Annotated in this window: 208 protein-coding genes and 2 pseudogenes (2 of these 210 cut by a window edge); 111 read left to right on the top strand and 99 right to left on the bottom strand. The window is 60.0% G+C overall.

What is annotated here, in order from left to right; all coding sequences use genetic code 11:
* The 3 genes from ACQUTG_RS01295 to ACQUTG_RS01285 all read right to left on the bottom strand — a co-directional run.
* A protein-coding gene (locus ACQUTG_RS01295) for a LysE family translocator (protein WP_428917673.1) crosses the window boundary here: on the bottom strand, window positions 1-17 show its 5' portion. 604 nt of this gene lie to the left of the window's left edge; only the first 17 of its 621 coding nucleotides appear in the window; its start codon is at window positions 15-17; the stop codon falls past the left edge of the window.
* A gap of 90 nt (window positions 18-107) precedes the next feature.
* Window positions 108-1781 carry a GMC family oxidoreductase gene (locus ACQUTG_RS01290; RefSeq protein ID WP_428917672.1) on the bottom strand — a complete coding sequence of 558 codons (1674 nt, stop codon included), beginning with the start codon at window positions 1779-1781 and terminating at the stop codon, window positions 108-110.
* Between the two features lie 38 nt (window positions 1782-1819).
* Window positions 1820-3331 carry a CoA-acylating methylmalonate-semialdehyde dehydrogenase gene (locus ACQUTG_RS01285; RefSeq protein WP_428917671.1) on the bottom strand — a complete coding sequence of 504 codons (1512 nt, stop codon included), beginning with the start codon at window positions 3329-3331 and terminating at the stop codon, window positions 1820-1822.
* A 188-nt stretch (window positions 3332-3519) separates the two neighbouring features.
* On the opposite strand from ACQUTG_RS01285, the gene ACQUTG_RS01280 reads away from it, so the two are divergent.
* Complete coding sequence (locus ACQUTG_RS01280; RefSeq protein ID WP_428917670.1) at window positions 3520-4431, top strand: LysR family transcriptional regulator; 912 nt, start codon at window positions 3520-3522, stop codon at window positions 4429-4431.
* On the opposite strand, the gene ACQUTG_RS01275 is transcribed toward ACQUTG_RS01280, so the two are convergent.
* Window positions 4428-5213, bottom strand: coding sequence for a ZIP family metal transporter (locus ACQUTG_RS01275; protein ID WP_428917669.1), 786 nt, complete (start codon window positions 5211-5213; stop codon window positions 4428-4430). The two genes, ACQUTG_RS01280 and ACQUTG_RS01275, sit on opposite strands and share 4 nt — an antisense overlap.
* Before the next feature lie 119 nt (window positions 5214-5332).
* Between ACQUTG_RS01275 and ACQUTG_RS01270 the strand changes: the two genes are divergently transcribed.
* Complete coding sequence (locus ACQUTG_RS01270) at window positions 5333-6220, top strand: alpha/beta fold hydrolase (protein WP_428917668.1); 888 nt, start codon at window positions 5333-5335, stop codon at window positions 6218-6220.
* A gap of 31 nt (window positions 6221-6251) precedes the next feature.
* Here ACQUTG_RS01270 and ACQUTG_RS01265 read toward each other — a convergent pair whose 3' ends face one another.
* The 5 genes from ACQUTG_RS01265 to ACQUTG_RS01245 all read right to left on the bottom strand — a co-directional run bounded on the left by ACQUTG_RS01265 (window position 6252) and on the right by ACQUTG_RS01245 (window position 11253).
* Complete coding sequence (locus ACQUTG_RS01265) at window positions 6252-6707, bottom strand: hypothetical protein (RefSeq protein ID WP_428917667.1); 456 nt, start codon at window positions 6705-6707, stop codon at window positions 6252-6254.
* 46 nt (window positions 6708-6753) lie between these two features.
* Window positions 6754-7734, bottom strand: a complete 981-nt coding sequence (locus ACQUTG_RS01260; protein ID WP_428917666.1) for a c-type cytochrome — start codon at window positions 7732-7734, stop codon at window positions 6754-6756.
* Window positions 7735-7745: 11 nt separating this feature from the next.
* Entirely contained in the window at window positions 7746-8402 is a 657-nt protein-coding gene (locus ACQUTG_RS01255) for a c-type cytochrome (RefSeq protein WP_428917665.1), read from the bottom strand.
* A gap of 70 nt (window positions 8403-8472) precedes the next feature.
* On the bottom strand, window positions 8473-10182 hold the full coding sequence (locus ACQUTG_RS01250) for a L,D-transpeptidase family protein (protein WP_428917664.1): 1710 nt from the start codon (window positions 10180-10182) through the stop codon (window positions 8473-8475).
* A gap of 9 nt (window positions 10183-10191) precedes the next feature.
* Window positions 10192-11253: a PA0069 family radical SAM protein gene (locus ACQUTG_RS01245; protein WP_428917663.1), complete on the bottom strand. Its 1062-nt coding sequence runs from the start codon at window positions 11251-11253 to the stop codon at window positions 10192-10194.
* A gap of 119 nt (window positions 11254-11372) precedes the next feature.
* Here ACQUTG_RS01245 and ACQUTG_RS01240 point away from each other — a divergent pair, with 119 nt between their 5' ends.
* Window positions 11373-12149, top strand: coding sequence for a TSUP family transporter (locus tag ACQUTG_RS01240; protein ID WP_428917662.1), 777 nt, complete (start codon window positions 11373-11375; stop codon window positions 12147-12149).
* 10 nt (window positions 12150-12159) lie between these two features.
* Here ACQUTG_RS01240 and ACQUTG_RS01235 read toward each other — a convergent pair whose 3' ends face one another.
* Window positions 12160-12825 carry a hypothetical protein gene (locus tag ACQUTG_RS01235; protein ID WP_428917661.1) on the bottom strand — a complete coding sequence of 222 codons (666 nt, stop codon included), beginning with the start codon at window positions 12823-12825 and terminating at the stop codon, window positions 12160-12162.
* A 190-nt stretch (window positions 12826-13015) separates the two neighbouring features.
* Between ACQUTG_RS01235 and ACQUTG_RS01230 the strand changes: the two genes are divergently transcribed.
* Entirely contained in the window at window positions 13016-13672 is a 657-nt protein-coding gene (locus ACQUTG_RS01230; protein WP_428917660.1) for a protein-L-isoaspartate(D-aspartate) O-methyltransferase, read from the top strand.
* Between the two features lie 11 nt (window positions 13673-13683).
* Here the strand turns inward: ACQUTG_RS01230 and ACQUTG_RS01225 are convergent, their stop codons facing one another.
* Together ACQUTG_RS01225 and ACQUTG_RS01220 are read right to left on the bottom strand one after the other, a co-directional pair.
* Window positions 13684-14490, bottom strand: coding sequence for a DUF1338 domain-containing protein (locus ACQUTG_RS01225; protein ID WP_428917659.1), 807 nt, complete (start codon window positions 14488-14490; stop codon window positions 13684-13686).
* Window positions 14480-15604, bottom strand: a complete 1125-nt coding sequence (locus tag ACQUTG_RS01220) for an arginine N-succinyltransferase (protein WP_428917658.1) — start codon at window positions 15602-15604, stop codon at window positions 14480-14482. Before ACQUTG_RS01220 ends, ACQUTG_RS01225 begins: the two co-directional genes overlap by 11 nt.
* 116 nt (window positions 15605-15720) lie before the next feature.
* On the opposite strand from ACQUTG_RS01220, the gene ACQUTG_RS01215 reads away from it, so the two are divergent.
* The gene (locus tag ACQUTG_RS01215; protein WP_428917657.1) at window positions 15721-16149 is read left to right on the top strand and encodes an Lrp/AsnC family transcriptional regulator; all 429 of its coding nucleotides are present in this window, start codon (window positions 15721-15723) and stop codon (window positions 16147-16149) included.
* Window positions 16150-16506: 357 nt separating this feature from the next.
* Complete coding sequence (locus tag ACQUTG_RS01210) at window positions 16507-18189, top strand: AMP-binding protein (RefSeq protein ID WP_428917656.1); 1683 nt, start codon at window positions 16507-16509, stop codon at window positions 18187-18189.
* Window positions 18190-18279: 90 nt separating this feature from the next.
* On the opposite strand, the gene ACQUTG_RS01205 is transcribed toward ACQUTG_RS01210, so the two are convergent.
* Window positions 18280-18474, bottom strand: coding sequence for a hypothetical protein (locus ACQUTG_RS01205; protein ID WP_239036491.1), 195 nt, complete (start codon window positions 18472-18474; stop codon window positions 18280-18282).
* 130 nt (window positions 18475-18604) lie between these two features.
* Here ACQUTG_RS01205 and ACQUTG_RS01200 point away from each other — a divergent pair, with 130 nt between their 5' ends.
* A complete protein-coding gene (locus ACQUTG_RS01200; protein ID WP_428917655.1) occupies window positions 18605-19504 on the top strand; it encodes a LysR substrate-binding domain-containing protein in 900 nt (299 codons plus the stop codon).
* Here ACQUTG_RS01200 and ACQUTG_RS01195 read toward each other — a convergent pair whose 3' ends face one another.
* The gene (locus ACQUTG_RS01195) at window positions 19505-20113 is read right to left on the bottom strand and encodes a lysozyme-like domain containing protein (RefSeq protein WP_428918437.1); all 609 of its coding nucleotides are present in this window, start codon (window positions 20111-20113) and stop codon (window positions 19505-19507) included. It lies immediately after the preceding gene.
* A gap of 267 nt (window positions 20114-20380) precedes the next feature.
* Here ACQUTG_RS01195 and ACQUTG_RS01190 point away from each other — a divergent pair, with 267 nt between their 5' ends.
* Window positions 20381-21154, top strand: coding sequence for a DUF2059 domain-containing protein (locus ACQUTG_RS01190; RefSeq protein WP_428917654.1), 774 nt, complete (start codon window positions 20381-20383; stop codon window positions 21152-21154).
* Here ACQUTG_RS01190 and ACQUTG_RS01185 read toward each other — a convergent pair.
* Window positions 21126-22205, bottom strand: coding sequence for an MBL fold metallo-hydrolase (locus ACQUTG_RS01185; protein WP_428917653.1), 1080 nt, complete (start codon window positions 22203-22205; stop codon window positions 21126-21128). The two genes, ACQUTG_RS01190 and ACQUTG_RS01185, sit on opposite strands and share 29 nt — an antisense overlap.
* A 97-nt stretch (window positions 22206-22302) precedes the next feature.
* Here ACQUTG_RS01185 and ACQUTG_RS01180 point away from each other — a divergent pair, with 97 nt between their 5' ends.
* The gene (locus ACQUTG_RS01180) at window positions 22303-23484 is read left to right on the top strand and encodes a M24 family metallopeptidase (RefSeq protein WP_428917652.1); all 1182 of its coding nucleotides are present in this window, start codon (window positions 22303-22305) and stop codon (window positions 23482-23484) included.
* A 12-nt stretch (window positions 23485-23496) separates the two neighbouring features.
* On the opposite strand, the gene ACQUTG_RS01175 is transcribed toward ACQUTG_RS01180, so the two are convergent.
* Window positions 23497-24402 (bottom strand): succinyl-CoA synthetase subunit beta, encoded by a 906-nt coding sequence (locus ACQUTG_RS01175; protein ID WP_428917651.1) that lies wholly within the window; start codon window positions 24400-24402, stop codon window positions 23497-23499.
* A 44-nt stretch (window positions 24403-24446) separates the two neighbouring features.
* Window positions 24447-24725 (bottom strand): peptidylprolyl isomerase, encoded by a 279-nt coding sequence (locus ACQUTG_RS01170; protein ID WP_428917650.1) that lies wholly within the window; start codon window positions 24723-24725, stop codon window positions 24447-24449.
* Between the two features lie 182 nt (window positions 24726-24907).
* On the opposite strand from ACQUTG_RS01170, the gene ACQUTG_RS01165 reads away from it, so the two are divergent.
* From ACQUTG_RS01165 to ACQUTG_RS01150, 4 genes are all read left to right on the top strand, one after another.
* Window positions 24908-26494, top strand: a complete 1587-nt coding sequence (locus tag ACQUTG_RS01165; RefSeq protein WP_428917649.1) for an ABC-F family ATPase — start codon at window positions 24908-24910, stop codon at window positions 26492-26494.
* A 180-nt stretch (window positions 26495-26674) separates the two neighbouring features.
* The gene (locus ACQUTG_RS01160) at window positions 26675-27238 is read left to right on the top strand and encodes a DUF1415 domain-containing protein (protein WP_428917648.1); all 564 of its coding nucleotides are present in this window, start codon (window positions 26675-26677) and stop codon (window positions 27236-27238) included.
* Window positions 27239-27521: 283 nt separating this feature from the next.
* Window positions 27522-28253: a spermidine synthase gene (locus tag ACQUTG_RS01155; RefSeq protein ID WP_428917647.1), complete on the top strand. Its 732-nt coding sequence runs from the start codon at window positions 27522-27524 to the stop codon at window positions 28251-28253.
* A 16-nt stretch (window positions 28254-28269) separates the two neighbouring features.
* Window positions 28270-29172 carry an NAD-dependent protein deacetylase gene (locus tag ACQUTG_RS01150; protein ID WP_428917646.1) on the top strand — a complete coding sequence of 301 codons (903 nt, stop codon included), beginning with the start codon at window positions 28270-28272 and terminating at the stop codon, window positions 29170-29172.
* Between the two features lie 6 nt (window positions 29173-29178).
* Here the strand turns inward: ACQUTG_RS01150 and ACQUTG_RS01145 are convergent, their stop codons facing one another.
* The 3 genes from ACQUTG_RS01145 to ACQUTG_RS01135 form a co-directional block, all read right to left on the bottom strand.
* Window positions 29179-30024, bottom strand: coding sequence for a metal-dependent hydrolase (locus tag ACQUTG_RS01145; RefSeq protein WP_428917645.1), 846 nt, complete (start codon window positions 30022-30024; stop codon window positions 29179-29181).
* 145 nt (window positions 30025-30169) lie between these two features.
* On the bottom strand, window positions 30170-31582 hold the full coding sequence (locus ACQUTG_RS01140; protein ID WP_428917644.1) for a sodium-dependent transporter: 1413 nt from the start codon (window positions 31580-31582) through the stop codon (window positions 30170-30172).
* A gap of 93 nt (window positions 31583-31675) precedes the next feature.
* On the bottom strand, window positions 31676-32776 hold the full coding sequence (locus ACQUTG_RS01135) for a Glu/Leu/Phe/Val family dehydrogenase (protein ID WP_428917643.1): 1101 nt from the start codon (window positions 32774-32776) through the stop codon (window positions 31676-31678).
* A gap of 316 nt (window positions 32777-33092) precedes the next feature.
* Between ACQUTG_RS01135 and ACQUTG_RS01130 the strand changes: the two genes are divergently transcribed.
* Window positions 33093-33833, top strand: coding sequence for an AzlC family ABC transporter permease (locus ACQUTG_RS01130; protein WP_428917642.1), 741 nt, complete (start codon window positions 33093-33095; stop codon window positions 33831-33833).
* Window positions 33830-34141, top strand: a complete 312-nt coding sequence (locus ACQUTG_RS01125) for an AzlD family protein (protein WP_428917641.1) — start codon at window positions 33830-33832, stop codon at window positions 34139-34141. Before ACQUTG_RS01130 ends, ACQUTG_RS01125 begins: the two co-directional genes overlap by 4 nt.
* On the opposite strand, the gene ACQUTG_RS01120 is transcribed toward ACQUTG_RS01125, so the two are convergent.
* Window positions 34070-34906: a DUF3750 domain-containing protein gene (locus ACQUTG_RS01120; protein ID WP_428917640.1), complete on the bottom strand. Its 837-nt coding sequence runs from the start codon at window positions 34904-34906 to the stop codon at window positions 34070-34072. The genes ACQUTG_RS01125 and ACQUTG_RS01120 overlap by 72 nt on opposite strands.
* An 86-nt stretch (window positions 34907-34992) precedes the next feature.
* Here ACQUTG_RS01120 and ACQUTG_RS01115 point away from each other — a divergent pair, with 86 nt between their 5' ends.
* From ACQUTG_RS01115 to ACQUTG_RS01105, 3 genes are read left to right on the top strand one after another with little or no spacing between them, the layout of a single operon-like run.
* Window positions 34993-35208 carry a dodecin gene (locus ACQUTG_RS01115; protein WP_428917639.1) on the top strand — a complete coding sequence of 72 codons (216 nt, stop codon included), beginning with the start codon at window positions 34993-34995 and terminating at the stop codon, window positions 35206-35208.
* Window positions 35209-35263: 55 nt separating this feature from the next.
* Complete coding sequence (locus ACQUTG_RS01110; protein WP_428917638.1) at window positions 35264-35812, top strand: isochorismatase family protein; 549 nt, start codon at window positions 35264-35266, stop codon at window positions 35810-35812.
* Window positions 35813-35829: 17 nt separating this feature from the next.
* Entirely contained in the window at window positions 35830-37167 is a 1338-nt protein-coding gene (locus tag ACQUTG_RS01105) for a nicotinate phosphoribosyltransferase (RefSeq protein WP_428917637.1), read from the top strand.
* Between the two features lie 14 nt (window positions 37168-37181).
* Here ACQUTG_RS01105 and ACQUTG_RS01100 read toward each other — a convergent pair whose 3' ends face one another.
* Together ACQUTG_RS01100 and ACQUTG_RS01095 are read right to left on the bottom strand one after the other, a co-directional pair.
* Window positions 37182-37844, bottom strand: a complete 663-nt coding sequence (locus tag ACQUTG_RS01100; RefSeq protein ID WP_428917636.1) for a hypothetical protein — start codon at window positions 37842-37844, stop codon at window positions 37182-37184.
* 55 nt (window positions 37845-37899) lie between these two features.
* Window positions 37900-39060: a GNAT family N-acetyltransferase gene (locus ACQUTG_RS01095; protein ID WP_428917635.1), complete on the bottom strand. Its 1161-nt coding sequence runs from the start codon at window positions 39058-39060 to the stop codon at window positions 37900-37902.
* 172 nt (window positions 39061-39232) lie between these two features.
* On the opposite strand from ACQUTG_RS01095, the gene ACQUTG_RS01090 reads away from it, so the two are divergent.
* Window positions 39233-39919, top strand: coding sequence for a response regulator transcription factor (locus ACQUTG_RS01090; RefSeq protein ID WP_428917634.1), 687 nt, complete (start codon window positions 39233-39235; stop codon window positions 39917-39919).
* Window positions 39916-41235, top strand: a complete 1320-nt coding sequence (locus ACQUTG_RS01085; RefSeq protein ID WP_428917633.1) for a sensor histidine kinase — start codon at window positions 39916-39918, stop codon at window positions 41233-41235. Before ACQUTG_RS01090 ends, ACQUTG_RS01085 begins: the two co-directional genes overlap by 4 nt.
* Here ACQUTG_RS01085 and ACQUTG_RS01080 read toward each other — a convergent pair.
* Window positions 41194-41406, bottom strand: coding sequence for a hypothetical protein (locus ACQUTG_RS01080; RefSeq protein ID WP_428917632.1), 213 nt, complete (start codon window positions 41404-41406; stop codon window positions 41194-41196). The genes ACQUTG_RS01085 and ACQUTG_RS01080 overlap by 42 nt on opposite strands.
* Window positions 41407-41418: 12 nt before the next feature.
* Between ACQUTG_RS01080 and ACQUTG_RS01075 the strand changes: the two genes are divergently transcribed.
* The 6 genes from ACQUTG_RS01075 (at window position 41419) to ACQUTG_RS01050 (ending at window position 47804) form a co-directional block, all read left to right on the top strand.
* A complete protein-coding gene (locus ACQUTG_RS01075; protein WP_428917631.1) occupies window positions 41419-42024 on the top strand; it encodes an IMPACT family protein in 606 nt (201 codons plus the stop codon).
* Window positions 42025-42107: 83 nt separating this feature from the next.
* Window positions 42108-42638, top strand: a complete 531-nt coding sequence (locus tag ACQUTG_RS01070) for a DUF4136 domain-containing protein (RefSeq protein ID WP_428917630.1) — start codon at window positions 42108-42110, stop codon at window positions 42636-42638.
* 24 nt (window positions 42639-42662) lie between these two features.
* A complete protein-coding gene (locus tag ACQUTG_RS01065; RefSeq protein WP_428917629.1) occupies window positions 42663-43016 on the top strand; it encodes a translation initiation factor Sui1 in 354 nt (117 codons plus the stop codon).
* Window positions 43017-43151: 135 nt separating this feature from the next.
* A complete protein-coding gene (locus tag ACQUTG_RS01060; protein ID WP_428917628.1) occupies window positions 43152-44405 on the top strand; it encodes a D-amino acid dehydrogenase in 1254 nt (417 codons plus the stop codon).
* A gap of 221 nt (window positions 44406-44626) precedes the next feature.
* Window positions 44627-46357, top strand: a complete 1731-nt coding sequence (locus tag ACQUTG_RS01055; protein WP_428917627.1) for an alkaline phosphatase D family protein — start codon at window positions 44627-44629, stop codon at window positions 46355-46357.
* A 10-nt stretch (window positions 46358-46367) separates the two neighbouring features.
* Window positions 46368-47804, top strand: a complete 1437-nt coding sequence (locus ACQUTG_RS01050; RefSeq protein WP_428917626.1) for an alkaline phosphatase PhoX — start codon at window positions 46368-46370, stop codon at window positions 47802-47804.
* Window positions 47805-47909: 105 nt separating this feature from the next.
* Here the strand turns inward: ACQUTG_RS01050 and ACQUTG_RS01045 are convergent, their stop codons facing one another.
* The 8 genes from ACQUTG_RS01045 to ACQUTG_RS01010 all read right to left on the bottom strand — a co-directional run bounded on the left by ACQUTG_RS01045 (window position 47910) and on the right by ACQUTG_RS01010 (window position 55901).
* Window positions 47910-49553, bottom strand: coding sequence for a fatty acid--CoA ligase (locus ACQUTG_RS01045; protein ID WP_428917625.1), 1644 nt, complete (start codon window positions 49551-49553; stop codon window positions 47910-47912).
* Between the two features lie 153 nt (window positions 49554-49706).
* Entirely contained in the window at window positions 49707-49988 is a 282-nt protein-coding gene (locus tag ACQUTG_RS01040) for a pyrimidine/purine nucleoside phosphorylase (protein WP_092001367.1), read from the bottom strand.
* 130 nt (window positions 49989-50118) lie between these two features.
* Window positions 50119-50451: a Na+/H+ antiporter subunit G gene (locus tag ACQUTG_RS01035; protein ID WP_428917624.1), complete on the bottom strand. Its 333-nt coding sequence runs from the start codon at window positions 50449-50451 to the stop codon at window positions 50119-50121.
* Window positions 50452-50460: 9 nt separating this feature from the next.
* A complete protein-coding gene (locus ACQUTG_RS01030) occupies window positions 50461-50730 on the bottom strand; it encodes a K+/H+ antiporter subunit F (protein WP_113862974.1) in 270 nt (89 codons plus the stop codon).
* A complete protein-coding gene (locus tag ACQUTG_RS01025) occupies window positions 50727-51215 on the bottom strand; it encodes a Na+/H+ antiporter subunit E (RefSeq protein WP_428917623.1) in 489 nt (162 codons plus the stop codon). The genes ACQUTG_RS01030 and ACQUTG_RS01025 overlap by 4 nt, the downstream gene beginning before the upstream one ends.
* Window positions 51215-52732: a monovalent cation/H+ antiporter subunit D gene (locus ACQUTG_RS01020; RefSeq protein WP_428917622.1), complete on the bottom strand. Its 1518-nt coding sequence runs from the start codon at window positions 52730-52732 to the stop codon at window positions 51215-51217. The genes ACQUTG_RS01025 and ACQUTG_RS01020 overlap by 1 nt, the downstream gene beginning before the upstream one ends.
* Window positions 52729-53100, bottom strand: a complete 372-nt coding sequence (locus ACQUTG_RS01015; RefSeq protein ID WP_428917621.1) for a Na+/H+ antiporter subunit C — start codon at window positions 53098-53100, stop codon at window positions 52729-52731. Before ACQUTG_RS01015 ends, ACQUTG_RS01020 begins: the two co-directional genes overlap by 4 nt.
* Complete coding sequence (locus ACQUTG_RS01010) at window positions 53100-55901, bottom strand: monovalent cation/H+ antiporter subunit A (RefSeq protein ID WP_428917620.1); 2802 nt, start codon at window positions 55899-55901, stop codon at window positions 53100-53102. Before ACQUTG_RS01010 ends, ACQUTG_RS01015 begins: the two co-directional genes overlap by 1 nt.
* Window positions 55902-56248: 347 nt before the next feature.
* On the opposite strand from ACQUTG_RS01010, the gene ACQUTG_RS01005 reads away from it, so the two are divergent.
* Entirely contained in the window at window positions 56249-58303 is a 2055-nt protein-coding gene (locus ACQUTG_RS01005) for an FAD-dependent oxidoreductase (protein ID WP_428917619.1), read from the top strand.
* Entirely contained in the window at window positions 58300-59319 is a 1020-nt protein-coding gene (locus ACQUTG_RS01000) for a CNNM domain-containing protein (RefSeq protein WP_428917618.1), read from the top strand. The genes ACQUTG_RS01005 and ACQUTG_RS01000 overlap by 4 nt, the downstream gene beginning before the upstream one ends.
* An 18-nt stretch (window positions 59320-59337) precedes the next feature.
* Here the strand turns inward: ACQUTG_RS01000 and ACQUTG_RS00995 are convergent, their stop codons facing one another.
* Window positions 59338-59502, bottom strand: a complete 165-nt coding sequence (locus tag ACQUTG_RS00995; RefSeq protein ID WP_175497221.1) for a hypothetical protein — start codon at window positions 59500-59502, stop codon at window positions 59338-59340.
* A gap of 115 nt (window positions 59503-59617) precedes the next feature.
* Window positions 59618-60610, bottom strand: coding sequence for a GlxA family transcriptional regulator (locus tag ACQUTG_RS00990; protein WP_428917617.1), 993 nt, complete (start codon window positions 60608-60610; stop codon window positions 59618-59620).
* Between the two features lie 237 nt (window positions 60611-60847).
* Between ACQUTG_RS00990 and ACQUTG_RS00985 the strand changes: the two genes are divergently transcribed.
* The gene (locus tag ACQUTG_RS00985) at window positions 60848-62653 is read left to right on the top strand and encodes an acyl-CoA dehydrogenase (RefSeq protein WP_428917616.1); all 1806 of its coding nucleotides are present in this window, start codon (window positions 60848-60850) and stop codon (window positions 62651-62653) included.
* Window positions 62653-63432 (top strand): crotonase/enoyl-CoA hydratase family protein, encoded by a 780-nt coding sequence (locus tag ACQUTG_RS00980; RefSeq protein ID WP_428917615.1) that lies wholly within the window; start codon window positions 62653-62655, stop codon window positions 63430-63432. Before ACQUTG_RS00985 ends, ACQUTG_RS00980 begins: the two co-directional genes overlap by 1 nt.
* A 139-nt stretch (window positions 63433-63571) precedes the next feature.
* Here the strand turns inward: ACQUTG_RS00980 and ACQUTG_RS00975 are convergent, their stop codons facing one another.
* Window positions 63572-64840 (bottom strand): alkane 1-monooxygenase, encoded by a 1269-nt coding sequence (locus ACQUTG_RS00975; RefSeq protein WP_428917614.1) that lies wholly within the window; start codon window positions 64838-64840, stop codon window positions 63572-63574.
* Window positions 64841-65037: 197 nt separating this feature from the next.
* Between ACQUTG_RS00975 and ACQUTG_RS00970 the strand changes: the two genes are divergently transcribed.
* The 4 genes from ACQUTG_RS00970 (at window position 65038) to ACQUTG_RS00955 (ending at window position 68390) form a co-directional block, all read left to right on the top strand.
* A complete protein-coding gene (locus ACQUTG_RS00970) occupies window positions 65038-65295 on the top strand; it encodes a hypothetical protein (protein WP_428917613.1) in 258 nt (85 codons plus the stop codon).
* A gap of 90 nt (window positions 65296-65385) precedes the next feature.
* On the top strand, window positions 65386-65691 hold the full coding sequence (locus ACQUTG_RS00965; protein ID WP_428917612.1) for a hypothetical protein: 306 nt from the start codon (window positions 65386-65388) through the stop codon (window positions 65689-65691).
* Window positions 65692-65848: 157 nt separating this feature from the next.
* Window positions 65849-67876 (top strand): PhoX family protein, encoded by a 2028-nt coding sequence (locus tag ACQUTG_RS00960; RefSeq protein ID WP_428917611.1) that lies wholly within the window; start codon window positions 65849-65851, stop codon window positions 67874-67876.
* Between the two features lie 190 nt (window positions 67877-68066).
* Window positions 68067-68390 carry a DUF4870 family protein gene (locus ACQUTG_RS00955; RefSeq protein WP_428918436.1) on the top strand — a complete coding sequence of 108 codons (324 nt, stop codon included), beginning with the start codon at window positions 68067-68069 and terminating at the stop codon, window positions 68388-68390.
* Between the two features lie 7 nt (window positions 68391-68397).
* On the opposite strand, the gene ACQUTG_RS00950 is transcribed toward ACQUTG_RS00955, so the two are convergent.
* Window positions 68398-68778 (bottom strand): DUF6316 family protein, encoded by a 381-nt coding sequence (locus ACQUTG_RS00950; protein ID WP_428917610.1) that lies wholly within the window; start codon window positions 68776-68778, stop codon window positions 68398-68400.
* Between the two features lie 426 nt (window positions 68779-69204).
* On the opposite strand from ACQUTG_RS00950, the gene ACQUTG_RS00945 reads away from it, so the two are divergent.
* From ACQUTG_RS00945 to ACQUTG_RS00930, 4 genes and pseudogenes are all read left to right on the top strand, one after another.
* On the top strand, window positions 69205-70263 hold the full coding sequence (locus ACQUTG_RS00945; protein ID WP_428917609.1) for an OmpA family protein: 1059 nt from the start codon (window positions 69205-69207) through the stop codon (window positions 70261-70263).
* Window positions 70264-70283: 20 nt separating this feature from the next.
* Window positions 70284-70847, top strand: a pseudogene (locus tag ACQUTG_RS00940) (thrombospondin type 3 repeat-containing protein); the annotation flags it as partial.
* Window positions 70848-70871: 24 nt separating this feature from the next.
* Window positions 70872-71705: pseudogene (locus tag ACQUTG_RS00935) on the top strand (thrombospondin type 3 repeat-containing protein); the annotation flags it as partial.
* A 1109-nt stretch (window positions 71706-72814) separates the two neighbouring features.
* Complete coding sequence (locus tag ACQUTG_RS00930) at window positions 72815-73201, top strand: roadblock/LC7 domain-containing protein (protein WP_428917608.1); 387 nt, start codon at window positions 72815-72817, stop codon at window positions 73199-73201.
* Window positions 73202-73205: 4 nt separating this feature from the next.
* Here ACQUTG_RS00930 and ACQUTG_RS00925 read toward each other — a convergent pair whose 3' ends face one another.
* Window positions 73206-74519 carry an MFS transporter gene (locus tag ACQUTG_RS00925; protein ID WP_428917607.1) on the bottom strand — a complete coding sequence of 438 codons (1314 nt, stop codon included), beginning with the start codon at window positions 74517-74519 and terminating at the stop codon, window positions 73206-73208.
* Between the two features lie 171 nt (window positions 74520-74690).
* Here ACQUTG_RS00925 and ACQUTG_RS00920 point away from each other — a divergent pair, with 171 nt between their 5' ends.
* Genes ACQUTG_RS00920 through ACQUTG_RS00910 form a run of 3 tightly spaced genes read left to right on the top strand, consistent with a single transcriptional unit; the run spans window position 74691 to window position 77634 of the window.
* Window positions 74691-75527, top strand: coding sequence for a 23S rRNA (adenine(2030)-N(6))-methyltransferase RlmJ (locus tag ACQUTG_RS00920; RefSeq protein ID WP_428917606.1), 837 nt, complete (start codon window positions 74691-74693; stop codon window positions 75525-75527).
* Between the two features lie 31 nt (window positions 75528-75558).
* On the top strand, window positions 75559-76815 hold the full coding sequence (locus ACQUTG_RS00915; RefSeq protein ID WP_428917605.1) for a hypothetical protein: 1257 nt from the start codon (window positions 75559-75561) through the stop codon (window positions 76813-76815).
* Between the two features lie 9 nt (window positions 76816-76824).
* Window positions 76825-77634 (top strand): mechanosensitive ion channel family protein, encoded by an 810-nt coding sequence (locus ACQUTG_RS00910; RefSeq protein WP_428917604.1) that lies wholly within the window; start codon window positions 76825-76827, stop codon window positions 77632-77634.
* Here the strand turns inward: ACQUTG_RS00910 and dctP are convergent.
* Together dctP and ACQUTG_RS00900 are read right to left on the bottom strand one after the other, a co-directional pair.
* Window positions 77608-78708: a TRAP transporter substrate-binding protein DctP gene (gene dctP / locus ACQUTG_RS00905; protein WP_428917603.1), complete on the bottom strand. Its 1101-nt coding sequence runs from the start codon at window positions 78706-78708 to the stop codon at window positions 77608-77610. The two genes, ACQUTG_RS00910 and dctP, sit on opposite strands and share 27 nt — an antisense overlap.
* A gap of 162 nt (window positions 78709-78870) precedes the next feature.
* Window positions 78871-79272 carry a DUF4168 domain-containing protein gene (locus ACQUTG_RS00900; RefSeq protein WP_428917602.1) on the bottom strand — a complete coding sequence of 134 codons (402 nt, stop codon included), beginning with the start codon at window positions 79270-79272 and terminating at the stop codon, window positions 78871-78873.
* Window positions 79273-79540: 268 nt separating this feature from the next.
* On the opposite strand from ACQUTG_RS00900, the gene ACQUTG_RS00895 reads away from it, so the two are divergent.
* The 4 genes from ACQUTG_RS00895 to ACQUTG_RS00880 are packed head-to-tail and all read left to right on the top strand — an operon-like array spanning window position 79541 to window position 83492.
* Window positions 79541-80941 carry a sensor histidine kinase gene (locus tag ACQUTG_RS00895; protein WP_428917601.1) on the top strand — a complete coding sequence of 467 codons (1401 nt, stop codon included), beginning with the start codon at window positions 79541-79543 and terminating at the stop codon, window positions 80939-80941.
* Window positions 80938-82323, top strand: a complete 1386-nt coding sequence (locus ACQUTG_RS00890) for a sigma-54-dependent transcriptional regulator (RefSeq protein ID WP_428917600.1) — start codon at window positions 80938-80940, stop codon at window positions 82321-82323. Before ACQUTG_RS00895 ends, ACQUTG_RS00890 begins: the two co-directional genes overlap by 4 nt.
* Window positions 82316-83224, top strand: a complete 909-nt coding sequence (locus ACQUTG_RS00885) for a DMT family transporter (RefSeq protein WP_428917599.1) — start codon at window positions 82316-82318, stop codon at window positions 83222-83224. The genes ACQUTG_RS00890 and ACQUTG_RS00885 overlap by 8 nt, the downstream gene beginning before the upstream one ends.
* A complete protein-coding gene (locus tag ACQUTG_RS00880) occupies window positions 83214-83492 on the top strand; it encodes a GIY-YIG nuclease family protein (protein WP_428917598.1) in 279 nt (92 codons plus the stop codon). The genes ACQUTG_RS00885 and ACQUTG_RS00880 overlap by 11 nt, the downstream gene beginning before the upstream one ends.
* Here the strand turns inward: ACQUTG_RS00880 and ACQUTG_RS00875 are convergent.
* A complete protein-coding gene (locus ACQUTG_RS00875) occupies window positions 83470-84363 on the bottom strand; it encodes an alpha/beta hydrolase (RefSeq protein ID WP_428917597.1) in 894 nt (297 codons plus the stop codon). The two genes, ACQUTG_RS00880 and ACQUTG_RS00875, sit on opposite strands and share 23 nt — an antisense overlap.
* Window positions 84364-84465: 102 nt before the next feature.
* Here ACQUTG_RS00875 and ACQUTG_RS00870 point away from each other — a divergent pair, with 102 nt between their 5' ends.
* Both ACQUTG_RS00870 and ACQUTG_RS00865 read left to right on the top strand, forming a co-directional pair.
* Window positions 84466-85464 (top strand): alpha/beta hydrolase, encoded by a 999-nt coding sequence (locus ACQUTG_RS00870; RefSeq protein ID WP_428917596.1) that lies wholly within the window; start codon window positions 84466-84468, stop codon window positions 85462-85464.
* A 54-nt stretch (window positions 85465-85518) separates the two neighbouring features.
* Window positions 85519-86175 (top strand): OmpA family protein, encoded by a 657-nt coding sequence (locus ACQUTG_RS00865; RefSeq protein WP_428917595.1) that lies wholly within the window; start codon window positions 85519-85521, stop codon window positions 86173-86175.
* Window positions 86176-86236: 61 nt separating this feature from the next.
* Here ACQUTG_RS00865 and ACQUTG_RS00860 read toward each other — a convergent pair whose 3' ends face one another.
* Window positions 86237-86521: a hypothetical protein gene (locus ACQUTG_RS00860; RefSeq protein WP_092001284.1), complete on the bottom strand. Its 285-nt coding sequence runs from the start codon at window positions 86519-86521 to the stop codon at window positions 86237-86239.
* A 220-nt stretch (window positions 86522-86741) separates the two neighbouring features.
* On the opposite strand from ACQUTG_RS00860, the gene ACQUTG_RS00855 reads away from it, so the two are divergent.
* Window positions 86742-88022: a S8 family peptidase gene (locus tag ACQUTG_RS00855; RefSeq protein ID WP_428917594.1), complete on the top strand. Its 1281-nt coding sequence runs from the start codon at window positions 86742-86744 to the stop codon at window positions 88020-88022.
* Window positions 88023-88090: 68 nt separating this feature from the next.
* Here the strand turns inward: ACQUTG_RS00855 and serA are convergent, their stop codons facing one another.
* Complete coding sequence (gene serA, locus ACQUTG_RS00850) at window positions 88091-89320, bottom strand: phosphoglycerate dehydrogenase (RefSeq protein WP_113862998.1); 1230 nt, start codon at window positions 89318-89320, stop codon at window positions 88091-88093.
* Between the two features lie 189 nt (window positions 89321-89509).
* Between serA and ACQUTG_RS00845 the strand changes: the two genes are divergently transcribed.
* Window positions 89510-90913, top strand: a complete 1404-nt coding sequence (locus tag ACQUTG_RS00845) for an FAD-binding oxidoreductase (RefSeq protein ID WP_428917593.1) — start codon at window positions 89510-89512, stop codon at window positions 90911-90913.
* Window positions 90913-91599 carry an SIR2 family NAD-dependent protein deacylase gene (locus ACQUTG_RS00840; protein WP_428917592.1) on the top strand — a complete coding sequence of 229 codons (687 nt, stop codon included), beginning with the start codon at window positions 90913-90915 and terminating at the stop codon, window positions 91597-91599. The genes ACQUTG_RS00845 and ACQUTG_RS00840 overlap by 1 nt, the downstream gene beginning before the upstream one ends.
* 264 nt (window positions 91600-91863) lie before the next feature.
* Here ACQUTG_RS00840 and ACQUTG_RS00835 read toward each other — a convergent pair whose 3' ends face one another.
* From ACQUTG_RS00835 to ACQUTG_RS00815, 5 genes are all read right to left on the bottom strand, one after another.
* Window positions 91864-93174 carry an ABC1 kinase family protein gene (locus ACQUTG_RS00835; protein ID WP_428917591.1) on the bottom strand — a complete coding sequence of 437 codons (1311 nt, stop codon included), beginning with the start codon at window positions 93172-93174 and terminating at the stop codon, window positions 91864-91866.
* Window positions 93175-93235: 61 nt separating this feature from the next.
* Window positions 93236-93898 carry a fumarylacetoacetate hydrolase family protein gene (locus ACQUTG_RS00830; protein WP_428917590.1) on the bottom strand — a complete coding sequence of 221 codons (663 nt, stop codon included), beginning with the start codon at window positions 93896-93898 and terminating at the stop codon, window positions 93236-93238.
* A gap of 19 nt (window positions 93899-93917) precedes the next feature.
* Window positions 93918-94460, bottom strand: coding sequence for an adenine phosphoribosyltransferase (locus tag ACQUTG_RS00825; protein WP_113863003.1), 543 nt, complete (start codon window positions 94458-94460; stop codon window positions 93918-93920).
* Between the two features lie 30 nt (window positions 94461-94490).
* The gene (locus ACQUTG_RS00820; RefSeq protein WP_428917589.1) at window positions 94491-95789 is read right to left on the bottom strand and encodes an NCS2 family permease; all 1299 of its coding nucleotides are present in this window, start codon (window positions 95787-95789) and stop codon (window positions 94491-94493) included.
* Between the two features lie 151 nt (window positions 95790-95940).
* Window positions 95941-96558: a trimeric intracellular cation channel family protein gene (locus ACQUTG_RS00815; protein ID WP_428917588.1), complete on the bottom strand. Its 618-nt coding sequence runs from the start codon at window positions 96556-96558 to the stop codon at window positions 95941-95943.
* A 202-nt stretch (window positions 96559-96760) separates the two neighbouring features.
* Between ACQUTG_RS00815 and ACQUTG_RS00810 the strand changes: the two genes are divergently transcribed.
* A complete protein-coding gene (locus tag ACQUTG_RS00810; protein WP_428917587.1) occupies window positions 96761-97330 on the top strand; it encodes a BLUF domain-containing protein in 570 nt (189 codons plus the stop codon).
* A 149-nt stretch (window positions 97331-97479) separates the two neighbouring features.
* The gene (locus ACQUTG_RS00805; protein ID WP_428917586.1) at window positions 97480-98460 is read left to right on the top strand and encodes an NADPH:quinone oxidoreductase family protein; all 981 of its coding nucleotides are present in this window, start codon (window positions 97480-97482) and stop codon (window positions 98458-98460) included.
* Between the two features lie 395 nt (window positions 98461-98855).
* Here the strand turns inward: ACQUTG_RS00805 and ACQUTG_RS00800 are convergent, their stop codons facing one another.
* From ACQUTG_RS00800 to ACQUTG_RS00770, 7 genes are all read right to left on the bottom strand, one after another.
* Entirely contained in the window at window positions 98856-100682 is a 1827-nt protein-coding gene (locus ACQUTG_RS00800; protein WP_428917585.1) for a long-chain-acyl-CoA synthetase, read from the bottom strand.
* Window positions 100679-102634: an acetyl/propionyl/methylcrotonyl-CoA carboxylase subunit alpha gene (locus ACQUTG_RS00795; protein WP_428917584.1), complete on the bottom strand. Its 1956-nt coding sequence runs from the start codon at window positions 102632-102634 to the stop codon at window positions 100679-100681. The genes ACQUTG_RS00800 and ACQUTG_RS00795 overlap by 4 nt, the downstream gene beginning before the upstream one ends.
* Window positions 102635-102788: 154 nt before the next feature.
* The gene (locus tag ACQUTG_RS00790; RefSeq protein ID WP_428917583.1) at window positions 102789-103610 is read right to left on the bottom strand and encodes an enoyl-CoA hydratase/isomerase family protein; all 822 of its coding nucleotides are present in this window, start codon (window positions 103608-103610) and stop codon (window positions 102789-102791) included.
* 160 nt (window positions 103611-103770) lie between these two features.
* A complete protein-coding gene (atuD, locus tag ACQUTG_RS00785; RefSeq protein WP_092001241.1) occupies window positions 103771-104931 on the bottom strand; it encodes a citronellyl-CoA dehydrogenase in 1161 nt (386 codons plus the stop codon).
* Between the two features lie 368 nt (window positions 104932-105299).
* Window positions 105300-106916: an acyl-CoA carboxylase subunit beta gene (locus ACQUTG_RS00780; RefSeq protein WP_428917582.1), complete on the bottom strand. Its 1617-nt coding sequence runs from the start codon at window positions 106914-106916 to the stop codon at window positions 105300-105302.
* Window positions 106917-106926: 10 nt separating this feature from the next.
* Window positions 106927-107793, bottom strand: coding sequence for an SDR family oxidoreductase (locus tag ACQUTG_RS00775; RefSeq protein WP_428917581.1), 867 nt, complete (start codon window positions 107791-107793; stop codon window positions 106927-106929).
* Window positions 107790-109601 carry an acyclic terpene utilization AtuA family protein gene (locus ACQUTG_RS00770; protein ID WP_428917580.1) on the bottom strand — a complete coding sequence of 604 codons (1812 nt, stop codon included), beginning with the start codon at window positions 109599-109601 and terminating at the stop codon, window positions 107790-107792. The genes ACQUTG_RS00775 and ACQUTG_RS00770 overlap by 4 nt, the downstream gene beginning before the upstream one ends.
* A gap of 131 nt (window positions 109602-109732) precedes the next feature.
* On the opposite strand from ACQUTG_RS00770, the gene ACQUTG_RS00765 reads away from it, so the two are divergent.
* Entirely contained in the window at window positions 109733-110365 is a 633-nt protein-coding gene (locus ACQUTG_RS00765; RefSeq protein WP_428918435.1) for a TetR/AcrR family transcriptional regulator, read from the top strand.
* Between the two features lie 60 nt (window positions 110366-110425).
* Here ACQUTG_RS00765 and ACQUTG_RS00760 read toward each other — a convergent pair whose 3' ends face one another.
* A complete protein-coding gene (locus tag ACQUTG_RS00760) occupies window positions 110426-112912 on the bottom strand; it encodes a penicillin acylase family protein (RefSeq protein WP_428917579.1) in 2487 nt (828 codons plus the stop codon).
* 375 nt (window positions 112913-113287) lie between these two features.
* Between ACQUTG_RS00760 and ACQUTG_RS00755 the strand changes: the two genes are divergently transcribed.
* The 7 genes from ACQUTG_RS00755 (at window position 113288) to ACQUTG_RS00725 (ending at window position 124645) form a co-directional block, all read left to right on the top strand.
* Window positions 113288-114352: a hypothetical protein gene (locus ACQUTG_RS00755; RefSeq protein ID WP_428917578.1), complete on the top strand. Its 1065-nt coding sequence runs from the start codon at window positions 113288-113290 to the stop codon at window positions 114350-114352.
* Window positions 114353-114411: 59 nt separating this feature from the next.
* Window positions 114412-115422, top strand: coding sequence for a putative solute-binding protein (locus tag ACQUTG_RS00750; protein ID WP_428917577.1), 1011 nt, complete (start codon window positions 114412-114414; stop codon window positions 115420-115422).
* 15 nt (window positions 115423-115437) lie between these two features.
* Window positions 115438-117489 (top strand): TRAP transporter large permease subunit, encoded by a 2052-nt coding sequence (locus ACQUTG_RS00745; RefSeq protein WP_428917576.1) that lies wholly within the window; start codon window positions 115438-115440, stop codon window positions 117487-117489.
* 176 nt (window positions 117490-117665) lie between these two features.
* Window positions 117666-120323 carry a S8 family serine peptidase gene (locus ACQUTG_RS00740; protein ID WP_428917575.1) on the top strand — a complete coding sequence of 886 codons (2658 nt, stop codon included), beginning with the start codon at window positions 117666-117668 and terminating at the stop codon, window positions 120321-120323.
* A gap of 2 nt (window positions 120324-120325) precedes the next feature.
* On the top strand, window positions 120326-120811 hold the full coding sequence (locus ACQUTG_RS00735; protein ID WP_428917574.1) for a protease complex subunit PrcB family protein: 486 nt from the start codon (window positions 120326-120328) through the stop codon (window positions 120809-120811).
* Window positions 120812-120878: 67 nt separating this feature from the next.
* A complete protein-coding gene (parE, locus tag ACQUTG_RS00730; RefSeq protein WP_428917573.1) occupies window positions 120879-122774 on the top strand; it encodes a DNA topoisomerase IV subunit B in 1896 nt (631 codons plus the stop codon).
* A 95-nt stretch (window positions 122775-122869) separates the two neighbouring features.
* The gene (locus ACQUTG_RS00725) at window positions 122870-124645 is read left to right on the top strand and encodes an SLC13 family permease (protein WP_428917572.1); all 1776 of its coding nucleotides are present in this window, start codon (window positions 122870-122872) and stop codon (window positions 124643-124645) included.
* Here ACQUTG_RS00725 and ACQUTG_RS00720 read toward each other — a convergent pair.
* A complete protein-coding gene (locus ACQUTG_RS00720) occupies window positions 124632-125927 on the bottom strand; it encodes an EAL domain-containing protein (RefSeq protein WP_428917571.1) in 1296 nt (431 codons plus the stop codon). The two genes, ACQUTG_RS00725 and ACQUTG_RS00720, sit on opposite strands and share 14 nt — an antisense overlap.
* Before the next feature lie 439 nt (window positions 125928-126366).
* On the opposite strand from ACQUTG_RS00720, the gene ACQUTG_RS00715 reads away from it, so the two are divergent.
* Window positions 126367-126912 carry a cytochrome b gene (locus ACQUTG_RS00715; protein WP_428917570.1) on the top strand — a complete coding sequence of 182 codons (546 nt, stop codon included), beginning with the start codon at window positions 126367-126369 and terminating at the stop codon, window positions 126910-126912.
* A gap of 66 nt (window positions 126913-126978) precedes the next feature.
* Window positions 126979-127563 carry a YceI family protein gene (locus ACQUTG_RS00710; protein ID WP_428917569.1) on the top strand — a complete coding sequence of 195 codons (585 nt, stop codon included), beginning with the start codon at window positions 126979-126981 and terminating at the stop codon, window positions 127561-127563.
* A gap of 91 nt (window positions 127564-127654) precedes the next feature.
* On the opposite strand, the gene ACQUTG_RS00705 is transcribed toward ACQUTG_RS00710, so the two are convergent.
* Window positions 127655-127903, bottom strand: a complete 249-nt coding sequence (locus ACQUTG_RS00705) for a hypothetical protein (RefSeq protein WP_428917568.1) — start codon at window positions 127901-127903, stop codon at window positions 127655-127657.
* A gap of 255 nt (window positions 127904-128158) precedes the next feature.
* Between ACQUTG_RS00705 and parC the strand changes: the two genes are divergently transcribed.
* Window positions 128159-130453, top strand: coding sequence for a DNA topoisomerase IV subunit A (gene parC / locus ACQUTG_RS00700; RefSeq protein ID WP_428917567.1), 2295 nt, complete (start codon window positions 128159-128161; stop codon window positions 130451-130453).
* Window positions 130446-131678, top strand: a complete 1233-nt coding sequence (gene serB, locus ACQUTG_RS00695) for a phosphoserine phosphatase SerB (protein WP_428917566.1) — start codon at window positions 130446-130448, stop codon at window positions 131676-131678. Before parC ends, serB begins: the two co-directional genes overlap by 8 nt.
* Before the next feature lie 51 nt (window positions 131679-131729).
* On the opposite strand, the gene ACQUTG_RS00690 is transcribed toward serB, so the two are convergent.
* The 3 genes from ACQUTG_RS00690 to epmB form a co-directional block, all read right to left on the bottom strand.
* Entirely contained in the window at window positions 131730-133814 is a 2085-nt protein-coding gene (locus tag ACQUTG_RS00690) for an EAL domain-containing protein (protein WP_428917565.1), read from the bottom strand.
* A 196-nt stretch (window positions 133815-134010) separates the two neighbouring features.
* Window positions 134011-135822 (bottom strand): GTPase, encoded by a 1812-nt coding sequence (locus ACQUTG_RS00685; protein WP_428917564.1) that lies wholly within the window; start codon window positions 135820-135822, stop codon window positions 134011-134013.
* Between the two features lie 156 nt (window positions 135823-135978).
* Window positions 135979-137019 (bottom strand): EF-P beta-lysylation protein EpmB, encoded by a 1041-nt coding sequence (epmB, locus tag ACQUTG_RS00680; protein WP_428917563.1) that lies wholly within the window; start codon window positions 137017-137019, stop codon window positions 135979-135981.
* 45 nt (window positions 137020-137064) lie between these two features.
* On the opposite strand from epmB, the gene efp reads away from it, so the two are divergent.
* Both efp and epmA read left to right on the top strand, forming a co-directional pair.
* A complete protein-coding gene (efp, locus tag ACQUTG_RS00675; protein ID WP_092001142.1) occupies window positions 137065-137640 on the top strand; it encodes an elongation factor P in 576 nt (191 codons plus the stop codon).
* A gap of 7 nt (window positions 137641-137647) precedes the next feature.
* Window positions 137648-138616 carry an EF-P lysine aminoacylase EpmA gene (epmA, locus tag ACQUTG_RS00670; RefSeq protein WP_428917562.1) on the top strand — a complete coding sequence of 323 codons (969 nt, stop codon included), beginning with the start codon at window positions 137648-137650 and terminating at the stop codon, window positions 138614-138616.
* Window positions 138617-138618: 2 nt separating this feature from the next.
* Here the strand turns inward: epmA and asd are convergent, their stop codons facing one another.
* Both asd and rsgA read right to left on the bottom strand, forming a co-directional pair.
* Window positions 138619-139473: an archaetidylserine decarboxylase gene (asd, locus tag ACQUTG_RS00665; RefSeq protein ID WP_428917561.1), complete on the bottom strand. Its 855-nt coding sequence runs from the start codon at window positions 139471-139473 to the stop codon at window positions 138619-138621.
* A gap of 82 nt (window positions 139474-139555) precedes the next feature.
* Complete coding sequence (rsgA, locus tag ACQUTG_RS00660; RefSeq protein WP_428917560.1) at window positions 139556-140611, bottom strand: small ribosomal subunit biogenesis GTPase RsgA; 1056 nt, start codon at window positions 140609-140611, stop codon at window positions 139556-139558.
* 254 nt (window positions 140612-140865) lie between these two features.
* Between rsgA and orn the strand changes: the two genes are divergently transcribed.
* The gene (gene orn / locus ACQUTG_RS00655) at window positions 140866-141408 is read left to right on the top strand and encodes an oligoribonuclease (RefSeq protein WP_428917559.1); all 543 of its coding nucleotides are present in this window, start codon (window positions 140866-140868) and stop codon (window positions 141406-141408) included.
* Here the strand turns inward: orn and queG are convergent.
* Window positions 141398-142483, bottom strand: coding sequence for a tRNA epoxyqueuosine(34) reductase QueG (gene queG, locus ACQUTG_RS00650; RefSeq protein WP_428917558.1), 1086 nt, complete (start codon window positions 142481-142483; stop codon window positions 141398-141400). The genes orn and queG overlap by 11 nt on opposite strands.
* Before the next feature lie 147 nt (window positions 142484-142630).
* Between queG and ACQUTG_RS00645 the strand changes: the two genes are divergently transcribed.
* From ACQUTG_RS00645 to ACQUTG_RS00595, 11 genes are all read left to right on the top strand, one after another.
* On the top strand, window positions 142631-144190 hold the full coding sequence (locus ACQUTG_RS00645; protein ID WP_428917557.1) for an NAD(P)H-hydrate dehydratase: 1560 nt from the start codon (window positions 142631-142633) through the stop codon (window positions 144188-144190).
* Complete coding sequence (gene tsaE, locus ACQUTG_RS00640; protein WP_428917556.1) at window positions 144187-144684, top strand: tRNA (adenosine(37)-N6)-threonylcarbamoyltransferase complex ATPase subunit type 1 TsaE; 498 nt, start codon at window positions 144187-144189, stop codon at window positions 144682-144684. The genes ACQUTG_RS00645 and tsaE overlap by 4 nt, the downstream gene beginning before the upstream one ends.
* 93 nt (window positions 144685-144777) lie before the next feature.
* Window positions 144778-146076 (top strand): N-acetylmuramoyl-L-alanine amidase, encoded by a 1299-nt coding sequence (locus ACQUTG_RS00635; protein ID WP_428918434.1) that lies wholly within the window; start codon window positions 144778-144780, stop codon window positions 146074-146076.
* Between the two features lie 20 nt (window positions 146077-146096).
* Window positions 146097-148007 carry a DNA mismatch repair endonuclease MutL gene (mutL, locus tag ACQUTG_RS00630; RefSeq protein WP_428917555.1) on the top strand — a complete coding sequence of 637 codons (1911 nt, stop codon included), beginning with the start codon at window positions 146097-146099 and terminating at the stop codon, window positions 148005-148007.
* Between the two features lie 10 nt (window positions 148008-148017).
* The gene (gene miaA, locus ACQUTG_RS00625; RefSeq protein ID WP_428917554.1) at window positions 148018-149055 is read left to right on the top strand and encodes a tRNA (adenosine(37)-N6)-dimethylallyltransferase MiaA; all 1038 of its coding nucleotides are present in this window, start codon (window positions 148018-148020) and stop codon (window positions 149053-149055) included.
* Window positions 149056-149092: 37 nt separating this feature from the next.
* Window positions 149093-149344: an RNA chaperone Hfq gene (gene hfq / locus ACQUTG_RS00620; RefSeq protein WP_218635049.1), complete on the top strand. Its 252-nt coding sequence runs from the start codon at window positions 149093-149095 to the stop codon at window positions 149342-149344.
* A gap of 118 nt (window positions 149345-149462) precedes the next feature.
* Entirely contained in the window at window positions 149463-150761 is a 1299-nt protein-coding gene (hflX, locus tag ACQUTG_RS00615) for a ribosome rescue GTPase HflX (RefSeq protein ID WP_428917553.1), read from the top strand.
* 78 nt (window positions 150762-150839) lie between these two features.
* On the top strand, window positions 150840-152039 hold the full coding sequence (hflK, locus tag ACQUTG_RS00610) for an FtsH protease activity modulator HflK (RefSeq protein ID WP_428917552.1): 1200 nt from the start codon (window positions 150840-150842) through the stop codon (window positions 152037-152039).
* 3 nt (window positions 152040-152042) lie between these two features.
* Window positions 152043-152921 (top strand): protease modulator HflC, encoded by an 879-nt coding sequence (gene hflC / locus ACQUTG_RS00605; protein WP_428917551.1) that lies wholly within the window; start codon window positions 152043-152045, stop codon window positions 152919-152921.
* Window positions 152922-153099: 178 nt separating this feature from the next.
* A complete protein-coding gene (locus ACQUTG_RS00600) occupies window positions 153100-154281 on the top strand; it encodes an ATP phosphoribosyltransferase regulatory subunit (protein ID WP_428917550.1) in 1182 nt (393 codons plus the stop codon).
* A 14-nt stretch (window positions 154282-154295) separates the two neighbouring features.
* Window positions 154296-155591: an adenylosuccinate synthase gene (locus tag ACQUTG_RS00595; RefSeq protein WP_428917549.1), complete on the top strand. Its 1296-nt coding sequence runs from the start codon at window positions 154296-154298 to the stop codon at window positions 155589-155591.
* Window positions 155592-155647: 56 nt separating this feature from the next.
* Here the strand turns inward: ACQUTG_RS00595 and cmoB are convergent, their stop codons facing one another.
* Genes cmoB through ACQUTG_RS00570 form a run of 5 tightly spaced genes read right to left on the bottom strand, consistent with a single transcriptional unit; the run spans window position 155648 to window position 159255 of the window.
* Window positions 155648-156640 carry a tRNA 5-methoxyuridine(34)/uridine 5-oxyacetic acid(34) synthase CmoB gene (cmoB, locus tag ACQUTG_RS00590; protein WP_428917548.1) on the bottom strand — a complete coding sequence of 331 codons (993 nt, stop codon included), beginning with the start codon at window positions 156638-156640 and terminating at the stop codon, window positions 155648-155650.
* Between the two features lie 16 nt (window positions 156641-156656).
* On the bottom strand, window positions 156657-157421 hold the full coding sequence (gene cmoA, locus ACQUTG_RS00585; RefSeq protein ID WP_428917547.1) for a carboxy-S-adenosyl-L-methionine synthase CmoA: 765 nt from the start codon (window positions 157419-157421) through the stop codon (window positions 156657-156659).
* Complete coding sequence (locus ACQUTG_RS00580) at window positions 157414-157773, bottom strand: kinase (protein ID WP_428917546.1); 360 nt, start codon at window positions 157771-157773, stop codon at window positions 157414-157416. The genes cmoA and ACQUTG_RS00580 overlap by 8 nt, the downstream gene beginning before the upstream one ends.
* A gap of 32 nt (window positions 157774-157805) precedes the next feature.
* A complete protein-coding gene (locus ACQUTG_RS00575) occupies window positions 157806-158822 on the bottom strand; it encodes a serine/threonine protein kinase (protein WP_428917545.1) in 1017 nt (338 codons plus the stop codon).
* 10 nt (window positions 158823-158832) lie between these two features.
* Complete coding sequence (locus tag ACQUTG_RS00570) at window positions 158833-159255, bottom strand: hypothetical protein (protein ID WP_428917544.1); 423 nt, start codon at window positions 159253-159255, stop codon at window positions 158833-158835.
* A 104-nt stretch (window positions 159256-159359) separates the two neighbouring features.
* Between ACQUTG_RS00570 and ACQUTG_RS00565 the strand changes: the two genes are divergently transcribed.
* On the top strand, window positions 159360-160475 hold the full coding sequence (locus tag ACQUTG_RS00565) for an NAD(P)/FAD-dependent oxidoreductase (protein ID WP_428917543.1): 1116 nt from the start codon (window positions 159360-159362) through the stop codon (window positions 160473-160475).
* Between the two features lie 17 nt (window positions 160476-160492).
* Here ACQUTG_RS00565 and ACQUTG_RS00560 read toward each other — a convergent pair whose 3' ends face one another.
* A complete protein-coding gene (locus ACQUTG_RS00560) occupies window positions 160493-161236 on the bottom strand; it encodes a ComF family protein (RefSeq protein WP_428917542.1) in 744 nt (247 codons plus the stop codon).
* A gap of 41 nt (window positions 161237-161277) precedes the next feature.
* On the opposite strand from ACQUTG_RS00560, the gene bioB reads away from it, so the two are divergent.
* The 6 genes from bioB to ACQUTG_RS00530 all read left to right on the top strand — a co-directional run bounded on the left by bioB (window position 161278) and on the right by ACQUTG_RS00530 (window position 169573).
* Entirely contained in the window at window positions 161278-162336 is a 1059-nt protein-coding gene (gene bioB, locus ACQUTG_RS00555; protein WP_428917541.1) for a biotin synthase BioB, read from the top strand.
* Window positions 162337-162520: 184 nt separating this feature from the next.
* Window positions 162521-163699 (top strand): 8-amino-7-oxononanoate synthase, encoded by a 1179-nt coding sequence (bioF, locus tag ACQUTG_RS00550; protein ID WP_428917540.1) that lies wholly within the window; start codon window positions 162521-162523, stop codon window positions 163697-163699.
* On the top strand, window positions 163690-164511 hold the full coding sequence (bioC, locus tag ACQUTG_RS00545) for a malonyl-ACP O-methyltransferase BioC (protein WP_428917539.1): 822 nt from the start codon (window positions 163690-163692) through the stop codon (window positions 164509-164511). The genes bioF and bioC overlap by 10 nt, the downstream gene beginning before the upstream one ends.
* Window positions 164512-164782: 271 nt before the next feature.
* Entirely contained in the window at window positions 164783-165475 is a 693-nt protein-coding gene (bioD, locus tag ACQUTG_RS00540; RefSeq protein ID WP_428917538.1) for a dethiobiotin synthase, read from the top strand.
* 302 nt (window positions 165476-165777) lie between these two features.
* Complete coding sequence (locus tag ACQUTG_RS00535) at window positions 165778-167577, top strand: acyl-CoA dehydrogenase C-terminal domain-containing protein (protein WP_428917537.1); 1800 nt, start codon at window positions 165778-165780, stop codon at window positions 167575-167577.
* A 205-nt stretch (window positions 167578-167782) separates the two neighbouring features.
* Window positions 167783-169573, top strand: coding sequence for an acyl-CoA dehydrogenase C-terminal domain-containing protein (locus ACQUTG_RS00530; protein ID WP_428917536.1), 1791 nt, complete (start codon window positions 167783-167785; stop codon window positions 169571-169573).
* A gap of 87 nt (window positions 169574-169660) precedes the next feature.
* Here the strand turns inward: ACQUTG_RS00530 and ACQUTG_RS00525 are convergent, their stop codons facing one another.
* The 5 genes from ACQUTG_RS00525 to leuS all read right to left on the bottom strand — a co-directional run bounded on the left by ACQUTG_RS00525 (window position 169661) and on the right by leuS (window position 175031).
* A complete protein-coding gene (locus tag ACQUTG_RS00525; protein ID WP_428917535.1) occupies window positions 169661-170296 on the bottom strand; it encodes an endonuclease in 636 nt (211 codons plus the stop codon).
* 182 nt (window positions 170297-170478) lie between these two features.
* A complete protein-coding gene (locus ACQUTG_RS00520; RefSeq protein ID WP_428917534.1) occupies window positions 170479-170742 on the bottom strand; it encodes a hypothetical protein in 264 nt (87 codons plus the stop codon).
* A gap of 110 nt (window positions 170743-170852) precedes the next feature.
* The gene (gene holA, locus ACQUTG_RS00515; protein WP_428917533.1) at window positions 170853-171860 is read right to left on the bottom strand and encodes a DNA polymerase III subunit delta; all 1008 of its coding nucleotides are present in this window, start codon (window positions 171858-171860) and stop codon (window positions 170853-170855) included.
* Window positions 171857-172444: an LPS assembly lipoprotein LptE gene (lptE, locus tag ACQUTG_RS00510; protein WP_428917532.1), complete on the bottom strand. Its 588-nt coding sequence runs from the start codon at window positions 172442-172444 to the stop codon at window positions 171857-171859. Before lptE ends, holA begins: the two co-directional genes overlap by 4 nt.
* A 1-nt stretch (window position 172445) precedes the next feature.
* Window positions 172446-175031, bottom strand: coding sequence for a leucine--tRNA ligase (leuS, locus tag ACQUTG_RS00505; protein ID WP_428918433.1), 2586 nt, complete (start codon window positions 175029-175031; stop codon window positions 172446-172448).
* A 152-nt stretch (window positions 175032-175183) separates the two neighbouring features.
* On the opposite strand from leuS, the gene ACQUTG_RS00500 reads away from it, so the two are divergent.
* The gene (locus tag ACQUTG_RS00500) at window positions 175184-175732 is read left to right on the top strand and encodes a zinc ribbon-containing protein (RefSeq protein WP_428917531.1); all 549 of its coding nucleotides are present in this window, start codon (window positions 175184-175186) and stop codon (window positions 175730-175732) included.
* A gap of 237 nt (window positions 175733-175969) precedes the next feature.
* Here the strand turns inward: ACQUTG_RS00500 and lnt are convergent, their stop codons facing one another.
* From lnt to miaB, 5 genes are all read right to left on the bottom strand, one after another.
* The gene (gene lnt, locus ACQUTG_RS00495; protein WP_428917530.1) at window positions 175970-177520 is read right to left on the bottom strand and encodes an apolipoprotein N-acyltransferase; all 1551 of its coding nucleotides are present in this window, start codon (window positions 177518-177520) and stop codon (window positions 175970-175972) included.
* A complete protein-coding gene (locus ACQUTG_RS00490) occupies window positions 177510-178355 on the bottom strand; it encodes an HlyC/CorC family transporter (protein ID WP_428917529.1) in 846 nt (281 codons plus the stop codon). Before ACQUTG_RS00490 ends, lnt begins: the two co-directional genes overlap by 11 nt.
* A complete protein-coding gene (ybeY, locus tag ACQUTG_RS00485) occupies window positions 178352-178825 on the bottom strand; it encodes an rRNA maturation RNase YbeY (RefSeq protein WP_428917528.1) in 474 nt (157 codons plus the stop codon). Before ybeY ends, ACQUTG_RS00490 begins: the two co-directional genes overlap by 4 nt.
* A complete protein-coding gene (locus ACQUTG_RS00480) occupies window positions 178822-179808 on the bottom strand; it encodes a PhoH family protein (RefSeq protein ID WP_428917527.1) in 987 nt (328 codons plus the stop codon). Before ACQUTG_RS00480 ends, ybeY begins: the two co-directional genes overlap by 4 nt.
* 492 nt (window positions 179809-180300) lie before the next feature.
* Window positions 180301-181647, bottom strand: a complete 1347-nt coding sequence (miaB, locus tag ACQUTG_RS00475; RefSeq protein WP_428917526.1) for a tRNA (N6-isopentenyl adenosine(37)-C2)-methylthiotransferase MiaB — start codon at window positions 181645-181647, stop codon at window positions 180301-180303.
* A 349-nt stretch (window positions 181648-181996) separates the two neighbouring features.
* On the opposite strand from miaB, the gene trmH reads away from it, so the two are divergent.
* The gene (trmH, locus tag ACQUTG_RS00470) at window positions 181997-182698 is read left to right on the top strand and encodes a tRNA (guanosine(18)-2'-O)-methyltransferase TrmH (RefSeq protein WP_428917525.1); all 702 of its coding nucleotides are present in this window, start codon (window positions 181997-181999) and stop codon (window positions 182696-182698) included.
* A 194-nt stretch (window positions 182699-182892) separates the two neighbouring features.
* On the opposite strand, the gene ACQUTG_RS00465 is transcribed toward trmH, so the two are convergent.
* From ACQUTG_RS00465 to ACQUTG_RS00450, 4 genes are all read right to left on the bottom strand, one after another.
* Window positions 182893-183909, bottom strand: coding sequence for a nucleoid-associated protein (locus tag ACQUTG_RS00465; protein WP_428917524.1), 1017 nt, complete (start codon window positions 183907-183909; stop codon window positions 182893-182895).
* A gap of 127 nt (window positions 183910-184036) precedes the next feature.
* Window positions 184037-185695 carry a sulfate adenylyltransferase subunit CysN gene (cysN, locus tag ACQUTG_RS00460; protein WP_428917523.1) on the bottom strand — a complete coding sequence of 553 codons (1659 nt, stop codon included), beginning with the start codon at window positions 185693-185695 and terminating at the stop codon, window positions 184037-184039.
* 59 nt (window positions 185696-185754) lie between these two features.
* Window positions 185755-186669 (bottom strand): sulfate adenylyltransferase subunit CysD, encoded by a 915-nt coding sequence (cysD, locus tag ACQUTG_RS00455; protein WP_404932745.1) that lies wholly within the window; start codon window positions 186667-186669, stop codon window positions 185755-185757.
* A gap of 139 nt (window positions 186670-186808) precedes the next feature.
* On the bottom strand, window positions 186809-187225 hold the full coding sequence (locus ACQUTG_RS00450; RefSeq protein WP_428917522.1) for a PilZ domain-containing protein: 417 nt from the start codon (window positions 187223-187225) through the stop codon (window positions 186809-186811).
* A 296-nt stretch (window positions 187226-187521) separates the two neighbouring features.
* Here ACQUTG_RS00450 and rimO point away from each other — a divergent pair, with 296 nt between their 5' ends.
* Window positions 187522-188862, top strand: a complete 1341-nt coding sequence (gene rimO / locus ACQUTG_RS00445; protein ID WP_428917521.1) for a 30S ribosomal protein S12 methylthiotransferase RimO — start codon at window positions 187522-187524, stop codon at window positions 188860-188862.
* A 384-nt stretch (window positions 188863-189246) separates the two neighbouring features.
* Here the strand turns inward: rimO and gatB are convergent, their stop codons facing one another.
* The 3 genes from gatB to gatC are packed head-to-tail and all read right to left on the bottom strand — an operon-like array spanning window position 189247 to window position 192523.
* The gene (gene gatB, locus ACQUTG_RS00440; protein ID WP_428917520.1) at window positions 189247-190698 is read right to left on the bottom strand and encodes an Asp-tRNA(Asn)/Glu-tRNA(Gln) amidotransferase subunit GatB; all 1452 of its coding nucleotides are present in this window, start codon (window positions 190696-190698) and stop codon (window positions 189247-189249) included.
* Between the two features lie 22 nt (window positions 190699-190720).
* Window positions 190721-192178 (bottom strand): Asp-tRNA(Asn)/Glu-tRNA(Gln) amidotransferase subunit GatA, encoded by a 1458-nt coding sequence (gene gatA / locus ACQUTG_RS00435; protein ID WP_428917519.1) that lies wholly within the window; start codon window positions 192176-192178, stop codon window positions 190721-190723.
* A gap of 57 nt (window positions 192179-192235) precedes the next feature.
* Window positions 192236-192523, bottom strand: coding sequence for an Asp-tRNA(Asn)/Glu-tRNA(Gln) amidotransferase subunit GatC (gene gatC, locus ACQUTG_RS00430; protein ID WP_410328330.1), 288 nt, complete (start codon window positions 192521-192523; stop codon window positions 192236-192238).
* Between the two features lie 413 nt (window positions 192524-192936).
* On the opposite strand from gatC, the gene ACQUTG_RS00425 reads away from it, so the two are divergent.
* Genes ACQUTG_RS00425 through ACQUTG_RS00395 form a run of 7 tightly spaced genes read left to right on the top strand, consistent with a single transcriptional unit; the run spans window position 192937 to window position 202072 of the window.
* The gene (locus tag ACQUTG_RS00425) at window positions 192937-193977 is read left to right on the top strand and encodes a rod shape-determining protein (RefSeq protein ID WP_372987600.1); all 1041 of its coding nucleotides are present in this window, start codon (window positions 192937-192939) and stop codon (window positions 193975-193977) included.
* Between the two features lie 29 nt (window positions 193978-194006).
* Window positions 194007-194873: a rod shape-determining protein MreC gene (gene mreC / locus ACQUTG_RS00420; RefSeq protein ID WP_428918432.1), complete on the top strand. Its 867-nt coding sequence runs from the start codon at window positions 194007-194009 to the stop codon at window positions 194871-194873.
* Window positions 194873-195352 carry a rod shape-determining protein MreD gene (gene mreD, locus ACQUTG_RS00415; RefSeq protein ID WP_428917518.1) on the top strand — a complete coding sequence of 160 codons (480 nt, stop codon included), beginning with the start codon at window positions 194873-194875 and terminating at the stop codon, window positions 195350-195352. Before mreC ends, mreD begins: the two co-directional genes overlap by 1 nt.
* 2 nt (window positions 195353-195354) lie before the next feature.
* Window positions 195355-195957: a Maf family protein gene (locus ACQUTG_RS00410; RefSeq protein ID WP_428917517.1), complete on the top strand. Its 603-nt coding sequence runs from the start codon at window positions 195355-195357 to the stop codon at window positions 195955-195957.
* A complete protein-coding gene (gene rng, locus ACQUTG_RS00405; protein ID WP_428917516.1) occupies window positions 195954-197435 on the top strand; it encodes a ribonuclease G in 1482 nt (493 codons plus the stop codon). Before ACQUTG_RS00410 ends, rng begins: the two co-directional genes overlap by 4 nt.
* Before the next feature lie 39 nt (window positions 197436-197474).
* Window positions 197475-201209: a YhdP family protein gene (locus tag ACQUTG_RS00400; RefSeq protein WP_428917515.1), complete on the top strand. Its 3735-nt coding sequence runs from the start codon at window positions 197475-197477 to the stop codon at window positions 201207-201209.
* Window positions 201210-201229: 20 nt separating this feature from the next.
* Window positions 201230-202072 carry a carbon-nitrogen hydrolase family protein gene (locus ACQUTG_RS00395; RefSeq protein WP_428917514.1) on the top strand — a complete coding sequence of 281 codons (843 nt, stop codon included), beginning with the start codon at window positions 201230-201232 and terminating at the stop codon, window positions 202070-202072.
* Between the two features lie 160 nt (window positions 202073-202232).
* Here ACQUTG_RS00395 and yjgA read toward each other — a convergent pair whose 3' ends face one another.
* The 12 genes from yjgA to ACQUTG_RS00335 form a co-directional block, all read right to left on the bottom strand.
* Complete coding sequence (yjgA, locus tag ACQUTG_RS00390) at window positions 202233-202754, bottom strand: ribosome biogenesis factor YjgA (protein ID WP_428917513.1); 522 nt, start codon at window positions 202752-202754, stop codon at window positions 202233-202235.
* A gap of 118 nt (window positions 202755-202872) precedes the next feature.
* Complete coding sequence (gene mgtE / locus ACQUTG_RS00385) at window positions 202873-204234, bottom strand: magnesium transporter (RefSeq protein WP_428917512.1); 1362 nt, start codon at window positions 204232-204234, stop codon at window positions 202873-202875.
* Between the two features lie 120 nt (window positions 204235-204354).
* Window positions 204355-204624, bottom strand: a complete 270-nt coding sequence (locus ACQUTG_RS00380; RefSeq protein WP_428917511.1) for an HPr family phosphocarrier protein — start codon at window positions 204622-204624, stop codon at window positions 204355-204357.
* 6 nt (window positions 204625-204630) lie between these two features.
* Window positions 204631-205515, bottom strand: coding sequence for an RNase adapter RapZ (rapZ, locus tag ACQUTG_RS00375; RefSeq protein ID WP_428917510.1), 885 nt, complete (start codon window positions 205513-205515; stop codon window positions 204631-204633).
* A gap of 28 nt (window positions 205516-205543) precedes the next feature.
* Window positions 205544-206014, bottom strand: a complete 471-nt coding sequence (gene ptsN / locus ACQUTG_RS00370) for a PTS IIA-like nitrogen regulatory protein PtsN (RefSeq protein ID WP_428917509.1) — start codon at window positions 206012-206014, stop codon at window positions 205544-205546.
* 83 nt (window positions 206015-206097) lie between these two features.
* Window positions 206098-206409, bottom strand: coding sequence for a ribosome hibernation promoting factor (hpf, locus tag ACQUTG_RS00365; protein WP_113863403.1), 312 nt, complete (start codon window positions 206407-206409; stop codon window positions 206098-206100).
* Window positions 206410-206424: 15 nt separating this feature from the next.
* Complete coding sequence (locus tag ACQUTG_RS00360; RefSeq protein WP_428917508.1) at window positions 206425-207936, bottom strand: RNA polymerase factor sigma-54; 1512 nt, start codon at window positions 207934-207936, stop codon at window positions 206425-206427.
* Between the two features lie 375 nt (window positions 207937-208311).
* Complete coding sequence (gene lptB, locus ACQUTG_RS00355) at window positions 208312-209037, bottom strand: LPS export ABC transporter ATP-binding protein (protein ID WP_428917507.1); 726 nt, start codon at window positions 209035-209037, stop codon at window positions 208312-208314.
* On the bottom strand, window positions 209015-209566 hold the full coding sequence (gene lptA / locus ACQUTG_RS00350; protein ID WP_428917506.1) for a lipopolysaccharide transport periplasmic protein LptA: 552 nt from the start codon (window positions 209564-209566) through the stop codon (window positions 209015-209017). The genes lptB and lptA overlap by 23 nt, the downstream gene beginning before the upstream one ends.
* Window positions 209550-210155: an LPS export ABC transporter periplasmic protein LptC gene (lptC, locus tag ACQUTG_RS00345; RefSeq protein WP_428917505.1), complete on the bottom strand. Its 606-nt coding sequence runs from the start codon at window positions 210153-210155 to the stop codon at window positions 209550-209552. The genes lptA and lptC overlap by 17 nt, the downstream gene beginning before the upstream one ends.
* Window positions 210152-210721: a 3-deoxy-manno-octulosonate-8-phosphatase KdsC gene (kdsC, locus tag ACQUTG_RS00340; protein WP_428917504.1), complete on the bottom strand. Its 570-nt coding sequence runs from the start codon at window positions 210719-210721 to the stop codon at window positions 210152-210154. Before kdsC ends, lptC begins: the two co-directional genes overlap by 4 nt.
* Window positions 210721-211701, bottom strand: coding sequence for a KpsF/GutQ family sugar-phosphate isomerase (locus ACQUTG_RS00335; RefSeq protein WP_428917503.1), 981 nt, complete (start codon window positions 211699-211701; stop codon window positions 210721-210723). Before ACQUTG_RS00335 ends, kdsC begins: the two co-directional genes overlap by 1 nt.
* A gap of 167 nt (window positions 211702-211868) precedes the next feature.
* Here ACQUTG_RS00335 and ACQUTG_RS00330 point away from each other — a divergent pair, with 167 nt between their 5' ends.
* The 11 genes from ACQUTG_RS00330 (at window position 211869) to ACQUTG_RS00280 (ending at window position 220951) form a co-directional block, all read left to right on the top strand.
* On the top strand, window positions 211869-212681 hold the full coding sequence (locus tag ACQUTG_RS00330) for an ATP-binding cassette domain-containing protein (protein WP_428918431.1): 813 nt from the start codon (window positions 211869-211871) through the stop codon (window positions 212679-212681).
* A complete protein-coding gene (mlaE, locus tag ACQUTG_RS00325; protein WP_428917502.1) occupies window positions 212681-213463 on the top strand; it encodes a lipid asymmetry maintenance ABC transporter permease subunit MlaE in 783 nt (260 codons plus the stop codon). Before ACQUTG_RS00330 ends, mlaE begins: the two co-directional genes overlap by 1 nt.
* A 22-nt stretch (window positions 213464-213485) precedes the next feature.
* Window positions 213486-213935, top strand: a complete 450-nt coding sequence (gene mlaD, locus ACQUTG_RS00320) for an outer membrane lipid asymmetry maintenance protein MlaD (RefSeq protein ID WP_428917501.1) — start codon at window positions 213486-213488, stop codon at window positions 213933-213935.
* 41 nt (window positions 213936-213976) lie between these two features.
* Window positions 213977-214630 (top strand): MlaC/ttg2D family ABC transporter substrate-binding protein, encoded by a 654-nt coding sequence (locus ACQUTG_RS00315; RefSeq protein ID WP_428917500.1) that lies wholly within the window; start codon window positions 213977-213979, stop codon window positions 214628-214630.
* Complete coding sequence (locus ACQUTG_RS00310; RefSeq protein ID WP_428917499.1) at window positions 214627-214935, top strand: STAS domain-containing protein; 309 nt, start codon at window positions 214627-214629, stop codon at window positions 214933-214935. The genes ACQUTG_RS00315 and ACQUTG_RS00310 overlap by 4 nt, the downstream gene beginning before the upstream one ends.
* Window positions 214936-214983: 48 nt before the next feature.
* On the top strand, window positions 214984-215226 hold the full coding sequence (locus ACQUTG_RS00305; RefSeq protein WP_092000915.1) for a BolA family protein: 243 nt from the start codon (window positions 214984-214986) through the stop codon (window positions 215224-215226).
* Window positions 215227-215254: 28 nt separating this feature from the next.
* A complete protein-coding gene (murA, locus tag ACQUTG_RS00300) occupies window positions 215255-216517 on the top strand; it encodes a UDP-N-acetylglucosamine 1-carboxyvinyltransferase (protein ID WP_428917498.1) in 1263 nt (420 codons plus the stop codon).
* Between the two features lie 29 nt (window positions 216518-216546).
* Entirely contained in the window at window positions 216547-217194 is a 648-nt protein-coding gene (hisG, locus tag ACQUTG_RS00295; protein ID WP_113863416.1) for an ATP phosphoribosyltransferase, read from the top strand.
* A gap of 149 nt (window positions 217195-217343) precedes the next feature.
* Entirely contained in the window at window positions 217344-218651 is a 1308-nt protein-coding gene (hisD, locus tag ACQUTG_RS00290) for a histidinol dehydrogenase (RefSeq protein WP_428917497.1), read from the top strand.
* A gap of 341 nt (window positions 218652-218992) precedes the next feature.
* Window positions 218993-220045, top strand: a complete 1053-nt coding sequence (gene hisC, locus ACQUTG_RS00285) for a histidinol-phosphate transaminase (RefSeq protein WP_428917496.1) — start codon at window positions 218993-218995, stop codon at window positions 220043-220045.
* Between the two features lie 162 nt (window positions 220046-220207).
* Window positions 220208-220951 carry a Nif3-like dinuclear metal center hexameric protein gene (locus tag ACQUTG_RS00280; protein WP_428917495.1) on the top strand — a complete coding sequence of 248 codons (744 nt, stop codon included), beginning with the start codon at window positions 220208-220210 and terminating at the stop codon, window positions 220949-220951.
* Window positions 220952-221188: 237 nt separating this feature from the next.
* Here the strand turns inward: ACQUTG_RS00280 and ACQUTG_RS00275 are convergent, their stop codons facing one another.
* Window positions 221189-221635 carry a YhcB family protein gene (locus ACQUTG_RS00275; RefSeq protein ID WP_428917494.1) on the bottom strand — a complete coding sequence of 149 codons (447 nt, stop codon included), beginning with the start codon at window positions 221633-221635 and terminating at the stop codon, window positions 221189-221191.
* 230 nt (window positions 221636-221865) lie between these two features.
* Here ACQUTG_RS00275 and zapE point away from each other — a divergent pair, with 230 nt between their 5' ends.
* From zapE to ACQUTG_RS00250, 5 genes are all read left to right on the top strand, one after another.
* Window positions 221866-222963 (top strand): cell division protein ZapE, encoded by a 1098-nt coding sequence (zapE, locus tag ACQUTG_RS00270; protein WP_428918430.1) that lies wholly within the window; start codon window positions 221866-221868, stop codon window positions 222961-222963.
* Window positions 222964-223313: 350 nt separating this feature from the next.
* Entirely contained in the window at window positions 223314-224498 is a 1185-nt protein-coding gene (locus ACQUTG_RS00265) for a thiolase family protein (protein ID WP_428917493.1), read from the top strand.
* A gap of 535 nt (window positions 224499-225033) precedes the next feature.
* Complete coding sequence (locus ACQUTG_RS00260) at window positions 225034-226875, top strand: DUF1302 domain-containing protein (protein ID WP_428917492.1); 1842 nt, start codon at window positions 225034-225036, stop codon at window positions 226873-226875.
* A 33-nt stretch (window positions 226876-226908) separates the two neighbouring features.
* Window positions 226909-228270 (top strand): DUF1329 domain-containing protein, encoded by a 1362-nt coding sequence (locus tag ACQUTG_RS00255; protein WP_428917491.1) that lies wholly within the window; start codon window positions 226909-226911, stop codon window positions 228268-228270.
* 254 nt (window positions 228271-228524) lie between these two features.
* Window positions 228525-228905: the start of a LuxR C-terminal-related transcriptional regulator gene (locus ACQUTG_RS00250; protein WP_428917490.1), read on the top strand. It continues 2310 nt past the right edge of the window; 381 of the gene's 2691 nt are visible here — the first part of the coding sequence; the start codon lies at window positions 228525-228527; the stop codon falls past the right edge of the window.

Raw genomic sequence — 228905 nt, 5'->3', positions numbered from 1 at the left:
CAGGTGGCGAGGGTCATGGCAGATCAATCCTTTGCTATCAGAACAGGCTGCCCAGTGTAGCAGCCTGCCTCTGCCAAAAAACCTTTCAATTGCAACTGGTTGGCGGATTACTCCCCGGCCAGAATCCAGCGGGCAGCCTTTTCCGCGATCATCAGGGTGGGGGAGTTGGTGTTGCCGCTGGTAATGGTCGGCATGACGCCGGCATCCACGACGCGCAGGCCGGTTACACCCCGAACCCGGAGATGCGGATCTACCACAGCGTTTTCATCGTCGGGCCGTCCCATGCGGGTAGTGCCCACCGGATGGAAAATGGTGGTGCCGATATCCCCGGCCAGTTTGGTCAGTTCCTCGTCGGTCTGATACTGCATGCCGGGTTTGTATTCTTCGGGCTGGTACCTGGCGAAGGCCGGCTGCTCGGCAATGCGCCGCGTTACTCTGAGCGAATCTGCAGCCACTTTCCGGTCCTCCGGTGTACTCAGATAATTGGGGGCAATGGCCGGGGCCTGTTTCGGATCCCTGCTTCGGATACGCACGGTGCCGCGGCTGGTCGGGTTCAGGTTGCACACGCTGGCAGTAATCGCCGGGAAATCGTGCAACGGCTGACCGAAGGCGTCCAGGCTCAGGGGCTGGACATGATACTCGATGTTGGCATGCCGGTATTCCTCTGAACTGCGCGTGAACAGGCACAATTGTGACGGCGCCATGCTCATGGGGCCGGAACGGGAAATCAGGTATTCCAGGCCGATGCGGGCCTTGCCGATCAGCGAGTTGGCCATGGTGTTAAGAGTATTGGCCCCTTTCACCTTGTAAACAGAACGGATCTGCAGGTGATCCTGAAGGTTTTCGCCCACGCCAGGCAGGTCGTGGACCACCGGAATGTCATGCTCTTTGAGAAGGTCCGCCGGACCGATGCCGGACAGCTGCAGAAGTTGGGGCGAACCAATGGCACCGGCCGAGAGGATGACCTCCCGTTCTGCCCGGGCGAGCACCTCTCCCTCGCCGGGGCGCTCGACCCGAACGCCAGTGCAACGGGGTTGAGATCCGTTGGTCTCTGTCTCCAGTCCAAGCACGTGGGTCGAGTGCCAAAGTGTCAGGTTGGGACGTTTCTCCGCTTCCTTGAGGAACGCCTTGGAGGTGTTCCAGCGCCACCCGGAACGCTGGTTCACCTCGAAATAGTCGACCCCTTCATTGTCCCCCCGGTTGAAATCCCGGGTTCTCGGAATGCCGGCTTCCACGCAGGCCGTGGCAAAGTCCTCCAGAACCTTCCACTTCAGGCGCTGGTGTTCCACCCGCCATTCACCACCGCTGCCGTGATATTTGCGGTGATCCTCGTCGGCATCCCCGCCATCATCCAGTCGGTAATGGTCTTCATGGCGCATGAAATCCGGCAGGCAATTGTCCCAGGTCCAGGCGTCTTCTCCGGTAACCTCCGCCCAGTGGTCATAGTCCCGTGCCTGACCGCGGATGTAGAGCATGCCATTGATGCTGGAGCAGCCCCCCAGGGTTTTGCCACGGGGATAGATCAGGGACCGGCCATTCAGGCCGGGATCCGGTTCTGTGCGGAAGCGCCAGTCCGTGCGCGGATTGTCGATGCAGTACAGGTACCCCACGGGGATATGGATCCAGTGGTAGTTGTCGCGGCCACCGGCCTCGATCAGCAGTACCCGGTTGTCCGGGTTGGCGCTGAGGCGGTTGGCCAGCAGGCAGCCGGCGGTGCCGGCCCCCACGATGATGTAATCGAAACTCTGCGCGTGTCCCTGTGCCTTGTTGTTGTCGGACATGGCATTCTCCCGCTCTGTATTTTTCTTGCTCACGCCACTTACTTGGCAGTCGGCATCACAAATTCGGCACCGTGTTCGATGGACTCGGACCAGCGCTGCATGATGGATTTCTGGCGGGTGTAGAACTTGACGCCTTCTTCGCCGTAAGCGTGGGTATCGCCGAACAGGGAGCGTTTCCAGCCGCCGAAACCGTGCCATGCCATGGGCACCGGGATGGGGACGTTGATGCCGACCATGCCCACCTGGATGCGGCGACCGAACTCCCGTGCCACATGACCACTCTCGGTGAAGCAGCTGACGCCATTGCCGAACTCATGGTCGTTGATCAGCTGGATGGCAGTGGCGATGTCCGGAACCCGGACACAGACCAGTACCGGGCCGAAGATTTCTTCGCGGTAAATGGTCATCTCGGGAGTGACGTTGTCGAACAGTGTGCCACCCATCCAGAAACCATTCTTGCAGCCTTCGCCGGTGGAAGAGGCATCAAATTCGCGGCCGTCAACGACCAGCTCAGCGCCTTCGGCTACGCCTTTCTCAATGTAGCCCGTGATGCGCTGATGAGCCGCGGCAGTCACGATCGGGCCCATTTCCGCATCCAGTTCCTCACCGTTCTTGACCTTAAGCGCCCGGGCACGGTCGGCCAGTTGCGGCACTATCCTGTCTGCCACATCGCCCACCAGCACGGCAACACTGATGGCCATGCAGCGCTCACCGGCGCTGCCATAGGCAGCACCGATCAGGGCATCGACCGCCTTGTCGAGATCGGCATCGGGCATGACCACCATGTGGTTCTTGGCGCCACCGAGGGCCTGGATGCGCTTGCCATGCTTCGCGCCCTTTTCGTAGAGGAGGTTGGCGATCGGCGTGGAGCCGACGAAACTCAGTGCCTGCACATCCGGGTGTTCGATCAGGGCTTCCACGGCGTCCTTGTCACCCTGCACGACGTTGAAGACGCCGTCCGGCAGGCCTGCCTGTTTGAGCAGGTCGGCGATCATCAGTGATGCGCTCGGATCCAGCGGGCTGGGCTTCAATACAAAGGTATTGCCGGCGGCGATGGCCACCGGGAACATCCACATGGGCACCATGGCCGGGAAGTTGAACGGGGTGACGCCGGCCACCACGCCCAGAGGCTGCCGGGTGGTCCAGTTGTCGATACCGGTGCTGACCTGCTCGGTGTAGTCGCCTTTCAGCAGCTGGGGAATCCCGCAGGCAAACTCGACAATATCAATGCCCCGGCTCACTTCACCCTGGGCGTCGGTAAAGACCTTGCCGTGTTCGGCGGTAATGGCGCGGGCCAGGTCGTCCTTGTGCCTGTTCAGCAGTTCCAGAAACTTGAACATTACCCGGGCCCGACGGATGGGTGGCGTATCTGCCCAGGCCGGGAACGCGGCATTGGCGGCGGCAACGGCGGCATCCACATCCGCGCGATTGGCGAGAGCAACCTGACCGGTCACCTGGCCGGTGGCCGGATTGAACACGCTCTGGGTCTGGTCCGAGGTGTGGCTTGATATTTCGCCATTGATATAATGCTGGATGGTTGCGTGAGTCATGGGAAAGCCCTTTGTTGTTGCATTGAACCGCCGGCAGTCGCCGGAACCGGGTGCATGAAGCCCGAACGGGTGGCGTTTGTTCGATAATTAACCATTCAGGCTAGAGCGGATCGAAGCCCGGATCAATTGAGATTTTTAAAACCTGAATATAAGCTTTGTTTATATCACGTGGAAGGAGCGGGTTTCCCATGCATCCATTACAGAGCCTCCGGGCGTTCGTGACCGTTGCCCGTGAGGGCAGCGTTTCCCGTGCCGCCGAGCGCCTGCACCTGACCCAGCCGGCAGTCAGCCTCAAGCTCAAACAGTTGCAGGACGAGCTCGATCTGAAACTGTTTCTGCGCAAGCCCCAGGGGCTGGTGCTGACCCCCGATGGTCAGGCGCTGTTGCCGTCGGCTGAAAAAGCACTGGCGGCGATGGCGGCATTCGGGCAGAGCGCCCGCGCCCTGCACAGCACGCTCCGGGGTCGGCTGAAGATTGGCACGATTGTCGATCCGGAGTTCATCCGCCTTGGTGCGTTCCTGCATCGGTTGGTTGAGCGGGCGCCGCAGCTGGAGACCGAATTGAGGCAGGGTATGAGCGGCAGTGTGCTGGACCAGGTCCGCGATGGCAGACTGGATGTCGGTTTTTTCCTGGCCCCACCGGGGGTCGGTCCCGGGGCATCGGTTCCGGAAGTTGCCCACCGTGAGCTGGCCCAGTTTCATTACTATGTGGTTGCCCCCGCCGGTTGGGGCAACAGGGTGGCTTCCACAGAGTGGGAGGCATTGGCTGCCCTGCCGTGGATCGTCACGCCCGAGGATTCGGTGCATCACCGGTTGCTCCGCAGCATACTTGATCCTTTGGGGCTCGCGCCGCACGGTGTCGCGCAGGTGGACCAGGAGGCCTGCATGCTGGACCTGGTGCGGGCGGGAGTGGGCCTGAGTCTGGCGCGGGATGCCCTGGCCATGGCCGAGCGACAGGAGCGGGGTCTGATTGTGGTGCAAGGCCTGCAATTGCCTTGTGCCCTGAGCTTTATCTGGCAACGGGACCGCGAGGGCGAGCCCCTGATTGCCGAGGCGCTTGAGGCACTGGCCGGGGTCTGGGGGTTGCCTGCGGCTGCCTAACCCAGAGTGGCGTCGAGGAACATCATCACGACGAAACCGGCCAGCAGGCAGAAGGTAGACATGATTTTCCACTGCCGGTGATGGGTCTCCGGAATGATCTCATTGCTGATGATGAACAACATCGCGCCCGCCGCGAAGCCCAGGGTCCAGGGCATGAGTGGCTCCGCCAGCCAGACCAGAGTGGCTCCGAACAGGCCCCCCAGTGGTTCGGCCAGCCCGGTCAGCACTGCAATTCCGAAGGCCTTGGGACGGGAGTAGTCGATGGCCAGGAGGGAAAAGGCGACGGCCAGCCCCTCGGGAACATTCTGCAGGCCGATACCGGTGGCCAGGACATAACCATTACGCACATCGCCACCGGCAAAGCCGACACCAACCGCCATGCCCTCGGGGAAATTATGCAGGGTAATGGCAACGATAAAGAGCCATATCCCACGGATATAGGAAGCTTTCGAGCCCTCCCGGCCAAGCTCGAAGTGTTGATGCGGGAGTTTCTGGTGGACATAGAGCAGGGCAGCGGCGCCGGACAGGATGCCGACGATCACGATGAGCGCGGCGCTCCAGGTGTGGCCGGTGATTTCCTCGCCGTAGTCCAGCCCCGGAAGCAGGAGCGAGAAGAAGGAGGCTGCCAGCATGACGCCGGCCGCTGCAGCCAGCATGCCGTCCTGAAGCCTGTGGGTGATGGTGCGAACCAGGAAGATTGCCAGAGCGCCAACTCCTGTGGCCAGGCCGGCGAAGAGACTGGCAAGGGTGCCCAGCCAGACAATACTGAAATCAGCGGACATGCGCGCTCCTGTTGGCTTGTGGTTTCAGCATAGCATCCGGGACGCTTGGCGATTGGTCGTATGGTGCAATACTGTGGATTCGGGCGATAAATCCGGGACAATGACAAAAGGGGAGTGACATGAAACTGCCAGAGCCGTTCCAGTACCAACAGATCGATGTTGGCGATGTAACCATTAACGTCGCCCATGGCGGCTCAGGCCGCCCCCTGTTGTTGTTGCACGGTTACCCCCAGACCCATCTGATGTGGCACAAGGTGGCGCCGGCACTCCTCCGGGACTTTCATGTGATCTGTCCTGACCTCAGGGGGTACGGCGACAGCAGCAAACCGGATTCGGACGCGGAGCACAGCGCCTACAGCAAGCGGCAGATGGCGACGGACATGGTGGCATTGATGCAGTCTCTGGGCTATCGGGAGTTCTCGGTGGCAGGCCACGACCGGGGTGCCCGGGTCACCCATCGCCTTTGTCTGGACTATCCGGACGCGGTGGAGCGCGCCTGCGTGATGGATATTGCCCCGACACTGCACATGTTCGAGCATACCGACCAGGCGTTTGCTACCGGCTATTACCACTGGTTCTTCCTGATCCAGCCTGATGGTTTGCCCGAGCACATGATCGGTCAGGATCCGGACTACTACCTGCGGGAGAAACTCCGGCGCTGGTCGGCACCGGGGGCACGGTTCGACCCAGAGGCGGTAGCCGAGTATGTGCGGTGCTTCTCCAGCTCCGAGGCTATCCATGCCAGCTGTGAGGATTACCGGGCGGCGGCCACGATCGATCTGCAGCACGATCGGGCGGATCGTGATCGGGGGCACAAAGTGCCGTGCCCTCTGCTGGTGTTGTGGGGGAGCAAGGGCTTTGTGAATCGTACCTACGACGTCAAGGCGGTCTGGCGAAACTATGCCAATGACGTTAAGGCCGAGGCGTTGGAATGTGGGCACTTTCTCCCCGAAGAGGTGCCAGAGGCCGTCATCACCCGAATGCGGCGTTTCTTTACAGAGAGTTGATAGATCAGCCAGTTGCCCTGAGAGCCGGGTTTCAGTTCGTCTTGACTGTGGGGTAGACGGAGCGTGCCAGCGTTGGCTCGCAACCAATGGCCCCCCGCGCCTGTTTATGGGCATGCAAATACCAGCGTCTGCCGCCAGAGGTAAAGGTATCCGCTGTCACTTCAAAGCTGGCAGTGGTGACCGTCGCTGGAATAGGGGTGCCATCAGCGTGTCGGTAGACGCAGCTGGTTTCCAGGCTGAAAGCCGTTGCCAAGGGTAAGGCAATGAAGCCGTCTTCGGTAACACGGGGAACCTTGCCATCGATGGAAACTACCTTGAGACAAGGGCCAAAGTGGACCTTGTCGAGGTCATCAATATACTCGCTGAGGCAGTGTTGAGCGCTCAGCAGGACCCGGTCGGTGGGAATGTTGCCCTGGGTGCCGGAGGGCAGCGACTGACAGCCGCTCAGAATCAAAAGCGCCGAGAGGAAAGGCAGTATGCGTGGCATGATGATCTCCTAGCCTGTGCCTTTCCTCCCGGACATCCCGAATACCTTACTCGAAGGTCCGGGGCCGTAGGACGTCGGGCTTCAGGAAAGGCTTGTCGCCGGTGTTGTCGTGATCGCCCAATAGTTTACCGTTGACTACTGTTCCATAGTTCGTGTGCTTGTGGAAGTTCAGGAACTTTTCACGGGTCTCTTTCACGTCTCCGGTATAACGCGGATCCTGCGGGCGTTCCTGGGAGTTGATGTAGTTGGCAACCTGCCAGGCTTCATCGTCGGTCAGTGACCCGGGCTGCCCCAGCGGCATGTTGTTCTTGATGAACGAGGCCGCGGTGAAAATCCGGGTCATGCCTGCACCCCAATTGTAAGAGCCATCACCCCACAGCGGCGGGAACACAACCTGGCCGTCCTTCTTCTGGCCCTGCCCGTTGTCGCCGTGGCACACAGCACAATTCTCGGCGTAGACCTGCTGGCCGCGTTCATAATCCAGTTCGGGCTTCTTGTTACCCAGGTGGCTGAAGCCGCGACCGCCAATGTTCTTTTCGTACACCGGGGCGTCCTTCGCAAGCCACTGGTGGTAGGCCATCATCGCCAGCATATCGTCACTGCCATAGGCGGGAGGCTTGCCATTCATGGAGAACGAGAAACAGCCGGCAATCCGCTCTTCCAGGGAGTTTACGTGCTGGTTCTTGCCGCGGAAATCCGGCAGCGTGGTGGCGGCCGGCCAGACCGGTCCGGACCAGTTCATGCGCCCCTCGCCCATGTGGCAGGATTTGCAGTTCAAGTCATTGAACACGTACTTGCCACGGTACTGCTGGGTATTCATGAACATGTCCCGGCCCTTGAGGATGACCTTTTTCAGTTCCGGATGGATGTTGTCGTCGTTCTTCAGGTCCTCCACGGTCGGGGCGCTGTGAACGTATTGGCCTTCCTTGAATTCCGGCAGGTTGACCGGCACTTCAGGCTGCGCAAGGACCGGGGAGCTCGCAACCAGCAGGCCGGCGAGCAGGGAAATCGTATGTTTCATTTTCATGGCTCTGCCTCCTAGTTCGCGGTTGCACTCTGGCTGCCCAGATAGGCGGCCACGGCGTCGATCTGTTCCTCGGTCAGGCGCTCCGCAACGGCTGTCATCAGCTGGTTGGGATCGTTATTGCGCTGGTTGTTCTTCCAGGCATTGAGCTGTGACCGGATGTAACTGGGGTGCTGTCCGGCGATGGCCGGGAAGGTTTCGCCAACACCGCGGTTGCCGGGTCCGTGGCAGGAGGAACACGGCGGAATGTAGTTGTCCCAGTCGCCCTGGTTGGCCAGTTTTTCGCCGAGGGCGAGTACTTCATCACTGACACTGGCCGGTGTGGTGGTCTCGGGAACTGGCATGGAAGCATAGTAGGCGGCCAGGTCCCGGATTTGCTGTTCATCGAAGTTGTCGACATTGGGCTGCATCACCGGACTGATACGTCCACCGTTGTTATAAGCCAGCATCTGGCTGGTCAGGTAGGTGGCGTCGAGTCCGGCCAGGCGGGGAAAACCACCGGCATTGTTGCCCGAACCGTCGGCACCATGACAGGCCAGGCACGGAGCGCCGCTGCCGTCACCCTGTGCGGCCAGCTGTGCGCCCCGCTCGGGATCACCTCCGGCGGCGTAGGCGCCAGAGGCCAGGGCAGTCATCGCCCCCGTCAGAATCAGTTGGGAGAGGATTTTCATTGTTTGCCTCCGTTCATAAATAAAGCGCATTAGCTTATTTCCCTTTGTGCTAAAGTCAATAAGACTTCGGTTACTGGTCTCCGGTGGCTGGGGTGAGGTCTGTTGCGACGACCGGCGTTGGCAGCTGGTGTTCCCCGGACACGGCCTGGCGCAACTGGGCCAGCAACCGGAAGTCGCGATTGTAGATATCGTCGCGGAACTGGATTCGCTGCGCCTCATCCACCCAGGCCGTCCAATATTGAATATAGATGGCAATCGGCTCGGGGAGAATCGCGGTGACCGGCGTTTTTTCCTCAAGGAGGCGATCGATTATACGCCGGTTCCATTCGGGGGCGCCGGCAAGAAGCTGTTCGGCCAGCTCCATCGGTTTTTCCACCCGGATACAACCGGAGCTGAAGCTTCGTTCCTGGCGGCCGAACAGGTACTGGCCCGGTGTATCGTGGAGGTACACCGCATAGGGGTTGGGAAACATGAACTTGACCTGTCCGAGGGCGTTCAGGGGGCCTGGTTGCTGAACCAGCTGATAGGGAAAGTTGTCCCTGGACAGTGAAGGCCAGTCAATGGCCGCCGGATCGATTTTTTGCCGGTCTGCCCCCCAGCCCTGATAGACGCTGATGTCCTGGCGGTCCAGGTACGCCGGATCGCGGATGATCTCGGGCAGCAGGTCCTCGATCATCAGCTTGCGAGGTACCGTCCAGGTGGGGTTGAACACCAGGTAGCGGATGCGATCGGAAAACACGGGGGTCTGGCGGTAGGGGCGGCCGACAATAACCCTTGAACGCAATGCCTCGCGGCCATCCAGCACCAGCTGTAGTCCGAAACCGGCAATATTGACAATCACATAGTCATCGCCGAGGGATTGGGGCAGCCAGCGCCAGCGTTCCAGGCTGGCGTCGATTTGCCGGATGCGTTCCACCGGCATGAGATTCACTGCCGCAAGGGTTTTCCTGCCGATGGTGCCGTCTGGCTCCAGGCCATGCCGCGCCTGGAAGTTGGGAATCACCGGGTCCAGGTCCTTGCTGTAGAGGGTAGGATCGGTGGCCGCCGTCTCCGGCTCTGCCGGGGCCGGGATGTCTCCGAGGGCAGTCAGTCTGCGCCGGATTTCCGGTAGCCGGGGATCCTGGTCGCCGGGATGAATGGATGGGCCATCCGCAATCGGCAACCAGGGGTGTCCAAGCAAGGGTGTGAGCCGGTTGCGGGCCTCCTTCAGTTTGGCATAGGCAGGATGGGTGGGCCTGAGACTATCCAGAGTGGCGGCAATGGTGTCGTTCCGGAGCGTCTCGGCGAGAGTAACGGCCAGGTCCTGGTGTTGGCGACTGGCGTTCCACTCGGCGTGAATGGTCTGTGGATTCACCTTGCCCTCCAACAGATGGGATGCAGCCAGCAGGAAGGCATCGGTAAACAGCAGGTCGATGTCAGCCCGCATCTCCCCGGACAGGTCGTCGCGTGCCCGCAGGACCAGGTCTGATAAAAGTTCTCCGTGATAGTCCGCCGGGTTGAGGCCGTCGTTGGCGATCTGCCTGATGGCTTCAGCCAGTTCCCGGCGATGGCCCGGGGAGGACCACGCCGGCTGGAAACCATGATTCTCGTAGAATCTGCGCAATGCTTCCCGTGCCAGCAGTGGCTCGCCAAGCACCTGCATTGGCTGCCCGCCTTCGAGCGCTTCAATTCGTTGGACCAGGGGTTCGCTGGGGCCTGCTGCCGTGACGGAATGCGCCGGTGGCATCAAGATGATCATGGTTGCCAGGATGGCTAACGCGGTGTGCCTGTATTTACTCATAACTACCCGTTACCACAGTGCCATCTGGTCTCCGGCGGGGCGGCGGAAAAGGTCGATCCTCAGAGAGCCCTGTTCACGGCCATTGAGCCCGAGCTTGCGCACCTTGTTCCGGAAGCGTTGGCGAATGAGGTCGGAGTAGGGGCCCTGACCGGTCATACGGCTGCCGAAGGTACTGTCGTAACTCTTGCCACCCCTCAGATCACGGATCCGGTTCATGACATGCCCGGCCCGGTCCGGGAAATGTCGCTGGAGCCAGTCCTGGAACAGTTCGTCCAGCTCATAGGGTAAACGTAGCATAATCCAGCCTGCCTGTTCGGCTCCTGCGTTGGCCGCGGCCTCCAGAATCGCCTCGATTTCGTGGTCGTTGATAAACGGGATGACCGGGCCGATGATGATACCGACCGGAATGCCGGCTTCACGGAGCCGTTCAATCACCTTCAGGCGTGTCGCCGGTGCCGCTGTCCGTGGTTCCATCCGTCGCTTCAGGTCATTGCTCAGGGTGGTCAGGCTGATGGTGACCGAACACAGTTGGTCCCTCGCCAGGTCCGAGAGCAGGTCCAGGTCCCGCAGGATCAATGCGCCCTTGGTAATCAGGGAAACCGGGTGACGGTATTCGCACATAACCTTGAGCAGATCGCGGGTTATTTCCCGTTCCCGCTCGATGGGCTGGTAGGCATCGGTGTTCATACCCAGGGCGATGGGGGACACCCGGTAGCCTGGCTTGTCCAGAGTCTCCCGGAGCCGTGCTGCGGCATTATGTTTGGCGATCAGCCGGGTTTCGAAATCCAGCCCGGGCGACATGTCCCAGTAAGCGTGCGAGGGTCGGGCGAAGCAGTAGATGCACGCGTGTTCACAGCCCCGGTAGGGGTTGATGGACTGTTCAAAAGGAATGTCCGGGGAGCTGTTACGGCTGATGATGGACCTCACCGTCTCATCCATGACGTCCGTTGCCATGGAATCCGGGCAGACCTCGTCCTCCGGATCCCGGTACCAGCCGTCGTCGTGGTCGCGGTCGGTGGCGATAGGCTGGAAGCGATTGTGCGGATTCAGGCTGGTGCCCCGGGTTTTCATAGTTTCACCAATACTGTTCATGTATACAGTACTGTTGATGCTACTACCCCTGTATCCTTCCCGGCAAGCAGAATCCGGCAGCCCGAACGCCGGCCTGATGTCTGAATACCGAGGAATCCATGTCTGATCTTACGCTGGTCCAGTACGCCCTGATTGGCCTGATATTCGTGTGGAGCGGGTTTGTCCGCTCGGGCCTGGGGTTTGGCGGCGCGGTCCTGTCCCTGCCGTTTCTCCTGCTGGTTTACGATGAGCCACTGGTGTTTCTGCCGATCATTGCGGTGCACCTGCTGGTGTTTTCATCCCTGACCATCTGGATGAACAACCGGAAGAACCACAGTCGGGAGAACCCGGTGGAAGGGGGCACGGTGGACTGGCCGTACCTGTGGCGGATTCTGGGAATCATGATCGTGCCCAAGCTGATCGGGGTGTTCGGTTTGATCACCATGCCGGGTAACGTGTTGAGTGCGATCATCTTTGTGATTGTGGCGTTGTATTCGGTGTCCTATATCATCAACAAGCCGTTCCGCAGTGGCAGCAAGACTGTGGATGCGATTTTTCTGATGGTGGGGGGCTACATCAGTGGCACGTCCCTGATCGGGGCGCCGCTGATCATCGCCGTTGCCGCGCAGCACGTGGTTAAGGAAAAGCTCAGGGATACCCTGTTCGCGCTCTGGTTCATCCTGGTGCTGATCAAGATGGCCGCGTTTGTCTGGGCGGGCGTGGACCTGCAACTCATCCACCACCTGTGGTTGCTGCCCTGTGCCGCGGTCGGCCATGTGATCGGACTGTACGTGCACGACCGCATGCTCAGAGCAGAAACGCCGGTTTTCTTCCGGGTGCTGGGGGTTGTTCTGCTGGTGGTCAGCAGTGTTGGTATGTTCAGTGTGCTGGGCTGAGGGAATCCCCTCAGCCCGTGCGACCGAAGACCTTTTCGAGAAAACCGACGGAACGGACATCCGGAATCGGCAGGTTATCCACCTCGTCGATAGCCTTGCGCCAGAAAGCTTCAGGATCATCCAGATGGGCTACCTTGGCGCGCTCTTCCTTGCTGTAGTGGTTGTGTTCGCCTTCGATGCCCTCGGCCATCAACGCCTGGGTGTACAGGTAGATGGCGGCGCGAATGGTGCGCAGCACGCGACAGTAGACATCCCGGCTGAGGTTGATCGCCAGTTCCGCTGACAGGTTGATCTGCTTTTGCAGCTCAACCATGGCCTCTTTCTCCAGGGGAACCCGGTTGCCGTCACCTTTCTTGCAGTTCAGGCAGACCTTCTCCAGCGCCTTGACACCGTCGGTCAGATCCATATGGCCATGTTCGGCCTTCTGGTCTTCCTCCAGTGGTGCAGGAATCCAGCCATACTGGGGCGAGCGGGCGACGATATGCCCGGGCAGATCCCGGCGGAAGGGCGGAGCGGATGCGAGGTCCTGGTAGCCATCGAATTCCGTGCGCAGCCAGGCTGCCACCTCGCGATGCCGGAGCATCATGGCAAGGGTGATGGCGGCTTGCACGATATCCTCGACCAGTTCACTGGAATCCCGGGTCCGTTCCTCCAGGTGATTGACGGATGCAGACATGTTTTCCTCCCCGGCAATGGCCATTCGGGGTGGTCTGTTCCATTGCCGTGTTTTTGTTGTTGTTGATGCGACTTTCGGTTGCTGTAACCGCAAGTTCTGAACTAAAACGTATACACGGGATCCGGCTTTCGCCGTTGTAAAAAGGTTATTGCTTGTAACCGACGGTAAGCGGGTCGGGGGAGGTCTGGAAATGACAGCTGAAGACAGATTCATATCACGCCGGGAATCCATGGTGGACTACCAGATCATCAGCCGGGGCATTGACGATCCGCTGGTGGTGGAAGCCATGCGCCGGGTGCACCGGGAAGCCTTCGTGCCGGACAGCCTCCGGGACGCCGCCTACGAGGATGGTCCGCTGCCGATCGGGGCTGGCCAGACCATCTCCCAGCCCTATATTGTCGCCCTGATGACCGATGCCCTGGAGCTTCGGGGCGGCGAACGGGTACTGGATATCGGCACCGGCTCGGGCTATGCGGCCGCTGTGCTGGCCTGCATTGCCGCCGAGGTGTTTGGTATCGAGCGGATTCCGGAACTCGCGGAGCGGGCCCGGAAGAATCTGGCGGCGGAAGGGTTCGACAATGTCCGGGTACGCTGCGGCGACGGCACCCTCGGGTGGCCGGAAGAGGCCCCGTTTGACGGCATCACTGTCGCCGCTGGAGCTCCCGCTGTACCGGATACACTGAAGCATCAACTGGCGGTGGGCGGACACCTGGTCATTCCGGTGGGCTCGGAGCACATCTCCCAGACACTGATGCGGGTAACCCGTGTGTCGGCGGATGAATTCAGGACAGAGAATCTTGGCGGCGTCCGTTTCGTACCCCTGCTCGGGGAGCAGGGGTGGTCCTGAGGGCGACTGGCTCAGCTGCCGGCGTGCGTGCTCTCGAAGATCTTGTCCGCCGAGGCCGCGACAAAGCCGCTGTATAGTTCACCGTCTGGTTTGGGGTAACGCAGGGCGAACTCGTAGAAACAGCTGGGAATGGTCGCCTCCCGGTCCGAGAACCGCACCGCAACCCGGTCCGCCATGGTGGATGACTGTTCCAGCAAATCCTCTGGTGAACCTTTCACCTCGCCGCCACTGCTGTTGACGGTAAAGCCGTTGTCCTTGAGCAGCTGGTTCATTTCGGCGACGCTGTGAATGCTGTCCAGGTCATTGATGCTGACCGTGAAATGATTGGCCCGGTAGCCCCAGGCCGCCATCCAGGCTGCGTATTCACTCTCATCCAGCAATTCCCGGTAGGTGCCATGGCTCACCTGCCAGTGCCGGCCGGAATACAGGAAGTCATCTGCCGTGGTGCTTCCCGGGTCGACCTGAGCGACCAGTTCCCGAACGATCTGCTGAAGCCCCGGCGAGCACTGGTCCACCAACAACTCCGAGATGAACACCTTGGGCGCGTGCTTGTCCGGATGTTCAAAATGGCGCGCATAGAGCTTCTTGGCGTCGAAGTGGTACTCCCCGCAGGCTTCGTAACCGAGATTCAGGAAGTGCTGTGCCAGTGTCTCCAGGCTGACGGGATCGATATTGAAGGTGCGCAGCGCAATGTGGTCGTTGACCACCGGCTTTGATTCCCGCTCGGCCAGAAGTTGATGAATCCTCTCTGCCGAGGGGGTGACGGCCCGGTAGTTCTCCCAGAGGTTACTGAACAGGGTCTGGTAATCAGTGTGCATAGTGTCTTTCTCCTTGTTCGTCTGCAGGGGTGGCCGCTGGGTGCGCCGGCTGTGTCCGGGAACCCGTCCAGGCGTGCTTCAGTGGCAGTAGCCAGACGGCTGCCTGTTCCGGGATGCCCAGCTGGTTGCCGATGTGGGCCGGCAGGGTAACCGCGGATCCGTCCGGATCGATCCATGCCTGATCGGTCACCGTGGCCCGGAAATCCATTGCGCCAGTTGTGGCGACTATAACCGGCCCGGCAGTCTGGTAACGGTGTCCCGGTTTGGCAGCGCCGGCGAACCGGGCGGAGCATTGCGCTGAACGCCTTACGCTGGTTATATCCCGCAGGCCACACTCCACGGTTGGCCCGGCATCGAACAGGTCGACAAACCCGCGATGACGAAAACCCTCGGCCTCCAGCATTCCCAGGGCCGGGCGGGTATGGGGATGAACCTTGCCGATCACCGCTCGGGCCTCGTCGCTCATCAGGTGCGTGTAGAGCGGTGCCGCCGGCATCAGCTCCTCGATGAAATCAGTGTAGCCGGAGCCCACCAGGTTGGTGGCTGAGGTGAATTCCATGTCAACGAAGTGCTGCCTGAGCCAGCTCCAGAAGGGAGACTGTCCGGCGTGGTCCGAGACGCCCCGCATTTCAGCGATGACCGTATTGGTAAAGCGTTCCGGGTGCTGTGCCATGAACAGGAACCGGACCCGTGACAACAGCTTGCCGGCATTGGCCCTGCGGTATTCCGGGCGAAGATAGAGCGAGCAGATTTCCGTGTGGGCGTTGTAATGGCTGCAGCGGGTCAGGGTTTCCACCTGTCGGCGCAGTCCCAGGTCCCGGGAATGATGGACCACCGTGTTGTGATGGAAGTGATACAGGGGGCGTGTATGGCCAGTGCGGGCCTCGATGCCGGTGGTGCCCATGATTGCACCGGTTTCCTCGTCCTCCAGGACAAACAGGTAGTGCTCATCGCCCGGCGCATCGATATCCCGGCAGAAACTGGCACTGGCATGGTCGATTTTCCGGGCCAGTGCGTCCCGGTCCGGCATCAGGGAGGTGAAACCGGGGCCGGACTCATCGGCGATGCGGTAGAGGGTATCCAGGTCTGTTGCTGCAACCGGTCTGATGATCATGGCGAATCTTCCCTGCTGTTTTGGTGCCAGTATGGGGAAGAGTGCTGCCGGTTTGCAGTTTCAATCTGATCGAAGTGATCTACAATACTGACAAAACGCCATATAAAGCTATCGGAATGATTAATTCTCAGGACCAGAAATTGCTCATGCTGCTGCGGCAGGATGCCAGAACCAGCATTACCGACCTTGCCAGATCGCTGGGTGTCTCCCGCTCAACGGTCCAGAACCGGCTGGCCCGGCTCGAGAAGGCGGGCATTATCCGGGGCTATTCGGTGGAACTGGGCGGGGAGTACCTGGCCAACCAGGTCGAGGCACACGTATCAATCAAAGTGATACAGAAGCTCACGGCGCGAACCAATACGGCCCTGGAAGACATCAGTCAGGTGGTGCAACTGTTTTCGGTCAGTGGCGAGTACGACCTCATTGCCATCGTCCAGGCCCAATCCCTTGAGGAGCTGAGCAAGGTCCTTGATGACATCGGTAATCTCGAGGGCGTGGAGCGCACCAATTCAGCGGTCGTGCTGGAGACCCGATTCAGGCGTTAGTGCGGATTGCTGGGGTCAGCCGCCCAACAGGCCCGCGTAGGCAGAGTAGAGAAAGGCCGCGGAGCCGACGAGGATGATACCCCAGGCAGGGAAGATCAGAGCCGAGCGAGTCGATGTTTTCATATGCACCTCCTTCAGTGATGCTGTTCGATACGCTGATACCCTCACTGTAGACCAGTCTTGATTAATGTCACGGTTTATTTTTTGAACAACGTCCCAGTGCGGACGAATTGGCCAACCGGGACGTTCTTTATTGCTATTGAGGCCAAGGCGAGGTCGGCTACTATGCATGTAGAGTCATAACAATAATAAAGCACCGCGCAACACCGGCTGAACAATAACAATCAGGAGTTACGAATGGCGGTAGATCCTCGCAAGCAGACCTCGCTGCACTGTCTCTATTACTGGGCGGAGCAAACCCCCGATAAGGTCTATCTCACCCAGCCTTATCCCGATGGCAAGGTGGAAGATGTTACCTGGAAGCAGGCAGCGGACCAGGTTTCCCGGATGGCCGGGTATCTGATGGGCCTCGAACTGCCTGACCGGAGCAACATCGGACTCCTGGGCAAGAACAGCGCCTACTGGATACTGGCGGACCTGGCAATCTGGGCGGCCGGTCATGTCAGCGTGCCGTTATACCCGACCCTCAACGGGGAGACGGCGGCCTATATCCTGGAGCACAGTGAGGCCAGGTTGCTGTTCCTGGGCAAGATGGATGGCACTGCTGACGGCTGGAACGACATCAAGGGAAGCCTGCCTGCCGATTTGCCGATTATCTCCCTGCCGCTGTCGCCCCGGGACGACACCCCGAAGTGGCTCGATATCATTGCCGAACAGGAGCCCGCCGAGCCCCGACTGCCAGATCCGGATGATCTGGCAACCATTGTCTATACCTCCGGCTCCACTGGTCGTCCGAAAGGCGTCATGCACAGTTTCCGGAACATGATTTCCGTGGCGGACGGTCTTCAGCAACTGTTCCCGGTAAGCTCCGAGGAGCGCATGCTGTCATATCTGCCCCTGGCCCACGTGGCGGAGCGGGCGGCGGTGGAGACCCAGTCCCTGTACTTCGGCTTCCATCTCTATTTCGCCAACTCCCTGGACACCTTCCAGGAAGACCTGCAACGGGCCAGACCAACGCTGTTTTTCTCGGTGCCCCGCCTGTGGATGAAGTTCTACCTGGGCGTGAATGCCAAATTGCCGCCGAAAAAGCAAAAGCTGCTGTTCAACATCCCGATCCTGAATTCGGTGGTGAAGAAAAAGGTGCTCCGGCAACTGGGTCTGGACTACTGTCGGGCTGCGCTCACCGGCGCCGCGCCCCTGTCGGCAGAGATCGTCTCCTGGTACCGCAACCTGGGCCTGGAGCTGCTGGAGGTTTACGGCATGTCGGAGAACTTCGGGTATTCCCATGCCAACCGCCCGGGCCAGGCCAGGGCCGGGTATGTGGGCATGGCCAATCCCGGGGTTGAGCACCGGATCGGGGAGGGCGGGGAAGTCCAGGTCCGAAGCCCGGGCCAGATGCTTGGCTATTACAAGAATGAGGAGAAAACCCGGGAGGACCTTACCGACGATGGTTTCCTCAAGACCGGCGACATGGGTGAAATCGACAACCAGGGCTATCTCCGGATCACCGGCCGAGTCAAGGATCTGTTCAAGACTTCAAAAGGCAAGTATGTGGTACCGGTGCCCATCGAGAACCGCTTTAACCATCCTCGGGCGGAGGTGGTGTGCGTGGCTGGAGCCAATCAGCCGCAGCCCTGCCTGATGGTGCTGTTATCCGAGGAAGCACGGGATGAGCTGGAACGGGGCGCCGATCGCTCAGAGCTTGAGCAGGAGCTGGCGGCCGAGCTGGATGCGGTGAATGCGGCCTGTGAGTCCCATGAAAAGGTCGCCTTCGTGGTGGTGGTGAAGGAGCCCTGGACCATGGAGAACGGCATGCTTACGCCCACCATGAAGATCAAGCGGAACGTGATCGAGGATTTTTATAACAACAGGATGGAGGACTGGTTTGCCCGCAACAGCAAGGTAGTCTGGGAGTTCTGATCACTTTTCCTGTAGCCAACAAAAAACGCCGGCGATGATCGCCGGCGTTTTTTGTTGGGCTGTTCTCTGACCTGAATCACCTGTGATGAATCAGTGTCCACCCTGAACTTGAGGCATATCCTGAGCCACAACCGCCGCCTTGCGGTTGAAAATGCGCACCTTGCGACTGATAAACTGCGCCGCCTGCTTTGCTGCAGTACGGGTATACTGGCGCCTGACCTCAGCACTATTGTGGAGGATACTGGACGGCAGCGGGTTAACGGTTGCGATATGGTTCTGAGTCATAGCGCCTTCCTCCTTTTCATTTGGTGGATTGATTAGCGATCTACCTTTAATTTACGAACTATTCTAAGGATTCTTTTTTGCAGCTTGAATACGTTAAACTCCGTATCCGCGTTGCAAATATGCAGTGATTATGGACTGGGATTATCTTCGATATATAAGGGCCCTTGCAATAGGCGGAACGCTTGCAAAGGCCGGTGAATTACTGGGTGTGCACCAAACCACTGTTCTGAGACGACTCGACCAGATGGAAGAGTCTCTGGGTGTGCAATTTTTTGAACGTAACCAGAACGGGTTACAGCTAACCCCCGTGGGAGAAATGGCGTTCCGGGAGGCCGAGAGGCTGGCCACGGACATGGAAAACCTGGAACGCAAACTGGTTGGCGGAGATTCCGCACCGGTTGGTAAGGTCCGGATCGCGGCCGAGGACATGATGCTGAACGAGCTGCTCAGCCCGATCCTGTCGGAGCTGGTCCGGGAGTTTCCGGATATCGAGCTGGAAGTGCTCACTGACAATGATGTTGCCAACCTCTCGCACCGGGAGGCGGACCTTACGCTCAGACCGGAAAACAAGCCCCAGGCGACTCTGGAAGGGGAACGTATTGCCGCTGTCGAATCCGCAGTCTACGGGTCCGCCCGTTATTGCCGGCGCAACCGGGATATGGACATCGAGAACCGGCCGGAGGACTGCCTCTGGATCATCCCGGACGAGACCTTCAGCCAGTTGGCGACCGGGCGCTGGTATCGCAAGCACCTGAAGAACGTCACCTCGGTGATCCGATGCAACAGCCTGCAGTCCATGGCCGCCCTGGCCAGGGCCGGCGCCGGGCTGGCGGTGTTGCCATGTTATGTCGGTGAGAGCGCCAAAGAGCTGAGACGGTTATCAGATCCGCTGGAGGGTGAAAGCGTGGATCTATGGTTGCACGTTAACCAGGATACCCAGCAGATGGCCCGGGTGCGTATCGTGATGGAATTCCTGGTGGATCGATTGCGGGCGTCGGAATCGGCGATCGAGATCAGTACCACCTTCTGATCACCGATCCGCCCGGCAGAATGGCCAGAACTGGTACCAGCGCCAACACTGGAACTCCTGTTCGCACTGCTGCAGCTGGTTATGATAGCGGAACGCCCGGCTGCGGACCCGGGCAGCCAGTGCCCGGATCTCAGGCTTCTGGTCATAGCTTCTGCGGGTGTAACCGCCGCGGCCCTCGTGATAGGCCAGGTAGAGTTCCCGGGGGGCGGTGAAAGGAATGCCCAGGTGTTCATGACTCAGGCGGTTGTACCAGCCCACGAAATCCAGTGCGTATTCCATGTCTGAGCGGACGGTCAGCCAGCCACCATCGTTTGCTGCCAGATACTCCCGCCAGGCTGGGTCCAGTGCCTGGGCGTAGCCGAAGGCCGTGGTAGGCCGGGTCCACGGGATCAGCCCCCAAAGCAGGGTCCTCGGCGGTCGGGCGTGACTGCGGAACGAGGATTCGTAGTACACGAAGGCCATCTGGGTGGCGATGGGTGTCCCCCATTTGTCCTGGGAGGCCCGGGCGTAGTCGTACCAGACCGAGTGTTCCCGGAAAATCTCGCACAGATTGTCCGGGTTGGCGGGCGGTTCCGGGGCCAGCAGGCTGAACCGGAGGGTGGCCCACATGCCCACCAGCAAGCCCAGAACCGGTAATCCATACCACTTTGCGCGCGCACGCCACACATTAAGGCGCTTGCTGCGACGCTGTCTGCGTCGGGAGCGTGGTTTGCGCGATTTCCCTACCAAACTGTCATCTCCCGGGGCTTTGAATGGCTTGCTGAGGGGGCTGCGGCCGTGTCATAAACGGCGGTATTCCCAACTCAGGATGATAGTGAAATGAGACTTGGCACCCTAGTTAAACCTCTTTTAGTCGTAACGCTGGTGGCTGGCGGAATGGCCCATGCCGCCCCGAGTGCCCAGCAGGTGCTGGCGGCGTCTCCTATTGATGACATCGTTGCCCAATACCCGGCGATGATGAGCCAGGGGATTCGCGAGGGCATGAAACAGAGTGGCCAGGTACCACCGATGGTGGCGGAAACCCTGGGGCATATTGTCAGTAGCAGTTTCCGGGCCGGAGACATCGAACGCCGGATCATCGCCGACCTGGACGAGAACCTCTCGGATGCGCAACTGGAAGCGGTGCGTGACTGGTACGAGACACCCGTGGCGCGGAAGATAGCCGAAGCAGAAATCGCCGCATCGGCCCCCGACAGCTGGCAGCAGGTTCGGGCTCAGGCTCCGGCCCTGAACGAAAGGTACCAGGGCACCGAAAGGGCCCGCATGTTTGACCGGTTCGATCGCGCCTCCCGCGCCACCGAAAGCGCCGTGGATACGTCCATCGCCGTGCAGCTGGGCATGGCAACGGCGATGGCGGCATTGAGCACGGACTCCGTGCATTACGAGCAGATCCGCCAGCGTATCGAGGGGCAGCGCAGCATGCTGCGCGGCATGATGGAGCAGCAGGTCTATGACAGTTATCTGTATACCTACCGCAATATCAGTAACCAGGAGCTGGGCCTGTACCTGGACTTCCTCGAGAGCGATGCCGGTTCGGCATTTTCCCGGGTGATGACCAACAGTATCCAGCAGGCGATAACCGAGCCGGTGGAAAGCGTTGGCAAGCAGATGTCCCGTTTCCTCAGTCCGGAATCACCAAACGGTCAGTAAACGCCCGCAGTTCCCGGTAAACCTCCTCCCGTTTACGTTCATAGCGGTGGGAAAAGTGGAACGAGATCAGCTGCCGGACCTGCGCCCCGTTGGCAATCCGGGCGCAGGCTCGGGTAGTGAGGTGGTGGGTCCGGTGGGCCTGGTCCTCATCCGCCACCATGAACGAGGCCTCGCAGAACAGGGTGTGAGCGCCCTGGGCGAGGGCGGTCATTTTCCGGATGTTTTCCGGGGTGTCCGCGAAATCCGTGCCATAGACTACCTTGTCCCCGGGTGCCTGGATCAGCAGCTTGCGGGCGAGGTCCTCTGCCCGCCAGGTGCGGGAGGCGTCCGGTGAAATCAGCTCGTCAGACCGCTTGCGCAACACCGCCATTTTCAGATCATGCAGCCAGGGCCCCGGTTGCAATCCCATGACCTTCAACCGGTCGTTGCGTACCTGCAGTTTGCCAAAGGGCTCCCAGGCATAGGCCAGAACCGGCGTGCCGTGGTCCAGCAAGGCTGCGCGCACCTGGAACTCCGGCTCCCGGTAGAGCACACCATCGGGCGTGGGCTGGTCCTCCAGAGGTGTCGGTGCCGGTTCGCCAGCGGTGATCTTCCAGCGTTTGAGATGATCTCCGTGCCACTCGTGAACCACAAACCGGGGGCCCCGGTCCTCGACCCGGTCCCAAAGGATGCCGCTGATCATGCCAGTGATGTGCCGCATCAGTCCGGGCGGTCCGAACAACCGACAGGGTGGGAAGTGGCCGATCCGACTGCGCAGGAACCACATGAATCCGCCGATGTGGTCGGCGTGGCAATGGGTGATAAAGACATCGCTGACCTGGTGGGCGGAGCGAAGGGGCATGCGGCCGGTATCTCCCAGGTCAAACAACAGGCTCCGGGATTCATGCAGCAGCCGTAACTGCAGCAGCGGGTCACCGCCCACGCCATTGACCAGAGAGGCTACTACCGGGCCAACCCGAATGGCCACTTGCGGGTCCTTGGCCACGCTGGTCAGGGCGCCCAGCTCAACGCTGACCTGTACCGCGCCACGGGGTTGTCGCTTGCAGTCCATATCCGCTCCCGGTTGGTGAATTTTCCGGTGTGTGAAATTTGTACAAAGCCGGATTTCGGTCCACTCTCCCTAGTATATGCGAGTGAGGAGAGTCGCTATGGATTTCAATGCCTATCAGAAAGCCTTGTCCTCGCAACTCAGGGGGCTGGAGTGCCCGTTTACCGAAAAGGAATTTGACCAACGGCTGGCCCGTGTCCGGGACCGTATGGCCCGGGAAGACTTTGGGGCACTGCTGTTGACCGATCCCTCCGATATCTTCTACCTGACCGGTTACAGCACCTTCGAGGTGTCCGTTCATGTGGCCCTGGTGGTCACCCAGGAAGATCTTCTGTTACAGGTGCCCTCCATCGAAATGGGGCCGGCCATGGTCACCACCCGGGTTGCCCGGGTCAGTGGTTACCGTTGGGAGGGTATTGGCGAAGTGCTGGAACCGCTCGTGCAGATCCTCAATGACGGAGTCGAAACCGTAGGCATCGATGCCTGGCACGGCTCCCTGCGCCAGGGCGTGCTGGAAGGGCTCAAAGCACGGATGCAGGGTGTCCGGTTCCTCAACAACGGCGGCCTGCTGAAAAAGATCCGGATCGTGAAGTCGCAGGCCGAGATAGGCTTGCTGCGCGAAAGTGCCCGGATAACCGCTGAAGGGCTGGAAGCGGCAGTAGCGGCAGTGCGCCCCGGTGTTACGGATAATGACATTGCCGCGGTTGGTGCCCGGGCTCTGCTGGAAGCCGGCAGTGAATTCATGAGCATGCAGCCGATCGTGACCACCGGTCGGCGAAGCAGCGTGATCCACTGCAACCACAAGCGCACGGTGATACAGGAAGGGGACCCGGTATTCCTGGAGTTCGGGTCCGCCTGGCAGCGTTACACTGCACCCATGATGCAGACCATTGTGGCCGGAGCGCGGCCCTCCTCGGAAATGGAGCGGGTCCACGACAGCTGCCGACGCATTGTGGACACGCTGCTGCATTCAATTCGCCCGGGCGTCACCTTTGATCAGGCCGCCCATGACGCCGAACGGGCGCTCCAGCCCCTGGCCGACAAGGTGTTTTTCTCCGGCGTATTCGGCTACACGGTGGGTGCCCAGTTCCCGCCTTCGTGGGTCGAAGGCTCGGGTTTCATCGCCCGGGGCGGCAACATGGAGTTCCGTCCAGGCATGGTCTTCCATCTGCCCATCTGTCTGCGCATTCCGAACCAGTGGGGAATAGGCTGCAGCGAGACCATCCTCGTCACGGACGACGGCGCGGAGCCGATCACCCACAACCCCTGGACCCTCGGCTAACGTACCGTTTGGCTAGTTCAATTCCAGATCCGAAAGATAAACGTTTCGGGGCGCCGGCAGACGCACGGCAAAAAGCCCCAGTCTCCGCACGTTGGCCATATCCATCGTCCTGCTGGCCGGTGCGTTACTGACATCATCGAGGTTGATGGTGAAGGTATTGGCGCCGGGAGCCAGGACCAGTCGCGTATTGAATCGATCGCCGTAGGCATTGTCGCCACGGTCATGGGCCACATCGTTGATCCTGAGGGTAAGCGTTAGCGGTTCCTGCGTGGGATTGAACAGCATAATGGTCAGCTGCCTGTAGTCTCGCCAGTCGGCGGGCAGGTTGTCGAGAGAAACACCGGAATAGGTTTCCGTGCCCAGTTCAATCTTCAGGCTTTGGGGGTGGTTTGAGGTGAATCGAGGGGATGGAGCAAGGTTGCCGCTCCAGAAGGGGGCGGTATTCTCATGCCGGAAGTCATACAGCAATGGAAGCTGATGGTTGACCTGCCATTGCCGGGCGGCGACGGCGCTGGTGGTGCCCAGTTCGAACAGCAGTAACATTGCAGTGACGACCGGGAGAAGCCAGGAACGCGCATCAGCGCCAGTATCTCGAGAAAATACCGGCCTCCAGGCAAAAACGAGCCAGACCCCCAGCAGGTTTCGCAGAATGTCATGCCAGTCGGCCTGCCGGTCCGTGCCGGATTGCAGCAACTCGATCAGGATGCCCAGCATCAGGACTGCAGCAGTAGTGGCCACCCATAGTCGCCAGCCTGCCAGCCATTGCCAGGGTTTTAGCCCGAAGGTCAGAAGGGCAAAGAGGCCAATATGGCCGAGGTTCCAGACGGACCGGTAAAAAGGGCCTGACGCCCAGTCCGGGCCCCCGATAAACAGCAGTGGTGCCACCCCGGCAACGCCCGCAAAAGCCAGCATTCGCATTCGCTGGCCTCTGAGGGCACGTCCCGGCGTGGAGCCAGAATTCATCAGCTGCGGCTGGTGACTTCCAGCAGGTGGTAGCCGAACTGGGTCTTGATCGGACCGATCACGGTGTTCAGTTCGCTGTTGAACACCGCCTTGTCGAACTCCGGTACCATCTGGCCCGGGCCGAAAGAACCCAGATCGCCGCCGTTGCGGCCAGAGGGGCAGGAGGAGTGCTGCCTTGCCACTTCGGCAAAGTCCTGGCCGCCTTCGATGGCCTTCTTCAGTTCTTCACATTTTGCTTCACTATCCACCAGAATGTGGCGTGCGGTTGCTTGTGCCATGATCAGTTTCCTGTGTCAGGATTAATGGGTATGTCAGAACCGGAATGCTGCCCGCACAGCCCGCCGGAGGCAAGCGCTTTTTATCCGTGTTTCTGCGGCCTCACAGTCCTGGTGGCAAACCTGTACAATGCCGGCTTTCTCTTTGCCGGCGCCCCGCCGGCCCCACATCGACAGGTTTTTTCTTGATCTCCACCGCCAATATCACCATGCAGTTCGGGGCAAAGCCCCTGTTTGAAAATGTTTCCGCCAAATTCGGCAACGGCAACCGCTACGGCCTGATCGGCGCCAACGGCTGCGGCAAGTCCACCCTGATGAAAATCCTCGGTGGCGACCTCGAGCCCTCGGCCGGCCAGGTCATGCTGGAGCCCAACATCCGGCTCGGCAAACTGCGCCAGGACCAGTTCGCCTACGAAGATTGCACGGTGATGGACACCGTGATCATGGGTCATGAAGAGCTGTGGAGCGTCAAGAAGGAACGTGACCGCATCTACTCCCTGGCGGAAATGAGTGAGGAAGACGGCATGGCCGTGGCAGATCTGGAAGTCCAGTTCGCGGAAATGGACGGCTACACCGCCGAATCCCGCGCCGGCGAATTGCTGCTGGGCCTGGACATCCCGCTGGAGCAGCACAACGGTCCCATGAGCGCCCTGGCGCCGGGCTGGAAGCTACGAGTGTTGCTGGCCCAGGCGCTGTTTTCCGACCCGGATGTTTTGTTGCTGGACGAGCCTACCAACCACCTGGACATCAACACCATCCGCTGGCTGGAAAACATCCTGGTAGCCCGCAACAGCACCATGATCATCATCTCCCACGACCGCCACTTCCTGAACAGCGTGTGCACCCACATGGCGGACCTGGACTACGGCGAACTGCGCCTGTTCCCGGGCAACTACGACGAATACATGACGGCCGCCACCCAGGCCCGCGAGCGCATGATGGCGGACAACGCGAAGAAAAAAGCGCAGATTGCCGAGCTGCAGCAGTTCGTCAGCCGCTTCTCCGCCAACGCCTCCAAGGCCAAACAGGCCACCTCCCGCGCCCGCCAGATCGACAAGATCCAGCTGGAAGAGGTGAAACCCTCAAGCCGTGTCAGCCCGTTTATCCGTTTCGAGCAGGGCAAGAAGCTGCATCGCCAGGCGGTGACCCTGAACAAGCTGACCAAGGGTTTCGATGAGAAGCCCTTGTTCGAAAACCTGGACCTGCAGATCGAGGCCGGCGAGCGGGTAGCGATCATCGGCCCCAACGGCATCGGCAAGACCACGCTGCTGCAGTGCCTGGCCGGCGCATACACACCGGACAGCGGTGAGGTAAAGTGGACCGACAGCGCAGAAGTAGGCTACTTCGCCCAGGACCACACCGCAGACTTCGCTGAAGACGAATCCCTGACTGACTGGATGGCCCAATGGACCAAGGGTGGCGAGCAATTGGTTCGCGGTACTCTGGGGCGCATGCTGTTCTCCGGTGACGATATCGGCAAATCCGTGCAGGTGATTTCCGGTGGTGAGCAGGGACGGATGCTGTTCGGCAAGCTGATTCTGCAGAAGCCCAATGTGATGCTGATGGATGAGCCCACGAACCACCTGGACATGGAGTCCATCGAGGCGCTGAACCTGGCGCTGGAGAACTATCCGGGTACACTGATTTTCGTGAGCCACGATCGGGAGTTTGTTTCTTCGTTGGCTACGCGGATCATTGAGATGAAGCCCGAGGGGGTTACCGATTTCAGTGGGACCTATGATGATTATCTTCGGAGTCAGGGGTACCTTTGAGTTCTGACCTCGGGGGCGGCGGCCGGGCGGGGCTGGCTTCCCAAAACCCGCTCCTTCGGCACGTCCCTGTGGCGCTTGAGCTCCGCCATCCATGGCTCCGCACAGTTTTGTGAAGCCAGCCCCGCCCGGCCGCTCAGACTTCTGGGTGGCCTTCAAATGAACCAAGGAAACTTCTAGAGCATGGGCGAGACAGAGATTATTAACGCAACCCGCAAATGGGTCGAAGACGTGGTCGTTGGCTACAACCTGTGCCCGTTCGCCAAACGGGAACTGGTCCGGAACCGGGTGCGGTTTGTGGTGTCGGAAGCCGAGACCGAAGACGATCTGCTGCATGCCCTGCATTCCGAACTCCAGCGCCTGGACGACGAGCCTGAGATTGAAACCACGCTGTTGATTCACCCTGCTGTATTGCAGCACTTCGGTCCCTACAATGAATTCCTGGACGCGGCCGACGGTCTGCTGGCTTACCTGGAAATGGAAGGCGTTTACCAGATCGCCAGTTTCCACCAGGACTACCAGTTTGCGGGCACCGAGCCGGATTCGGCAGAGAATTACACCAACCGTTCCCCGTTCCCGATGCTGCATTTGTTACGGGAAGCCAGTCTGGAAGCGGCGATTGACAGTTATCCGGATGTGGAAGGAATTCCTGACCGAAACATCGAGTTGATGGAAAAACTGGGAGCCGAAAAGATGCGGGAAATCCTCGCGAAATGCCTGAAGAACCCGTCGGGTACAGGGGAGTAGAATCAGGAGCCGGTGGGCAGGGCTTTCCAAAACTGTGCGGAGCCATGGATGGCGGAGCTCAAGCGTCACAGGGGTGAGGCCGAGCGTTTATGAAGCGAAGCTTCATGCGACAGCCGAACGACTGCAATCTGTGATTGCAGGCCGGACCCCGCAGGGGTGCCGACGGAGCGGGTTTTGGAAAGCCCTGCCCACCGGCGATTGCACCAGTCTGGACGGCTGGGGGCGGAAAACTCCAAATGTCAGACGTTCCCGTAACTCAGACCAACCAGAAGAGCCAGAATCAATGGGACTGCTTTTCGAACAGATAGACAGCCAACCCTCCGTAATTGGTGAGATCACCCTCAGGAGACGCCGGATTCCGGCCATTGGCGACAGGGACATCTACGAAGTGAAACTGGGCGAGGAGTTTCTCATGTCCAGCATGTTCGTGGACGCCGAAATAGCCCTCTCCGACCTGGGACTGAACGCAACAAAAGGCGACAACCTGAGTGTCGTGGTTGGCGGCCTGGGCCTTGGCTATACCGCCGTGGCCGCACTGAAACACGAACGGGTGAGCGAACTGCTCGTGGTGGAATACCTCGAACCGGTCATCCGCTGGCACCAGCAGGAACTCGTGCCCCTGGGCAAGGAACTGAACGCTGATCCCCGGGCCCGGTATGTCCACGGCAGCTTCTTCGACCTCGCCGTGGCCGATCCTGAAACCGGCGGCTTTGATCCCGACGCCCCGGGCAAACAATTCGACGCCATCCTCCTGGACATCGACCACTCTCCCCGGGCATTACTCCACGATTCCAACGCCAGCTTCTACACCGTCGACAACATCGGCCTCATGGCGCGACAGATAAAACCCGGCGGCATCTTTGCCATGTGGTCGAACGAAGGTGAAGACGACGAATTCATGGCCGTGCTGCGCGACGGGTTCATCGATGTTGCCTGCCACGTCGTAAAGTTCTACAACCCGTTCCAGAACCGGGAATCGTTCAACACCGTTTACGTTGCCCGAAAGCCGGGCTGATCGAGCCGGAGTTTTCATGCCAGTGACCACCCATCGCACACGCCCCTTCAGTGCCAGCCAGCGCCTGCCGGACACTGACCGGCCGCTGGCAAACCATGATCCGGACGAGGCCGGCGAACAGCTGGCGGCATTCATTCGCCGCCATCCCAGGCTCATGATCCTGACCGGTGCCGGGGTAAGTACCGACTCCGGCATTCCGGATTACCGGGACGGCGATGGCGCCTGGAAGCGCAAACAGCCGGTGCAGCATCAGGACTTTATGGAGAGCTTCCAGACCCGCCAGCGTTATTGGGGCCGGAGTCTCATCGGCTGGCCGGTGATGCGTAATGCCACCCCCAATCCTTCGCATTTCCACATCGCCGACCTGGAACTGCTCAATCACAGCAGCCTGGTGGTGACCCAGAACGTGGATCGTCTGCACCAGAAAGCCGGCACCCGCGGCGTTCTCGACCTGCATGGCCGGGCCGACGAGGTCCTGTGCATGGCTTGCGGTTATCGCTGTCCGCGGGACGAAGTGCATGACCGGTGTGCCGATCTCAACCCCGGATTCGCGCAATATACCGCCACCACTGCGCCGGATGGCGACGCCGATCTGGAAGTGGATTTCTCGGATTTCCGTCCGGCGGACTGTCCGAAGTGTGGCGGTATCCTCAAACCCGATGTGGTGTTCTTCGGCGACTATGTGCCGAAACAGCGAGTCGCCGCGGCCCTGGACATGCTCAAGTCCAGCGATGGGTTGCTGGTTATCGGCTCGTCGCTGATGGTGTATTCCGGTTTCCGGTTCTGTCGTTACGGGAAGGAGTGGGGCAAGCCTATGGCAACTCTCAACCTCGGCCGCACCCGGGCCGAGGAGCTGGTCGATCTGAAACTGAATGCCAGGATCGGGGAGACCCTGCAGGTCGCCCTCGATCGGCTATGATGGGGCTCAGGCGAAGCCCAGATTCTTGCGCCATTTGCGCAGCAGGAAATTGGTGTCGTGCTGCCAGGGATGGAAGTCCGGGCGGAAGTAGTCCAGGTATTCCGGGATGATCGCCGTAAACATGCCCTGACGCCCCCAAAGGCGATTCAGTCCCTGTGCCCACGATTTCAGGTTGGTGAGCTCCTTGTCTTCCCGCATCAGCTCCACGATGAAGGCATGGATGGCAACCATCACCAGAACCGTTGCCAGTGCCATGGTCCCCATACGCACGGCGTAATCGGCTGCACCCTTGCCGTATACCTGCTGATAGGTATCGAAGGCCACCGCCTTGTGTTCGTTCTCCTCGATGCAATGCCAGGCCCACAGGGTGCGCATGGTCGGATCAATGGCTTCCACCAGGTCCTCGCGTTTCAGCAGTTGTGCCGACAGGATCCCGGTGAAGTGCTCCAGTGCCACAGTGCCGGCCAGATGGACGCGATTGTTGTTGAGCAATGGCAGATCCTTGACCGACAGAAAGCTCCGGGTCCAGCCTTCCAGCTTTTTGATATCGAAACCGTTCCGAATGGCGCCTTCGTTGAAATGACCGTGCTCCTTTGCGTGCATGGCCTCCTGACCGATAAAGGCACCGATGTCCTTCTGCAACTGGGGGTCCTGTACTTTGTCGCGGACTGCCCGGACGCTGGCGACAAAGTAGCGCTCGCCGTCCGGAAACAGGGCTGACAGAGCATTGAACAGGTGGGTCATGAACGGATCGTTGTCGACCCAGTGGCGGGGTACATCCTCAAAGCCGAAATCCTGGCGACGGACGGGAAAAGAAGCGGTAACTGCTGACATAACGGAAGCCTCGATCATTGTATGACTCATAGTGAGACATTACGGGGCTTCGATTGGAATTGTCCGGTTAAAAGGGGACAGATGCTTGGCAGGAATGTCGGAAAGCGGATAAACGCTGGGATGTGATGCCGTGGGAGCGGTCCGGCCGCTCCCACGAAGTTTGTCAGATCAGGTTGTAGATGAACACAATGGCAACGGCCACCGGAGTGACGAAGCGAAGGGTACCGAACCAGAGGTTGAACGCTGGTGCCGAGAGTGACAGTTCGTTCTTCATGGCCTCCTTCGACATCACCCAGCCGGCGAACAGGGCCACGAGCAGGCCGCCGAGTGGCAGCAGGATGTTGGCGGTGAAGAAGTCCAGCAGGTCGAAGATGGTCTTGCCTTCCAGCATCGGAATGAAGCTCAGTGGCGCCACGTCCGACCAGAGGTTCAGGGACAGGATAGAGGCAATACCCAGTGCCCAGCACACCATGCCGGCACCCAGGGTGCTCACTGTGCGGTTCATGCCTTTTTGCTCTTCCAGCCACTCCACGATCGGCTCCAGCAGGGAGATGCCGGAGGTCCAGGCAGCGAAGATCAGCAGTACGAAAAAGAGGGTGCCGAAAAAGCTGCCCATGGGCATCTGGCCGAAGGCCAGTGGCAGGGTCTGGAAGATCAGGCCGGGGCCGGCACCAGGCTCGAGGCCATTGGCGAACACCACCGGGAAAATGGCCAGGCCGGCCAGCAGCGCCACGCCGGTATCGATGATGGATACCGTGATAGACGTCTTGGCGATGGAGATTTTCTTGGGCAGGTAGGAGCCGTAGGCCATCATGACCGCCATGCCGAGACTCAGGGTGAAGAACGCGTGGCCAAGGGCTACCAGCACGCCGGAGGTGGTCAGTTTGGAAAAGTCCGGCTGGAACAGGAAGGTCACCGCCTTGCCGAAGGAGCCGGAGGTCATGGCATAACCCACCACGATCAACAGCAGGATGAACAGGCCGGGCATCAGGATGCTGACAGCGCGCTCGAGACCGGAGCGAACGCCACGGGCGACCACTACCATGACCAGCGCCATGAACACGGTGTGCCACAACAGCAGGGTAAGCGGGTCGCTCAGCAGGCCGGAAAAGATCGCGCCAATGGCATCCGCCGACTGGCCGGCAAGCTGGCCGCTGGCGGCGGTGCCGACATAGGAGACCGCCCAGCCGCCAATCACCGAGTAGAAGGACAGGATCAGGAAGCCCGCCAGGACGCCGACGGCACCCACCAGTTTCCAGGCCGGATGAAGCTTGTCGCGCTGGGCAATCAGGTGCAGGCTGTTGACCGGGCTGCGGCCACCGCGCCGGCCGATCATGACCTCGGCCATCATGATGGGAATGCCCACGACGGCAATACATGCCAGGTACATGATCACGAAAGCGCCGCCGCCGTTCTCGCCAGTGATGTAGGGAAACTTCCAGATATTGCCCAGGCCGACGGCCGACCCGGTTGCCGCCAGGATGAAGGCGAGCCTGGATGACCAGAGCCCGCGCTTGGCGTTGGAACCCTCAAGGGCCTCCGAATAGGTGGCCGATCCTGATGAAGTGACAGACATGACTATCTCCTGTGGTACTTGTTTTTGTGTCAGGGCGAAAAAGGAGAGCCGCAGAAGCCTGCGGCCCCCAAGGGGGATGGCACCGGTGTCAGGTCAACCGGTGCGAGCCAACCGCGAAGGCGCCAGCCCGGCACCCGCGGTATGTTTGCGGAACCGCTCTTCAGCCAGTTCATTGGCGATTTCCCCGGTGGGAAGGCCGGAACGGTCGGAGCGGTTGAAGATTTCGGTCAGGGTGTCTCCGATAGTGTCCACGTGGGCGCGGACTTTCTCGGGGGTGGCGCCGGTGCGCTCGTAGAATACGTCGATGATGCCGCCGGCGTTGATCGCGAAATCCGGTGCATAGAGAATGCCGCGCTCTTTAAGCATGGCATCGTGCTTGGGGCGGTCCAGCAGGTTGTTGGCGGCCCCGGCGATGACGCTGGCCCGGATCTCGGGAATGCTGTGATCATTCAGAACCGCACCCATGGCACAGGGAGCGATCACGTCCACGGGCAGGAACAGGATATCCTCTGCGGTGGCGGGTTTTGCCCCCAGCTGATCCACCGCACGGCGCATGTTGTCCTCGTGGATGTCGTAGACCCAGAGCTCGGCGCCGGCTTCCTTAAGGTGCCTGGCCAGGCGGAAACCAACGTTGCCGATACCCTGGATGGCGACCTTCAGGCCAGTGAGTTCGTCCTGCCCCAACTTGTGCCGGACCGCGGCCTTGAGGCCGGTAAAGGTGCCATAGGCGGTGGCGGGGGAGGGGTCGCCGTTACTGGGATTGCCGTCAAACCCGGTGCGGGTGGCAATGCCGGCGACATGCCTGGTGTGGCGCCCCATCACTTTCAGGTCGGGTACGCTGGTGCCGGAGTCCTCGGCGGCGATGTACTGGCCACCCAGACTCTCCAGATGCCGGCCCATGGCCTCCATCAGCGCCTCGGTCTTGTGCTTGCGCGGATCGCCGATTATCACTGACTTGCCGCCGCCCAGGTCCAGGTTGGCCAGGGCCGACTTGTAGGTCATGCCGCGGGACAGGCGAAGCACGTCGCGAAGGGCTTCTTCGTCCGTGGCATAGGGAAACATTCGGCAGCCGCCGAGGGCAGGGCCCCGGGAGGTATTGTGGATGGCGATGATGGCTTTGAGTCCGGTTTCCGGATCACAGAAAAAGGACAGGTGTTCGTGGTTATCGAACTCCGGATGGGTAAACACGTTCATGACGAAATCCTCTCCCACCTGGCCGGATCGCGGCGGTAGGTCTGTCTTGTTTTTGTCATCCCGGCTTGTGGCCGGACCTTTGATTTCATGTGCCCATGCCCGATGGATTGTGTCGGGCGTGCCCTTGTGGGGCCGGACAGAAAAGAACCTAGCCTTGATTTACGTTAACGTCAACGTTTAATTTGTCAGCCCGCTCACGATTATCCTGCAGATTATCTGAGTTTCTCATCCAACTATTTGAGTCGTTGAAAATTTTCAGGAGGAGTAGTGGTTTCTACCTATTCGAATTGTATGGTTTCCGCCTTAGCTTTCTTCGATGCCTAACCATTCATATCCTTATCAGCTCCAGCCCCGGAAGGTGCGTGCGGAGTTCGTTCGCCTTTTCCCCATCTCGTTGTTCGTGGTGGCGTTTGGTACTGCCTTCGGACTGGCGGCCATCCAGTCTGGTCTGGCGCCGCTGGAAGCCATCCTGATGAGTACCACGGTGTTCGCCGGCGCCTCCCAGTTTGCCGCGCTCGAGTTATGGGGCGGGGAGGTACCGGTTCTGCCCCTGATTGCCGTTGTGTTCGCCATCAACTCCCGTCACCTGCTGATGGGCGCATCGCTCTATCCCATGCTGAAGGACGTGTCACCGGGTAAACGCTACAGCCTTCTGCTGTTGCTGACCGACGCCAACTGGGCGGTCTCGGCCCAGGAATACCAGAGTGGCCGCCGTAACCTGGAGGTCATCCTCGGTGGCGGGCTGGTACTCTGGCTGGCCTGGATTTTCGGTACCTGGCTGGGTGTTTATTTCGGGGGGCTGCTGCAGAACCCCAAGAACCTGGGGTTGGACATGGTGCTCGGCTGTTTCCTGTTGTCGATGGCGCTGGGAGGAAAGAAATCTCCCCGGGTTCTCGTGTCCTGGGCCGTGGCTGCGGCCGCTTCGCTGGCCGCCTGGAAATGGTTGCCCCCGAATACCCATGTGGTGACCGGAGCCCTGGCAGGGGGGCTCATCGGTTATTTCTGGCTTGACAAGAAACCCACCGGGCAGGCGTCACAGGAGGCAGAACACTCATGACTATTACCGCAACAGAACTGGGCGTGGTGCTGTTGATTGCCATCATGACGGTGGTCACCCTGGTGACCCGGTTTGGCGGCGTCTTTGCCATGTCCTTCGTGCGTATCAGCCCGCGGATCGAGAGCTTCATCAACACCATGGCAAGCTCGGTGCTGATTGCGATCATTGTCCCCATGGCCTTCAGCGGCGATGCCGGGGCGATCGCGGCGCTCTCGGTGACCGCCGTCACCATGCTGTTACTCCAGAAGCCCCTGCCCGCCATCGCTGCCGGTATCGCTTCCGCTGCCCTGGTCCGCTACCTGTTCTGATTCCACGGTCGCCATGGGATTCGGGTTCCTCAGGGCCAGCTCTCCGATCCCCGGTAACTTGATGCCGAGGGCAAGCGGATTAATGCCGAGGGACAGGCCGAATACGTTCAGCTCCAGTCCCTCGCGGACGCCTGCCAGCACGCCAAAGTAGCCGCCCAGGGAAAACTGGTAGCCGGCACCGCCGGGGACCTCCGCCACGACACCGTTACCCAGGTAGTCCTTGCCAATGGCATGGTTGGGCAGCGCGACCTCCAGCCCCTGCACCTGTCGGATCACCCAGGCCGTAAAGGTATTGCTGTTCGGCCCCGGCCAGGCCGCATACTCGGTGGGGTACGGGTAGTCCTCGACGGCCTGGTAGATCTGCGGAATCAGCGCAGCCGCCTGTTCGCCCCGGATATCGGCGTAGAGCGTCGGTTCCGCCCCGTACCACCGCCGGTCGGGCAGGGACGGGCGCGAGTTCACCACGTACCGGCGCCAGCCGGTGACTTCATGAACCCGGTACTGGCTGGCACCGGCTTCCTTGGTCGCGATCCAGGTGTGCACCGAAAAATAACCCCTCCAGCTCCAGGCACGGGCACCGTACACCTGGACGATCGCGCCCTCGTACTGCTCGGGTCTCGGGGCGATATTGGCGCTGTCCCGGCTGGCGGTCTGCCAGCTTTCCGCGCCCTGCAGCGTTTCGCTCGCCGCCATCAGCACCGGTCCTGCCAGCAAGGTCAGCAGGCTGGCGAAAATCCAGGCCGCGCTGTGTTTCAGTTTTCTCATAGGCGGTAGTCTCCGGCCGTCATTTGCTGGCCACGGGCTTGTCTTCTAATCTCAAAGTACAACGTTTATGTACTGGGAGATAGCCAATGTCCGATCACCATGTCTACAAAAAAGTGGAAATAGTCGGCTCCTCGAAGAAAAGTATCGAGGATGCGATCGAGAATGCCCTGGCCGAGTGCGGCAAGAGCATTCGCAACATGGAGTGGTTCGAGGTGACTGAAACCCGTGGCCACATCGTGGACGGGAAGGTCGGCCATTACCAGGTGGCGCTGAGGATCGGCTTCCGGATTGCCGGGAGCTGAGCCCTTCCTGAATTGCCCGTAAACACTCCGGTGAGCGTGGCAGGAGGTGAGTGATATGACCACTGAAAACACAGCCCTGTTGTTAGTGGATATCCAGAATGACTTCTGTGAAGGCGGTTCACTGGCCGTAGAGGGCGCCAGTCACATCCTCCCGGTGGTCAACCGGATGATCTCGGAGGCGGAACAGGGCCGCCAGCTGATCATTGCCAGCCGGGACTGGCATACGGTGGACCATGGCAGTTTCCAGGCCCGCGGCGGGCCCTGGCCTCCACACTGCATACAGGACACCCGGGGTGCGGCCTTCCATCCGGACATGGCGCTGCCGGACACCGCGGTGCGGGTCAGCAAGGGCACGGCATTTGATACCGATGCCTACTCCGCCTTTGACGGAACCCAGCTTGAGAGCTTCCTCCGGCGCTATGATATAACGACTCTGCGCATCGCGGGCCTGGCCCTGGATGTGTGCGTCCGGGCAACCGTGCTGGATGCCCTGAAGCATGGCTTCCGGGTGGAGCTGGTCAGCGACGGTTGCAAGGCAGTGGATCAAAAGAAGGCGCCGGAGGTGCTGGACGAACTGCGGGCCGCCGGCGCAACCATTTCATGACACCAGGAGGCCACTCCTTGATTCGGGAACAGGATCTGCCCCTGCTGGTTGATCTCTACGAGCTGGCCATGGCCCAGGCCTATTGGTCCGAAGGCATGCAGGAACGGGCCGTCTTCAGCCTGTTTTTCCGGGACATGCCCGAACACCGTAATTTTGTGCTCGCCTGTGGCCAGCGGAATATCTGCGAGGTGCTGGAAAACCTCCGGTTCACGGATGAGCACATCGCCCGTCTAAGAGCGTTGAACCGGTTCCAGGAAGGTTTTCTGGAATGGTTGAGGGGCTTCCGCTTCAGTGGCTCCGTGCGTGCAGTGCCCGAGGGCACACCGGTGTTCCCTCAGGAACCGCTGCTTGAAATCGAGGCCCCCATTGCCGAGGCACAACTGCTGGAGAGCCTGGTGATGAACTATGTACATCTGGAGTCTGTACTGGCATCCAAGGCGGTCCGGGTGGCGCTGGCCGCTCAGGGCCGCTCGGTGGCGGACTTCGGGTTGCGGCGGATGCACGGGGTGGACGCGGGACACCGGAGCGTCCGGGCCTATCGCCTGGCGGGGCTGTCGGCCACCAGCAATGTCCTGGCAGGCCTGGATTTCGGCCTGGAAGTAACCGGTACCATGGCCCACAGCTTTGTGCAGGCCTACCCCCGGGAGCTGGAGGCCTTCAAGGTCTATGCCAGGCTTTACCCGGGCACAACGTTGCTGGTGGATACCTATGACAGCCGGCGGGCGGTCCGGCGTATCGTGGAATGGCTGAAGAGTGATCCCGATGCCCGCGTCGGAGCGATCCGGCTGGACTCCGGGGACCTGGGTGCCGAAGCGAAGGACTGCCGCAAAATCCTGGACGACGCCGGCTATCAGGACATCAAGATTGTCGCCAGTGGTGGCCTCGACGAGTACGGTATCGCCCGGTTGCTGGAAGAGGGCGCGCCCATTGACGCCTTCGGCGTTGGCACTTCTATCGGCGTCGCGGTGGATTCCCCCTCCCTGGAGCTGGCCTACAAACTCACGCAATACGCCGGGGAACCGAAGATGAAAAGCTCATCGGGCAAGGTTTCCTATCCCGGCCCCAAGCAGGTTTTCCGACAGTTCGATAGCCGCGGGCAGGCCACCGGCGATATTGTGGCGCTCTGCCATGAGCAATTCGAGGGTCAGCCCTTGCTGGACGTTGTTATGGAGGACGGGCGGACTGTCGAGGGGGCCATTGCTCCGCTTGACCAGCAGGTCCTGCAGGCCGGGGCCCTGCTAAAGGCTCTTCCGGAGCGTCTGCGGGCGATTGAACCGTGTGAGTCGCTCGCAGTGACCATCAGTGAGAAACTGAAACAGCTCCAGGCGGAAACGCTTGCCAGGGTTTCCACCTGACCACACGGTGACGGTCACTTACTCAGAGTTCGTTTTCGGATCACCTGCACCAGCTGGCTGATCAGTTCCCTTGCCTCGTGGTCATGGAGGGCGCTGCATTTGTCCCTCATAACGCGGTGGTCGTGGTCGGACAGGTGGCCACCCGCATCCTTCAGTTCGTCAAGATACTGGCAGGCTGTCAGGTGGGCCTTGATCTCCACATCGATCAGCTGGGTGATCAGGTGTTCGGCGGTATCGCAGCAGAAGGGCCGGTTGTTGTTGAGTCGGGCCCGGGCATCCAGGGCTGCGTTTCGGGCATCAAGCCGTAGCTCACCCGGCGGGTCTCCGGCTTCCACCGCTCGCAGGAAGGCGCCCACACGGTCATACAGCTGCCACACCTGAGGCCAGAGCCTGTCATAAGCCGCTTTCTCGGTCCGGTACCGTGCGTCGCTGTTCGGGGCTTCGGAGTTTTCGGTCAGCACTGGCGGCTCCCCGTCGAAACCGGTCACCCTCAGCTCGTCCACTTCCCGCCAAAGCGTGGAGGTTTTCTCTTCCAGCAATTCCACCCTGTCCTGGTAGGCACTCCTGATCCGGCCCGCCTGGAATGCCGCGATAACCGCAATCACCAGAGCGGCCACGGCGATAATCATCAGGCTGCTTTCCGAAAAGAGAATCTCAGGCAGGAGCTCACTAATCATGGCAGTGCATCCCGTTCAGAGCCGAAAGTTGATTTGGTTCACACCAGTATAGAAGTTAATTCACGTCCTGTTGGCGATAGGGCAGCAGGGTTTGTGCCTCCTTGGAATAGGCTTCGACCTGGACAGCTTCGTCTTCGGTAAATTCCCGGATGGCCTCGCGAAAACCCGGGTGGGCAATGCCATGCCAGGAGTGGGTCAGCGTTGGCTCAAACCCGCGTACCAGCTTGTGCTCGCCCTGGGCACCGGCATCAAAGTGACTGAGTTCGAGCTCTATGGCCAGCTCGATGCCCTGGTAGTAGCAGGTTTCAAAATGCAGGTGGTTGTACTCGTCCAGGCAGCCCCAGTAGCGGCCGTACAGGGTGTCCGCGCCACTGAGGAACAGTGCGCCGGCGATCATCTGGCCTTCCCGAACCGCCATGATGATGTGCAGATGTTCCGGCAGGCGCTCGCGCAGCAGGGTGAAGAAGGTTTTGTTCAGATACGGGCGCTGGCCACGTTTGAGGTAGGTGGCCTGGTAGAAGACGTGGAAGGCGGACAGCACATGGTCGGGAATGTCGGTTCCTGAAAATCGTTCGAAGCGGATGCCCTGTTCGGTGACCTGGCGCCGCTCCCTGCGAATGGATTTGCGTTTGCGGGAGGTGAGCTCGGCCAGGAAGTCGTCAAACCCGGAATAGTCCCGGTTGTGCCAGTGAAACTGGCAGCCGATCCGGTGCAGCTGGTCCGGGTGGCTGAGCAACGCCTGATCCCGGTCGTCGGGAAACAGCAGGTGCCAGGAGTGGGCCCCGAGTTGACCGATAAGCCCGTCCAGTAACTCTGCCATGGTGCCGCCCGACAGGTCGGCCCTGAGACTTTCCTCGAGCAGCAGGCGGGGTCCCCGGGAAGGGGTGAAGGGCACGGCAATGAGTAGTTTCGGGTAGTAGTCGAGGCCATGGCGCTGATAGGCATCGGCCCAGGCCCAGTCAAACACATACTCACCCATGGAATGGCTTTTGAGGTAAGCAGGGGCAACACCTACAACGGCATTGTCTTGCCGGAAAACCAGGTGGCACGGTTGCCAGCCGGTTTCTGCGGTGGTGCAGCCGGATTCCTCCAGGCTCTGGAAGAATTCATAACGCAGGAAGGGATTGGTGCGACCTGCCAGGCGTTCCCAGTCTTCCGCGGGAATATCGGTGATGCTTGTGCAGGTCTGCAGGGTCAGGGGTGCGGATTCGGCCATGGCTCGGATACATTGTTGATGCGTACCCGATACCATACGCCAGAACCCGCCGGCTGATCACTCCTGTTTGGCAGCGCAGCCATCTGTAAAGGTTTTGCAAAGGAGTTTGTGCCGGATCAGCGTTGTTTAATGGCCGTGTTAGACTTTTTTCAGTTTCGTGAGAGGTGCCAAGATGCAGGACAGGGTGTTGCTCGTTGAAGACGATGAGGAGCTGAGGGAGCTTCTCGCCCGTTATCTGGCCAATCAGGGTTTTACCGTGCGGGAGGCCGCCAATGGCCGCGACGGCCTGGCCCTGGCCCTCGGCCAGGATTGTGACATCGTGGTACTGGACATCATGCTGCCGGATATCAGTGGGCTGGATGTGTTGCGGGAACTGCGTGCCCAGACCCACCTGCCGGTGGTGTTGCTCACCGCCCGGGGGGATGAAACGGATCGCATTGTCGGCTTCGAGGTCGGCGCCGACGATTACATTCCCAAGCCCTGCAATCCAAGGGAGCTGGTGGCCCGGTTGCAGGCCTTGCTCAGGCGCATCGCCTGGGATCAGAAGGCCGAGGTGCATGACAACCGGGAATATGGTGACCTCCGGGTCGAGCCCGCCCACCGACGAATCTGTCAGAACGGTCAGCCGCTGGATCTGACGGCCACCGAATACGAGGTGCTTCAGGTCCTGCTGGCCCATGCCGGCAGTGTGGTACGCAAGACCGACCTCATGCAGTGGGCGCTGGGGCGTCGTCTTGAGGCCCATGACCGGACGCTCGACATGCACATCAGCAACCTTCGCAAGAAGCTGGGCAATGATGATCCTCCCCGGATCGAAACCGTGCGCGGGCTTGGCTACAGCTATCGGGTACCCGTGTGAAGAAGCGGATGATGTTTCCGCTTTTCTGGCGGATTTTCCTGTCCATCTGGCTGGCCATGGCGGTCACGGTCGTTGCCAGCAATCTGGCCACCCGCTTCCTGCTGGATCGCGAGCGCCAGGCCATTGAACGCCAGGTGGGTCTTCGGGACCTGGGCATGGAAGCCATCGACATCCGGGAACGGCAAGGCCGGGGAGAAGCCTGGCGTTTCCTGCGCAGCCAGGGCGAGCGTCTGGATCTGCACCTGATCCTGATTGAACGTGATGAACAGGATGATCGTCTGCCCGAACCGATCCGGGAACGGATGAGGTCGAGCTGGAACCCCCAGAAACCCGCAGTTATCGATGTTTCCGAGAGCTACCGTCTGGTGGCCTGGCCCAGGCTCAGTGGGGAGGGCTGGCTGGATCCGGGGTTCTTCAGGTTTATAGAGTTCGCCCTGGCCGCTGTGCTGATTACTCTGGCCTGCTGGTGGATCGCCCGACTGGTGTCACGCCCGCTCAAGCATATGGAAACCACGGCGCAGACCATTGCGGCGGGCAAGAATTCTCTTCGGGTGAATGATGAGATTACCCGTCGCTGTGATGAGGTGGGCCAGCTGGCGACCGCGTTCAATGCCATGACCGATCAGTTGTGTAACCTGCTGGATCGGCAGACTCAGCTGCTTCGGGACATCTCCCACGACCTGCGCACCCCACTGGCACGCCAGCGGGTGGCCATCGAGCTGGCCAGTGAGAGTGGTGCGGATGCGCCCCTGATGGGCAGTATCCTGCGCCAGAACGAGCGCCTGGAGGCCATGACAGGGCAGATCCTGACCCTGTACCGGATCACCGAACAAGGCGAGGAAATTGCTCGGCTACCGGTGGAGCTACTGCCGTTGGTAAACCGCGTTCTCGAAGATGCCTCGGATTACGCCAGACACCTGGGGATTGAATGCAGCCTCGTTGCGCCTCCCGATATCGCCAGTGCCCGAGTCCCCGGAGACGAGGGATTGTTGCAGCGGGCGGTGGACAACATCCTGCAGAATGCACTGGACCATACTCCCGGGGGCAGGTCGGTTCACATGGCCATGAAAAAGTCAGCAAATCAGCTGATTCTTGAAGTTCGGGATGAGGGGCCGGGGGTACCCGAGGAAATGCTGGACCAGTTATTCGAACCGTTCTTCCGGGCCGACAAGTCCCGGGGTGGCAAGGGCTGGGGTCTGGGGCTGGCCATTGCGCGCGACATTGTAGCCGCCCACGATGGTACCATCACGGCCAGTAACAGTGCCGAGGGCGGGCTAAGAGTGACGATCCGCCTTCCGGTTTCTGCGACCGGATAAAGGACGTTGAGCCTCTGATAGTTCCTCGTCCTCGGGTTTGAGCGCAGCGGCACCCGAGAAGTCGATGCCTTCCTGCAGTTCGTCCTCGTCAAAACGGATACCACAGGCTGCCTTGCGGACTTTTGCCGGCTTGGCGGTACCCGGTGCGTTTGTTTCGTCGTCGTTTGTCACAGGTTTTTCTCCATGAATAAAGATTACCCGGTACCCGCAGGATACCTCGAACGGGAAACAGAAGTTAAGAAAAGCCGATTCATAGCCCGTGTGGCCCCGGTCAGTTCCAGGGACGAGGTCCATCAATGGCTGGAGCAGGCTCATAAGGATCACCCGGATGCCCGGCACATTTGCTGGGCTTACCAGATCGGGCGCCCCGGGTCGGCGGCGGAAGCGGCCATGAATGACGACGGTGAGCCCTCCGGAACGGCCGGCAAGCCCATCCTGAATGTTATACAGCACAAGGACATGGGCGATGTGCTGGTGATGGTGATTCGCTATTTTGGTGGCATCAAGCTCGGTGCGGGCGGCCTGGTCCGGGCCTATGCCGGGGCGGCAGAGAGCGTGTTGTCAGCAGTTGGGCGGGTGGTCCAGCAGCCGGTGACACCGGCCCGGGTCACCATGTCCTTTGCCGATGAGCAGCCGCTGCGGCACTGGTGCGAGGTGCATGGCGCCAGTGTCGATGCTGTCGACTATGGAACCTCTGTGGTGGCCGGGTTGTCTGTTCCCATGAACAAGCTGGAGGAATTCACGCAGTTCTGTAACGCCCAGAAGCTGGATTACGTTCTGGAAACCTGAGGATCGAAACGGCATCGGCATGCGTGTAGCAGGCGTATACTGAACTAAAACTTTCTGCGGACCAGCCGTGTGAGGAGTCAACCATGATACGTTTTCTGACCATAGCGTTCGCCGCGTTGTTGATGGCAGGTTGTGCTGCCAATGTGGTGACTGACTACGATGATGCCGTGGTGTTCGGCAATTATTCTACCTGGGCCTTTGCACCCAGTGCGGGCAACTCGTCCTTTGTCTCCCTGGATGGCAACCGGGTGCGCCAGGCGGTTGAGCGGGAGTTGAACCGCAAGGCCATGCGCCGGGTGGCTGAAGCCGAGGCAGATCTGCTGGTCAACTGGCAGATTGTCGAGGAAGAGCGTCTGGAACAGAGCGGCGTCGGCCTGGGGTTCGGTTTCGGGACCGGTCATTTCGGTTGGGCGTTGGCGGCCCCGCCCCCCGTGCGTGAGATCGATGAGGGCAAACTGGTCGTCGAACTGGTGGATAACGAGACAGATCAGGTTGTCTGGCGCGCGGCCAGCCGCCGCTATCTCCGGGAGAGTCAGTCCCCCGAGACCCGCAGTGAGCTCATTGATGAGGTGGTGTCCGACATGTTTTCGAAGTACCCTCCGGGCCTTGAATAAACGGAGGAATCTCTCGGAGGTACCATGAAGAATCGGTCTGGCGGTCTGGTCTATTCCACGGAACAGGGCAAAATGTGCCCGGGATGCCGGAATCCGGTCGATCAGTGCACCTGCGGCAAGCCCTTGCGAGCGGCGGGTGACGGTGTTGTCCGGGTCAGTCGTGAAACCAAGGGGCGCAAAGGCAAGGGCGTGACCCTGATTACCGGCATTCCCCTCGATGACAAGGAACTGAAAGCGTTTGCCAAGGTGCTCAAGGCCAAGTGTGGCACTGGCGGCACCATCAAGGATGGTGTCGTGGAGATTCAGGGTGACCACCGAGACCTTCTGGTTCCCCTGCTGCAAGAGAAGGGCTGGACTGTCAAGAAAGCCGGTGGCTGATCGTCTGATACGCAATCCTTTTTCGCGCACGTTACAATAGGGCGTGAGACAGCGTTTCCCCGAATTCTGAGCAATCAACGAAATCCCTCACTCCGGTACCCCGGGGCTGGGGGATTTCTGTGACTGGAGGCAAGCATGCATATACTGGTTCTGGGTGCAGGTGTGGTAGGCACAACCACCGCCTGGTTTCTGCAAAAACAGGGACACCAGGTAACGGTGGTGGACCGGCAGAGTGGCGCCGGCCTGGAAACCAGTTACGCCAATGGCGGCCAGATTTCAGTGTCCCATGCCGAGCCCTGGGCCAATCCGTCTGCGCCGCTGAAGGTGCTGAAATGGCTGTTCCAGTCCGATGCGCCGTTGCTGTTCCGGCCCCGCCTGGATCCGGCCCAGTGGCGCTGGGCGCTCGCATTTCTGGCCGAGTGCACCTCCGCCAAGGCGGCTCACAATATCCGACAGATGGTCAACCTGGGTACATACAGCCGCAGCCAGCTCCAGGCGTTGCGGGCAGAGCTGGGCCTGGATTACGACCAGCTGGAAAAGGGCATCCTGCATTTCTACACTAATCCCGCGGAGTTCGATGGCGCCCTGGAACCCACCCGCATCATGCAGGATCTGGGGTGTGATCGTCAGATCATCGATGCCAACCGGGCAGTGGAACTGGAACCGGCACTGGCGCCGATCAAGGACCGCATTGCCGGCGCCACCTACACCTCCGAGGATGAGTCCGGAGATGCGCGGAAATTCACCCAGTCGCTGGCAAAACGTTGCGAAGAAGCGGGCGTCGAGTTCCGGTATGACACGGATGTTCTTGGTTTTGATCAGGCGGGTGACCGGGTTCTGGGTGTCCAGACCCTGAGGGAAGGGCACCACGAAACCCTGCGGGCTGACAGTTACGTGCTGTGCCTGGGCAGTTTCAGCGCCATTCTCGCCCGGCAGCTGGGCATTACCCTGGATATTTATCCCGCCAAGGGATATTCCATCACGGTACCGGTCAAGAACGAGGAAGCGGCGTTCAAGGTCAGCCTGACCGATGACGAGTACAAACTGGTCTACTCCCGTCTGGACGACCGCCTCCGGGTTGCCGGCACGGCCGAACTCAGTGGTTATAGCCGCAAACTGAACCTGACCCGCTGCCGCGCCATCGTGCGGCGCACCGCCGAAGTGATGCCGGAGGCGGGCGACTGGGACCGTGCCGAGTTCTGGACCGGGTTGCGCCCGGCTACCCCCTCCAACGTGCCCTACATCGGCAAGAGCCACTTCGCCAACCTGTACCTTAATACCGGCCATGGCACCCTGGGCTGGACCCATTCCTGCGGCTCGGCCGCGGCCCTGGCGGATATTGTTGGTGGCAAAAAGCCGGAGGTGGATTTCACCTTCGCCGGCATGTGAAAACGGGGTCAGAAGAAAGCCTTCTTCTGACCCCAATCTCGCTCCCCAGGGGTCTGATGAAAATCTTCATCTGACCCCAGCCTAGACCCTATCTCCATTCTTCTGGCCCGAAATGCCGGGCAACTGTCACAAACTGGCAATAAACTCCTCCCAATCTGTGACCTCCTCACAACACCAGGCCGGTCTGGTTCCGGCCCACGCAGACAACAACGGAGAGCAGAATGGACAAGCAACGTCGTGCGGTCGTCAAAGGGCTCGCTGCTACGTCTTTCACTGCGCTGACCGCCTGTGGCGGCGGCAACTCAAGTTCTTCGCCTTCAACCGGTGAATCTGATTCCGGAGTCGTTAGCGGTGATTCCACCAGGGCTCCCGCAGTGGCTTTCAACCATGGCGTTGCCTCCGGGGATCCTCTCCCGGATCGCGTCATTCTCTGGACCCGTGTCACGCCTACGGATGAGTTGCCCCGAACCGTCGAAAGCGTGCCGGTGCGGCTGACCGTTGCCCGGGATCGGGACATGCGGGAACCGATTGGCCAGATCAATACCACCACCGGCCCGGACCGGGATTTCTGCGTAAAGGTGGATGTGACCGGTCTCCGGCCGGATACCTGGTACTACTACCAATTCTCCGTGGGCAAGGAGAAATCGATGGTCGGTCGTACCAGGACCTTCCCGGACACGACGATGCCGGCAGAGCGTGCCCGGTTTGCCGTGGTCTCCTGCTCCAACTACGCCTATGGGCTGTTCTCCGTGTACAAGGCGGTTGGCGAACAGTCGGATCTGGATTTCATCCTGCACCTCGGCGATTACATCTACGAGTACGGTCCCGGTGAATACGGTGATTTTCCGGGGCGCGATCCCCTGCCTGCCCACGAGATCATCGAACTGTCCGACTATCGCTTGCGTCACGCCCAGTACAAGACCGATGTGAACCTGCAGGCAGTTCACCAACAGTTTCCGATGATCTGTATCTGGGATGATCACGAATCTGCCAACGACAGCTACCGTGATGGCGCCGAGAACCACGATGAGGCGACGGAAGGTGGCTGGTCCGAGCGCCGTGAGGCGGCGATACAGGCATATTTTGAGTGGCTTCCCATCCGCGAACCCGAGACAGAGACTGGCCGGATCTGGCGCAAGTTTGAGTTCGGCGGCCTGATCGACCTGTTTATGCTTGATACCCGTCTTGAGGGCCGGGACCTGCAGGTTTCCTCGCCGGCAGATCCGGACCGTTTCGATGGGGAACGGCGAATCATGAGTGAAGAGCAGATGAGCTGGCTCACCCAGGGTCTGGCTGCTTCCACCGCGAGCTGGCGGATGATCGGTCAGCAGGTCATGTTCGCCGAGCTGAATATTGTCCGGACCCTGGACGCTGCCCGTACCCTTGGCATGAACGATGTGTCGGCCTTCAACGGTCAGCTGCTGTCCCTGAACATGGACCAGTGGGACGGCTACGTCGCGGACAGGGAAAACATTCTCAAGACCCTCGAAGGGGACAACATCGGCAACACGGTTATCTTTACCGGCGACATCCATACATCCTGGGCCAATGAGGTATATGCGGACTCTGGCAATCTGCTGGAGAACACACTTGCCCCTCCACTGGCGGCGGAGTTTGTAACACCTTCAGTAACCTCACCGGGCTTTCCGGAGGAAATCGCCGGTCTGGCGGAGGTCGCCGTCCAGCTTGCCAATCCGCATATGAAGTATGTGGAGCTCAAGACCCCCGGATTCATTCTCGTTGATGTGACAACAGAGCGAACCCAGGCGGAATTCCTTTACGTCCGGAGTATTTCCAGTGCGGACGAGCTGGGAACAATTGACCCCGATATGACCAAGGTTGTGGGTGTCGATAGCGGTAACAGCCGCATCTATCAGGATCGTCCCCGATCCGAGCCGAGAGCGGTTCGCACCGCGATGTTTCACCCGCCAGTACGCCAGGCTGTGAGTTAAGGAGGTTCTGATGTCCCGTGCAATTATCCCGGAAGGAAACCGCTGGAAACGTCGCGATGTATTGCGAACCCTGTTCTTTACGGCCGGAGCGGTTGGTTCGGCATCGTGGCTCACGGGCTGTGGTGGTTCCGCTTCCAGTGCCTCTGAAACTGTCGTGCCCCCCGTTGGCGGAGAAATATCCAACGGTGGCGCGCTCCCGGACGAGATCGAGAAGCTGGTGGGGCGTTTTGCGGACATCGGATCATTGCGTGATGCTGACCTTCATGGTGTTCGCACCCCGGAGGGCTTCGCTACCCGCATTGTGGCAATCAATGGTGAGCTGCCACAACCGGAAGGCATGGCCGTCAGTGGCCCACAGACGGGCGGTATCGGTAATCGCCCCTGGCATATTTTCCCGGACGGGGCCGGGGTCGTTCCCAGGGAAAACGGAGGGTGGATCTATATCAGTAACAGTGAGGTTCCCGGTGTTGGCAGTATCGGTTTCTCCTATCCCGAATTGGCAGGACTGACCAATGTCATCGAGGAGTTTACGCCTGGCCTGGCCCAGGTGGGGACATTGGTCTTCGATCCCGACGGCACCATTGTCGACTCCTACACCATTCTCAGCGGAACCACGTTCAACTGTGCTGGCTGTGTGACACCCTGGAAAACCTGGCTGTCCTGTGAGGAATTCCCGAACGGTCAGGTCTGGGAGTGTGATCCCTTCCAACCCGGTGAGGGGCTCGCAAGACCAACCCTTGGCTTTTTCTCCCATGAGGCCATTGCCATCGATCCGGGCGAGCGCCTGCTGTATCTGACCGAGGATATGCCGGATGGGCGTTTTTACCGTTGGGTGCCTGATCCCTCTGACTGGCCCGAGGGCAGCGAGCGGGCCGCTTTGCAGTCCGGCCGGCTGCAGGTTCTGGCGGTAGGTGGTGATGGCGTTGAAGGGGCGCTGGATTCACCCCAGCCGATCCAGTGGCTGGATGTTCAGAATCCCCATGAGCCGCAGCATGAAAACCGGCTGCCGGAATCAACCGTGTTCGACGGGGGCGAGGGCGTCTGGTTCTTCAATGGCATCGTGTACTTTGCCACCAAGGGTGACGACCGGATCTGGGCGGTTGATACTCTGGCCCAGACCATCGAAGTTATCTATGACCGCGCCACCGCCGTGGCACCGAACGATATCCTCTCCGGTGTGGACAACCTCTTCGTGACCGAACAGGGCGACATCCTGGTGGCGGAAGATGGCGGCGACATGCAGGTGGTGGTGATCCTGCCCGATGGCACCCTGAAACCTTTGCTGCAGATTGTGGGGCAGGACGCCTCGGAAATTGCCGGGATCGCGTTCTCGCCGGACGGTCGAAGGATGTACTTCACCTCGGATCGTGGGGGCAGGAATGGTTTTGGCGGATTTACCAATGGCCTGGGGATGGTTTACGAGCTGATCCTGCCTGAGGGGCTGTGAGTGAAAACGGGGTCAGATGAAGGCGTTCATCTGGCCCCAGGTTCGCCTTGAGGTTTAGCTTGAAAAAGGGGTCAGAAGAAAGCTTTCTTCTGACCCCGAGTTCACTTATTTCAACTGATCCCTAATCAGCTTCTTGTTGATCTTGCCAACACTGGTCTTGGGAATGTCATCGACAAAGTCCATCTGCCCCGGGATGGCCCACTTGTTGATATCACCACTATCGACAAATTGCTGCAGGTGCTTCTGGATGTCTTCCTGGCTGGCGTTTTCACCCGGCTTCAGGGTGACCAGTGCATAGGGTCGTTCGCCCCACTTCTCGTCAGGTATACCGACCACAGCGGCGCCGGCGACGGCCGGGTGCTGGCTGATCAGGTTTTCCAGGTCCAGGGAGGACAGCCATTCGCCACCGGTCTTGATCACATCCTTGATGCGGTCCTTGATGGTGAGGGTGTTGTCCGGCTCCATGCTGGCGACGTCACCGGTATGCAGCCAGCCGCCATGCCAGAGCTCTTCGCCTTTCTCCGGTTCCTTGAAGTAGCTCTGGGTCAGCCAGGGTGCACGGGTGACCACCTCGCCTTTGGCTTCGCCATCGTGGGGGACCGGCTTGCCATCCGGATCAACGATTTCAATTTCGACCATGGGCACCGCGATACCGGTCTTGACCCGTTTGGCGGTCTGCTGCTCCAGCGGCAGTTCCAGATCCTCGGGCTTGAGATGGGTGGCACTCAGCAGCGGGCAGGTCTCGGACATGCCGTAACCGGTGTACATACGGATGCCGAGCTTCGCGCCGGCGTCGCACAGACCCTTGGTCAGGGCGCTGCCGCCGATCAGCACGTGCCAGTTGCTCAGATCCGCGGTCTTGATGGATTCGGTGGCCATCATCATCTGCATGATGGTGGGGACACAGTGGGAGAAGGTGACATTGTGCTCCTTGAGCAGGTCCACCAGCAGTTCCGGTTCATAACGACCCGGGTAAACCTGCTTGATGCCCATCATGGTGGCAGCGTAGGGCACACCCCAGGCATGCACGTGGAACATGGGCGTGACCGGCATGTACACGGAGCTGGATCGCAGCAACGGCATCTCATCATAGGCCGCGAGGGAGCCGGTCATGGCCAGGGTATGCAGGACCAGCTGGCGGTGGCTGAAATACACACCCTTCGGGTTGCCGGTGGTGCCGGTCGTGTAGAAGGTGGTTGCGACGCTGTTCTCATCGAAATCCGGAAAATCGAACTCGGTTCCTGACTGGCTCAGCAGGGATTCATACTCACCGGCGGTGGTCAGGCTGGTGTCAGCGGCGGACTCGGAGTCGGTGAGCTGGATGTACGTCTTGACCGTCTTGATCTCGTCTTTGACGCTTTCGAGGATGGGAAGAAAGTCGTCATGGACCAGGACCACGTCGTCTTCTGCGTGGTTCATGGTATAGACGATCTGTTCCGGAGAAAGGCGCACGTTGATGGTGTGAAGAACCGCGCCAATCATCGGAATCGCGAAGAAACACTCCAGGTAGCGTGGGGTATCCCAGTCCATGACCGCGACTGTGTCACCCGGTTTCACGCCGGCGTCGGTCAGCGCGTTGGCCAGCCGGTGAATGCGTTCAACCAGGGTAGTGTAGGTGTACTTGCTGCGGTTGGCGTAATGGATTTCCTGGTCCGGGTTATAACGGGGCCCCGAGAGCAGGAGCTGTTTGATAAGCAGGGGGTACTGATAGGCGTTCTCGGCCGGAGACAGGATTCGGGTCTGTGCCATCTTGTGTTCCTCTTTCTCTGCTTGTGCTTGTTATTACGATGAGAAAGACAAATCTGACACAGTTTGGGAAAAACGGGAACCGCTGAAAAGGAAAAAATTGCAGAACGTACGCGCCAGTTTTTTTCTTACCGGTACGCTCTGCGAATCAATGTGTTACTGGTAGGTACAAAGGTAGGCAGTGTCGATATCTGCTTTCGCTTTGAAGCTGGCCTGGCCGGCAACGTCGAAGCTTTCGCCCGCGCCGTAGGTCATCCACTCTTCCATGCCGGGGAGCAGCACGGTCAGGGCTCCGCTGATCACCGTCATGGTCTCCTTCTTGGTGGTACCGAACTCGTACTCACCCGGACTGATCACACCGACCGTTGCCGGGAGAGTGGCCGTCTGGAAGGCAATGGATTTGGCTTTGCCGTCGAAATACTCGTTGACTTTAAGCATACGCTGGCCTCCTGAAATGGATTGGGGCGACTACTATACGGCAAAACCTTGTAAGTCCAATGACATTTTTATGCGGGACCTGCTGTGAAGATGGGGTCAGATGAAAGCGTTCATCTGGCCCCGTCTTCCATCACTGCTCCCAGGGCTTCCCCTCGGTCCCGTCCATGGTTTTGACGCCGATATGCATGGCCGCCTTGGCCAGGATGTTGGCGCTCACCGGTGCGGTCATGAACAGGAATACGGTAATCAACACTTCGGAGATGCCGATACCCTCTCCCCGTGCGCTGAAGTAGATCACCGAGCTGAGCATGATGGCGCCCACGCCCAGGGTGGTGGCCTTGGTAGGGCCGTGCAGGCGGGTGAAGAAATCCGGCAGGCGCGCCAGGCCAATGGCGCCGATCAGGGTAAAGGCGCCTCCGAGCAGGAGCAGGAAAGCAATGACGTATTCGGCAAACGGATTCATACGGGCCTCCTATTCGATCACGCTGCCGCGCTTGAGGTACTTGGCCATGGCGACGGTACCGACAAAACCCATGACCGCGATCAGCAGGGCGGATTCGAGATACATACGGGTGCCCAGGGTGATGCCCAGCAGGATGATCAGCGCGATCGCATTGATGTATAAGGTATCCAGTGCCAACACGCGGTCAGGCGCATCCGGCCCCTTGATCAGGCGATATACGTTCAGCAGAGCGGCCAGGGTGACCATGGCGATGGTGATGTAAAGGGCAATGGTGATCATTTGAACATCTCCAGCAGAGGCTGTTCATAGCGTTTTCGGATGGTGCTGATCACTTCCTGTTCATCCCCGGTGTCCAGGGCGTGAACCAGCAACAGGCGCCGGTCATCACTGACGTCGGTGCTGACCGTGCCGGGTGTCAGGGAAATGGTGCTGGCGAGAATGGAAATGGCCAGGGGATGCTCCAGTTCCAGCGGGTAGCAGACAAAGGCTGGCCGGGGCTTACGTGGGCTGAGGATCAGTGCCGCAACTTCAAAGCTGGCAATGACAATGTCCTTGAGCACGCGAGCCAGGTATTTAGGCATCAGCCAGAACCGCATGAATGAGGGGCGTTCGGGCCAGAATCCCTGGGTCATCTGCGGGATGGCCCAGGCCAGAATCAGGCCCAGCACCACGCTGCCCCCGCTGATGCCGTCACTCAGGAACTGCCAGGTGACAAACAGGATCAGGCTGAGCCAGGGCTGGGGGAAACTCAGTCGGTCAAGCATCAGTTCTCCTCCCCGACCATCGGAGTCTGCAGGATTTCCAGATAGGCTGAGCGGTTCTGCAGCTGTGCTGCGGTCGCGTCAGTGTATTCGTTTATCGGGCCTGCGAAGGCAACGATTACCAGACTCATGCCAATCAGGGCGCCGGTGGCGGCTCGCAGGTTACCCCCGAGCGGTTTTGGCTCTTCGATATGGCCGTTAACGGTCCGCCAGAAGACAATGCTGCCGGCCCGGCTGTAGGCGATAACCGTGCAGAAGCCACCAATCAGCACAACAGACCAGAGCCACGCCATCTCGGGACCGGAAGTCACCGAGTTGAGAATCAGGACCTTGGCAAAGAAGCCGCTCATGGGTGGCAGGCCGGCCGCGGCCACCGCGCCGACGAGGAACAGGACACTGATCAGTGTTCGGTTACGCATGCGTGGCGCGGTCACAATCTTGTCCAGCGCACTGCCGCGCTGACTGGCCACCAGCTCCGCCACCAGGAAAAGCCCGGCGACGGTCCAGGTTGTGCTGAGCAGATAGAACAGTGCTGCGGAGATGGCCTCCCTGGAACCCAGGGCAATGGGTGCCAGAAGAGTTCCGACCGAGATAATGACCTGCCAGGCCACGAGAGTCTTCAGGCTCTGGGCGCCCAAGGCACCCACCACGCCCATGATCAGGGTGACCAGCGCCAACGGGAACAGCCAGTCCATGCCCAGGTTGGCCAGCGCTCCGGCATCGTCGCCGAATATCAGCAGGTACACCCGCAGAATTGCGTAGATGCCAACCTTGGTCATAACGGCAAACAGCGCCGCTACCGGTGCAGTGGCATGGGCGTAGGCTCTGGGCAGCCAGAAACTCAGGGGCAGGAGGGCGGCTTTGAGGGCGAACACCACCAGGAGCATCATGCCGCCGGCCTTGACCAGCTCCAGTTCCTCACCGGAGAGCAGCAACACCCGGATGGCCAGATCGGCCATGTTGAGGGTCCCGGTAACGCTGTAGATCATGCCGACACTGATCAGGAACACCGCCGAGCCCACCAGGTTGAGCACCACATAATGCAAGCCCGGAACAGTCCGGGCAGTGCCGCCGCCATGCATCAGCAGGCCGTAGGAAGCGATCAGCAACACCTCGAAGGCTACGAACAGGTTGAACAGGTCGCCGGTCATGAAGGCAATGTTCAGCCCCATGAGCTGGAACAGGAACAGACCATGGAACTGGCGGTTGCCCTCGTCCGCTCCACCAATGGAGAACAGGTGTGCGAATAAGGCCAGAACGGCTGTCATCACCAGCATCAGCGCCGCCAGTCGGTCCAGGACCAGAACAATACCGAACGGCGGCTGCCAGTTGCCAAACGCGTACAGGCGGTAACTGCCGTCATTGGCCATTACCAGCAGAACGATGGTAGCAACCAGCAGAAGCACTGTCGTGCCAAGAGCCAGGGTGCGCCGCAGGCTGATCGGGGCATAACCCATGAATGCCTGCAGGACACCACCGAGCAGGGGAATCAGAATCGGAGCGATAAGCCAGTGGTTCATTGACTGCGTTCCTCCTCGCTTTTCTGCTCCGGTTTCTCCGGTCGTTCTCCCTGGCGGCCATCTACATGGTCGTCCTCGTTATCAGCGAGGTTTCTCAGGGACAGCACAACCACAAAAGCCGTCATGGCAAAGCCGATCACAATGGCGGTGAGCACCAGCGCCTGGGGCAGGGGATCGGAGTAGTTTTCTGTGCTGCCCAGGATGGGCTGGCCACCGGTCGCCAGCCGTCCACTGGAGAACAGGAACAGGTTCACACCGTAGGAGATGAGCGTCAGTCCGACCACCACGGGGAATGTCCGGGCCCGCAGCAACAGGTAAACGCCCGAGGAGGTCAGGGCGCCGATAACAAGCGCGAAGACAAGCTCCATTACGCACCCTCCTTCTTGGGCTTGATGGCGGAGTGAGGTGACAGCCGGCCAATGCTGACCAGGGCCAGCAGTGTGGCGCCGATAACGGTCAGGTAGACGCCGAGGTCAAAGACCAGCGCCGAAGCCACCTCGAACTTGCCCACCACCGGCCAGGTGATGTATCCGAAGGTGGAGGTCAGGAACGGATAGCTGAAGGCCAGGCTGCCGGCACCGGCAATGATTGCGAACAAAAGACCCAGGCCGATCACGTTGTGGTACTTGATTCCTATCCGCTCCTGGGTCCAGACCATGCCGCTGGCAATGTACTGGAGGATCAGGGCCACGGAGGTGATCAGGCCGGCGACAAAACCACCGCCCGGAAGGTTGTGGCCTCGCAGGAAGATGAACGCCGATATCATCAGTGCCAGCGGCAGCATTGGCCGGGCGATCTGCTTGAGCATCATTGGATGGGCATCCCGGGTCCAGGGGTGACCCATGCCATCGCCCGGCGGCGGGGTCAGGGCGGTATCCTTGAGCATTGCATAAATACCCAGAGCGGCAATGGCCAGGACGGTAATCTCGCCGAGGGTATCGAAGCCCCGGAAGTCCACCAGGATGACATTCACCACGTTGGTGCCGCCCCCGCCGGATTTACTGTTTTCCAGGAAGAAGTCGGAAATCGAGGTGAAGGGCTGGGTCAACATAGCCAGGGTGACCAGGGTCATACCCACACCGACAACGAGTGCGATGACGGCATCACGGGTGCGTTGACCCCGGGAGCTTTCCAGTGGCGTCCAGGACGGCATATAGAACAGTGCCAGCATCAGCAGAACGATGGTGACGACTTCCACGGACAACTGGGTCATGGCCAGGTCCGGGGCCGAGAAGCGGGCGAAGGCGAGCGCCACGATCAACCCCACCACACTGAGCAGTACCAGTGCGTAGAAACGCTCCCGGTGCAGGAAGGCTGTCAGCAGAGCACAGACGATCAGTACTCCCGCTGCGATTGCGGTGGGAGGGTCAACCGGACTCAGTCCCAGTTCACCCACAAAGATGCCGACATTCATCAGAGGCGCCGCGGCTACGGCAATCACACTCAGTACCAGCAGCAGGGCGTAGCGTTGCAGGGAGCCGTTCTCGATACGGGCGGTCAGGTCGTGGGAGAAGACCGCAACCCTTGACACCACCGCTTCGAACACGGCTTTTTCATCAATTTCCTTGAACCGGGCATGGAAATCGAAGAAGCGCTGGCGCTGGGTATACATCAGCAGGCCACCAAAGAACGCCACAAAACTCATCAGCAGGGGCAGGTTCAAGCCATGAACCACGGCGAGTTTGTAGTCCGGCACATTGCCGCCGAGAGTGGCAGAAGCCGCGGAATACAGCAGCGGGCCGACAGAGATCGCCGGAAACATGCCCACCATCACACAGGCAAATACCAGGATTTCCACGGGAATCTTCATGTAACGCGGTGGTTCGTGGGGCGGGTATACCGGCAGGTCCACCGGCTTGCCGTTAAAGAATACGTCGTGGATGAAACGGGCCGAATAGGCCACCGCGAAGATGCCGGCCAGGGTGGCCACGATCGGTGGCAACCAGGCCCAGAGTCCCGGCAGGTTCAATTCCAGGGACTCGGCGAAGAACATCTCCTTGCTCAGGAAACCGTTCAGCAGCGGTACACCGGCCATTGAGGAGGCCGCCACCATGGCCAGGGTCGCGGTGTGGGGCATGTAGCGCCAGAGACCGTTGATTCTGCGCATGTCCCGGGTGCCGGTTTCATGGTCGATGATACCGGCGGCCATGAACAGCGAGGCCTTGAACGTGGCGTGGTTGATCACGTGGAAGACAGCGGCCACGGCTGCCAGTTGCGTGCCCATGCCGAACAGCAGGGTAATCAGGCCCAGATGGCTGACGGTGGAATAGGCCAGCAGGCCCTTGAGGTCATGCTTGAACATGGCGACATAGGCGCCGAGCAGCAGGGTTGCCATGCCCGTGAAGCTCACCATGTAGAACCACTGTTCAGTGCCCGCCAGCGCCGGATACAACCGGGCCATCAGGAACACACCGGCCTTTACCATCGTGGCCGAGTGCAGGTAGGCGGACACCGGCGTCGGCGCCTGCATGGCGTGAGGCAGCCAGAAGTGGAACGGAAACTGGGCCGACTTGGTGAAGGCGCCGAGCAGCACCAGCGTCAGCGCCACCGGGTACATGGCGTGGGCCTTGATCTGATCGCCGGCGGCGAGAACATCATCCAGCTCGTAGCTGCCGACGATGTTACCGATGATCAGGATGCCGGCCAGCAGCGCCAGGCCACCGCCGCCAGTCACCGCCAGGGCCATCCGGGCACCACGGCGGGCGTCCTGCTTGTGGGTCCAGTAACTGATCAGCAGGAACGAGACCAGGCTGGTCAGCTCCCAGAAGATCAGCATCAGCAACAGGTTGCTGGACATCACGATACCCAGCATCGAGCCCTTGAAGCAGAGCAGCAGCGCGTAGAACTTCGCGATGTTTTCCTTCGGCTTCAGGTAGTAACGGGCATACAGGATGATCAGCAGCCCGATGATCAGGATCAGCAACGCAAACAGCAGCGCCAGACCGTCCAGGCGAAAGCTGAGCGAGAGGCCAAGGGCCGGAAGCCACTCCTGGTGGAACAGCACATAGCCGCCGTCGGCTAATACCTGCCAGTTCGGGTAAAGGGCGGCCAGTGCAATCAGGGCCGGAACGGAAGAGGCAATGGCTATTGCCGTTCGCCCCCCCTGGGCGAACAGGGGCGCGGCAATGGCCCCCAGGAAAGGCAGTAAAACAACCAGCGGTAGCGACATCGCAACCTCGTTATCGGTTTTTCTTTTATATATAAATACAGGCGTGTGTGCAGAAGTCTAGCTTCCGGATAGAGACCCTGCATGACGCTTGGGCCGCAGGAATACACCGAAAGCCTGGAATCAGGCGAATGGTGGATCCGGGAAATAGGGAAGACGACCGCGGTGGCGGGCGATATCAGCCGTTACGGGCGGGCGAATGGTCTGTTTGCAGCCTAAGGACCTTACGGTCATTGGTTGCTCCATCAATAAAACTTGGGATTTGATGATACGTGGCCCGTCCGCAAGGTCAAGTCAACTTGCCATTGATCAAGTGTATACTCGCGATAAATATTCCATGAGAGAGCCCCATGAGCGACACTTATCCTAACCTCCTGAAACCTCTTGACCTCGGCTTTACCGAACTCAAGAACCGGGTTCTGATGGGATCGATGCACACAGGTCTCGAAGACCGTTTCTGGAATATCCACAAGTTCGCCCGGTATTTCGCGGAGCGGGCCGAGGGTGGTGTTGGTCTCATGGTGACGGGTGGTTTCTCGCCCAACCTCGCCGGGCAGCTGGCTCCCCTGTCTTCAACGATGAACAACCGTGCCACGGCATTCCTCCATCGGCATGTAACCGGCGCAGTTCACGAGGCCGGTGGGAAGATCTGCCTGCAATTGCTGCACGCGGGGCGCTACGGCTATCAGCCGCTGATCGTCTCGGCCTCCGCCACCAAGGCTCCGATCAGTCCGTTCAAGGCGCGCGGGCTGTCCACGAAGGGTGTCGAGCGGCAGATAGACGACTTCGTCAACGCGGCAAAACTGGCCAAATTTGCCGGCTACGACGGCGTTGAGGTTATGGGCTCCGAAGGCTATTTCATCAACCAGTTCCTGTGTGAACGCACCAATAAACGGAAGGACAAGTGGGGTGGTCCCTACGAGAACCGCATGCGCCTGCCCGTGGAGATTGTCCGACGGATCCGCGAGGCGGTGGGTCGCGAGTTCATCATAATTTACCGGCTGTCCATGCTGGACCTGGTTGAAGGTGGACAGACCTGGGATCAGATTGTGACCCTCGGCAAGGCCATCGAACAGGCCGGCGCCACCATCATAAACACCGGCATTGGCTGGCACGAGGCGCGGGTACCCACCATTGTAACCTCCGTGCCACGCGGCGGCTTCGCCGATGTCACCGCCAAATTTTACGGCCAGGTGGATATTCCGGTTTGCACCACGAATCGCATTAACACGCCGGAAAAAGGTGAAGAGATTCTTGCCGCAGGCAAGGCAGACATGGTGTCCATGGCCCGGCCTCTGTTGGCGGACAGCGAGTTCGTGCGCAAGGCCGAGCAGGGACGCAGCGACGAAATCAACACCTGCATTGCCTGTAACCAGGCCTGCCTGGACCATGTGTTCCAGGCCAAACGCGCGTCCTGCCTGGTGAATCCGCGGGCATGTCATGAAACCGAACTGGTCTTGACAGTAGCACCGGTGGCCCGGCGGGTCGCCGTGGTGGGGGCGGGCCCTGCGGGCCTGGCAGCGGCGACGACGGCTGCCAAACGTGGCCACAAGGTCACCCTGTTCGAAGCGGACGACCGGATCGGCGGTCAGTTCAATTACGCAAAGCGCATTCCGGGTAAAGAGGAATTCTACGAGACGCTGCGCTACTACCAGCGACAGATCGAGCTGCTGGAGATCGACCTCAAGCTCGGAGCCCGCGTTGATGCAGACTCCCTGCTTGAGCAAAGCTTCGATGATGTGGTGATCGCCACTGGCGTAAAGCCACGAACCCCCAAAATCGATGGTATTGACCACCCCAAGGTGCTCGGGTACCTCGATGTACTTCGTGACAACAAACCGGTGGGCAAATCCGTGGCAGTTATTGGCGCCGGTGGCATCGGCTTTGATGTCAGCGAGTTCCTGACCCACGACTTCAGCCATCAGCCGGAAGGAAAGCAGGTGGGGGTCGCCGACTGGCAGGCGGAATGGGGCGTAAACCCCGAGTTTGAGGGTCCCGGAGGCCTGGCGGAGCGCAAACCGACGCCCTCACCCCGCAAGATCTACCTGATGCAGCGGAAGACCGGTAAAGTGGGTGGTGGCCTCGGCAAGACCTCAGGCTGGGTCCACCGGAGCAGCCTGAAACATCGGGACGTGGAAATGTTGCGGGGCTGCCGATATGAGCGTATTGATGATCAGGGCCTGCACATTTCCGTGACTGACAAGGATGGCAAAGTAACCGAAAGCAGGGTGCTGGCCGTAGATAACGTTGTAATTTGTGCCGGCCAGGAACCCTACCGGGAACTTTTCGACCAGTTGTCAGCCTCTGGTGTCAGGACATATCTCATCGGCGGCGCAGACGTTGCCGAGGAACTGGATGCAAAACGAGCCATCAGGCAAGGGACGGAAGTCGCAGCTCAACTATGACATTACTTATCGCCTTCGCAGTACTCTCGATTGGCTTCTCGTTTTTGTGCTCCATTCTGGAAGCGTCATTGCTCTCGGTCACACCGAGCTACATAGCCTCCCTGAAAAAGGATAATCACGCGCTTTTCCTGAAATTGAGGAAATTAAAGAGCGACATCGACGATCCGCTTGCCGCCATACTGACACTCAACACCATCGCCCATACTGCCGGTGCAACCGGTGTTGGTGCCCAGGTGGCTGTCGTTTTCGGAGAGGCCTGGCTCGGGGCGGCATCCGCTCTGATGACCCTCGCCATCCTGATCCTGTCGGAAATCATCCCGAAAACCATCGGTGCCAAGTACTGGCGCACCCTGGCACCCAGGCTCCCGGCGGTCCTCGGATTCCTGATGACCTCGCTCAAGCCCTTCATCTGGCTGTCGAAGATGATTACCCGGCGCATCGCAGCGGGGGAGGCCGATACCGACATCCGTGGCGAAATCAGTGCGTTGGCAGAAATTGGCCGGGACCAGCAAGCCCTGGATGAAGACGAGCGCCGGATTATCCAGAACGTACTTCGTTTCCATGAAATCAAGGTCAGTGGCGTGATGACGCCGCGAACCGTCTGCAAATTCATCCCGCCCGAGACGACTGTGCCGGAATTCCGGGAGCAGGTGCGCAAATCGCCGTTCTCTCGTTATCCGGTGATCGACGAGGAAGGGGAAGCGTTGGGGTACCTGCACCGCTCCGATCTGATCTCGCTCCCTGACGATGCCGATCTGATGGAACACCTCCGAAGCATCAAGCGGGTAAAGGGCAACACCAACATCGAGTACGTGTTCTCTGACATGCTGCGGGAGCGGCAACACATTGCCATTGTTTATGACGAGCTGGGCACCTGGCTGGGCATAGTGACGCTGGAGGACATATTGGAGACACTTTTGGGCACCGAGATCATGGACGAGACCGATAACGTCTCCAACCTTCGCCGGTATGCCAAACAACGTTGGAGCCGGCGACTGCGCAAGATGGGATCCTGAAAGATCCGCCAGCGGGCGTTAGCGGATCGACTTCAGTGCCGAGAAGATCGCCTCGGCTTCGGCTTCAAGTACCTGACAGCGCAGGGGATTGCCCTGCTGAAGAGCTCTGGCCAGTTGTTTCTGTTTCATGTCATAGAGCCGGCTGAGGACATCTGCCCGACCCGGCTTTGCTGGTGCGTTCATGGAATGCTACCTCCCCACGTGAACACCTTGTGTCAATAATCTTTACGTTCTCCAGTGCCTGATGGCCTTGTTTAGTATTAGATGCATAACACGGGCCAGTGTTACACCCTGCCAGTCAGCGGCCGAACCTCGCCCGGTAGGCCCCGGGAGCCAACCCGGTGTGTTTCCGGAATAGCCGACTGAAGGAGCTGACATCCTCGTACCCAACGCGTTGCACAACGCCCTCCACCGTCTCCCGGGAAGACTCCAGCAGCTCCCTGGCATTCTCGATCCGCAGAATCTGCAGATAACTGACCGGCGTTTCCCCGGTCGCCGCCTTGAAACGCCGCATCAAAGACCGCTCAGTAAGCCCCGCCCTGTTCGCCATTTCCTGCATTGTGATCACTTGATGAAAATGCCCGTCGAGCCAGTCCTGTAATTCAAGAATAGCCCCATCCGAATGATAACGCCGGGCCTGCAAAGCCCCATACGGCGCCTGACTCGTCCTGCCGGCATCAATCACAAACGCCTTCGCCAGTTCCCGGGCCACCTGCGCCCCGGCAAACCGTTCAACCAGATACACCCCCAGATCCCACCAGGCCATGCCGCCCCCGGCACAGGCTACTGGCCCATCCACGGTGACCAGCCTCTCCGGATCCAGACGCACGCCCGGGTACCGCTCCCGAAATTTCTGGCTGAAGCCCCAATGCGTCGTCGCCTCCCGCCCGTCCAGCAGTCCCGCCTCCGCGAGGAAAAACGCCCCGGTACAGTTGCTGGCAACGCTGACCGTGCCGGCATCGCTGTGCCGTGCCTGACCCAGCCAGGCAATCAGTGCCGGGTTATCGGCCAGCACTGTCTCGATGGGGGCACCAATGGTGGGGATAATGACCAGGTCGTTACCAATAATTGAAGACGGATCATTCCAGGCACCATCGCTGAGCAGGGTAAGCCCGTTTATGCATTTGCAGGGTTTGCCGTTCTCGGTAAGCAGTCGGGTTTTGAAGTAGTAATGAGGTTCGTCGTCGTAAATCCGCGCCCAGGTCACGCCGGCGAGGCGGAAAAGGTCAATAATCCCGGTTACGGCGCTGGCCAATGCGCCATCGAAGCCAATCACGGACACAGTTTGCATACGAACTCCGAGGTAGGGCACCAATGGGGACAAGTGCCCGAGACTGTGTGCAGCAGGGAAGCTGCACACAAGCCTACATGGACGTATTCATGGCGTGTCTCGGGCACTTGTCCCCATTGGTGCCCGGGCGTTCTACTGTGAGTTTTGGCGGTATTCACCAAGAATATGTCAGAAATGCCGGTTCCAACACAACCACCGGTTATGAGAATCTAGGCGGCAATAAACAGGAGACCAAGCATGACCGACACCCTGATTGACCGCCGAGACCTGGCATTTCAACTCTACGAAGTACTCGACACCGAATCCCTGATCACCCGCGAGCGCTTCAGCGAACACAATAAAGACACCTTCGACGCCGTCATCGAAACCGCCGACAAGATGGCCCGCGAACAGTTCGCCACCCACAACAGCGCCGCTGACAAGGACGAGCCCCGGTTCGAAGACGGCCAGGTCAAAATGCTGCCCCAGGTCAAACAGGCCTTTGACGCCTACGCCGAGGCCGGTTTCATCGCCGGCCGGTACGATTATGTTCTCGGTGGCATGCAGCTGCCCGAATCCGTCATGGCCGCCTGCAACGGCTTCTTCACCGCCGCCAACCCCGGCACCGCCGGCTACCCGTTCCTGACCACCGCGGCCGCTAACCTGATCCGCATCTTCGGCGATGAACATCAGAAAGCCACCTATTTGCCGCACATGCTCTCCGGCCGCTTCTCCGGCACCATGGCCCTGACCGAGCCCCACGCCGGCTCCAGCCTCGCGGACATCCGCACCTCCGCCAGCCCGACCGACGAAGGCCACTACCTGATCAAAGGCGCCAAGATCTACATCTCCGGCGGCGAGCAGTCCATCACCGACAACATCGTCCACATGGTTCTGGCCAAGATCAAAGGCGCACCGGCCGGGGTCAAAGGCATCTCCCTGTTCGTCGTTCCAAAGTTCCGGGTTGATTCCGAAGGCAACCCGGGCGAACGCAACGGTGTCAGCCTCGCCGGCCTGATCCACAAGCTTGGCTATCGGGGTACCACCTCCACCGCCCTGAGCTTCGGCGACGACGCTCCCTGCCACGGCTACCTGGTTGGCGAGCCCCATCAGGGCCTCAAATACATGTTCCAGATGATGAACGAAGCCCGCCTGGGTGTCGGATTCGGCGCGGCGGTCATCGGCTACCGGGGCTACATGCACAGCCTCGAATACGCCAAGGACCGCCTGCAGGGCCGCAAACCCTCCGAGAAGAACCCGGAAAGCCCGCAGGTGCCCATCATCGAGCACGCCGATGTACGCCGCATGCTGCTGGCCCAGAAAGCCTACAGTGAAGGCGGCCTGGCCCTGTGCCTCTATGGCGCCCGTCTGGTAGATGACCAGAACACCCACCCGGACGAACAGAAACGCCTGGAAGCCGGCAAATTGCTCGACCTGCTGACCCCGGTGATGAAGGCCTGGCCTTCGGAGTACGGTCCCAAAGCCAACGACCTGGCGATCCAGGTCTACGGCGGTGCCGGCTACACCCGGGAATACCCCGTGGAACAGTGCTGGCGGGACAATCGCCTCAACCCCATCCATGAAGGCACCAATGGCATCCAGGCCCTGGACCTGCTTGGCCGCAAGATCTGGCAGGACCAGAGCCACGGCCTCCAGTTGCTGATGCAGGAAATGCAGGTCGACCTGGAAGCTGCCAACACCGACCGCTGCCAACAGTGGGCCCTGTCCCTGAGCGAAACCCTGCAACAGGCGGTCAAAGTCACCCAGAGCCTGGGCAAATCCCTCATGGGCGGCGGCAACCCCGACAACGTCCTGGCGAACGCCTCGTGTTATCTGCACCTCTTCGGCCATATCACCGTGGCCTGGATGTGGCTGCGCCAGGCCAACGCCGCAGCGAAGGCTCTGGAATCCGCTGCCAGCGAAGACGAACAGAACTTCTACAACGGCAAGTTGCAGGCCGCCCAGTACTTCTTCCACTGGGAACTGCCCACCGTCGCCCAGGACCTGGTACTGCTTCGAAATCAGGATGATACCTGCCTGAACATGAAAGCGGAGTGGTTCTGATGGCCCTGGTCAAGGTAGAAAAACAAGGCCACATCCTCCTGATCGGCCTCAACCGCCCGGAAAAAATGAATGCCATGAACCGGGCCATGTACCACGAAATCGCTGCAGCCTATTATCAGCTCCAGAACGACCCGGAGCTGCGCGTCGGCCTGATGTACGCCGAGGGCGACCACTTCACCAGCGGCCTGCAACTGGACGACTGGGCCGACGTCTTCGCCAACGGCAAAGGCATCGAACCGGACGAAGGCGAACTCGACCCGTTCCACATCACCGGCGACGGTCTGAGCAAACCGGTCGTATTCGCCGCCCAGGGTATCTGCTTCACCTGCGGTGTCGAAATGATGCTCAACACCGACGTCCGCGTGGCCGCCAAAGGCACCCGCTTCGCCCAGCTGGAAGTCAAACGCGGCATCTTCGCCTGCGGCGGCGCCACCATCCGGTTGCAACGGGAAATCGGCTGGGGCAACGCCCAACGCTACCTTCTGACCGGCGACGAATGGACCGCAGACCAGGCCTACCAATGGGGCCTGATCCAGGAACTGGTCGAGCCCGGCGAGCAGTTCAACAGGGCCCTGGAAATCGCTGAGAAAATCGCCAAGGCCGCGCCGCTGGGTGTTCAGGGGAGTTTGAAATCCTCAAAACTTGCGGTCAGTGAAGGTCAGGAAGCGGCCAAACAGCGATTGTTCCCGGACCTGCAACCGGTTATGGCCAGTGAGGATGTAAAGGAGGGGATTCAGTCGTTTCTTGAAAGAAGAGAAGCGGTTTTCAAGGGAAGATAACTCACAAGTTGGAGCGGGCGGCTGGGGCACCCTTCCGGGACTGTGTGCAGCAGGGAAGCTGCACACAAGCCTACAGGGACGTATTCACGGCGTGTCCCGGAAGGGTGCCCCAGTCGGCCGCCGACACCCAAGTTTAAGACTATGCAGCCTCGGAATCCGACTTGGACTCCCGCCGTTCCTTGGCCTCAGCCGCCACCTTGGCAGCATAATCCGCATACCTGGCCATCAGCTCCTCCTTCCGGTCCGGATCCCAGTTGATCTTGCTCAGATCGCCCTCGTAATGGTCGATCACCCGCTTGTCCATTTCCTCATACCACCAGGTCGGAATATAAGCCGGCAACAGCATCGACGCATAGCCGCCAGGCAACTGTGGCGCCTTCTCAAAGTGGCGCAACGCCTGGAAACTCCGGGTCGGATGGGCGTGATGGTCCGAGTGCCGCTGCAGCTGATACAGGAACAGGTTGGTCACAATGTGATTGCTGTTCCAGCTGTGCTCCGGCTTCGTCCGCTCATACTTGCCTTTCTTGTCCTTCTGCCGCAGCAGACCATAGTGTTCGATGTAATTCACGCTCTCCAGCAGACTGGCGCCATACACCGCCTGCGCCGCCAGGAACGGAACCGCCCGCGGACCACACACCAGTGTGGTGGCACCAAAGAACCCGGCACTCATCGCCCAGCCCTGCAGCAACTCATTGTCCAGGCTCCAGAAACCCTTGCCCTTGCGCGCCAGCCGCGCTTTCTCGATCTTCACCGATGACTTGATGCCGCCAATCACCGTCCGGGGCAGGAACTTCCAGAAACTCTCTCCCATACGGCTGCTGGCAGGATCCTCCGGTGTGGCCACCCGCTTGTGATGGCCGAAATTGTGCTCCACAACGAAGTGTGTATAACCGGTCGGTGCCAAAGCCGCCATCGCCAGCAGTTTGTTCAGCTTGTTGGACTTGTGGCCCAGCTCATGGGCGGTGTTGATGCCCACACCATTGATGGCACCAACCGTCAAAGTCAGGCCGATCTTGTCTTCAATAGGCGTGTTTTTGCGACTGGCGAGCCAGGCGCCCATGAAGGTCATGGCGTACTGGGTCGGGATGAACGCCTTCACAATGCGGTCATAGTACTTGTCCTGCTCCAGTGGCTTGACCGCTGCTTCCGGAGGATTGCTCTGATCTTCGCCGATGGCCCGATCGAGGGCCGGGATGATCCCGTGCACCAGTGCCGGACCGGTCCAGGCCAGCGCCTTGAGCTTCTTCGGCGCAACGGCGTAACCGGTGAGGGCCGCGAGTCCGATGCCAGGCAGGGCAGGGCCGAGGAGCCACATGTAACGTTTGGGATCTTTCCAGTCCTTGCCGTCCTGAAGAGAAGTATCCTTCTCTTCCTGCTTTTGTACCGCGTCGTTGACCTTGGCATTCATATCCGGACCTCCATCTTGATCATTGTTTGACCCAATTTATGTCGGACAATCGGTCAATTCAACTATTGTCCGACAATTTTGGTGTGTTGGCATGAAATGACAAGCAAAGAGGGAGTGGCGAATCCGCCATAACTGAACCAGACTTTGTGCAAACAACAATCAGCTCGGCCAAACAGAGCGACAGGGATGGTTCAGCCATGACACCTCAAGATACCCAGGGCGCCGTCGCCCATTGGTCCGTTCAGGATATGCTCCGGGAATACCTGACCACAGGCAGAATGGCAGAAGTCGTGTACCGGGATGGAGCCGGTCAGATCTGTATTGCCCACGACACTATCCGGGACATTTTCAGCCGTGCCGGCAAGGACTTTATCCTCCTGGGCAGGGGGGAAATGGTGGGTGTTGACCACGTCATCACCATCGATGGCAGGTTCCCCACCGTAAGTTGCTGCTAACCAAAGAGTAATGCCCCAGTAATTGTGTTATCTGCTGCCATGGGCGTAATCTCCTCCCCGTTGCGAATGATCTTCAACGGAGGGAACGTTATGAAAAAGCAAATGCTCGTAGCCATGGCTCTGGCCGCTTCACTGGGGCTGGTAGCCTGCAGCTCAGAGGACGAGGAATCCAACCAGGGCGTGGACATCGAACAGGCCGCCGACAACGCCGGTGAAATGATGGAAGAAGCCGGCGAATCCGCCCAGGACACTTACGAGGAAGCCGCCGGTCAGGCTGACAGCGCCTGGGAAGAGACCAAGGACAAGGCCAAGGAAGCCGGTGATGAAGTAAGCGATGCCGCAGAGGAAACTGCGGAAGCGGTGGAAGACGGGTACGAGGAATCGACCCAGCAGTGAACACACCCGCGCCAGTCTCCTGTTGGGGGAGGCTGGCGTTTTGCTGTCAATAAACAGTCATGAGTTTGTCTTCAAACAGTTGCTGTCCTGTCATACTTCCTGCCGAAACTGGCCTCTCCAAACCAACTTCCCCTGACCGTTGTGAGAGAGGCAAGAAATGGCCAAACACGATCTTGATCTGAACTACCTGGACCCGAACTATGAGCCGGTAGTCAACCATTCCGAAAACACCCCGTTCCACCAGGTGTTGGCTGCCCGGATGCAGCGTCGTTCCGTCATGAAGGGCACCGTTGGCGCGGCACTCGCAAGCGTTATGGGCCTGGGGCTGGCCGGTTGTGGTGGTGACAGCAGCAGTGACACGACTGGCACCTCAAGCGACGCCGGTACCGACACCGATGCTGCCAACACCGAGCTGGGTTTCAAGGCGATCCCGGTCTCTACCGCAAACCAGGCCGTGGTTCCCGAGGGCTACTCGGCACAGGCTTTCCTTCCCTGGGGCACGCCGATTACCGGTTCCTACCCGGCCTACCGTCCGGACGGTACCAACACAGGTGCAGATCAGGAGCAGCAGGTGGGCATGCACCACGATGGCATGCATTTTTTCCCGATTGATCTCAAGGCCGGTGGCAACAGCTCCACGGAAGGCCTGCTGGTCATGAACCACGAATACATCAATCAGGGTGCCCTGCACGCCAATGGCGCGACTTATGTCGAGGGAATGCGTCCGTCCGATGAGGTGCGGAAAGAAATCGCGGCCCACGGTGTGTCTGTCGTCCATATCAAACAGGACGCCAACGGTACCTGGGACATCGTCTTTGGCAGCCCGTTCAACCGTCGGATCACCGGCGGTACCGAGATGGAAATCCGCGGTCCGGCCCGCGGTTATCACAAGCTGTTCACCAAATTCAGCCCCAACGGCAACCGCACCCGTGGCACTCTGAATAACTGCTCCATGGGTCCGACACCATGGGGCACTTACCTCGCGGCTGAGGAAAACTGGCACGGTTACTTCAGAACGAGTGCGGAAGTACGTCCCCGGGAGCAGGTTCGCCACGGTGTCGATAGTACTTCCCGCTATGATTGGGAACTGGCCGACAACCAGGCCGACGGCTACGTACGTTTCGATGTAACGCCGGGTGCGGGCACCGCCACAGATGATTACCGGAACGAAGCCAATACCTATGGCTACATGGTCGAAATTGACCCGTTCAACCCGGAAAGCACGCCTCAGAAGCGCACGGCATTGGGCCGCTTCGGACACGAAGGTGTGATCTTTGCACCGGTGAAAGAAGGCGAGCCCGTGGTTTGTTACTCGGGCGACGACTCGCGGTTTGAGTACATCTATAAATTTGTCTCCTCCAAGCCATACTACGCCGCAACAGCCGGCGGCTATCTGCTGGACGAGGGCACGCTTTACGTGGCTCGTTTCAATGACGACGGCACCGGTGAGTGGTTGCCCCTTGATCTGGCTGACGCGGATTTTGCTGCAAAAGTCAGCGCCGCAACCGGTACCACTGTTGGTGCTATCGCGTTTGAGGGCTTTGAAAATCAGGCCGATGTTCTGGTGAACACCCGCCTGGCCGCGGACATCGCGGGTGCCACTCCCATGGACCGCCCGGAGTGGGGCGCTGTTGATCCGAACAGCGGCGAGGTGTATTTCACCTTGACCAATAACACCAAACGAACTGAAGAGCAGACAGACGCGGCCAACCCGATTGCCAACAACGAGAATGGCCACATTATTCGTTGGATGGAATCCGGTAATGACCACGCCGCGGTGTCCTTCGAATGGGATATCTTCGTATTCGCCGGTTTGAAGGGCACCGAGACGGTAGTGGATGGTGAAGCGGTTGTGACACTGGACGACGACAACATCTTCAATAGCCCGGATGGCCTTTGGTTCGACTATAACGGTCGTCTCTGGATCCAGACCGATGGCTCCGATGCTGCCCCATACCAGAACAATATGATGCTGGCTGCCAATCCTGAGACCCGTGAAATCAAGCGATTCTTCGTTGGCCCGGTCGGTTGCGAGGTGACAGGTGTTGTCACTACCCCGGACGTCAAGACCATGTTTGTCAACATCCAGCACCCGGACGGTAACTGGCCGGATTCTTCCGATCCGCGTCCCCGTGATGCAACCGTCATCGTTACCCGCGACGACGGCGGTGTTATCGGCGCCTGATAGCCTCAAATCAGGAAGAAGCTGATTGAAAGGCCGACCCCGCACAAGCGGGGCCGGCCTTTTCTTTTACTGTGCGAGTCCGCGAAAACCACGGGTAGGCTTCGGAAACGGCTGTGTTAGACTTCCGGAAAACCGATTGGAAGGAGTAGTTACCTTGCCCGAGGAATACATCCCCGCAAACGACGACCCCATGCAGCGCCGCTCGGACTCAGGGCGCAACCTTGCAGTGGCCGTTTACATCCTTCAGGCACTCTCGTTCTTCCTCGGCGGGATCACCGGTCTGGTGGGTGTGATTATCAACTACGTGAAACTGGATGATGTCCGCAATACCTGGATCGAGCGTCACTTTCGCTGGCAGATACGGACCTTCTGGATCGGTTTGCTGTGGACGGTGATCGGAATTGTAACCACGCCGCTGATCATCGGCTGGTTTATCCTGCTGAGTATTTCAATCTGGATCATCTACCGGATTGTGAAGGGCGCTCTGGCGCTGAATGAAGGCAAGGTGGTCTGAACCCGGATCACCCTGTCTGGCGTGAACTGGCCCAGTAGCGAATCTCGGCGCACAGCGCGCAGTGCTGTTTCTGGCAGGTTTCTTCGTCGTGGATCTGTATGCCGTGGAGCTGCAATGGCTGGTAGCGGCGCAGGGAATGCTTATGGCCATGGCGCTTCAGGTAGTCATCCAGTGCGGAGCGGGCCTCTGCCTCTGACTCGAAGGGGCCCAGATCACGCGCCTCTCGCGTTCTCACATACCACCCCGCAGGCGTTTTCAGGAACCGGTTGCTCTTGACCGGTCCATCCTGAATATGACCGGGATCTTCCGCCACCGATTCTACAAGTCCTTCGACCCTTTCCTTTTGTCGTGCCTGTTTTGACAGGCGCTTCAGTCCCTTCCTGATCATTGTGATTCTCTCGCGCCTCTATGCATCGCGGTGCTCGAAGTAGCCCGGTGCAAAATATATCAGCTTTCAAAGTGATTTGTGACGCACTTCACAAAAAAGTCTAAATGCCAATAGGAGAACGGGGCAAAAAACTGCTTAGAGGCGCTGTTTTTGTAAAAACGTGTAAAAAAACCGGGCAGTTTTAGGGAGGTGGTTGTTACCGACCACCCGCAACCTGTACGTAAGTGTATGGTTCTAAAGATATATCGATAGGGTCACAAAAAAGAACATTGTTCAGAGTTTGAGTTGGTAAATTTGACGTATGGCAAGGCCAATTACAGCCAAGCAATGTAGGGCCGGTTTGGCCCAAACTGCCAACATCTGAAAAGCGGGACCACGCGTCGTGGTTTAAAAAGGAAACAGTAAACAAAAGAAAGGAGCAGTTGCATGATGAGACGCCGAACATTGACCTCGGTAGTTGCTGCAAGCAGTCTCGCGCTGGCGGCGAATGTTGCCCAGGCAGAGACGGTCCAGCACGAGACCGAGTTTTCATTGCTGGGCAGTTATATCGAGCCTGACAGCGACCGGACCGATGAATACGGCTCGGCGGTGCGGGGCATGTTCGGTATCCGTCTGAGCAAACACTGGTGGGTCGAACCCCAGTTTTACTCAGGAGTCATTGAAACCGGGGTAAACGGTGGGACCGATTACTACCAGCAGGGTATCGGGGCGGATCTGAGCTACCGTCTGTGGGAGAGTGATTCGTTTACACCCTACGGCTCTCTCGGTGGTGGCGTCTCGCGCAACGATGTGGCCAACAATTCGGCCAGCGAGTTTGGTGGTTACGCCAACGCTGGGTTGGGCATTCTCAGCAGCCCCTTCACCCAGTCCGGTCTTCGGGTGCGTGCCGACGCCCGCTATGTCTACGACTCCTATGACGACGGTTTGTCAGACCTGCATTTCAGTCTGGGTGTGACCGTACCCATTGGTGCCACCCGGACCCGGATTGTTGAGAAAACCACCGTTATCGAGAAACCCGTTGTTGTCGAAAAAGACTTCGCTGACTCGGACAAGGACGGCGTCGTGGATGGTGTCGATCAGTGTCCCAATACCCTGGAAGGCCTGGAGGTTAACTCGGTGGGCTGCGTAGAGACTGACAAAGCCCAGTCTGTGGTTCTGCAAGGCGTGACCTTCGAGTTCAATTCCGACCGACTGACCGCCAATGCCCGGGACATCCTTATACCGGCCGCTGACGCCCTCAAGGGGCAGGCGGATCTGAAAGTGGAACTGGCCGGGCACACCGACAGCGTGGGCTCCGAAGCCTACAACCAGCAGCTGTCGCAGCGGCGGGCAGAGTCCGTGCGTGACTACCTGCTCGATCTGGGTGTCGATCCGGATCAGCTGACTGCTGTCGGATACGGCGAATCCAAACCGATTCGCAGTAACGACACTGAAGAAGGCCGCGAACGGAATCGTCGCGTTGAATTCAATGTTGTCTCCGAGTGAGATGTAGAGGGAGTTTGAAGATGAAACTTAACAACTACAACTGGCCTTTGATTTTGCTGGTCACCGCACTGTTGTCGTTAGCAGGGTGTAAGTCGGACAGCATGGTGGTTCCTGATAGTGGCATTGGTGGCGATTCTCAGGTCTTTGATGCCGATGGTGATGGCATTCCGGATAATGAAGACTCCTGTCCGAATACGGTCAACAGCGGTGTTGATGCGGACACCGATGGTATTGACGATGCCTGTGATGGCGATATCACGTCCAACGACATCGACAATGATGGTGTCCTAAACAGCGAGGACAACTGCCCGCTCGTACCGAATCCGGGGCAGGGAAATAAAGACAGCGACCTGTACGGCAATGCCTGCGATACCGATGCTGATGGAGACGGTGTCGATGATAAAACGGATAATGGTGATGGTACATTCACTGATATTCCGGTTTCAGGTGGGGGGGATAACTGCCCATTGACGCCGAATAGCAGTCAGGCGGATCAGGATAATGATGAAATTGGTAACGCCTGTGATGACGACATTGATGGCGATAATGTCAATAACGATGTCGATAACTGTCCGCGGGTAGCAAATGCTGATCAGGCAGATGCAGATGGTGATGGAGTTGGTGACGCCTGTGAAGCTGACGCAGACAGCGATGGTATCCCCGATAGCACAGATAACTGCCCTGATATCGCGAACCCGGATCAGGAAGATCTTGATGGTGATGGTCTGGGGGATGTCTGCGATCCTGACACCGATGGTGACGGAATTAATGATGAAAATGCATTGGGGCAACCCCTGGATAACTGTCCGTTGGTAGCTAACCCGGACCAGGCTGATACTGACGGCGATGGCATCGGTGATGAGTGTGACTTGGTGAATGATGCAGAATATGCGTGTGATGTAGGCGAGCAATTTTCACCGATGTTGACCGGTGATACCGACTTGGCAGCGCAAGCGTCCAAAGATCGCTCTGACTGCCTGCTCAGTCTCGGCCTTCTGTGTGATGTCGACTCACCAGAGAACGTTGTCGACAACGATCTGGCGAACTTTGCCACTATGCTGAACGGCGTGGATTTGCTCGGGCTTTCCACAGTTAGACTCCGTGTTGCCACAACCACTGGATTCGCTTACCCGGGAAGCAATGCCGTCGGTATAGCTTTCAATGAGAGCGCTCAGTCTCTGCAGACGGATCTTCTGGGTGGTCAACTGATCGTTCGGACGCTGCTTGATGGCGCTGTTCAGGAGGAGAGCACAGCGACAGGGGCACTGGACCTTGATCTTCTCGGCGCATCTGGTCTTTTGGGCGGGACAGATAGCTCGTTCCTGGTCTTCCAGACAGAGCAGCGGTTTGACAGTGTTGAAGTGGAATTTGCCCCATCACTACTCTCGCTGCTCAATGAGGTCAACGTCCAGGCAGTGTGCGCAGCCAAAGAGGGTCTCTAAACTCGCTGGCAGCACACGAAAAGTCGAATCAGGGCCGGCAATTTGCCGGCCCTTTTTTTAGATTTGACTCCCTACCCAGCTCACCGAGGCCAGTCCAGCCAGAAAAACCAGCACTGCGATTAATACTCTTTTGCGCCGGTGTGGTGGCACCAGACTAGGCTGCACTGCGGTCCCTTCGGTCACTCCACTCATGATGTCACCTCCACGGAAATTCCGGCAACGTGGGCTGCCGTGCGCTGCCTGCCAGGGAAACTGAAATAATTTCTGCAGTCATGCCGAGTCCACGGGAAATACACTGGTTCAGCCTCCCGGCTTCTTTGGTGGGAGAAGGGAAGGCTTGGGTGGGTGTTCGTCGGAGAGTCTTGGAGAAGAGTCGGGAATCCGACCCATCGGGAGAGACGGCGGAAAAGTATTGGGCGTCATGTTGCTGCCCGTGTCTGTCTATTCGCATGCTCAATCCTTATCGGGGATTGGATAACCACTACACGAAATGACATTTCCCTGTCGGGCTACATCCTATGACAAAACTATAGATCACAGCAGCCGGACAGGGATAAAAAATATGTTAAATGTTCAGATTGATCCTGGGACACTAGGCTATGGCCAGGGCTCCCCGGTAGTCCAACGTCTCCGCGCACCTGCCGCAATTGTTCTTTACGCATGTTTCGGAATCATGAACTGAGAAGCCACTGTACCGGTGCCCGGGATCGCGAGGGTTGAGACCTGCGTGAAGCTTGATGTGGGCTTCCAGCGCAGCATGGGCCTGCGGTTTCGTCGGAAAGGGGCCCAGATCGTACGGTTCGCGAGTCAGGGCATACCAGCCGGCCGGTGTCTTCACAAATCGGCGAGGGTCAGATTGCGGGTTGATCTTGCCAGTATTCATGAGCCGTGCTCCGGGTGCGTCATTTGGCCTGATGTGAAAATTCCTTTTCCCGAATCCTGTGGGACAACCTACGCTAAACTGAACGCCTTGGAATTGTTTCAAATGACCCGCCCCCCGGGCGAAACGGTCAATGTTGCATGTCTTTCCGGGTCTGCATCACCGTTCATATCAGTGAAGTCTGTCAATGCTGTTTTCAGAGCCTGAATAGGATAATGTTTGATATTCAATGGCCAAATCCCGAGTGTTAATGATGTCCGGATCTAACCTTAACGAACTGTTGGAAAAACTTTGTGAGAGCTCAGACGAGCTTTGGTTAAGCATGGTGGTCTCGACGGATGGCCTTGTACTGGCACACCATGGCAATGTGAGGGATCCGGACCGGTTTGGAGCTTACTTTGCCGAGCTCAAGGTGGTTTGTGAAAAAATCATCGCCCAGTTTGACCTTGAGGACATCGAGGAAATCTACATCCGATCAAAGTCGGGCGCCGTAACGCTGTTTCCGATTTTTGACAAGGGGTACCTGGCCTGCCTGTCCTCAGCCAGCATGAATGCCGGGAAAGTCCAGATCCATGCCTGGCAATATATCCGGAAGATTCACGCGCTGATGCTGTGAGGCATCAGTCCTCTGTCACTTCCTTGAGTCGTATGGCGCTGAACATGCCGGCGAGTCCCATCAGCCCGAGTACGATAATGACGGCAACTTCGGAAAACAGCGAAATTGCGGCTGTCAGGCCGCCAGTTGCCAGTAACAGCACCCCGATTACGGTATTACTCACGGCCGTGTAATCTGTGCGTTTGTTGCCACCGGCCATATCCACCAGATAGGTTTTCCGCCCGAGCCGGACGCCGGCGTGGGCGATGCTGAGCGCAAAGAAGGCGACCGGGTAGAACCAGACACTGCCGATATCGGTACCCACCAGCAGCGCCGTTATCCCCACCGCGAGACAAACGAAACTGGCCATGGCTGCGCCGCGGATCATCACCCGGCGGCTTGAGGTGTCTGCGGCCCAGCCCCAAAAGCTGGCACTGAGGGAGCTGGCCAGGCTGCTGGCAAGGAGAAATACGCCAAGCATCCAGCCGATGTCGGATTCCTTCTGGGCCAGAACCACAAAATAGGGTGAGGCAAGGGCAGAGCACAGCAGCAGTGCCCGGGTAATCACGAAATGCCGGAATGGCGCATCGTCCCGCAGCAGGGAGAGGCTGTGCACGGCTTCGGTCAGGGCGTTACCACCGCCTCCGGTTTCGCCGGCGTATTCCTCGACGTTGGCGAACAGGAAGCCGGCAATCACCCAGAGCACCGCCGCTAACAGCAACAGTGCCGTGTAGAAGGCCAGGGTAGGATCGCCGCGGTCCCAGAACAGCAGGGCGGTCATGATAACGGTGGCGGTGCCGCCGACGGTCGTGGCCAGCCCGGAAAGGCGTCCCCGGCGGGTCTTGGGGATGCATTTGCCCTGCACATCCTTCATGGAAACCGAGCAGAACCCCCGGGCCAGGGAAAATGCGATCAATGCCGCCACAATACCGCCACCGGCGGCGTAGCCTTCCAGAAACCAGACGCTCGCGGCCATGGCGGCCACGCTGACGGCCTGGCCGAAGCTGCCAAGCGTCCAGAACCATTTGCGTACTGCCTTGCGGCGGACCCAGGCGGCAATCACCATCTGTGGCACCATGGAGCCGGATTCCCGGATCGGCACCAGCCAGGCCACCAGTGCCGGTGCGCCCACGGCACTCATCAACCATGCCAGCACGGTCTTGGGACTGATCAGCAGGTCGCCCAGCTTGGTGAGCACATTGCTGGCGAGGATCAGGAAGAAATTGCGGGGTACCTCCCGGCAGGCTTCCTCCGGGATGTCCTTGCAGACCCGGGCATCTTCCTCGTTGGCAATCAGGCTGTACAGCTGGTCGATGGTGTCCTGCTTCTTGGCTGGCAAGTGGCCGTCCTCCGGAAGAAATTTGGCAAGAGGATACCAGTAACGGTGGTATCCCTTAAGGGCGGAGTACGGCCGATGCTGTTAAACAGACCAGATGATGGCTCCAGCGCAGATCTTGCACATCCTGCGCCTCGTCGGGCTTAATGGGCGGCAAACCATGGAGCTTTATTGATGCTGAGCTATCTGCACGCCTTCCATGCCGGCAATTTTGCCGACATCCAGAAACACGCCGCGCTGACCCTCGCTTTATCCATGATGCACTCCAAGCCATCGGGGATTGCCTGCTTTGACACCCATGCCGGCAGTGCCGTCTATGATCTTGGCAGCGAACGGGCCCGGAAAACCGGTGAAGCGGATACCGGAGTTCAGAAGCTCTGGCAGTTGCGCGAACACCTGCTGTCATCGGACTGGCAGCCGGTACTGGAGCTGCTGGCCAGGCTGAACGCCGGCGATGGTCACCTGACCACCTATCCCGGCTCCCCGTTCTGGTTCCGCCAGTTTCTCCGGGCTGATGATGCGCTGACCACATTCGAACTGCACCCGTCCGAGAGTGAACAGCTGGCGGGCTGGGCTGGCCAGAAGGTTCGGGTGCTGAGGGAAGACGGGCTGAAGGGGCTGCTCGGGCAGCTGCCGCCAAAACTGCCTCGCCTGCTGGTGTTGATCGATCCGTCCTATGAAATCAAGGCGGATTACGGGTCGGTCGCCAAAACCCTGCAAAAGGCATGGCAGAAATGCCGGCATGGCGTCTATCTTATCTGGTATCCGGTGTTGACCTCCGGCCTTGAGGAACAGCTCGCAGACGCGCTGCGTTCCGGGCCGGTCCGGAAAATTCTCCGCAGCGAGATACACCTCAACCATCCCCCGGAACGGGGCATGACCGGTTCCGGCATGCTGGTGGTCAATCCGCCCTGGGGCTTTGATGAGCGCCTCGGCGCGATGATGGATGACGTGTCCGGTGCGGACGGGCTCGATGTCCGGCATGAGCTGGGCTGGCTGGTTCCGGAGTAGATTCCGGCTACAGATTGCAGGAGCTGTCTTTTTGAAGGACGAAAATACGACCGAGCATTCCCCCCCGCTTCCCGGCGGTCTGATTCCCGTGGATCAGTGGAAACAGCCGGAGATGTCCGTGCAGCGGACACTCAAGGATGCTGTCCGTCACCTTACCGCCCAGCTTCGCGCGGGCATCTCACCGGATGAGGAACCTTTCCAGAGCCTGGATAATCTGCCTTCGCTCACCGACAAACAGATTCAGCATATCGCTCCCCATCCGGACTCTACCGCCCTGGCCGGCGCCCTTCTGGATTCCCTTCAGGAGCTCAGGCAATCGGAAACCTTGCGCCGAGAGGTGGCCGTAGTGGTCGCGCCGCCATTTTCCGGCGTCAGGGAGGCATTGGTCCGTCTGCCCGGCCTCGGGGCAGTTTCCGCGGATGCCGAATCCTGGGACCTGATCGCACCTCCGGACAACCTGCTGATGAATCGGGAAGAGGCCCGCCGTTGGTGGGATGAACAGAATCTGAGCGGGCCCTGGGTCATTCCCGAGCTGGCGGATTTCTGGCTTCGCCATACCTCCGGTTTTGCCCTGATCAGCGAGTTGTTACGGCGTATCGCCTCCGGTCAGGTTGGGCCCGGATTGGTGGGCTGCTCCAGCTGGTGCTGGCAATTTTGGGAAAGTTATCTGCCGGATGCCCATCTCAGCCCCCTGACTCCTGCGCCCCTGGATGCCGAACGGCTGGGGCAGTGGTTGGAATATCTTGCCGCTTCCCGTGATCAGCGGGCGATCACGGCGCGAATGACCGACGATGGCCTTTACGTGTTGCCGCTTGAAAATCCGTCCGACGCGGAAAAACGCAAACATTCAGGCTTTCTGAGGGATCTGGCAACAGCCTCCCGTGGTATTCCCGGGGTTGCCCTTTCGATCTGGCAGCACTCCCTGCGCGCCCGACCGGAGGACGAGATGGAGGAGGCCGAGGGTGGCGGAGAACAAAAAAGCCAGGGCCGAAGCTGTTGGGTGGTGCCGCTGGATCAGCTGAGCCTGCCTGCCATGCCCAAAAGTACCGACCGTGCAATCGGTTTTGTGCTGCACGCACTTTTGCTCCATGACGGTCTGGACGACGAACGGATTGCCCTGGTAACCGGCATCGGCCAGCCAGAGTTGCAGCTGGCCCTGGCCCGACTCGCCCGGGCGGAGATGGTGTCTTTCGGGGATGCGTCGGGGCGCTGGCACGTCACGCCACTGGGCTATCCCACAATCCGGCGTCACTTGCAGGGCTGGGGCTATCCGGTGGATGCATTCTGAGGAGGGTTTATGGAAGACATGGGGCAGGGGCTCAAGGAAACTTTTTCCGCCATTACCTGGGAAGCATTGGTGGAGGCCTTGCTGGTCGTCACCGCCGCGGCACTGCTGATATTCCTTATCCAGAAACTGGTTCCGCGTGTTGCCGGAAAACTCGGTGGCAAGTCCCGGCTGTATCTGCTCGCCTCAGTGCCACTGGCGCGGTTGCTGATCATTATCATCTCGGTGATCGTGGTGGTGCCGATTCTGGTAGAGCCGTCCTTCGAGAACATGATTGCGATATTCGGGGCCCTCGGGTTGGCGCTGGGCTTCGCCTTCAAAGACTACGCCAACAGTCTGATCGCCGGTATCGTCACACTCTATGAGATGCCCTATCGGCCCGGTGACTGGATAGAGGTGGATGGCCAGTACGGCGAGGTTCGCTCGATCGGAACCCGGGCTGCGGAGATGGTGACACCGGATGATACCGTCGTCATTATCCCGCACGGAAAACTCTGGAACGCACTGATCGGTAATGGCAACGACGGTTCGGAAAACCTGATGTGCGTGGCTGAGTTCCATCTGGCACCACACCATGATGTCCGTCGGGTGATGGCATTGCTGCGGGATGTGGCGTTTGCCTCACCCTATACCAAGACGATGAGGCCGGTCGTGATTGTGGTTGCCAACAAGGCCTGGGGTATGACCTACCGCCTTAAGGCCTACCCCCTGGAGCCGAGGGACCAGTTCCGGTTTATCAGTGATCTGACCGCACGGGGATCGGAAGTGCTCGCCAGCGAAGGCGTGCCGTTTGCGTCAGTTCCTGTCGCCGCCAGTGCCTGACGCCTGCTGGCGTTCCAGTTCCGCAATCATGTTCCGGAGTGACGCCAGGATCTGTTGGCCCCGTTCGCCAGTCTGCCGGAGGTAAAGCTGCAGCGCAGGCTTGCTTGCGTCGCGGAATGCGGACTGCTCCTGCTCGGAGAGTCTGGCTACTGCAAGCTGGCCTTCTTCGAGCATGGCTTCCAGTCTGGTCTGGTTCAGTTCCTCCTGGATATCCCAGGCTTCCTTGCCGACCTCGATCAGAGCCATTGCCAGCCAGTCCTGTTGCCGCTCCGGCAACTGCGCATACCATTCGGGATTGGCAACAACCGATGAGACGAAATGGGCGGCCCGGGCCATGGTCAGGGTGTCCTGAACCTCATAAAAATTCATTTCCTCAATGGCGAAGATCGGGTTGGTCTGCCCGTCAATCTGCTGCAACTGCAGATCACTGTAGACCTGGGAGTAGGGCGTCTGGCGGGGATCGGCACCATAACTGCGAAAGGCCTCGGCAGACATTTGTGATGTCATGGTCCGTATCCTCAGGCCTTCAAAATCGGCGGGTGCCCTCAGTGGCTTGTTGGCCGTCCAGGCCATCCATCCCTCGGGCACAAACCCCAGAAGTGTCAGATGCCTTTCGTTATAGGCGGCGGAGAACAGCCCGGTCAGTTCGTTTCCGTCAAACAGGGCCCGGGTGACCGCGTCGTCGTCCGGCAAGACGTAGTGCAACGTGAAAATCCCGGTTTCCGGAACCAGGTCGGCCAGGTGGCCGGGAGACGCAAACGCGAGGTCAACAGAACCGTTGCGCACCAGTTCGGTCAGCTGGGAGGACGTGCCCAGGGAACCGTAGGGGAAAATCTCCAGCTCCACCTTGCCGTCGGAAGCCTCCTCGATATGGCTTTTTAGCGCTTCTGCGTAGGCGTGTTGTACGCTGCCCTCGATCTCTTCGAGTGCGAATCGCCAGGTTTCCGGATAGTCCGATTTGCCAGAAGTCGAGTCTGAGGTGAGCTTACTGTCGTTGGGGGCATCCGAGCAGGCCGAAATGAGAATTGCCGCGACGGTGAGCAATGGCCAGATCCACGGACGGGGGCGTTGCATTACTGGACTCCGGATTGATTCATGTTGGCAAACATCACCGGGTAAAGGTAACACAAGATAACGCCCGGGGTTATATCGCGCGCTCAGAGTTATTCCGCTAAAAAAAGCCCCGCAACTCAGGAGCGGGGCAAGTCTGATGATCAAGGGTCTTTACAGCAATGTTCACATCAGAGCGTCAACACGGTTGCGAACCTTGGGTTCGCTGTTATAAGCAGTGGCAATGGCGTTGTACGTGGGTACATCCATGCCCGAGTCACGAATAACCTCCAGCATCCGGTCATTTGCTTTCATCTGGAGCTGGTTGGCCTTTTCCTCTGAATCCGCAGACTCGATTTTCTCGATGTACTCCTTGCGTACTTCCATCAACCTGGCCTGGGCTTCGATGAATTGCCGGAGCTCGGTATCGCTGTAGTCTGTTTTCTGGGTTCCTGCGGCCTCCGGATTGCTATAGCCGTCCGATTCGGTGGCTACGGGCTCGTCATTCGAGGTTGGCTGCTGGGCAAAAACGGGGATGGCTGTCGCCAGTGCAATGGACGCGACACAAGACACAAACAATCGATTCATTTTACGCTCCTTCCGCTTACCGGACGTGTGGTGTTGCCGGGGACCTTTCAAGCAGTATGCCAACCACGGAGAATCTTAAAAAAGGCTTTAAAAGCAGTGTGTTAGGTTTGTCTGAGCGTTACGGTTCGTTAACTCATGTTGTGCCAAAATGCCACATGTGCCAGAAAAGCGTGACATTTATGTGGGAAGGCATGCCATGAGACCTCCACTGGGTAGAGCGCGTCACATTTTTCGATCCCTTCAGATCACGTTATTACTGAGTATTGTGGTGCCTCTGTTGCTGATCAGTGGCGCTGCCATTTACATCGGACTCGGCGCCGTGGAGAGAAATCTTAATGACCGGCTCCGGGAAGATCTTGAGCTCGTTGCGCGGGCGGTGAGCGGTCCGCTGTCGCAGGCATTGTCCGATGGTAACGAGCTGGTCCTGGGGGAGTCGCTCCGCTCGATTTTCCGTATTGCGCGAATATCAGGTGCCTCGGTATTTGACGAGCAGGGCAAGCGGATCGACAGCCTTGGCCTGGCCGATCGGGATGTTACAAATAGCGCCAGTGCGGAGGAAGCGATTGCCAGCGGCCGGCTTGGTGGAGCTTTCCGGCGGGTTGAGGGTGAGTCGGTGTTTTCCCAGTTCACGCCACTGTTGAACGGGGAGGGGCAGCTCCAGGGTCTGCTCCAGATCACCCGGAAACGAAGTGACTTCCATCGACTGGTGGCGTCAACACGGATCTGGGCAGTATCGATCTGGTCGGTATTGGCAGCCGCCATCAGTCTGGTCGTGATTCTGGGGCATTACGGTACAGTGGGACGCCATGTGGGGAGGCTGCTGTCGATGATGACCGCGATGAAGCCGGGGCAGTGGCGGGTCACGGAGTCTGCTTCCGGACCACGGGAGTTGCGACAGATCCATGAGGGCCTCGCGGCCATGGGGGCACGCATGGCAAGAGCGGAGTCTGAAATCGAAGCACGTATTGAGCGGGAGCGTGAGCTGGCTGATCGGCTCAGGCATCATGAGAAAGTTGCCATGATCGGTCGTGTTGCCGGCGGTGTGGCTCATGAGCTGGGTGCACCGCTTAATGTTATTCATGGTCGGGCGCGTATTCTCGAACGTCAGCAACTGACTGAGCCCATGAGTCGGCAAGTTCAGGACATTCAGCATCAAGTGTCACGGATGGCTACCATCATTCAGCAGCTTCTGGATTGTTTCCGGCATGTACCGGATTCCCGGAGGCCCGAAGTGCTTGCCTCTATAGTTTCAGATGCGCTGGTGCAGGCCAGCGAAGACGATCGGTGTCGGTGCAAGGAGCTTGTCAGCAAAGGTCTGGAGAACGAAGCGCGTATCCGTGCAGAACCGATTCGGGTTGAACTTGCCTGCCTGAATATTATCCGGAACGCGTGCCAGGCCGCCGAGAGCAGGGTGCGTGTCTTCATTCTGGAGCATGAACGGGAGCTGGAAGTACGGGTTGAAGATGATGGTCCCGGCATTGCCCCCGATCAATACGAGGAGATCTTCGAACCTTTTTATACCTCCAGGCCGGCCGGTGAGGGCACGGGTCTGGGCCTGGCAGTGGTGAGCAGTGTCATGAAGGAGCACGAGGGTCGTGCAGAGGTTTCCGGCAGTGAGCTGGGAGGGTGCTGTATGAGTCTGTTTTTCCCAAAGGAAGACAAAATATGAATTTCGCCGGGGCTACGATTCTGCTGGTCGAAGATGACGCGAGCCTGGCGCGATTGCTGGCGGAGGAGCTGGAGGCGGATGGCTACGATGTGCGAGTTGCTGGTTCCATGGCAGATGCACAGGCAAGGTTGAGCGGGCACGCACCTGATCTTGTGATTTCTGACCTGAGACTGCCCGATGGTGAAGGGTTGCAGATTCTGGGGATGCTTCAGCACCGGGGAGGAAACGTTCCATTCGTCGTGATTACGGCATTCGGGACCGTGGACCAGGCCGTTGAAGCTCTCAAGGCGGGCGCGGATGACTTCCTGACCAAACCCCTGTCAACGGATCACCTGCGGCTGAAGATCCGCAGGCTCCTGGCGCAGGCGGATATCAGTCGTCAGCTTGCCGAGATGCAAGGGCGTGAACAGGGAAACCGCACCCTGGGGCTGTTGGGTGATAGTCCGGTCATGGATCAGCTTCGGACAGAGATCCGGCAGGTTGCGCGCAGTCATGCTGCTGTTCTCATCAACGGTGAGAGTGGCACAGGGAAGGAGTTGGTTGCTCGTGCGATACATCAGCAAAGCGAACGCAGGGAGTGGCCTTTCGTGGCAGTCAACTGTGCCGGCATACCCACAGAGCTGATGGAGAGCGAGTTTTTCGGTCACGAAGCGGGAGCCTTTACCGGCGCCCGCCATGCGCGCAAGGGACTGTTTGCCGAGGCCAATGATGGAACCCTTTTGCTGGACGAAATCGGAGAGATGCCACTGTCATTGCAGGCCAAGTTACTCCGAGTGCTTCAGGAGGGCAGGATCAAACCTGTCGGAGCCGACCAGGAGGAACCGGTGGATGTGCGCATCCTGGCGGCAACCCATGTTGATCTGCAAAAGGCCGTGTCAGACGGTCGTTTTCGGGAGGACCTCTACTATCGTCTCGAGACCCTCGCGATTCGGGTTCCTCCCCTTCGTGAGCGCGCAGATGATGTTGACCTGTTGGCTATGCATTTCCTCCGGGATGCGGCTCGACGCCAGGGTCGAGGGTTCATGAAACTGAGTGAGGTAGCCTCCCGCCTGCTGTTGGACTATCCGTTCCCGGGAAATGTGCGGGAGCTGGCAAGTGCCATGGAGCGGGCAGTCACTTTCTGTGAGGGAGATGTCATTCTGCCCGAGCATCTGCCCGACCGGATCCAGAAGCGCCAGGCCGAAGTGGCTGCTGATCCGGTGCCAGCCGGGGATGGTAACCTGGCCCGATGGCCGACCCTGGAACAGCTGCAGCAGGATTATGTATCCCGGGTGATGAAGGCAGTCGATGGCAACAAGAGAAGAGCTGCCCAGATTCTTGGCATCAACCGCCGAACGTTATACCGCTGGCTCGAAAACCGGGGAGTCCCTTCAAATGACTGATCAGAAACAGGCCATGATGTACGGCCTTGCCACGGTTCTCCTCTGGTCGACCGTCGCCACCGCGTTCAAACTCGCGCTTCGGGACCTGGCGCCGGTACAGATGCTCCTGATCGCCTGCTCGGCCTCGGTATTGGTCATGGCGCTTATACTGAAGCTGCAGCGTCGGTGGCATCTGGTGTTTTCCCTGTCCCGCCGCCAGTACCTGCAGTCTGTCGGCATGGGGCTGGTCAATCCCTGCCTGTACTACTTCGTGCTGTTCGGCGCCTTTGACCGGCTGCCGGCCCAGGAGGCCCAGCCCCTGAACTACACCTGGGCATTGGTGCTTGCCTACCTGTCCGTGCCCTTTCTGGGCCAGAGGCTCAGACGGGTGGATATCCTCGCGGGCCTGGTTTGCTATGCCGGGGTGGTTGTGATTGCCACCCGAGGTGACGTGACATCCCTGACCTTCTCCGACCCGCTGGGCGTGGGGCTGGCCCTCGGCAGCACCCTGATCTGGGCGTCCTACTGGATCATAGCTACCCGGGACGAGCGGGACCCGGTGGTGGGCCTGTTCCTCAATTTTCTGTTCGGGTTGCCGGTCATTGCGGTGATCTGCGGCCTGACTGAGGGATTCGGCATACCATCCGGAACCTCTCTGGGCGCTGCCATATACGTCGGTGTCTTCGAGATGGGGGTGGCGTTTGTGCTCTGGTCGTACGCCATGAAGAAAGCCGAGAACACCTCGAAGGTCAGTAACCTGATCTTCATCTCGCCGTTTCTGTCCCTGGTGTTTATCTATTTCATCCTGGGTGAGATTATCCTGCCATCCACCTACATCGGCCTGGTGCTGATCATGGGTGGCCTGTGGCTGCAGCAGCGTAAGGTCAAGGCCCGGGAAGCGGAACTGGCCCATGAACAGTGACTGGCATCTCTACCTGGTACGAACGGCTTCCGGAGCGTTGTACACCGGCATCTCCACGGATGTGGAGCGGCGTTTTGCCGAACACCAGGCCGGTGCGCCGAGGGGGGCGCGCAGTCTGCGGGGCAAGGGACCCCTGGAGCTGGTTTTCCGGGCGCAGGCCGGCGATCGCAGTCGGGCTTCCCGGCTGGAGTGGTACATCAAGCGCTGGCCGCGCTCGCGCAAGGAAGCACTGATCCGGGGCGAAATCAGCCTGTCAGATGTGCCCTGATATGATTGCCAGCGGCTTTTACTGCTTCGGTCGCCCGGCGCAGCTGGCCACTGTGGACCTGGAACACGTGCCAGAGGCTGTTGTAGATTTCCAGGTTAACTGCAACCCGGTCCCGTTTCGCCACTTGAGCCAATCGTTCCGCGTCATTGAGCAGGATTTCATCGCTACCGACCTGGATCAGCATCGGCGGAAGGTCCTTGAGGTCTCCGAATACCGCTGATATCAGCGGGCTGGCGAGTGGCTCCGCGCCGGCATAGTGTTTTGCGGCCTTGGCGGTCCAGGACGGCTGCAATACCGGTTCCAGCTCCGGTTGATAGAGCTGCTCCTGGGTCAGGTCGGTCCAGGGGGAGAAAAGTGTCAGTGACGACGGCAACGGCTGCTGGCTATCCCGCAACCGCATGGCCAGCGACACGCAAAGTCCACCGCCGGCGGAATCTCCGGCCAGTGCAATCTGTTCGGGTTTATAGCCCTCGGAGAGTAGTTGCAGGTAGGTTGCCTCGGCGTCGTCGAGGGCCGCCGGGAATGGATGCTCCGGCGCGAGCCGGTAATCCGGGGTCACCACCAGGCACTGACTGGCCTTGGCCAGATGGCCGGTGATGCCACGGTGGGTATCCGCCGAGCCAATAATGAAGCCGCCACCGTGCAGGTAAAGGATGACGCCGTCCTGCTGTTTGCCACAACTGGTGCGGACCACCGGCACACCGGCCAGGGTGCCATGGCTGAACCGGCAGCCACGGGGGGGAATCGAGCTGCGATAGGCCTGCCGGATCAGGGCGCGCTGGACCCTGATGGGCACCGCTGGACTCAGTATGGGACGCACCAGGCGGTTCATGGTTTGCCGAAGACCGGCCTCAATAAGAGGTTGCAGCATCTGTGTTCTACTCCCGCTATGCGATAGGATGGCAGTCGATCAAGGAGCCTCTGATTAACTCCTTAATCTTATTCCTGAATCATGACAGGCGTTTAACTCTACGTGTACTGGAAAACGGATACCATAGAAATACCCGATTGGGACAGGCACTCGCTGTTGGAGCGGCTCGAGTCCTTCGATCCGCAGGGCGATCGGGAGCTGGGCGACGAGATGGTCGCGTACTGCCGGTTCTACGGCCTGGATCTCTGGGTGGAGCACCCGGAGGTGCATTATCACCAGGGCTACGTGCACGCAGGTGAGCATGAGGTCATGGTGCACTATTACCGGCTGCCGGAATCCCGGGGCACGGTCTTTATCCTGCATGGCTACTTCGATCACGTCGGCTTGTACAGCCAGCTGATCGACCGTTGTCTGGGTGCTGGCCTGGATGTCCTGGCCTACGACCAGCCGGGGCACGGTCTCTCCAGCGGGACACCGGCGGCGATTAGCAGCTTTCTGGAATACCAGCAGGTGCTGACGGCAGTGCTGGATCAGGCCCGGGGGAAGGTCCGTGAGCCCTGGTTTGCGGTGGGACAGAGCACCGGCGGGGCGATCCTGATTGATTACCTGCTCTCGAATCAGCACTCGACCGAAACCTCGGACTTCAAGGAGGTGGTACTGCTGGCGCCACTGGTTCGGCCTGTGGGCTGGCTTGGCGCGAAGGTTCTGCATACGCTGGTCAGACCGTTCATCACGCGCTGGCGTCGGGTATTTGCGGAAAACAGCAGTGATACCCGGTTCCTCCGCTTCCTGAAGGATCATGATCCGCTGCAGGCAAGGGCGGTGCATGTGGACTGGGTCACGGCATTGCGGCAATGGGTGCCGCATATTGAATCGGCCCGGCCGATCAACTTTCCGGTTACGGTCGTGCAGGGCGAGAAGGATCTGACCGTGGACTGGCAGCACAATCTGCGGATTATCCGCAATAAATTTTCCTCGGTAGAGGAACTGAGAATCCCGGATGGACGTCATCATCTAGTGAACGAAGCCCAGGATTTGCAGGCAACGGTATTCAATACCATCATTGATACATTCACCAGGAAGGCGGTGAATGCGGCCTGAACCGGTCGCATACCAGAAATACCGCCGGGTTCTATAATGGCGCAGGAGAAAGCTGTGAAGAAAACGATTCTTGCATTTGCAGTAGCTACCGTCGGTCTGGGTGGCTGCATGACCTATGATCCCTATACCGGCGAGGAGAAGACCTCGAGCGCAACCAAGGGCAGTATCATTGGTGCTATCGGTGGCGCAGCTATCGGCGCGGCAACTTCCAGCAGCAGCGACCGGGGCAAGGGCGCTCTGATCGGCGCGGCCAGTGGTGCTGCTATCGGTGGTGGTATCGGTTACTACATGGACAAGCAGGAAGCCGAGCTGCGCCGGAAGCTGGAAGGCACTGGTGTGCGGGTTGTCCGTAATGGTGATCAGATCGAACTGGTCATGCCGGGCAACATCACGTTTGACTTGAACCAGTCGTCCATCAAGCCGTCCTTCAGCGGTACTCTGGAGTCTGTAGCGCTGGTTCTGAAAGAATATGACAAGACCGTCATCCAGATCGAAGGCCACACCGACAGTTCCGGCTCCGACAGCTACAACCAGCTGTTGAGTGAGCAGCGTGCAGGCTCAGTACGTGATTTCCTGCTGAATCAGGGTATTGAACCGAAGCGTACCCGTGCCGTGGGCTACGGTGAGCGCTATCCCATTGCTTCCAACGACACTGCCGCCGGGCGCGAGCAGAACCGTCGGGTGGAGTTGACCCTGGTACCGATGCAATAAGGTTCAGGGAAACCGAAAAGGCTCCGGGTGTGAAAACGCCGGAGCCTTTTTTGTAATTGGCTCAGTTGGTGTTGCTGGGCAACCACTCGTCGATGCGCTGTTTGAGGTTGTCCAACTGATCCTCGCCTGATTCCTTCAGTTCACCGAGCTTGGTCCTGGCAGTTTCTATCTGGTCCTCGAGGGACTGGATCTTCTCCGAAAACTCCTTCTGGATCTCAGCCTCCGCCTTATCATCCTCGGCCTTGGCCATCTTGGCGTCCGCCTCTGCCCGTAACTGGTCGATCTGCCTGCTCCAGTGTTCGGTCTGGGTCTGCAGCTTGTTCAACAGGGACTCCCTGAGTGACATCGATTTTCTCCTGTCGCGGTATGAATGGGCTGGTCGGAACCAGACTGTACTTTAACCATGGCTCGTATCCCTGCTTTCTCAAGGGAAAATGCGGATTTTTTCATTAAATCTCTGAAAACCAGCCGTGTATTGGCCTCTTCTGCATGGACTTCGTTGCTCTCTCACGCAACCTTGTGCGGGTAGTTCCACAACAAATCGACAAAGGAAAGGAGCCGATACCATGATAAAAATAACCTTGACCGCCACCTGTCTCAGCGTTGCCCTTGCGGCAGCCATACCTGCCCATGCAGGGCTGCTGGATGGTGAAGCTCAACAGGCCGGCAGCGAACAGACGTTACAGGCCGGAGACATCGTGCCGGGACGTTACATTCTTCGCCTGGACCCGGAACTTCCGGGCCTGCTCGGGGTGGCCGACCTCCGTGCCGGTGTCGATGCCATTCTGATGGCTGTGGGCGGAGGTGAGCTCCTTCATCTGTACCAGACCGCCCTCACCGGTGCGGCGGTTGAGCTCAGCGAAACCCAGGCAGCCCTGCTCGAGTCCATGCCGGGTGTGCTGGCAGTGGAGCCCGACACGGTCGTCATGGCCAATGCCACCCAGGCGGATGCAACCTGGGGTCTCGACAGGGTGGATCAGGCGTACCTCCCGCTGGATGAAACCTACCAGTATCCGGATCAGGCCGGCGGGGGCGTCAATGTGTATGTCATCGATACCGGGCTCAGGGCCTCCCACCAGGAATTCACGGGCCGGGTCATTGAAGGGCGCAACTTCGCAGTGAATGACACCGGTCTGTTGGGTCTCGGTGGGCTGCCGTTGGTTGGCTCCCTGCTCAATCTTGGCGGCGAGACTGACCCGTCGGACACCTCCGACTGTAACGGGCATGGTACCCATGTCGCCAGCACGGCTGTTGGCAGCGCCTATGGTATCGCCAAGCAGGCGTCTGTGGCTGCAGTGAGGGTGCTGGATTGCTCGGGAGCGGGCAGTAATGCCGATGTGATTGCCGGCGTTGACTGGGTGGCGGCAAATCACCAGCCTCCCGCGGTGGCGAACATGTCACTGGGTGGTGGCAATTCCGATGCGCTTGACGAGGCCGTACGCGGAGCGGTCGAGCAGGGTGTGACCTTCGTGGTGGCGGCTGGCAACAGTGACGCCGACGCCTGCAGCGGTTCCCCGAACCGGGTGCCTGAGGCCATTACCGTCGGCAGTAGCACCCGCGAAGACCAGCGTTCGTCGTTCTCCAATTTCGGGACCTGTCTGGATCTGTTCGCTCCGGGCTCCGACATTACCGCCGCCTGGTACCAGAGCGATACTGAAACCAACACCATCAGCGGGACGTCCATGGCCTCGCCCCATGTGGCCGGGACTGCAGCGCTTTTGCTGGGGACAGATCCGGGACTGACGCCCGATCAGGTCGACACAGCGCTGGACGAGCTGGCCGCGACCAATGTGCTCGGAGATATCAAGAGCGGGTCACCGAACCTGTTGCTTCAGGTCCCCCGCTGATCTTCCGACATAAAAAAGCCCGGGCGTTGGCCCGGGCTTCGGTGGTACTGCAATCATCGCCTGACGGCTCAGAACAGCACGCGGCAGCGGATAGTGCCCTTGACCTGACGCAGCTTCTCGAGCGCCAGCTCGCTGTAGGCCTTGTCCACATCGATCACCACGTAACCGATGTCCTCCTTGGTCTGCAGATACTGGCCACAAACGTTGATCTCGTTCTCGGAGAATACCTGGTTGATCTCGGACATCACGCCGGGCACGTTCTCGTGGATATGCAGCAGGCGGTGCTGGTTCGGGTGTGAGGGCAGTGCCACTTCCGGGAAGTTCACGGAGGAAACGGAAGTGCCGTTGTCACTGTACATGGCCAGCTTTTCCGCCACTTCACGGCCGATGTTCTCCTGGGCTTCCATGGTGGAGCCGCCCACGTGCGGGGTGAGGATGACGTTGTCGAACTCGCGCAGCGGAGAAACGAACTCCTCGTTGTTGGACTTGGGTTCGACCGGGAATACGTCAATGGCAGCGCCCAACAGCTTGCCGGAGCTCAGGGCATCGGCGAGAGCGTCGATGTCCACCACGGTGCCGCGGGAGGCATTCATCAGGATGCTGCCCGGTTTCATCTGGGCAAACTGCTCGGCCTTGAACATGTACTTGGTGGCCGGGGTTTCCGGTACGTGCAGGGATACGACATCCGCGATGTTGAGGAGCTCCTGCAGGGTGCCGACCTGAGTGGCGTTGCCGATCGGCAGCTTGGAGACCACATCGTAGAAGTACACATCCATGCCGAGGCCCTCGGCCAGGACACTGAACTGGGTGCCGATGTTGCCATAGCCGATGATGCCCAGTTTCTTGCCACGGATCTCGAAGCTGTTCTTGGCGGACTTCAGCCATTCGCCGCGATGGGCCTTGGCATTTTTTTCCGGTACGCCACGCAGCAGCAGGATGGCCTGGGCCAGCACCAGTTCCGCCACCGAACGGGTGTTGGAGAAGGGCGCGTTGAATACGGCGATACCGCGACGGGTGGCGGCCTTGAGGTCCACCTGGTTGGTGCCGATACAGAAGCAACCTACCGCCACCAGTTTCTGGGCGGCTTCAAATACTTTCTCGGTCAGCTGGGTGCGCGAGCGGATACCGATAAAATGCGCGTCGGCAATTTTCTCGATCAGCTCTTCTTCGCCCAGTGAGTGAGTCAGATACTCGATGTTGGTGTAACCCGCGGCATTCAGGGTATCAATGGCAGATTGATGCACGCCTTCCAGCAGCAGGATCCGGATTTTGCTCTTTTCGAGAGACGTATTTGACATTGGCTTGCTTCCGAACCTTTCGTCACATGAAATGACCTGGAGCCAGGGATCGTCGGCCTGGCTCACAGAACAGGGGCGGTATGATACCATAAACGGAGATTTTCACAGCGCGCCGGTTTGCCTGAATCAATTCCCTGTGAATGGCCTGTCAACAGGCCCCGGCCCAACCCTGACGAGAATGACGCACTCATGAGTTCTGAACAGATCATTGCCTCCCTCAAAGAGCTGATTGCCACTGGCGATACCCCGGGCAAGGTGCTGACCGACCCGGCGGACCTGGACACCTACGGCAAGGACTGGACCAAGATTTACCCGCCCAAGCCCCTGGCCATTGCACTGCCGAAGACTACTGAGCAGGTCCAGGCGTTGGTCAGGTTCGCCAACGAGAACCAGGTAGCCCTGGTGCCCTCTGGCGGCCGTACCGGCCTGAGTGCCGGCGCGGTTGCAGCCAATGGTGAGGTGGTGGTTGCGTTCGACAACATGAACCAGATCCTCGACTTCAATGCCAGTGACCGCACCGTCCGGTGTCAGGCCGGCGTAGTGACCGAGCAGCTGCAGAACTTTGCCGAGGAGAATGACCTCTATTACCCGGTGGATTTCGCGTCCGCCGGCTCCAGCCAGCTTGGCGGCAACCTGTCCACCAACGCCGGCGGCATCAAGGTGATCCGCTACGGCATGAGCCGGGACTGGGTTGCCGGCCTGAAAGTGGTGACCGGCAAGGGCGACGTTCTGGATTTGAACAAGGATCTGGCCAAGAACAACACCGGCTACGACCTGCGCCACCTGTTTATCGGCGCCGAAGGTACCCTGGGCTTCATCACCGAGGCCACCATGAAGCTGACCCGCAAGCCGGACGATCTCACCGTGCTGGTGCTGGGCCTGAACGATCTCACCAACACCATGGACGTGCTCCAGTCATTCCAGAAGAAGCTGGACCTGACTGCCTACGAGTTTTTCTCCCACCAGGCCATGCAGCATGTGCTGGCCCACGGCCAGGTCCAGGCACCGTTCGAGACCGAAGCCCCTTACTACGCGCTGCTGGAGTTCGAGGCCGTGTCCGATCAGGTCATGGACGATGCCATGGCGCTGTTCGAACAGTGTGTTGAAGAGGGTTGGGTGCTGGACGGCGTGATCAGCCAGAGCGAAACCCAGGCCCAGAACCTGTGGCAGCTGCGGGAGCGCATCTCCGAGTCCATAGCACCCCGGATTCCCTACAAGAACGACATCTCTGTGGTGGTATCCAAAGTGCCGGGTTTCCTGGAGGAAATCGACAACGTGGTGACCGAGCACTATCCGGATTTTGAAATCATCTGGTTCGGCCACATCGGTGACGGCAACCTGCACCTGAACATCCTCAAGCCGGAAGACATGGCCAAGGAAGACTTCTTCGAGAAGTGCCAGCAGGTGAATAAGTGGGTGTTCGAGATTGTCCAGCGTTATGAGGGTAGCGTCTCCGCCGAACACGGGGTGGGCATGACCAAGAAGGCGTATCTGCAGTACACCCGCAGCGAGGCGGAAATCGCCTACCTGAAGGGCATCAAGCAGGTATTCGATCCCAACGGCATCATGAACCCGGGCAAGATCTTCGACTGATGCAGGACCATATCGTCGTACTCACCGGCGCTGGCATCAGCGCCGAAAGCGGCCTCTCCACCTTCCGTGACAACGGTGGCTTGTGGGAGCAGCACAGCGTGTATGACGTGGCAACGCCCGAAGCCTTTGAGCGCAACCGGGAGCTGGTGTTGCGCTTCTACAACGAGCGCCGCCGCCAGCTGAAGGACGCTCAGCCCAACCAGGCCCACCGCCTGCTGGCGGAGCTGGAGAAACGTTACCGGGTGACCATCGTCACCCAGAACGTGGACGACCTGCACGAGCGGGGCGGCTCCTCCAATGTGATCCATCTTCACGGAGAACTCACCAAGGCCCGCAGTTCGGTCTATCCGGAGCCCGTGTACGACATCGGCTACAACGACATCAATCCGGGTGACTGCTGCGACCGCGGCGGGCAGCTGCGGCCGCACATCGTGTGGTTCGGCGAGGAAGTGCCGATGCTGGAGAAAGCTGCCGAGGTGGTGCGTACCGCCGATCACCTGCTGATTGTGGGTACCTCGCTGCAGGTCTACCCCGCAGCGGGGCTGGTGTATGAGGTGGATATGGATGTGCCGATTACCGTGATTGACCCTGGCGAGCCTGCCTCGGTGTCCCGCGCGAATGTCATTCGCAAGGGCGCCAGTGAGGGGGTTGCGGAGTGGGTGTCGAGGCTTGCGGGTAACCGGTAGGTGAAAATGGGGTCAGAAGAAGGCTTTCTTCAGACCCCGACTTCATAGTGAGCCTGACTCCGCTGCATGGGCGCTGTTGGGGGATACCTTCCCAAAACTGTGCGGAGCCATGGATGGCGGAGCCCAAGCGTCACATGGGTGAGGCCGAGCGCTTATGAAGCGAAGCTTCATGCGACAACCGAACGACTGCAATCTGTGATTGCAGGCTGGACCCCAGAGGGGTGCCGAAGGAGCGTGTTTTGGGAAGGTATCCCCCAACATCGCTCACTCCCCAAGTGCGAGATATTTCTCCAATTCCACCCGAAACGCCGCCTGAACCCCCAGCCGCTTCAGCATCCAGTAATGCCCGGCAATCATCCGGTCGATAAAGATGCTCTCCACCGGCGGTTTGAAATAATCCAGGTACTTGAACACCGTGCTGGTCTTGGCCGCCACGTGCTTGTGAATATCCGCCTCGGCGAAATCGTAGGGCTCGTCGCCCTGGAACGGAACAATAAGAATGTCCCGCCACATGGCGTAATAGGCCTCGTCCACCGCCGGTTGGCTGCCAACCCTGGCGCCCAGGTCGATCAGGTGCCGATCCAGGGCCTCGTAGTCTTCCTCCAGTGCCGCGATCAGGGCCTTGCGGTAGGCTTCCACAATCTCGGGCTTCAGCTTCTTCACGCAACCAAAATCGTAAAGGATGATGCTGCCATCCGGGCGGTAGGCAAAATTACCGGCGTGGGGATCGCCGTGGATGCACCGGAACCGGAACAGCTGGTCCGCCATGATCATGAAAATCCGGTGGCCGATGAGATTGATCGTGTCCTGGTCATAACGGTCCGGGGTCACCTGGCTGACGTGATCGCCTTCCACCAGCTCCAGGGTCAGGATCCGGCGGGTGGAATGACTGTCGATCACGGCCGGGATCAGCACCCACGGCTGATCCTTGTGGAACTCCCGAAACAGCCCGATATTCCTGGCCTCGTTCTCGTAATCCAGTTCCTCCCTGAGCCGCTCCCGGATCTCCGCGAACAGCTGATCCACGGATTCCTTCGGCATTTTCAGCAGGCCGCCCAGGCGCAGGGTCATCCGGAGCTGTTTGAGGTCCGAGTCGCAGGACTCATCCACGCCAGGATACTGGACCTTGACGATAACATCGGTGCCGTCGTGCAACCGGGCCCGGTGCACCTGGCCAATGCTGGCGGAGGCGTAGGGCGCCTCCTGCACGTATTCGTAGAGTTCACCCAGCGGTCTGCCCAGCTCCGATTCGATCTGCTCGACAATCACCTCAAAGGGCATGGGCGGGGCTTCTTTCTGCAACTTTTCCAGTGCGTCGGAGAACTCCCGGGGCAGGAAATCCTGGGTCTGGGACGCGATCTGGCCAACCTTCATCACCGCACCCTTGAGCTCGCCGAGGGTGTCCGCGATCTCGCCGGCCATGCGGGTATAACTTTCGCTCTGGGCGCCTTCGTCATTTTCACTGCGGAACATCCGCCGCGCCCGCTGGCCGGCATACTGGCCAGCCACGGAGGCAGTCATGCCTGCGAGTTTGAAGAAGCGCCCTGTTCGGGAGGTAACCGGTTTTCTTGCCATGCCACTTATACGTCCACTATCGGGAGAGGGATCGTCACTGACAAAGGGCAGTCACGACCGTTCAGGTTACCCTTGTTTGCAGGAACAGCAAGTCCTCCAGTTCCAGGGTCAGGGTCTGGCCGGATTGAAGCGGGCCGACGCCTTTCGGGGTGCCGGTCAGCACCACATCGCCGGGCATCAGGGAGAAATGGCTGCTGATATGGGCAATCAGGGGCACGATAGGGTTGAGCATGTCCCGGGTGTCGCCGGTCTGGCGGCGTTCGCCGTCGATGTCCATGGTGAAGTGGATATTGTGCCTCGGCAATCTGTCGGCGGCGACAAACGGGGACAGGGGGCAGGCACCATCAAACGCCTTTGCGCGCTCCCAGGGCTGACCCTTTTCCTTCAGTCTGTTCTGGATGTCCCGAAGGGTAAGGTCCAGCGCCAGGCCGTAGCCAAGGATGGCCGATTCGGCCTCGCTGGCGGAAGCATTGGTCAGGGGGCGACCAATCAGCACTGCCAGCTCGGTTTCAAAATGAACCTCGCCTCGATCCTTGGGGATCTCCAGGGGGCGGGTAATGTGAACCGCTGCTGTGGAAGGTTTGATAAACAGCAGCGGCTCGTCCGGAACGGGGTTGTTCAGTTCCTTGGCGTGTTCCGCGTAGTTGCGGCCAATGCAGACGATCTTGCCGAGTGGCAGATGGACCGGTGTGCCATCTTTCCAGTGGTGTTGGTAATCGGGCATGGCCGCCTCCTGTGTGTTGTCAGTCTCCTTCGAACGAACACACAGTATAGACCTGAAGGCCTTCCTCCTGCAGCTTCCGGGAGCCGCCCAGGTCCGGCAGGTCGATCATTGCCGCCACTTCCACGATCTCGGCGCCGATGCGCCGGATCAGGCGGGAAGCCGCAAGCATGGTGCCGCCGGTGGCGATCAGGTCGTCCACCAGAACCACCTTGTCGCCGGACTTGAACGCATCCTTATGCAGCTCTACCGAGGCGGTGCCGTATTCCAGCTCATAGTCTTCCACCAGGGTATCGAAGGGCAGTTTGCCTTTCTTACGCACCAACACCAGCGAAGCGTTGAGCTCATAGGCCAGGGCCGAACCGATGATGAAGCCGCGGGCGTCGACGGCGGCAACGGCATCGATCTTGTCACCGTGGTAACGGTGGACGAAGGCGTCGATCAGCTTCCGGAATGCGGTCTTGTCCTGCAGGACAGTGGTGATGTCACGGAAGGTCACGCCGGGCTTCGGCCAGTCCGGAACGGTGCGGATGGCCTGTTTGATGCTTTCGGAGAAGTAGTCCATGGGAGATCCGGTAACAGGTCAGGATGCCGCTCAGGCGACATCCAGGAACATGAATTTCAGGACGAAGACAACGGCAATGGTCACGACGCTGGCATTGAGATCCGACCAGCGGCCAGACAGGGCCTTGATCACCGCGTAGGTAATGAAGCCCAGGGCGATACCGTTGGCGATGGAGAAGGTCAGCGGCATGGTCAGCGCGGTGACAATTGCCGGGGCTGCATCGGTAATGTCATCCCAGTCTACCAGTTGCAGACCACTGGCCATCAGCACGGCCACATACAGAAGCGCCGGGGCGGTGGCATACGGAGGAATAATGCTGGCAATTGGGGACAGCAGCAGGCACGCCAGGAAAAGCGCCGCGACCACTACCGCGGTCAGACCGGTCCGGCCGCCAGCGGAGATACCTGCGGTGGATTCGATGTAGCTGGTGGTGGTTGAGGTACCCAGCGCCGCACCGGACATGGTGGCAACGGAGTCGGACATCAGGGCGCGGCCGAGCCGTGGCAGCTTGCCATCCTTGTCCAGCAGGCCGCCACGCTGGGCGGCGCCGATGAGAGTGCCGGAGGTATCAAACAGGTCCACGAACAGGAAGGCAAAGATCACACTGATCATGCCGACATTGAATGCGCCGGCCAGGTCCAGTTGCATGAAAGTCGGGGCGAGGCTTGGTGGCGCCGAGACAAAGCCCTTGTATTCGACCATGCCCAGCATCATGGCAACCACGGTGATGGCCAGAATGCCGATCATCACAGCGCCGGTGATCTTGCGGAAGGACAGGGCGCAGATCAGTACGAAGCCACCAAAGAACAGCAGACTCTCCGCCACCTTGATGTCACCCATGCCCACCAGAGTCGCGGGGTGATCAACCACGATACCGGCATTTTTCAGAGCGATCAGGGCCAGGAAGAAGCCGATGCCGGCCGAGATGCCGAAGCGCAGGGACATCGGGATACTGTTGATCAACCACTCCCTGATCTTCACTACGCTCAGGATGAAGAAAATGAAGCCGGACAGGAACACCGCGCCCAGGGCCACTTCCCAGCTGTAGCCCATACTGCCGACGACCGTAAACGAGAAGAACGCGTTCAGGCCCATGCCCGGAGCCAGGGCAATCGGATAGTTCGCCCACAACCCCATGATCAGGGTACCAATCGTTGCCGCCAGGCAGGTGGCTACGAAAACCGCTCCGAAATCCATGCCGGTGGATGACAGGATGCTCGGGTTGACCACGATAATGTAGGCCATGGTCAGGAAAGTGGTAATGCCCGCAACCACTTCTTTACGAACAGTGGTGCCATGGGCCTGGAGTTGGAACAGTCGTTCAAGCATGACGGATGTCTGCCTCACAGGGTGCTGGAAGTTGGGGTTTGGGCCCGGTTGGAGCCGAACGGTTTAGAATTGCGTGAAAAAACGGCAATGTTACCGTCTGAGCTTTCTCAGGCCAAGGGATGATTGACAGTTCAGGATTACAGAAATATGCCTATTGTTGGCCAGGGTCCCTTTGCAGGCGAATATCGAAGCGGACCGCCAGCATCCGGACGATCACGATGAACAGCAGCCCGATGGTCAGTGCCAGCGCTTCGCTTTCCAGGGACCATTGGCAAACGAAGTACAGCCAGCAGCCGGCGAACGAGATAGAGGCGTAGATCTGGTCCTTCCGGAAGATGTACGGCACCTCGTTGCACAAGGTATCCCGCAGGGCGCCACCGAAGGTGCCGGTCATCACTCCCAGCAGGGAAGCAACGAACCAGGAGTGGCCCAGATCCAGCGCCAGTTGGGCGCCAAGGATTGAAAAAATCCCCAGCCCGATGGCATCCGGAAACACAATGCGGGACTCCCGCAAGCTCTGGGCCCGGTTCCAGTAACTGAACACGATGGCCATGGCCAGGATCAGGATGGGCTGCTCCTGATGCTTGATCCAATACAGCGGGTGGTTGTCCATCATCAGGTCCCGCAGGGTTCCACCACCCAGGGCCGTGATAAAGCCGATGGTAAACACACCCACCGGGTCCATGTTCTTGGAGCGCGCCACAATCATGCCGGAAATGGCAAAGGCGACGACCCCGATCATTTCAAGCAGGTAGATGATGTCGAACATGGAAAATCCCGGCAAACAGACAACAGGACGGGCGCAGGCCCGCGACAGGTGCGCGAAGGATAGCCGAAATCGTCCCCTGATTCATCTCTGACCCCTGGACCTGCATTCGGTCGGAGCAGACCTGTGATCCGCAGCGACAGGTTCGAGCGTATCTTGCAGCCAGCTTACTCTTTTTCCCTTCGCCGATTAATGGAGACGCAGTATGTCGCTGATACGTCTGGCCTATGCCAGTGAAGCCACGTTTGATGCCCAGCCCGTAGAGAAAGGGGTGGAACCCCACGTTGCCCGGATTCTGCTGACTTCCCGGAAAAACAACGCCAGGGCTAACCTGGTGGGCGGCCTCTACTACGGTAACAACCGTTTTTTCCAGTATCTGGAAGGGGAAGAAAACGAAGTCCGGAAGACCTTCGGCCGGATTAAAGAAGATGACCGACACCGGAACATCATGACCCTGATCGAGGAGCCCATCGAGGCGCGGACCTTCAGTGACTGGTCCATGAAATACGTCCCTTTATCCGCGGATGTGCGGAGATTTCTGGAACGCCACGGATTGGACAGTTTCAACCCTCAGGCGTTTTCGTCCGAACAGTGTGAAGAGATGATCCAACTGATTCGCGACTCAAAGCAGGGCCAGAAGCTGGTCAACCATGATGAAACGGTCACTGCTCCCTCCCGCAAACCCTCGGGCTTCTCTCCGGCCCTGCGGTTCGGTCTGATCGCCGCGGCGGTCTGCCTGGTTGGTGCGCTCATCTATGCCGGATCACTGCTCTGAGCATGCCCCGGAAAAGCCCGACAATAAGCGGCGTTTATTCTGAAAAATAAAGGATCCTGATTTGCCTCATGGCCCGAGAGTGTTTAGCTTGATCGCTATCAAGAATTCCGGAATCGCCGGTCGAACAACAAACAATCTCGGGAGAATCCATGAAAGCCATACTCTGCAAGGAATACGGCCCCGCCGACAAACTGGTCATTGAAGAAGTACCCAGCCCCGAAGTGAAGGGCAGGGGAGTCAAGGTTCGGGTCAAGGCCGCCGGCCTGAACTTCCCGGACACCCTGATCATCGAGAACAAGTACCAGTTCAAACCGCCCCTGCCGTTCTCGCCGGGCGGCGAAATGGCTGGCGAGGTTATCGAGGTGGGCGAGAAAGTCACCCGCTTCAAGCCCGGTGACCGCGTGGCGGGACTCACCGGCCACGGCGCCTTCGCAGAAGAAGTGGTGACCGCAGAAGACAACCTCCTGCCGGTGCCGGATGGCATGTCCGACGAGAAAGCCGCCGCCTTCACCATGGTCTACGGCACCTCCTACCACGCCCTCAAGCAACGGGCCAACCTCCAGCCGGGCGAAACACTTCTGGTACTGGGCGCCAGCGGCGGCGTTGGTCTGGCTACCGTTGAGCTGGGCAAAGCCATGGGCGCCCGCGTCATCGCGGCAGCCAGTTCCGCCGAGAAACTGGCGGTCGCCAAAGAAGCCGGCGCCGACGAGCTGATCAACTACTCCGAAGAACCTCTGAAGGAAACCGCCAAGAAGCTCACCAAGGGCAAAGGCGTGGATGTGATCTATGATCCCGTCGGCGGCGATTTCACGGAACAGGCCCTGCGCGCTATGGCCTGGAACGGCCGTCACCTGATCGTCGGCTTCGCCGCCGGCGAGATTCCGAAGATCCCGGCGAACCTGACCTTGCTGAAGGGCTGTTCCGTAGTCGGCGTGTTCTGGGGCGACTTCACCCGTCGCGAGCCGGAGGTCAGTGCCCAGAACATGATGGATCTGATGAAGCTGTTCTCTGAGGGCAAAATTGATCCCAAGATCAGTGCCGTCTACGACTTCGAGAATTACGTGGAGGCCTTGGGGGCGCTCACGGGTCGCAAGGCTACCGGTAAGGTGGTGCTCAAGGTTGGCTCTTGAATGGGCCGTAACTTTGGGCCCTAGCCTGCTGGATTCGGAGTAGGCCCTGCTGGGGCGGACTTCCCAAAAACCGCTACGAGCACGTCCATGTGCGCTTGTTTCAGGCCATCCCTGGCCTTCAACATTTTTGGGAAGTCCCCCCCAGCAGGGCTTTCGAATCTTTCGGGATAGTCGTCAATGAACGGCCGGGTGTTTTCCGCTCATGCCTTTATGACTATATCTCTGGAGCCTGACGGTGAGGGTGGGTGGCCCCTCCCAAAAATGTAGAGGGCCAGGGACGGCCCGAAACAAGCGCACACGGACGTGCTTGTAGCGGTTTTTGGGAGGGGCCACCCACCCTCACCACACCGCTAACCCGGAAGGCTAGGGCCATAACAACCAGCCCCCGCCAAAACTCAAAACCGAACCTCCCCAGCATCAATCCGAGAAACCAGCTCTGAATCAAGCAAGGTATACCCGGAATCCCCTGGCAAGCAGGCGTACACCTCCTCGCGGGGACGGAGTGAATAACCGAGCTTCTGGATATCCACCTTCCGGTACTTGAAGGTACCCGTCTTCTCGATGGCGTGGGTGACCCGCACGAACACCGGCACCGCATAGGGCGGCAGGTTATCCTTCAGGTAGGCGAACAGACGGTTGACGTCGAAATCCTTGCCGTTGTTGTGGGGCACCAACGTGGCCATTCCGGCTTTGCCATTGGTCCCGGGAATCTCCACCCCGTAGACAATGGCTTCTTCTACCATGCCCGAGCCATCGATGATGTTCTCCACCTCCGTGGTCGAGACGTTCTCCCCCTTCCAACGGAACGTGTCCCCCATCCTGTCCACAAACTGAAGATGTCCGAAACCGATCTCCTTGAGTACGTCGCCGGTATTGAACCAGGCATCGCCCTTCTTGAAGGCGTCCCGGAGGATGGACTGCTCCGTGGCTTCCTTCTGGGTGTAGCCCTCGAACGACCATTTTTTGGTGATCTCGCCGATCAGCAGACCCGGTTCGCCCTTCTTGACCTCTTCCAGTTTGCCCTTCTTGTTGCGAATCGGATCCCGGGTGCCCTCGTGGTACTTCACCAGTTTGTAGGGTGCGGTGGAGAAGCCAACGGTGTTGTCCATGTTGAAGAAGTTGCTGAAACCGATATTGCCCTCGGACGAGGCATAGAGCTCGGCCACCGTTTCGATGCCGAAGCGCTCCTTGAATTCCTTCCAGATGGACGGGCGCAGGCCGTTGCCGATCATCTTGGTGAGGCTGTGGTTGCGGTCCTGGTCGCTCGGAGGCTGGTTCAGCAGGTAGCGGCAGAGCTCGCCCACGTAGCCGAAGGTGGTGGCTCTGTAGCGGCGAACGTCGTCCCAGAACGCGGTGGCGGAGAACTTGCGGCGCAGGGCGATGGCAGAGCCGCCGGCCAGTACCGAGCCCCAGCAAACCAGCAAGGCGGTGCCGTGGTACAGGGGCAGGGTGCAGTAGAGGACATCTTCCGGCTCCATGGCCAGCGACATCATGCCGAAGCCGCCGTAGGCCTTGACGAACTTGCGGTGGGAGCCGGGTGCGGCCTTGGGCAGGCCGGTGGTGCCGGAGGTGAACAGGTAAATGGCGGTATCGCCCATGGTGGGCGGGTTACTCAGCAGCGGGCGGGTTCCCGAATAGCTGCTGATCTGCTCCGCCAAGTTGGTATAGCCGGCCGGTGCTTCGCCAAACATATTCAGGGTGTTGGTATCAGCGAGAAACTGGAATGGCTGACTGTGCCTGGGGCGAATGTCGCCGCGGATGTCCTCTATGTGGTCGACCAGTTCTTCACCAACCACGACCATACGCGGTTGGATCAGGTTGATGCTGTGGGCCAGGACCTTGCCCTTCTGGGAGGTGTTGAGCATGGCGCAGGCAATGCCGACCTTGGCCGCGCCGGCGACCACGGCCAGCAGTTCGGGCCGGTTCTCCAGCAGTACGGCAATGGCCTCGCCCTTTACCAGCCCCTTGTCTTTCAGATAATGGGCGATGCGGTTGCTCCAGGTATCGAGTTCGCTCCAGGTGATGGATCGGTCCTCGAACAGGATGGCGGGTCGGTTGCCGTATTTTTCAGCGTTCTGCTCGATCAGCTTTCCCAGAGTCAGCTCTGCATTCTCATCCTTGACGGAGTAGTAGTACAGTCCCTTCGCAATGGCGGGAAATCGGCGGAGGACGCCGGGCAGGCTGCGGAAAATGTCTCGGGCAGATACGGTGTCTTGGTTCATGTTTTCTCTTCAGTGACTGTAATTTCCACCAGGAGTTGGCTGCGTTTGACCTGTGCCCCGGTGCTGGTATGCACGCCGGCGACAACGCCAGATCGGTCGGCCTTGACCGGGTGTTCCATCTTCATGGCTTCGAGGATGACCAGGGTCTGGCCCTGCTCCACGGTTTCGCCTTCGGCCACCAGTACATCAATGATAGCTCCGTCCATGCTGGCCTGTAGCTTGCCGCTCCCGGTACCGGCACTGCCAGCCGCTGGCTGGTGGGTTACATCGCGCACCGACCAGGACTGGCCGAATGCCTGCAAATATAGGGAATCGCCTTCCCGGTGGTATTGGCAACGCTGACGAACGCCGTTGTCGATGATGCATAACAGGCCATCGGAGTGGCTCTGGACATCCAGGTGGTATTCGTCGTCGCCGTGGCTCACGGACAGGCTGTTGCCGCTTTTCCGGATCCTGAGCTCCAGGGTTTCGTCCTGCACCTCCAGTTTGATGGGTATGACCGTGGCCGGTGCGTTGCTCCAGCCCCCTTGGCCTGAACTGCCAAGGCCGAGGGGGCAGGCGCTCAGGGCCAGTTCCCGGATGCGGAGTTTCTGGGGCGACAGGGATGGATCGTCGGCGAACGCGCTTTGCAGGAAGCCTGTGGTGGCTTCACCGGCGCCGAAGGTGTCATTGGCGATGATCCGGCTGAGGAACCAGCGATTGGTGGTGACACCGAATACTGTCGTATCCTCGAGAGCGCGAACCAGCCGGCGGCGCGCCTCATCCCGTGTCTGGCCCCAGGCAATGACTTTGGCCAGCATGGGGTCGTAGTGGGGGCTGACGGTGTCGCCGGAGCGGATGCCGGTGTCGTAGCGCAGGCCTTCACCGTCGGCAGGGTCAAACCGGTGGAGTTTGCCGGTCTGCGGGGTGAAGCCGTGGGCCGGATCTTCGGCGTAGAGGCGCACTTCGATGGCATGGCCGTTGAGTGTGATCTCATCCTGGGTCAGCGGCAGGGGCTGGCCCTCGGCAACGGCAAGCTGCCAGGCCACCAGGTCCTGGCCGGTTATCAGTTCGGTGACCGGGTGTTCCACTTGCAGGCGGGTGTTCATTTCGAGGAAGTAGAAGTTGCGGTCCTTGTCCACGAGGAACTCGACGGTGCCGGCGCCTTCATAACCGCAAGCGAGCGCGGCCCGTACGGCGGCCTCGCCCATGGCCTGGCGGAGGTCGGGAGTGACAAAGGGGGAGGGGGCTTCTTCGACCACTTTCTGGTGGCGCCGTTGCACGGAGCAGTCCCGTTCGCCCAGGTAGACGGCGTTACCCTGGCGGTCGGCAAAGACCTGGATCTCCACGTGCCGGGGTTCGATGACGGCTTTTTCGAGGATCAGCTCGTCGTCACCGAAGGCCTGTTTGGCCTCGGAGCGGGCCCGTTTGAGGTTGTCGGCCAGTTCGGCTTCGCTTTCGACCAGTCGCATGCCCCGGCCGCCACCGCCCGCTGAGGCTTTGACCATGAGCGGGAAACCGATATCGGTTGCGGCCTGGATCAGCTCGTCGTCGCTGGCGTTGTCGCCTTCGTAGCCGGGAACGACGGGGACGCCGGCTTCCTGCATGGCGATCTTGGAGCGGCGTTTGCTGCCCATCAGTTCGATGGCAGATTCGGGCGGGCCGACGAAGACCAGGCCGGCGTCTTTGCAGGCTTTGGCGAAGGCGGAGTTCTCGGAAAGGAAGCCGTAACCGGGGTGAACGCAGTCGGCGCCGGTTTTCCGTGCCGCATCGAGTATCGCATCGGCATTCAGGTAGGAGGCTGAGACCTGTGCCGGACCAATGCAGACGGCTTCATCGGCCAGTTCCACGTGCAGGGCGTTGGCGTCCGCTTCGGAGTGGACCGCGACGGTGCGGTAGCCCAGGGCTTTGGCGGTGTGGATCACCCTTACGGCGATTTCGCCTCGGTTGGCTATCAGGAGTTTTTTTAGCATTGTGGTTTTCTCTGAGTTGGGTGCAAGTCCGCAGCGGTGTGCCGGGAGGCGTTCCAGAAAACCGCTACGAGCACGTCCATGTGCGCTTGTTTCAGGCCATCCTTGGCCTTCAACATTTTCTGGAACGCCTCCCGGCACACCGCTGCTCCCGCGATCATTCGGTGTCGCCTGCCCACTTTGGTTCGCGTTTTTGCATGAACGCCATGGTGCCTTCGGCGCCTTCCGGGCCACGGATGGCCTCTGCGAATTTTTCCGCGGCGCTGTCCAGGAGTTTGTGCATTGGTTCGTGGCCGACCCGGTGCAGCAGCGCCTTGGTCTCGGCCGTGGCGTTGGGGGCACAAAGGCGGACGCGTTCAAGGGCCTGTTCCAGGAGTTGGTCCACGTCTTCGTCTGTTTCCGCAAGCTGATGGACTATGCCCAGGGCACAGGCTTCTTTGGCGTCAATCCGAAGGCCGAGCAGGGCCAGCCGACGGGCCTGGGTCAGGCCGATGCGTTCCACCACGAACGGGGCGATCTGGGCGGGGATAACGCCCAGGGTGGTTTCCGGCATTCCGAACTTGGCCATTGGTCCGGCGATGGCGACGTCGGAGACGCAGGCCAGGCCGAAGCCTCCACCCATAACCGCTCCTTCGGTCACCGCGATAACGACTTTTGAGGACTCGTTGACCTGCTCGATCATCTGGCCGAAGGCGCGGTTCAGTTTGTAGAACGGGTCGTGCTGGCCTTCTTCCGGTTTTTGCCCCCGTGCCCCGGCCATGTCCTTGATGTCGCCACCGGCACAGAAGTGGCCTCCGGCACCGCGGATGACGACGGCACGGATGGTTTCGTCGTGTTCGATCTGGGTAAAGATCGTTGCCAGTTCCGCCACCATCTGCAGGCTCATGGCGTTGCGGACATCGGGGCGGTTGATGGTTAAAAACAGGGTTGGGCCCTGTTTTTCAAGAAGAAGCGTTTCGCAATGAGGTAACTGTTCCATTTGTGACTCCACGCACTAAATTTGGGGTCGGCAGCCCGGAAGCACTTGCCAGGACCGTTGAGGGCCAAGGACGGCCCGAAACGAGCGCACATGGACGTGCTCGTAGCGTGTCCTGGCAAGTGCTTCCGGGCTGCCGACCATGCACCGAGTTTGGCTCTGGTCAGTCGCGGCGCTTACCAGGCAAGGTACCCATCAGCTTGCAGATAATCCCGAGCATGATTTCGTCGGCACCGCCGCCGATGGACACCAGCCGGACATCCCGGTAAGCCCGTGACACGGGGTTGTCCCACATGTAACCGTTACCACCCCAGTACTGCAGACAGCTGTCCGTCACCTCGCGACCCAGACGCCCGGCCTTGAGCTTGGCCATGGACGCCAGTCTGGTCACGTCCTTGCCGGCAATGTGAAGTTCACAGGCCTGGTAGGTCAGCGCCCGCAGGGCCTCCACTTCTGTCTGCAGCTCTGCCAGCCGGAAATGGATATACTGGTTGTCCAGCAGCGGCTGACCGAATGTTTTTCGTTCGCGGCAGTACTCGATGGTCTTGTCGATACAGACTTCCAGCGCCTTGATGACGTTGGCTGCGCCCCACATCCGTTCCTCCTGGAACTGCAGCATCTGCATCATGAAACCCGTGCCCTCGGCACCGATCCGGTTGCGCTGGGGAACACGGACGTCGTCGAAGAAGATCTGGGCGGTTTCAGAGGAGCGCATGCCCAGCTTGTTCAGATGCGGACTGAAAGTGATGCCGGGGGAGTTCATCGGTACCACGATCAGGGACTTGTTCTTGTGCGGCTTGTCGTCGCTGGTGTTGGCGAGCAGGCAGATGAAGTCAGCCTTCGGCGAGTTGGTGATCCACATCTTCGAGCCGTTGATGATGTAGTCATCGCCGTCTTTCTTCGCGGTCGTCTTCAGACCGGCAACGTCCGAACCTGCGCCGACCTCGCTTACGCCGATACAGCCCACCATGTCACCGGCAATGGCCGGGGCGAGGAAGTCGCGTTTGAGTTCGTCGGAGCCGAAGCGGGCGAGGGCGGGGGTACACATGTCGGTCTGCACGCCGATCGCCAGTGGCACACCACCACACAGCGCCGTTCCCAGTTCTTCGGCCGCAACCAGGTTGTAGCTGTAATCCAGGCCCATGCCGCCATACTCTTCCGGCTTCTGGATGCCGAGGATGCCGAGGTTGCCGAGTTTCTTGAACAAATCATGGATGGGAAACTCGCCGGCTTCTTCCCATTCGTCGCAGTAGGGGTTGATCTCTTTTTCGACGAAGTCTCTTACCGTTTTCCTCAGGGCTTCGTGTTCGGCTGTGAATTTCACGTTCTTGTTCTCCTGGGTGGTTAGTTCGTGCCTTCTGGTTTTGGTGCACGTCCGTTAGTCTGGGCGGCGACTGTGGGGGAAGGCTTTCAGAAAACCGCTACGAGCACGTCCATGTGCGCTTGTTTCGGGCCATCCATGGCCCTCTACATTTTCTGAAAGCCTTCCCCCACAGCCGCCTTTGTCTGAGACAGCGTTGCTTCCTGTTGAATTCCTTTTTTTGGTTGCCCCTTTGCCGTAACGAGCCTCTTTCTCTGTTGTTCTTGTGTCTTTGTTTGCCTCGAAAAGCTGACTCTTAAAGGGGCGGTCCTTCCAACCGGTTCGCCCCCTCAAATTCGAACCCCACGAGGCGGGCTCCACCGATGGCCAGATCAAAACCGGGCCACACCAAAACTATTGGGCCGTAGCTGCCGAAGCTCGGCCTCGCGACAGACTGACAGGACCAAAGCCAGAACCCGCCGGGTATCGCGAGGATCGATCAGGCCGTCGTCCCAGAGCCGGGCCGTTCCGTAGAGAGCCGTGGAGCCATCCTCCAGTTTCTTGGCCGTCGCCTGCTCCAGAAAATCCAACGTCTTGGCATCCGGCTCCATGCCGCCCCGGCGTTGCTTCTCCTCCGCCACGATGCGCATCACCTTGCCCGCCTGAGCCGGACCCATCACAGCCGTTCGGCTGTTGGGCCAGGCGAAAATGAAGCGGGGATCGAGGCCCCGGCCGCACATCGCGTAGTTACCTGCACCATAGGAACCGCCAACCACAATTGCGAACTTCGGCACCTGGCAGTTCGCCACCGCCTGAATCATCTTTGACCCGTGTTTGATGATGCCGTTCTGTTCGGAATGGGTTCCCACCATGAAACCGGTGGTGTTGTGCAGGAACAGGATCGGGGTGCCGGCCTGGTCGCAGAGTTGGATGAACTGGGCCGCCTTGGTGGAGCCTTCCGGGGTGATCGGGCCGTTGTTGCCGATGATGCCGACGGAATGGCCTTCAATCCGGATGGTGCCGCAGACGGTCTGGTCGTCGTAGCCGTTCTTGAAGTCCAGGAATCGGGAGCCATCGGCGATGCGGGCGAGGATTTCCCGCACATCGTAGGGCTTCTTGGAATCGGCGGGGATTACCCCGAGAAGTTCTTCAGCCGGATACAGAGGTTGCTCCCACGACATCTCCCGCTGCGGCGGTAATTGTTCGTTCCAGGGCAGGGCGCCGAGGATTTCCCGGGCCTGGCGGATGCCGTCGGCGTCGTCTTCGGCCAGGTATTCGGCGGTGCCGGCGACGGTGGCGTGCATTTCCGCGCCGCCCAGCTCCTCATCGGTGGCCACTTCGCCGGTGGCGGCTTTCAGCAGGGGCGGGCCGGCCAGGAACATTTTGGCTTGCTCCCGCACAGTGATGACGTAGTCCGAAAGTCCCGGCTGGTAAGCGCCGCCAGCAGTGGCGTTGCCATGGACGACGGTGACCTGGGGGATGCCGGCGGCGGACATGCGGGCCTGATTGGCGAAGCCTCTGGCGCCGAGTACAAAGATGTCGGTGGCGTAGTTGAGGTTGGCACCGCCGCTTTCGGACAGGGACACCACGGGCAGTTTGTTCTCCATGGCGATCTGTTGGAGCCGCAGGGTCTTGTCCAGGCCGGCTGGGGTGATGGTGCCGCCCTTGATGGCGCTGTTGCTGGCCACAACCAGGCAGCGGACGCCGCTGACGGAGCCGATGCCGGCGATGATGCCACCGCCGGCCTGGGAGCCGTCCTTGTCATCGTGCATCTTGTATCCGGCCAGAGAGCAGAGTTCCAGGAACTCACTGCCCCGGTCCAGCAACCGGTTGATCCGGTCCCGGGGCAGGAGTTTGCCCCGTTTGGTGAATTTTTCCCGCGCCGATTCGGCCAGATCCAGCACTTTCTGCTCCACCTCGCGGAAGGTACGGATGTGGGCCTCCATGGCGTCGGCGTTGGTCCGGAAGTCGTCGGACTGGGGATTTACCGTGGTTTCGAGTACCTGCATGGTCGGCTCCTCAGTCCTCGCTCAGAACTTTTGGGGTGACGGCGCGGTGGAAGCCGTTCCAAGCCTCGTTGTTTTTGGCTTTCGGCATCGGCCAGACCCGGCCGCCCTGGGAGGCGGCGCCGTCGATTCTCAGGCAATCGCCGGAGATGAAGGCGGCGGCGGGGCTGAGCAGGAAACAGATGGCGGCGCTGACTTCCGATTCAGTGCCCAGGCGCTTGATTGGCACGGCATCGGCCAGGCTGCGGATCCAGCTCTTCATATGTGCGGGATAGTTGTCCATGCCGCTGGAGGCGATCCAGCCGGGCGCCACGGCGTTGACACGGACACCGGACGGAGCCCATTCCACAGCGGCGGTCTGGGTGAAGTTGACCATCCCGGCCCGGGCGGCGCCGGAGTGGCCCATGCCGGGCATGCCGCCCCACATGTCGGCGACAATGTTGACGATGGCACCGCCGGTTTTACTCAGGGCCTGGGTGTAGGCTTCCCGGGCCATCAGGAAGCCGCCGGTGAGGTTGGTCCGGACCACGGTTTCCCAGCCTTTCTGGTTGATGCCGGTCAGAGGGGAGGCAAACTGGCCACCGGCATTGTTCACCACACCGTTCAGGCTGCCGTGTTCGGCGATAATGGCGGCGACCGTGGCTTTGACCGACTCTTCTTCGCGGATATCGCACGCATGAGCGGAAGCGATGCCGCCGTCCTCTGTGATCTCCGCCTTCACCGCATCAACTTTCTCCTGCTTGCGGCCTACCAGCGCGACCCGGGCGCCCAGGGCGGCCAGCTCGTGGGCGGTGCACCGGCCGATACCGGAGCCACCGCCGGTGACGATGTAGACGTGGTCTTTGAACAGGTCCGGCTGGAATACAGAGCGATAACTCATCGTTTTTGTCCTTTTTCATACACGGCCCGGCTGACGGGCACGGGGAATTCCAGAAGTTGCTGGGCGAAGGCCTTGCCCTGGGGATCGATGCGCAGGCTCGCGACGCCGCCGCCCCCGAGGCTGTGTTCCAGCAGGAAATTGAAAGCATGCAGTCCGGGCAGGGCCCAGCGGGTGACCTGTCCGATTTCGGGATTCAGGGTATGGGCCATCCAGTCCGCGACGGCGGCCTCGGTCAGGGCGGCAGCGATGTAGGGCTCGAAGGCCGGGTCGCGGGCGATAACGCCGATGTTGCTGTGATCACCCTTGTCTCCGCTGCGGGCCCAGGCCAGTTCGATCAATGGGACCACCAGGTCGGTTTCCGTGATGGTGGAGGTCTCCGGAGCGTCGGGAAGTCCGGATGGATCAAAGCCGCCGTCTGTGTGGATCGACACGGGCGTCTGTTCTCCTCCCAGGTCTACGGTTACCGAGACGTCGGTCTTCGGAACCAGGCAGGACCAGAGCCGGATCTTGGGCCAGACGGTCGGCCGCCCGCCCACGATGCCGGTTATCCCGGGTGCCATGCCGGTGGCGGCCTGGGCGATTTCCCGGGAGAACAGTACCAGGGCCTCTTTCTTCGGGTGGGCGGTGCTGATCTTCACCACCACTTCCCGGCAGTCCTGGCCGCGGGCGTGGGCACCGTAGGTACTTTCGGTACCCAGCAGTTCGATGCTGGTTTCCGAGTAATCTGGCAGGCCCCGTTCGCTGAACAGGCGGGAGGTTTTGGCCAGGATGGCCTCGGCCACGGTCTGCGCCTTGTTGCGGGCATCGAGGCCGGCCAGCAGGAAGGTGACGGTGCACTTGAAACCGTCCGGCCAGGTGCCGGAGACCTTGTAGCTGTCAGTTGGCCTCTGGCCACGGGCCCCTTTGACCGTTACCCGGTCGGGGCCGGACTCTTCGAGAGTGACCCCGGTGAAATCACACACCACATCGGGAAGAAGATAGGCACGGGGATCGCCGATCTCATAGACCAGTTGTTCGGCCACGGTTCCCCGGCTGACCATGCCGTCGGTGTCCTCGGGCTTGGTGATGGCAAAGTCGCCCGAGGCGCTGACCTCGGCGATCGGAAAACCCATGTCGGCATAGCCGTCGGCCACATCCAGCCAGTCGGTGAAGTTGCCGCCGGTGGCCTGGGCACCGCATTCCAGCAGGTGGCCGGCGAGGCTGCCCTGGGCCAGTTTGTCATAGTCGTCCCATTGCCAGCCGAACTCGTGCACCAACGGTGCCAGTACCAGGGCGCTGTCCGCCACGCGGCCGGTGATGACAATGTCGGCGTCCTGTTCCAGCGCGCTCACGAGGCCCGGTGCCCCCAGATAGGCGTTGAGGCTGACCATCATGGCTGGCATCGGCTCGCCGGTGGTCATTTCGGTGATGCCGGCGTCGGAGAGCTTTTTCTTCTTCATCAGCAGGTCGTCACCGAGCACCAGGGCGATCTTCAGATCGACACCGGCCTTCTCGCACAACGACTGGAGGGCATCGCGGCAGGCTACGGGATTTACGCCGCCGGCATTGGCCAGCACCCGGATGCCTTTCTCTTTGATCTCGCCAAGCAAGGGGCCCATCACAGTCTGGACAAAATCCCGGGCATAACCCTGGGTCGGGTCCTTCATCTTCTGGCCGGCCATGATCGACATGGTGATCTCGGCCAGGTAATCCGCCACCAGGTAGTCGATATTGCCCTTCCTGACCAGTTGGGCGGCGGCGGTCTCGGTGTCGCCCCAGAACGCGGCGGAGCAGCCGATACGCACGGTCTTGCGGTTGGAATCTGACATCTTGTCTGCCTTGTCTTTGTCGCCCGCATCCGGCGGGGTTATCGGAGGATGGAAATGACAATACCAAGCAAGCGCTTGGTTTGTAAACAGACAAATTTGAGGTAGTATAAAAGGCCTGATCAGCCAACCGGATAGCCTTAGTGAGCCAGAACCAGATCCTCCAGTCTCTCATCGCCGAAAACCTCGTTTCCGACCCACAAGGCGCCCGCGGCCGGTTGCTGAAGGAAGCGGCGCGGTTGTTCCGGGAAAAGGGATATGAACGCACCACGGTCCGGGATCTCGCCGCCGCCGTGGGCATCCAGTCCGGCAGCCTGTTCCATCATTTCCGCACCAAGGAGGAAATCCTGAAGGCGGTGATGGTGGAGACGATCCGGCTGAACACCGCCCTGATGCAGGCGGCCATGGAAGTGGCGGAAACACCGAAAGACAAGCTCCGGGCATTGGTTCGGGCAGAGCTGGAGTCCATCAATGGCCAGACCGGCGAAGCCATGGCGGTTCTGGTTTTCGAGTGGCGCAGTCTTTCCGCGGATTCCCAGGCAGAAGTTCTGGAGCTTCGGGATATCTATGAAGCGCTCTGGCTGGATGTGCTTGGAACGTTGCGTGAGCAAAAGCGTCTGCTGGCGGACCCGTTCGTGGTTCGCCGTATGCTGACCGGAGCACTGAGCTGGACAGTGACCTGGTACCGGCCGGAGCGGGGTGGTTTGACCCTGGACGGTTTGACCGATCAGATCATGGCCATGCTCGGATTTCCGGCAACGCCCTGAATGGGGTTTCGTGTCAGACAAAGGGCCCCGGATAGGGCCCTTTGTTCGTTCTGGCGTGGATCAGTCGCGGGCCAGTTCCACGAGCCGGTATTCCACCAGGTTCGGGTCGGAGCGGATAGCTTCCTCGGTATACGGGAAGGCAATCCATTGCTTCTCGGAATAGGCCTGAGTCATATCCTTGAAGTAGGGTGAGGCCGGATCGGTGGACTGGGAGTAGGTCACAAAGCCCTCGGCCTTCGGCGTGCCATTTTCCCGCCAGGTGACGGTCTGGATATAGCTGTTGCCATAGTTCACATCGTACCGGCCGTCAGTCAGATCGTTCGGGCGGGAACTGGCGATGGTAAAGCTGCCTTCGAAACCCTCACCTCCGAAAATCGGGATTGGCGTGTCGTGGATTCCAGACAACTGGATATCCCGGACGGCCGCATCCAGCGCAATCGGGGAGTCCTGGATTCGTTTCACACCATCGGCGAAGGCGGTCTGGATCAGGGGGCTTGCCACATTGAGATTCGCCGGTGTATTGACTGGATCGTTCGGATCGAACGGAGACAGCCACTTGTCCGGCGAGGTGACCGGCAAAGGGTCAATACCTCGCCAGAATTCCCGCCAGATATGGCCTCCCACGGAATCCAGGTTGTGGGTCCCGTCCCACTGCCGCAACACCTCGCAGGCGGCTGAAATGTCCACCGGCTGGCCGGAGCTGCTCAGTAACGTGCCTGACGGACAGTAAGCGTCCAGCACATCCTGCCGCGCCAATTCCTCTGACAGAAGGCTGCTATTGAGTACCACGGACTGGAGGTTGGCGAGGTCAAAGCCGAGGCTGCCGGCCAGCCCATCGGTACCGTCCAGGCGATCCTGGACCTGCTGCATGCATTTGCGGGTCCTCAGGGTCCGTGCTGTCTCCTCATCACCGATGATTGCGGCGAAGCCGGTAAGCGGTTCTTCCGGGTTGGTAACCCAGTAGCTGTCGTTGCAGTTGTGTACCCAGTCGTCCCGGCGGAGGGTCGGGAGGTTGGCTGGCCCGAAGATGCCGGCGGCCGGTGCATCGGGGTCGGTGTCCCACTCACAATCGGCCCGGGAACCATCCAGGATCGGCAGCCCCGGCGCGAGTTGGTCGAAAACCGGGGACAGGGCGGTGGCGCAAACCGTGGCCTTGTCATCCGGTACGTTCGGTACGACCGTCACATCGCCGTAGTACGCCTGCTGTCCCGGGCCGGTCGCCACAGTATTGACCCAGGGCACACCCAAGACACTGGCATGCAGTTGGACGAATTCCTCAAAGCTGTCGGCCTGGTTCCAGCGGAAGAACTGATTCAGCAGGCGGTCATTTTCCGCATTGGCATCACGGAGTGTGTAGGCCTTCAGGGACGACCAGTTCAGCACCGGAACACCAGCGGCCTCGAAGGTCAGCATCGGGCCGTACTTCGACCGATACAGGGTGCGGGTGCGTTCTCCGACGGTGCCATCCTCTTCCAGTACTTCAATGGTGATATCGGAGCTTTCCATATCGACATATTCACCCTCGTACAGGTATTGAGTCGGATCTGCCGGGTTCAGAGTGAGCTCGTAGAAGGTGAACCTGTAGGCCGTGGATACCGTGTGGCTCCAGGCAAAATGCTCGTTGAAACCGATAAGGACAGCGGGCAGGCCATACAACGCCGCCCCCATGATTTCGGTGTCGTTGCCGACCTTCAGGTGGGCCAGATAAAGGCGTTCCGTTTTCTCCCAGGGAAAGTGCGGGTTGCCGAACAGCATTGATTCGCCAGTCCGGCTTGCTTCTGCTGAAAGGCCATACATGTTGCTGCCAATCGGGAGTTCCGCGCTGAAGGGGAAGGGCAGGCTTTCGCTACCCTCGCCCTCCAGGGCCGAGAGCAGATCCTCGGCGGTGGGCAGAGTGGTATCGGTGGTTTCCGGTGGTTGCGCAGTGGCTATACCATCGACGAATACCGAGGAGCTTGCCAGCACCGCAAGCCGAAGATAGCGCCGGTACATGTCCTGCTCTTCCAGGGCGAACAGCCACTCCTCGTCACGGCAGGCCTCGTGCCGGCCCGGGTGCCGGCCGTCCCGCACTTCCGATAGATAACGGTTGAATCCGTCCACATAGCCTTTCGAGGCTTCCAGCACCTCCGGGTCACTGTTTGACTTGAAAGGCGCAATGGCTTCATCGGTCAGGGTGGTACGCCAGAAGAAGTCCGCATTCAGGTTGGTTGTGGAGGCCCCGTTGGAGGGAATGCTGTATGGTCCTTCCGGGCCAAGATACCGGGATCGCAAGCCCCGGATGGTCAGGGTGTCTTCAGCGAGCAGACACAGGTTGTCCTCAGCCTGTGCGTAGCCATAGGCGTAACCGAGGCTGGAGAAGTCCTCTGCCTCGATATGAGGAATGCCGAAAGATGTGCGCCTGAGTGTCGCCCGATAAAGGGTCTTGTTGTCTCCCGCAATCTCGGTATTGTCTCCCGGGGCGGGTGAGGGAGGCGTGTCACTGTCGGAAATGCAGCCTGCCAGGATAAAGGGAATCAGTGCCAGTGGAATGGCTTGTTTCGGGTTCATCATCGTTTCGCCTTCTTTTGTTGTTTTGGCAACGCAGGGAACGGGGCGAACCGGCAAAAGGTTCCGGGCTTTGGCTGTGATATTCTTCGTTCGCCTACCGGCGAGGCGACACGCCCAAACGTACTGTTACTCTGAATGCATTGATACGTATCAAAAAAATGGACATGCAGTCCTTTCCATGAGGGCCATTGGCCTCATCGGCATATCCGCTTCGGCATTCGAGCCATTTTTGTCTGACAGTTTTGATCGCATCCTTGCAGCCGTGGACGACGAGGGTAGGGAAACCTTTTGGTGCGACGTTACGTCATCAGAAATCGGACGGGCACCTGGATGGGTACCCTCAATCTATAAAAACAATGCAAAGCAGGGCGAATTATGATTTCCACTCTGGTTACCTTATACCGCCGCAGTCGCGTGGCTTCTTCGAAACTTCTGACCGCCGGGGCTCTGATCCTGCTTGCCGGCTGTTCCGCGAATCCCATTTACACCACCACTGGTGTGGTGCTCTCAAACTATTCCGAGGGTGAGGCCACCCCTTATGTGCTGCAGATGTCCGATCCCCGGATGGCTTGCGCACTGGGTGAGGGCATTGATCCGCTGCTCTATTCTTTCTCCCGGGTGACCGATGCACCAGACAGCACCGGTTCCCTGCTGATGCTGCTGGCGGGTAACTGTGCCGAATACAAGGCCTGGGAGGCGGAGCTTGCCTACCTGAGGGCGGACTACCAGGGCAATGTCGAGGCCGCAAAGGATGCCAGGGAAGAAGCAAAACGCCTGAACGCCCTAACCGCCAAGCGCCGGTATGCCTCGTTCCAGAGGGCTATGGCGGCCTATGAATTTGACCCTTCGGCCGAGCCGCTGGAGTGTCCTTTCCTGTTCAGTGAGCAGGACGAACTCACCTTCCTGATGGGCCTGCTGACCGGCATGCAAGCTATCGTGAACGATGCCAACTCCGGTGCGATGGCGGGTGTTCCCAGAAACATCGCGCCCCAGGCCGAGCGTGCTGCTACCTGCCTGGACAACGAAAAGTGGGGGGGGACGCCCAATGCGATTCGTGCCCTGGTCTGGTTGCTGCTCCCGGATACCAAACCGGCATTGTCCCCTGACCCCTGGGAGGTGCTTGAACACAGCTCCGAGCTGGGCATAGAAAAAGGCATACGTGTTCCCCATGCCCTCCAGGTTGTGGCTGCCGAAACCTTTGGTCGCCCGGACAAGCTCGAAGAGGCCATCGCCTCTTTCGCTGAGGCCAATGCAACCGTCGAGGTCTGGGACGAGTACCGTCTGGTAGATGAGGTTGCCGCCGACGTAGTCTGGTTCTCGTCAGACAAACACTGGACCGCCAATTACGGCTACCGCACCCCGCAGACCTTCTTCGGCAAGATGAGCCCTGAGCGGGAAACCGAGAATGTAGAAACAATGAGTCTGGATGGCCTGCTCTGAGGCAGGCTGTCACCACCCTCTGAACAACCGATAAACACAAGAATGACCCGGAGGTCGATATGATCCGCAAATCCCTAACCGCCATGGCCCTGGTAGCAGCATCTCCTTTTGCATCGGCACAGAGTGTTTCGATGTGTGTGTTCGATGTCATTGGTGCCAACGGTGACTTCTACAATTTCGTCAAGGATTACGCCCTGGAGATGAAGGGCCACGGGGTGGACTTCGAACTGAAGCCCTACACCGATGAGGGTGTGGCCATTGGTGACTTCAATGCCGGCCAGTGTGATGCGGTGGCAGCAACCGATATCCGGATACGTCCGTTCAACAAGTTCACCGGCAGCATCAGTGCCGTAGGCGCCATTCCCACCTATGACAACCTGAAGACCCTGCTGGCGACCCTGGCGCAGCCGAAAGCGGCGCCGCTGATGAAAGACAACGGCTATGAGGTGCTGGGTATCATTCCGGTGGGTGCGGGTTATCTCTTTGTGAACGACCGCAGCATCGACACCGCCGGCGAACTGGCCGGCAAGCGCATGGCGACCCTGGACTACCAGAAAGACGCCATTCACATGGTGAACTACGTGAAAGCGACGGTTGTGCCGTCCGACATCACCAACTTTGCCGGCAAGTTCAACAACGGCTCTGTCGATACCGCCTACGCGCCGGCGTTCGCCTATGAGGCTCTGGAGCTTTACAAGGGCATCGGTGACAAGGGTGGTGTTGTGGATTATCCGCTGGCGCAACTGACGCTTCAGATGGTCGCCCGCGATGACGTCCTGGATGACGAAACCGCCCAGAAAGCCCGTGAAGTTGCCTGGGGTATGTTCCCGCAGGCCATGAACCTCGTTAAGGGCCAGGAAGCGGCGATTCCGGATGAAAAATGGGTCCGGATCCCCGAGAAGGACATTCGAGGCTACCAGGAGATGTTCCGTGAGAACCGCATTGAGATGCGGGACGGCCTTAACGGTGCCCCGGACGTTTACCATCCGAAGATGATGAGCCTGCTCAGCAAGATCCGCTGCGCCAGCAATCCTTCGGCTGCCGAGTGCACCGCGGCCAACCGCGAATAACAGGGCGGGATACTCATGAACTGGCGAGCACTGACCGCTCCGGCCGCAAGGACGCTCTACCCCGTGCATCGCATGCACGGGGCAGTCCTCCTGCTACTGCTGTTGTTCACCCTGTTGTTGGGGATGGGGAATTCCCTGCATTCCCGGTTGCTTTGGGTGGGTGAGCAGACCTGGCCGAATTACTACCTGCTGAATCCGGATGCCACGGAACCCTCGTGCCAGCTGGAAATGGATATCGAGGCGGAGGTGGCCAAACGGGTGGCTGCCTACAAGCCCGACCCCGACGATCTGTTCAGTTCGCCGCCCAATCCGGAGGCGATTCGCAAGTCCCTGGAGAGCAACCTCGAGCTGTGTCAGCAGCAATATGCGGTCTACGAGCAGAACCTGAAGCACGCAACCCCGGCGCTGGGTATGTTCAAGACGGTGGAACAGGGGCTCGCCGAGTTCCTGCTCGATAACATCGAGCTCACCAAATACCTGTTCATTGCCATGTTTGCCATGGCGGCGGCGATAGCTGCGCTGGACACCGACCACATTGCGCTCCGGTTGCCACGGAACCGGGCCGAATGGCGGTTGAGCCAGGGCGTGCAGTTTGTGGTCAACGGACTGATGGTGCTGTCCCTGAATGCCTATCTCGGCAAGCTCGCCACCTCGCCGGGCTCGGATGACACCATGAGTCTGCAGTATGCCTGGGCCGGCGTGTTCGGACTGTTCATGGTGATCAACGCGACCCGGTTCCTGAACATTCCGGACCGGATCCGTCCCGGCAAGCTGAGCGCGTCCTCGGGCCTGGTGATCCCGCTGTACTGCGGTATGGGCCTGATTGCCATGAGCTACTTCTTCCTGGTGGACGGTTATGCGTCGGGCCTGGCTATCTACTTCGGAATGATGTCCAACCTGTCGTCGATGTTCATCAACATCGGCCTGTATGTGCTGGTGGGCATGATGCTCAAACAGACCCGGATTCCGGAGCTGCTGCTGAACGTCATCAAGCCGTTCCACCTGCCGGCGCCGCTGCTTGCCTCGGTGATCATATTTTCCACGGCTTTTCCGACTGCATTTACCGGTGCTTCGGGCATCTTCATCCTGGCGGTCGGTGGCGTCGTTTACGATGAACTGCGCCGTGCCGGCGCTGGGCGCCAGCTCTCACTCGCCACCACTGCCATGTCCGGCAGTCTGGGGGTCGTCCTCAATCCTTGTTTGCTGATTGTTGTGGTGGCGGCCTTGAACAAGGAGGTCACAACCACGGAGATGTACAGCTGGGGCTTCTGGGTATTCCTGATGTCCGCCAGTCTGTTTTCGCTGATCGTGTGCAAGACCGAGGGCAACTGGAAGCCCCGTCCGGCACCGGGCGCCTTCCGCGCGGCCCTCGGTGAGACCCGGGCATTGCTGCCCTACGTGGTCGTGGGCGCCATTGTGATCGTGGCGATCTGGATCATCCTGGGGCTGAAGTTCAACGAGTACAGTGCGCCGTTGATCCTGCCGCTGGTGATGCTGGCGCTGGTGCTACTGGATGCCGGCAGGGACAGCCGGGAAGACGGTGAGACCCGGGCCCAGGCGTTCTGGAGCCGGAGTTCCGCCGCCGCCAGTGATTCCGCGGTGCATATCGGGGCGCTGCTGGCACTGATCGGCTTCTCGATCTGTCTCGGCGGCATCCTGGAGCGTTCGGATATTGTCCATGCGCTGTTCCCGGAGGACCTCACCAGTCCCTGGATTGCCATGCTGGTGATTGTCGTGATGCTGACCGTTATCGGTATGGTGATGGACCCGTTTGGTGCTGTCATTCTGGTCTCCGCCACCATTGCCCAACCTGCGATCCAGCTGGGTATCGATCCGCTGCATTTCTGGATTGTGTGTCTCGTCGCCTTCGAGCTGGGATACCTCAGCCCGCCAGTGGCGTTGAACCACCTCCTGACCCGACAGGTGGTCGGGGAGACGGAAGTGCTTGCTGCCGAGCGCACCGGTTCCTTCTGGCACCGCTATGAGCGTCTCCTGCTGCCCCTGGCGGTGATGGGGCCGACACTCCTGCTGGTCGCCTTTATTCCGATGCTGTTCTACGCGCTCTAACCTGGCTTCTGTAGATTGAAGTAACCGCCACCGGCCCGGCCGCTGGCGGTTTTTTTTCATCCGTGAGGCGTTTATCCCCGTACTCGCAGACAGGGGCGGTAACGAATGCTGGGTGATGGTGTATGCTTGAATTGGCAGACGGAAAAGGCGGATTGGAAGAAGAAAAGGAACCCGGGATGCTTAGGAAAAGCTTGGTAGTGAGCCTGGCAGTGGCTTTGGCTGGTTGTGGAGGTGGCTCCGGTGGTGGTGAAACCGCGCCGGTGGATGTGGCACTCTCCGGGGTGATCGATATCGAGGCGGGAACCCGGGTAGATGTCGATACTGCCGATTCGCTCTCGCTGAATCCGTCTCCGTCTGACAGTGTTCAGGCATTGCCTGCGGAATTCATTCTTGCAGGCTATGTAAGTAGCGAGGACGGAAGCTATCCGACTGCAGGCGGGTTTCCCGGTACCGATTACTTCACTGATGCTCTCGACCGCTTTGCCTTGAACCTGGCTCCGGATCAGCGCGTGTCGCTGCAGGCGTTTGCAACCCGTGCCGGCCGCTCCGGTCTGACGCTCAGGTTACTGGATCCCGTTTCAGGTGATCTGATCGCCAGCGTCAGTACCAGTGAAACCACCTCCCAGGTGAGTGTCAGCCTCGCTGATGACAACACCCGGTCCTGGCCGGAGGGCACCTACCGGATAGAGGTGTTGGCCGACTCAACACCCATGCTCTATATCCTGTCGTCCTCGGCTTCCGGCCTGTCTGCCCAGTCTGTCCATGAATGGCCCAACCATCAGTTTGTCGAGGGGGAGGCCATTGTTGCCCTGGAGCAGGAGCAGGGGTTTCAGGGCGCTGCGTCAGCGCAGATGTCTGCGCTCGGGATGACTGAAATGAGAGGGCTTGGTCGGGGGCTCTGGCGAGTACGAATGGCCGAGACTGTGAGTCAGGGCGATGGCAACCGGGCAAGCCAGACTCTGGCGTGGATTGAAAGCTTGCGCAAAGACGGAGCGGTGAAAAGCGCCGTGCCCAACTACCTGGTCAGATCCCAGGAGACGCCAGTCAGTGAGCCGCTTTATGCCGACCCTGCTTTGGGTCAGCAGTGGCACTATGAGCTGTTGAATGCTCCCATTGCCTGGCAACTTGCCCAGGACGGCGGGCAAGGCGTGAGTGTTGCGGTTCTGGATACCGGGCTCTTTGGCCGGCCAGGAAACTGGCATGTGGACCTGAACGCCAACGTCGGTATTACTGAAGATTTTGTTTCCGGCGAATACGACAACGATGGCGATCCCGAACCCGACGATAACCCTTCTGACCCTGGTAATAGTGTGGGTGGTAGCGTCTACCACGGCACTCATGTGGCCGGCACGGTAGCTGCTGCGGTCAACCAGAGAGGTGGTGGCGGTATTGCCTACCAGTCAACGCTGGTGCCTGTCCGGGTGTTGGGCGAGGGGGGTACCGGATCCTCTGAAGATTTGCTAAATGCACTAAACTGGGTTGCCGGCGGAGATACCGGGCCTATCCGGGCCGATATTGTTAACCTGAGCCTGGGCGGCCTGCCTTTTATCCAGAATTTACAGGATGCCATTAACCTGGGTACCGCACGTGGCGCCATTTACGTGGCGGCAGCAGGAAATGCCGCATCTAGCACGCCGTCCTATCCGGCGGCCTTTGATAATGTGTTTGCTGTCAGCGCGGTGGATGGAGCCGGGGTGTTGTCCACGTATTCCAACTTTGGCTCCTGGGTCGACCTGGCGGCACCGGGCGGTGATGCCAGCCGGGACGGAAATGCCGATGGCCGGGGCGATCTGGTCAGCAGCACCAGCGCAGCCGTGATCGACGGAACCCTGACGGCCACCTATGCCGGCCTCCAGGGCACCTCCATGGCCGCGCCGCATGTTTCCGGTGTGCTGGCGTTGATGAAAAATGAGAACGCTTTGCTTGATTATCCGGCGGTCAATGCGATGCTTCAGGCAGGCAAGCTTACGGTTTCCTCCTGTGATAATGCGTGCAGAAATGACGAACTTGGCTGGGGGTTGATGGATGCTGCCAAGTCCGTATTGGCGGCCTCGGAGGCGCCGGTAACCGACCTGCTGACGGCGTCTCCCGCCATTGTCACCCTTTCGACGGAAGGAGCCTCTTCGGCAACTGTGTCGCTGGAGGTGTATGGGGATTCGCCTACCACAGTCACCATTGATACTGTTCAGCTTAAATCGCCGGCGGCGTGGCTTGACGTGGGAGCTGTAGAGCCAGCTGATTCGGGAACCAGTTTTACAATCGATCTTTCCTTGATTCCTGAGGCATTGGAGGAAGGGGTTTCGGAGAGGACAGCGCTTCAGATCAACTATACTGGCGGTGAATCCCGCACCCTGGAAATCCCGGTCATTGGTCAGCAACTGGCCGATCAAGCCCTCCGTAACGCAGGCCGCCACTTTGTCCTGCTGGTCGACCCGGTGCCGGAGGGCGACATCTTTACGACTGTGTCCCAGGCAACCGTGGAGGTGGTAAATGGCCAATACCAGTTCAGCTTCCGCCCGGATGATGGCGTTGAACCCAGATTTCTTTCCGAGGTTCCACCCGGGAACTACTTCCTGGTGGCCGGCTCGGACCTCGATAACGACGGTCTGATCTGTCATGCTGGTGAAGCCTGTGCCGAGTACCCGGTCTCCGGTCTGCGGGAGGAGATTACCATTACCGCAGGTGAAGCCATCCAGGGCATCCGGATGACCACCAGCTACTCGAGGCCGACGATTTCCGCCCAGTCCCCCGATGTTCTCCCGCGCCCGGGATTTGAGGGCTATCGTCTGCTCTCGGCGCAGCCGGATAATGAAACCACCAAGAGTATTCGCTGATCATGACGTTACTGTCCCGTTGTCTTACTCTCACCCTCGCCGGCGCCAGCATGGTGGTTGCCGGCTGTGCAACCAGTCAGCCCCAGGTTCAGACCGATGAGGGTGCGCCCCTGGCCAGGCAGATCAGCCAGTCATCCCATTGTGGCCTGACGGCACCAGGTCATCTGCTTCTGAAGAGCGAGACCGATGTCGGGCGTCTGGAAGGGTTGCAGGACCGGACCTTGCCCCTGGCGCCACTCAGGGCCGTGGATTTTGCGCGGGAACAGGTGGTCCTTGCAGCACTGGGCCAGAAACCCACGGGCGGCTACAGTGTCACCCTGGTGTCCTCGGCTATCGAGGATGACACCCTGGAGCTTTCCGTTCGTATTCGTGAACCGCAACCGGACATGTTGGTCACCCAGGCGCTGACCACTCCCTGCGCCGCCATTGCAGTCACTGCCAGCGGCTGGAGTGACATCCGCATCACGCCCGAGCAAAACAACCGTTGATCTTTGCCGTTGAATCCCTAAGCTATGGCTCAGCTTTTCTGACCAATTGCGGAGTCACTTCCTGACTATGAGCCAGCAACAGTACAACGCCGACGCCATTGAAGTCCTGAGCGGTCTGGATCCGGTGCGCAAGCGCCCGGGTATGTACACGGACACCTCGCGCCCGAACCACCTGGCCCAGGAAGTCATCGATAACAGTGTCGACGAGGCCCTTGCCGGTCACTCCCGCCGCATTGATGTCATCCTGCACAGCGACGGCTCCCTGAGTGTCGAGGACGACGGTCGTGGCATGCCGGTGGATATCCATAAGGAAGAGGGGCTCTCGGGCGTCGAGCTGATCCTGACCCGGCTGCACGCCGGCGGCAAGTTCTCCCAGGGCAACTACAATTTTTCCGGCGGTCTGCACGGGGTTGGTGTCTCGGTGGTCAATGCCTTGTCCACCGAGCTGGAAGTGACCATCAAGCGCGACGGCCAGCTGCACCGGATGACTTTTGCAAACGGCGACAAAGTCACCGAGCTGGAGGTGATCGACACTGTCGGTAAGCGCAATACCGGCACCCGGCTGCGCTTCAAGCCTGATCCAAAGTACTTTGACAGCCCCAACTTCTCCATCAGTCGACTGCGCCACAACCTCCGCGCCAAAGCAGTTCTGTGCCCGGGCCTGATCGTCACCTTCCTGCAGGAAAAAACCGGGGAGAAGGACGAATGGTTTTATGAGGATGGCCTGAGGGATTACCTGCGCACCGCGCTGGCGGACATCGAGGCCGTTCCCCTGGAGCCGTTCACCGGGAGTTTCTCCGGTAATAAGGAGGCCGTGGACTGGGCCATCCAGTGGTTGCCGGAGGGCGGCGAGGCGGTCATGGAAAGTTATGTCAACCTGATCCCGACCGCCCAGGGCGGTACCCACGTCAACGGGCTTCGGACCGGTCTGCTCGAGGCCATGCGGGAGTTCTGCGAGTTCCGCAATCTGCTTCCGCGGGGCGTTAAGCTGTCGCCGGAAGATATCTGGGAACGGGTGGCCTACGTGCTCTCGTTCAAGATGCAGGAGCCCCAGTTCTCGGGGCAGACCAAGGAGCGTCTGTCTTCCCGGGAGGCCGCGGCCTTTATCTCCGGGGTGGTGAAGGATGCCTTCAGTCTGTGGCTGAACCAGCATACCGATGTGGCCGAAGCCCTGGCCGAATTGTTCATCAACAATGCCCAGCGCCGCTTGCGGGCAAGCAAGAAGGTAGCCCGGAAGAAGGTCACGTCCGGCCCGGCTCTGCCTGGCAAGCTTGCTGACTGCTCCGGTGGCGATACTGCCCGATCCGAATTGTTCCTGGTGGAGGGGGACTCCGCCGGTGGTTCCGCCAAGCAGGCGCGGGACCGGGAGTTCCAGGCGGTGATGCCCCTGCGGGGCAAGATCCTCAACACCTGGGAAGTGGATTCCGGTGAGATCCTGGCCTCCCAGGAAGTCCACGACATCGCTGTCGCCATTGGTGTGGATCCGGGTTCGGACGACCTAGCCGGCCTGCGCTATAACAAGATCTGCATCCTGGCGGACGCGGACTCCGACGGCCTGCACATCGCCACTTTGCTGTGTGCGCTGTTCGTGAAGCACTTCCGGCCCCTCGTTGCCGCCGGGCACGTCTTCGTTGCCATGCCGCCGTTGTATCGTGTCGATCTGGGCAAGGAAACTTTCTATGCCCTGGATGAGCACGAGAAGCAGGGCATCATCGATCGCCTGGCGGCGGAGAAGCGCAAAGGCAAGATCCAGGTCACCCGGTTCAAGGGCCTTGGCGAGATGAACCCTCTGCAGCTGCGTGAGACCACCATGGCACCGGACACCCGCCGACTGGTCATGCTGACGCTGGAGGAGGGTGATCAGACCGATGAACGGATGGACATGCTGCTTGGCAAGAAGCGGGCTTCGGACCGCCGTGCGTGGCTGGAAACCTACGGCAATATGGCCGACGTTGCGGTTTAATATTCCATTAAGTGATTTAAAAATCGCGCTTTATTCTTTTTAAGTATTCAAGATAGTCGCTATGCTGCCAGTTTTCATAACGGGGAATACCGGATATGGACTGGCAGGGCTGGTTCGCGTTGGGTCTGTCCGGCGCGGCATTATTACTGATGAGCTCAGGACGCTTTGCGCCCCACATGGTCATGATGGGCGTGCTGGTGGTGTTGAGCGTCAGTGGCCTGATTTCCCCGGAACAGGCCCTGGCCGGGTTCAGTAACACCGGCCTGATTACCGTGGTGGCATTGTTTGTGGTCGCCTCGGGCATCCACCACTCCGGCGGCGTCGATCTACTGGTGCGCCACCTGCTTCGCTCCCCCAAAACCGTCCGCAGCGCCCAGGCCCGTATTGCCCTGCCGGTGTCCCTGCTCAGTGGGTTTCTGAACAACACGCCGGTGGTGGCGACCATGATTCCGGCGGTGCATGCATGGTCCCGCAAGATCGGTATTTCACCCTCCAAGCTAATGATTCCCCTGAGCTATTCCGCCATCCTAGGCGGCACCCTGACGCTGATCGGCACCAGCACCAACCTGGTGGTGAACGGCCAGTACCAGCAGCTGACCGGCGGCGACGGTTTCTCCATTTTCTCCATTACCATGGTCGGCCTGCCGGTGGCCGTCATTGGCCTGACGGTGATGCTGCTGGTCATGCCCCGGTTTTTGCCGGACCGGAAAGATCAGCAGAAATTCGGTTCCATGCGGGAGTTCACCCTGGAAGTGGCGGTTTCCGACGGTGGGCCGCTGGTGGGCAAGACCGTGGGCGAGGCCGGACTCCGGGAGCTTGAGCGCCTTTACCTGGTGGAGATCGAACGGAATGGCAGCGTGGTGACGGCGGTGCCCTCCGAAGAGCACCTGCGCGGCGGCGACCGGCTGGTCTTTGCCGGGGATACCCAGGCCATCTCCGACCTGCTGCGGATCAACGGTATCGTGCCCTCGGTGCATGAGGACGAGCCGTCCCTGAGCAAGGACCGGACCGAGCGGCGGCTGGTGGAAGCGGTGCTGTCGCCCCAGTCGGATGTGCTCGGGCTGACCATCCGGGATGCCAGGTTCCGGGACCGCTACGGTGCCGTGGTGCTGGCGGTGGCTCGTGGTGGCGAGCGGGTCTCGGGCAATCTGGGCAATATCCGCCTCAAGCCCGGGGATGTACTGTTGCTGGAAGCCCGCCCCGCCTTCGTCAGTCGGCAGCGTTATAACAAGGATTTCCTGCTGATCAACGATCTGGATACCGATACGCCGCGCCACGACCGGGCCTGGGTGTCCTGGAGCATTCTGGTGGTTCTCGTGGGGCTGGCGGCCTGCGGGATCATGAGTATGCTCAACGCCGCGCTGCTGGGGGCCGCGTTGATGATTCTCAGCGGTTGCTGCTCGGTGGGGCAGGCCCAGAAATCGGTAGATGTCCCGGTCGTTCTTACCATTGCCGCCTCATTCGCCCTGGGGGCGGCCCTGCAGGAAACCGGCGCGGCCAGCTACCTGGCCGAGGGCATCCTGGGGCTCAGCCATGGCCACGTCCTGCTGGCTATCCTGCTGGTCTACTTCGCAGTCTCCACTCTGACCGAAATGGTGACCAACAACGCCGCGGCCGTTCTGGTGATACCTGTGGTGTTGTCCATGACCACGGCCATGGGAGCACCCGCCGAACCTTTCGTGATTGCGGTCATGATGGCCGCATCTGCCAGTTTTGCCACACCGCTCGGGTATCAGACCAACATGATGGTATTCGGCCCCGGTGGCTACCGATTTGCTGATTTCGTGCGGGTCGGGCTGCCGATGAACCTGTTTATCGGCCTGGTAACCGTGGCAGTGATTGCCGTGGTTTACGGGATCAGTCTGTACTGACTCGAGGGTCGATCGGGCTGGACAGGATGTCGCAGCAAAGCACTCTGAGCTCCCCGTTCTGGTAGAAACCCAGGGACAGGGTCACGCACATATAGGCACCGGTGACACACAGGTAAGGTGCTGTGACCTGTAGTTTCTCCGGCTGTGCGAGGGCCTGACGGAGGTACTGCTGTCGATACCAGTCGGCACTGCTGCTGTCTTCCAGAGGCCGGAACCGTGGGTCAAGGTTGCGTGTGCCGGCATTCGATACCAGGGTTGCATCTATCTGTATGCCGTTGGCATCCACCAGATAGCAGCGGGAAACCGTCGGGTGGTTGAGCATTTCCGCACAGGCTTCCGCCATGGTGGCGCCGGAATACATCCGGTCGATGGCTCTCAGGAAGAAGTACTCGAAGAAGTTCACTACCTGCTGCGTCGGATCAAAGGTTACCGGATTATGCCGTTTGTACTCGTCCAGTAACTGACCAAAATCGGCGGGCGATGCCTCCAGGCCACTGAGTTTGGTACTGGGCTTGCGGAAGTAGAAGCCCTGGACAAAGTCCACGCCGGCATCGATGGCGATCATCGCCTGACTCCGGGTTTCCACGCCCTCCAGTAAAACCAGGCACGCCGACTGGTGCAGCAGGGAGACGATGCCGTTGAGGATCTGCCGGGCCTTCGGGTCCTCGGTGGCCCGTGTCAGCAGGGTCCGGTCCAGCTTGACGATGTCCGGTGACAGGTTCCAGATCCGTTCGAAGTTGGAGTGGCCCGCTCCGAAGTCATCAATGGCTGTCAGGCAGCCGAGCTCCCGATAGTAGGCCACGGTTTCCCGCAGTCGCTCGGCATCGTCCGTGGGTTGTTCGACGATTTCCATCACGATTCGGTGCGGTGGCAGCCCGGTTTTCTTCAGCAGCTGGCCAAAGAAGGAGTCAGACGGGTTGCCAACCGTAGCCACCTTGGGTGAAACGTTGAGGAACAGCCAGTTCAGTTCATCTTTGATGCCGCTGTAGTTACGGATATGCAGGTAGCGGCAAAGCCGGTCCAGCAGGAGATTCTCGAAATCCGAGGCTGGCAGCTTGAACAGGTCCACCGGCAGGATCTGGGTATTCCTGGTGTCAAATGCCCGGATCAGCGCCTCGTACCCGACGATTCGTTTGTGGGAAACGCTGTAGATAGGCTGGAGAGCGGTTTTCAGGGTCAGCCCCTGGAATTCCGCAGTCCAGACATCGCCTTCCTGGTTGATCATGGACGAGAGCTGATCAAGCTCGGGGGATCTGAACTTCTGAGGCGATGGTTGGGGCATGGTTTCTTCGGGTCGTTATGGCTCGAGACTGCATTCTTTGGCGGAGATTGCCAAAAAAATGCAGGCATTACCATAACTTCCCTGAAGAAACGGGAATCCGTTAGTGTTCTGGAGAAGATTGACGGGATGAGCGAATGAAAAGAGCGGCCCGAAGACCGCTTTTACTCAGTTGTTGCTGGGAACAACAACGCTTTCGTCGAATTCGAGTTCCATGACGTTTCTCCTGAATTCATCCCGGCTGATTGAAAAGGTATGTGAGAAGTTTATCTTTGTCATGATTTTGAACAATCCGTAGAACCCGTATACGACTAAAGGGATAGAGCGAGGGCGATGATCAGAATTTCTGATGATCGGCAGCAAAACATTTTGATTTTATTCTTCAACCGGTCTTTCTAGACTCGGCCCATTGATTCAAAGGACAGGGAGTGGTCTCCAGGCAATGCAGTTCCGAAACAGCACCGAACGATACGGTTCCGTAGCAATCTTCATCCACTGGCTGGTGGCGGCTGCCGTAATCGGCCTGTTTGCGCTTGGTTACTGGATGGTGGACCTTTCCTATTACGACGATTGGTACCGCCGTGGGCCCGATATCCACCGTAGTGTGGGCATACTGTTGCTGGCGGTCATGGTTATCCGGGTAATCTGGCGATTCACCAATCCGCCACCATTGCCCCTGTCCGATCACCAGCGCCTGGAAGTGCTTGCCGCCCATGCGGCGCATGGCCTGCTATACGCGCTGCTGTTTGTCGCAATGGTCAGTGGTTACCTGATTTCCACGGCAGACGGCTCGTCCATCAGTGTCTTCGGCTGGTTCGAGGTACCCTCGGTTACCGGCCAGGTGAAGGGCATGGAGGACGTTGCCGGATCCATACATTACTGGTCAACCTGGGCGATTGTAATACTCGCCGGGCTTCATGCCCTCGCGGCATTGAAACATCATTTTGTTGATCGTGACCGGACTCTGCTTCGTATGCTCGGTAAGTGAGCGGCGAGGCAAGACAGAAGTGACGCCCGATGACCGGGCGGGTTTATCAAAAGGGAGAAACCATTCATGAAGAAAGTATTGCTTGCATCCGCGGTATCCATGGCGTTGGTCGGTGGTGCCGTCCAGGCCGACGGGCACGGTGGCACCTACGCCTTCGATAACAAGGGTACCCACCAGTTCATCACCTTCAAGATTTCCCACCTCGGCTACAGCTGGCTGTATGGCCGTTTCAACGATTTTGATGGTCAGTTCGTGTACGATGCCGAGAACCCGGAAAACAGCTCTGTCAACGTCACGATCGATACCTCCAGTGTTGATTCCAACCACGCCGAGCGTGACAAGCATCTGCGCAGTGAGGATTTCCTGTACGTGGATGAGCACCCCGAAGCGTCTTTCACCAGCAAGCGTGTGGTCGTGGACGAGGATGGCGAAGCGGACATCATCGGTGACCTGACCCTGCGCGGTGTTACGAAAGAAGTTACCCTGGATGCCGAGATGGTCGGCCACGGTGAGGACCCCTGGGGCGGCTACCGCATGGGCTTTGAAGCGGAGACCGAACTGCGGTTGAAGGACTTTGGTATCCCGATGGATCTTGGCCCCACAGCCGAGACCGTTGAGATCATTATCTCTGTCGAGGGGATTCGACAGTAATCCTGGCTGACCCTGCCAGATCCGGTTCCGGGCTCAGCCCGGAACCGTCCCACCCTGCGTTGAGTTCTGACTCAACAAATGAAATCAGTGGTTAGTTAGGTCTGACCGAGCCTGAAGATTCCCGGGATGACGGGCAGTTCTTGCACAGGTGGCGTTGACGCCAGAATTGACCGGCAAAAATCACCAGCCAGATCAGCAGGCCCGCCCACAGGTAGGGCTCCGGTACCGCGAAACTCCCACTGATTGCAAACTCCACCAGGAGCATCAGCGCTACTGCCAGTACTGCATTGACCATGGCTGTCACCATGGCTTGCCCGCAGGCTTTCAGGTTGGGTTTCATAGTGTTCCGCTTGTTCGGGAGTGGAAACTTTCTTCCATTAACTGTTGGTGAGAATACGGCGACCCTTACAGTCTCTCCATGCGGGAATTCCGCTATTGGCGTTTGCATACCCTCACCGGATCAGTAACGGATTGGTGTATCTGCCCCTGCGTCCATATAATGTGCCTTCTTCCTCGGCTCCGTGTAATTCGGGGCCGCGGAGAGTAGCATCACAGCCATTCCAAACAACAGGCAATTCAGGCAAAAGGGGCATCCATGCCAGAATTTCAGACCACCGATGAAGGCTTCGAGCGCGTCTCGCTAAGGGATTACACGGAGAAGGCCTATCTCGATTACTCCATGTACGTCATCCTCGACCGGGCGCTGCCCAACGTCGGGGACGGACTGAAGCCGGTCCAGCGGCGGATTGTCTACGCCATGTCGGAGCTCGGGCTCAAGTCCACCTCCAAGTACAAGAAATCCGCCCGTACCGTCGGTGATGTCCTGGGTAAGTTCCACCCACACGGTGACAGCGCCTGTTACGAGGCCATGGTGCTGATGGCCCAGCCCTTCTCCTACCGCTATCCGCTGGTGGATGGACAGGGCAACTGGGGTTCTCCGGATGATCCCAAGTCCTTTGCTGCCATGCGTTACACCGAGTCGCGCCTGGCCCCCTTTGCGGAGGTGCTCCTCAGCGAGCTGGGTCAGGGTACGGTGGACTGGGTGCCGAACTTCGACGGCACCATGGAGGAGCCATCGGTCCTGCCGGCGCGCTTGCCGCACGTGTTGCTGAACGGCACCACCGGGATCGCGGTGGGGATGGCCACTGATATTCCGCCACACAACGTCCGGGAGGTGGCCGCTGCCTGTATCCGCTTGCTGGACAAACCAGAGGCCGGTGTCGACGAACTGTGTGAGCACATCAAGGGGCCGGATTTCCCCACGCGGGCGGAGATCATCACGCCACGCAAGGACATCCGCCAGATGTATGAGACGGGGCGTGGTTCCTTGCGCATGCGTGCCCGCTGGATCCGGGAAAATGGTGAAGTGGTGGTGACAGACCTCCCGCACCAGGTGTCCGGCAACCGGGTGTTGGAGCAGATTGCCCAGCAGATGCAGACCAAGAAACTGCCCATGGTGGCGGACCTGCGGGATGAGTCCGATCACGAAAATCCGACCCGGCTGGTGATTGTGCCGCGCTCAAACCGCGTCGACCTGGACGGGCTGATGGCGCACCTGTTTGCCAGCACCGATCTGGAGAAGACCTATCGGGTCAATATCAACGTCATCGGTAACGATGGCCGCCCGGGGGTGAAGGGGCTGCACGAGATCCTGACCGAGTGGCTGGCTTTCCGCCGTACCACCGTGACACGCCGTCTCCAGCACCGCCTGGACAAGGTGTTGGCCCGGCTGCACATCCTCGAGGGTCTGCTGGTTGCCTACCTGAACATCGACGAAGTGATCGAGATTATCCGCTACGAGGACAAGCCCAAGGACGAGCTGATTGCCCGGTTCGGGCTGTCGCCGGAGCAGGCCGAAGCGATTCTCGAGCTGAAACTGCGCCATCTGGCAAAACTCGAAGAAATGAAAATCCGGGGCGAGCAGGATGAATTGTCCGCCGAGCGGGACGAGCTGCAGGCGATACTGGGCTCCGAAGACCGCCTCCGGGAACTGATCAAGACCGAACTGCAGCAGGACGCCGAGACCTTCGGAGATGATCGTCGCTCGCCGATCGTGGAACGGGAGGAAGCCCGGGCGTTCAGCGAGGTGGATCTGGTCTCCAACGATCCGGTGACCGTGGTGCTCTCTGAAAAGGGCTGGGTGCGCGCGGCCAAGGGCCATGATATCGAGCCCGAGGGCCTGAGCTACAAGGCCGGTGATCGTTTTGCACTGGCTGCCCGCGGCCGCAACAACCAGCAGGCGATCTTCCTGGATTCCACCGGCCGGGCCTACGCCCTGATGGCGCATTCCCTGCCCTCGGCCCGAGGGCAGGGCGAGCCCTTGACGGGCCGGATCAATCCGCCTTCCGGCGCCTCATTTGCCGGACTGCTGATGGGTGAGCCGGCCAGCAAGGCCCTGCTGGTCACCGACGGTGGTTATGGTTTTGTTACCTCGCTGCAGGACATGATCAGCAAGAACCGCAATGGCAAGGCGGTTGTGTCGGTGCCAAAGGGCGCGAAGATCATGCCGCCGGTGATGGTGCCGAAGGCGGACAAGACCCTTTACCTCGCCGCCATTTCCAACGAGGGGCGGATGCTGGTATTCCCCCTGAACGAGTTGCCGGAACTGGCCAAGGGCAAGGGTAACAAGATTATCAGTATCCCCTCGGCGAGAGTTCAGAACCGGGAGGAATTCGTCGTGGCGGTGGCGGTGTTTGCCGAGGATGACCAGCTCGAGATTCGGGCGGGCAAGCGCAAGATGGGGCTGCAGTTCAGTGACCTCGAGCATTACCTCGGCGAGCGTGGCCGGCGCGGGCACAAGCTGCCCCGGGGCTTGCAGCGGGTTGATGCCATTGACGTGATTCCTTCGGCTGCGCGGGCCGGACAAGAGGAGAGCTCCGACAGTGAGTGAACTGGTACTGATTAATGTCTCCGGCCGCGACAAGCCGGGGCTGACCTCCGAGATTACCGGTATCATGGGTCGCTACAATGTGCGGATCCTGGATATCGGCCAGGCCGTGATCCACGATCACCTGACCTGGGGCATCCTGATCGAGATTCCGGACGAGTCCAAGTCCTCACCAGTGATTCGGGACCTGCTGTTCCGCCTCCATGCCCTGGACCTGCAGGTCCACTTCGCCCCGATCACCGAGAAGGAATATCAGGCCTGGGCCGCCGGCCGGAACCGGGCGTGCTACATCGTCACCCTGCTGGCCCGCGACATCAAGGCAGAACAGATTGCCCAGGTGTCTGCGATAACCGCACGTCACGGACTGAATATCGACAATATCAGCCGGTTGTCTGGCCGGCCCTCGCTGAACCCTTCTGAAAACCGTATTGCCTGTGTCGAGTTCTCGGTGCGCGGCACGCCATCCGATCTGGAACAGCTGCGGGCGGATTTCCTGCAGATTGCCGGCGAGATGAACGTGGACATTGCCTTCCAGGAGGACTCCATCTTCCGGCGTAACCGGCGTCTGGTTGTGTTCGACATGGATTCCACCCTGATCGAAGCCGAGGTGATCGACGAGCTGGCACTGGAGGCCGGCGTGGGGGCCCAGGTGGCGGAGATCACCGAGCGGGCCATGCAGGGGGAGCTGGACTTCAGTCAAAGCTTTGCCGAGCGTCTGGCGCTGCTCAAAGGGCTGGATGAATCGGTGCTGGAGGGGATCGCCGCCCGCTTGCGCATGACCGAAGGGGCCGAACATCTGATCCGAAGCCTCAAGGCCCTCGGGTACCGCACGGCGATCCTGTCCGGCGGCTTCACGTATTTCGCGCGCCACCTCCAGCGTAAGCTGGGGATCGATTACATCTATGCCAACGAGCTGGAAATCGAGGACGGCAAGGTGACCGGAAGGGTCGCCGGGCAGATTGTGGACGGCAAGCGCAAGGCGGAGCTGTTGCTGGAGATTGCCGGGAAAGAACACATTTCCCGGGAGCAGGTGATCGCTGTCGGGGATGGTGCCAACGACCTGCCCATGCTGAGCCAGGCGGGCCTCGGGGTGGCTTTTCGGGCCAAGCCGCTGGTGAAGGAGTCGGCCCGCCACTCGATTTCGACTCTTGGCCTGGACGCGATTCTGTATCTGATTGGCTTCAGGGAGCGGGAAACCAGTGAGACGTTGCAGGATTCGGAGTTCTGAGGGCAGGTAAGCTGAAAAAAAAAGGGCGCCGAATGGCGCCCTTGTCGGTTTTCAGCCCTCGCCGAAATCGTAGTTCATCTCCGAGGTCGGGGCCTGTAGATAGTAGCCCTGGATGTAGTTCACGCCGGCCTGCCAGAGTGTGGCCAGGATGCTGGCGTTCTCCACGAGCGGAATGATGGAGAGCTTGCCGGAATTCTGGAGGGTCTTCACCATTTCCTTCAGCTGGGCCTTGGCGTCGTCACTCTTCTGGATTTCTTCCGTAAAGGAGCCGTCGAGCTTCACATAATCCGCATCCACGTGCTTGAAGGTGTTGAACGGATTCAGCGCGCAGCCGAACTGGGAGATGGACACCTTGCAGTGCAGCTCATGCACCGAACGGGAAAACTCCTTCGCCTGTTTCATGAAGTTGTTGGCATCACCTTCACGGACCTGGAAGATCAGGACATCACCGGGAAGCCTTGCTGCCTTCAGAGCCACACTCAGCCAGGGAGTGAAGGTCTTGTCCTGAAGGGTCTCCGCCGTGATATTGACGAACAGGCGGGTGTCATGGCCGTGGGAGCGGTGGTTGGCCAGCTGCTTTATCGTGTTCAGGATCACCCAGCGATCGATCTTGATCGCGGTCTCGTTGGGGCCTACAGGCGGAAGGAAGTCGTAGGGCGAGACTTCCTGGCCGTCCTTGTCGAGCAGGCGCACGAAGGCTTCGTAATGCTCCTCACCCTCGCCCCGGAGGTTGATGATCGGCTGGAACAGGAGTCGGAAGCTGTTGTCCTCGAGGGCTTTCTGGATAGCTTCCACGGAATTGCTGGAATCCAGGGTCTCATAGTCTGCCGGGTTGTAGACCACTACACCATTGCCCTGGGCGTGGCCGTCCTGCTTTTTGACATCGGACGAGGCCGTGTGGGCACGGCCAAGCAGTTCTTCGGCCTTGGGCGAGTTCTCGGTAATAGCCGCCACACCGATACTGACGGTCATCGGCACGGTTCTGCCATTGATGTCGAACAGGTTGTCCTCAATGGCCTTTCGAACCCGTTCAGCATGCTCGGCCATGGTTTTCTCGTCACAGGGCAGGGACATCATGCAGAAGGCGTCATCGCTCAGTCGTGCCAGAGTGACGTCTTCTCCGGCGGTTTCCTTCAGTAATGCCGCCAGGTCGCCCAGGAGCAGGTCGGCCCCGGCAATGCCCACCTGACCCTTCATGGTGATGAAGTTGTCCAGGGCGATATAGGCGAGAGCGCCGGTCTGGTTGTCCTTGCCGGCACGGGCGACGGCTTCAGACAGCGCATCCATCAGGTACTGCCGGTTATAGAGGCCGGTGAGAAGATCCTGGCTGCTGATCTGGCGGAGCTTTTCTTCCAGCTCGGCATCGCTGTGTTCGGGCTGGAGCACAATCTGGGTACAGGCTTCGCCATCGTAGGTGGCAGACGACACGGTCATGGTGACCTTCAGTTCCTGATCATCGCTGCGTTGTGCCGTGCAGTTGAGAGTCATGCCGTCCTCGCCCTTATCGGCGAAGCTCTTCATGAATTCCTTGTACCTTTCCTGACTTTCCGGCGTCAGTGTATCCAGGACAGGGATGCAGATCAGGTCATCGATATCGTCATAGCCAAGGAAGTCCATGTAGGACTGGTTGGCATAGATGTGCATGCCGTCATTGATGTAGGCAATGGCGTCCTTGGAGCTTTCCAGCAGCAGCTGGCAGCGTTGTTCTGCTTCACGGAGATGGGATTCCAGCACGCGCCGGCGCCGGCGCTCATCCAGGGCGGAAATCTCGCGGTTGACCGTCAGCACCAGCTGGTCCGCGTAGTTGAAGGGCACTGCATCCTGTGCGCCGGCCTTCATGATGCCAACTTTCCGCTCCCGGCTTTCTTCGGCCATCAGCAGGATGAACGGAATGTCCTTGTCCATCCTGCGTACCATCGCCAGGGCCTCGTCGGCACTGAATTCGTCGTCTACATCCCGCGCCAGTAAAAGATCCCAATTGCCGGTTTTCAAAACCTCTTCAAGATCTTCCTCCGAGGTGATGCGATGGGCTCGTGTGGCCTTCCCGGAATTCCTCAGCAGGCTGACCAGTGATTCGGCATCATTTTGAGATGGATCAAGAATCAGCAGGTGTACTGTGGCGTTCTTTTTCTGCATTCGTAAGACGTCTCGTGCTACTCGTTTGCGGAGCCGGCTCCGGGGGCAGCGTTAAGATCTGCTTGTAAAACAGCGCCTTGAGGAAAACTGCTTGCCGAGAGTCAGAGGCCGGTCTGTCACTTATGCAGAATGATGCAGGGGATAGGGGGTAATAACAACCCTCTGTTTGGCCAGTTCGCTACCTGCGTCTCGCTTATCAGAGCGACGGCCACAGCGAATCAAACTCATCCTCACTTGCCACCGGGGTATCGGTCTGGCTGGAGATGTTCAGTGAGGTATTATTCTGCAGTTTCAGTTCGAACTGGCTGATACTGCCTGTGGACGAGACTTTGCGACCGAGTGTGCCCTGGTCCTGCCTGCCGTCATGCAGCAGGGAGATCCGGCTCCCGGACTGAAAGGGCAGTCGGGGGGTAATCAGGGTAGCTGCCTGGTTGACCACGCTGATTTCCGGCAGCAGCAAACCCCGGAGGTACTCGCTGTTGTTGCCGATCTTCTGGAGCAACCGTACGCCGCAAGGCGCGGCACTGGGGGCCAGCAGTTCAATGCCCACCTGGGTGCCCTGGTGTTTGACCTGCCGGATCCAGCGCACAACGGCGATGCTCCAGGGATGGGATTGCTGTTCGCGGACGCCGAGGATTTCACCGGCCTGGATGGACGGCGGCACATTGGCTTCCCAGCCAACACAGTAGCCGCCGGGGCTGGTGTTGATCAGCAGGGCCTCGTGGGAACGGGGCAGGTTTTTCTGCGCAACCGGCTCTGCGGCGGGCCTGCCGAAATAGCCACCACGGAAGTTGATCGGGGTGTCGGGGGAGGAGTGCCGCTCCTCGCTGGGGCCGACATCATGGGCGCCGGCCCAGGCATCTTCCGCTTTCTTCGACTCGGTCAGGAAGTGGTTTTCCTCTTCCTCCCGGGCGTTTGCATTACCGCTGACGAATTCGCTGAAGGTCTTTTCACCGGAAATGAAATAATGGACAGCGGTGAGGCCGACACAGATCTCCAGGGTGCCCTGACTGGCAATGCGGTTGAAGTTGCGCTTGGCCAGGATGCCGAGGGCCTGACTCAGGTGGGTGAGCAGGGTGTTGCTGACGTTGGCCGGGATACGCAGGGGGGTCTCTTTTTCCTGGCGCGAGCGCCGGGCCTGGAGCGTCTCGGAAACCATGTTGGAGAGGTCGCGCGTGTCGAAACCGAAACTCTCGTCACTGGGCTGGTTTTCGAGCAGGCTCCGGTAGATCGGGGGATTGTCGCGCTCCATGTTCACCACAAACAGGCTGTCTTCGCCAATATCCGGGCCACACCGGGTGTGTTCCGTCCAGGTCTCGAACAGATCATAGGCCTGGCTGAGCTCGGACTGCCTCAGCTGGTTGGGGCGGGCGCAACCGAGCAACAGGACCCGCTTGTAACTGCTGGCCAGTGAGCTGGTGCGACGGGATTTCAGGGTGTTGTCTTCGACCTGAAGATGGGCCATTCCGTTGCGGTGGGCGAATCGGTAAAGGCGATGACATTCCAGCCAGCTGCGGGCCGGGCTGGGACAATAAAGCTGGTGAGAGCGCAGGATGGTGGCAGACAGTTCCGAGATGGCCCGGTGGATCGCCATGGTGACCGGCTTTCGGTTCTTGTCCAGACCACCATTGTCGAGACCATCCAGGATGCACAGCTTGTAACCGGTGGCCAGGTGCATCTGCAGGGCCTGGGCCAGATTGGCAATCTTGCGCTGCTTCTCCGGCAGTGCGACGGCCAGACCCAGATAATGCCGGGACAGCTCGTTGCAGACAAAGTGGATTTTGTCCCGGATCAGTTCCAGGAACTGCAATCTCTGCTGGGGGGCGGTCGAGAGGTGGTTCAACTCGATGATTGCATGGTAGAGCTGCCGGGAAACCTCGCCAATGTTGGCCATGGGCAACTGCTCCACCCAGTTGCGGAAGGGCTTCGGCGCCGTTTCGCAAAAGGACAGGGTCGTGGTTTTCTGTTCCGGTACTCGTAGATCAGGTTTCAGAATCGTGCCTTCCATGAATTCGCGCCAATGTCCGGGCCACCGTCGGTTTCCCTTATGTTTTTATTTGTAACCACCATTCGACTCTAAAATAGCAAACGGTCGGCGAAAAGCGAGAAGATCACGAGTTAACAAACTTTGACAAGTGATCGGCTGCCACGATTGTGATCTTGCTCACGGCCACAGGTCCAGGGGCGTCTTGCTTTCCTCACCCGGAACCTCCCGCACCAGCTTCGGAACCAGGAACCCAGGCAGCCTTTTCAGCAATTCCCGCACCAGTTCGCGGGCTTCATTATCGCCCACATCGAAGTGATGCGCACCAGCGACTGGATCAAAGGCATGCAGGTAGTAGGGCATGACGCCGGCATCAAACAGGGTTTCGCTCAGCTCTTCGAGAATCTCCGGCGCATCGTTGACGCCCCGGAGCACTACGCTTTGGTTCAGCAGCGTGGCTCCTGCGGAGCGCAAGTAACCCAGGCCCCGGCGGGTCGGTTCGTCGATTTCGCCGGGGTGGTTGATGTGCAATACGATGACAACCTGCAGCGGTGAGCTGCTGATCCACTTCAAGAGGGCGTCGCACACACGCTGGGGGATCACCACCGGTAGCCGGGTGTGCAGGCGGATTCTCCGGATGTGCGGCACACTTGCGATATCCGCCGCCCAGCGGGCAAGCAGCCGGTCGTTGGCCACCAGAGGGTCGCCGCCGCTGAAGATGACTTCATTGATTTCCGGGCTCTCATTGAGCGTTTGAAGCACCTGGTTCCGGTCCTCAGGCGTGAGACGTTGTTCTTCGTACGGGAAATGCCGGCGAAAGCAGTAGCGGCAATTGATGGCGCATTGGCCCGTGACCATCAGCAGCGCCCGTCTGCGATATTTCCGGATCAGCCCGGTGGTCTGTATAGCGCCACCCTCCTGCAGAGGATCCCGGATGAAACCCGGTACCTCGGCCGTCTCGTCCATTCGCGGCAAAACCTGGCGCAGCAGCGGGTCGTCGGGGTTCCCGGGTCTCATACGGGCAATAAAGGGCTCCGGTACACGGATCGGAAACAGCCGGTGTCCTGCCCGCGCTCCCTCCAGCCAGGATTCGGAGGGCAGATTCAACCGTTCCAGCAGTGCCCCGGGCGTGATCACCGAGGCAGACAGCAGCTCCTGCCAGCTTCGGGAGTCCTGTTCACAGATGTGGGCTTCTATACGGGCGGGGGTTCGCTGTATCATAGCGACCTTTGAAATTTTAACGACATTGTGTCAGGTGGACATTTCATGGCTTCATATTCTACCAACGAATTCCGCGGCGGTCTTAAGGTTTTGCTGGATGGCGACCCCTGTATCATTCTCGAGAATGAATTTGTAAAGCCGGGCAAGGGCCAGGCCTTCAATCGGGTTAAACTGCGGAACCTGATGACCAACCGCGTCTGGGAGCGGACCTTCAAGTCCGGTGAGAGCCTGGAGGCCGCCGACGTTATCGACCAGGACATGGAGTACCTCTACACAGACGGTGAGTTCTGGCATTTCATGAAGACCGACGGATCTTTCGAGCAGTATCCGGCCGACGCCAAGGCGGTGGGCGATACCGTCAAGTGGCTCAAGGAACAGGACGTGTACACCGTTACCCTGTACAACGGTGCTCCCCTGACCGTAACCCCGCCCAACTTTGTCGAGCTGGAAGTGGTGGATACCGATCCGGGCATGAAGGGCGATACCGCCCAGGGCGGCTCCAAGCCGGCAACCCTTTCCACCGGTGCCGTGGTCAACGTTCCTCTGTTCATCACCATCGGCGAAGTGCTGAAGGTTGATACCCGGACCGGCGAGTACGTCAGCCGCGTCAAGAGCAGCTGATTCGGTAATGACTGATCAACCTGTCTGGCAGCCCGCTGCCTCGCAGGCTGCCCTGAAAAGCCGTGCACATCAACTGGCGTTTGTGCGCGGCTTTTTTGCGCAAAGAGGGGTGATGGAAGTGGAAACCCCGGTGCTGGGGCGCTGCGGCGTGACCGACGTGAACCTGGACGGCATCCCGGCGCAGGTATCCGCCTCCGGCATCGGGGGTGGCTGGCTGCAGACCTCCCCGGAATACCACATGAAACGCCTGCTGGCCGACGGAGCTGGTCCGATCTATCAGGTCTCGAAGGTCTTCCGCAATGGCGAGCGTGGGCGGCGCCACAACCCGGAGTTCTCGATGCTGGAATGGTACCGGCCGGGATTCGATGACCGGGAACTGATGACCGAGGTCTCCGACCTGGTATGCGGATGGCTGGGCTGCGAGCGACCGGAGATCATGTATTACCGGGACGCCGTGAAGACCTGGGCTCACGTGGACCCGTTCGAGTCCACAGAGCGGGAGCTGATGCGCCGCTGCGAGGAATGGCTGGAGCCGGACCAGCTGGCAGGACTGGGTCGCGATGGTTGCCTGGACCTGCTGATGAGCTTTGCCGTCGAGCCCAATCTCGGCGTTGAGCGCCCGGCGTTTATCACCGGCTATCCGGCTTCCCAGGCGTCACTGGCAAGGGTATCGGAACATCAGGGCTACTCCGTGGCTCACCGTTTCGAGCTGTATGTCCGGGGACTGGAGCTGTGCAACGGTTACTGGGAGCTGACCGATCCGGTGGAACAACGGCGCCGGTTCGAGGCGGATAACCGTCAACGCCGATTGTCCGGAAAACCCGAAATGCCGATCGACGACGCCTTCCTGGCGGCGCTGGAGCAGGGCTTACCGGACTGCGCCGGGGTGGCCCTGGGGCTGGATCGGCTGCTCATGCTCAAGCTCGGAGCCACCGAAATCTCGGACGTGCTGGCCTTCCCCTTCGAGCGCGCCTGAGTTCAGGCCAGTTCGCCGAAGGCCTCGCCCATGCGCACAGTCTTGCCGGAGACCTGGTCCTCGTTCCAGCGAACTGCACCCTTTGGCATCACCATGATCACCGTGGAGCCGAGCCGGAAGCGCCCCATCTCCTCGCCCTTGGCAAATTCGCGGGCCTGCTCGCCCTCGTACTGGAAGTCGGTTACCAGACCGTTGCCCGGCACCACGACGCCGGACCAAGTGGTTTCGACACTACCCACAATCATCGCGCCCACCAGCACCATCGCCATGGGCCCGGCGTCGGTATCAAAGATACAGACCACCCGCTCGTTGCGGGCGAACAGGTTCGGCACGTTCTCGGCCGTCACCGGATTCACCGAAAACAGCTTGCCGGGGATGTGCACCATTTCCCGCAGCTTGCCGGCCATGGGCATGTGAATGCGGTGATAGTCGCTGGGAGCGAGGTAAATGGTGGCAAACTCGCCTTCGGAAAATGCTTCGGTGCGCTCCAGGTTATCGCCCAGCAACTCATTCAGGCTGAAAGACTGCCCCTTGGCCTGGAACACCCGGTCACCGGTCACCTGGCCCAGCTGGGAAATCTTGCCGTCCACCGGGCTGACAAGGGTCTTCTCACCCTCGGCAATGGGGCGGATGCCCGGCTTCAGCGCCCGCGTGAAAAACGCATTGAAACTCGGGTAAGCGGTCGGGTCCGGCTCCACGGCTTCACTCATATCCACGCCGTAGCGGTCGATAAACCACTTCACCACACGGTTCTTCAAAGCCGGATTGCCCTCACTGTCCGCAAACCGACCGGCAAGGCGTGAGACGGCCAGTTGCGGCGTAACGTACTGGCTCAGGACGAACAGTTTATCGAGCATTGAAACGAACCCTTTGCTTGAGAAGGCGCGCAGTTTAGCAAAACGGCGTAGGGGTGTAGAAACGGTTTTGCCGCTTTGCGACTCAGTCCACCCTCAGGCCCCGGGCCTGCTGCTCGGCCATGTCCGCAAGAATTCGGTGAAAACTCTTCAGCCGCTCCGGACTGATCCTCCCATCCGCGGCTGCCGCCTCCAGGGCACACCCGGGATCCCCCATATGCCGGCAATTCCGGAATTTGCACATGCCAATCAGCTCCCGGATCTCACGGAAACCATACTCGATCTCCTGCGGCGTCATGTGCCACAGCCCGAACTCCCGGATACCCGGCGAATCAATCAGATCCCCGCCCAGGGGCAGATGGAAAAGCTTGGCCGTCGTGGTGGTGTGGATCCCCTTACCAGTACTTTCCGAAACCGCCCCCACCCGAAGCGATTCCCCCGGCAGCAGGGTCTGGATAATCGACGACTTGCCGACACCAGACTGACCTACAAACACACTGGTCTGATCCTTCACCAGCGCCGCAACCTCCGGCGCCGGCTCATTACCCGATTCAGCGGCCGACGTACGCACAACCTCATAACCCAGGCTCTCATACCGGGAGAGTAGTTCCTCGATCTGCTCCCGATTCTCCTCAGTAATCAGATCCGTCTTGTTCAGCAGAATCACCGCCGGAATATCACTGGTCTCCGAAGCCACCAGGTACCGGTCAATCAGGTTGTCATGGGGCTCCGGCTCCGGGGCGATCACCAGAATGATGTGATCAATATTCGCCGCCACCGGCTTCAGCGCCCCGAAATTGTCCGGCCGTTGCAGAAGATTCTGGCGATCACACCGGGCGACAATCACCCCTGTCTCACTCTTGCCCTTGCGCCAGATCACCCGGTCGCCGGTCACCAGACTGTCGATGTTGGCCCGGACAAAACAGCGGAACACCGTCCCGGCATCCGCGCCCTCCAGGGCCTCAACATCCAGCTGCTGGCCATAATGAGCGATGATCAGACCTTCCTGCTCCGGCCCCAGCTCACCGGCCTCGGCCTGCTGTTCAATGACCTTTTCCTTTTTGGCAGCACGGGCAGCCCGTTCCTGCTGGATCTTCTTGATCCGCCACTGTTGCTGTTTGTTCAGTCGCCGTTTTGCCATAAATGATTAGAGAGATCCCGTGAAAGTTCGTCATCGACCGTGCCATCATACTGGAATCACTTGTGGGTCGCTGTAGTATGTTGAACACCTTAACGACTATATCTCCGGAGTAGGAGCTAGCGGTGGGGTAGCCTCTTCGGGAATGTTGAAGGCCAAGGATGGCCTGAAACAAGCGCACATGGACGTGCTCGTAGCGGTTCCCGAAGAGGCTACTCCACCGCTAGCCTGCTCCCAACTCAGAAGGTTAGGAACTCATGTCAGAAGGCAATCGCCTGGTCTGGATCGACCTGGAAATGACCGGCCTCGATCCGGAAAAAGAACGCATCATAGAAATGGCCACCATCATCACCGATGCAGAACTCAACATCATCGCCGAAGGCCCGGTCATCGCCGTCCACCAACCGGACAGCCTGCTAGAGGCCATGGACGAATGGTGCACCAACACCCACGGAGCCAGCGGCCTCACCAAACGCGTCAAAGAAAGCACCATCACCGAAACGGCAGCCGAACAGGAAACCCTCGCGTTCCTCAAAAAACACGTGGGCCCCGGCGAATCCCCCCTGTGCGGCAACAGCATCGGCCAGGACCGCCGCTTCCTCGTCAAATACATGCCGGAACTGGAAGCCTTCTTCCACTACCGCAACCTCGACGTTTCCACCGTCAAAGAACTCGCCCGCCGCTGGCGCCCCGACGTACTCGACGGCGTGAAGAAAAAAGGCAGCCACCTGGCACTGGACGACATCCGCGACTCCATCAACGAACTGCGCCACTACCGGGATCACTTCTTCAAGCTGTAAGCCCGTGCCGGCGTAACGCCCAGTGCACATGCTCACGGACCATCTCTGACGGATGGTCCGCCCGCTGCTTCAAGGCTTCCACCACCGGAATGGTGGTGGGCGCGTTGCCCAGGCCGACCGCCAGATTGCGGAGCCAGCCCTCGTAACCGGTGCGCCGGATCGCCGACCCCTCCGTTCGCTTCAGGAACTGTTCCTCCGTCCACAGGAACAACTCCGCCAGCGAACTGTTATCCAGCCCATGCCTGGGCTGGAAATCCTGCTCTGCCGTTGGCTTGCTGAACTTGTTCCAGGGGCAGACCAGCTGGCAGTCATCGCAGCCGAACACCCGGTTGCCCATCTTGGGCCGCAACTCCTCCGGAATTGAACCCTTCAGCTCAATGGTCAGATAACTGATACAGCGACGGGCATCGAGCAGGTGAGGGCCGACGAAGGCATCGGTCGGGCAAATCTCCAGGCAAGCGGAGCAGCTGCCACAGTGCTCGGTTTTGAAGGCATCATCCACCGGTAGCGGAGCGCTGGTAAAAATCTCGCCCAGGAAGAAAAACGACCCGGCCTTCGGGTGGATCAGCATGTTGTTCTTGCCGATCCAGCCCAGTCCAGCTCGCTGGGCCAGCGCCCGCTCGAGCACCGGAGCACTATCCACGAACGCTCGATACTCGAAGCCGCTGACCGCCTCGTCGATCCATTTCGCGAGGGTGGCCAGGCGCTTGCGCATCAGCTTGTGATAGTCCCGTCCCACGGCATAACGAGTAACGTAAGCGGTTTCCCGGTCAGTGAGTGCTTGTTTCGGGTTATCCGGTGCGGGCAGGTAATCCATCCTCACCGAGATGATCCGGGCCGTGCCGGGCACAAGCGACGTCGGGGTGTAACGCTTGTCGCCATGATGGCCCATATACTCCATTTCGCCCTGGTAACCCTCCGCGAGCCAGGACTGCAGGCGATCGGCATGGGGTCCGGTGTCCGGCAGGGTGATGCCGGCGTCGGCAAAGCCCAGCTGTCCCGCCCATTGCCGGATTTTACCCGGCAAATCATCGAGTTCGGGCGGTGCTGGCGGAGATTCTCTCGGCTCGGTCATGGCTGTGTCGTCAGCGGGTGTGGTCCGGGTGGATTCACTGCGGAAGTTTAATTTGATTAAGTTATGACCTTTTTCCCTGTTTTGCTATGCTTTACAGGTATCTGGCCAATTTTCTTAAACCGGTTTCTGTAACGGGAGCTCAGGCTCATGCCGCCCATCTCTGCGCACAGTCTACCAGACGACCTCTATTCCGCCGATGCTGTGCGGCAGATGGACCGCTACGTGATTGACGAACTGGGCGTGGACGGTTTCGAGTTGATGCAGACCGCAGCCCATGCAGCGTTTCGTCGCCTGGTCCGGCGTTGGCCCGACTGCGGTCCGGTCCTGGTGCTGTGTGGCGCGGGCAATAACGGCGGTGACGGCTACCTGGTGGCGGCCAACGCCAAGCGGCACGGGCTGACCGTGTCCTGCATTGCCGTAGCCCCGACCGAAAAACTTGCCGGCGACGCCCGCAAAGCCTGGCAGAAGGCCGTTGCTGATGGCGTCGAGGTACGCGAGCTGTCGGCCACTGATGAGTCCGCACTCGATGCCTCGTTTGAGCATGCCGGCCTGATCGTCGATGCCCTGCTCGGGACCGGTGTGTCCGGAGCGCCCCGGGAGCCGTTTGCCGGTGTCATTGCCCGTTGCAATGCCAGTGGCGTGCCGGTGCTGGCGGTGGATGTGCCTTCCGGGCTGAATGCGACCACCGGTGTTGCCGACGGTGATGTGGTCCGGGCAACGATGACGGTTACCTTTATCGGTCTCAAATCCGGGTTGTTCACCGGGCAGGGGCCGGCGGTGTGTGGCGAAGTTGTGTTTGACTCGCTGGGTACCGAAAACGATATCGATGCCAGTGGCCAGTTTCCCGTGGCCTGTTTGCGGAACTGGGAAGCCGTGGGGCGGTGGCTCCCGGAACGTGCGGCGAACGCCCACAAGGGGCGGTTCGGGCACGTGCTCATCATCGCCGGGGATCGCGGGTTTGGCGGCGCCGGGCTGATGGCGGCAGAAGCGGCAGCCCGTTCCGGGGCTGGCCTGGTTTCGCTGGCAACGCGCCCGGAGCATATCTCGGCGGCGCTGGCCCGTTGTCCATCAGTGATGGTGCACGGCCTTATTCACGGGTCCGAACTGCCACCGCTGCTCGAAGCGGCGTCGGTTGTGGTGTGCGGACCGGGGATCGGCAAGAGTGCCTGGGGGCAGCAGATGCTTCAGCAGGTGCTGGCCAGCGACAAGCCAAGAGTGCTGGACGCCGATGCGCTGAACCTGATGGCGGCCCGGGTCGCCGTGCCCTCGGACCGTCAGGTGCTGACACCGCATCCCGGCGAAGCGGCGCGCTTGCTCGGCTGCACCGTTGCCGAAGTCGAGGTTGACCGCATGGCAGCGGCGCGCAAACTGCAGTCCGTCTTTGGTGGGGTGGTTCTGCTAAAGGGCGCGGGAACCGTGATTGCCTCCGGTAGCCAGACGGTGGATATTGTCAGCGGTAGTAACCCGGGAATGGCCACCGGCGGCATGGGTGATGTCCTGGCGGGGATTCTCGGGGCCATGTGCGGTCAGTTGGATGATCTGCCCCGGGCGACCATCCTTGGGGCCTGTGCCCATCTGGCGGCGGCTGACCGGGCCTCGGAATCCCGCGGCTACATCGGGCTGATACCCGCCGATGTGATCGATAACCTGCCGTCGGTTTTCCGGCAGATTGAATTTGCCGATATTCAGAAACGGGAGGATGGATGACGATCTACGGTAACGAGCGCCGCCTGTTTCTGGAAGGCGAGGCGGAGACCGAAAAGCTCGGTCAGGAACTGGCCCGTCTGGTCATCGAGTCCGGCCAGGGGCTGACGGTATTCCTGTACGGTGACCTCGGCATGGGTAAAACAACCCTGAGTCGTGGTGTCATGCGTGGCCTCGGACATGAGGGGGCGGTAAAAAGTCCGACTTATACTCTGGTGGAGCCCTACGAGCATCTGAAGCCGCCCGCCTATCATTTTGATCTGTATCGCCTGGGCGATCCGGAAGAACTCGAGTACATGGGCATCCGGGATTATTTCTCCGGAGAGAACCTGTGCCTGATTGAATGGCCGGAGCGGGGCAAGGGCGTCCTGCCGGAGCCGGATCTGGAGATCCACCTGGAGCGGGAAGGGGACGGCCGGTCCGTGATTATCCGGGCCCGTTCGGCCCAGGGTGCCCATTTGATGAACGAGCTGGAACTGGTTGGTCGGGAACACTGACGGCCGGTGAGAGCTGATATTTTGCAGGTAAGCGGTATGTTCAAGGGAAAACGCAGCCTTATCAATTTGCTGGCACTGGTCACAGTCTGGGCCATGGCATGGGGAGCGGCCGCTGGTGACCGTGTCGAGGGTGCGCGGATCTGGCCCGCGCCGGATCACACCCGCCTGGTGCTGGACGTGACCGGCCCGCTGCAACACAACATCTTCTCCCTGAGCGGACCCTCACGGTTGGTGATTGACCTGAGTAACGCCTCGCTCAAGGCAGACCTGGACAAGCTGGATCTCTCGGGCAGCCCGATCCAGCGGATTCGCAGCGCGCCGCGGAACGGGAATGACCTCCGGGTGGTGCTCGACCTCAGAAGCGATATCAAGCCCCGCAGCTTCCAGCTGGAACCCAACCAGCAGTATGGTCATCGACTGGTTGTGGACCTGATCGATGAGAATGGCAGCCGGCTCGAGCGGGCCACCCAGCCGACGGTGACCCAGGATTCGGGTGGCAAGCGGGATGTGATTGTGGTGATTGATGCCGGCCATGGTGGCGAGGATCCGGGCGCGATCGGCCCGCGGGGAACCCGGGAAAAGGACGTGGTCCTGAAAATGGCGAAAACCCTGGAGAGCCTGATCAACAAGCAGCCGGGCTACACCGCCAAGTTGACCCGCACCGGTGACTACTACGTGGGCTTGCGGAACCGGACACTGCTGGCCCGAAAGTATAATGCCGATCTGTTTGTGTCGATCCATGCCGACGCCTTCCGCACCCCCCAGCCAAAAGGCGCGTCCGTCTTTGCTCTGTCCCAGCGTGGGGCCACCAGTGAGACTGCTCGCTGGCTGGCACAGAGCGAGAACCGCTCAGACCTGATCGGGGGCACCGGTGGCGTGTCTCTCGAAGGGCGCGACGACATGCTGGCAGGGGTACTTCTGGACCTGTCCATGACTGCCAGCATCAATGCCAGTCTCGGGGTGGGCAGTTCGGTGCTGGGCAAGCTAGATAACGTTGCCAGGTTGCATAAGTCTGGCGTGGAGCAGGCGGCATTCGTGGTACTGAAATCGCCGGATATTCCGTCCATACTGGTCGAGGCGGGCTTCATCTCCAATCCCCAGGAAGAGAAAAACCTGGCAACGGACTGGTACCGCAGCCGGCTGGCCAGCGCCATCATGGACGGCATCGACGACTATTTCCGCAAGACCCCGCCGCCAGGCACTCTGTTGGCCTGGCAGAAGCAGAATGGCAAGGGCGGCAACGACGTCAGTCAATACCGGATCCGGCGCGGGGACACCTTGTCCCAGCTGGCCAAGGAAAACCAGATTTCGGTTAACGAGTTGATGCGGTTTAACGGCTTGAGTGATGACCGTGTTATGGTAGGGCAAACCATTCGTATCCCCGCATCCTGAGTAAGAGGTTTTCCCGAAACATGCCCCACATTCATTTGCTCTCTCCCCGGCTGGCGAACCAGATAGCCGCGGGTGAGGTGGTGGAGCGTCCCGCATCGGTCGTCAAGGAACTGGTCGAAAATGCCCTGGATGCCGGTGCCGGCCGGGTCGATGTCGAGATAGAGCAGGGCGGTGTCAAGCTTATCCGCGTCCGTGATGATGGCAGTGGCATCGAGGAGGATGACCTGCCCCTTGCCCTGAGCCGCCATGCAACCAGCAAGATCACCAGTCTCGATGACCTCGAAGCCGTCGCTTCCCTCGGGTTCCGGGGCGAGGCGCTGGCCAGTATCAGCTCGGTCTCCCGGTTGACACTGACTTCCCGGACCGAAAACCAGGAAGCGGCCTCCCGGGTGGAAGTCGAGGGTCGTGAAATGGATGCCAGGATATCTCCCGCGGCCCATCCGGTGGGTACCACCGTGGAAGTCCGGGACCTGTTCTTCAATACGCCGGCCCGGCGGAAATTTCTTCGCACCGAGAAAACCGAGTTCAATCATGTCGATGAATGTATCCGTCGCCAGGCCCTGAGCCGGTTCGATACCGGATTCACCCTGCGTCATAACCAGCGGGTGGTGCAGAGCCTGCGGCCGGCTGAATCTGCGCTGGACCGGGAGCGCCGTATTGGAGCCCTGTGTGGCCAGCAGTTCATCGACAATGCCGTGGTTATTGATGCCGAGGCCACCGGGCTGCGGCTCTGGGGCTGGGTAGCGCTGCCGACGTTTTCCCGCAGCCAGGCGGACCTGCAGTACTTCTTCGTCAACGGCCGGGTGATCCGGGACAAGCTGGTGGCCCATGCGGTGCGCCAGGCTTATCGGGATGTGCTGTACAACAACCGCCACCCGGCCTTTGTGCTTTACCTGGAAGTGGATCCCGCCACGGTGGATGTGAACGTGCATCCTACCAAGCACGAGGTGAGGTTCCGGGACGGTCGTCTGGTCCACGATTTCATTTTCCGGACCCTGCATCGGGCGCTGGCAGATGTACGGCCCGATGATCATTTTCGCGGGGCGGTGGCACAGTCCGTCGGGCGGGAGGCCTCGGCCCAGCCAGCAGGTCCGGGAACTGCAGGAGCTCCGAACCCGCAGCAGGGTTGGTCTTACCCGCCCCGGGAAAACGCGAGTCAGGCCTCCCCGGCTCCTGCCGGTTTCGGTGGGAGCCGGCCGCCGGAGCCACAGCAGGAATGGCGGGCCAGTGACCAGATGGCGTTCTACCAGTCTCTTAATGCCGGTGGTGGCGTTGCCGCAGAGCCCTCTCCCGGTTCAGCGGGGATCGCTCAGGTACAGGCAACGCCCCCCGCTGATAGCGAAGAAGAGCCACCCCTGGGCTACGCCATCGCCCAGCTGCACGGAATCTATATCCTGGCCCAGAGTCGTGCCGGCCTGATTGTGGTGGATATGCATGCGGCCCATGAACGCATCACCTACGAGCGAATGAAGCGGGCCCTGGCCGAGCAGGACCTGAAAAGCCAACCTCTGCTTGTGCCGGTATCCATCGCGGTCAGCCAGAAAGAAGCGGCGCTCACGGAAACCCACGGCGAAGGGTTGCAGCAACTGGGTCTGCAGATCGAGCGGATCGGACCGGAAACCCTCGCGGTCCGGCAGGTTCCGGCACTCCTGCGCGGTGCCGATGCCGAGCAGCTGGTGCGGGATGTGCTGGCGGATCTGATCGAGCATGGTCAGAGTGACCGGGTCGAGGCCGTCACCCACGAACTGCTGGGCACCATGGCCTGCCATGGCTCGGTCAGGGCGAACCGCCAGCTGACCATCCCGGAAATGAATTCCCTGCTTCGGGACATGGAGGCAACGGAGCGCAGTGGTCAGTGCAACCACGGGCGTCCCACCTGGACCCTGGTAACCCTGAGCGAGCTCGACAAGCTGTTCCTGCGAGGGCGTTGAGGGATCTCCGATGACAACCAGCAGCACCCCGGGCAAGTACCCGCCCGCCATCTTCCTGATGGGACCAACCGCCTCGGGCAAGACCGACCTGGCTATCGCCCTGTGTGAACACCTTCCGTGTGACATCATCAGTGTCGATTCCGCCCTGATCTACCGGGGAATGGACATCGGCACGGCAAAGCCCTCCGCCGAAGAGCTGGCCCGGGCGCCGCACAGGCTGATTGATATCTGTGATCCTTCGGAGAGCTATTCCGCCGCCGACTTCCGCCGCGACGCTCTGGCTGAAATGAAGAAAATCACCGAGGCCGGGCGCATTCCGTTGCTGGTGGGCGGCACCATGATGTATTTCAAGGCCCTGCTGCACGGCATGTCCGGATTGCCGCCTGCGGATCCCGAGTTGCGGGGCCGGCTGGAGCGCGAGGCGGCAGAGCGAGGCTGGCAGGCCCTCCATGACGAGCTGCGGGAGAAGGACCCGGTGGCGGCCCGGTTGATCCATCCCAATAACCGGCAGCGCCTTCTTCGCGCGTTGGAGGTTGTCCGCCTTACCGGCAAACCGATCTCGGCGTTCTGGCAGGCGGAGAACGGATCAGCGGGGCAACCGCCGGGGGCCGGGGTCGAGGATTACACCTATTTCACGCGGTGGCAGGCAGACGAGGGGAGCGCTCTGCCGTATACTGTAACGCAACTTGCAATCGCTCCGAGTGAGCGGAAAGTGCTTCATGAACGAATAGAGCTGCGTTTCCACCGAATGCTGGAAGCCGGTTTTCTCGACGAAGTCCGGGCGCTTATGGCCCGGGGTGATCTCGATCCGGAACTGCCCTCCATGCGCTGTGTCGGCTATCGGCAGGCATGGGAATACCTGGCTGGTGACAGTGACCATGAAGAGTTTGTGAGCAGAGGTGTTGCCGCTACCCGCCAGCTGGCAAAACGGCAGCTCACCTGGTTGAGAAAATGGTCTGATGTCCGGTGGCTTGACAGTGACGATAAAATGGTCGCTGCAAAAGCCTTGAAAAAACTCGGACTTCGCACCACATTAAAACCTGAATAACGACGATCTGCATCTACTTAAAAACAGGAGAACACACATGTCAAAAGGGCACTCCTTACAAGACCCTTACCTCAATGCCTTGCGCAAGGAGCGCATCCCGGTTTCCATCTTTCTGGTCAATGGTATCAAGCTACAGGGCCAGATTGAGTCTTTCGACCAGTTCGTGATTTTGCTGAAAAACACTGTCAGCCAGATGGTCTACAAGCACGCTATTTCCACTGTGGTTCCTGCCCGCAATGTGCGCATTCCGCCGCAGGCCCCGGGAGGAGAGGGCGAGTCTGAAGACTGATCCAGCCGCTTCCCCGGTATTGCCACCCGCGTTTCCGAAGAGCCGCTCTACGGCTTCAGGTGCGCGGGTGTTTGTTTTTCTGAGGGGTCGATTCTGATGACCCGGGAGTCTGTACAAGTTGTTTGAGCGTCCTGATGTCGGCGAACGGGCGGTTCTGGTTCACATTGACTTTACCGCCTATGAGGATTCCGAAGACCTGGAAGAATTCCGGGAGCTGGTGACCTCTGCCGGCGTGGAACCGGTGGCTGTTATTACCGGTTCGCGCAAGCAGCCGAGCCCGCGATTGTTCGTGGGTGAAGGCAAGCTGGAAGAGATTCGTGATGCCATTGCCGCTTCGGAAGCGGACGTGGTGCTGTTCAATCATGCCCTGAGTCCGAGTCAGGAGCGCAATATCGAGCGTGAGCTCAAGTGCCGGGTACTGGATCGCACCGGAGTCATTCTCGATATTTTTGCCCAGCGGGCCCGGACCCACGAGGGCAAGCTGCAGGTGGAGCTTGCCCAGCTCGAGCATATGGCCACGCGACTGGTGCGCGGCTGGACCCACCTTGAGCGGCAAAAGGGTGGTATCGGCCTGCGGGGGCCCGGTGAAACCCAGCTCGAAACCGACCGTCGCTTGTTGCGTGAGCGAATCAAGTCCATCCACAAGCGCCTGGAAAAGGTTCGCAGGCAGCGGAACCAGGGGCGCCGTGCCAGGCACCGGGCCGATATTCCAACGGTCTCTCTGGTGGGGTATACCAACGCCGGCAAGTCGACCCTCTTCAACCGGCTGACCACCTCCACCGTCTACGCGGCCAACCAGCTGTTCGCAACCCTTGACCCGACATTGCGCCGGCTGGAACTTCCGGACATCGGGCCGGTCGTATTGGCGGACACGGTCGGATTCATCCGGCACCTGCCGCACAAACTGGTGGAGGCCTTCCGGGCGACTCTGGAAGAGACCACCGAAGCCAGCCTGCTGTTGCACATAATCGACTGTCACGATGGCCGTCGCGATGACAACATCGAACAGGTTGAAAGCGTCCTGGCTGAGATCGGAGCGGACGAGATTCCCGTATTACAGGTGTTCAACAAGATTGACCTGCTCGACGGCTTCACTCCCCGGATAGACCGCAATGAAGAGGGGGTCCCGGTGCGGGTCTGGGTGTCGGCAGTCAGCGGTGAAGGACTGGATGTCCTGTTTGATGCCATTGTTGAGCGGCTGGCCGAGGATGTGGTGCACCATTTCGTTCTGCTCGGTCCCGCTGACGGCAAGTTGCGGGCCTTGTTGCACGAGGCCGGTTCGGTGCTCAGTGAAGAGCACCGGGAAACGGGTGACAGCGTGGTGGAAGTCCGCTTGCAGAACCGGGACTGGCTCCAGCTCCTGAGCCGGGCGGGCATGAAAGAACATGAGATTCGCCTTGAAGACAGCCATGCCTGAGAGCGTAAACGGTTGCCGGGGCGAGTATAAATCCCTAGTATTTGCAGCCATTCGACAAGTATAGGAACGGAGAGCACTATGGCCTGGAACGAACCGGGTGGAAACCGTAACGACAACGATCCCTGGGGAACCGGTGGTGGTCGTCGCGGCGGCAATGATCAGGGGCCGCCAGACCTCGACGAGGCTCTGAAAAAGGGCCTGGACAAGCTCAACAAGATGTTGGGCGGCAAAGGCGGCAAGTCCGGAGGCGGCGATAGTGGCTCTGGCGGCACTGCTGGAGGCTTCGGTGCCATTATTGCCCTGGCGGCGATACTGGTCGTCGGTTACGTCGTCTATCAATCCTTTTACACCGTGGACGAGCAGGAGCGGGCCGTCGTTCTTCGTTTCGGTGAGTATTCCCGTACCGAAGATCCGGGGCTGCGCTTCAAGGTGCCCCTGATTGATGACGTGCGCAAGGTTCGGGTAACCAACGTACGTAGCGCCGAATCCGCGGGCCAGATGCTGACCCAGGACGAAAACCTGGTGACCGTCGACCTGCAGGTACAGTATCAGGTCAGCAACGCCCGGGACTACGTGCTGAACGTGCGTGACTCCAACCAGGCGTTGGCATTTGCCACTGACAGTGCCCTGCGTCATGAGGTGGGTAGTGCCACCCTCGATGACGTGCTGACCGAGGGTCGTGCAGAGTTGGCCATCAACGTGGAGCAGCGACTCCAGGCGTTCCTGCAGGACTATGGTGCGGGTCTTCGGATCGTTCGTGTGAACGTGGAAAGCACCCAGCCACCTGGCCCGGTCCAGGATGCCTTCCGGGAAGTTCAGCGTGCCCGGGAAGATGAGCAACGCTCGATCGAAGAAGCCGAGACTTACCGGAACAAGATCGTTCCCGAGGCTCGTGGTCGGGCGCAGCGTCTGATTGAGGAGGCGAACGCCTATAAGTCGCGGGTTGTTGAGACCGCGCGCGGTGAAACCGCCCGTTATCTGGATCTGCTGGCGGTTTATTCCGATGCGCCCCGGGTCACTCGTGAACGTATGTACATCCAGGCACTGGAAAACGTAATGTCCAACACCAGCAAAGTGTTTGTGGACACCAAGTCTTCCAACAACATGATGTACCTGCCACTGGATCAGATGATCAAGCGCAACACGGTGACCAGTGGTCGTGACAGCTCCGGTAATACCGGTTCCATGAGCGGCCAGGTTGATATCCAGTCAGTGACCGACGAAGTATTGCGTGAACTGCGCAATCGTCAGGCCACCAATTCCAGAACGGGGAGATAATCAATGGGTCCGAAAAGTATTATCGGCCTTGCCGGTGCCTTGATCGTTGTTCTGGTGGTGTCGGCCAGTGTCTACATCATTCCGGAAACCCACCGGGGCGTACTGCTGCGCTTCGGTGAGCTGATTGAAACCAACATCCCGGCGGGTATCCACTTCAAGGTGCCGGTGATCGATCAGGTCAGGGAGTTTGACGTTCGGGTGCTGACCACGGACCTTCCGGCACATCAGTACCTGACCGTCGAGAAGAAACCTCTGGACGTGGACTCCTACATCGCGTGGCAGATTGCCGATGTGGACACTTTCTACCGTTCAACCGGTGGTGACGAGTTCCGCGCCCAGTCCCTGCTGTCCTCACGGGTGGATAACGGCCTGCGGAACGAGTTCGGTGTGCGCACCATGCACGAGGTGGTCTCCGGTCAGCGGGATGAGTTGATGCACACCCTGCGGGACCAGGTGAACGAGACGTCCGTTGATGAATTCGGGATCCGGGTGCTGGATATCCGGGTCAAGGCCATTGAACTGCCCCAACAGGTCAGTGAGAACGTTTATCGCCGTATGGCAACAGAGCGTGAAAAGCTGGCCCAGGAATTCCGTTCCCGCGGGCGTGAGGCAGCGGAAGGTATTCGTGCCGATGCCGATCGCCAGCAAACCGTGATCCTGGCAGAGGCTTTTGCCAAGTCCGAGGAACTGCGCGGTGAGGGTGATGGCCAGGCTGCGCGTATCTATGCCGATGCTTACAGCCGGGACGAAGAGTTCTATAGCTTCTATCGCAGCATCACGGCGTATCAGAATGCATTCTCCAGCAAGGATGACATCATGGTCATCGACTCGGACAGCGACTTCCTGAGGTACCTGAAGGATCCTCAGGGCGCCACCAACTGAGCCGGGTTTGAAGCAGGAAACCGGAATACCTTCGTATTCCGGTTTTTTTGTGCCCGACAACCGTGTAAAATTCGGCCGGTTTTGTATCGGGTTTTCTGACCCACGACTTCGCCGCAAATCCTGAGTGCTCTCCCCGCAGTCATCTGGCTGTTGCGGGAATAACAGACAACGGAATCTCATGACAGTATCTGATCGCTGGTTACTGCCGGACGGGGTAGAGGACATTCTGCCGCCGCTGGCCGGACGGATCGAATCCCTGCGCCGGGACGTAATGGATACCTGCCAACGCTGGGGCTACCAGCTGGTCATCCCGCCCCTGATCGAATACCTGGAATCCCTGTTTACCGGTACCGGGCATGACCTGGAACTGCAGACCTTCAAGCTGACCGACCAGCTTACCGGTCGGATGATGGGTGTTCGTGCGGACATGACCCCACAGGCTGCTCGAATCGATGCTCATACCCTGGGCCAGGAAGGTATTACCCGTCTGTGTTATGCCGGCCATGTGCTGCATACCCGACCGCGCCACATGCTGACAGGTCGCACGCCAATCCAGGCCGGTTGCGAGTTGTTTGGCAGCGCCTCCGAGTCGGCGGATATGGAAGTGATCAGTCTGATGCTGGAAACGCTCCGGGTTGCCGGGCTGCCCCGTATTCACCTGGATCTGGCACATGTGGCGATTTACGAGAGTCTGATCGGTGAGGCGGATTTCGATCGGGATACCGAAGAAACCATCTTCGATGCCATGGCCCGGAAATCGGTACCGGAACTTGATGAGCTCCTGGGTGACTGCCCGGAAGGGTCCGCCGGCAGCCGGCTCCGGAAGCTGGCGCGCGTAAGCGGGGGCCCCGAGGCGTTGGTCGAAGCGCGGAAGATTCTCAGCGGCGCGTCCGATTCTCTGGATGCGGCCCTCGACAAGCTGGACCGTGTGGCGAATATGCTGACCCGGGACTTCCCGGAAGTGAGCTTCGGCTTCGATTTCTGTGAGCTCCGGGGCTACAACTACCACACCGGCCTTGTGTTTGCGGCCTATGTGCCCGGCCACGGGGATTCCGTTGCCAAGGGCGGCCGTTACGATGCCATTGGCAGCGACTTTGGCCGGCCCCGCCCTGCCACCGGCTTCAGTCTCGACATCCGGGCACTGGTGTCCCTGGGCGAGCGGGCAGTACTCAAGAGCGGCGCGGTTTGGGCGCCGGCAGACCAGGATCCGGCTCTGGAAGGGGCGGTTTCGGACCTGAGAAAAACGGAAACGGTTATCCGGGCATTGCCGGAGGATGAGGGTGTTAACCCTGCCACCCGCGGGTGTGACCGGCAATTGGTGAAGAAGGACGGCGAGTGGGTCGTCGAATCGCTGGACTGAATTGAGAGAGAATCATGGGTAAGAACGTAGTTGTGCTGGGCACCCAGTGGGGTGATGAAGGCAAGGGTAAGATTGTTGACCTGCTGACCGACAAGGTCGCTGCCGTGGTTCGGTTCCAGGGTGGCCATAACGCCGGCCATACACTGGTGATCGAGGGCAAGAAAACCGCCCTGCACCTGATTCCCTCCGGTATCCTGCGCCAGGATGTCCAGTGCCTGATCGGCAATGGTGTGGTCCTGTCTCCGGAAGCCCTGCTCAAGGAAGTCCGGGAACTGGAAGCCAATGGCGTAGCGGTGCGTGAGCGCCTGAAAATCAGCCTGGCCTGCCCGATCATCCTGCGCACCCATGTCCGCATCGACCAGGCCCGTGAGCGCGCCCGTGGTAACGACAAGATCGGCACCACCGGCCGTGGTATCGGCCCGGCCTACGAGGACAAGGTATCCCGTCGCGGTGTGCGCCTGGGCGACCTGTGCAATCCGGCAGATTTCGAGGAGAAGCTGCGGGAGATCATGAGCTACCACAACTTTGTGCTGACCGAGTACTTCAAGGAAGAGGCGGAGGACATCGACGCCGCTCTTGAGGAACTCAAGCAGATGGGCGAGGAAATCCTGCCCATGGCTGCGGATGTGACCGACCTGCTGCACGACTATCGCAAGCGTGGCGAGAACATCCTGTTCGAAGGCGCCCAGGGCTCCCTGCTGGATATTGACCTGGGTACCTATCCGTACGTGACGTCTTCCAACACCACGGCTGGCGGTACCGCCACCGGTTCCGGTTTTGGCCCCCTGTTCCTGGATTACGTGCTGGGTATTACCAAGGCCTACACCACCCGTGTCGGTTCGGGGCCGTTTCCGACCGAGCTGTTTGACGACATGGGCCAGCACCTGGCGGTGAAGGGTAATGAGGTGGGCACCACCACTGGTCGTTCCCGTCGCTGTGGCTGGTTTGATGCGGTGGCCCTGCGTCACGCCATCCAGATCAACAGCGTGTCCGGTATCTGCCTGACCAAACTGGACGTGCTGGATGGCCTGGAAACCGTCAAGGTGTGCGTGGGCTACAAGACCCCGAATGGCGAGATCTTCCGTCCACCGATCGGCTGTGACAGCTACAAGGACATCGAGCCGGTTTACGCGGAGCTGCCGGGCTGGAGCGAGAGCACCGTGGGCCTGACCAGCATCGATCAGCTTCCGGAGAATGCCAAGGCCTACATTCGCTTCCTGGAGGAACAGATCGAGGCGCCCATCGACATCATCTCCACCGGTCCGGACCGGATTGAGACGATTACCCTGCGTCATCCATTTGGTGAATAGGCGAAAAGAGTCCTGATGTAAACACAAAGCCCCGCAACTACGCGGGGCTTTGTGTTTCAGGGCTTGGTGGCAATGATTGTGGCGCGTTTCGGGCCCGGATAGCCCTCCACCGTTCTCGAAGGATCCTCCGGATCAAGAAAATTCTGCAAAGAGTTGAACCGCATCCAGTCGGTGGATCGCTGCTCCTCGGTGGTGGTTTCGGTGACATCCACCACTCTCGCATCCCGGAAGCCGGTGCGCTGCAGCCAGCGCAGCAGGGTGTCGCAACTGGGCAGGAACCAGACGTTGCGCATCTGGCCATAGCGGTCCTCGGGCATCAGGCTGTAGCCTTCCGGCCCGTCCACCACCAGAGTTTCCAGCACCAGTTCGCCGCCCCGGCGCAGGGTGCTCTTGAGCTCCAGCAGATGATCCAGAGGCGAGCGCCGATGGTAGAGCACGCCCATGGAGAAAGTGGTGTCGAAGATCTCCAGGTTGGTGGGCAGATCCTCCATTCTCACCGGCAACAGATCGACCGGAACCTCTCCCAGATAGTTCTTTACCGCCAGGAACTGGAACAGGAACAGCAGGCCGGGATCGATACCGATGACCCGCCGGGCGCCGGCGCCATACATGCGCCAGCAGTGGTAGCCGGACCCACAACCTACATCCAGGATCTGCCGGCCCTTGAGGTCGGACAGGTGGGGGGCGACCCGGTCCCATTTCCAGTCGGAGCGCCATTCCGTGTCGATAAACGTATCGAAAAACCGGAACGGGCCCTTACGCCAGGGCATCAGCCCCCGCAGGCCCGCTTCCAGGTTTTGTTGCTCCGCTTCAGTCAGTGCCTGAGCGGTTTCCAGGGTGACGGCCGGGGCATTCAGCTGCCCGAGAATATCCGGTAACCGGGGCAGGGTTTCCAGGGCCCGCAACCACCGGCCCAGGTCACCGTGGGGCGCCTCTTCGAATTTGTGACGGAACTGCTCCCGAAGAGCCTCCGCCCAATCCTGCAGGCCCTGGGCATCGAGTTCGGAAAGAACCGGGTTGAAATAGCGTTGCCAGTCGAAAGTTTTCATGAGTAAGCGGTAGTCGTTATTCGGCCTTGATGGCCAGCATGGAGACAAAATTGAAACACTGATACCACAGCAGCACCTGGTCGAAACCGGCACTTAACAGGCGTTCGCGGTGCCTGGCAAGTGTCTCCGGAATCAGAACCTGTTCGATGGCCGAGCGCTTCTGGCTAATCTCCAGGTCCGAATAGCCGTTGGCCCGCTTGAACTCATGGTGTAGGCGGGTCTGGACCTCCTGCTCCTGTTCCGATTCGAACCGGATCTTCTCGGACAGGATCAGCACCCCGCCGGGACGCGTCGCAGATGCGATGCGGGCAAGGAGTTCTGCCCGCTGTTCCGGTGGCACAAACTGGAGGGTGAAATTCAGAGTGGTAACCGAGGCATTGCTCAGTTCGGTATCCAGAATGTCTTCACAACGCAGGGTCACCGGAAGCGAGGAGTCGTCCAGTGCGATGTAATGCTCACAACGTTCAATCATCGCCGCCGAGTTATCCACCCCGAACAGCCCGCAGTCCTTGTCGCCAATACCATGGCGCATGGCCAGGGTGGAGGCGCCCAGGGAGCAGCCAAGGTCATAGCAATTGGAGCCGGGCTGGGCGTACTGCTCGGTGATCACTTCGATCATCGGGATAATGGTGGTATAGCCGGGTACCGAGCGACGAATCATGTCCGGGAAGACCCGAGCCACCGAGGCGTCGAAACGGAAGTCCTCCGGCTTTCGCTCGGTGGCAAACAGACGGTCGGTGGCCTGTTCCGGCGGTTGGGCTGGTGCTTTCTCCCTACTCATCCGCGGCTCCCTGTTCCGGGACGGCGGGCCCGGTGGGAGACGGGCGGCGGCAACGAACCCCTCGGTTCTTGTAATCGACCAGGATGCCCCGGAACGAGGGATCCACATCAGCGGCAATCGCCAGGTAGCCATTCTCGCAGACCGCGTGCAACTCCGACGCCTTGGGCGACATCCGGAACGGATCATCCGGTGTCACGTGGATGGCCTCGAATTCGCCCACGGGCACATGGTCCTTGTTGTCCGAGTGGTCAATTCGGCCTGAGGCCTCCAGTGCCAGAATGGTACCCACGATGGAGACCACGGCGGTGACAATCAGGCTACGGACGGTGTAACGGGCTTCACTCTGGCTCATGCCTACCTCGTTGTGAAGTGAATGGGTTTTGGTCAGTACTGGCCGGGGATGCTGATGGCCGGGGCCTGTAGGGCCGCCATCTGTTCCCTCAGGGACAGGATCTGGTCGGACCAGAACCGTGGCTGTGCAAACCAGGGAAAGAAGCGGGGGAAGGCGGGGTCGTCCCAGCGTTTGGCCAGCCAGGCACAATGGGCGATCTGCCGGTAGCAGCGCAGGGGCTCGATCAGGTGGCGTTCACGGCGATTGAAGTCCCGGAACATTTCGTAGCCTTCCAGTAGTTCCCCGAGTTGGGCGCCGCGCTCGTGATCTTCGCCATTCAGCAGCAGCCACATATCCTGGATGGCCGGCCCGGAGCGGCAATCGTCCAGGTCGACAAAGAGCATCTGCTCCTCCCGGCACAGAATGTTACCAGCGTGGCAGTCACCGTGCAGACGCAGGGTATCCACCGGGCCGGCATCATCGATGCGGGCGGCACAGAGGTCCAGAAGCTGTGGTACCAGGCTGTCCCAGGCCGGGCGCAGATCCTCGGGGATCCAGTCGCCGTCAATCAGTAACCGGTTGTTGGTCTCGATGCCTTCCATCAGGGCAAAGGCGGGCCGGTGATGAAAGGGTTCGCGAGCCCCGATGTTATGAAGTTGACCGAGCCACTGTCCCAACCGGAACAGCGTGTCGGTGACGCTGGTATCGGGCGCGTGGCCGCCCCGCTGGGGAAAGACCGCAAATCGGAAGTCTCCGTGCTTGCCCAGAGTGTCCCCGCCCGACATGACCATCGGCGCCACCACGGGGATGCCTGCGTCCTGCAACTCCAGGGTAAAGGTGTGTTCTTCACGGATGGCGGCTTCGCTCCAGCGGCCCGGACGGTAGAACTTGGCAATCACCGGAGTCTTGTCCTCGATGCCGACCTGGTAGACCCGGTTCTCGTAGCTGTTCAGGGCAAACAGGCGCCCGCTGACCGGGAAGCCCGCCTCTTCCAGGGCATCCAGGATGGCATCCGGAGTGAGGGCGTCGTAGGGATGGCTGGATACGGCCAGTTGCGGGTCATGGGGCATAGGAGTGTGGTCAAAGGCCTTTGTCGGTTTTGGATTTCATGCGCAGTAGATGATACCAGTTCTCGTCCAGTTCCCAGCGGACATGATCGATTCCCGGGTCAGCAAGGACGATTTCGCCGGCCCGGGCCTGCACCTGCGCCAGTTGCCGTTCCGCCCGTTGCCAGTCCCGGTGGTTGTCCGGAAGGTTCCGCATGCTCGGAAAAATCGCCCTGAGGGCCTCTTCCGTGGACACGGAATGCGACCGGAGCGAGCCCATGATGGCAGTGTCCCCCTCTACCCGCAGCACCCGGTGCTGGTAAGGGTAGTTGGCGACCGTTTCGTCGGATTTCAGCAGTTCGTTAAGACTGATGACTTCGAAACTGCGCCATCCCAGCCAGCCCACGAACAGTGCAGCGACAACCATTACGGCAATAAACTGTTTGCGGTCCGACATCCATGGGGCTCCGTTAAAATCTTCCTGGCTGCAAGTATAACGTTTATGGTGGTTCAGGTAATGTTTACCGGGCATTCGGAGCTATATCGGGGGAGGCATTGCGGGTGACGGAATCGGAAATCCTGGAAACTCAGACAGTGGTGATCGGTGCTGGCGTGGTCGGTCTGGCCGTGGCCCGGCAGCTGGCTATGGCCGGCCGGGATGTGATTGTCCTGGAATCCGGTAGCCGGTTCGGCGAGGGTATTTCTTCCCGCAACAGCGAAGTGATCCATGCCGGTATCTATTATCCCGAGGGCACCCTCAAGGCCCGTCTGTGCGTGACCGGGCGTGAGAAGCTCTATGACTACTGCGCCAGCCGCAAGGTGGGGCACCGGAAATGCGGCAAATGGATTGTGGCAACCCGTGCGGACCAGCAGGCGAAGCTGGCGGGGATCCAGGGTGCGGCGGCACTTAACGGGGTGCCTCTTGAGCTGGTAGACGGCGCGGACGCCCGAGCACGGGTGCCGGATGTTCGGGTGGCGGCGGCACTGTGGTCCCGAGAAACCGGGATCATCGATTCCCATGGTCTGATGCTGTCCCTGCTCGGTGAGCTGGAAGATCACGGTGGGCAGCTGGTGCTGAAGTCCCCGGTGCTCTCGGCCGTGACTGAGCGTGGGCGCCATCGCCTGACCGTGGGTGGGGATTCGGCCTGCACGCTGCTTGCCAATGAGGTTGTCAATGCGGCCGGGCTGGGAGCGCCGGGCCTGGCGGAAAACTGGCAAGGGCTCCCGGATAGCCAGCGACCGGAGCAATGGTTGGCCCGGGGAGTGTATTTTTCCTACAGTGGCCGGCATCCGTTTGACAGCCTGATTTACCCGGTGCCAGAAGCCGGAGGGCTGGGGGTTCACTTAACCCTGGACCTGGCCGGCCAGGCCCGTTTCGGCCCGGATGTAGAGTGGATTGAAACCGAGGATTACACCGTCGACCCGCAGCGTGTCCACCGTTTCGCAGAAGGTATCCGGCAGTGGTGGCCGGGACTGGATGCATTGCGCCTGCAACCTGCCTATGCCGGCATCCGCCCCAAGCTCAAGGGGCCGGAAGAAGGTTTCTTCGACTTCCGCATCGATGGGCCCGGGGAGCATGGCGTTCCCGGGCTGGTCAATCTGTTCGGAATCGAGTCTCCCGGGCTGACCTCCTGCCTTGCCATCGCTGAGCTGGTCCGGGACAAGCTGGCCCGGTAGGCGGCCGCAGTCAATGCTCAGCCGGGCGTCCTGGCCAGAGCCCAGATTTCCACTTCCCGTGCACCGGCCTGTTTCAGTTTCAGGGCCAGGGCCCGGGCGGTGGCGCCGGTGGTTACAACGTCATCCACGACCGCGACCCGCGCCGGAGGCGTGCCCCGCACCTCGAAAACATCCCTCAGGTTAGCCAGCCGCTGCGTTCTGTTCAGCTCACGCTGGGACTGCACCTGTTTTACCCGCCGGACCAGGCCGGCACCAACGGGAATTCCGAGTTGCCGTCCCACCCGTTCGGCAATGTCCGTGGCCTGGTTGAACCCCCGTTTCCGACGGCGTTTCGGGTGCATGGGCGCAGGCACCAGCAGGTCAGGTATGCCGGCCGGTTCCTCGGCCAGCTGGTCCGCCAGGAACTGGCCGAAGTCAGCCACCAGGGGCCGGGCGAACTTCCGCTGGCCATGGTACTTGTAGCGGCCAATCATGCCGTCCACCGGAAACTGGTAGCGCCATGGAATCCTCGCGCGCTCGAACGGAGGTGGTTCCTTGCTGCATTCGCCGCAGCGCAGGTTGTCTGCCGCCCAGGGCAGGGGTAGCCCGCAGGTAAAACAGCTCCATCGGTTAACCGGCAGATCCGCACGGCAGGGGGCGCAAAGGCCATGGAAAGCATTGGCAGACAGGCAGGCAACGCAGCGTCCTGCTCTTGCGGAGCTGTTAACCTTTAACTCCTTTAAGGTTGACAGCAGGTTCAGTCCCATTATCATCTGTTTCATCCGTAAACCCAGAGACCGGGAAAGGTTAACAGGACTTGAACATGACCGCGAATGAACTGCGTCACGATTGGACGCTCCAGGAAGCCCGCGCACTTTTCGAACTGCCTTTCAATGACCTGCTGTTCCGTGCCCAGAGTGTGCACCGTCAGCATTTCGATCCGAATGAGGTTCAGGTCAGTACCCTGCTGTCCATCAAGACCGGCGCCTGCCCGGAGGACTGCAAGTACTGCCCCCAGAGCGGTCATTACAACACCGGGCTGGAAAAAGAAAAGCTGCTGGAAATCGAGAAGGTGGTTGCCGAGGCGCAGGCTGCCCGGGAGAAGGGCGCTTCCCGCTTCTGCATGGGCGCCGCGTGGCGCAGTCCGACCAAAAAGGACATGCCCTACGTGCTGGACATGATCAGGCAGGTGAAGTCCCTGGGCCTGGAAACCTGTATGACCCTGGGCATGCTGCAGGAAGAGCAGGCGCAAGAGCTGGCGGATGCCGGTCTGGATTACTACAACCACAACCTCGACACCTCCGAGAAGTTCTACAACCACATCATCACGACCCGTACCTATCAGGATCGCCTGGATACCCTGGATAACGTGCGCAAGGCAGGGATGAAGGTATGCTGCGGGGGCATCATGGGTATGGGCGAGGATGAAGACGATCGGGTCGGTCTTCTGGTTCAGCTCGCTAACCTGCCACAGCATCCGGAGAGTGTGCCGGTGAATATGCTGGTGAAGGTGAAGGGCACGCCGTTGGAGGACGTTGAGGATCTGGATCCGTTCGAGTTTATCCGGATCATTGCGGTGGCGCGGATCATGATGCCGGCTTCCCATGTGCGGCTGTCGGCCGGTCGTGAGCAGATGAACGAGCAGATGCAGGCGCTGTGTTTCATGGCGGGGGCGAACTCGATTTTCTACGGCGAGAAGCTGCTGACCACTTCGAATCCGGAGGCGGATGCGGATATGCAGTTGTTCCGTAAGCTTGGGATTCGGCCTGAGCAGCGGGAGCAGTGTGCGACCGAGGAGCAGGAGGAAGAGGCGATTGCCGAGGCGGTGGAGTATGAGTCGACCCGGCATATGTTTTATGACGCTACTCGGGAGTCTGCCTGAATCAGGCGTTGAGCTTGGGCTTCGGTGCTAGTGAAGGTCGGGACCCTCTTTCCGGGACACGCTACGAGCACATCCATGTGCGCTTGTTTCGGGCCGTCCATGGCCCTCAACAGTCCCGGAAAGAGGGTCCCGACCTTCACCCGAAGTTGGCAGTTAACTTCAACTCGCTAACGGTCTGACAGCGATGCGTAACTTTGCCAAAGAGATTGAAGAGCGGAAACAGGCGGGATTGTACCGTACTCGCCGGCTGGTATCCGGTCCCCAACAACCGGAACTGACAGCCGATGGCAAACCGTTGTTGTCGTTCTGCAGCAATGATTACCTGGGGCTGGCTAACCATCCTGCCAACATCGAAACCCTGAAAAACGCCCTCCCGGAAACCGGCCTCGGCGGCGCCGCCTCCCACCTGATCTGTGGCCATCACGACGCCCACCACCAGTTGGAAGAGCGCCTCGCAAGCTTCACCCGTCGCAGTTCAGCCCTGTTTTTCTCCACCGGCTATATGGCCAACATGGGCGTGATTTCCGCCCTGACAGGCCGGGGCGATACGATTTTCTCGGACCGGTTGAACCACGCCTCGATCATCGATGGCTGCATCCTCAGCCGGGCGCGGATCCGGCGTTATGGGCATGGTGATGTTGCTGCCCTGGAGGCCATGCTGGCGGAGACGAGTGGCCACAAGCTGGTGGTGACCGACGGTGTGTTCAGCATGGACGGGGATGTTGCGCCGCTGCGGGAGTTGGCCCGTGTGTGCCGGGCGCACGACGCTCTGCTGGTGGTTGATGATGCCCATGGCATCGGCGTTCTCGGTCCGGAGGGACGCGGCAGTGTGCTGGATGCCGGACTGACCGAAGAAGACGTGCCGGTTCTGATCGGTACCCTCGGCAAGGCTGTGGGCACCAGTGGCGCGTTTGTGGCCGGTTCGGAGTTGCTGATGGATTATCTGGTCCAGAAAGCCCGGACCTATATCTACACCACCGCGATGCCGCCGGCTGTCGCCATGGCCACGTGCACGAGCATCGATGTCATCGAACGGGGCGATTACCTGCGTTCACACCTGGAAAGCCTGATCGACCGATTCCGGACCGGGGCGAGGGCGCTCGGTTATGAACTGATGGCCTCCCACACCCCGATCCAGCCGATCATGGTCGGCACCAACGAAGCCGCCCTGGCGTTGAGCAAGGCGCTGGAAGACAGGGGGCTGCTGGTAACCGCCATCCGCCCGCCAACGGTTCCCGCCGGCGAGGCGAGGCTGCGGGTTACCCTGAGCGCCGCGCACCGGATGGCGGACGTCGACCGCCTGCTGACGGCACTGGAAGAGTGCCGGTCGCTGATAGATGCCCCGGAGACCGCATGGGCGTAATCCGGACACCGCCAGAGTCACTGGGCCAGCCCGTTCCGGCCGCCAAGAGCGATATCGCCCGGGAATTCGGCAGGGCTTCGACTACCTACGAACAGGCTTCCCGCCTGCAGCGCCGGATGGGAGACGCCATGCTGGCGCGCTTGACCCAGCAAAACGCAGCTCCCCGTACCATTCTTGATCTTGGTTGCGGCACCGGATGGTTTACCCGGGCGCTGCAGAAACGGTTCCCGGAAGCGCAAATTGTCGGCGTGGACCTCTCACCCGGGATGATCGAAAAAGCCAGATCCTCGAGCCCGGAAAGCATCCAATGGCTCACCGCCGACGCCGAATCCTTACCGTTTTCAGCGGACACCTTTGACCTGGTTTTCAGCAACCTGATGATCCAGTGGTGCCAGCACCCAGGAACGGTCCTGGCCCAGTGCCGCCGGCTTCTCCGGCCGGAAGGGCGGTTAGCCATTTCCACCTTGCTGGATGGCACCCTCTGGGAGCTGAAACAGGCCTGGGCTGCTGCCGATCCCGGTCAGCCCCATGTGAACCGATTCGAAAAGCCAGAAGCCTGGCGCGATATCACGAATAATGTTTTACCGGGGGCGGGCCTGGTCACTGAAACCATTCGTTTGCCTTATGGGAGGCCGATGGCGCTGAACCGGGAATTGAAGCTGCTAGGTGCTGGTTTCAAGGGTGAGGGACGGAGGAAGTCAGTTACCGCTCCAGGGCGCTTCAAATTGATGTCCCGGGCTTATCCATCGGAGGACGATGGTTGTATTCTCGCGACCTACGAATCCGCATTTGTTTTTTGGCGAGCTCCGTGACTCTAAAAATTCAGGGGCGATTTAACCACTGAAGTCTGGGTCTGACGCGGGGCAATCACTCCGGGACTGTTGAGGGCCATGGACGGCCCGAAACAAGCGCACATGGGTGAGGCCGAGCGTTTATGAAGCGAAGCTTCATGCGACAGCCGAACGACAGCAATCTGTGATTGCTGGCTGGACCCCGAAGGGGTGCTCGTAGCGTGTCCTGGAAAGAGATTCCACCTCCTGAGCTTCCACCCAAAGTAAAAGTTTAAAGAGAGTTACGCCCAAGATGGCCAAAAAAAGTTATTTCGTAACCGGCACCGACACCGGTGTCGGCAAAACAATGGTCTCCGCTGCCATACTCGAGGCAGCCAAAGCCCAGGGCAAACGCACCCTGGCCATGAAGCCCATCGCCTCCGGCTGCGACCAGACCCCCGAAGGCCTCCGCAACGAAGATGCCCTGATGCTCCAACAGGCCATCACCGAAAAACTCCCCTATGACCAGATCAACCCCATCGCCCTGGAACCGGCCATCGCCCCCCATGTCGCCGCCCAACAGGCCGGCAAAACCGTCACCGCACAGCGCCTGATCGGCTTCTGCCGCGGCCTCCAGATCCAGCCCGCGGACCTGCTGCTCGTCGAAGGCGCCGGTGGCTGGCGCGTGCCCCTGAACGACCGGGAAACCTACGCCGCCATGCCCCGTGAACTGGACATGCCGGTCATCCTCGTCGTCGCCCTCAAACTCGGCTGCATCAACCATGCCCTATTGAGCGCCGAAGCCATACGCTCGGATGGCCTCGCTGTTGCGGGCTGGGTCGCCAACCGCGTCGAAAGCGAGGCCATGGACTGCGAACAGGAAACCCTCAATTACCTGACCACCCATCTCGGCACCCCCTGCCTCGGGGTCCTGCCGTGGCTCGAGCAGCCGGAACCCGCCGCCCTGGCGCGCTACCTCAATATCGGCCCACTTCTTGAACCCTGAACTGACCTGACTGTGTGCCGGCTGCCTCCAAAGCGCCCGGCACCTTCGCCCCCGCATCAGCCCTGAAATACTCGCCGACACCCTTTCCCCGCCACCAGGGCAGGGTGTTTTCCTGTGCCCGGATGGCGGGCCACCCCAGACAAATTTTCCATCCGGCTATTGACAATTCTGTGCCAGTAAACGTATGTTTCAAACAAGTGTTTAATTAAGGCCGCAGCGAGTGTCGTTGTGGTGTCTGAGCAAACCAAGGCCAAAGGCTGTTAACCCTGTTTCAGCTGAGACCGAGAACCGAGGTGGATTCCATGCCTGAATACAAAGCGCCCCTGCGTGACATCAAATTTGTTATGAACGAGCTGCTGGACAGCGAGCAGCATTACGCCAGTCTGGAAGGTGCCGAAGACGCCACTCCCGATATGGTGGACGCCATTATCCAGGAAGGTGCAAAGTTCTGTGAGCAGGTACTGTCTCCGCTGAACCAGGTGGGTGACCGGGAAGGCTGCACCTTGATCGAGGACGGTGTGAAGACACCGACCGGCTTCAAGGAAGCATACCAGCAGTACGTCGAGGGTGGCTGGCCGTCCATGACCGCCGATCCCAACTACGGTGGCCAGGGCCTGCCACATTCACTCGGCCTGGTCATGAGCGAAATGGTTGGTACTTCCAACTGGTCCTGGGGCATGTACCCGGGCCTGAGCCACGGCGCGACCAACACCATTGAAGCCCACGGCACCGAAGAGCAGAAGCAGACCTACCTGACCAAGCTGATCAGCGGCGAGTGGACCGGCACCATGTGCCTGACCGAGCCGCACTGTGGTTCCGACCTGGGTACACTGCGTAGTAAGGCCGAGCCCAACGCCGACGGCACCTACAGTATCACCGGCACCAAGATCTTCATCTCCGCCGGCGAGCACGACATGGCCGAGAACATCGTCCACATCGTTCTGGCCCGCCTGCCTGGCGCACCGGAAGGTACCAAGGGTATCTCCCTGTTCATCGTGCCCAAGCAGCTGCCAAACGAAGACGGCTCCGCCGGTGAACGCAACGCGGTATCCTGTGGCTCCCTCGAGCACAAGATGGGTATCCACGGTAACGCCACCTGTGTCATGAACTTCGACGGCGCCAAGGGCTGGCTGATCGGGCCGGAGAACAAGGGCCTGAACTGCATGTTCACCTTCATGAACACTGCCCGTATCGGTACCGCCATTCAGGGCCTGGGTGCGGCCGAACTGGGCTTCCAGGGTTCCCTGGCGTACGCCAAGGAACGTCTGGCCATGCGCTCACTGAGCGGCCCGAAGAACCCGGAAGGTATCGCTGATCCGATCATCGTACACCCGGACGTACGTCGCATGCTGCTGACCCAGAAGGCCGTGGCCGAGGGTGCCCGTGCCCTGATTTACCTGGCCGGCCAGCAGGTGGACGTGGTTCACAGTGGCAAGAACGAGGAAGAGCGCAAGCAGGCGGACGCGCTGCTGGGCTTCCTGACTCCGATCGCCAAGGCGTTCCTGACCGAGATCGGTTACGAGTCCGCCAACCTGGGTATGCAGGTATTCGGTGGCCATGGCTTCATCTCCGAGTGGGGCATGGAGCAGAACGTGCGTGACTCGCGTATCGGCATGATCTACGAGGGTACCACCGGTATCCAGGCACTGGACCTGCTGGGCCGTAAGGTCCTGATGACCCAGGGCGAATCCCTCAAGGGCTTCACCAAGCTGGTACACGTATTCTGCAAGGAGAACGCGGATAACGAGCAGCTGAAGGAATTCATCGAGCCGCTGGCCGCGATCAACAAGGAGTGGGGCGAGCTGACCACCAAGGTGGGCATGGCCGCCATGAAGAACCGCGAGGAAGTGGGTGCGGCCTCCGTGGACTACCTGATGTACTCCGGTTACGCCGTATTCGCCTACCTGTGGGCCCGTATGGCGAAGGTGGCCCTGGACAAGATGGTTGAGGGTACCACCGAGGAAATGTTCTACAACGCCAAGGTCCAGACAGCGCGCTTCTACTTCAAGCGCATGCTGCCGCGGTCCAGGGCGCACGCTGAAACCATGCTGGCCGGCGCGGATACGCTGCTGGACATGCCGGAAGAAGCTTTCGCCATCTGAGGCGGGCTTCGTTAGCGTTCTGAGCCAGAAAGCCCGTGCTCCCCGGAGGCGGGCTTTTTTCATGTGTTCTGATGGGGTTTCGGGTAAAATACCGGCCCATAACAACATAACTTTCAGCGGACACATAGCCGAGCAGGCTTCGCGGTCAGGAATTTGACCTCCCGCGCCCTGCAAAGACTGACTGGAATCTTGTGGAGAGTTTCAAATGGCTGAATATCAGGCACCGTTACGTGACATTCGCTTCGTGCTGAATGAAGTATTTGATGCGCCTGCGCTTTGGGCATCCCTGCCCAGGGTGGCCGAGAACGTGGACCCCGAAACCGCGGATGCCATCCTCGAGGAGGCCGGCAAGATCGCCGGTGGCGTTCTGGCCCCCCTGAACCGCGAAGCGGATGAGCAGGGCAGCAAATGGGATAACGGCGAAGTGACCGCCCCGGACGGCTTCAAGGAAGCCTACCAGACCATCGTGGAAGGTGGCTGGAACGGTCTGGGTGGTAACCCGGAATTCGGTGGCATGGGTATGCCCAAGACCCTGGTGGCCCAGTTCGAGGAAATGATGCAGGGTGCCAACATGGCCTTTGGTCTGGCCCCGATGCTGACCGCCGGTGCCTGCCTGGCCCTGGATGCCCACGGCAGTCAGGAGCTGAAGGAAAAATACCTGCCCAACATGTATTCCGGTGTCTGGTCCGGTGCCATGGACCTGACCGAGCCTCACGCCGGCACCGACCTGGGCATCATCCGTACCAAGGCCGAGCCCAATGATGATGGCTCGTTCAATGTCACCGGCACCAAGATCTTCATCACCTGGGGCGAGCACGACATGGCGGAGAACATCATCCACCTCGTGCTGGCCAAGCTCCCGGACGCGCCGAAGGGGCCGAAGGGTATTTCCCTGTTCCTGGTGCCCAAGTTCCTGGTGAACGAGGACGGCTCCCTGGGTGAGCGCAACAGCTTCAGCTGTGGCTCCATCGAGAAGAAGATGGGCATCAAGGGCTCCGCCACCTGCGTCATGAACTTCGACGGCGCCAAGGGCTGGCTGGTCGGCGAGGAGAACAAGGGCCTGGCCGCCATGTTCACCATGATGAACTACGAGCGCCTGGGCGTAGGCATCCAGGGTATCGGGGCTGCGGAAGCTTCCCTGCAGAATGCCCGCGAATACGCCCTGGACCGCATCCAGAGCCGTGCCCCGACCGGTGCCCAGCAGCCCGAAAAGGCCGCTGACCCGATCATCGTGCATCCGGACGTGCGCCGCATGCTGCTGACCATGAAGGGCTATGTTGAAGGTGGTCGAGCCTTCTCCACCTATGTGGCCCAGTGGCTGGATATCTCCAAGTACGCGGATGACGACGAGCGTCGCAAGCACGCCGAGGGTATGGTGGCGCTGCTCACACCGGTGGCCAAGGCGTTCCTGACCGACCGCGGTCTCGAGGCCTGTATCCTGGGTCAGCAGGTATTTGGTGGCCACGGTTTCGTCCGTGAGTGGGGCCAGGAACAGCTGGTCCGGGACTGCCGGATTACCCAGATCTACGAGGGTACCAACGGCATCCAGGCGCTGGATCTGATGGGTCGCAAGGTGGTTGGCAGCCAGGGCAAACTGTACGAACTGTTCGCCCAGGACGTGGCCAATTTCCTCGAGGAAAATGCCGACAACGAACACCTGCACCCGTTCCTGGAGCCTCTGGCCGCTGCGGTGGAGCGTCTCGATGACGTGACCGAGCATGTCCTTGGTCAGGCCGGCAACTCGCCGGATGCCGTTGGTGCCGCCTCGGTGGATTACCTGGACCTGTTCGGCCTGACAGCCCTGGGTTACATGTGGGCGAAGATCGTCAAGGCGGCTGCGCCCCAGGCAGCAGGTGACACCTCCGGTTTCTATTCCGGCAAAGTGAAGACTGCGCGCTTCTACTTTGACCGGCTGCTGCCGAAGACGGTCTCCCTGGCGGAAGGCATCCGCAGTGGCAGCGATGCCATGATGGCGCTGACCGCAGAAGAGTTCTGATCGCTGTCTGACGGTCTGGAACGTGAAAGGCAGGTCCGCGGACCTGCCTTTTCTTTTTCCGGGCTGCTGCGCTTCAGGGCAATCTGGTCAGAGCTGTTCCAACTGCTCCGGATTATTTACAAACGGGTTTTCGTTGCCCTGGATTTCCGCGATCCGGCGGTGGCGGGTCAGTTCATTGTCATCCGGTGGATCCTGCCGGTTCCAGCCCTTGAACACCGAGGTGGCACCCAGCCACGGCAGGTCATAGGTGCTGACCATGTAGGCCATGGTCCGCGCCACGTCGCCCTTGACGCGCCCGGGCGGCTCGAAAAACTGGGCACTGGCCCGGATACCACACTCATCGGGCTTGGCAACATCGCCGATGTTGTCGTAGCGAACGTTGCGGCGCTGCATCTCGATCCGGTTACGCACCGGGACCATGTTGTGCAGGTCCGAGGCGATCTGACGGTAGCGGTTGTCCTGCTCGCATTGGCGTGACGTCCCGCAGGAAAGCGCGCTGCGAATGTCCGCCAGGGGATACACATATCCATCCGTCAGCAGGAAACCTTTGCTGGTAAAGGGTGTATCGCAGAAAAAGGATTGCCCGCCATCGGCGTACAGTTTGCCCCAGAACTCGTCCCTGATGACGGTATCCGGGTCACTGAACCGGGTGTTCTGGCCGATAACGGCGGTGGTGGCGATCAGTAGGAGGAAGGCAGCGGAAAGGATCGGAAGCTTTTTCATACCCCATTTATACCTCGCAGTGTCTGGAAGCGCCCTGTCCGTTCAGGCCTGTCATAGGGGACAGGCTGAAGTCACAAAATCTGACGCTTCGTTCACTTCTACCGTGAAGTATGGCACAAAGACCCTCGATACGAGGGTCTTCGGGGCAGGAATTTGCGACCTTGTGACGGGTCGCGGTCGCTTTACTTGAGCTTTTTGCGGATATTCTGGTAGCCGGTCTTCAGGTCTTCGCCGAGTTTTTGCGCAGTTTGGCGGGCTTCCTGGCTGGCGTTCTCGGCATCATGCAGAACCTGATCCATCTTGGTACGGAACCTGTCCCAGTCCTGCTCCAGATCATCCCACTCGTCCTTGACGTCTTCGCGGGCCAGATGGAGCTGAACTCGGGCTTCATCCCGGTACTGTTTGACTTTTTCCGACAGTTTCTTGAGTTCTTCTTGAACACTCATTTCAGGCACCTCCTTGGTTAGATGGTGCGATTACAATGCGCCTGAACCGGAAAAACTGTCAAGTACGGGAATGGCCTGAATATGAACGGATTTCAGTCGATTGACCCAGGTCACGGTTTTGCAGCGAGAAGAGCGGACATATCCCGGAGGTACTGCCAGGGGGAGAGATCATCGAAACCCTTGGCTGCGCGGTCGATCTGGCTGCACAGGCGGGTGGCCTGTTGCAGCTGGCCGGGGCTAAGGCGGCGGGCGGCACGTTCGAGCACCCGTGCACGTTGGGGCTGGAACACGCCCCGCTTCTTCAGGAAGGCCGCCGGGTTCTCACCCTGGCTCGCCGCTGCCCGAAGCTCGGCCACCAGGTTGAGGTCCCGGTTCAGCACGGCCAGCAGGCCCAGCGGATTTTCGCCTTCCTGTTGCAGCACTCCGATCATTTTCCCGGCATGGGGCGCTCTGCCCGCGAGCAACTCCAGCACCAGTTCAAAGCCATTGAAGCGGGAACTGTCCTGAACCGCCTGCTCGATGGTTTCCTCGTCAATGGTGTTGCCATTGGTCAGCAGGGCCAGTCGGTCCAGCTCCTGGCTGGCGGCCAGCAGGTTGCCTTCCAGTCGTTCCGCAAGCATGGCCAGCGCACCCCGGGTCAGATGCAGCCCCTGACGGTTGGCACGCTGCTGTAGCCAGCTTTCAAACTTGTCGGCGTCCACCGGCCAGACCGGGACGTGAACGCCCTTGCCCTGCAGCTCCTTGTACCATTTACGCCGGGTCTCGGCGGCATCAAGGCGGGTGCTGATCAGCAGCAGAATGATGTCTTCGGGAGGCTGCTGGAGTACCTGTTCCAGCACCGAGCGGCCATCGCCGAGTTTGCCCGTGGGCAGGTGGATCTCGATCCGTCGCTTTTCGGCAAACAGGGACATGGCATTGAACTCTTCCGCCACCGTGCTCCAGTTCAGCTGCTGGTCGGCATGGAAGGTCAAACGGTCATGAAAACCCGTTTCCCGTGCCGCCTTGCGGATCTGGTCGCAGCATTCCTGCACCAGCAGGGGCTCATCCCCGGAAACCAGGTACACCGGGGCCAGACCTTTCTTGAGCAGTTGAGGGAGCTGGGCCGGTTGGGTCTTCATGGCTGATCGGCGTCGGGTTCTACCGGTGGATTGCTGGCCCGATAGTCCTCGCGGATCGACTGGATCCGGGCTTCCGTCATGGGTGCCAGGCGGAACAGGATCTGCTGGGCCAGCCGGTCGTTCATGCGCTGTTCCAGCTCGTCCTGTTCCCGTTGCTTGGCCAGGATATTGGTTTCATCGTACCGGTAGCTCTCCCGGGCACTCAGCTCGGTGTCCGCGATCAGCGGGATCCGGTCATCGGTGATCAGCTCGATGCGGACAGTCTGGGTCAGGGTATATTCGGCAGCGGCCGCCCGGACGGTAATGGCCGAGGCCCGGCGATCCTGGGAGTAGGACTTCAGACCAAGGACAAAGGCGGCGTTCGCTGCGTCTGCGGTTTCAAGCCCACCCAGTTCCAGTTGCTCCTTTACGGACAGGCACAGCGTGTCCGGGATCTGCGAACCGCAGTTCACGGCCAGCGGTTGTAATGCCGCCGGCACCGGCGAGGTACCCCGCAACTGAAAGCCGCAGCCGGTCAGCACCGCGGCCAGCGCCAGAGCGGTAGCCCGAACAGTCACGGTTTCCAGGGCAGGGCGGAAAGGCATATCAGTTGGCCACCACGTTCACCAGCTTGCCGGGGACCACGATGACCTTGCGGACGGTCTTGCCCTCGGTAAAGCGCATGACGTTTTCGTTCTCCAGCGCCAGCTTCTCCAGATCCGGCTTGGCAATATCTGCCGGAACGTCTTCCTTGGCCCGTACCTTACCGTTGACCTGCAGCACAACCTGGATCTGGCTGCGTACCATCGCCTTTTCATCCGCTTCCGGCCAGGAAGCCTCGACCACCGGCTCCTCGTGACCCAGACTCTGCCAGAGCTGATGGCAGATGTGGGGGACGATCGGTGACAGGACCAGTACCGCGGTGTTCAGAGCCTCCTGGCGAACGGCGCGGCTCTGGGGCTCATCATCCCCCAGTTTGCCAACCTCATTCAGCAACTCCATCACGGCGGCGATGGCGGTGTTGAAGGTCAGCCTGCGACTGATGTCGTCACTGACCTTGGCAATGGTTTCGTGGGTCTTGCGGCGCAGATCCTTCTGGGCGTCGTTCAGTGTTGCCACGTCCACCGCCGGAGCCGGGCCGCTGGCCGCATGCTCATTCACCATCCGCCACAGGCGCTTCAGGAACCGGTGGGCACCCTCGACGCCGCTGTCGGACCACTCCAGGGACTGCTCCGGCGGGGCTGCGAACATCATGAACAGGCGCACGGTGTCGGCGCCAAATTCGTCGATGATGGCCTGCGGGTCGATGCCGTTGTTCTTGGACTTGGACATCTTGGTGACACCACCGATCTCCACCGGCTCACCGTCGGAAGCGAGCACCGCCCGGACCACCTGTCCCTTCGTGTCCCGCTCGACGGTGACATCCGCCGGATTGAACCAGGTCTTGCCACCGTTCTCGTCGTTACGGTAATAGGTCTCGGCCAGCACCATGCCCTGGGTCAGTAGGCGCTTGAACGGCTCGGAGCTGTCCACCAGCCCGACATCCCGCAGCAGCTTGTGGAAGAAGCGGGCATAGAGCAGGTGCAGAATGGCGTGCTCGATACCACCAATGTACTGGTCAACCGGCAGCCAGTAATTGGCGGCCGCCGGGTCCAGCATGCCCTTGTCGTAGTTGGGGCTGCAGAACCGGGCGTAATACCAGGACGACTCCATGAAGGTGTCGAAGGTATCGGTTTCCAGGGTGGCCGGCTGGCCGTTGTATTCGGTCTTGCACCATTCCGGATCGGCCTTGATCGGGGACTGGACGCCGTCCATCTCCACGTCTTCCGGCAGGCGAACCGGCAGCCGGTCATCGGGCACCGGCATTTCGGTGCCGTCTTCCAGAGTCATCATCGGAATCGGCGCGCCCCAGTAACGCTGGCGGGAGACGCCCCAGTCACGCAGGCGGTAGTTGACGGTGCGCTTGCCGATGCCGTTGTCTTCCAGGTACTTCGCGATCTCGTCGAAGGCCTCCTCGCTGGTCAGCCCGCTGTACTTGCCGGAAGACACCAGAGTGCCCTTCTCGGTAAAGGCCGTTTCCTGGACATCGATCTCGCGACCATCCCGGGCAGCAATGACCTGCTTGATCGGCAGACGGTATTTCAGGGCAAATTCGTGGTCCCGTTCATCATGACCTGGTACAGCCATCAGGGCGCCGGTACCGTAGTCCATCAGCACGAAGTTGGCGATCCAGACCGGGATTTCTTCCTGGGTCAGCGGATGAACGGCCTTGAAGCCGGTATCGATACCTTTCTTCTCCATGGTGGCCAGCTCGGCCTCGGCCACCTTGCTGTTACGGCACTCATCCACGAATTCGGCGACATCACGGTGACGCTCCGCGGCTTCCTTCGCCAGCGGATGCTCGGCGGCAACGGCCATGTAACTCACGCCCATCAGGGTGTCCGGACGGGTGGTATAGACCGTCAGGCCTTCATCACGATCCTTCAGCGGGAAGCTCAGCTCGGTACCTTCGGACTTTCCGATCCAGTTCCGCTGCATGGTCTTGACCTGCTCGGGCCAGCCATCCATATCTTCGAGATCGTTCAGCAGTTCCTCGGCATAATCGGTAATACGGATGAACCACTGGGGAATCTTCTTCTGCTCAACCAGGGCACCGGAGCGCCAGCCCCGGCCGTCAACCACCTGCTCGTTGGCCAGCACGGTCTGGTCCACCGGATCCCAGTTCACGGTGGACATCTTCTTGTACACCAGGCCCTTTTCATACAGGCGGGCAAAGAACCACTGCTCCCAGCGGTAGTAATCCGGATCACAGGTCGCCAGCTCCCGGCTCCAGTCATACCCGAAGCCCAGCTGCTTGAGCTGTTTCTTCATGTAGTCGATATTGGAGCGGGTCCACTTGGCCGGCGCGGTCTTGTTGGCAATGGCGGCATTCTCGGCGGGCAGGCCGAAGGCGTCCCAGCCCATGGGCTGCATGACGTTCTTGCCCTGCATGCGCTGGTAACGGGAAATCACGTCGCCGATGGTGTAGTTGCGGACGTGGCCCATGTGCAGCTTGCCGCTGGGGTAGGGGAACATGGAGAGGCAGTAGTACTTGGGCTTGCCCGGCTCTTCCTTCACCTTGAAGGTTTCGTTCTTCTCCCAGAATTCGCGGGCGGTCTGTTCTACTTCACGTGGGTTATATTGCTCGTCCATTCCTGCCATTACCAAAATTACCCTGTGTTCAGATAGAGGTTCGAAGGGGCCGAACATTCTAACGCACACGGGGCTTAACAGGTAGTCTGCCAATTTTTCTTTCCTGTGCCAGACTTACAGGAACAGGACATGTGTTGGCGAAAGGAGCCGATATGACAGAACCGGAACGCAACCACCTATCAGGCAAGGCCCTTGAGGTCTATGACCGGATGCTCGAGCGGGTGCAGACCCGCATGAAGGAACTCCAGGAAACGTCCCTGGAAACCCTGGAGGAGGAGATCCAGAAAGCCGTTGAATTCGAGTACGAGCTGGAAGAAATGACCCGGGAAGAGGCCGACCTGTTGGGAGCCTACCTGGAGCGGGACCTGAAACACCTGATGCACTTCGTGGACGAGACCGGTGAAGGGCTGAAGGAGTGGTTGCAGCTGGACATCTCCCTGCTGGAGCATCAACTGGCAGACAACTTGCTGTCGGTGGCGGATCAGACCCTGGTGGATACCCTGGAGCTGAAGCAGAAGCTGGAAAACGATGACGCCGGCCACTACATCTCCGGCGAAGTCGCCACCGCCGGCATGTTCCGGTGCCTGAACTGCAGCCACATGCGCTGCCTGACCGCCACCAGCCACCTGGAGCCGTGCGAGGCCTGTGGTTCGCATTACTACGAGCGGGTGACCAGTCGGTGGCCGCAAAAGGCGGAGTAGGGGGTCCAGGACGGAGTCAGAAGTAACTCAGGGGTCTGATTGGCTGAGGGGTCTGATGAAAGCTTTCATCTGACCCCATCTTGATGTCTAACTCGGGGTCAGAAGAACAAGTTCTTCAGACCCCTGTGCCACGTCTAACTCAGGGGTCTGATGAAAGCTTTCATCTGACCCCATTCTGGCTTCCAACTCGGGGTCAGAAGAACAAGTTCTTCAGACCCCTGTGCCACAGCCCCATCTTTATCCCTGGCTCTTGGGAATCACCCGCTCCCGCACAAACACAATCAGAATCGCCGCCAATGTCAGCACCGGCCATGACCCCGTCTGCATATACGGCGTACTCCCGGTCGCGGTAAACACCTCGCCGGTCAGCGTTGCCCGCTCGAACTGCGGAATCCGCTCGGTGATCTGCCCCTTCTCATTGATGATCGCCGTCACCCCGTTGTTGGTGCCGCGCAGCATGTAGCGGCCGGTTTCCAGGGCGCGCATGCGGGCGATCTGGAGGTGTTGCAGGGGGCCGATGGAATCGCCGAACCAGCCGTCGTTACTGATGGTCAGCAGCAGGCCCGCGCCGCGGCTGTTAAAGGCGACGAAATCCGGGTAGGCGACTTCATAGCAGATGAAGGGCATCACATTGATGCCGTTGGCCGTCAGTGGCTCCTGCCATTCGGGGCCCTTGCTGAAACTGCTCATGGGCAGGTCGAAGAAGCCGATCAGACCACGGAGCACACTCTGCAGCGGCACATACTCGCCAAAGGGCACCAGCTTCTGCTTGTGGTACATGCCACCACCGTTGCCGATGGCCATGATGCTGTTGTGGTAGGTGAAGTCCTCGATCCGGTCACTGAATCCGTACCAGGGAATGCCGGTGATCAGGGTGCTGTTTTCTCCCAGTTCCCCATCAATATGCTCGATGATCTTGCCGGCCTGGTCCTGGGTGATCGGGATTGCGGTCTCCGGCCAGAGAATCAGGTCCGTGTCCCAGTGATCTTCGGTCAGGGTCAGGTAGGTAACGATCTGGTCCCGGAGGAAGTCCGGGTCCCATTTCACCTGTTGGGGAATGTTCCCCTGCATGGCGGCGAAGGTGGTGGGTTGCTCGCTGACCTCGGTCCAGTCAATCCGGTTCATGGCCGGCGCGGCGATCCAGGGAATCAGGGCAAGGCCCAGCACCGCTCCGGATGCTATCCGACGCTGACGCAGGAACAGCCAGCCGGCGGCATAGGCCGCAACGCCGGTGACCGTCACCCAGAAGGTTACCCCGTGCACGCCGGTCAGAGGCGCCAGCCCGGCGAGGGGGCCATCGGTATGGGCGGTGCCCAGGTACAGCCAGGGAAAGCCAGTCAGCAGCCAGCCACGCAGCCAATCGCCAAGAATCCAGATAGCCGGGAACAGAATCAGGCGGCGTACTGCGCTCTCTTTGGCCAGCTTGCCCCAGAACCAGAATGCCAGGGCGTGGAACAGGGCCAGCCCCATGACAAACAGCACGGTGAGCACGATGGCGATCGGTATTGAGGTGTTGCCGTGCTCACTGATGCTGATGTAGACCCAGCTGGCCCCGGTGGCAAACAGGCCCAGGCCGGTAAGCCAGCCGGCCCGGAATAGCTGGCCCGGGGCGGCGGGAATGGTGACCAGCAGGATCAGGAATACCGATACGGGCCCTAACCACCACAGATTGAAGGGGGCGAAGGTCAGGGTCTGGAGCGCACCTGCCGCTATGAGGGTCAGGGCGCCCAGCCAGGGGATTCCGTTCAGCGGGGTTTTCAGGATGGCGGGGGTGGCGTTACTGCTCACTTCGGTTTACCTGCAACAGACGAATGACACGGTTATCGGCGTTGGCAATAGTAAACTGCAAGCCACCGAATTCAACCGTTTCACCGCGCCTGGGCAGGTGACCGAATTCTTTCAGAACCACGCCACCGATGGTGTCGAACTCTTCCTCGTCCAGTTCGGTCTGGAAAAATTCGTTAAAATCGTCCACGGGCGTAACCGCCTTGACCGCAAAGGAACCATCGCCCCGGGCCTTGATGTTGGTCTCTTCATCGAAGTCGTGCTCATCCTCGATCTCGCCAACAATCTGCTCCAACACGTCCTCGATGGTGATCAGGCCGGCGGTGCCGCCGTACTCGTCCACCACGATGGCCATGTGGTTGCGGTTCTCCTTGAACTCCTTGAGCAGCTGATTCAGACGCTTGCTCTCGGGCACGAAGTTGGGCGGGCGCAGGATTTCCCGGATGCGGTTCCAGTTCAGCTCATTGTTCATGGCCAGGGGCAGAAGGTCCTTGGCCAGCAGGATGCCGATCACATCATCCTGGCTGTCGCCAATGACGGGGAAGCGGCTGTGGGCAGAAGAAATGATTTCACCCAGGAATTCCTTTGGGTCCTGGGAAGCTTTCACGGTGACCATCTGGGAGCGGGGGATCATGATTTCATCGACCCGCATGTCGATCACCTGCATGGCACCTTCGATGATGCTCATGGCATCGACATCGATGATGTTCTGGGACTCCGCGTCCCGCAGGATTTCCAGCACGTCCTCGACGGACTCAGGCCCGCTGGAGAAGGCCTGTGATATACGCTCCAGCCAGGACTTGTTGCCCTGGCTGCGACTCGACTGATCGTCGCTCATGAGTCTTGTTCCGTTTCCTCTGCTTCGTAGGGGTTATCGTATCCGAGCTGTTGCAGCAGCCGGATCTCGAGGCCTTCCATGACCTCGGCGTCTTCATCTTCGATATGATCGTAGCCCTGCAGGTGCAACATGCCGTGCACCACCATATGGGCCCAGTGCGCTTCGATCGTTTTATGCTGTTCGCCGGCCTCTTTTTCAACAACCGGGGCACAAATAACGAGATCTCCCGCCAATGGGACCGTTATACCCGCTGGCGCCTCAAATGGGAAGGACAATACATTGGTCGGTTTGTCCTTGCCACGGTACTCGTGATTCAGCTCCTGGCTCTCGAGGGCACCAACAATACGGATGGTCACCTCGGACGGATTATCGCCCAGCCAGGCCGCCTGTGCCCATTTTTGGAACAGGGCCTCGTCGGGCACACCCTCGCCGTCATAAACGTTCTGGAAATCAACCGTCAGCTCGCTCACTGGCCTGTGGCACTCCCGTCATCAAAGGAATCGTAGGCCTCGACAATCCGCTGCACCAACGGGTGACGCACCACGTCTTTGGCATTAAAGCGGGTAAAACCGATACCGGACACCTTGCTCAGCACATTGGCCGCATGAATCAGGCCGGAATTCTGCCCGCGGGGCAGATCCACCTGGGTGGTGTCGCCGGTAATCACGGCGGTTGAGCCGAAGCCGATCCGGGTCAGGAACATCTTCATCTGCTCCCGGGTGGTGTTCTGACTCTCATCCAGGATGATGAACGAGTTGTTCAGGGTCCGGCCCCGCATGAACGCCAGCGGCGCGATCTCGATGACGCTTTTTTCGATCAGGCGGGTGACCTGGTCAAAGCCGAGCATTTCATAGAGGGCGTCGTACAGCGGACGCAGGTAAGGGTCCACCTTCTGGGCCAGGTCCCCGGGCAGGAACCCCAGCTTCTCGCCGGCCTCAACCGCAGGACGCACCAGCAGAATGCGCTTGACCTGTTCGTCTTTCAGCGCTTCCACCGCACAGGCCACCGCCAGCCAGGTCTTGCCGGTACCGGCCGGGCCGATACCGAAGTTGATATCGTGGGTACGGATATTGTGCACGTACTTCTGCTGGTTCCGCCCCCGGGGCTTGGCCGTCATCTTCGGCGTCTTGATGACCGTGACCTGGCCTTCGTCATACGGCACGTCATCGGGGAGACGCTCGATGCCGGTCTCCCGGATGAACAGGTGCACGGTATCCGGTGGAATATCGTCGGTGGCCTCGGTTTCCCGATACAGGTGGCGGATGACTTCCACCGCGGCGGCGACATGCTCGGTCTCGCCCTCGACGCGGAAATGGTGGCCCCGGCGGCCGACTGTCACCTCAAGGCGTTTCTCGATCATCTTGAGATGTTCGTCGAACTGGCCGCACAGGGTGGCCAGGCGGCGCTGGTCTACCGGGTGCAGGTCGAATTGTCTTGTGTCGTGTGTGTTCAATCTTGCTCCGTATTGGTTTACTCCCCTGGTTTCTTGGGAGTCAGCTGTTCTGGATTTTGGAGTCAGGCCAGGTGCGGGGCCCCTTCCACAGACACGCTACGAGCACGTCCATGTGCGCTTGTTTCGGGCCGTCCTTGGCCCTCAACAGTCTGTGGAAGGAGCCCCGCACCCGGCCGATCTTAATATTTGCAGGCCCGTTAGTTTAAAAACAAGTGGCTTGGGAGTGTTGATCTAAGATGGGGTCAGATGAAAGCTTTCATCTGACCCCTGTTTCACAATATCCGACCCCGACGGACGGCTTGTTCAGTTCATACCGCCCCGGACTATATCTGTGATGCTGGAAGGAGGCTGGTTGGAAGGGCTTCCCAAAAATGTGCGGAGCCATGGATGGCGGAGCCCAAGCGTCACAGGGACGTGCCGAAGGAGCGTTTTTTGGGAAGCCCTTCCAACCAGCCTCCCAACTCCAAGCCTCACACGGATAGGGCGAAAGTCTTAATGCAACTCCGAGTTCACCGGCACACCCCGCAGAGAATTGGGATAAGCCTCCACTATCTCGACGTCAATAAAGTGCCCAACCACTTCCGGATTCTCGTGCCGGAAGTTCACGATCCGGTTGTTTTCCGTGCGCCCCGCATACTCCCCGGGATCTTTCTTGGACAGGCCGGTCACCAGGATCCGTTGGGTGGTGCCCACCATCTTGCGGCTGATATCCATCACATTCTGGTTCAGGCGATCCTGCAGGATGCTCAGGCGCTGCTTCTTGACCTCCATCGGCGTATCGTCCGGCAGATCCGACGCCGGCGTGCCCGGGCGGGCGCTGTAGACAAAGCTGAAGGACATGTCGAAGCCGATGTCATTGATCAGCTTCATGGTGTCTTCAAAGTCCTTCTCGGTTTCGCCCGGGAAGCCGATAATGAAATCGGACGAGAAGCTGATGTCTGGCCGGATCTTGCGCAGGCGGCGGAGCTTGGATTTGTACTCCAGGGCCGTATGGCCGCGCTTCATGGCTGCCAGGATGCGGTCGGAACCGCTCTGGACCGGCAGGTGCAGGTGGCTGACCAGCTCGGGAACTCTCTCGTAGACGTCGATCAGGGCATCCGAGAATTCCACCGGGTGGGAGGTGGTGTAACGGATGCGGTCGATGCCGTCGATGGTAGCGATCAGTTCGATCAGCTCGGCCAGGTCCATGACGTCGCCGTCGTGGGTCTCACCTCGATAGGCGTTGACGTTCTGACCAAGCAGATTCACTTCCCGAACGCCCTGGCCCGCCAGGTGAGCGACTTCGGCGATCACGTCATCGACCGGACGGCTGACTTCTTCGCCGCGGGTATAGGGCACGACGCAGAAGGTGCAGTATTTGCTGCAGCCCTCCATGATGGATACAAATGCGGACGGGCCGTTGGCGCCTGGCTCCGGGAGATTGTCGAATTTCTCGATTTCGGGAAAGCTGACGTCCACCACGCCGACGCCGTTTCCCTTGGTTTTGATCTCGGTGATCATGTCCGGCAGGCGGTGCAGGGTCTGGGGGCCGAAGACCATGTCGACGTAGGGAGCCCGGTCGATGATGGCCTGGCCTTCCTGGCTGGCGACGCAGCCACCAACGCCGATAATCAGGTCCGGCTTTTTGCTCTTCAGGCTTTTCCAGCGGCCCAGCTGGTGGAACACCTTCTCCTGGGCTTTTTCCCGGATGGAGCAGGTGTTCAGCAGCAGGATGTCGGCGTCGTCCGGTGAATCGGTCATTTCGACGGTTTCGCCGGTTTTGAGCAGATCGGCCATGCGGGCAGAGTCGTACTCGTTCATCTGACAGCCGTGGGTTTTGATGTACAGCTTTTTGGCCATGGTTCTCACGTGATCTGGTGGATGTTGCGCCGGGACTGGTGGTTTGTGCGGGGCGCTAGCAAAAAGGAACTGGGTATTATAACGGGGTGATTATTCTTCAACCACCATTGTCTCGGCTTGTTGCTAGTTTCTATGTGGTATTATCCGTTGGCCTCTGGTGCAAGGATGGCTTGGGGACAGGCTTTCCAAAACCCGCTCAAGCACGTCCCTGTGGCGCTTGAGCTCCGCCATCCATGGCTCCGCACAGTTTTGGAAAGCCTGTCCCCAAGCCATCCCCATACCTCGGAGTAGCCCAGGTCGGATAGTCCCCGGTAAATCCGGCAACCGGAAACAAACCATTTGAACAAACATGACTCCTGAACGCCTCGCCCGAATCAAACAAACCCTGAACACCCGACAACCGGATCTTCGCGTCCTGACCGATCAGGTCCATAAACCCCGAAACCTGTCGGCGATTATCCGCTCCTGCGATGCTTTTGGCCTGGCCAACATGCACGTGGTCTGGCCGAAGGAAGGTTTCCGGGCGTTCCGGAAGACCGCCGGTGGCAGTTACAACTGGGTGACCACCCACACCCATCCGACGATGGATAATGCGGTGGCGGACCTGAAGGCGCAGGGGCACAAGCTGTATGCGGCTCAGCTATCCGACCGGGCGGTGGATTTCCGGGAGGTGGATTACACGGTGCCGTGTACGGTGATCATGGGTAACGAGGTAGACGGGGTGAGTTCCTCCGCGGCGGATCAGGCGGATGAGCATATTGTGATCCCGATGATGGGGATGGTGGAGTCCCTGAACGTGTCTTCGGCCTGCGCCATTATCCTCTCCGAGGCCCAGCGGCAGCGGAAGCTGGCGGGGATGTTCGAGCAGCGGCGGCTGCCGGACGAGGAGTATAACCGCCTGTTGTTCTGCTGGTGTCAGCCGACGGTGAAGCGCTACTGCGATGACCGCAACCTGCCGTACCCGCCCATCGATCCTGAGACCGGGGAGCTGGTTGACGGGGTGGGGTGGATGAAGGAAGTGCGCAAGCAGCGGCACCCGCACCTGGCGTAACGTCGGGGTCACAACGCTGGGGTCTGATGAAAACCTTCATCTGACCCCATTTTCAAACCAGACTCCGCCGCTAAGCCGCTAAGCCGCTAAAAAGGGGTCAGAAGAAGGCGTTCTTCAGACCCCGACCTAACCCCCAAGGCTGCGATCCGACTCAGGGGTCTGATGAAAACCTTCATCTGACCCCAGCTTCACCTTTACTCCTCCCGAGCCTCCAGATACCGCTGCAACTGCTCCCGCAGCGCCTTGGGCAAACGGGTAATCGTCAGCGCATCCTTGTCCCGGTCGTAATAGACCGCCTGATTCACCAGGTCCGAGGAAAACGACACACTCATCCCGCCACCAGACCCGGCAATACGCACCAGTTTCTTCACTTTACGATGGTCCGGATGCAACACCCCGGTTTCCGGCACTTCCGCATTCTGGCTGGCGAATTCCTTGAAGCGCTGGGGCTCGTTCTCATCCAGGTAGCCGGACAGGGCCTCGATCTCCACCGGCTCGCCGAGGGCATGCTGTTCCTTGCAGAATTCGTAGGCGCGGGAGCGGACTTCGCCGGCTTTTTCCGGTTCGGAGGTCTTGGCGAAGGCTTCCACGGCGTCCAGGAAGGTCATGGTTTCCTTTTCCACGTCCACGTTGTTGGTGAAGCCACTCAGGCGGATGAACAGTTCGCCGGGCTCGCCGGTGCCGCGGCCGTGGACGAGGGTGAGGTAGTTTTCACTGCCGTTCTCACCCAGCCAGTCATCCAGCTCGATGCGAACGGCCAGGTTCAGCCGTGACAGACTGAGCACGTCGGTGGCGTCGAGGACCTGGTTGCCGTCAAAGCGCATGGCGCTGTCAGTCTCGAGGATCAGCAGGTAGACCACCTCGGCGTCGGCCAAAGCTTCGTGGACGATCATCAGGTGGCCGTCGAATTCTTCCTGGCAACCGGTGAGCAGCTCCTGCCACTGGCCGAACAGGCGGTCGGTCATGGCGCCGAAGCTCTGCTTGTCTTCCCGGTAATCCTTGAGCCAGCTGCTGAACGGACATTCGCCCAGGTCTTCGGAGAAACGGCCGTACTTCTTGCCCGGTTTGCTGTTGAACAGGCGCTTCATCTGCTTATGCAGGGCCTCGTAATCGCCACCGGGTTCCTGCAGGGCCTCGCCGCTGTTGAGGCGCGCGGGCTGGCCCGGCTGGTACTGGCTGGCAAAGGCGGTGCGTAGGTGTTTGATGGCCATGGTGTGTTGTTCCCCGATTGATGAACGACAAAGCCCCGAGGGCGGCGCGCCGCTCGGGGCTGTGCATTGTAGCAACTTGTGGTGGGAAGCGGTGGGGGTGGCGTGAACTTGGGGTCAGACCCCACTTTCAGATCCGCTTACTCCGAACCAGGCCCTGTACCAGTTCCTGCACCGCCCCCGGAATCTCCTCCGCAGACTCGGCACTCACCGCCGCATTGGCAATGTCAGTCCCCAGGTTCACGGCAATTGCAACCAGCCCATGAGCGGTCAGCAATTGCGCCGTCCGGCGGCGTTCGTCGGCGTCTCCGGCATTCTCTTCGCTCAGCACCACAGCAGTCTTGCCCTGGTCGAACAGGGCGCGCTCGACCGCGAGCGCCAGCGCCGGTGCCTGCTTGCCGTTGCAGGCAATAATGACCGGCTTCTGGGCCAGGCGGCGTGCGCGCTCTTCTGCGGTCACCGGGTCCAGGGATTCGGAGCCGTCCGCCAGGCCGGCGATCATGCCCGCTCCGACAGTCACGTTGGTCAGCCGGTCGACAACGATGAAGCTGCCGGTGGCATGGTTGCGCTGGTAGGCATCAAATGCGATCGGCTGGTTCAGGGTCAGTTCGCACAGGCCGATCTCGTTCAGCTCCAGGCGGCTCGGGCTGGCCTGTTGCTCGAGGGTGTTCACGTCGGTCTGGTGGTGGATCTTCTTGACCGTTCCGGAGGTGAACGTGGGGCCGAGCTTGATGTCGTACAGGCGCCCGGTTTCCAGCGGAGCATCAGTCATCCAGACGATGTTGGCGTTGAACCGGTTGGACACTTCCGGCTCGTCTTCCACCTTCACCAGCATGTCCCCGCGGCTGACGTCGATCTCGTCCTCGAGCGTCAGGGTCACGGCCTGGTCGATATGGGCTTCCTCGAGCCTGCCATCGAACGTGACGATGTCCTTGATCACGCTGGTGCGTTTTGAAGGCAGGGCCATGACCTTGTCGCCGGGGCGGATAACGCCGGAGGCAATGGTGCCGCAAAAGCCCCGGAAATCGAGATCCGGGCGGTTGACGTACTGCACCGGGAAGCGGAAATGCTCCAGGTTCTTGTCCCGGGAGACCTCGACGGTTTCCAGGATTTCCATTAGAGGCTGGCCGGTGAACCAGGGGGTGTTCTCGCTCTTGTTCACCACGTTGTCGCCTTCCAGGGCGGAAATCGGCACGAAGCGGATGTCCTTCAGGCCGAGCTTGGCCGCAAAAGCCAGGTAGTCGTCCTTGATTTCATTGAAACGTTCTTCGCTGAAATCCACCAGGTCCATCTTGTTCACCGCGACCACTATGTGCCGGATACCCAGCAGGGAGGCAATGTAGGAATGCCGGCGGGTCTGGGTCAGCACACCGTAGCGGGCGTCGATCATCAGGATGGCCAGTTGTGCGGTAGACGCACCGGTCGCCATGTTGCGGGTGTACTGCTCATGGCCCGGGGTATCGGCGATGATGAACTTGCGCTTGTCGGTGGAGAAATAGCGGTAGGCGACATCGATGGTGATGCCCTGTTCCCGCTCCGCCTGGAGGCCATCCACCAGCAGGGCGAGGTCCAGCTTTTCCCCGGTGGTGCCCATCTTGGCGCTGTCGCTCTTCAGGCTGGCCATGTGATCTTCGTAGATCATCTTGGTGTCGTGCAGCAGGCGCCCGATCAGGGTGCTCTTGCCGTCGTCCACGCTGCCGCAGGTCAGCAGGCGCAGCAGTTCCTTGTTTTCGTGCTGTTTCAGATAAGCCTGGATGTCTTCGGCGATGAGATCTGAGGTGTGAGACATGCTTGGAAACCTTTGGGGTAAAGTCGGGGTCAGATGAAAGCTTTCATCTGACCCCTATTTCAGAAATAACCTTCGCGCTTCTTCTGCTCCATCGATCCCGCGGAGTCATGGTCAATCACCCGGCCCTGGCGCTCGGAACTGGTGGCCAGCAGCATCTCCTGGATGATCTCCGGCAGGGTGTCCGCCTCGGATTCAATGGCACCGGTCAGCGGGTAGCAGCCGAGGGTGCGGAAGCGCACCGATTTCATCATCGGCTCCTCGCCTTCCTTCAGGGGCATGCGGTCGTCGTCCACCATGATCAGGGTGCCATCGCGCTCGACCACCGGGCGTTTGGCGGCATAGTAGAGGGGAACGATCTCGATGTTTTCGAGGTAGATGTACTGCCAGATATCCAGCTCGGTCCAGTTGGAGAGCGGGAACACCCGGATGCTTTCGCCCTTGTTGATCTTGCCGTTGTAGATATTCCACAGCTCGGGGCGCTGGTTCTTCGGATCCCAGCGGTGATGCTCATCCCGGAACGAATACACCCGCTCCTTGGCCCGGGATTTCTCCTCGTCCCGGCGGGCACCGCCGAACGCGGCGTCAAACTTGTACTTGTCCAGCGCCTGCTTCAGGGACTGGGTCTTCATCACATCGGTGTGCTTGGCGCTGCCGTGGGTAAACGGGCCGATGCCTTGTTTCACACCTTCCTCGTTGATGTGCACGATCAGATCCAGGCCGTATTCCTTCACCTTGCGATCCCGGAACTCGATCATGTCCCGGAATTTCCAGGTGGTGTCGACGTGCATCAGAGGGAAGGGAGGCTTGCCCGGATAGAATGCTTTGCGGGCCAGATGCAGCATCACGGCGGAGTCTTTTCCGATGGAATAGAGCATCACCGGGTTATCAAACTCGGCGGCCACTTCCCGGATAATGTGGATGCTTTCCGCTTCCAGCTGTTTCAGGTGCGTGAGGTTATATGTGGTCATGATCATCCATTGCTGGCGAGGGCTGTGCAGTTACGTTCTGCAACTATAACAGAGCCAGCAATGGCATAAGAAGGAGTCTGGCTAGAATTTCAGGCTATAAAAATATAGCGTTCGCCAGTATTCAACGCACTTGAAAGTGTGTCTCTCAGGCTCCGGCGGACTTGCGAAGATCCGCCAGGAGTTGCGAGACATAACGGTCGACGTAGTCGAAGCCGTTGCCTTCGAATTCGGCGAACTGAATTCCCAGATGGAACTCGTCCCGGGCAACGCGGCGCATGTTGACGATGCTGCCTTCGGCAATAATAGAGACCGGCTGAGTGGGCACAACGGGAACGGAAAAGCGCGTCTTGACTGGAATCCAGTGACCGGGAGCAGGAGCTTTCCGGTCCGGTATCAATTGTTGGACGGCTTTCTCGCTGCAGGAAATCATCACCCCGCTGCGTGAAAGGTTGGCAACAGCGCAGGTCAGGCATTCGCCGTCAGGCTTTTCGATGGTGATGTCCGCAGAGACATCGACGCGCTGTTGGTTGCGCAGGTTGGGTTTCGCCGTTGTTGTTTTCATTCGTACTCTTCTGGCGTGACTGGTCTGAAAAGAAGCTGCCTTTCCCATAAAATCCTTCCAGAAAAAACACTTAAGTGTTAATGATTCTATGTGTTTAAAATGTGAACAGCAAGATATCTGACGCCTGATGTGGCAGATTTGTGACGTCTTTCCGGTCAGGGCGTCAAAGTTTTGGCTCCCAGTCCGTATTTTCCACCGACCTGGACGGGCTGCAGTCTGGTCCTGAGCTGGGGTAAACTACGCGCTTTCATTCATTGCAGGAGCGACATGCCGCTCCGGGAATTCCTGTAAACGCTATGACCGACAAAACTGAAACGGCCGCCACTGGCGGCAAAGTAGGCTTCATCAGCCTTGGTTGCCCGAAGGCCCTGGTGGACTCCGAACGCATCCTGACCCAGCTTCGCCAGGATGGCTACGATGTGGTGCCCACCTATGACGACGCCGACATCGTGGTCGTAAACACCTGCGGATTCATCGACGCAGCCAAGCAGGAATCCCTGGATGCCATCGGCGAGGCAATGAACGAAAACGGCAAGGTTATCGTCACCGGCTGTATGGGCGTGGAAGCGGACAAGATCCGCGAAACCCACCCGGGCGTCCTGGCCGTCTCAGGCCCCCATGCCTACGAAGAAGTCGTCGGCGCTGTGCACCAGTACGTGCCCCCGAAGAAAGAACACGACCCTTTCGTGGATCTGGTTCCGCCCCAGGGCATCAAGCTGACCCCGCGGCATTACGCCTACCTGAAAATTTCCGAGGGCTGTAACCACCGCTGTACGTTCTGCATTATTCCGTCCATGCGCGGCGACCTGGTCAGCCGCCCGATCGGCGACGTGATGGACGAGGCCAAGCGGCTGGTGGATGCCGGCGTGAAGGAGTTGCTGGTCATCTCCCAGGACACCTCCGCCTACGGCGTGGACATCAAATACCGCACGGGTTTCTGGCAGGGCAGGCCGCTGAAGACCAGGATGCAGGCCCTGTGCGAAGCCCTCGGTGAATTGGGCGTCTGGGTTCGCCTTCATTATGTCTACCCGTACCCCCACGTGGACGACATCATCCCGCTGATGGCCGAAGGCAAGATCCTGCCGTACCTGGACATCCCGTTCCAGCACGCCAGCCCGAAAGTCCTCAAGGCCATGAAACGCCCGGCCCATGACAGCAAGACCCTGGAGCGCATCAAGAAGTGGCGGGAAATCTGTCCGGAACTGACTATCCGCTCCACCTTCATCGTCGGCTTCCCGGGCGAAACCGAGGAAGATTTCCAGTATCTGCTGGACTGGCTCGACGAAGCCCAGCTCGATCGCGTGGGCGCGTTCACCTACAGTCCGGTGGAAGGTGCCAGGGCCAACGAACTGGAAGGTGCCGTCCCCGAGGATGTAAAAGAAGAGCGCCTGGCCCGTTTCATGGCCAAGCAGGCCGAGATTTCAGCAGCGCGACTGCAGGCCAAAATCGGCAAGACCATCGACGTTCTCATCGACGAAGTGGACGAGGAAGGTGCCATCGGTCGTTCCAAGGCAGATGCGCCGGAGATTGACGGCATGGTTTACCTTAACGGCGAGACTGACCTCGCTCCGGGTCAAATTGTTCAGGCGGTTGTGGAGCATGCTGATGAGCACGATCTATGGGGTCGGCTTGTGTGATTGGGTTTGACTTGGGCTCCTAGCCTTTCGGGCTGGGAGTTCTCGCACGGGTGGGGACGGCTTTCCAAAACACGCTCCTTGCGGCACGTCCATGTGACGCTTGAGCTCCGCCATCCATGGCTCCGCACAGTTTTGGAAAGCCGTCCCCACCCGCGCTAATCTGACCGACGGGGATAGTCAGGCCGGCATTGTCAGAAATATTCGCGATTGTCCGGGGCCTTGGCAGGAGGCTTCTCCCAAAAATGTTGAAGGCCAAGGATGGCCTGAAACAAGCGCACATGGACGTGCTCGTAGCGGTTTTTGGGAGAAGCCTCCTGCCAAGGCCCTCCCCCGAGGTCGGAAGGCTAAGGCCGCAGCAAGAAACCACGACCCAGAGCCAACGGGTCACCCCCCAAGCTTCTTAACAAGAATCTCGTTAAAGAGCTTCGGGTTCCCCTGACCCTTGGAGGCCTTCATCAACGGCCCCATAAAGCCACCAAGCATCTTCTTGCGCTTCTTGGGATCTTCCTCATTCTGGTATTGCTCCACCTGATCCGGCATACCCGCCAGAACCTCATCGACCATGGCTTCCAGGGCACCAGTGTCAGACACCTGCTTCAGCCCCTTGGCATCAATGATCGCATCCACGTTGTCATTCTCGCCGGTCCACAGCGCCTCGAATACCTTCTTGGCGCCGGCAGAGGAAACCGTGTTATCGGCAATGCGGACCACCAGGTCACCCAGCTGAGCCCCGGTAATCGGTGACTCGGCCACAGACTTTTCTTCCGCCTTCAGGCGGGCTGAAAACTCGCCCTGGATCCAGTTGGCCGCCAGTTTCGCGTCTTTGCCGTGCTCAACCGTTTCTTCAAAGAACGCGGCCAGCTTCGCGTCACCGGACAGCAGGCCGGCGTCGTAGTCGTTCAGACCATACTGTTCCTTGAAGCGTGCCTTACGGGCGTCCGGCAGCTCCGGCAGGCGGCTGCGGGCATCTTCGATGAAGTCGTCATCGATCACCACCGGCAGCAGGTCCGGGCAGGGGAAGTAACGGTAGTCGTTGGCTTCTTCCTTGGTCCGCATCGAGCGGGACTCGTCGCGGTCGCCGTTGTACAGGCGGGTTTCCTGGATGATGCGGCCGCCGTCCTCCAGGATGTCCATCTGGCGCTCCACCTCGTGGGCGATGGCCTGTTCCATGAACCGGAAGGAGTTCAGGTTCTTGGTCTCGGTGCGGGTGCCAAGCTGGTCGGAGCCCCTGGGCTTCAGGGAGATGTTGACGTCGAAGCGCATGGAGCCCTGGGACATGTCGCCGTCGCAGATGCCCAGCGAGGTCACGATGCTGTGCAGCTTGCGGGCAAAGGCCACCGCTTCCTCGGCGCTGTTCATATCCGGCTCGGTGACCACCTCGATCAGCGGCGTGCCGGCCCGGTTCAAATCGATGCCGGACATGCCGTGGTAGTCCTCGTGCAGGGATTTGCCGGCGTCCTCTTCCAGGTGGGCGTGGTGGATGCGCACGCGCTTGGTCTCACCGTTCGCCAGATCGACGTCGACGTAACCCGGGCCAACAATCGGCTGCTCCAGCTGGGTGGTCTGGTAGCCCTTCGGCAGATCCGGGTAGAAGTAGTTCTTCCGCTCGAACATGGAACGGCGGCCGATCTCCGCGTTCACGGCCAGACCGAACATCACCGCATAGCGGAAGGCGTTCTCGTTCGGTACCGGCAGGGTGCCCGGCATGGCCAGGTCCACCGCGTTGGCCTGGGTGTTGGGCTCGGCACCGTAAGCGGTGCTGGAGCCGGAAAAGATCTTGGTTTTGGTGGCGAGCTGAACGTGAATTTCCAGCCCGATCACGATATCCCACTGCATGTGTTCGTCTCCTCTCTCGGGCTTATTTCGGTTCACGCTGGTGCCAGTCGGTCACCTGCTGGAACTGGTGGGCGGCATTCAGCAGCCGGGCTTCGGCAAAGTAATCACCGATGATCTGCAGGCCAACCGGCAAGCCGTCGACAAAACCGGCCGGCACGGACATGGCCGGCAGCCCCGCGAGGTTGATGGCGATGGTGAAGATGTCCTCCAGGTACATGGTGACCGGATCGTTGGTCTTCTCACCCTGTATAAATGCCGGAGAGGGGGAGGTGGGGCTCATCAGCACATCCACTTCCTTGAAGGCATTGGCGAAATCCTGCTGGATCAGGCGGCGGACCTTCTGGGCCTGCAGGTAATAGGCATCGTAATAGCCGTGGGAGAGGGCATAGGTGCCCACCAGAATCCGGCGCTTCACCTCGGCCCCGAAACCTTCGGCGCGGGTCCGGGTGTACATGTCCATCAGATCCTTCGGATCCTCGCAGCGATAGCCGTAACGCACCCCGTCGAACCGGGACAGGTTGGCGGAGGCCTCCGCCGGCGCGATCACATAGTACGCCGCAATCGCCAGCTTCGCGTTCGGCAGGGACACCTCCTTTACCGTCGCGCCCAGCTTCTCGTATTCCTTCACCGCGTTGCGAACCTGCTCCTCCATGGCCGGAGACAGCTGATCGGTGAAGTATTCCTTCGGCAGGCCGATTTTCAGGCCTTTCAAGGGCTCGTTCAGGGTCGCGGTGTAATCCGGCACCTCCCGATCGATCGAGGTGGAATCCTTCGGATCAAACCCCGCCATCACGTTCAGCATCAGAGCGTTATCTTCGGCCGTTCGCGCCATGGTGCCGCCCTGATCCAGGGACGAGGCAAACGCAATCATGCCGTAACGGGACACCCGGCCATAGGTCGGCTTCAGTCCGGTCACACCACACAGCGCCGCCGGCTGGCGGATCGAACCACCGGTATCGGTCGCCGTCGCCGCCGGCACCAGCCGCGCCGCTACAGCCGCCGCCGAACCACCGGACGAACCACCCGGTACCCGCTTCTCACCGGAAGACAGCCCCCACGGATTGGTCACGACTCCAAAATAGCTGGACTCGTTGGAAGACCCCATGGCGAACTCGTCCATGTTGGTCTTGCCCAGACACACGGCGCCGGCCTGCCGGAACTTCTCGGTCACCGTTGCATCGTAAGGCGGCACGAAATTCTCCAGCATCTTCGAACCACAGGTGGTACGAACCCCGTTGGTGCAGAAAATGTCCTTATGGGCAAAAGGCACACCGGTCCAGGCCGTTGCCTTGCCGGCGGCCCGCAGCTCATCAGCTGCTTTGGCTTCGGCCAGTGCCTGTTCTTCGGTGATGGTAATAAAGCTGTTGTACTTGCCGTCTTCCTGCTTCAGACGGTCCAGGAACTGCCGGGTCAGCTCCACACTGGAAATCTTGCCGCTCTCCAGCTCGCGGGAAAGCTCTGCTACAGACTTGTTATGCATGATAAATCCTGAAATCGCTGGTCGTCAGATGGTCCGAAAACTGATTCCCGTCCGGGCTCACTCAATAACCTTCGGAACCAGGTACAGACCGTCCTCGGTCGCCGGCGCGATGGCCTGGAACGCCTCCCGCTGATTGGTCTCGGTCACCTCGTCCGGCCGCAACCGCTGCACCGCATCCAATGGATGGGCCATCGGCTCCACCGCATCGGTATCCGCGGCACTCAGTTGATCCACCAGATCCAGAATGTTGCCCAGATCCTTTTCCAGTGCCGAAACCTGCTCGTCGTCCACCTTGATGCGGGCGAGCACGGCAACTTTTTCAATGTCCTCGCGGGAAATGCTCACGTGGCCTCCAGTCTGTGAAGATTATTTAATGAAAAATCGGGTCGGTGCCTGTGCTTCCTGATTGAAGGCAACTCACAAGCCCGGGAATGGTTGGGGGACGGCTTTCCAAAACTGTGCGGAGCCATGGATGGCGGAGCCCAAGCGTCACAGGGACGTGCCGCAAGGAGCGTGTTTTGGAAAGCCGTCCCCCAACCATTCCTTCACCAGGCTCTGAGGGCTCCTTTCACCGAAGTCAGAATCAATCGACTATGGTAACAGATTCGAACAATCGCGGGAGGGCCTGAAACAATTCGGAAAATGTGACAATGGTAAGGCCGAGGGCCCCGATGGCGCCTTGCCTGAGTAGGTGCTCACTGCTAAAGTTGCCGCATTCTTTTCGCAACCGCAACTCTCAGGTTGAAACTACACGAATGTTGATCAAAAGACTCCGAGGCATTTTCTCCAGCGACCTGTCCATCGACCTGGGCACCGCCAACACCCTTATATATGTGCGAGAGCGGGGTATCGTCCTGAACGAGCCATCCGTGGTTGCCATCCGCACGAGTGGTTCCCAGAAAATGGTCGCCGCCGTCGGTGCCGAAGCCAAGCGTATGCTCGGCCGGACTCCGGGCAACATCACCGCCATCCGTCCCATGAAGGATGGTGTGATTGCCGACTTCGTCGTCACCGAAAAAATGCTCCAGCACTTCATCCACAAAGTGCACGAGAACAGCTTCATCACCCCGAGCCCGCGCGTGCTCGTGTGTGTGCCCAGCAAATCCACCCAGGTGGAGCGCAAGGCCATCCGCGAATCCGCACTCGGCGCCGGCGCCCGGGAAGTGTTCCTGATCGAAGAGCCCATGGCCGCCGCCATCGGTGCCGGCCTGCCGGTCGAGGAAGCCAGTGGTTCCATGATCGTCGACATCGGCGGTGGTACTACCGAGATCGCCATCATCTCCCTGAACGGCATCGTCTATGCCGAATCCGTGCGGGTCGGTGGGGACAAGTTCGACGAAGCCATCGTCACTTACGTGCGTCGCAACTACGGCAGCCTCATCGGTGACTCCACCGCCGAGCGCATCAAGCACGAAATTGGCTGCGCCTACGAAGGCCTGGAAGTCCGCGAGATCGACGTGCGCGGTCGCAACCTGGCCGAAGGCGTTCCCCGGGCCTTCACCCTGAACAGCGAAGAGATCCTCGACGCCCTTCAGGAATCCCTGGCCCAGATCGTCCAGACCGTCAAGAGCGCCCTGGAACAGTCGCCGCCCGAACTGGCCTCCGATATCGCTGAGCGCGGCATCGTGCTGACCGGTGGTGGTGCCCTGCTGCGTGGCCTGGACAAGCTCATCAGTGAAGAGACCGGTCTGCCGGTGATCATCGCCGAAGACCCGTTGACCTGTGTCGCCCGTGGTGGCGGCAAGGCACTGGAAGTCATTGATCGCGGTGGCATCGGAATGTTCTCCCAGGAGGGCTAAGCCCGTGGGGAGGACTGGCCATTAAAACCATCTTTGTCCAGGGCCCTGTCCCGGGGTTCAGACTCTTCCTGATCATTCTTGCGTCGGCAGCGTTAATCGTTGCCGACGCTCGTTTTGACAAGCTATCACCGGTGCGCAGTACCCTCGCCACCGGTCTTGCCCCCGTGTACTGGCTCGGCAACGCCCCCTACGAATTCAGCGACTGGTTTTCCGGTCTGTTCGTCTCCAAAGAAGACCTGCAGCAGGAAAACGAAGACCTCCGCGCCCGCCTGCTTATTCTTGAACGCCGCGCTCTCAAGTATGCGGCACTGGCTTCCGAGAATAACGAGCTGCGCCGGTTGATGAACTCCTCGGAAGTGCTGGACGACCGTGTCATTGTCGGCGAGGTGGTCGGAGTGTCGCCCGATCCCTTTTCCCACGAAGTCATTATCAACAAGGGCCTGAGCGACGGCGTCAGCCCGGGCCAGGCGATCCTTGATGCCCACGGTCTGATGGGGCAGGTGGTGCAGGCCAGTCAGATTACCTCCAGGGTGTTGCTGGTCTCGGACAGCAGCCACGCCGTGCCGGTGGAAGTGGTCCGTAACGGCCTGCGGGCGGTTCTGTTGGGCACCGGCGACCCCAATGCGCTGGAACTGGTGCATGTGCCGGACACCGCCGATATCCGCGAGGGCGACCTGCTGGTCAGTTCCGGCCTCGGTGGCCGCTTCCCCCGGGGTTACCCGGTGGCCGAGGTGTCCCGGATCGCCAAGGAGCAGGGCGAACCCTTCGTATCCATCCAGGCGACACCCAAGGCGGAGCTGAATCAGAGTCGCCTGGTCCTGGCGGTGTTCCCGCCTGAAACTGCCGAACCGGAAGAAACCGCTGGCCAGATGACAGAATCCGGGGAGGACAGCTGATGTTGTCGGTAATCAGTTATCCGGTCTTTGCGTTTTCGGTGCTACTGGCACTGGTGTTGAGCATCTCCCTGTTCCCCGTCGGCTGGTTCGAGTTCCGGCCCGAGTGGCTGGGCCTGGTGGTGTTCTACTGGACTTTCCGGGCACCGGCCCAGTTCGGCATCCTGCTGGCCTGGTTCCTGGGGCTGCTGCTGGATGTGCTGGAGGCAACGCCCCTGGGTGTGAACGCCATGGCCATGGGCCTGATTGCTTTCCTGGTGCTGACCATCCACCAACGCCTGCGTATGTACCCGATGCCGCAGCAATGCCTGATGGTGTTCCTGCTGCTGGGTATCAACCAGATGCTGGTGCATTTCATCAAGCAGGTACTCGGCGTCGAGGGGGATACCGGGTTCGGGTACCTCTGGCCGGCGGCCACCAGTGCGGTGATCTGGCCAGTGGTGTGTGTACTCCTCGATAATATCAACCGTAAGCTGGGCTAGCGATGTCACACCTGATTCTTGCCTCCGCCTCACCACGCCGGGCAGAGCTGCTGAAGCAGATTGGACTGGCATTCACAACCCGGCCGGCGGACGTGGACGAAACCCCGGTTCCCGCCGAGTCGGCGGAAACCTACGTCGAGCGCCTGGCCCGGGAGAAAGCCCTGGCGGTGGCTGCGGAGCATCCGGAGGCACTGGTAATCGGATCCGATACGTCCGTAGTCCTCCGTGGTGACATTCTGGGTAAACCGGTAAACCGGACCGACGCCTGTGCCACCCTGGCGCGGCTCTCGGGCGAGGTCCATCAAGTGATGACCGCAGTGGCGCTGGCACATCGCGGGCAGTGCCGGTCCTGTCTGGTGGTGACCGATGTGGAATTTCGCCAGCTTGGCGGGGACGAGATCAACGCCTATGTTGCCAGCGGCGAGCCCATGGACAAGGCCGGAAGTTATGGAATCCAGGGTCTTGGTGGTATTTTTGTGAAGGAACTGAGGGGAAGTTACAGCGCTGTGGTCGGACTGCCGTTGCAGCAGACCGCCGAACTTCTGGCCCAGGCCGGCTTCCCGGTATGGACGAACTGGCCAAGCAGTCTGGAGAGCCAAGAATGAGTGAAGAAATCCTGATCAACGTTACGCCGGTGGAAACCCGGGTCGCCCTGGTGGAAAACGGCATGTTGCAGGAGGCCTACATAGAGCGCACCAGCCGTAAGGGCATCGTGGGCAACATCTACAAGGGAAAGGTCGTCCGCGTGCTGCCGGGCATGGAGGCCGCGTTCGTCGATATTGGCCTGGAACGCGCCGCCTTTATCCACGCCTCGGATGTGATCACCGGCCAGTCAGGGGCCGATGATCTGACCGAGGGCCCCAAAACCGTACCGGACATCCGTACCCTGCTGAGGGAAGGCCAGTCCCTGGTGGTTCAGGTGACCAAGGATCCCATTGGCACCAAGGGCGCCCGCCTCACCACCCAGTTGTCGATTCCGTCCCGGTACCTGGTGTTCATGCCCGGCGTCAGTCATATCGGTATCTCCCAGCGCATCGAGGACGACAACGAGCGGGAGCGTCTCAAGACCCTGCTCGAGGAGGCATCCGCAGAAAGCACCGATGTGAAGGGCGGCTACATCATCCGGACCGCCGCCGAGGCAGCCCCGGCCGAGGACCTGATCGGCGACATGAAATACCTGCACCGGCTCAGCCAGTCCATCCAGGAGCGTATCGCCAAGGTGCAGGCGCCGGCGGTGGTGTACCAGGATCTGCCGCTGTTTATCCGCACCATCCGCGACCTGGTCCGGCCCCAGACCGAGAAGGTCCGGATCGACAGCCGGGAGAGCTACCAGCGGGTGATGGAGTTCGTGCAGGAATTCGTTACCGAGTTCGCGGACATGGTGGAGTACTACCCCGGTGAACGTCCGATCTTCGATCTGTATTCGGTCGAAGATGAGATCCAGAAGGCCCTGAGCCGCAAGGTTCAGCTGAAGTCGGGCGGTTATGTCATCATTGACCAGACCGAGGCAATGACCACCATCGATATCAACACCGGCGCCTTCGTCGGCCATCGGAACCTGGAAGAAACCATCTTCAAGACCAACCTGGAAGCAGCCCGGGCCATCAGCCGTCAGCTGCGACTGCGCAACCTCGGCGGCATCATTATCATCGACTTCATCGATATGGAGGATTCCGAGCACCAGCGCCAGGTCCACCGAATGCTGGAAAAGATGCTGGAACGTGACCACGCCAAGACCAAGATCACCGGCGTGTCGGAACTGGGTCTGGTGGAAATGACCCGCAAACGCACCACCGAGAGCCTGGGTCAGGTACTGTGCGAACCCTGCCCGGTGTGTGACGGCCGTGGCTTCCTGAAAACCGCCGAGACCGTCTGCTACGAGGTCTTCCGGGAAATCCTGCGGGTCAACCGGGCCTATGATGCCGAGAGCTACCTGGTGATGGCATCCCAGAAGGTGGTGGACCGGTTGCTGGATGAAGAGTCCGACAATGTGGCCGACCTTGAGACCTTCATCGCCAAGACCATCCGCTTCCAGGTGGAACCTTTCTACAGCCAGGAGCAGTACGATGTTGTGTTGCTCTGATGCCCGCGCAGGTTACTGGCCCGGGGAGTAACGGAATCCATGTCCTCAGCCGATCACGGGCCGCCGTTGCCGGACCCGCCTCCCGAAAGTCGGCCGGTACGCCTCGCTGCACGGCTGTCGAGCCTGGTGTGGTGGTCCCTGCTGGTGGTGCTTCTGCTGTTTGCACTGTACGCGGGCATCGGCCGGCAACTGACCCAGAATATTGAGAGCTTCCGGGACGATCTCGAGCTCGAACTGTCGGCGCGCACCGGCAAGCAGGTGGAAATCGGTGGCCTTGACGCCCGCTGGAACTGGCTGGACCCGACCCTGCTGGCCCGGGATATCGACATCATCGAACCCGGGACCGAGGACTATGTGGTCCGCCTGCAGCACCTCCGGATACGCCTCGATTTCCTCGCTTCCCTGTTTCGGTTCCGGGTGGTTCTTGAAGCCTTCGAAGCCGATGGCCTCGAGCTGACTCTCAACCAGACCCCGGAAGGCGAGGTGGGTGTCGAGGGTGCGGAACTGCCTGCGCCCGCCCGGCGCCAGTTCCAGGACTGGGTTGAGCTGGCAGGGCGCTGGTTGTCCGATCCTTACGTCAAACTCACTCGTGTCAATCTGGCGATCCGGGACAACCAGGGCCAGCTGCGGCATCTTGAGATCCCCCAGCTGGATCTGGTCTACCACCGTGGCCTGTTCCGGGCCTCCGGCCGCGCCATGCAGCCTGGCACCACCCAGCAGCTGGCCAGTTTCAGCCTGGTCGGGCGGCACTTCTTCCGTGGTGACTTTACTGGCCAGCTGTATATGGACGTCGATTCCGGCCGGCTGTTCGACGGCCTCATCGACGAATACCAGTGGCGCAGGCTCCGTGTCGAAGGTTTTGATCTGGGAGGGCAGCTTTGGCTGACCTTCCGGGATGGCCTGCTTCAGCAGGCAAGCGGCTCGGTGCAGACGCCGTATCTGCAACTGGGTGTGGGTAGCGAATCCCTGGCGCCGATCGAGAACATCAGTGCCCGTTTCGGCTGGCGGCGGGCGGAGAACGGCGGTAACGCTGTGGTTTCACGGGGAGAGATCCACCTGCAGGAACTCCAGTGGACCTGGAATGAGGTCACCGTCCCGCCGTTCAGTGTGCGTCTGATGCCCCGGGCGGGTGGGGATGTCGAGGTGGTGGCAGATGCGTTGCCCCTGGGGCCACTGCGTCGCTTGCTTTCGGTCCTGCCCCTGCTGCCGGAGCGGGCGGGTCGTGCGCTCCGGAACTATCGCCCCGCAGGTTATCTGGATCGGATGCATCTGAGGCTGCCCGCCCGTGATCTGACGGAATTCGAGCTCACCGGCCTGTTACGTGACGTGCGGATCCAGGCCCACGGCGGCGCTCCGGGTGCCTCCGGTCTGGATGGCCGGATTGCCCTGCGCCGCAATTCCGGCTCGGTGGAACTGGCGCCCGCCGGAGCGCCGGTCACCCTTGGCTTTCCCCGTCTGTTCCGGGACGACTGGTCGTTCCGGGAAGTGCAGGGAACCGTCGCCTGGCTAATGGATGGTCCCATCACTCGCGTGTATTCCGATAACATCCGGATGAGCTATGGCGACACCACCAGCCTCACCGGCGCCTTTGATCTGCGCCTGGATCGTGAGGGCGAGGACAACCTTGGTCTTCGCGTCGGTGTCGAGGATGGCCGAGCCGGGATGCTGACAGATTTCGTGCCGGCAAAGGTTGTCAATCCCGGCCTGTATGAATGGCTGACTACAGCGATCACCGAGGCGCGGATCACCGATGGGGTCTACTATGGCCATGGCCAGATCGGCCGCGATGCGCCCCGGGGTTCGTTCGTCTCGTCCATGTGGTACACCTTCGAGGACGCGACGGTCCGTTACGATGAACGCTGGCCGGAAGTGACGTCGGCGCGGGGCAGGGTCGATATCCACAACGGTAACACGGACGTTCAGTTGGAATCTGGCCGGACCGGCGGCCTGGAACTCCGCCCGAGCCGGGTAACGGTGATTCCCGGCGATGGCACCCGGCTCTATGTGGATGCCGCTGCCCGGGTGCCCGGTGATGCCGTGCCTTTCTGGATGGACAACAGCCCGTTGGGCGAGATGGCCGGCTCCGAGGCCCGGAGCCTGAAGTATGGAGGGGACTACGCGCTGGACCTGAATCTTGAGCTGCCCCTGGGCGAGGGTGGAGAGCCGGTGGTCCAGGCCCGGGTTCAGACCTCCAATGGCTCGGTACGTTATCCCGCTGCCAACCTTGGCTGGACCGAGCTGTCCGGCGATCTCACTTATCATACCGTCGATGGCTTCTCCGGAGGGCCGATCCAGGCCCGATTCTTCGGTGACCCGGTGGCGGTCAGCCTCAGCGTGGGCGAGGGCGGGCAGGGCCTTGCCATTCGCCAGGATGGTAAGCTCACAGTACCAGAGGTCTTCCGCCAGGCCGGCCTGGAGAATGACAGCGGATTCGGGCTCAAGGGTATCCTCGCGTATTCCGCCGCCTTGACGGTCGGAGCGGACACCACCTCCGGTATACGGGTACGTTCCAACCTTGAGGGGCTCGCCGTGGACTGGCCGGAACCACTGGCCAAGAGCGCTAAGGAACAGGCACCACTGGAGGCCACCATCGAGCCCCGGGCCGAGGAGGGGCTGCGGATCGCCGGCAGCTGGGAGAACCGGATGGGCTTCGATTTCCTCTGGCACGACACCGGTTTCGACCTGACCCTCGGCCACCTTTACCTGGGTTCCCATACCCTCAGAAATATCCGGATCAGTGCGCTGCAGCTGGAGGACCGCTGGGTCGTGAGTACCCGTTCCGAGCGGGCGGTGGGCCGGGTGGTACTTCCGGACGGTGACGAGCCGGTGAAGGCGGATTTTGAGGTGCTGAGACTGGTCCGGGATGATGAACAACGGGAAGCCCAGCCGGAGCTGCTGACCCTGGAAGAACAACTGGAAGCCTTCCGGGCCCTGGATATGGGCAGCTGGCCGGACGTCGATGTGAGCATTGCCGACCTTCAGCTCAATGATGAGAGCCTGGGAACCTGGACGTTCCTTCTGCGGCCGGAACCGTTCCAGCTCAAGGTCAATGACATCCAGGGTCGCCTGAACTCCCTGACCCTGCTGGGCGAGATGACCTGGAGCATTGCCGGAGACCGGGAAGTCAGTCGCTTTGCCGGCTCGGTCACCGGCGGTGCCCTGACCGACCTGAACCAGTTGTTTGGCACAGAAATTCCGCTGGAAAACCGGCAGACCAATATCGAACTCGATCTGGACTGGCCCGGGCGACCGGATGACTTCTCCATGCGGGAGGTCAGCGGAACCCTGAGCCTGCGGCTGGATGACGGGATCATCCTGGAACAGAACAGCACCGCCCAGGTGTTCCGGATCTTCAACCTGCTGAATGCCGACACCCTTTGGCGGCGCCTGAAACTGGATTTTTCCGACCTGTATGAACGGGGTGTGGCCTTTGACGCCATCTCCGGCAAGGCCCGGATCGATAACGGACTGGTAACCATGAATCCCGAGCTGCAGATTGTCGGCCCCTCGGGCGCGTTCAAGCTCAGCGGTACAACCGACCTGTCCGAGGAAACCCTGGACATGCGACTGGTGGTGGTCCTGCCGCTTACCCAGAACCTCCCCCTGGCGGCTCTGCTCATGGGGGCGGGGGCGCCAATCGGCGGTGCGCTGTTCGTGCTGGACAAGGTTCTGGGCGACCCGTTGAGTAAACTGACCAGTGCCACCTATAGTGTGACCGGGACCTGGGATAATCCCGAGGTCGACCTTCGCCGGGTCTTCGATACCGGCGAATAGTGCGAGCGGAGAAGGATTCTATGAGCACACAGACAAAACAGCGGGTAGCCGCGATCCAGATGGTGAGTACCCGGGACATCGAGGCGAACCTGCGCGAAGCGGAACGGTTGTTGACCGATGCCGCCCGACAGGGGGCGAAGGTGGCGGTGCTGCCGGAGAACTTTGCCGTGCTGTCGACGCGGGACATGATTGCCTGTGGCCGGACAGAAGCGGGCGACAGACCGGTGATCCGGGATTTCCTGTCAGTCCAGGCCCGGAAGCTCGGGATCTGGATTGTGGGTGGCTCCCTGCCTCTGGCCCAGCGACCGGATGGTACCGATATCGAGGATCGGGTGCGGGCCACCTGCCTGGTGTATGACGATCAGGGGCAGGAGGTTGGTCGTTACGACAAGATTCATCTCTTTGACGCGAAAGTCGAAGACGCCCACGGCCAATACCGGGAATCGGACACCTTCGAGCCGGGGGAACAGGTGGTGACCATCGATACGCCGGTGGGCAAGCTGGGAATGGCCATCTGCTATGACCTGCGTTTCCCGGAGCTGTTCCGCGCGCTGAGGGAGCAGGGCGCCGACTGGGTCTGCCTGCCAAGCGCCTTCACCTGGCAGACCGGCGATGCCCACTGGCATGCCCTGATCCGCGCCCGGGCCATCGAGAACCAGGTCTGGGTCGTCGCCCCCGGTCAGGGCGGCCAGAACAGCGAGCGCCGCCGCACCTACGGCCACACCCTGATCTGCGACCCCTGGGGCAACATCACCGCCGAGCGCGAACAAGACGGCCCCGGCGTAATTACCGCCGAGCTGGATCTGGAGCGGCTGAAGCAGGTGAGGGCAAACATGCCGGTCTGGGAGCACCGGAGGCTTTGAGCCAGGGCGCCGGGGGTTGGTAACGCAGGGGTCTGATGAAAGCCTTCATCTGACCCCATGTTCAGGTCAAATTCCGGGATCGCATCTAAAAACGGGGTCAGAAGAAAGCGTTCTTCAGACTCCTGGGGGATGACCCCATCTTCACCAATCCCGGCTGACCCTATTCCACCTCGTCAATACACTCCCGCAAATACCGAAACAGCTTCTTCGCCTGACCGGTATTCTTCTCCTTCTCGGCATCCCGCTTCGCATTCCGCGCGAGGTTGCGCAGGTGCTGGATATCCGCCGACGGGCAGTAATCAATAAACTCGCCGACGGCAGAGTCCCCTTCTGCCACCATCCGGTCGCGCCAGCGCTCGGCCAGGTGGTGGCGGCGGGTATGCTCGGCACTGCCCGCGTCGAAGGCGTCGAGACCGCGCTCGATGGCTTCCGGGTCTTCCTCGTTGCGCATGACCTTGCCGATGTAATGCAGGTGCCGCCGGCGCGCCTCATTCTTGCGGATTCGCCGGGACTCGACGATGGCCGCCTTCAGGGTATCGCTGATGGGCAGGCTGTTGAGCTGGTCGTCGCTCAGATCCAGCATGCGCTTGCCCACTTCCTGCAGGGCATGCATCTCCCGCTTGATCTGGGATTTGCTGGGACCGAGGTCTTCCTGGAATTCGTCGTCGTGGTGATCTGTCATAGTTGCTACCTAAAGCCCAAGTCGGGGTCAGATGAAGGCTTTCATCAGACCCCATAGTCGCGCCCAACTCAGGGGTCTGATGAACTTGTTCATCTGACCCCATGTTCAGTTGCAACGCCTACGCATAAAAAATCGTCGCCAACCCCAGAAACGCCATAAATCCCACCACATCCGTCACCGTGGTCAGGATAACGCTGCCCGCCAGCGCCGGATCAATGTTCCGGGACTTGAGAAACAGCGGCAACATGGTACCCACAAAGGCGGCGGCTACCAGGTTGATGACCAGGGCGGCGGCGATGATACCGCCGATCAGCAGATCCTGGAACCAGGCGGCCGCAGCCGTGGCCACCACCAGCGCCCAGAACAGGCCGTTCAGGGCACCCACAAAGAACTCCCGGTTCAGCAGCCATCGAACGTTGGCGCCGCTGATCTGGCCCACGGCCATGCCGCGGATGACCAGTGTGAGGGTCTGGCTGCCGGCAATGCCGCCCATGCTGGCGACGATGGGCATCAGCACTGCCAGGGCGACCACCTTGCTGATAGTGGCTTCGAACAGACCGATCACCGCCGAGGCGATGAAGGCGGTGACCAGGTTGATGCCCAGCCACACCGCCCGGCGGCGGGTGGTTTTCCAGACCGGGGCGAAGGTGTCTTCATCTTCGTCCAGACCGGCCATGCTCATCAGGGAGTGGTCGGCGTCTTCCCGGATAACGTCGACCACGTCATCGATGGTGATGCGCCCGAGCAGCCGGCCCTCCTCATTGACCACCGGCGCCGAGATCAGGTCGTAGCGCTCGAACATGGTCGCTACCTTGGTGTCGGAAAGGGTCACGGGAATGGGTTCGACTTCGGTGTCCATGACTTCCCGCACGGTCGCCGCAGGGTTGGACACCAGGATCCGGGTAATGGGCAGCACCCCGATAAAATCGTCCCGCCGGCTGACCACGATCAGGCTGTCGGTCATCGGGGGCAGGTTGCGGTGCCGGCGCAGGTAACGGAGCACAACGTCGATGCTGATGTCCGGGCGCACCGTGATGGTGTCCGTGTTCATCAGGCCGCCGGCGGTGTCCTCCGGATAGGACAGCACTTCCTCGACCCGCAGCCGGTCCTGTTCGTCCATGGTGTCCAGGACTTCCTGGATCACCGTGTCCGGCAGCTGCTGCAGCAAGTCGGCGAGGTCGTCCGACTCGAAATCCTCGATGATGTCCGCCAGTTCCTGGGCGTTCAGCTGGCTCAGGAAGTAGCTACGGATGTCATCGCTGAGGTACTGGAGGACTTCACCCTCCAGATCCTTCTCCACCAGGTTCCAGAGCAGGGCACGCTGGCGGGGAGGGGAGGATTCCAGCAGGTGGGCGATATCACTGGGGCTCAGGCCGCCATTGAGGATGCGGGCAACCTGCTTGAGGGCACCACTATCCAGCGCCTCACTCAGAGAGCGCAAACGCTGCCTGGCCTGGCTTTTTTCCAGAATATCGGTCATGGATCACCTGCTTGCTGAAAACGCCTTTATTATAGCGGAGTTAGGCGTTACAGGTGAGTGAAAACGGGGTTAAATCCCCAGGGGTCTGAAGAACACCTTCTTCTGACCCCATGTTCACGCTTACTCCCCCTCACCAAAATAATCATCAATCAGCCTGACCAGCGCCTCAATGGCCCGTTCCTCATCCGGCCCTTCGGCAATCAGCTCCACTTCGGTACCCTGGCTGGCGGCGAGCATCATCACCTGCATGATGTTTTTGGCGTCCACCTCGCGGCCGTTGCGGGCGATCCGGACCTGGCTGTCGAACTCGGAGGCGGTCGCCACCAGTTTGGCCGTGGCGCGGGCGTGCAGGCCGAGCTTGTTGATGATGGTGATGGGGCGGCGAATCATGGTGCTTCAGGTCTCTCCCCGGGCTTGCAGGTGGGGCAGCTCGGTGTGGCGCACCTGCACGTTGTTGTAGCGTTCGCGGAAATGCTTGCCCAGCTGCTCGCAGATATACACGGAGCGGTGCTGGCCGCCGGTGCAGCCGATAGAAATGGTCATGTAGCTGCGGTTGCTTTCGGCAAAGCCGGGCAGCCAGGTGTCCAGGAAAGCGATCAGATCATCGACCATCTTGCGACTGGCCGGCTCCCGCTCCAGGAAATCGATCACGGGCTGGTCGGTGCCCACGTACTTGCGCAGGCTGGTATCCCAGTAGGGGTTGGGCAGGCAGCGGACATCAAACACGTAATCGGAATCCAGCGGCACCCCGTGCTTGAAGCCGAAGGACTGGAACAGAAGGGCCAGTTCCTGCTCTTTACGGCCCACCACCCGTTGCTTGACCTGATCCCGCAGTTCGTACATCGACATGCCGGTGGTGTTGATATAGAGGTCCGCAAGCTTGGACAGCGGTTCCAGCAGCTTCTTCTCGCTGGTAATGGCCTCGCGCAGGGAGGTCTTGTCGTCACTCAGGGGATGCTTGCGGCGGGTGGCATGGAAACGCTGCAGCAGGGATTGCTCGTCCGCGTCCAGGTAGATGATCTCCACCGTGATGCCGGTTTCCTGCAGCTGACTGTAGATATCCTCGAAATTGGCCAGCTCACCGGACAGGTTGCGGGCATCAATACTCACAGCCATCTTGTTCAGCCGCCCCGGCCTTTCCTGGGCGGCCGCTTCCCGGGTCAACGGAAACAGCAACCCGATGGGAAGGTTGTCGATGCAGTAGAAGCCCAGATCTTCCAGTACATGCAGTGCGGTACTCTTGCCTGAGCCTGACCTGCCACTCACGATGATCAACTTCATGCCCAGCATACCTCCGGTAAAGTCGGGTTCAGCCGTTAGCGGCTGTCATGCGCTCATACAATGTCCTGGCGTCTTCGCACTCGCGGAGCCTGTTGCAGAAGGACCGCTCATTGAATTTCTCGGCCAGCTGGCTCAGCAGCTCCAAATGCTCGCTGGTCGCCTCCTTCGGCACGATCAGGGCAAACACCAGGTCCACGGGCTGATTGTCGATGGCATCGAACTCGACGCTTTCCTCCAGCGTCATCAGCACACCGATCACCCGGTCCAGGCCCTCCAGCCGGCAGTGGGGGATGGCAATCCCCTGGCCGATTCCGGTACTTCCGAGCCGCTCGCGCGCGATCAGGTTGTTGAAGATCTCGGTGTCGCTCAGGGTTTCATCCTGCTGGTGGATCTTTTCAGCGATGAACTCCAGAACCCGCTTCTTGCTTGATGCCGGCGCCCGGCAGAGGGTCAGCTCCGGTACAAGGATGTTGTCTATGGTCAGGGATGTGTCGCTCATGGATCGACTGCATTTCCGTAAAAAAAAGGCTGCGACACCCGAAGTGCCGCAGCGCCATTGGATTACCGCATGGAGACGGACTGTTAACGCTGCCCGTTACCGTGCATCCGGTCTACGTTCTTTTCCTTGTGCTTGAGAACCTGACGATCCAGCTTGTCGATCAGGGCATCGATGGCTGCGTACATGTCCTCATTCTCGGCCTTAGCATGAATTTCACCGCCACCCGCTACATGCAGAGTCCCCTCCGCAATCTGGCGCACCTTTTCGACTTCCAGGGTCACCTGACAGTTGGAAATGTGGTCAAAGTGGCGCTCCAGCTTGTCGAACTTCTCGGTGACATAATCCTTGAGGGAGGGAGTCAATTCTACGTGATGGCCTGAAATATTGAGTTGCATAGGCGTCTCCTGTTGTTACACCAGTCGTTTGCGTTCATTGGAAGGCGGAATATGCATCGCCTCCCGGTACTTGGCCACGGTGCGTCTTGCCACCTTGATGCCCTGTTCTCCTAGCATGGCTGCAATTTTACTGTCACTCAATGGCTTTTTAGGAGTTTCCGCGGCAATCAGTTTCCGGATCATCGCGCGAATGGCCGTTGAGGAACATTCACCCCCTTCATCCGTGCTGACATGGCTGGAGAAAAAGTACTTCAGCTCAAAGATGCCCCGGGGCGTGTGCATGTATTTCTGTGTGGTCACCCGGGAAATGGTGGACTCGTGCATGTCCACGGCCTGGGCAATATCGGACAGGATCAGCGGCTTCATCGCCTCCTCACCCTGGTCCAGGAAGCCCTGCTGGTGCTCCACGATGCGGGTGGCCACCTTAAGCAGGGTTTCATTCCGGCTCTGCAGGCTCTTGATGAACCATTTGGCCTCCTGCAATTGATCCCGCAGGTAGGTGTTGTCTGCACTGCTGTCCGCACGCCTTATAAGAGAAGCATAGCTCGCATTCACGCGGATGCGGGGGGCAATTTCCGGATTCAGTTCCACCCGCCAGCGGCCGTTGTGTTTGCTGACGATGACATCGGGGATGACGTAATCCGGCTCGCCGTGGTCGATCACATCGCCCGGTCGGGGGTTGAGGCCGGTGATCAGCGCCAGGACTTCCCGCAGCTGATCTTCCTTCAGGCGGCTTCTGCGCAGCAGCTGGGCGTAGTCCCGGTTACCCAGAAGGTTGATGTAGTGGGTAATCACCAGCCGAGCCTGGGCCAGCCAGGGGGTGTCCGGCGGCAGCTGGTTGAGCTGGATCAGCAGGCATTCCTGCAGATCACGGGCAAACACGCCAGCCGGGTCCAGATGCTGGAGCCGGTGCAGCACCGCTTCCACCTCGTCCAGTTCCAGGGGATCCTCGTCGGCGTCGTCCTGCAGGCCGGCATGGATCTCCTCCAGAGGGCTGGTCAGGTAGCCGTGATCGTCTACCGCATCGAGCAGGGCATGGGCGATGGCCCGGTCCCGCTCGCTCATGGGTGTCAGGTTGATCTGCCATTCCAGGTGATCGTGCAGGGTTTCCGTCGGCGAGTTGCGGGTCTCGAAATCCTGTTCGTTGTCGTCGTCATTGCGGGCCGAAGAGGCCGGCGCGGACTGATAGATGTCGTCCCAGGCAGTGTCGACGGGCAGGTCGTCCGGGATGTTATCGGGAACCTCGTTCTCGCCGGTCCATTCCGGTCCGGCATCGTCCCAGTCATCACCGGTTTCGGCACTGGCAGTGGAATCCTGTTCCTGGTCGTCCCGATTTTCGGTGTTGTCCGCCGGCGCTTCGGCGTGGTCGTCGTCCTCGGAGGTTTCCAGCATCGGATTGGAATCGAGGGCCTGCTGGATTTCCTGTTGCAGATCGAGGGTGGAGAGCTGCAGAAGCCGGATCGCCTGTTGCAGCTGGGGCGTCATGGTCAGGCTCTGACCCAGCTTTAACTGTAATGAAGCTTTCATCACCATACGTTCAGGATCCGTTACTCGTCACGCTCTGTCACCTTGGCATCAGAGAAAAAATGCTTTGTATGCTAGCTAGTTGCCGTAGCAAGCAAGTTCTTTGCCGAGTTTACTGGAATTGGATGTCAGATTGAACATGAAAGGTGGCGGGGATGTAACTCAGGGGTCTGATGAAAACTTTCATCTGACCCCAACCTGGACCCTTGGCTCGTGCTCAAATCCGACCCGGGGTCAGAAGAAAGCGTTCTTCAGACCCCTGGGGTGGCCCCTGACTCAGGGGTCTGATGAAAACTTTCATCTGACCCCAACCTGGACCTTTGGCTTGTGCTCAATTCCAACTCGGGGTCAGAAGAAGGCGTTCTTCAGACCCCACTCTCAGAGCCGGAACTCGTTCCCCAGATACACCTCTTTCACCTGCTGATTCGCCAGAATCTCCTCCGAGCTGCCGGAAGCAATGATATGCCCCCCGGAGACGATGTAGGCGTTCTCGCAGATATCCAGTGTCTCCCGCACGTTGTGGTCGGTGATCAGTACCCCGATGCCCTTGTCCCGCAGGTGGCGGATGATGTGCTTGATGTCGCTCACCGAGATCGGGTCCACGCCGGCGAAGGGTTCGTCCAGCAGGATGAAGGCGGGCTCCATGGCCAGGGCGCGGGCGATTTCCACCCGCCGGCGCTCGCCGCCGGAGAGTGCCATGCCGACGCTGTCGCGAATGTGGGTGATGTGGAACTCTTCCAATAGCTCTTCGAGCTTGGCATCACGCTCGGCCCGGCCGAGGCCCTTGCGGGTTTCCAGGATCGCCATGATGTTGTCCCGCACGGTCAGTTTGCGGAATACCGAGGCTTCCTGGGGCAGGTAGCCGATTCCCTTGCGGGCACGCCCGTGCATGGGCAGGGGCGTGATGTCCTGGCCATCAATGGTGATGCGGCCGCGATCGGCGGGCACCAGGCCAACAATCATGTAAAAGCAGGTGGTTTTGCCGGCGCCGTTGGGGCCGAGCAGGCCGACGATCTCGCCACTCTGGATTTCCAGGGAAACGTCGATGACCACCTTCTTCTGTTTGTAGCTCTTTGCCAGGTTACTGGCTCTCAGTACTGCCATCGGATCCCTGTCTGGTGCTGCGGGGCTGGATAACCATTTCAACCCGGCCAGTGCCGGATCCCGTTTCCTGTCCGCCCTCGGCGGTAACTACCCGGCGAACCGTGTCGTAATGGATGAGGTCGCCGCGGAACAGGTTGCCATTCTGCTCAATCACCGCCTCCCGTTCAAAGGTCAGCTGCCGGTCAGTGGCAGACCAGGTGATGTTAAGGGCGCGGGCATCGGTCTCGCCCTCACCGTCACGGCTCGGTTGGGTATAGTGGGCCGGGGCGCCGGACGCCTCGATACGGTTCAGGCCTTCGGTGTTGCGGTACAGCACGACCCGTTCGGCTGTCAGTCGGGTCTTGCCCTGGGTGAGGATCACGTCACCGGTATAGGTGGCCACGCCCTTGCTGTCATCGAGCCGTGCGCTGTCGGCGCTGACGGTGATCGGCTGGTCGGAATCCAGGTCGAAGGCCAGGACCGGGCCGCTGAGGACCAGCGCCAGCAGGGTGGCCAACACGCCGGACGGATGTTTATTGAACGGTCTCATAACGTCCTTCCACGTCGGAGTTGAGCTCCAGAATTCGCTCGTTGATCCAGGCTTTCATGCCGGTGGCACGGGTAACGCCGATGCGATCGGTGATCTCCACCGGAGCGTCGGTATAGATGATGTTCTGATCGTTGTCCAGCGTCAGCTTTGACGTGGTCAGGGTCGCCTCACGGTCGCCAATCGGGCGAATGATACGCACGTTGTCGGTCAGGTACAGCAGATTCTCGTTCTGCAGCAGGCTGCCGTTGTCCGCCGAGATTGTCCAGGGTTCAGTGCCGGGTTCGCCCCGGATGCGGGCAGTGGGCGATACCATGGTGGCCATGTTGCCCTCCTCGAACTGCTCGATCCGCGGGCTGGAGAAGCGCACTTCCAGGTTGCCGTTCTGGTCATAGGCGGTGTAGGTACCGTCCACCACAAAGCCATCCGGTTCGGTCGGGCCGCGCAGGGCAGCAGCTTCCGGGTCCGGTGCCGGCGGCTCGTCGCTGCGCCACAGCAGGAACAGGGCCACGGCGACCAGGGCCATCACCGCAAGCGCCCGCACCAGCGGGCGCTCGCTGACTTGCCGGAGCGACTCCAGGGGGCTGCTCATCCCGCCGGCTCCAGGTAGGGGGCAAGTGCGGCGTCCAGTTTGTTCTGGGCGGTCAGGATCAGGTCACAGGCTTCCCGTACGGCGCCATTGCCACCGGCCACGCTGGTGCAGTAGTCCGCATGCTGTCGCACCAGCCAGTAGCCGTTGGGTACGGTGATGCCCAGACCGGCAAAGCGCAGTGCCGGCAGGTCCGGCAGGTCGTCCCCCATGTAGGCAATTTCCTCCGGAGCAATGTCCATGGTGCGCACCAGCTCCTGCAAGGCCACCTTCTTGTCTTCGCGGCCCTGCATCAGGTGCGGGATGCCCAGGTCGTTCATGCGTTTTTCGGTCAACGGTGAGCGCCGGCCGGTGATGACAGCGACGGTGATGCCGGCTGCCATCAGCTGTTTCAGGCCAAGGCCGTCGAGGATATTGAAGCCCTTGAGTTCGTCGCCGTTGGCGCTGAAATAGAGTTTGCCGTCGCTCATGATGCCGTCCACATCCAGCGCGATCAGGCGGATGCGGGCGGCCCTGGCGATCAGCTCTTCAGGCCATTGCGAAGCCAGCGGACTGGTCAGGTCGGCCATCAGATCACTCCCGCCCGGAGCAGGTCGTGCATGTTGATGGCGCCGACCAGGGCGCCTTTCTCGTCGGTGACCGGCAGGGCGTTGATCTTCATCTCTTCCATGATGTTCAGGGCTTCGGCCGCCAGGTGGTCGGCGGCAATGGTCTTGCCGTGGCGGGTCATTACTTCCTCGATGGCGGTGTTGTGGATATCCACGGACCGGTCCAGGGTGCGGCGCAGATCGCCGTCGGTAAAGATGCCGGTGAGGTCGCCTTTGGCATCCACTACGGTCGTCATGCCCAGGCCCTTGCGGGAAATCTCCAGCAAGGCGCCACTGAGGGTGGTGCCTTCGGTCACGACCGGAATCTGCTCACCGGTGTGCATGATGTCGGAAACCTTGAGCAGCAGGCGCCGGCCCAGGCTGCCACCGGGGTGGGAGAAGGCGAAATCTTCGGCGCTGAAGCCCCGGGCTTCCAGCAGGGCCACCGCCAATGCATCTCCCATGACCAGAGTTGCCGTAGTACTGGAAGTGGGGGCCAGGCCCAGCGGGCAGGCCTCGGCGTCCACCCGGACATCCAGGTTGGCCACCGCCTCCCGCGCCAGCACCGAGTCCGGATTGCCGGTCATGCTGATCAGCGGGGCGCCCATGCGTTTGATCAGAGGCAGGATGGTCACCACCTCACTGGTGTTGCCGCTGTTGGAGATGGCAATGACGACATCCTGGCTGGTGATCATGCCCAGGTCGCCATGGCTCGCTTCGCCGGGGTGCACAAAGAAAGAAGGCGTGCCGGTGCTGGCCAGGGTAGCCGCGATCTTGTTGCCGATATGACCGGACTTGCCCATGCCGGTCACCACCACCCGGCCCTTGCAGGCCATGATGGTCTCGCAGGCGCGGAAGAAGTGGTCGTCGATGCGGCCTTCGAGGGCCTCGATGGCATCGCGCTCGATGCGAATGGCGCGAAGGGCGGATGTCCGGAAATCGTGGCTGGTCTGTTCAGTCATCGGGCTCTGGCCTGGCTCGTATCGGGGGAATTCGGCAAAAAGCGTTGAAAGTGGCGGAAGTATATCATTTTCAATAAATCCGGTGATGACCATCACGACATTTTACCGGTGAGACATTGAGGTTAGGCGCCGCATCGCATAATGTAGCTCCTCCTCGAAAGGGACAGATTATGGGTTCGACTGCATACATATCTCTGAAGGACGTTGTCTTCTCCCGTTCCGGCCGGCGCATCTTCGATGGCATCACCCTGGATATCCCCAGGGGCAAGATCACCGCGATCATGGGCCCCAGTGGTACCGGGAAGACCACCTTGCTAAGGCTGATCGGGGGACAACTGCGCCCGGACAGTGGCAGCGTCCAGGTGGATGGCCACGAGGTGCCGCGTCTCAAGCGCAAGGCCCTGTACACGCTGCGTGAAAAGATGGGCATGCTGTTCCAGAGCGGCGCCCTGTTTACCGATCTGAGTGTCTTTGAAAACGTGGCTTTCCCGTTGCGGGTGCACACAAAGCTGCCCGAAGACATGATCCACGACATCGTGTTGATGAAGCTTGAAGCCGTCGGCCTGCGGGGCGCCCGCCACCTGATGCCGTCGGAGCTCTCCGGTGGCATGACCCGCCGGGTTGCCCTGGCTCGAAGCATTGCCCTGGATCCGGAGCTGATCATGTACGACGAGCCTTTCGCCGGCCAGGATCCCATCGCCATGGGCGTGTTGGTAAAACTGATCCGGGATCTGAACAGCTCCATGGGATTGACCAGTGTGCTGGTGTCCCATGACGTGCCCGAGTCCCTGAGTATCTGTCATTACGCCTGTATCATTGCCGACGGCAAGGTCATTGGTGAAGGCACGCCGGAGGAGCTGAAGGCGCACCCGTCGGATCAGGTCCAGCAGTTCCTGCAGGGGCAGCCGGACGGCCCGGTGCCTTTCCATTATCCCGCGGACGATGCCGGCAAGGACTTCGGTCTGGGAGGAGGCGCCTGATGCTGGACCGTATCGCTTCCCTGGGCCGGCTGGGCCTCGACATTGTCGCTTCCCTCGGTCGCTCCGGGCGTTTTCTGGCCGGGGTGCTGAGTGGCGTGCCACGCCCGGTGACCGGCTTCCCTCTGCTGGTCAAACAGATTTATGCGGTCGGGGTGCTGTCCCTGGCTATTGTCGTGGTGTCCGGCCTGTTCATCGGCATGGTGCTGGGGCTGCAGGGTTACACCATCCTCTCCGATTACGGTTCCGAGGCTGCCATCGGTCAGATGATTGCGCTGACCCTGGTGCGGGAACTGGGGCCGGTGGTCACCGCCTTGCTGTTCGCCGGGCGGGCCGGCTCGGCCCTGACCGCGGAGATCGGCCTGATGAAGGCCACCGAGCAGCTGTCCAGCATGGAAATGATGGGGGTGGATCCCTTGCGGCGGGTGATCGCACCCCGCCTGTGGGCCGGCTTTATCGCCATGCCGATACTGGCGGTCATCTTCTCCGTGGTCGGTATCTGGGGCGGCATGCTGGTCGGTGTGGAATGGCTGGGCGTGTTCGAAGGTTCCTTCTGGGGCAACATGCAGTCCTCTGTGGACTTCGTGGACGACGTGATGAACGGCTTCATCAAGAGCGTCGTGTTCGGATTTGTCTGCGCCTGGATCGCGGTGTTCCAGGGCTACGACTGTGTGCCCACGTCCGCCGGAATCAGTTCCGCCACCACCAAGACCGTGGTTTACTCGTCCCTGGCGGTATTGGGGCTGGATTTTGTGCTAACCGCCGTAATGTTCGGCGATTTCTGAGATTGATCAACGGGAGCCGGTAATGGCACAGAGAACCATTGAAATCATAGTTGGTCTGTTCATGGTTGCGGGGCTGGCGGCTTTGCTGGTACTGGCGCTTCAGGTCAGCGGGTTGTCGCCCAAGGCCGCCGAGAGCACCTACACCCTGTACGCCAATTTCAACGATACCGGCGGCCTGACACCCCGGGGCAAGATCTCCATGGCCGGGGTGACGGTCGGCACCATCGAGTCCATTTCCCTCGACAAGGAAACCTTCCAGGCCCGGGTGAAAATGTCGATTCATGCCGAGGTGGACAACATTCCGGCGGACAGTTCCGCAGTAATACGTACATCCGGCCTGCTCGGTGAGCAGTACATTGATATATCCATCGGTGGAGACATGGAATCGCTGCAAGCGGGCGATACCTTCTACTCCACCCAGTCCGCCATGAACCTTGAGCGGCTGATCAGTAACTTTGCTTCCGGTAAATGAGCACCGGAGCACGGACCGAACAGAGATAGCGGGAGATCCTGATGGTTGCTTTGACTCAACGACTTTTCCTGGCACTGGCCCTGATGGTCGCGGTGGTTAGCCAGGCGCAGGCGGAGCAGGCTGAAGAGTTGCGTGAATACGTGGACGTCAACACCCAGAAGCTGGTGGAGAAGTTGAATGAGGAGCGGGGCCTGTATGAGAAGGACCCCGAGGCCTTCTACCGGAGCATGGACGAGGCCCTGACCGATTTTGTGGATTTCCGTCGCATCGCCGCCCGCGTAATGGGGCGCTACGCGCGCCAGACCACCCCGGAGCAGCGTGACGAGTTCGTCGAGAAGTTCAAGCGCAGCCTGTTCGACAGCTATGCCAAGGCCCTGGTCGATGCCGACGACTTCGAGATCAACGTGAAGGAGGCGACCATCCTGCCGCGGGATGAAGACCGCGCCTCGGTAGATCTGGAAGTCATCAGCTCCTCGGGCAACCGCTATCCGGTGGTGTACTCCATGTACCGGAACGGTGAAGGCCAGTGGCTGATGGAGAACGTGATCGTTGAAGGTGTGAACATTGGTCTCGCCTTCCGGGATCGTTTCAGCCAGGAAATGGAAGAGAACCGGGGCCAGATCCAGGTCGTGATCGACGGCTGGAGCGATGCCGCCAAGGCCATCGATCTGGACGGAGACGCAGACAACTCATGAGTCCTTCCGTACCGCGCGCCGAGCTCCGGGATGGCGAGATGATCGTGACCGGCGAGGTAAACGCTTCGTCGGTCATTGGCCTTCGCCAGCAGGGGGAGCAGCTGATTTCCGGGATCAACGATGGTCTCGTGGTTGATGTCTCCGGTCTGGAAACCGCACACAGTGTGGTGCTCTCCATGATGCTCTGTTGGGAGCGGCTTGCCAGGAAGCAGGGTATCGACCTGAGTTTTCGAGGCATCAATGGCCGCCTTGCCTCGCTGGCATCACTGAGTAATCTGAGTGCCCAGCTGACCCGCGCCGACTAATTGGTTACAATCTCGCCCCTGATTTTCCAAAACACCCGAGGATAGTTTATGGACGCCGCCGAAGTCACAAAACTGGTCGAAGAAGCCTTGCCCGGATGCGAGGTTCAGGTCCAGGTTGATGGTACCCATTACATGGTCGTCGTGGTGGGTGACGTATTCGAGGGCCTGCCGACCATCAAACGGCAGCAAATGATCAACAAGGCGCTGTTCCAGCACGTTATGGACGGCACCATCCACGCCCTGCATCCGCGTGCCTTCACTCCCGCAGAATGGGCCGAGCGCCAGGGCTGATACGCCCGCCAGACACAGGAATTCTATTTTGGACAAACTTCTGATTCGCGGGCGCAGACCCCTCGATGGCGAAATCCGTATTTCCGGTGCCAAGAACGCGGCACTGCCAATCCTCGCCGCCACACTTCTGGCGGATGAGCCGGTGACCGTGGGCAACCTGCCGCACCTGCACGACATCACGACCATGATCGAGCTGCTGGGCCGCATGGGTGTTGAGGTAATCATTGATGAGAAAATGAGCGTGGAGATCCACGCCAACACCATCAAGCACTTCCACGCCCCCTATGAGCTGGTCAAGACCATGCGCGCCTCGATTCTGGTGCTCGGACCCCTGGTGGCGCACTTTGGTGAGGCCGAGGTGTCCCTGCCCGGTGGCTGTGCCATCGGCAGCCGGCCGGTCAACCTGCACATCCACGGTCTGGAGCTGATGGGTGCGGACATCAAGGTCGAGAACGGCTACATCAAGGCCAAGACCAACGGTCGTCTGAAGGGTGCCCATATCTTCCTGGACACCGTGACCGTAACCGGTACCGAGAACCTGATGATGGCCGCGGCCCTGGCCGACGGTAAGACCATCCTCGAGAACGCCGCCCGCGAGCCGGAAGTGGTCGACCTGGCCGAGTGCCTGATTGCCATGGGTGCGGACATCAAGGGCCATGGCACCGCCACCATCGAGATCAACGGCGTCGAGCGCCTGCACGGCTGTCACTACGACGTGCTGCCGGACCGCATCGAAACCGGCACCTTCCTGGTGGCCGCCGCCGCCACCGGTGGTCGGGTGAAGCTGAAGGACACCCGTGAGGACCTGCTTGAAGCCGTCCTGCTGAAGCTGGAAGAGGCGGGCGCCCACATCGAGACCGGCCCGGACTGGATCGAGCTGGACATGAAGGGTAAACGGCCGAAAGCGGTCAGCCTGCGCACGGCTCCGTACCCGGCGTTCCCCACCGACATGCAGGCCCAGTTCGCCGCCATGAATGCGGTGGCGGAAGGCACCGGTACCATCGTGGAGACGGTGTTCGAGAACCGCTTCATGCACCTGCAGGAACTTGGCCGCATGGGCGCGGACATCACCCTGGAAGGCAACGCCGCCATCATCAAGGGCGTTGAGCATCTGACCGGTGCCCCGGTGATGGCGACCGACCTGCGGGCCTCGGCCAGCCTCGTCATTGCCGGCCTGGTGGCCGATGGCGACACCATCGTGGACCGCATCTACCACATCGATCGCGGCTACGAGTGTATTGAAGAGAAACTGCAGCTGCTGGGCGCGAGCATCCGCCGCCTGCCGGCCTAACAGACACAGACGGGAAACCGGAAGGACGCATGACAGATTCCATCACCATCGCCTTGTCGAAGGGACGAATCCTCGAAGAAACCCTGCCGCTGCTGGCGGAAGCCGGCATCGAGCTGGTGGACGACGTGAAGAAATCCCGCAAGCTGGTGTTTCCGACCACCGATCCGGACGTGCGCGTACTGATCATCCGTGCCACCGACGTGCCGACCTATGTCCAGTATGGCGGTGCGGACCTGGGCGTGACCGGCAAGGATGTGCTGATGGAACATGGTGCGGAAGGTCTGTACGAGCCCCTGGACCTGAACATCTCCCGCTGCCGCCTGATGACTGCCGGTCCAAAGGGCCAGACACCGCCGAACGGCCGGATCAAGGTGGCCACCAAGTTCGTCAACCTGGCTCGAAGGTACTATTCCGCCCAGGGCCGCCAGGCCGATATCATCAAGCTGTACGGCGCAATGGAACTGGCCCCGATCCTCGGCCTCGCCGACGAGATCGTGGATATTGTCGATACCGGTAACACCCTCAAGGCCAACGGCCTCGAAGCCCGGGACCTGATTGAAAACATCAGCAGCCGTTTAGTGGTTAATCGTGCGTCCATGAAGATGAAACATGGGCGGATTAACCCCATAATCGAAAAGATGGCCGCCGCCGTAGAAAAGCGGCGAGAGAAAAAGTAGGGGTCTGAAGAAAGCCTTCTTCTGACCCCGGTAATTTGGATCTGGCCTTGGAATTGAAGTTGGGGTCAGATGAAAGCTTTCATCTGACCCCGGTAACCCAGCACCAGAGCAAAACCAAAGCAATGTCCTCCTGAAGCAGGAACACAGAAATGACCGACGTAACCATCAAACGACTGAACGCCTCCCAAAGCGACTTCGACAGCGCACTGGCCAAACTCCTGGCCTGGGACGACAGCGTAGATCATCAGGTGAACGAGTCGGTGCGTCACATCCTGCACGAGGTCAAAACCCGCGGTGACCAGGCCGTCCTGGAATTCACCGAAAAGTTCGACCGCCTGGCGGTCGGCTCCGTGGCCGAACTGGAAATGGGCAAGGACCGGCTCCAGAAAAGCCTGGACGCCATCCCCCGGGACCAGCGTGAGGCCCTGGAAAAGGCCGCCGAACGCATCCGCGATTACCACGAGCGTCAGGACCAGAAGTCCTGGCAGTACCAGGACCAGGACGGCACGATCCTGGGCCAGAAGGTAACCCCGCTGGACCGCGCCGGGCTGTATGTCCCGGGCGGCAAAGCGGCTTACCCTTCGTCCGTACTGATGAACGCCATCCCGGCGAAAGTGGCCGGCGTCAGTGAAGTGATCATGGTCGTGCCCACACCGGACGGTGTCGTGAACGACATGGTCCTGGCCGCTGCCGCCATTGCCGGTGTCGACCGGGTATTCACCGTCGGCGGTGCCCAGGCAGTCGGCGCGCTGGCCTATGGCACGGAAACCATCCCTTCCGTGGACAAGATCGTGGGCCCGGGCAACATCTTCGTGGCCACGGCCAAGCGCGAGGTGTTCGGTGTGGTCGGCATCGACATGATCGCCGGCCCCTCCGAGATCCTGGTGATCTCTGACGGCAAGACCGATCCGGACTGGATCGCCATGGACCTGTTCTCCCAGGCCGAGCACGACGAGCAGGCCCAGAGCATCCTGATCAGCCCGGATGCGGAATTCCTGGATGCCGTGGAAGCCAGCATCAACAAACTGCTGCCGACCATGGAACGCGCGGACATCATCCGCACCTCCATGACCGACCGTGCGGCCCTGATCCAGGTGGCAGATCTCAAGGAAGCGGCCGACGTATCCAACCGGATCGCCCCGGAGCACCTTGAGCTGTCCGTGGAAGACCCGCAGGCCATGCTGGACGACATCCGCCACGCCGGCGCCATCTTCATGGGCCGCTACACCGCCGAGGCCCTGGGCGACTACTGCGCCGGCCCGAACCACGTACTGCCCACCAGCGGCACCGCACGGTTCTCCTCGCCACTGGGCGTCTACGACTTCCAGAAGCGCTCGTCCCTCATCGGCTTCAGCGCCAGCGGCGCCGACCGCATGGGTCGCGTAGCCTCCGTCCTGGCCAGAGGCGAGGGCCTAACCGCCCACGCCCGCTCGGCGGAGTACCGGATCAAAGATTAAGCGGGGTCAGATGGACCTCAGGGGTCTGATGAAAACCTTCATCTGACCCTATGTCGAACCTAACTCAGGGGTCTGAAGAACACTTTCTTCTGACCCCAAGTTCAACATGCCAGCACCAAAGTTAGTAGGCAGGTGGGCAAGGCTCCGCCCGGGAATGTAGAGGGCCATGGGTGGCCCGAAACAAGCGCACAGGGGTAAGGCAAGCGTTTATGAAGCGGAGCTTCATGCGCAGCCGAACGACAGCAATCTGTGATTGCTGGCCGGACCCCGCAAGGGGTGCTCGTAGCGGTTCCCGGGAGACGTGCCGCCCACCTGCCGTCGACTCGGAGTAAGAGGATCAAATGAGCAAATTCTGGAGCCCCCTGGTAAACGACCTGGTCCCCTACGTCCCGGGCGAACAGCCGAAAATGGCAAACCTGGTCAAGCTCAACACCAACGAAAACCCCTTCGGCCCATCGCCCAAGGTCATCGAAGCCATCCAGGCCGAACTGAACGACAACCTCCGCCTCTACCCGGACCCGGAAGGCGAGGCCCTGCGCCAAACCATCGCCGACTACCACAAAGTCCAGCCGGAACAGGTATTCCTCGGCAACGGCTCCGACGAAGTCCTGGCCCACATCTTCTACGCCCTGTTCCAGCACGGCGAGCCGATCCTGTTCCCGGACGTGACCTACAGCTTCTATCCGGTCTACTGTGGCCTCTATAACATCGAAGGCAAGAAGGTACCGCTCACCGACAGCTTCGAGATCAACCCGGAAGATTACCAGCAGCCCAACGGCGGCATCATCTTCCCGAACCCGAACGCTCCCACCGGCCGTTATCTGCCGCTGGAGCAAGTGGAAGCCATCGTTCAGGCTAACCCCAACCGGGTGGTCGTAGTCGACGAAGCCTACGTGGACTTTGGCGGCCAGAGCGCAATTACCCTGGTAGACAAATACCCGAACCTGCTGGTCAGCCAGACTCTGTCCAAGGCCCGTTCTCTGGCAGGCTTGCGTGTCGGTCTCGCCATTGGCCACAAGGATCTGATCGAAGCACTGAATCGAGTGAAAAACAGCTTCAACAGCTATCCTCTGGACCGACTGGCCCTAGCCGGCGCGAAAGCCGCCTACGAGGACGAAGCCTGGTTTCAGAAGTGCTGCGACGGCGTGATCAGTGAGCGCGAGCGCGTAACTGAAGCACTGGAAGGCATGGACTTTGAAGTTCTGCCGTCAAAAGCAAATTTTGTCTTCGCCCGGCACAAAGGTCAGTCCGGAGAGGCACTGGCAAAGGGTCTACGAGAGCAGGGCATCATCGTCCGGCACTTCAACAAGCCCAGAATCAGCGACTTCTTGCGCATTACAATCGGCACCGCCGAGCAGAATGATGCATTGATCAAGGGCCTTCAGTCTCTGTAAAACTGAATGGTTCGCGGAGGCAGGCGGGGAGGGCCTTCCGGGAATGTCGGAGGCCATGGATGGCCGGAGTCAAGCGCACATGGATGTGCTCGTAGCGGTTCCCGGAAGGCCCTCCCCGCCTGCCGGCCACTCCCAACTCAGAAGGCAATCAGGAGGAGCTCTATGGCAGCTCGAAACGATATCCTGAACACCATCAACGAATGGCTCCAACCCGAAAACTTCCAGGACTACAGCCCCAACGGCCTCCAGGTCGAAGGTAAAGACGAAATCAACACCATCGTCACCGGCGTAACCGCATCCAAGGCGCTGATCGAAGCCGCCATCGACGCCAACGCCGACATGATCCTCGTCCACCACGGCTACTTCTGGAAAGGCGAAGACCAGCGCATCCGTGGCATGAAGCGCGAGCGCCTGAAACAGCTGCTCGACCACGACATCAACCTGGTCGCTTACCACCTCCCGCTGGACGACCACCCGGAATACGGCAACAACCGCCAACTCGCCGACGTCCTGGAAATCAAAAACCCGCACCCGCTGGGCGGCCTGGTCTGGGAAGGTGAACTGCAGGAACCGATGACCCCGGAAAAATTCGGCCTCCACATCGCCAGAAAGCTCCACCGCGAACCACTGTGGGTCGGTGAGGGCAATCAGGAGATCAAACGGGTAGGCTGGTGCACCGGCGCCGCGCAGGGCTTTATCAACATCGCCCTGGATGCTGGCCTGCATGCGTATATCAGCGGGGAAATTTCAGAACCGACGACTCACACGGCACGGGAATGTGGTATCCACTATTTCGCTGCAGGCCACCATGCCACCGAGCGTTACGGTGTGCAGGCACTCGGGAAGGCGTTGGAAGAGGAATTCGGGGTAACCCACCAGTTTATAGATTGCGATAACCCGGTGTGATTTGAACGTGGAGTCATGAAAATGGGGTCAGAAGAAGGCTTTCTTCTGACCCCGGTGCTCCAAGCGAATTGCAAAGAAGTCTGATTGAGCGGATCGGGAAGGGCTGTCCAAAACTGTGCGGAGCCATGGATGGCGGAGCTCAAGCGTCACATGGACGTGCCGAAGGAGCGGGTTTTGGACAGCCCTTCCCGATCCGCTCACGCACCCAAGTTCGCAGTCCTGCCGTGAAAAGTAACTTCAAGCCTCAGAAGAAGCCTTCCGCTCCTTATCCAACCCAAAGTCCTCAGCCAGCGTCCCCTTCGCCTCAGGATCCTTCTTCGGCGCATAATCCCGGGGCGGCTCGGCCGGCGCATCCTCGCGGACTTCCTCGAGGCGCTTCTTGGAAGTCTCCTGCTGAAGCTCCTCCATCCAATCCTCGTCATTACAGAGGCGATTCGCGCCCCGGGCCATGTGTTGGTTCACATCCCGGTAGGCGTCATTGAACCGCCGAAGCAAATGGGCTGACTCCATGAAGTGCTCATTCACCTGAGCCTGGTAACGAGTAAACTCGCTCCGCAGCTCATCAATCTGCTGCTCTGCACGGCGCTGCCGAAGAGTCTGTCCCTGACCGGAGCGGCCAACCATTACCCCGATGACAATGCCAACAACCAATGCGGCAATCGCTGCCAGAATCAGGTTCGTCATATGCTGTGTCGTCCTTTTAGCTAGAAATGAGCCAAGCCCTCAACGCAGTATAACGCGCCGGGGCGCCCCCCGCCCACGGTTACTGCCTGCAACAATCGTCGTATTGCCCCTGCGACCGCTCCCAATGGCGAAAAATCCCGAAATAAGCGACAATACCGCGCCCAAATTCATGTCCAACTTCCGGGAATACCTTGATGACAGCAGCGATGTCCTCCGAAACCAGTGCGAACCTGACTCCTTGGCAGCGGTACCTGAAGGATCTTGAACGCCCGGATTTTCACAAGGACCCGGCACAGGAAGATGCGGTAAAGCGCCTGCAGGCACTGTACGACAAACTGGTCGAAGCTGAAAGTGAACGCAACAAGGCCATGACCAAACTCCGCCGCAAACTCAAGAAGGGCAGGGAAGAGCCGGTCAAGGGCCTGTACTTCTGGGGCGGTGTCGGCCGCGGCAAGACCTATCTGATGGACACGTTTTTCGAGTCCCTGCCGTTCGATCGCAAGATGCGGGTGCACTTCCACCGCTTCATGCAGCGGGTGCACAACGAACTGAAGGCCCTCAAGGGCGAGAAAAACCCGCTGGAGAAGGTCTCCAAAAAGTTTGCCGACGAAACCCGGGTTATCTGTTTTGACGAATTCTTCGTATCCGACATCGGCGATGCCATGATCCTCGCCACCCTCATGGACGGCCTGTTCAGCCGGGGCGTGACTCTGGTGTGCACCTCCAACATCGTGCCGGACGGACTTTACAAAGATGGCCTGCAACGCCAGCGCTTCCTGCCGGCCATCGAGCTGGTCAAGAAACACACCGATGTGGTCAACGTGGACGGCGGCGTGGATTACCGTCTCCGGACCCTGGAGCAGGCGGAGCTCTATCACTGCCCGCTGGATGATCAGGCCGATGTGAGTTTGCGCGAAAGTTTCGACCGCCTGGCGGTGGAGGCTGCGAAGCACAGCAAAACCATGGAAATCAACGGCCGCAAGATCCCGGCCCAGGCCCACGCCGACGACGTGGTGTGGTTCGACTTCGTCGACGTCTGCGACGGCCCGCGCTCCCAGAACGACTACATCGAAATGGCCCGCCAGTTCCACGCCATCATCATCAGCAACGTGCCCGTGCTCGGCGGCGACAAAGACGACCAGGCCCGCCGGTTCATCAACATGATCGACGAATTCTACGACCGCAACGTCAAAGTCATCATCTCCGCGGCAGCCCCCATCACCGAACTCTACGCCGGCGGCCGCCTCGGCTTCGAATTCGAACGCACCGAATCCCGCCTGCTGGAAATGCAGTCCCACGAATACCTGGAGGCACCACACAAGCCCTGACGTGACCCAGGGGTCTGAAGAATTCATTCTTCTTAACTCAGGGGTCTGATGAACTCGTTCATCTGACCCCATCTTGGAACCTGACTCCAAGCCAAACCTCGAACACGGGGTCAGAAGAAAGCTTTCTTCAGACCCCACTTTCAGCCCCAAACCAAGGGGCAAGACACAAGCTCAGGGGTCTGAAGAACTTCGTTCTTCCGACCCCATGTTAGAACCTAGCCAAGGGGTCTGATGAAAACCTTCATCTGACCCCATGTTCAATCAACCCCAAGGTCAAAAAAACTAAAAAAGGGGTCAGATGAAGGCTTTCATCAGACCCCAACGCAAACAAACCGAGAGGTCCAACACCAATGAGCAACGACAACGTAGTCATCGTAAGCGGCGTCCGCACCCCCATGGGCGGCTTCATGGGCAGCCTGGCGGACGTCTCCGCCCCCGAACTCGGCGCCCTCACCATCGCCGAGGCCGTCAAACGCGCCGGCCTGCAGCCCGCGGACGTCCAGGAAGTGATCATGGGCAACGTCCTGCCCGCCGGCCTCAAACAGGGCCCGGCCCGTCAGGCCATGCGTCAGGCTGGTCTGCCGGATAACACCGGTGCCACCACCATCAACAAGCTGTGCGGCTCCGGCATGAAAGCCGCGATGTTCGCCCATGACCTGATCAAGGCTGGCAGCAACGACATCATGGTTGCCGGCGGCATGGAGAGCATGTCAAACGCGCCCTACGTGCTCCTGGGTGCCCGCAAAGGCTACCGCATGGGCCCCGGCCAGGCGCCGCAGGATCACATGTTCCTGGACGGTCTGGAAGACGCCGAGACCGGTCGACTGATGGGTGCCTTCGCCCAGGATATGGCCGACAAGAAAGGTTACACCCGCGAGGAGATGGATGAGTACGCCATCCAATCCCTGACCCGCGCGAAGAAAGCCATCGAAGCAGGCCTGCTGAAAGAGGAAATCATCCCGGTGACCGTCAAGACCCGCAAGGGTGAGGTAGTCGTCGAGGATGACGAACAGCCCCACAACGCCAACATCGACAAGATCCCGAGCCTGCGTCCGGCGTTCAAGAAGGACGGCACCGTAACCGCGGCCAACTCCTCCTCCATCTCCGACGGCGCCTCCGCGCTGCTGCTGATGCGCGAATCCGAGGCGGAGAAGCGCGGCCTCAAGCCCATGGCCCGGATTGTTGCCCACAGCACCCAGTCCCAGCACCCGTCCGAATTCACCTGCGCCCCGGTGGGCGCCATCGAAACCCTGTTCGCCAAGACCGGCTGGAACAAGGAAGACGTGGATCTGTTCGAGATCAACGAAGCCTTCGCCATGGTCGCCATGATGCCGATCAAGGAGCTGGGCCTGGACCCGGAAAAGGTCAACATCCACGGCGGCGCCTGCGCCCAGGGCCACCCCGTCGGCTCCACCGGCTCCCGCCTGCTGGTCACCCTGATGCACTCGCTGAAGCACTATGGCAAGAAGAAAGGTATTGCCGCCCTGTGCATCGGCGGCGGCGAAGCCACCGCCATGGCCATCGAAATGCTGTAAAGCCAACTCCGGGGTCTGAAGAACGCTTTCTTCTGACCCCTTCTTTGCTTCTACTGGGGAGCTAGCCCTTTAACTCGGGGTCAGATGAAGGTCTTCATCAGACCCCAGTGCCGAACTCAGGGGTCTGAAGAACTCGTTCTTCTGACCCCATTTTCACTTCCCACCCGAGCCAGACTTGAACTCGGGGTCAGATGAAAGTCTTCATCAGACCCCTGTGCATGAACTCCGGGGTCTGAAGAAAACCTTCTTCTGACCCCATCTTCACTTCCCACCCAAGCCAGGCATCCAAACCCGTTGTTTACTGACCGCTTTTTTATTGGTTGCAACCAAATTTCTTGTCTATAGTGATTCACAGTGCGAAGTAACCGGGCGGCCGGCGAGGTGTGATAGCAAAATCATACTTTTGACTGATCAAAGCCCCGAACAGCGTTAGCTATAGTGCCAACATCACGAGCACTGTGCATGAAGCCTCCAATACATCGTGAACACCAATAATCAGAGCAGCGACTCAGAACAACAATGGAGTAGCCTTCCAATGACAAGAAAAACTCATCAATGGCAGCGTTGGACCAAACTACCGCTGGCCGTGGCGATTGCTGCCGGTGCTGCCGGCCAGGCTTCCGCCTACTCGTTTTACATGGGAGATGTGGAAGCCCAGTTCAATACGACGCTGTCAGCTGGTGTAGGTTGGCGGGTCGAGGATCGGGACAAGCGACTGATCGCCCAGGGTAACCTTGGTCCCGAGTATGCGCCCGGTGGAGAGCTGGAGAACATCGGTGCTTCCACCAACAACTACGACGACGGCAACCTGAACTTCGAAAGCGGCGACACCTACTCCAAGATTGTCAAAGGTAACAGTGAGCTGTTCCTGGATTACGCGGTGGACAGCGACACCCTGACCCGCGTCGGTGGCTTTGTCCGTGGCCGTTACTGGTACGATTTCGAACTCAAAGACGAAAGCCGCGCCGTGGATTACGTCGGCCAGCAGCGTGAACTCAACCCGGAAGCCAAGGATAACGCCTCAGGCGGTGAATTCCTTGACGCCTACGTCTTCTCCGACTGGTATTTCGGCAATGTCCCCGTCAGCCTGCGTTATGGTAAGCAGGTGGTCAGCTGGGGTGAGAGTACCTTCATCCAGGGTGGTATCAACACCATCAACCCGGTGGACGTACCGGCTTTCCGGGCACCTGGTTCCGAACTGAAAGACGCCCTGTTGCCGGTGGAAATGTTCTACGCCTCCGCCGGTATCACCCAGAACATCACTCTGGAGACCTTTGTCCAGACTGACTGGGAACCGGTCCGTCCGGATGACTGTGGTACCTTCTTCTCCACCAACGACTTTGCTCCCGATGGTTGTGGCCCGGTACTGCTCGCCGGCCAGCTGCCGGACTCCCAGGCGTACGCCCAGGGCTTCATTGCCCCACGTGAAGGGGATCGGGACGCCGACGAAAAAGACCAGTTCGGTATTGCCATGCGCTGGTACGTGCCGGCCCTGAATGATTCTGAGCTGGGTTTCTACTACATCAAGTACAACAGCCGCCTGCCGTATGTCAGCGGTGTGGTAAATGACCCGGATAACGGTGTGAGCTTCCCGTCCTACTACATCGAGTACCCGGAGAACATCGATCTCTACGGCATTAGCATCAACACCACCACCCCGGGTGGATGGTCTCTTGGCGCTGAATACAGCTTCCGTGAGAACATGCCGCTGCAGTGGAACGCTTTCGAGCTGATCTATGGCGGTTTGCAGCTCGATGATGCTGATGGCAACCCCGTGAGCCTGCTTGAGCAGCAGCGCCTCGAAGAGTCAGGTGGTGCGGACCTCTCCGGAACTGACGTTCGTGGTTGGGATCGATTCAACGTCTCCCAGGCTCAGTTCACTCTGATCAAATTCTTCGATCAGGTCATGGGCGCCAGTCGTCTGTCGTTTATTACGGAGTTTGGTGCAACCTACGTGCACGATCTTCCAGACTATGACGAGGCACAATTCGGCCGCTCCGGCACGTTTGGTATTGGCACCAGACCGAGTGGTGGTTGTGAAGCGCTGAACCTCAACGACAACTACTGCACCACCGACGGCTTCACCACCGATTTCTCCTGGGGCTACCGCGCCCGTTTCGTGTGGGATTACCCGAACGCGATCGCCGGTATCAACCTGTCGCCGCAGCTGGCCTGGAGCCACGACGTTCAGGGCTACAGCCCGCAGCCGGGTGGCGCCTTCAACGAGGGTAGCAAGGCAATCGGCCTGTCCCTGCAGGCGGTGTACCAGAACAGGATTACCGGTAATATCGGTTACACAAACTTTTTCGGCGGGAAGCCGTATAACGAGTTGACTGACCGAGATTTTGTGAGCGCGAGCGTTTCGTACTCCTTCTGAACCGGAAACAATTCGTCTGACGAGGAAACCTAAATGAGACTGAACAAGAAACTACTGACCACAGGTATCCTGGCTGCCAGTCTGTCCGCCGGCCAGGCCTGGGGGGCGGTTTCTGCGGCTGAGGCGGCCAAACTGGGTGATTCCCTGACGCCGATGGGCGCCGAGAAAGCCGGCAATGGTGGTGCTATTCCGCCCTGGACGGGCGGCCTGACCACGCCTCCGGCGGGCTATAAGGGAGACGGTATCTACGTGAACCCGTTCCCCAACGAGAAGCCCAAGTTTGTCATCGATCAGGGCAACGTGGACCAGTACGCCGACAACCTGTCGCCTGGCCAGGTCGCGATGATCAAGAAGTACGACGACTACTTCATGCCGGTATACGAGACTCACCGTACTGCTGCCTATCCTGATCACGTCATGGAGCAGACCGTCGAGAATGCCACCAAGACCGAGCTGATCAAGGATGGCAACGGTCTGGGTGACTACCAGAGCGCCACGCCGTTCCCGATTCCCCAGAACGGCCTGGAAGTGATCTGGAACCACATCACCCGTTATCGGGGTGGCTCCGTGCAACGTAACGTCGGTCAGGTCACTCCGACCGCCGGCGGTGACTTCTCCGTTGTGCGTTTCGAAGACGAGCTGACCTGGAGAACTTACCTGGAGGACTACGAGCCGGGCGACGACCCGAACGTACTCTTCTACTTCCGTCAGGCCATCACCGCGCCGGCGCGCCTGGCCGGTAACGTGCTGCTGGTTCATGAAACCATCGATCAGGTCGCCGAGCCCCGCCGTGCGTGGATCTACAACGCCGGTCAGCGTCGGGTTCGCCGTGCACCGCAGGTCGCCTACGATGGTCCGGGTACCGCAGCCGATGGCATGCGTACTTCGGACAACTTCGACATGTTCAACGGCGCTCCGGACAAGTACAACTGGGAGCTGGTAGGCAAGAAGGAAATGTACATTCCGTACAACTCCTACAAGCTGATGGACCCGAGCCTGAACTATGACCAGATCATCAAGGCCGGCCACATCAACCAGGACTACACCCGGTACGAACTGCACCGCGTATGGCACGTGCGCGCAACCCTGAAAGAAGGCGAGCGCCACATCTACGCCCAGCGTGACTTCTTCATTGACGAAGACACCTGGCAGGCGTCCGTCATCGACCACTTTGACGGTCGTGGCGAACTCTGGCGTGTAGCCGAAGCCCATGCGGTCCAGTTCTACGATCAGGTCGTGCCCTGGTACGCCATCGAAACCCTGTACGATCTCCTCTCCGGTCGCTACCTGGCCCTCGGCCTGACCAACGAGGAAGAGAACCCGTACACCTTCGGCATCGACCGCCGCTCCCGCGACTACACCCCGGCCGCCCTGCGCCGCGCGGGTACCCGCTAAGCCCACCCCAGGGGTCTGATGAAAGCCTTCATCTGACCCCATCTTTGACTCTAACTAGGGGTCAGAAGAACGAGTTCTTCTGACCCCAGTGCCTCCACACTCCCCCAAATCTTTGCAGCCCAACCCCCTCTTGGTTTAACCTTCCACTCATACTAAAGGCGTACCCAAAGAAGGTCGTCACTCAAAAGTCATTGGATTCTTCCAATTGCGGCACAGGACGTTTGCCGTCCGGCCGGTTGTCAGCGGGGCAGTGTGTGAAACCATTCAGTGACGGCAAGGCCGCCAACGACGAATTTCAGTCTGCCAATAACGGCCTCCAGCGTGGGGAGCTGGTGCGCGATCTTCTTCGCCAGCGCGTCCGGGTACCATCGATACCGAGCGATATGCTCGCCCGACCAGTCGTCGATGAATGGATAAGCCGGGCCATATCACCCAGCCATGCGGTACTTGTCGAAGCACCCAGCGGGTACGGCAAATCCCATTCCGTCCTGAGCGCTCTGGGCAACCGCTTTGCCACTGATAACGAACTCCGCTGGGTCTCGCTGACGCCGCAGGATAACGCCCCCACCCGATTCCTGACCCTGCTCTCCATGGCTTTTGACATGCCCGAAGCGCTGGAAAGCGCGTTGCAGGGC

Source organism: Marinobacter sp. DUT-1, assembly GCF_050379415.1.
Classification (GTDB): domain Bacteria; phylum Pseudomonadota; class Gammaproteobacteria; order Pseudomonadales; family Oleiphilaceae; genus Marinobacter.
This window is presented reverse-complemented; position numbering and strand designations above follow the sequence as displayed.

Coding starts and splice junctions, on each gene's coding strand:
- ACQUTG_RS01025 (WP_428917623.1), bottom strand. CDS start 51,215: ATGCTTGACCGACTGAGTTTCCCCCAGCCCTGGCTCAGCCTGATCCTG.
- ACQUTG_RS01030 (WP_113862974.1), bottom strand. CDS start 50,730: ATGATCACCATTGCCCTTTACATCACCATCGCCATGGTCACCCTGGCC.
- hflK (WP_428917552.1), top strand. CDS start 150,840: ATGGCCTGGAACGAACCGGGTGGAAACCGTAACGACAACGATCCCTGG.
- ACQUTG_RS00600 (WP_428917550.1), top strand. CDS start 153,100: ATGACAGTATCTGATCGCTGGTTACTGCCGGACGGGGTAGAGGACATT.
- ACQUTG_RS00690 (WP_428917565.1), bottom strand. CDS start 133,814: ATGCAGAAAAAGAACGCCACAGTACACCTGCTGATTCTTGATCCATCT.
- ACQUTG_RS00725 (WP_428917572.1), top strand. CDS start 122,870: ATGGACTGGCAGGGCTGGTTCGCGTTGGGTCTGTCCGGCGCGGCATTA.
- ACQUTG_RS01115 (WP_428917639.1), top strand. CDS start 34,993: ATGTCCGATCACCATGTCTACAAAAAAGTGGAAATAGTCGGCTCCTCG.
- cmoB (WP_428917548.1), bottom strand. CDS start 156,640: ATGAAAACTTTCGACTGGCAACGCTATTTCAACCCGGTTCTTTCCGAA.
- bioD (WP_428917538.1), top strand. CDS start 164,783: ATGGCCAAAAAAAGTTATTTCGTAACCGGCACCGACACCGGTGTCGGC.
- ACQUTG_RS00880 (WP_428917598.1), top strand. CDS start 83,214: ATGAACAGTGACTGGCATCTCTACCTGGTACGAACGGCTTCCGGAGCG.
- lptE (WP_428917532.1), bottom strand. CDS start 172,444: ATGCCTTTCCGCCCTGCCCTGGAAACCGTGACTGTTCGGGCTACCGCT.
- rng (WP_428917516.1), top strand. CDS start 195,954: ATGAGTGAAGAAATCCTGATCAACGTTACGCCGGTGGAAACCCGGGTC.
- ACQUTG_RS00575 (WP_428917545.1), bottom strand. CDS start 158,822: ATGCCCCATGACCCGCAACTGGCCGTATCCAGCCATCCCTACGACGCC.
- ACQUTG_RS01175 (WP_428917651.1), bottom strand. CDS start 24,402: ATGCGAATGCTGGCTTTTGCGGGCGTTGCCGGGGTGGCACCACTGCTG.
- ACQUTG_RS01110 (WP_428917638.1), top strand. CDS start 35,264: ATGACCACTGAAAACACAGCCCTGTTGTTAGTGGATATCCAGAATGAC.
- ACQUTG_RS01075 (WP_428917631.1), top strand. CDS start 41,419: ATGAATAAAGATTACCCGGTACCCGCAGGATACCTCGAACGGGAAACA.
- hisD (WP_428917497.1), top strand. CDS start 217,344: ATGACCGACGTAACCATCAAACGACTGAACGCCTCCCAAAGCGACTTC.
- ACQUTG_RS00465 (WP_428917524.1), bottom strand. CDS start 183,909: ATGGCCATCAAACACCTACGCACCGCCTTTGCCAGCCAGTACCAGCCG.
- ACQUTG_RS00305 (WP_092000915.1), top strand. CDS start 214,984: ATGGACGCCGCCGAAGTCACAAAACTGGTCGAAGAAGCCTTGCCCGGA.
- ACQUTG_RS00995 (WP_175497221.1), bottom strand. CDS start 59,502: ATGAACGCACCAGCAAAGCCGGGTCGGGCAGATGTCCTCAGCCGGCTC.
- ACQUTG_RS00750 (WP_428917577.1), top strand. CDS start 114,412: ATGATCCGCAAATCCCTAACCGCCATGGCCCTGGTAGCAGCATCTCCT.
- ACQUTG_RS00525 (WP_428917535.1), bottom strand. CDS start 170,296: ATGAAAAAGCTTCCGATCCTTTCCGCTGCCTTCCTCCTACTGATCGCC.
- ACQUTG_RS00845 (WP_428917593.1), top strand. CDS start 89,510: ATGAGTTCTGAACAGATCATTGCCTCCCTCAAAGAGCTGATTGCCACT.
- ACQUTG_RS01150 (WP_428917646.1), top strand. CDS start 28,270: ATGCCAGTGACCACCCATCGCACACGCCCCTTCAGTGCCAGCCAGCGC.
- queG (WP_428917558.1), bottom strand. CDS start 142,483: ATGACCGAGCCGAGAGAATCTCCGCCAGCACCGCCCGAACTCGATGAT.
- ACQUTG_RS00570 (WP_428917544.1), bottom strand. CDS start 159,255: ATGTCGGACCGCAAACAGTTTATTGCCGTAATGGTTGTCGCTGCACTG.
- ACQUTG_RS00735 (WP_428917574.1), top strand. CDS start 120,326: ATGACGTTACTGTCCCGTTGTCTTACTCTCACCCTCGCCGGCGCCAGC.
- ACQUTG_RS00910 (WP_428917604.1), top strand. CDS start 76,825: ATGGAAGACATGGGGCAGGGGCTCAAGGAAACTTTTTCCGCCATTACC.
- ACQUTG_RS01145 (WP_428917645.1), bottom strand. CDS start 30,024: ATGATCGAGGCTTCCGTTATGTCAGCAGTTACCGCTTCTTTTCCCGTC.
- ACQUTG_RS01130 (WP_428917642.1), top strand. CDS start 33,093: ATGCCTAACCATTCATATCCTTATCAGCTCCAGCCCCGGAAGGTGCGT.
- ACQUTG_RS01095 (WP_428917635.1), bottom strand. CDS start 39,060: ATGGCCGAATCCGCACCCCTGACCCTGCAGACCTGCACAAGCATCACC.
- cysN (WP_428917523.1), bottom strand. CDS start 185,695: ATGTCTCACACCTCAGATCTCATCGCCGAAGACATCCAGGCTTATCTG.
- hisC (WP_428917496.1), top strand. CDS start 218,993: ATGAGCAAATTCTGGAGCCCCCTGGTAAACGACCTGGTCCCCTACGTC.
- ACQUTG_RS01090 (WP_428917634.1), top strand. CDS start 39,233: ATGCAGGACAGGGTGTTGCTCGTTGAAGACGATGAGGAGCTGAGGGAG.
- ACQUTG_RS00255 (WP_428917491.1), top strand. CDS start 226,909: ATGAGACTGAACAAGAAACTACTGACCACAGGTATCCTGGCTGCCAGT.
- miaA (WP_428917554.1), top strand. CDS start 148,018: ATGACAACCAGCAGCACCCCGGGCAAGTACCCGCCCGCCATCTTCCTG.
- ACQUTG_RS01120 (WP_428917640.1), bottom strand. CDS start 34,906: ATGAGAAAACTGAAACACAGCGCGGCCTGGATTTTCGCCAGCCTGCTG.
- ACQUTG_RS01215 (WP_428917657.1), top strand. CDS start 15,721: ATGATTAATTCTCAGGACCAGAAATTGCTCATGCTGCTGCGGCAGGAT.
- ACQUTG_RS00890 (WP_428917600.1), top strand. CDS start 80,938: ATGAATTTCGCCGGGGCTACGATTCTGCTGGTCGAAGATGACGCGAGC.
- ACQUTG_RS00685 (WP_428917564.1), bottom strand. CDS start 135,822: ATGGAAGGCACGATTCTGAAACCTGATCTACGAGTACCGGAACAGAAA.
- ACQUTG_RS00800 (WP_428917585.1), bottom strand. CDS start 100,682: ATGAACCAAGACACCGTATCTGCCCGAGACATTTTCCGCAGCCTGCCC.
- ACQUTG_RS01265 (WP_428917667.1), bottom strand. CDS start 6,707: ATGCCACGCATACTGCCTTTCCTCTCGGCGCTTTTGATTCTGAGCGGC.
- ACQUTG_RS00310 (WP_428917499.1), top strand. CDS start 214,627: ATGAGTCCTTCCGTACCGCGCGCCGAGCTCCGGGATGGCGAGATGATC.
- ACQUTG_RS01000 (WP_428917618.1), top strand. CDS start 58,300: ATGACATTACTTATCGCCTTCGCAGTACTCTCGATTGGCTTCTCGTTT.
- ACQUTG_RS01260 (WP_428917666.1), bottom strand. CDS start 7,734: ATGAAAATGAAACATACGATTTCCCTGCTCGCCGGCCTGCTGGTTGCG.
- ACQUTG_RS01140 (WP_428917644.1), bottom strand. CDS start 31,582: ATGTCTGTCACTTCATCAGGATCGGCCACCTATTCGGAGGCCCTTGAG.
- ACQUTG_RS00970 (WP_428917613.1), top strand. CDS start 65,038: ATGACACCTCAAGATACCCAGGGCGCCGTCGCCCATTGGTCCGTTCAG.
- ACQUTG_RS00885 (WP_428917599.1), top strand. CDS start 82,316: ATGACTGATCAGAAACAGGCCATGATGTACGGCCTTGCCACGGTTCTC.
- ACQUTG_RS01235 (WP_428917661.1), bottom strand. CDS start 12,825: ATGTCTGCATCCGTCAATCACCTGGAGGAACGGACCCGGGATTCCAGT.
- ACQUTG_RS00580 (WP_428917546.1), bottom strand. CDS start 157,773: ATGAGCCAGAGTGAAGCCCGTTACACCGTCCGTAGCCTGATTGTCACC.
- ACQUTG_RS00985 (WP_428917616.1), top strand. CDS start 60,848: ATGACCGACACCCTGATTGACCGCCGAGACCTGGCATTTCAACTCTAC.
- ACQUTG_RS00635 (WP_428918434.1), top strand. CDS start 144,778: ATGGCATGGGGAGCGGCCGCTGGTGACCGTGTCGAGGGTGCGCGGATC.
- ACQUTG_RS00490 (WP_428917529.1), bottom strand. CDS start 178,355: ATGAGCGACGATCAGTCGAGTCGCAGCCAGGGCAACAAGTCCTGGCTG.
- ACQUTG_RS00820 (WP_428917589.1), bottom strand. CDS start 95,789: ATGCTTGAACGACTGTTCCAACTCCAGGCCCATGGCACCACTGTTCGT.
- epmA (WP_428917562.1), top strand. CDS start 137,648: ATGACTGATCAACCTGTCTGGCAGCCCGCTGCCTCGCAGGCTGCCCTG.
- ACQUTG_RS01135 (WP_428917643.1), bottom strand. CDS start 32,776: ATGAACGTGTTTACCCATCCGGAGTTCGATAACCACGAACACCTGTCC.
- ACQUTG_RS00920 (WP_428917606.1), top strand. CDS start 74,691: ATGCTGAGCTATCTGCACGCCTTCCATGCCGGCAATTTTGCCGACATC.
- hpf (WP_113863403.1), bottom strand. CDS start 206,409: ATGCAACTCAATATTTCAGGCCATCACGTAGAATTGACTCCCTCCCTC.
- hisG (WP_113863416.1), top strand. CDS start 216,547: ATGACAGATTCCATCACCATCGCCTTGTCGAAGGGACGAATCCTCGAA.
- ACQUTG_RS00500 (WP_428917531.1), top strand. CDS start 175,184: ATGACAGAACCGGAACGCAACCACCTATCAGGCAAGGCCCTTGAGGTC.
- ACQUTG_RS01170 (WP_428917650.1), bottom strand. CDS start 24,725: ATGGCACAAGCAACCGCACGCCACATTCTGGTGGATAGTGAAGCAAAA.
- ACQUTG_RS01245 (WP_428917663.1), bottom strand. CDS start 11,253: ATGAAAACCCGGGGCACCAGCCTGAATCCGCACAATCGCTTCCAGCCT.
- ptsN (WP_428917509.1), bottom strand. CDS start 206,014: ATGAGCGACACATCCCTGACCATAGACAACATCCTTGTACCGGAGCTG.
- ACQUTG_RS00900 (WP_428917602.1), bottom strand. CDS start 79,272: ATGAATCGATTGTTTGTGTCTTGTGTCGCGTCCATTGCACTGGCGACA.
- ACQUTG_RS00930 (WP_428917608.1), top strand. CDS start 72,815: ATGGCCAAATCCCGAGTGTTAATGATGTCCGGATCTAACCTTAACGAA.
- ACQUTG_RS01275 (WP_428917669.1), bottom strand. CDS start 5,213: ATGTCCGCTGATTTCAGTATTGTCTGGCTGGGCACCCTTGCCAGTCTC.
- ACQUTG_RS00955 (WP_428918436.1), top strand. CDS start 68,067: ATGCAGCGCCGCTCGGACTCAGGGCGCAACCTTGCAGTGGCCGTTTAC.
- ACQUTG_RS01100 (WP_428917636.1), bottom strand. CDS start 37,844: ATGATTAGTGAGCTCCTGCCTGAGATTCTCTTTTCGGAAAGCAGCCTG.
- ACQUTG_RS01240 (WP_428917662.1), top strand. CDS start 11,373: ATGTCTGATCTTACGCTGGTCCAGTACGCCCTGATTGGCCTGATATTC.
- gatB (WP_428917520.1), bottom strand. CDS start 190,698: ATGCAGTGGGATATCGTGATCGGGCTGGAAATTCACGTTCAGCTCGCC.
- ACQUTG_RS00875 (WP_428917597.1), bottom strand. CDS start 84,363: ATGCTGCAACCTCTTATTGAGGCCGGTCTTCGGCAAACCATGAACCGC.
- cmoA (WP_428917547.1), bottom strand. CDS start 157,421: ATGAGTAGGGAGAAAGCACCAGCCCAACCGCCGGAACAGGCCACCGAC.
- hfq (WP_218635049.1), top strand. CDS start 149,093: ATGTCAAAAGGGCACTCCTTACAAGACCCTTACCTCAATGCCTTGCGC.
- ACQUTG_RS00715 (WP_428917570.1), top strand. CDS start 126,367: ATGCAGTTCCGAAACAGCACCGAACGATACGGTTCCGTAGCAATCTTC.
- ACQUTG_RS01195 (WP_428918437.1), bottom strand. CDS start 20,113: ATGTGGGCCACCCTCCGGTTCAGCCTGCTGGCCCCGGAACCGCCCGCC.
- ACQUTG_RS01255 (WP_428917665.1), bottom strand. CDS start 8,402: ATGAAAATCCTCTCCCAACTGATTCTGACGGGGGCGATGACTGCCCTG.
- ACQUTG_RS00830 (WP_428917590.1), bottom strand. CDS start 93,898: ATGCCCGATTACCAACACCACTGGAAAGATGGCACACCGGTCCATCTG.
- lptB (WP_428917507.1), bottom strand. CDS start 209,037: ATGGCAGTACTGAGAGCCAGTAACCTGGCAAAGAGCTACAAACAGAAG.
- ACQUTG_RS01155 (WP_428917647.1), top strand. CDS start 27,522: ATGGGACTGCTTTTCGAACAGATAGACAGCCAACCCTCCGTAATTGGT.
- ACQUTG_RS00790 (WP_428917583.1), bottom strand. CDS start 103,610: ATGGAACAGTTACCTCATTGCGAAACGCTTCTTCTTGAAAAACAGGGC.
- parC (WP_428917567.1), top strand. CDS start 128,159: ATGCCAGAATTTCAGACCACCGATGAAGGCTTCGAGCGCGTCTCGCTA.
- ACQUTG_RS00840 (WP_428917592.1), top strand. CDS start 90,913: ATGCAGGACCATATCGTCGTACTCACCGGCGCTGGCATCAGCGCCGAA.
- ACQUTG_RS01035 (WP_428917624.1), bottom strand. CDS start 50,451: ATGAATCCGTTTGCCGAATACGTCATTGCTTTCCTGCTCCTGCTCGGA.
- ACQUTG_RS00760 (WP_428917579.1), bottom strand. CDS start 112,912: ATGAACCCGAAACAAGCCATTCCACTGGCACTGATTCCCTTTATCCTG.
- ACQUTG_RS01125 (WP_428917641.1), top strand. CDS start 33,830: ATGACTATTACCGCAACAGAACTGGGCGTGGTGCTGTTGATTGCCATC.
- ACQUTG_RS00265 (WP_428917493.1), top strand. CDS start 223,314: ATGAGCAACGACAACGTAGTCATCGTAAGCGGCGTCCGCACCCCCATG.
- ACQUTG_RS00835 (WP_428917591.1), bottom strand. CDS start 93,174: ATGGCAAGAAAACCGGTTACCTCCCGAACAGGGCGCTTCTTCAAACTC.
- ACQUTG_RS01250 (WP_428917664.1), bottom strand. CDS start 10,182: ATGAGTAAATACAGGCACACCGCGTTAGCCATCCTGGCAACCATGATC.
- ACQUTG_RS00710 (WP_428917569.1), top strand. CDS start 126,979: ATGAAGAAAGTATTGCTTGCATCCGCGGTATCCATGGCGTTGGTCGGT.
- ACQUTG_RS00705 (WP_428917568.1), bottom strand. CDS start 127,903: ATGAAACCCAACCTGAAAGCCTGCGGGCAAGCCATGGTGACAGCCATG.
- bioC (WP_428917539.1), top strand. CDS start 163,690: ATGGGCGTAATCCGGACACCGCCAGAGTCACTGGGCCAGCCCGTTCCG.
- ACQUTG_RS01180 (WP_428917652.1), top strand. CDS start 22,303: ATGGATTTCAATGCCTATCAGAAAGCCTTGTCCTCGCAACTCAGGGGG.
- ACQUTG_RS01190 (WP_428917654.1), top strand. CDS start 20,381: ATGGCCCATGCCGCCCCGAGTGCCCAGCAGGTGCTGGCGGCGTCTCCT.
- ACQUTG_RS00380 (WP_428917511.1), bottom strand. CDS start 204,624: ATGATTCGCCGCCCCATCACCATCATCAACAAGCTCGGCCTGCACGCC.
- ACQUTG_RS00520 (WP_428917534.1), bottom strand. CDS start 170,742: ATGAGTGTTCAAGAAGAACTCAAGAAACTGTCGGAAAAAGTCAAACAG.
- ACQUTG_RS00950 (WP_428917610.1), bottom strand. CDS start 68,778: ATGATCAGGAAGGGACTGAAGCGCCTGTCAAAACAGGCACGACAAAAG.
- rapZ (WP_428917510.1), bottom strand. CDS start 205,515: ATGAAGTTGATCATCGTGAGTGGCAGGTCAGGCTCAGGCAAGAGTACC.
- ACQUTG_RS00315 (WP_428917500.1), top strand. CDS start 213,977: ATGGTTGCTTTGACTCAACGACTTTTCCTGGCACTGGCCCTGATGGTC.
- holA (WP_428917533.1), bottom strand. CDS start 171,860: ATGAAGACCCAACCGGCCCAGCTCCCTCAACTGCTCAAGAAAGGTCTG.
- yjgA (WP_428917513.1), bottom strand. CDS start 202,754: ATGACAGATCACCACGACGACGAATTCCAGGAAGACCTCGGTCCCAGC.
- orn (WP_428917559.1), top strand. CDS start 140,866: ATGTCAGAAGGCAATCGCCTGGTCTGGATCGACCTGGAAATGACCGGC.
- efp (WP_092001142.1), top strand. CDS start 137,065: ATGGCTTCATATTCTACCAACGAATTCCGCGGCGGTCTTAAGGTTTTG.
- miaB (WP_428917526.1), bottom strand. CDS start 181,647: ATGGCCAAAAAGCTGTACATCAAAACCCACGGCTGTCAGATGAACGAG.
- ACQUTG_RS00990 (WP_428917617.1), bottom strand. CDS start 60,610: ATGCAAACTGTGTCCGTGATTGGCTTCGATGGCGCATTGGCCAGCGCC.
- ACQUTG_RS01020 (WP_428917622.1), bottom strand. CDS start 52,732: ATGAACCACTGGCTTATCGCTCCGATTCTGATTCCCCTGCTCGGTGGT.
- ACQUTG_RS01015 (WP_428917621.1), bottom strand. CDS start 53,100: ATGGAGCTTGTCTTCGCGCTTGTTATCGGCGCCCTGACCTCCTCGGGC.
- mlaE (WP_428917502.1), top strand. CDS start 212,681: ATGCTGGACCGTATCGCTTCCCTGGGCCGGCTGGGCCTCGACATTGTC.
- ACQUTG_RS01210 (WP_428917656.1), top strand. CDS start 16,507: ATGGCGGTAGATCCTCGCAAGCAGACCTCGCTGCACTGTCTCTATTAC.
- ACQUTG_RS01285 (WP_428917671.1), bottom strand. CDS start 3,331: ATGACTCACGCAACCATCCAGCATTATATCAATGGCGAAATATCAAGC.
- mreD (WP_428917518.1), top strand. CDS start 194,873: ATGTTGTCGGTAATCAGTTATCCGGTCTTTGCGTTTTCGGTGCTACTG.
- dctP (WP_428917603.1), bottom strand. CDS start 78,708: ATGCAACGCCCCCGTCCGTGGATCTGGCCATTGCTCACCGTCGCGGCA.
- bioB (WP_428917541.1), top strand. CDS start 161,278: ATGACCGCGAATGAACTGCGTCACGATTGGACGCTCCAGGAAGCCCGC.
- ACQUTG_RS00560 (WP_428917542.1), bottom strand. CDS start 161,236: ATGAAACAGATGATAATGGGACTGAACCTGCTGTCAACCTTAAAGGAG.
- serA (WP_113862998.1), bottom strand. CDS start 89,320: ATGTCAAATACGTCTCTCGAAAAGAGCAAAATCCGGATCCTGCTGCTG.
- ACQUTG_RS01060 (WP_428917628.1), top strand. CDS start 43,152: ATGCATATACTGGTTCTGGGTGCAGGTGTGGTAGGCACAACCACCGCC.
- ACQUTG_RS00960 (WP_428917611.1), top strand. CDS start 65,849: ATGGCCAAACACGATCTTGATCTGAACTACCTGGACCCGAACTATGAG.
- ACQUTG_RS01220 (WP_428917658.1), bottom strand. CDS start 15,604: ATGATCATCAGACCGGTTGCAGCAACAGACCTGGATACCCTCTACCGC.
- tsaE (WP_428917556.1), top strand. CDS start 144,187: ATGACGATCTACGGTAACGAGCGCCGCCTGTTTCTGGAAGGCGAGGCG.
- ACQUTG_RS00965 (WP_428917612.1), top strand. CDS start 65,386: ATGAAAAAGCAAATGCTCGTAGCCATGGCTCTGGCCGCTTCACTGGGG.
- ACQUTG_RS00770 (WP_428917580.1), bottom strand. CDS start 109,601: ATGTCAGATTCCAACCGCAAGACCGTGCGTATCGGCTGCTCCGCCGCG.
- ACQUTG_RS00720 (WP_428917571.1), bottom strand. CDS start 125,927: ATGCCCCAACCATCGCCTCAGAAGTTCAGATCCCCCGAGCTTGATCAG.
- ACQUTG_RS00395 (WP_428917514.1), top strand. CDS start 201,230: ATGAGCACACAGACAAAACAGCGGGTAGCCGCGATCCAGATGGTGAGT.
- ACQUTG_RS00980 (WP_428917615.1), top strand. CDS start 62,653: ATGGCCCTGGTCAAGGTAGAAAAACAAGGCCACATCCTCCTGATCGGC.
- ACQUTG_RS00360 (WP_428917508.1), bottom strand. CDS start 207,936: ATGAAAGCTTCATTACAGTTAAAGCTGGGTCAGAGCCTGACCATGACG.
- ACQUTG_RS01230 (WP_428917660.1), top strand. CDS start 13,016: ATGACAGCTGAAGACAGATTCATATCACGCCGGGAATCCATGGTGGAC.
- ACQUTG_RS01005 (WP_428917619.1), top strand. CDS start 56,249: ATGAGCGACACTTATCCTAACCTCCTGAAACCTCTTGACCTCGGCTTT.
- ACQUTG_RS01270 (WP_428917668.1), top strand. CDS start 5,333: ATGAAACTGCCAGAGCCGTTCCAGTACCAACAGATCGATGTTGGCGAT.
- ACQUTG_RS01010 (WP_428917620.1), bottom strand. CDS start 55,901: ATGTCGCTACCGCTGGTTGTTTTACTGCCTTTCCTGGGGGCCATTGCC.
- parE (WP_428917573.1), top strand. CDS start 120,879: ATGAGCCAGCAACAGTACAACGCCGACGCCATTGAAGTCCTGAGCGGT.
- ACQUTG_RS00810 (WP_428917587.1), top strand. CDS start 96,761: ATGTCGCTGATACGTCTGGCCTATGCCAGTGAAGCCACGTTTGATGCC.
- rimO (WP_428917521.1), top strand. CDS start 187,522: ATGACCGACAAAACTGAAACGGCCGCCACTGGCGGCAAAGTAGGCTTC.
- ACQUTG_RS00645 (WP_428917557.1), top strand. CDS start 142,631: ATGCCGCCCATCTCTGCGCACAGTCTACCAGACGACCTCTATTCCGCC.
- ACQUTG_RS00535 (WP_428917537.1), top strand. CDS start 165,778: ATGCCTGAATACAAAGCGCCCCTGCGTGACATCAAATTTGTTATGAAC.
- ACQUTG_RS01050 (WP_428917626.1), top strand. CDS start 46,368: ATGTCCCGTGCAATTATCCCGGAAGGAAACCGCTGGAAACGTCGCGAT.
- leuS (WP_428918433.1), bottom strand. CDS start 175,031: ATGGACGAGCAATATAACCCACGTGAAGTAGAACAGACCGCCCGCGAA.
- bioF (WP_428917540.1), top strand. CDS start 162,521: ATGCGTAACTTTGCCAAAGAGATTGAAGAGCGGAAACAGGCGGGATTG.
- ACQUTG_RS00410 (WP_428917517.1), top strand. CDS start 195,355: ATGTCACACCTGATTCTTGCCTCCGCCTCACCACGCCGGGCAGAGCTG.
- mutL (WP_428917555.1), top strand. CDS start 146,097: ATGCCCCACATTCATTTGCTCTCTCCCCGGCTGGCGAACCAGATAGCC.
- ACQUTG_RS00860 (WP_092001284.1), bottom strand. CDS start 86,521: ATGTCACTCAGGGAGTCCCTGTTGAACAAGCTGCAGACCCAGACCGAA.
- ACQUTG_RS00975 (WP_428917614.1), bottom strand. CDS start 64,840: ATGAATGCCAAGGTCAACGACGCGGTACAAAAGCAGGAAGAGAAGGAT.
- cysD (WP_404932745.1), bottom strand. CDS start 186,669: ATGATCATGACCACATATAACCTCACGCACCTGAAACAGCTGGAAGCG.
- ACQUTG_RS00275 (WP_428917494.1), bottom strand. CDS start 221,635: ATGACGAACCTGATTCTGGCAGCGATTGCCGCATTGGTTGTTGGCATT.
- ACQUTG_RS00530 (WP_428917536.1), top strand. CDS start 167,783: ATGGCTGAATATCAGGCACCGTTACGTGACATTCGCTTCGTGCTGAAT.
- epmB (WP_428917563.1), bottom strand. CDS start 137,019: ATGATACAGCGAACCCCCGCCCGTATAGAAGCCCACATCTGTGAACAG.
- ACQUTG_RS01200 (WP_428917655.1), top strand. CDS start 18,605: ATGGACTGGGATTATCTTCGATATATAAGGGCCCTTGCAATAGGCGGA.
- ACQUTG_RS00780 (WP_428917582.1), bottom strand. CDS start 106,916: ATGCAGGTACTCGAAACCACGGTAAATCCCCAGTCCGACGACTTCCGG.
- mlaD (WP_428917501.1), top strand. CDS start 213,486: ATGGCACAGAGAACCATTGAAATCATAGTTGGTCTGTTCATGGTTGCG.
- ACQUTG_RS00280 (WP_428917495.1), top strand. CDS start 220,208: ATGGCAGCTCGAAACGATATCCTGAACACCATCAACGAATGGCTCCAA.
- ACQUTG_RS00855 (WP_428917594.1), top strand. CDS start 86,742: ATGATAAAAATAACCTTGACCGCCACCTGTCTCAGCGTTGCCCTTGCG.
- ACQUTG_RS01040 (WP_092001367.1), bottom strand. CDS start 49,988: ATGCTTAAAGTCAACGAGTATTTCGACGGCAAAGCCAAATCCATTGCC.
- ACQUTG_RS00740 (WP_428917575.1), top strand. CDS start 117,666: ATGCTTAGGAAAAGCTTGGTAGTGAGCCTGGCAGTGGCTTTGGCTGGT.
- ACQUTG_RS01045 (WP_428917625.1), bottom strand. CDS start 49,553: ATGGCACAGACCCGAATCCTGTCTCCGGCCGAGAACGCCTATCAGTAC.
- lptA (WP_428917506.1), bottom strand. CDS start 209,566: ATGAGACCGTTCAATAAACATCCGTCCGGCGTGTTGGCCACCCTGCTG.
- lptC (WP_428917505.1), bottom strand. CDS start 210,155: ATGAGCAGCCCCCTGGAGTCGCTCCGGCAAGTCAGCGAGCGCCCGCTG.
- mgtE (WP_428917512.1), bottom strand. CDS start 204,234: ATGACCGATATTCTGGAAAAAAGCCAGGCCAGGCAGCGTTTGCGCTCT.
- gatA (WP_428917519.1), bottom strand. CDS start 192,178: ATGCATAACAAGTCTGTAGCAGAGCTTTCCCGCGAGCTGGAGAGCGGC.
- ACQUTG_RS01065 (WP_428917629.1), top strand. CDS start 42,663: ATGAAGAATCGGTCTGGCGGTCTGGTCTATTCCACGGAACAGGGCAAA.
- ACQUTG_RS01055 (WP_428917627.1), top strand. CDS start 44,627: ATGGACAAGCAACGTCGTGCGGTCGTCAAAGGGCTCGCTGCTACGTCT.
- ACQUTG_RS01290 (WP_428917672.1), bottom strand. CDS start 1,781: ATGTCCGACAACAACAAGGCACAGGGACACGCGCAGAGTTTCGATTAC.
- hflC (WP_428917551.1), top strand. CDS start 152,043: ATGGGTCCGAAAAGTATTATCGGCCTTGCCGGTGCCTTGATCGTTGTT.
- ACQUTG_RS01070 (WP_428917630.1), top strand. CDS start 42,108: ATGATACGTTTTCTGACCATAGCGTTCGCCGCGTTGTTGATGGCAGGT.
- ACQUTG_RS01160 (WP_428917648.1), top strand. CDS start 26,675: ATGGGCGAGACAGAGATTATTAACGCAACCCGCAAATGGGTCGAAGAC.
- ACQUTG_RS00755 (WP_428917578.1), top strand. CDS start 113,288: ATGATTTCCACTCTGGTTACCTTATACCGCCGCAGTCGCGTGGCTTCT.
- trmH (WP_428917525.1), top strand. CDS start 181,997: ATGACTCCTGAACGCCTCGCCCGAATCAAACAAACCCTGAACACCCGA.
- ACQUTG_RS00795 (WP_428917584.1), bottom strand. CDS start 102,634: ATGCTAAAAAAACTCCTGATAGCCAACCGAGGCGAAATCGCCGTAAGG.
- ACQUTG_RS01205 (WP_239036491.1), bottom strand. CDS start 18,474: ATGACTCAGAACCATATCGCAACCGTTAACCCGCTGCCGTCCAGTATC.
- ACQUTG_RS00815 (WP_428917588.1), bottom strand. CDS start 96,558: ATGTTCGACATCATCTACCTGCTTGAAATGATCGGGGTCGTCGCCTTT.
- rsgA (WP_428917560.1), bottom strand. CDS start 140,611: ATGGCAAAACGGCGACTGAACAAACAGCAACAGTGGCGGATCAAGAAG.
- kdsC (WP_428917504.1), bottom strand. CDS start 210,721: ATGGCCGACCTGACCAGTCCGCTGGCTTCGCAATGGCCTGAAGAGCTG.
- ACQUTG_RS00450 (WP_428917522.1), bottom strand. CDS start 187,225: ATGAAAACAACAACGGCGAAACCCAACCTGCGCAACCAACAGCGCGTC.
- ACQUTG_RS00825 (WP_113863003.1), bottom strand. CDS start 94,460: ATGGACTACTTCTCCGAAAGCATCAAACAGGCCATCCGCACCGTTCCG.
- asd (WP_428917561.1), bottom strand. CDS start 139,473: ATGCTCGATAAACTGTTCGTCCTGAGCCAGTACGTTACGCCGCAACTG.
- ACQUTG_RS01185 (WP_428917653.1), bottom strand. CDS start 22,205: ATGGACTGCAAGCGACAACCCCGTGGCGCGGTACAGGTCAGCGTTGAG.
- ACQUTG_RS00745 (WP_428917576.1), top strand. CDS start 115,438: ATGAACTGGCGAGCACTGACCGCTCCGGCCGCAAGGACGCTCTACCCC.
- ACQUTG_RS00260 (WP_428917492.1), top strand. CDS start 225,034: ATGACAAGAAAAACTCATCAATGGCAGCGTTGGACCAAACTACCGCTG.
- ACQUTG_RS00805 (WP_428917586.1), top strand. CDS start 97,480: ATGAAAGCCATACTCTGCAAGGAATACGGCCCCGCCGACAAACTGGTC.
- ACQUTG_RS01225 (WP_428917659.1), bottom strand. CDS start 14,490: ATGCACACTGATTACCAGACCCTGTTCAGTAACCTCTGGGAGAACTAC.
- ACQUTG_RS00335 (WP_428917503.1), bottom strand. CDS start 211,701: ATGACTGAACAGACCAGCCACGATTTCCGGACATCCGCCCTTCGCGCC.
- ACQUTG_RS00775 (WP_428917581.1), bottom strand. CDS start 107,793: ATGAGTTATCGCTCTGTATTCCAGCCGGACCTGTTCAAAGACCACGTC.
- ACQUTG_RS01280 (WP_428917670.1), top strand. CDS start 3,520: ATGCATCCATTACAGAGCCTCCGGGCGTTCGTGACCGTTGCCCGTGAG.
- ACQUTG_RS00945 (WP_428917609.1), top strand. CDS start 69,205: ATGATGAGACGCCGAACATTGACCTCGGTAGTTGCTGCAAGCAGTCTC.
- ACQUTG_RS00400 (WP_428917515.1), top strand. CDS start 197,475: ATGTCCTCAGCCGATCACGGGCCGCCGTTGCCGGACCCGCCTCCCGAA.
- ACQUTG_RS00595 (WP_428917549.1), top strand. CDS start 154,296: ATGGGTAAGAACGTAGTTGTGCTGGGCACCCAGTGGGGTGATGAAGGC.